Consider the following 230,686-nt stretch of genomic DNA (forward strand, 5'->3'; position numbering starts at 1 on the left):
TCCGCCAGTACCGCGAGCATATTGGCTTTATCCAACTGGCCGACAACCCCGGCCGCCACGAACCGGGTACTGGCGAAATCCACTATCCCTTCCTGTTTCGCGAGCTTGAACGCATGCGCTTCGACAAGGTGATTTCGCTGGAATACAGCCCACTTACCAATACCCCTGATTCGCTGGGATGGATCGCCGAATACGGCCTGTCGTTGGATACCTGAGCCGAGATGGCTGAATCACCCACTCCTTCATTCCAACCCTTCTTCGTGGAGACAAGACATGGAAACAGCTTTCTGGGTAGGTACCAGTTGGAAGATGAACAAGACACTCGGCGAGGCCGCCGAGTACAGTCGCATTATCGCCGAAGCAGCAATATTTGCGGAGCCCGCACTGCAGGGCTTTGTGATTCCGCCATTCACCGCTCTGGCGCAGGTCTGTGGAGACCTGAAAGCAACACCCATCAAGGTCGGTGCACAGAACATGCACTGGCAAGACGCCGGAGCCTTTACCGGTGAAATTTCGCCACACATGGTTGCCGACTGCGGCGCCACTATTGTCGAACTTGGGCACAGCGAACGCCGCGAGCATTTCGGCGAGAATGATATCGACCTCAACCGCAAGGTGCATGCCGCCCTGGACCGAGGGCTGACACCACTACTGTGCGTCGGCGAGACCGCCGAGGAGAAAGCGCTGGGCGCCGCCGCGGAAACCGTGATTCGCCAGTGTCGAATGGCGCTGTCCGGGGTCCAGGACGCAGACCTTGACCGCGTACTGATTGCCTACGAACCCGTCTGGGCCATCGGTGACAAGGGCGTTCCCGCCAGTGCCGAGTATGCCGACTGGATGCATGGTGAAATCCGCCAGGCACTGCCTACCAACACCAGTGGCCAGCCTCTCACGGTGTTGTATGGCGGCAGCGTCAACCCCGACAACTGCGAGGAACTGGCGGCAATGCCACATATCGGCGGGCTGTTCATCGGCCGCAGTGCCTGGCAGGCCACAGGGCTGGTCGATATTGCCGAACGCGCCCTGGGTGCGCGCAAGTAGTCCTGAGACTGTCACGTCAGCAACGGATGAGAGACATTCAACCTGTCATCCGAGCTGACGCCGCATGATGGTCACCCGCTCGCCGCGATAATCGACATCTTCTACTGCCTGCCAACCGAGGCGGCGATACAACGACTGCTGATCCGGTGTGTAGAGATGGAAGGTTGTGATGCCATTGTCACTGGCCTCCTGCTCGACACGCTGGACCAGTGCTGAAGCGATGCCCTGGCCGCGCTGCTCAGTGGGCACATATACCGAGGCCAGCCAGGGGCTGAGATCGCGGCGGATCGACATATCATCGACCACCAGGCTGGCTGTGCCGACGGGGACACCATCCCGCTCGGCGACGAATACCGATGGCACACCACCAGCACCACAGTTGGCTGCTGTCTCCTCACTCCATTGCTGACGGCTCATGTCCGGGCTCAGATGCCCCCAGCTCTCGAAGGTCCAATCGGCGACATGCGGGAGATGAGAGTCGGCAGCGTCCAGCCGCCTGATGGTGATGCTGCTTTGCATGGTATTCCTCATGATAACTGGCCGATCACTGCGTCTACGTTCGAGAACACTGCGCCGAAGCGCTCCAGCTGCATTTCCTGCAGACGACTGCGGGTACGGCGAAAGGCAAAGGTGAGGTGCCCGGTGGAGTAGAGCTCATCCAATGGCACCTCGGCCTCGATGATAATGGGAACACCACGGTCGTAACACTCATCGACAAGCGCGATGAAGCGGCGCACGCCGTCATCCTTGCTCGACAAGGGCGGCAACTGACGGTCGCCAGCGACGACACGTTGGCTGGCATCTTCCGTGCCTCGCGCAATACCAGCCGGCTGCCCGACAGCGACCAATGATGGCAGGTTGCCCAACAGCAACAGACGAAAGCGATCACAAAGCGCAATGAAGTCCAATGCGGCCAATGGCGCTTCGCAGAGTGCTGAATAATCACACCACAGGACATGCTCTCCAACACCGCGAGCATGGATGCTGCGCGCTCCCAGAACCACATCACTGTCATACTCCGCGGTTGGACCTTCATCGGCGAACAGTGCCGGTAGCACGCTCGCCTCACCGGGCTGGCGCAAGAAGTAACGCTGGAGCCCCACGCCAGGATGACTGCGGTGGTCGGTATCACCATCAACCGCTATCACCGTCATATGCTGCTGCATGGCGGCGATTGCCGGCAGCAGACGCTCGCGATTGAAGCCATCCCGGTAGAGCTCATCGGGCGGTTGGTTGGAGGTAGCGACCACCACCACGCCCTGCTCGAACAGCCGCGACATCAGGCCCCCCAACAACACCGCATCGGCGATGTCTTCGATAAACAGCTCATCGAGACACAGCACCACGATCTCATCGGCCAGCTCTCGTGCCAGGCACGTCAGCGGGTCCGCATGTCCCTGCCAATGCTGTTGGCGGCGATGCACCCAGCGCATGAAGTGATGAAAGTGCAACCGCCTGACCGGCACCGGGCAAGTTGAGGCGAACAAGTCCATCAGCCAGGTCTTGCCGCGCCCGACGCGCCCCCAGAGATAGACACCTTGTACAGTGCTGTTGCTGCCTGGAAGTTCGCGATTGCGATATTCCAGCAGATGTTGATGACATGCCTCCAGCGCCTCGACCGCGGAGCGCTGACCTGGGTCGTCGACGATGCTCCCGTAAGCAAGGGCCTGATTCCAGCGAGCCAGAGGTGTTGCACAGCTGTCGATATCTGCGGTCATGATCGTCCCGATGTCCCTGCCTGCGTCATTCAGCCACGTCGCCCATGGTATAGGAAGCATGGGAAATGGCCATCCGCTCGCTTATAGTGAATCCTCGCTATCGATGTATTCAGCGCTTCTACCATTATCCGATGCTTCAGCGTCGCTTTAGCAACGCTCAGAGACCCCATGCTGCTGCTCAACTCACGTCAACGCCTACACTTATGTCGCATGGCCCTGTTTGCCATGCTGATGGTGTTTGTCGGTCCGTTGATCAGCCAGACCCAGCAGCTCCTCGACACCCCCTCCATGGCCACTGCCATGGCGCACGACTCCGCTGGCCACGGCGCCCATCCTTCTCAGGATACGGCCAGCCATCACAGCCAGCACTCGCGTCAAAACCAGGCGAGTCATCAAAGCCAGCATTCGCATCACGCTCACCACCAATCGGCAGCGAACGGCAATCTCTCGGCAGCCAATAGTCACCATGACCTTGCGGCCTGTGGCTACTGTGTGCTCTTTGCCCATGTACCGGGACTGGCGATCGCGCTCGGCATCGCCGATGCGGCAGACTCTACGCCGCCGCAGCCCGCAGCACAGCCTCCTTCTGCTGGCTGGCCAACTCCGATCCACCTCCGTCCTGCGCCCAGAGCGCCTCCTGCGTCGTCGCTGCTGATTGGCTGAAGCCCTGATCGGCCAGGCCCCCTGACAACTTCGACGACGAGAACCTCTGATGACAACGACGACCAGTCCCTGGCCGGCGCTCAAGGCGTTGGTCATACGTCTGCATCTCTATATTGGGCTATTGATAGGCCCCTTTATCTTCATTGCCGCGCTGACCGGCACCCTCTATGCCCTCACCCCCGCCATAGAGCGCGCCATCTTCCACGACGCTCTAACCACCAGTAACGTGCACCCCACCAGCGAATACCAGCCGCTATCGGCCCAGATTGCCGCGGCCCAGGCATTCATCGGCAGCGACGCCATGCCCAGTGCCATTCGCCCGGCACCTCAACCCGGCGCCACCAGTCGCGTGATGTTCAATGCGCCTGATCTCGGGGCGAGTGAACATCGCGCCATCTTTATCGACCCCGCGACTCTGGAGGTGCGTGACGACCTGACGGTTTACGGCACCAGTGGTTCGCTGCCCCTACGGCGCATCATCGACCAGACTCACCGCAGCCTGATGCAGGGCGACGTTGGTCGGCTCTACAGTGAGCTGGCAGCCTCCTGGCTATGGATCGCCGCACTCGGTGGCCTGACCATCTGGTGGTTCAGCCCTGGCGGCAAGGTCAGTCGCGACAAGCAGACACCCAACGCCCAGCGACTACGCACTCGACGTCGCCACAGTATTCTGGGGCTGGTGCTGCTGGTTGGCCTGTTGGCCCTGTCGGCTACCGGTATGACCTGGTCGAAATGGGCCGGTGCCAACTTCGCTGCCATCCTCAAGGCTGGAGGCTGGGGCACTCCCCATGTGATGACCGATTTGCATGGTGCGGCGTTGCCTGAAGATCCCCATGCACACCACAGGGCAACCACCACCAGCGAGGACGCCAGCATCGCACTGAGCGCCTTCGACAGGGTATTGAGCCAGGCGCGTTCCGCCGGCCTCGACGCCGGTGACATCGAGTTGCAGGTACCAGCGACCGGCAAGGCATGGAAGGTGCGCGAGATCGATCGTAGTTGGCCATCTCAGGTCGACGAGGTAGCGATTCATCCGCAATCGTTCGCTGTGATCGATCAGGTGAAATTCGAGCAGTACTCAATACCCTCCAAGCTGACGCGCTGGGGAATCGATGGGCATATGGGAGTATTGTTCGGGCTACCCAACCAGTTGCTGCTGGCCGGACTGGGTATCGGCATCATGACCATGATCGTCTGGGGCTACAGCATGTGGTGGCGCCGCCGGACCCTGCGCAGCACCGCCACGCTGTGGCAAACCATTGCCACGGTCCCGGCTCGGGCACTCGTGGTAGTGGCGATGATCAGCCTGGCACTGGGCTATGCCATGCCGGTGATGGGAGTCAGTCTGGTGTTATTGCTGATCGTCGATGGTATCCGCACGCTGCTGGCAAGGCGGAGTACGGCGTTGGCCTGAGTGGCATCTCCAGTGCATCGAGCTTCGAGCATCGCCCGGTAACTACCGGGCGATGCTCCCCCGTTCAGTGCGCCTCTTTACCGCGCAGACGCTGAACGGCGGTAACTACCGCGACGAGCACTCCACCGACAATCAGACCGATGACGCCATTGGCCAGCATCGGCACCAGGCCGTGAACGATAGCGTCGACACTGGGGATGGCGATATCGGCATCCGCCAGGCCCTCGACCATATGATGCAACACTGGAACACCATGAACGAGGATGCCGCCACCGACCAGGAACATGGCCAGGGTACCGAAGAACGACAGCCCCTTCATCAGCAGGGGTGCCCCCTTGAGCAGGACTCTGCCGATCGACTGGTTCAGACTTCCATCCTTGCCGATCAGGTAGCGCCCAAGGTCATCAATCTTGACCAGACCAGCAACCAGACCATACACACCTATCGTGATCAGTAAGCCTATCGCCACCAGTACCGCAATCTGCTGGGATAGCGCAGCGCTCGTCACTGTGCCCAGCGCAATAACAATAATCTCGGCAGACAGAATGAAGTCGGTACGAATCGCCCCCTTGATTCGCTCACGTTCGAAGGCACGCATATCAACCGTTTCATCGGCCAACGCCTGTTGTCGTGCCTCGTGCTCCTTTTCCACATCTTTCTTGTGCAGGAACTTGTGGGCCAGTTTCTCCGCGCCTTCAAAACACAGAAAAGCTCCACCCAGCATCAGCAGAATGGTCACCAGCCAGGGCACAAAGGTGCTGATCAGTAACGCCGCAGGAATCAAGATACACTTGTTGAGCAACGACCCCTTGGCCACCGCCCAGACCACAGGGAGTTCACGGTCAGCAGCAATGCCCGTCACCTGCTGGGCATTGAGTGCCAGATCATCCCCCAGTACACCCGCGGTCTTCTTCGCGGCGACCTTGGTCATCACCGATACGTCATCGAGCAACGTGGCGATGTCATCGATCAGGGTTAATAGACTGCTTCCAGCCAAGCTCAAGCCCTCCATGGACAGGAAAATTCTGTAGGTTTCGCCACCAAGCATACGACAATTCACTGGATAGCGTGATCATGCGGGTGCCAGACTACATCTGGACGGTACAGGGGCAAGGGCAAGCTATAGAATCAATGTGGTAGATACAGGAGCATCAGATGAGCGATCTGGCAGCATTGCTGGCGAGAGTCACAGAAGGCTATAGCGAAGCGCTGTATGACGGGAAGCGTTTTGCCGTGACACGGCAGACCTTCAACCGCGGCAACTCAACGAAGATCTTCGCTCGCTGTTTGCAGGATCAGCAATTCTTCAGTTGCAACGCCTACCGAACCACACAGGGCTGGCGGCTATATCCGTGTGAGATGAGTGCCGAGAGTGTGCTCGGTTTTCTCGAACATCATCAGCGGCTGGTCGCTCCAGACTCGCCACAAGGGCAGCAGTGATCATCACCGCTTCATGCGGGATCCATGGTCACCAACAGACGCTTCTGGCCTGACACCAGAGCCGGGCTGCGATGCACCAGTCCAGATGCCTCGTTGCCGATCCAGCCACTGCCCTTGAGCAAGGCCAGATCACCGGACTGCAACTGCTGTATGGCCTGCGGATCGCGAAGGACCTCCGGCTTGTCACTGCTCGGTGCTCCCAGTCCAGCACGATTGATGCCCGCCTCGGGAAGCCACTCACTGCCGGGCCCTACATAGGTGGTGACCAGCCGTACAGGCAGGTTGTCACAGTGGAAACGCGGGCACATGGCGGCATCCAGCAGCCGCAGGCGTATGCCGACACTGTCAGTCTCGAACAAGCACGCCATGGCCTCGGCCAGGGTCTGAATATCCTCGACCAGTATTTCGGCGGCCTCAGGATCGGGAAGCTGTCGCAACAGGTCTGCCTTGAGTTCTGCACCAGGCTGACCCAACCAGGCAATCTGCCAGGCCCTCTGTGTCTGACACTGCGCCATGGCACTTGAGGCCAGCGCTTCGGAAAGGCCTCGTCGCATCACCGCGATATTGATGTAGTCCTCGAAGATCCTCGGCAACACATCGACCTCACCAGCGATCGCCCAGTGCTCGAATGAACCGCCATCGATAGTGGCATGAGGAAGGGTTGAGCGAGCGGGCAGCGACATGCGATGACTCCATGATTGGATTTTTAGTTATGTTATAACGTATCCTAAGTCATGTTCAATACAACGCCCGCATAGAGAACTTCCTCGACCATGTTTCCTCGGCCATGTTTCCTCGAACATGTTGCTTGTCTCCTGTTCCCTGGCGCAGCCTGGCCGACAACGGGCAACCATTCTTCTTCAATGGATAGATCAATGACCCAGATGTTTTTACCCGATGTTGCCGCTGGCCCTTCGACTCTCGATGGAGCGCTCTGCTGGGTGGGCATGGAGGACATCGCCCTGCCCTTCATGGTCGCGGGTCATGTCGTCAATGGTCGCGCTGCTACTGGTGTCTCGCTGGATGATCCATCGGCGCGCGGCATCCATATGTCACGACTGTATCTGGCGCTGAGTGAATTGCAGAACCAGGAACTGTCGTTGCCGAATGTGGCTACGGTTCTGGACCACTTTCTGGAAACCCACGATGGTCTATCCGATGCAGCCTTTCTCGACCTGAGCGGAGAGGCAATGCTGCAGCGTCCGGCCATGATCAGCCCGCTGTCGGGATGGAAGTCATACCCCTTCGCCCTGCGTTGCCGCAAGGATGCTCGAGGCCTGCATGCCATTCTCGATCTGACACTGGGATATTCCTCGACCTGCCCCTGTTCAGCTGCACTTTCACGTCAGTTGATCCAGCAGGCTTTCGATGAGGACTTCAATGACATGCCGCTGAGCCACGCCAGCGTCAAGGCATGGCTCGGCAGTGAGCACGGCATTCTCGCCACGCCACACAGCCAGCGCAGCCAAGCGCACCTGTCCTTGCAGTTGGCGGATGATCTTGAAGAACTGCCACTGGTGAAGATGGTGGAATGTGCCGAGCGAGCGCTTGGTACCGCCCTGCAGACAGCGGTCAAACGAATCGATGAGCAGGCCTTCGCGTTGGCCAATGGCCAGAACCTGATGTTTTGCGAAGACGCCGCCCGCCGACTGCATCACGCACTACGCCAGCAGGCTGATATCAGCGGCTTTCGTCTGCGAGTGGTACATGCGGAAAGCCTGCACGCCCACGATGCGGTAGCGTGCAGTGAATGGAACTGGGAGAACAGCTGAGCCCTGGGCTCCGAGCCGCTGCGGATGACCTACTGCGTACCGTTCCAGCTGCTCGTAGCCCATAGCTCGTAGCCCATAGCTCGTAGCCCATAGCTCATAGCCCATCACGCCCGCTGAAAGGGATACACCGCACTCAGCTGGAGGATCTCGGTCAGCTCGTCGAGGGCAGCCAGAGTCTGCTCGGCCAGCACGGGATCGGCCAGGTCATCCACTGCCAGTTGCTCGCGATAATGGCGCTCGACCCAACTGACCAGCTCGCTGTACAGCGCATCATCGAGCAGCACACGACCCGATAACGCCTCGCGTTCGGCACGGCTGAGAACCACACGCAGCCGCAGGCAGGCGGGGCCACCGCCATTGCGCATGCTCTGCTTGACGTCCTTGACCACCACTTCCGAGATCGGGTTGTTGCCGGCCAGCAGATAATCCTGAAGGCAACGCCACACTGCCTCGCGTTCCTGACACTCACCGGGCACCACCAGCGTCATGCTGCCATCGGGATTCGACAGCAACTGGGAGTTGAACAGATAGGAACCGACGGCATCCTCGATACTGACCGCCTCGAGCGGCACGCGCACCGGAATCAGCGGCGTCGACATCTTGTCGCGCAACTCATCCAGAGTCGCCTGTTCATCACGGAAGGCCAGTTCGTGATACAGCAATACCGGGCCATTGCCGACCGCGATCACATCATTGTGGAATACCCCGGCGTCGATGGCATCGGGATGCTGCTGGGCAAACACCACCTGGCTGTCATCGAGGCCATGCTGGCGAGCCACTGCCTGGCTGGCTTCCAGTGTCTGGCGCGCCGGGTAACGCTGCGGCTCGACACCGTCGCCGCCAAAGGCCTGACGTCCATAGACATACAGATGAACGCCCGGCTCACCATGCTCGCCACACAGACGCGTATGGTTGGCCGCGCCTTCATCGGAAAACGCCGGTGTCGCCGGCAAGACCGAATGATGGGCAAAGTGCTTCGAGTCAGCGAAGATCGCTGACAATACCCGGCCGGTGGTCTCGGGCTCGAGATAACGGTGGAAGCTCGATTGCAGGTTGGCCGGGGTGAAATGCACTCGACCATCAACGGTATCGCGACTCGGCGTGACCGTGCCGGCATTGGCCGTCCACATGCTCGATGCCGAGCACACGGCGCGCAGCACCTGAGGTGCCTCACGGGCCGCCCGCTCCAGTACCTGGCCGTTGCTGCCCTCGAAGCCCAGCGCGCGCAACGCACTGAGGTCCGGGCGTTGCTGAGGTGGCAGCACGCCCTGCAGGTAGCCTGCATCGTGCAGCGACTTCATCTTGGCCAATCCCTGCAACGCCGCTTCCCGCGGGTTGGAGACCAACCCGCCATGAGACATGGATGCTACGTTGCCATGCGCCAGTCCGGAGTAGTTATGGGTCGGGCCAACCAGACCATCGAAATTCACTTCCCGATAGTCGGCCGTGTTGTCCGCCTGACTCACCTCACCACTCATAGCGTCACCCCCGGCGGCAGCTTCTCGGGCAGATTGAGCACTTCGCTTTCCACCGAGGCGACCGGATAGGCGCAATAGTCCGCTGCGTAGTAGGCACTGGGGCGATGATTGCCGCTGTCACCCACGCCGCCGAAGGGCGCATCACCGGAAGCACCGGTGGTCTGACGGTTCCAGTTGACGATGCCGGCACGAATGCGCAGCAGGAAGTCATCCCAGTCGCTGCGCTCACCACCAATCAAGCCCGCCGACAGACCATAGCGCGTGTCATTGGCCAACGCGATGGCATCGCCCCAGCTCTGATAACGGTATACTTTGAGCAGCGGTCCGAAGTGCTCTTCATCCGGCACTTCCACCCCGGTGACATCGACCAGCCCGGGGCTGAGCAGGCTGGTGTCTTCCTGCAGACGACGCATACGCGCCAGCACCTTGCCACCACGTTGCTCCAGATCCTGCTGCGCAGCCAGCAGGCCATCGGCCGCGGCGACACTGACCAGCCCGGCGTAGAATGGCGCTTCCTCGGCAAAGGGCTCGGCGACGCGCAGTCGTTCGATCGCAGTGGTCAGCGCGGCTATCAGGCTATCGCCCGCGCTGCCGGTAGGTACGATCAGGCGTCGTGCACAGGTACAACGCTGCCCACCGGACAGGAAGGCCGATTGCAGAATCGTCAGTACCGCTGCGTCTTCATCGGGAATGTCCTTGATCACCAGCGGATTGTTGCCACCCAACTCCAGCGCCAGCACCTTGTTCATCTGTCCGGCAAACTGGCGGTGCAGCATGCCGCCGACCCGAGCACTTCCGGTGAACAGCAGGCCATCGATATCAGCATTGGACGACAGCGCCTGGCCGACCTCGGCCGCCCCCTGAACCAGATTGATCACGCCCGCTGGCAACCCTGCCTCGATCCAGCACTGCAGGGTCAGATCAGCGGTCAGCGGGGTCTGCTCACTGGGCTTGAAGACCACCGTGTTGCCGGCCAGCAACGCCGGAACGATATGGCCGTTAGGCAGGTGGCCGGGGAAGTTATAGGGGCCAAAGACAGCCATCACGCCGTGAGGACGATGACGAAGCACGGCACGTGAATCGCCGAGGTCGCGCTCGCGCTGACCAGTACGCTCCTCACGGGCACGAACCGACAACGCGACCTTGCCGATCATGGCGCCAACTTCGGTGCGCGCTTCCCACAACGGCTTGCCGGTCTCGTGGGCGATGCTGGAAGCAAGCGCCTCACGATGCGTTTCGAGGGTCTCGCGGAAACGTTCGACCAGTTTTTGACGTTGCTCCAGAGAAGTACGCGCCCAACCGCCAAAGGCACTTCTGGCCGCTGCCACCGCCCTGGCGACCTGGGCATCCGATGCAGCAGCGCCTTGCCACAGCTCCTGTGCCGAGACCGGATCCAGTTTGGAGAAAGTCTCGCCTTCACCATTCTGCCACTGCCCGTCAATCAGTAATTGCTGGGTTGGTTGCATTACGCCTCCTCGTCAGAATTCAGGATGCGCAGGGTGTCGCCGGAAGCGACTTCGAGCCTGCGGGCCTCTTCGTTGTTGATGGTCAGTACGCCGTTGTCATCGGGGCCACGTCCCACCCAGGCAGCCCGGAAGTCACTCATACTGGTGGTCGCCGCCAACCATTGCGGGCGCCCTTCCGTGGCGGCATCCGGGTCGACCTCGACGCGCACGTGACGCGACAACCGCACGCCTTTCACGTCATTGATATAGGCTTCGACCGTCGGGCCACCATCAAAGATGTCGATGTAACCTTCCCAACGCAGCCCCTGCTTCTTGAGCATGGCCAGTGCCGGACGCGTGTGCTCGTGCACCTTGCCTATACAGTCGCGGGCCTCGTCAGACAGGAACGGGGTATAGATCGGAAACTTCGGCATCAACTCGCCGATGAAACTCTTCTGTCCCAGGCCTGTGAGACGGTCCGCCTCGCTGAAGTCCATGGGGAAGAAATTGCTGCCGAGGTATTCCCAGAATGGGCTGCGTCCATTGCTATCGAAATGCCCACGCATCTCGGCCAGTACCTTGTCCGGGAAGCTGTCCCGGAACTCGGCCATGAATAGCCAGCGCATCATCGACAGCAGCGCTCCATTGCGTTGGTGCCGAGCCTCGGCGCCACGGTAGTCGCTGCGCAGGAACAGCGAAGCGACTTCGGCATCACCGGTGTGGTCGGAGCTCAGGAACAGCGTGTCGATGGTGCGATGCAAATCGAGCTGCTTGGAAGAATGCGCCAGGGTGCCGACACGATAGTGATAGAACGGCACTTCACGCCCGACCTGGGCCTCAATGGCGCAGCAACCGGCCAGCCGTTCGCTGTCCTCATCCTCGAGGACAAAGAAGTAGAGCCGCTGATCGGCTGGCGTCTCGCCGTTGAAGGCACGCTGCGCGATGGCGATCTTCTGCTCCAGAAACTCGCGATTGTCCGGCAAGGAGGTGAAACCAACTCCGGTCTCGCGTGCCAGCGCCTGCAATTCGTCGAGATCGCTCTCGACAATCGGTCGCATACGCATCACAGCTCTCCTTCGTCATAGCCCGGATCGATCTCACTGCCCGCCAGTGTCAGCGGAGCCGCCAGCACCGCGCGACCTTCCTCGACACCCAGTACTTCCGCATGCTCCGGCGTCAGCATCAGCTGCCCGGTGGGTGACAGTGCATAACGCGCCACCGTGCAACGGAAATCCTGCTGTTGCTGGTTGGCGATCATCGCCAGCTCAGCATCCGGTAGCGCATGTTCCGGGCGAATGCGCACCGGATGCCACGCTGCATGACGGAACGTCTCGAGACGTGCTCGATCGCCCTTGATCACTGGCCCGGCATCGAACAGGTCGACATGGCGTGAGCGTAGGAAGCCTTCAGCCAGCATCTCGTCCAGAGCGGGTTCATGAACCGGATGCTCACGGCCGATGGCGGCCCGCGCCTGCGGCGTCAACAGTGCCAGATACAGCGGAAATTGCGGCATCACTTCGGCAATGAAGCTCTTCGAGCGTACGCCGGCGAAGTAATTGATCTCGTGATAGTCACGAGCGAAGAAGTGGCGACCTACGCTGTTCCAGAACGGCGACTCACCGGCATCATCCAGGTAACCGGGGAAGGCCATGGCAAGGATGTCGGCAAAACGTTCAGGGTACTGGGCGATAAACATCAGTCGCGCACGACGCAACAGGCTCTCGGCGTTGGTGCCCTTGTAACGCGCGTCGAGTGACAGTGCACACAGCAGGCTCGCATCCGAGACTTCATGAGACAGCGCCAGGGTCTGCACCTCGCGGCGCACATTGAGCTGCTGCGAGGCGTGAATCAGCGTTTCCTGGCGATAGGTGTAATAGGCCTCGTTGTAACCGGCCAGTGCACGGATGGTGGCCGTGCCGACCACCTCTCCGCACGCCTGATCTTCGAGCACAAAGGTATAGTGCTCGTCTCCGGGGACATCGATGGCCTCGCCAAAGGCTCGCATGGAGCGCGCGATACGCTCCTCCAGCCGGTCGCGATGGGCCGGCAGATTGGTCAGCCGCGGCGTTGCACTGCCTGCCAGCCGCTCGAGGGCCGGCAGGTCAGACAACCGCGTGGGGCGAACGACCAGCATGGGATTGCCTCCTGGCTTGGGTCCAGCGTTTGGTGCATGCCTGGCCATTACTGGCCAGACACCATGCGAGCGATGGCACGCTCGAGACGCTCAAGGCCCTCGACGATGTCCTGCTCGGGGATCACCAGCGACGGTGCCAGACGCAGTACATTGGGGCCGGCAACCAGCGCCATCACGCCTTCCTCGATTGCCAACGGCAGGATGTCCTTGGCGCGACCTTCATATTCCGGGGCCATCTCGGCGCCCACCAGCAGCCCCTTGCCACGGATTTCCTTGAATACGCCGTGCTTGCGGTTGATCGTTTCCAGATGCTCGCGGATCAGTTCGAAGCGCTTGTTGGCGCCTCCCAGCACTTCCGGGGTGTCGATGAAACGTACCGCCGCCAGCGCTACGGCCGAGGCCAGTGCATTGCCGCCATAGGTCGAGCCATGGGTACCGATGGCCATCGCTGGAGCGACACGGTCCGTGGTCAGCATGGCGCCAACCGGGAAACCACCGCCGATGCCCTTGGCACTGGTCAGGATATCCGGCGTCACACCGTAATCCGTATAGGCATACAGCGAGCCGGTACGACCGGCACCGGTCTGCACTTCGTCGAATACCAGCAGAGCGTCGTGCTGATCGCACAACTCGCGCAGCCCGCTGAGGAATTCCTGGGTGGCCGGCAGAATGCCGCCTTCACCCTGAATCGGCTCGACCATCACCGCACAGGTGTTGTCGTCGATCAGTGCACGAACGCTGTCCAGATTGTTGTACTCGGCGTGGACGATACCGCCCGGTACCGGACCAAAACCCTGAGAGTACTTGGGCTGACCACCCACGCTGACCGTAAAGAAGGTCCGGCCATGGAAAGACTGACTGAAGGAAATGATGCGACTCTTGTGCTCGCCATGATTGTCATAAGCCCAGCGACGCGCCAGCTTCAGCGCAGCCTCGTTGGCCTCGCCACCGGAAGAGCACAGGTAGACCTTGTCGGCAAAGGTGCGCTCGGTCAGCTCGCGAGCCAACTCCAGCGCCGGCTCATTGGTGTAGACATTGGACAGGTGCCAGAGGCGGTCAGCCTGACTCTTGAGTGCCTCAACCAGCACCGGATGACAGTGACCGAGGGCGTTGACCGCAATACCGCCAGCGAAGTCGATGTACTCTCGTCCGTCCTGGTCCCACAGGCGGCTGCCTTCGCCGCGCACCGGAATGACCTGCTGCGGTGAATAGTTGGGCACCATGTACTGATCGAAATCGGCACGAGTCGGTCTAGAGCTCATCAGCTTTCTCCACTGTCATGTTTGTCTATTCGGGTGTCTGCCAGGGCATTACGCGTCGCTTGCCGAGACATATCGCAACGCTCTGGCATCACCCTGGTGCTGGCCTGTGAGGGGCTCGGACCAGAATGTCATTCGAGTATAGGGAGGCAGTGCGTTTCGGGCTTTCAGCGATGGGACCCTGATTTTCATAAAGCACTAGATCGCCCGTCACATCAGTGTTGATGGCAGGAAAAATGGCGGGGAAAGATGGTGCGACAGGGATTGAGAGCTACTGGTTGATGCGCTCTTCCCGCGGCGTGATACCAAAGTGGTTGCGGTAGGCCGTGGAGAAATGGGCCGCCGAGGAAAACCCGGTTTGCAGAGCGATCTCCCCTGCCGGGCGATCAGACTCGCGCAACAGGCGTCGCGCACGTTGTAGTCTCAAATCCAGGTAATAGCGACTCGGTACCGATTTGAGATACTTCTTGAACAACCGCTCCAACTGACGGCGCGAGACCCCAAGGTGCTCGGAAAGCTCGTGCGTGGTCAGCGGCTCCTCGATATTGGCCTCCATCAATTGCACCGCCTCGGTCAGGCTCTTCGGTGCATGAGACAACCGCGAGCGCAGCGGAATCTGCTGCGGCTCATCGCCCATGCGGATGCGTTCCATGACAAAGTATTCGGAGATTCGTGTCGCCAGAGCCGGGCCATGATGGTTGGCCACCAGAGTGATCATCATGTCCATCGCCGCGGTACCACCACCACAGGTAATCCGGTCGCGATCGATCTCGAAAAGTTGCTGGGATAGACGCACTCGCGGGTGCGCTGCGGCAAATGCCTCGAAGCGTTGCCACGGCAATGTCGCACTGTAGCCATCCAGCAGGCCGAGACGCGCCAGGGCCTCGGTGCCGCCACCAATACCGCCAATCATGATGCCGGAGGTTGCCAGCCGCTTGAGCCAGGCACCCAATTCATCGGGAATACCACTGGGTAGCATGGCAGGCCCACAGACCAGCACCATGTCTGGGTAGCGGGTCACCTCATCCAGCGCCATCCTCGGCGCCAGCGTTTGCTGGGAGGTACTGGTCACCGCCTCTCCACCACAGCTGTAACTGGTCAGGCGATAGAGCGTTCGGCCATGCAGCAGATTGGCAACATGCAACGGCTCTGTAGCACAGGCATGGGACAGCAGGGAAAATCCCGGCATCACCACAATTCCCACCTCACGCGTCAGAGCGAGGGAACTTGAAGTGCTGGCGGCATCGGACATGGGAGATTCTCTGACCAGTCAAGAAGGAACCCGACGCCGGTTTTGCGTCAGGGTGAATATTGGAATACAAGTTTGCTGAAAAATGTTTCGAAAATCAGCGGCGATCCATCGATAGAGGATAGCGTCGAGGCCCAGCAACAACCAGTCCACGAGGCGCACGCAAACAGGGGCGGCACTTACGCCGCCCCTGTCTGCCATACACAAGACTCTTCAACGCCATTCGTGCAACCGAGAGTTACAGCTGAACCACGTCGAAATTCACGTCTGTCTCAACATCAGCATCATAATCGACATCATCACGCTCGAAGCCGAACAGCTTGAGGAACTCATGCTTGTAGCCGGCATAGTCGGTGATATCGAACAGGTTCTCGGTGGTCACCTGTGACCACAGGTCCTGACATGCCTGCTGCACATCATCGCGCAGTTCCCAGTCGTCCAGACGCAGACGGCCGACATCGTCAGTCGCAAGCTCGCCACCATACAGACGTTCACCAAATAGACGGTTAAGCTGATCGATGGTGCCTTCGTGCAGGCCCTGCTCCTTCATGATCCTGTAGACCATGGCGATGTACAGCGGCATCACCGGAATCGCGGCACTGGCCTGAGTCACAACCGACTTGAGCACCGCAACATTGGCACCGCCGCCGGTAGTCTTGAGCTGGGCGTCGATCGCCTGCGCAGCACGGTCAAGATCTTCCTTGGCCTTGCCCAGAGCACCGTGCCAATAGATCGGCCAGGTAATTTCGGTACCGATATAGCTGAAGGCAACGCTGCGCGCGCCCGGCGCAAGCACGTCGGCATCGGCCAGCGCCTGCATCCACAGTTCCCAGTCCTGGCCGCCCATGACTTCGATGGTATCGGCGATTTCCTGCTCAGTCGCCGGCCCCACCTCAGCCTCGATGATGGCGTCCTTGTTGGTATCGATGGCCGTCGCACGATAGGTCTCACCGATCGGCTTGAGGCTGGAGCGCTTGAGCTCACCGCTATCCGGCAACTTACGCACCGGAGACGCCAGCGAGTAGACCACCAGATCGATCTGACCGCCCATGTCCTGCTGGATCAGCTCGATGGCCCTGGCACGTGCTTCGTGCGAGAAGGCATCGCCGTTGATCGACTTGCTGTAAAGCCCCTCGGCCTTGGCAAAGCGATCGAAAGCGGCAGAGTTGTACCAACCCGCTGTGCCGGTTTTCGTCTCGCTGCCGGGCTTCTCGAAGAACACGCCCAGCGTATCGGCGCCATAACCGAATGCCGCAGTGACGCGAGCGGCCAGGCCATAGCCACTGGAAGCACCGATCACCAGAACCTTCTTCGGTCCCTGGGCGGCATCCAGGCCACGCGCACGGGTTGCCTCGATCTGCTCGAGAACATTCTTCTCGCAGCCGACGGGATGAGTTGTGGTGCAGATGAATCCGCGAACCTTGGGCTTGATGATCACGACAGACCTCTTCGTTCCGGGTGGGCAGCCGCCCTGAATTGACTTGGGCAAATCGCTATTCTAGCGGTCTGAAGGCCAGCTGTCCGCAACGATGCTCAGCCAGTGCGATATCAGCATTGCCAATTGCACCTTGCTCCACTGTCGAGGCTCGGGCAGCATGCTGCCACTGTCTGAGGAGAATGAATGATGGACGCACAGACTCTGGTCGATGAGCGCGGCGAGCTGTGGCTGACACTGGCGCCGTTGTGGCTCGAGCGCGAGCCCCGTGAAACCGACTACGCACGCATGACCGAGGTCGTCCTGCGCTACGGCTTGACCCTGAAGGAACTGGAGTGGGTTATACGCCTTGAGCTGGCCCCGGTGCTGTCACGTCAACAGATGTCCGTTGCCGGAGAGTGGCGCAAATTCGATGATTACCAATTGATGCGACGCCTGGTGGCACACAACATGCGCCTCAAGGGCTGGCGGCGTTCGTTCTGGACCCTGTTCTCTGGCCTGGCCACCATCATGGTACGGCCACGCTTCAACGAACTGCTCGAGCGCGTGGCAGTAGCTCAGGCAACCAACTGATCACTCGCGCGTTTCAGACAACCGGCTCATCCAGCGCCTGCTCCAGATCCTGGAGCATATCAACGGCAGTGGCTCGCGGCCCGAAGCGGCGTATCACACGACCATCGCGCCCGATCAGGAACTTGGTGAAGTTCCACTTGATGGCACGAGTCCCCAACATTCCCGGGGCCTGTTCCTTGAGTGCCCGAAACAACGGGTGCGCCTTGCCGCCATTGACGTCGACCTTCTCCATCAGAGGAAAGGTGACCGCATAACGACGCTCGCCGAAGGTACAGAACTCCTCGGCGGACTCAGGGGATTGATGCGCAAATTGATTGCACGGGAAGCCCAGCACGGTAAAACCGCGCTCGCGATGCTCGCGATACAGAGCTTCAAGCTCGGCCAGTTGCGGAGTGAAACCGCATTTACTGGCCACATTGACTATCAACAGCACCTGCCCGCGCAGCGCGCGAAGATTGAAGGGCTCGCCGCTATGGGTACGGCATTCATGATCGTGAACTGACATCTCATTCACTCGCCGGGAATACATTCACGATGACACGCCAACCGCAGATTCGCCAGCTCATTTACCGGCACATTCGCTGTCACGCAGTAGGCTGACCGCTAGCCGGGTATCGGGTGTCACCGTTTCCAACGCCAGAGCCTCATCAAGATCCATCCACCAGGCCTCGGCAACCTCCTCTGGCTGCAGGATCAACGGCCCATCGAAGCTTACTGTAAACACGCTGCCGAAGATGTGATGACCATCTTCACAGTAGGTGAAGTCCAACGTGTGAATCAGAGGTTCGCCTCGAATCCCCAACTCCTCGGCCAGTTCACGGCGTGCCGATTGGTTCACAGCCTCTCCCGCCGCCACCACGCCTCCCGCCGCCAGATCAATGCCTCCCGCAAAGACTTCCTTGGTTAGCGTTCGACGCTGAACACAAAGCTGATTGCGGGAGTTACGCACTACAATATAGGTGGCACGGTGCCAGAAGCCCATACGTCTCATTTGAGTACGCCAGGCACTACCACAAGGACGATTGCGGGAGTCGACCACCTGGATGCGCTCTCTGGCGATCACTGGAGCCACTGCTGCATCCTGTGCCGCTGCCGGCATCGAACTGTCGATCGACATGAAGCTGGTCTCCAGAGCAAATGCCCAAGCCTAGCGCGCAGCAACAGTCGCGTCCACGCAGCCAGGCGTCTTAACCCATCAGCACTCGTACCGCGAGCCCCAGCAGCAGGACTCCCGTGATTCGATTGATCCAGTGTGCTCTGGCCTGCAACCAGGGCAGTACCCGGGAATGTGACAAGCCCAGTGCCACCAGGGTGTACCAGCCGCCATCAATGACCACCGCAGTCAGTACAATGATCATGCGTTGCAGCAAGGTCATTTCCGGGGTCACAAACTGACTCAGTAACGCCACAAAGAACAGAATCAGCTTGGGGTTACCCAACGCCACCACCAGGCCATCACGCGCGGCAATCATCAAATTCGCTGACTGTCCCTGGGTACGCAGAGCACCTCCCGCCCCCGCACGCAGCGCCTTGATCCCCAGCCATGCCAGATAGGCCGCCCCCAACCAGGTGATCACACGAAAGACCGTTGGATGATGCTCGATAACCGCCCCCAGCCCCCACACCGTCAGCAGCGCATACAGCCCTACCCCCAGGGCATGGGTAACCGCCGCCATCATTCCCGATGAGCGACCGCCTCCCAGGGTATGACGCAGCACCAGGGCGAGACTCGGCCCGGGCGACATGGCCCCCATGGCGCAGATCGCCGCGAGTGACAACCATAGGGAAAGAGGCATCGTCCAGGCTCCATTGAGATATCGCGATGAGCAAGCCTAACACGGCAACAGAGTCAGGCGACCGAGCTCAGGAACGGCTAAGTGCCCGCCGCCTACACAACGTGATCTGCAGGACTGAAACGGCCTGAAGCGAGTGTCCCTCACATCAACACCTATTCGTCAGCCGTCGTTCCTGGCACACCAATTCTTGAAGGGTGGGCTTTTACACAATAGTGATCTGGTCACAAGGCCGAGGCAGGATGCGACCAAACTGCGACCATTCCTGATCGAAGCCAAATCGCAGGCACAAAAAAAGGCGCATAAGCGCCTTTTTAAAAATGGTGCCGGTGGTCGGACTCGAACCGACACACCCGTGAAGGCGGCGGATTTTGAATCCGCTGCGTCTACCAATTCCGCCACACCGGCAACGGGCGAGAATTATACGTAGACCGGCGGCCAGGTCAATGATTTCATTTCATTCTCGCGAATATCATCATTAGGTTGCTATTATTGCGCCCATCTTTTTCGGCACCTCCGGTCGGCGGTTGTTCCCATTTCAGGAGTTCCCCATGGCGCAGTCACGCAACGAAGCCCCTCCTTCTCCTTCCGTCGCGGCACGCATCGGGCTGGTGCTCGGCCTGGTGTTGCTGCTGCTCACCCTGGTCGTTCCTGCGCCAGCCGGTATGTCGCCCATCGCGTGGCACTGCGTAGGCATGGCATTGCTGATGGCCAGTTGGTGGTCCACTGAGGCCATTCCGATTCCGGTGACGTCTCTACTGCCGCTGGTTCTCGCCCCAGCGTTGGGTATTGGTGACATCAAGGAAACGGCGGCCAGCTATGCCAATCCGATCATCTATCTGTTCCTCGGTGGTTTCCTGCTGGGGATCGCGATGCAGGTCTGGAACCTTCATCGCCGCGTGGCGCTGCAGGTGCTGCGTGTAGTGGGTAGCGAGCCAAAGCGTCAGATAGCGGGCTTCATGATCGCCACTGGCTTCATCAGCATGTGGGTCTCCAATACCGCCACCGCAATCATGATGCTGCCCATCGGCATCTCGGTGCTGAGCCTGCTCGAGGATTCGGACCCGAAGGAACTGAACCGCTTTGCCACCGCGCTGCTGCTGGGTATTGCCTATTCCGCGAGCATAGGTGGCGTGGCCACTCTGATTGGCACACCGCCCAACGCCCTACTGGCCGGCTACCTGTCGGACTCCATGAACATTGACCTTGGCTTCGCTCAGTGGATGCTGATCGGCCTGCCAATCAGTATCACGATGATGGTGGTCGCCTGGTGGTGGTTGTGTCGCGGTGGCTTCCAGCTCACTACCGGTGACAACGATAGCGCCAGCATGATTCATCGCGAACTGGCCGAAATGGGCCCGATGAGCAAAGCCGAAAAACGCGTCGGATTGGTATTCCTGCTGGCGGCGGCAGCCTGGATCGTCCGCCCCATGCTCAACAACCTCGGCGTGGACTGGCTGTCGGACACCTCGATCGCCATTCTCGCCGGCATGACACTGTTCCTGGTTCCCAGCGGCCGTCATCGCGGCGAATCACTGATGGCCTGGGACGAAGCAGTCAAACTCCCCTGGGGCATCCTGCTGCTGTTTGGTGGCGGCCTGGCGCTGGCCGGTGCCATCAGTTCCTCGGGGCTCGCCGAGTGGATTGCCAACCAACTCTCCGCACTTGGCGCCTTGCCGACACTGGCGCTCATCGGTGGCGTAGTACTGGTCATCATCTTCCTCACCGAAGTGACATCGAATACTGCCACTGCGGCAGCCTTCCTGCCGCTACTCGGTGCCATGGCCATGTCATTGGATATTCCGATTCTGTTGATCACGGTCCCTGCTGCAATTGCCGCCAGTTGCGCTTTCATGATGCCTGTAGCCACACCGCCCAATGCCATTGTCTTCGGCACTGGGCATATGAGCATTCAGTCCATGATCCGTGCCGGGTTTGCCCTCAACCTCGCCGGCACTGTGCTGGTAACATTGATGGCTTATGCACTGATCCTGCTGATGTGGTAGTTGCTACTGCTGATATGGTAGTTACCACTTCTGATGAGGCGGTCGCCACGCCTGCTGCTGTGGTAGTTGCCATGTCTCCAGCGCACTAATCTTTCCGCGTTTCCTGACGTGACGGTCAGGAAACGCTATCCTTGTGCACCGCTGTCCTGAGACCGCGCTTCGATCAATCAATGCACCGGCAGGTCACTCACCTTATGCCTGATGCAATTACCTGTTGGTTGTTGCGCCCGTTATTGGTTGTTGCGCCCGTTAATAGTTATTGCGCCCGCGATTCAAGAGCCCACATGCAAAGAGCCGATTTCCACTTTGATCTTCCGCAAGAGTTGATCGCTCGCTACCCTTCGGAAGTACGCAGCGACTGTCGCCTGCTGTGCGTCGATGGCAACAGCGGCCAGTTCAGCCACCACCAGTTTCCCGATCTGGTGGAAATGCTGGAGCCCGGCGACCTGCTGGTTTTCAACGATACCCGCGTCATTCCGGCACGCCTGCATGGTCACAAGGCCAGCGGCGGCAAGGTCGAGATGCTGCTCGAGCGCCCATTGGATGCCCATCGTGGACTGGTCCACCTACGCTCCAGCAAATCACCGAAACCCGGCACCGAACTGATCTTCGAAGGCGGCATCCAGGCGGTGGTCGAGGGACGCCGAGACGCGCTGTTCGAACTACGCTTTCTCGGTGAGACACCGATGATCGCTCTGCTCGAGCAGCATGGTCACATGCCCTTGCCGCCGTACATCACTCGCGACGACGAGCTCTCGGATCGCGAGCGTTATCAGACCGTCTACGCCCGGCGTGACGGCGCAGTGGCCGCTCCCACCGCGGGACTGCATTTCGATCAACCGCTATTGGAACGCCTTGCGGCAAAGGGAGTCGAATCGACATTCGTCACCCTGCATGTCGGTGCGGGCACCTTTCAGCCTGTGCGTGCCGCTGATATCCGTGAGCACCACATGCACAGCGAGTGGATAGAGGTCGGTGAGGAAGCCTGTACCAAGGTACATGCTGCACAGCAGGCCGGCAAACGCGTCATCGCCGTGGGGACCACCAGCGTGCGCTGTCTTGAAACCGCCAGCGCCTCTGGTGAAATTGCTCCGTTCTCCGGCGATACCGATATTTTCATCTATCCCGGCTACGAGTGGCGTTGTGTCGATGTGCTGGTTACCAACTTCCATCTTCCGGAATCAACCCTGTTGATGCTGGTCAGCTCCTTCGCCGGCTTCGAACCCGTCATGCAGGCCTATCGCGAAGCCGTGGAACAGCGCTATGCGTTCTTCAGCTATGGCGACGCCATGTTCCTGACGCGGTCGCGCTGACTCAGACTCAGCATCTCTGAATCAAAGCTGGTATCGCTGATTCAGACCCAACATCTTGTTCGGCCAGGGCCGGACATGGAGATAGAACACATCATGCGTAACGAATGCTTCATGAGTTTCGAACAACTCGCCACTGACGGGCGAGCACGCCGAGGACGCATCAGCTTCCCCCGCGGCACCATCGAGACACCTACCTTCATGCCCGTCGGCACCTACGGCACAGTGAAGGGCATGACACCCGCGTCGGTCGAGGAGATTGGCGCCGAGATCATCCTCGGCAACACTTTCCACCTGTGGTTACGCCCCGGCACCGATGTCATCGAGGCGCATGGCGATCTGCATGATTTCGCACAGTGGCACAAGCCGATCCTCACCGACTCCGGCGGTTTTCAGGTCTTCTCGCTGGGCGAGATGCGCAAGATTACCGAAGAAGGTGTGCACTTTCGCTCGCCCGTCGACGGTTCGAAGGTCTTCATGGGCCCCGAAGAGTCGATGGCCGTGCAGCGCTCGCTGGGCTCCGACATCGTGATGATCTTCGACGAATGCACGCCCTGGCCTGCGACCTTCGAGGAAGCCAAACGCTCGATGGAAATGTCGCTGCGTTGGGCCAATCGTTCACGCATCGCCCATGGTGACTCACCCTCGGCACTGTTCGGTATCATTCAGGGTGGAATGTATCCAGAGCTGCGCGAGCAATCGCTCAAGGGGCTGGATGAGATCGGCTTCGATGGCTACGCCATCGGCGGTCTATCGGTGGGTGAGCCCAAGGAAGAAATGATCAAGGTGCTCGACTACCTGCCCGAGTGGATGCCGGCCGACAAGCCACGCTATCTGATGGGCGTCGGCAAGCCGGAGGACCTGGTTGAAGGCGTACGGCGTGGCGTCGACATGTTTGACTGTGTCATGCCGACACGCAACGCGCGCAACGGCCACCTGTTCACGTTCGAGGGCACGGTCAAGATTCGTAATGCCAAACACCGCCATGACACCGGTCCGCTGGAGGAAGGCTGTGACTGCTATACCTGCCAGAACTTCTCGCGCGGGTATCTGCATCACCTGGATCGCTGCGGCGAGATGCTCGGCTCGATGCTCAACACCATTCACAACCTCCGCCACTATCAACGGGTGATGGCTGGTTTGCGCGGTGCTATCGAAGCGGGTACATTGGCTGACTTCGTGGAAGATTTCTACGCGCAGCGCGGGTTGCCGGTTCCTCCCGCACCGAATTGATCGACGGCTGGCCCTGAGCCAGCCGTTTGAATACCTGAAGCTGCGTTCGATTTCTCGACAACCTATTTCTCGACAACCGATTTCTTGATAATCGTGTTCTCAACAACCTCAGGAGACTGTCGTACATGCTGGACTTTTTCATTTCCCCTGCCATGGCAGAAGGTGGCGGTGCTGCCGGTGGCGGTATTGCCCAGATCGTGATGCTGGTCGGCTTCGTGCTGATTTTCTACTTCCTGCTGTGGCGTCCGCAGGCCAAGCGTGCCAAGCAACATAAGCAATTGATCGCCGGCCTGTCCAAGGGCGACGAGATCGTGATTGGCGGTGGCCTGATGGGCCGTGTCACCAAGGTCAGCGATGACAGCGAATTCCTGAGTCTGGAAATCGCCGAAGGTACCGAGGTCAGCGTGCAGAAGAACGCCGTCGCCGCGGTACTGCCGAAGGGCACCATCAAGTCCATCTGATCAGCGCCAGGGCCTCGCTCTCGAGCGAGGCCATTCTATGCCAACGCGTGATAGCCGCCCTGCGGCTGTTGCGCATTGGCATGACAGTTCAACTGTCAGCATATTCGTCAGCAAACTGAGGGCAGAGCCCCGATGCTCAATCGTTACCCCCTATGGAAGTATCTGCTCATCGCACTGGTACTTCTCTTCGGCCTGGTCTATTCGCTTCCCAATCTCTTTCCTGAAGACCCGGCTGTACAGATCAGCAGTGACCGTGGCGACCTGAACCTATCCGCGGAGCAGCAGAAGAGTCTCGAAGAGGCACTCGCTGACGCCGGCATCGAGGTCAAGACAGTCGAGGAAGCACCCAATAGCGTGCTCATCCGCCTGCGCAACACCGACGACCAGATTTCCGCTCGCGACCTGATCAGCGAGACACTCGGTGAAGACTACGTTGTCGCCCTGAACCTCGCCGAATCCACTCCCGACTGGCTGGCCTCACTTTCGGCATCACCGATGACTCTGGGCCTCGACTTGCGCGGTGGTGTTCACTTCCTGCTCGAAGTGGATATGGATGCCGCCGTCCAGCAGCGCCTGGAAGTCAATGCCAGCGCCATTCGCGAACAGCTGCGCGACGAGCGTATCCGCTATCGCAATACTCAGGTTGAAGGGCGCACCATTTCCGTGGACTTCGTCAACGCTGAAGACCGCGACGCAGCACAGCGTCTGATCAGCCAGAGCTTCCCGGACTTCCAGTACCAGGGCCTGGAGCGCGAACGCGGCGCCGGCTTCAGCATGACGCTGAGCGATGCCGCCGTTGATGAGATTCAGGATTACGCGATCAACCAGAACCTGACCACTCTGCGCAATCGTGTCAACGAGTTGGGCGTCGCCGAGCCGTTGGTCCAGCGCCAGGGCCCGGATCGCATCGTTGTCGAGCTACCCGGTGTTCAGGATACCGCCGCCGCCAAGCGTATCGTTGGTGCCACAGCCAACCTCGAGTTTCGTCTCGAAGCCCGCGCAGACACCCCGGATAACGAAACGGAGAGCCTGCCGTTCCGCAATGATCCAGCACGCTCTGCCGACCTGATGCGTGATGTGATCATCACCGGCGACAGTGTTTCCAGCGCCACTCGCAGTTTCGACGAGAACGGTCGTGCTCAGGTCAACATCAACCTCGACGGTACCGGCGGCACGCTGATGAACCGTGCGACACGCAGCAACATCGGCCGCAACATGGCGGTGGTGTTCATTGAGCACAAGACGCGCGACCGCACGGTGACCGAAGACGGCAAGCAGGTCACGGTTCGTGAACCATACACCGAACGAGGCATCATCAGCCTGGCCACCGTCCAGAGCGCACTGGGCAATAGCTTCCGCATTACGGGACTCGACTCCCCCACCGAAGCCGGTGAGCTATCCCTGCTGCTGCGCTCCGGCTCGCTGGCGGCACCGATCTACTTTGCTCAGGAACGCACTATCGGCCCGAGCCTCGGTGCGGACAACATCGCCCGCGGCCTGTTGTCAGTACAGGTCGGTCTGGTGCTGGTGTTGCTGTTCATGTTGATTCGCTACAAGGCATTCGGTGTGATCGCCAACATAGCGCTGGCCTTCAACCTGACACTGTTGGTGGCAGCGATGTCGCTGCTCGGTGCGACGCTGACCCTGCCCGGCATCGCCGGTATCGTCTTGACGCTGGGTATGGCGGTCGATGCCAACGTATTGATATTTGAACGAATACGTGAAGAGTTGCGCAACGGCATGTCGGTGCAGCAAGCGATTCACTCCGGTTACGAGCGCGCCTTCACCTCGATCGTTGACGCCAACCTGACCACCTTGCTGGTGGCAGTGATCCTGTTCTCCATTGGTACCGGACCGGTCAAGGGCTTTGCGGTGACACTATCGCTGGGCATCCTGACGTCAATGTTCACAGCGCTGATGGTGACACGCGGCATGGTCAACCTGGTCTACGGTGGCCGTCCGCGCAAGAAGATCTGGATCTAACCATGGCCCAATGCAATCACCACAGGGAGAGGACATGAAGAACCTCACCAACCTGAATATCGACTTCATGGGCCACCGCCGACTGGCTTATGCCTTCTCGGCGATCACCCTACTGATCTCGATCATCTCGCTGGCGGTACAAGGACTGGCATTGGGACTCGATTTCACCGGCGGCACGCTGATTGAAGTCCACTACGCCACTGCGCCCACTCTCGACAGCGTTCGCCAGGCGCTTGAACTGGGCGGATTCAATGATGTGTCAGTGCAGACCTTCGGCGCTGCCAACGAGATACTGATCCGTCTACAGCAGGCTTTCGATGCGGATGTCGGCCAACAGGTAATCGATCTGCTCGCCAACCAGGGAGTGGACGTCAACCTGGTACGCGCCGAGTTCGTCGGTGCTCAGGTCGGCGACCAACTACGCGACCAGAGTGGTCTCGGCATGTTGCTGGCAATGGGCGGCGTCATTCTCTATGTCGCGTTCCGTTTCCAGTACAAGTTCGCTCTCAGTGCTCTACTGTCACTGGGCCACGATGTCATTGTGGTGCTGGGTGTGTTCTCGCTGTTCCAGCTTGAATTCGACCTCACGGTGCTGGCAGCGGTACTCGCGGTCATTGGTTACTCGCTCAACGATACCATTGTGGTCTTCGACCGTATCCGCGAGAACATCCGCAAGTCGCGCATCGACGATATGGCGCAGATATTCAATGAAGCCATCAATCAGACCCTTGCCCGTACGCTGGCAACCTCCGGCACTACGGCTCTGGTACTACTGGCGTTGTTTATGCTCGGTGGTGACCTGATTCACAACTTCTCGATCGCCCTTCTGGTCGGTATCGGCCTGGGGACCTTCTCGTCGATCTACGTCGCTGCAGCACTATTGATTCAGCTCAAACTGCAACGCACCGACCTGATTCCCGAGAAGAAGGAAGACCCCGAGGCCGAAGAGCTGCCCTGAAGGCACGCTTCTGCCGCAGTAGCACGCCCTGACCCCCGCCCTCTCCGAGTGGCGGGGGTCTTGTTTTGGCAAGGGGGCTTCTGACCCATTCCGGTTTCTCTTGCGCAGTTCTTGACCCTATTGCATGATTCACCCGGCACTGCAGCATGACTCGCTCTACTGCACTGCCACTTTCCTGGTCACCTACAGAGGCTCCATGTTACTGCTGGCTGCATTTGCCATTATTTCCATCTCCGCTTCCTTCCTGTGCTCCATTCTGGAAGCCGCTCTTCTCTCGCTGACTCCCAGCTATATCGCCCAGCTCAAGGACAGCGAACCTCGACTGCACCGCCGTCTGGCAGTACTCAAGCAGGATATCGACAAACCACTCGCGGCTATTCTGACGCTCAACACCATCGCACATACGGGGGGAGCGACCGGCGTCGGCGCCCAGGTTGCGGTAGTGTTCGGCGAGGCTTGGCTGGGTCTGGCTTCTGCGATCATGACACTGTTGATCCTCGTGCTGTCGGAGATCATTCCCAAGACCATCGGTGCCACCTACTGGCGACAGCTTTCCCGCTGGCTACCTCCGTTGCTGAACGGCATGGTCTGGACTCTGCGACCCTTCATCTGGCTATCAGAGCTGATCACCCGCCGTATCAGCCATGATGCGCCGGGTACCGACATGCGCGGTGAGATCAAGGCACTGGCGCGTATCGGACTGGACGAACAGGCCCTGGATCGCGACGAGGCCCGCACCATCACCAATATCCTCAATCTGCATGAGATTCAGGTGAGTAGTGTAATGACACCGCGTACGGTGTGTATCTCGGTACGCCCATCGATGAGTGTGGCGGAATTCGATACCCAGCTATCACGCTCGCCCTTCACACGTTTTCCCGTCATGGACGGGGGTGAGCATGCACTGGGTTACGTGCACAAGGCCGATACCTACCACGCCGAAGAACAGGCGACGATGAAGGAAGTCATGCACCCGGCGCCAGTGGTAGATTCCACAGACAGCGTCGAGAGCGTGTTTCTGATGATGCAGCGCGATCGCCAGCACCTAGCAGTGGTCTACGACGACAACGGCACCTGGGTGGGCTTGATTACCATGGAAGACGTTATCGAGACCATCCTCGGTGAAGATATCGTCGACGAAACCGACGACGTCACCAACATGCGCAAGTACGCCAGACAACGCTGGACCCAGCGTATTCAGGCATCACAGAGCAGTGGCTCGCAGCCGGCTGCCCCGGGCGAGCAGTAGCGTTGCAGTCAAGGCAACACAACGTCCCGTACAGCGCGGCGGATGTGACCATTTCCTGCGCATTTCTCGGTTAGCGTCCTTGTATAAAAGAGGTTGAGTCTCATTCTCAGAACGATATGACTCACCCCTTCTCATCAACAAGGACGCAACCATGCTCAAACCTCTTGCCATTGCCTCTCTGCTGGCGGTTACCGCGCAAGCCTGGGCCGATACCGACGCTCAGCGTATCGCTGCACTGGACTACGCGGCTCTCGACACACTCACAGCACTGGGCCAGGGCGAGCGTATCGCCGGTGTACCTCGGTCAAGCCTGCCGGAATACCTGTCCTCCTACGCCTCGGATGACTACGCCGATGTCGGCTCACTGAAGGCTCCCGAGTACAAGGTGCTTGATGAGCTGGCTCCAGACAGCATCGTCATCAGCGGACGCCTGGGCGGTGAGAAGGATCAGTTGGAGGAAATCGCGCCCACCTGGCAAAACGGTAGTGCAGAGGGCAATGACTACTGGAGCCAACTGGAAGCCAACACACATGCACTGGCCGAGGAGTATGGCGTGGATGATCAGGCCGGCCCGGCACTGGACACGCTTCACGCTGATATTGCTGAGGCAGTCGCGACGATCGAAGGCAGCCCCGAGGTGCTCGTCGTGCTGCACAACGATGGCAAACTGGTCTACCGCCAGGACCCGGTCATCAATGACCTGATGAGCCTCTCTTCTCCCACCCTGCCTGATGACGTCGAGACTCAAACCCGAGGTGAGCGTAGCTTCACTACGCTGACCCCGGCCCAGATCTCCGCCATGGCACCAGATCTGGTCTGGGTCGTTGATCGCAGCGCTGCCATCGGCCAGCCGCCGCTGAATATCGAGACGCTGCACAGTGAATTGGGAGATCTGCATGTCGTCAAGGGCTCGCCCAGACTCTGGTACCTGGCCAGCGGTGGCCTGAAATCCACCCTGCTTCAGGTCAATGAGGTGGTCAGCGCACTCCAGCAGTGACAGTGACACCAGCGAACTGAGTGGCCTGAGCAAACTCTACACTGCGCACAGCCCCAGCCCCATAAGCACACAGCCCCCTGCCGCATCGCGGCAGGGGGCTGTGTGTATCGCGCGGGTGCAGGATCAGTCTGACTCGTGGCGACCCGGGATATGCTGTACGTGCGGCGCAAGCTGCTTGATCAACGCCTTGAACAAGCGTGGATTAGCTGCCATCAAGGCACCTTCGATCGACACCGAAGGCTTGCCATCCGGCATACCAATCAGCGCACCGGACTCCTTGAGCATCAAGCTACCGATATCCAGGTCCTGCTCATCGATACCCAACACGAACACAGCATCGGCACGACCAGCGGCGACACGTGCGATATCGAGTAATGCACAAGCGGAGGACTGGATCTGCTCAGCCTGAGGCGCCAATTGCTGGACAAGAGTCAACCAGGTTGGCAAGAAGCGTGAACGCAGGTAATTGTCCGGCAGGCTCATCGACAGACGAGCTCCCTGAATCACCTGAGCCTTGGGCACGCGAAGACGCTTGCCATTGAGCTGGGCACCACGGCCACGGCTGGCAAGATATTCGTCATCACTGAAGGGGCAGATAACTACCGCATGCTCCGGACGGCCCTTGATCAGACACACAACCGACAGGGCAAACTCAGGGGATGCCACACTCAGGTTGGAGTAACCATGGAAGGGTTCGATGCGCCAAAGCACATCCTTACCTTCGCCTTCACCGGCACGATGCGGTGTGTAGCGCCCGACTACGCCGTGCTGCGGATAGCCGCGAGCAAGTTGGCGAGTAATCAGGGATTCGGCATTACGTGCCGTGTCCTCGAGTATACGATCGAGGCTATGTTCTTCGTGAGCATTCTCGATACGCTCACGAATACGAAGAAACTGTTCGCCGGCGCTACGGGCAGCGCGCAGGGCATACTGGACCATCGGATGCATGATCAGGCCTTGGGAGTCGGTAGTGTTAAAGAACAGAGTCGGTATAGGAAAATGCTGATTGTTCAGCGCTTCCTGCTGGAAACTGAATGGAGTGGTTCCTCAAACGGAATGATCCAGCAATTGCATAGCGAAAACAGACTCGGCGCGCATCCTAGCAGATCGCGCGCATCTGTGCCACGCAGATTCACGTCGACATGATAGAATCCGGCTCCTTGCTGGCCTCATTACTACGCCATGCTACTAGAACATGTAACTGCGACATGTAACTGCAACATGTAACTGCGACATGGCACTACGACATATAACTGCGCCACGCCCCTGATCAACGACAGAGCCTGACATGCTTGAGCGAATTCGAATCGTGCTGATCGGCACCAGCCACCCCGGCAACATCGGTGGCGTTGCCCGCGCCATGCACAATATGGGATTGACCGACCTGGCGCTGGTCGCACCACGTTGTGATGCGATCACGGCCGACAGTATCTCCCGCGCCTCGGGGGCGGACTCCCTCGTACATGGTGCGCATATCTCCGCCAGCCTCGAAGAGGCAGTCAGCGACTGTAGCCTGGTGGTCGGTGCCAGCGCCCGCAGCCGTACTCTACCCTGGCCGATGATGACCCCACGCGAGGTAGGCAGCCGCCTGCCCACGGAGCTCCAGCACCAGGCGTCTCGTGTTGCGCTGGTCTTCGGCCGGGAAGACAGCGGGTTGTCCAACGCTGAGCTTCAGCGCTGCCATGCCCATGTACATATTCCCACCAACCCGGATTTCAGTTCACTGAATCTGGCCGCAGCGGTGCAAGTGCTCGCCTACGAATGCCGTCTCAGCTGGTTGGAGCAACAAGATCAGTTGGAGCAACAGAATCGGTTGGAGCAGCAGGCACAGGCGCCCGATACCACCGAAGAGCAGCAGCCGCTGGCCACCCACGAGGAGCTTGAGCACTATTTCGCGCACCTCGAACGTACGCTGATCGCCATCGGCTTCCATGATCCGGCAACACCACGTCAGCTCATGGCACGCTTGCGTCGCGTCACCCTGCGCTCACGACCGGAACGCATGGAGCTCAATATCCTGCGCGGTATTCTCAGCGCCACCGAAAAGGCCGCCGGCCAGGTCGCCATGGGCCAGCGCACATCTGACGACATCCCACCCAACAGCGACGCCTGAAGTCGAGCAGCATCTACTTGAAGCGGAGAGCAACTGCCCGCACTATGAAACTTCAGGCTGACTCAAGGACCGCCGCATGTTTCAACGTCTGCGCGAAGACATCAACAGCGTATTCGCCCGTGATCCGGCGGCACGCAACTTTCTCGAGGTATTGACCAACTACCCGGGACTGCACGCTCTGCTGCTGCATCGCGTATCCCATTCGCTGTGGAAGCGTAATCTCAAATGGATCGCACGCACCCTGTCGACCATCGGGCGTTGGCTGACCGGTATCGAGATTCACCCTGGGGCATCCATTGGTCGTCGCTTCTTCATCGATCATGGCATGGGAGTGGTGATTGGCGAAACCACCGTGGTCGGCAACGACGTCACCCTCTACCAGGGTGTCACTCTCGGTGGCACCAGCTGGAACAAGGGCAAGCGTCACCCGACACTGGAAGACGGTGTCATCGTCGGCGCCGGCGCCAAGATTCTCGGTCCCTTTACCGTAGGTGCCGGCGCGAAGATCGGCTCCAATGCCGTCGTCACCAAGGAAGTGCCTGCGGGTGCAACCGTGGTGGGTATTCCCGGCAAGGTCGTCATGCGCACCGACCCGGACAGCGAACCCATGCTTGAGGTCGATCCGGCGCGCCGTGAAGCCATGTGCCAGAAATTCGGTTTCGATGCCTACGGTGTCAGCCAGGACATGCCCGACCCCGTGGCTCGCTCGATCCAGGCGATGCTCGATCATATGCACGCCGTCGACGAGCGCATTGGTGGCATGTGCCAGACCCTGCGCAAACTGGATGCCGACTATCGTGACGGCAGAATGCCCGAACTGCGCGATGAAGACTTCGCCGATATGCTCGACGAAGTCGATCGCGCCTGCCCGCCCGTCTCTGCGCATCAGCCTGACAAACCGGTCGCACCCACGGATGAGGGCCAGTCGACAGCGAATCAGACACACAGCGAAGACTCTCGGGACCAAGCTCCGCGACAACAGGACCAGCCTCCTGGTGAAGAACCGCCGAAAGACGATACCGAGGCAACCCCTACTCCTCCGCGCTCCACCAGGGGCCGCAAAACGCGCAAGGCCGCCGAGGTCAGCGAAAGTGATCGGGAGAATGGTTGACCGCAATACTCGGTCTTTCTCATAATGGCAGCTACGAGAGAGTGGGGCGATATCGCATGATCCCCCACTCAACCACCAGAATAGAGCTGCCGACCTCCCGTCGGTGCCGAGGTATCGCCTCATGCGCCTGACCACCAAGGGCCGCTACGCCGTGACTGCCATGCTCGACATGGCCATCAATGCAGATGACGGTCCCGTGTGCCTTGCCGACATTGCCCGCCGACAGCAGATTTCGCTGTCCTATCTCGAGCAACTATTTGCCCGACTGCGTCGTGCCGGTCTGGTGGAAAGCGTGCGCGGCCCCGGTGGCGGTTATCTGTTGATCGACAGCGCCGAGAACATCTCCGTGGCCCGAGTCATCGAGGCCGTCAATGAGTCAGTCGATACGACGCGTTGCGGAGGCCTTGCAGACTGCCAACAAGGCGACACCTGTCTGACGCATTATCTCTGGGACGAGCTGTCGGAGCGTATTCAGCAATTTCTCTCCGGCGTCAGCCTTGGCGAGCTGGCACGCCGCCAGGAAATTGCAGAGATCGCTGGACGTCAGCGGCGGCGCCTGGACGAGGATGGCATTCTTGCCTCGGCTCCGTGATTACCCTGCCCCCATTACCGTTGTCCGCGCCAGACGCTGGATCATGATGAAAGCGACCCCATGACTTCACCCGTATATCTTGACTACGCAGCCACAACGCCGGTCGACCCACAGGTTGCCGATGTCATGTCTCGACACCTGACCCTCGATGGCACTTTCGCCAACCCGGCGTCACGCAGCCATATGCCAGGCTGGTTGGCTGAGCAGGCGGTGGAAAGCGCGCGTCGCCAGGTCGCCGACCTGATCAACGCCGACCCACGTGAGATTGTCTGGACCAGCGGTGCGACCGAGGCCGACAACCTGGCAATCCTTGGCTATCTTCGCGCCAATCGAGAGCGTGGTCGGCACATGATCACATCGATCATCGAGCACAAGGCAGTGATCGATACGGCCGAGGCCGCAGAGAAGGAAGGCTTCGAGGTCAGTTGGCTGACGCCAGGCGCAGACGGTCGCATCGCTCCCGAACAGCTGGCTGCCGCCATGCGTCCGGATACCGTGCTGGTGTCGCTGATGGCGGTCAACAATGAGCTCGGTAGCATCAACGACCTCGCCGCACTGTCTCGTGTCACTCACGAGCATGGTGCCGTACTGCATGTCGATGCTGCTCAGGGCAGCGGACGCATCCCGCTGGATGTCTCCGCTCTCGGCATCGATCTGATGTCACTCTCCGGGCACAAGGTGTACGGCCCCAAAGGCATCGGCGCGCTCTACGTCAAGCGCAGCCCTGACCTGCGCCTCGAGGCCCTGATCCATGGCGGTGGTCACGAGCGAGGCATGCGCTCAGGCACTCTGCCGACACATCAGATTGCCGGTATGGGCGAAGCCTTTGCCCTCGCCGCCCAACACAGCGAAGAGGATCAGGCGCGAATCACAGTCCTGCGTGATCGTCTGTTGGCCGCCATTACCGATATCGAAGGAGTGCACTGCAACACCGACATCGAGGTTTCGGTGCCCAATATTCTCAACCTCGGCTTCGACGGCGTGGATGGTGAATCGCTGTTGATGGCCTTGCGTGACATCGCTCTGTCGACCGGCTCGGCGTGCAACTCTGCCAGCGTTGAACCGTCCTATGTATTGAAGGGCATCGGTGTACCGCGCCGCCTGGCGTTGTCATCGCTACGCTTGAGCCTTGGGCGTTTCACCACCGAAAGTGATGTCGAGCGCGCTGGCCAGGCACTTCGCCACGCGCTAACCGGGCTGCGCCAACGCGCAGCGCCTTGACCCTTATACACACCCGCGTACTCTGGTGAGATACATCAAGCCCGACGCGATTCAGCCCGACGATCAGGAGATTTCCATGGCACAGCTGAATATTACCCTTGCTGCCGCAGACCAGATTCGTCGCGTTCTGGACGAACGTGGCAGCGGCCTGGGACTGCGCGTGTCGGTGAAGCCCAGCGGCTGCTCCGGCTATAGCTACGTTCTCGACTTCGCCGACAGCATTGCTGATGAAGACACCTCTTTCGAGGAGCACGGCGCTCGCGTATTCGTTGCCCCGGAGGCTCTCGAGATGCTGGACGGCAGCGAAGTGGATTATGTCAACGAGGGGCTCAACCGCTTCTTCCGCTTCAACAACCCCAACGTCAAGGACGAGTGTGGGTGTGGGGAGAGTTTTACGGTTTAGGAAGAAGGAAGAAGGAAGAAGGAAGAAGGAAGAAGGAAGAAGGAAGAAGGAAGAAGGAAGGCTGCGGACGATAGCCATTGTCTGTCAAGCTTACGAAGGCCTCTTCGCTCTGACCTCTTTTCTTCCCTCTGCTCCCTTCCCTCTTGCCTCTCTGCCATTCCCCTCACCGCTTATCGGCGCTATAATCTGCTCCCCAACGGCGCACGACGCCGCATGAACACCTCTTTGCGTCGCGCCGCCCCGGTCTCCGAGGCGGCGCGACGTTATCTACCTGCAATTCATCCACCCCCTATAAGCGGAGTAACCATGGCTACCGAGCGCACTCTTTCCATCATCAAGCCCGACGCTGTTGCCAAGAATGTCATCGGCGAAATCATCACTCGCTTCGAGAAGGCCGAGCTCAAGGTTGTCGCAGCGAAGATGGTTCAGCTGTCCCAGGAACAGGCTGAAGGCTTCTACGCCGAGCACAAGGAACGCCCCTTCTTCGGCGCTCTGGTTGAGTTCATGACTTCCGGCCCGGTGGTTGTGCAGGTACTGGAAGGCGAAAACGCCATCCTCCGCAACCGTGAGCTGATGGGTGCCACCAATCCCAAGGAAGCCGATGCGGGCACCATCCGTGCTGACTTCGCGACTTCCATCGACGCCAACGCCGTACACGGTTCTGATTCTTCGGCTTCTGCCGAGCGCGAAGTCGCTTACTTCTTCGCTGCTGACGAAATCTGCCCGCGTTAAGCGTTCTACCGCAATACCTGCGCGGGAGCCCGCTCCCGCGCACCCAACCGGTCCCTCTGACCCACTGAACCTACCATGACCGCGACCACCGCTCCTGAACGCACCAATCTGCTGGGCATGCCCCGCGAGCAGTTGGAAGCCTTCTTCGTCTCGATTGGCGAAAAGAAATTTCGCGCTACCCAGGTGATGAAATGGATTCATCACGAAGGTTGCGATGACTTCTCGGCAATGACCAACCTGTCCAAGGCGCTACGTGCACGTCTGGAAGAAACTGCTGAAATTCGCGGCCCCAAGGTGGTATACGAAGGCTCGTCCAGTGATGGGACGCGCAAGTGGGTCGTTGAAGTGGAAGACGGCAGCTATGTCGAGACCGTGCTGATCCCCGCTGACGGAGGCAAGCGCCGCACACTGTGCGTCTCCTCCCAGGTAGGCTGCTCACTGGACTGCAGTTTCTGCTCCACCGGCAAGCAGGGTTTCCAACGCAACCTGACCAGCGCCGAGATCATTGGCCAGGTATGGGTAGCGTCACGCAGCGCAGAGGCGAATCGAGATACCGCACAGCGCCCGGTGACCAATGTCGTGATGATGGGCATGGGTGAACCCCTGCTCAACTACGACAACGTCCTTCCGGCGATGAAACTGATGCTCGACGACAGCGCTTATGGTTTGTCCAAGCGCCGCGTCACCCTGTCGACATCCGGTGTCGTGCCGATGATAGATCGGCTCGGCGATGACCTTGATGTCAGCCTTGCCATCTCACTGCATGCTGCCAACGATGAGCTGCGCAATGAGCTGGTACCGCTGAACCGCAAGTACAACATCCGTACGCTGCTGGACTCCTGTCAACGTTATCTGCAGAAGTGTGGCGATGCCAGGCTGGTAACCATTGAGTACACGGTCATCAAGGGTATCAACGATCAGCAGGAGCACGCGCGCCAGTTGGCCGAACTGCTGAAGGAACTGCCGTGCAAGATCAATTTGATTCCCTTCAACCCCTTCCCCCACTCAGGCTACGAAAAGCCATCGCGCAATCAGGTAGTGCGTTTTCAGACCTGGCTGTACGAACTGGGCCATACTGCACCAATTCGCTCAACGCGTGGCGATGATATTGATGCGGCTTGCGGCCAGCTTGTAGGACGCGTCAAGGACCGAACCAAACGCCACGAGCGCTATATTCAGTCGATCCAGATCGATGCCGATTGAGACAAGTTCACGGCTTGACTTCACCGCCCTGTGACGCTTTGATGATCAGGCTTTTTCTGGAGCCTGACCGCAACGCATCTGCAATATAATGACGCGACTGAACAAGCCGCTGATATGAGGGTCGAATGGCACGCCAACAGAGTTCTTCCCGGGGAGGGTTGATCCGCTTGATAGCACCCCTGTTGGTGGTATTTGTCAGCGTCTCGGGCTGCGCGCTTCAGCACAATCAGTCGGCGCAGAAAGCCAGTGATCCCGTAGAGGCCTATCGACAATTGGGTGAAGCTTATCTCCAGCAAGGCAACCTGCCACGCGCCATGACGGCACTGGACCGAGCGCTCGCCATCGATGCATCGGATCCTGCGGCACTACAGGCCATGGCCATCGTCTATCAACGTCAAGGAGAGGTAAATCTCGCCGAGCAGTATTTTGATAGCGCACTGAGTCTTGCTCCAGACTTCACTCGAGCACGCAACAATTACGCTTCCTTCCTGTATGATCAGGGGCGGACCCAAGCAGCCTGTGAACAACTGGAAGTAGCGGTCAAGGATATGCATTACACCAACCGATCCCAACTCTATACAAACCTGGGACGGTGTGAGTGGGAACTTGGTGATGTGGCATCCGCTCGCAGAGACCTTCAGCGGGCGCAGGAGATAGATTCGCATCAGCCGCTGAGTTACCTCACTCTGGCAGAATTGGAATACGCACAGGGCAACCTCCTGCGCGCCCGATCACAACTGGATCGCTATGTGAGTCTTGCCGGGCAGACGCCTGCTGCAAGACACCTGAAAAGGGAAATATCGATTGCCGAGAGTTCCACCGCGGCAACGGTCACAAGCGACACCCAGCCGCGTCCTGCGACGCCCGGCGCGCTTTGATTACAGTTTTCAAGATGAAGGATGCTCAGCCATGAGCGAAACCCCACAAAGTGAACCCAATATTCTCTCGTCTCAGGGATCTCCCGGTGAGTACCTGCGCCATGAACGAGAGCGTCAGGGGTTGTCCAGGGAAGAAGTCGGCGCAGCCCTGAATCTCCGTCCCGCCGTGATCGAGGGATTGGAGGACGGTAGTTACGACCAGGTACCGGTGGTCACCTACCGCCGTGGCTACCTGCGCAGCTACGCCCAACTGCTGGGTGTGGATACGCATCAGGTCATGGAACTCTATCAAGCTCAGATGGGCAACGAAGAAGTCGAGCGCAAGGTCACTCCGGTTTATATCAACAAGCCCCCCTCCCGCATTGGTGCGTGGCTGTTCCGCCTGGTGACCTTGATCGTCATTGCTGGCCTGATCGGCCTGACCCTGATGTGGTGGCAAAGCCGTGGTGGTGGCGAGCCCCCGGAGGTCAGCGATAATGGCCCGGTCTCGGTGGACAGTATTGATGGCAGTGAGGCCACGCAGAACGATAGCGATAGTGAAGCAGCCTTGCCGCCACTGCCCGAGGAAGGTAGCGAAATGGGGCTAGTGGAAGACGAGGCAGATACAGGTGAGTCCGCTGCCGCGACTGACAATAACGTCACCGAGGATGGAACGCCGGTTACCGTGGCTGCAGTCAATGCCGCCGCCGAGCAGGCCGGTACTACTCCGCAGGATGCCTCGGCATCGAACGATGCACAGGCAGAAACCGAACAGCAACCAGCAGTAAGCGAGCAGGCGGTTGCCAGTGCCAACGGGCTGCACATCACCTTCAATGATGTGTCCTGGGTCAACATCAACGACAGCACCAACACCCAGTTGCTGAATGGCAACCAGGATGCTGGTACTGAAGTCACCCTGGAAGGCACACCGCCCATTCGCCTGGTCATCGGTAACGCATCCGCGGTCGATATGAGCTGGCAAGGCGAGCCTGTCGACCTGAACAGTATCGCCGGTGGCACCAACGTAGCCCGCTTTACGCTGGGGGAGTGATTCCGTAGTCATGCATTCGCATTCGCCGATCCAAAGACGCAAGTCACGCCAGATTCACGTCGGCTCAGTGCCGGTTGGGGGAGACGCCCCGATCTCGGTACAGAGTATGACCAATACCGATACGCTGGATGTTGAAGCGACCCTGGCCCAGATTCGCGCGCTGGAAAACGCAGGCGCCGATATCGTGCGTGTCTCGGTGCCAACCATGGACGCTGCAGAAACCTTCGGCAAGATCAAGCGTGGCAGCAATATTCCATTGGTCGCCGATATCCATTTCGACTACCGCATTGCATTGCGCGTTGCCGAGCTGGGTGTCGACTGCTTGCGTATCAACCCCGGCAATATCGGTCGTGAGGATCGTGTACAAGCCGTGGTTTCCGCTGCACGCGACAATGGCATCCCGATCCGCATCGGCGTCAACGCCGGCTCTCTGGAGAAGGATCTACAGAAGAAGTATGGCGAACCGACCCCCGCAGCCCTGGTGGAATCGGCCATGCGTCATATCGATCACCTCGATCGCCTCGACTTCCCTGACTTCAAGGTCAGCGTCAAGGCCTCCGATGTGTTCATGGCAGTGGCTGCCTATCGCGACCTGGCCGCACGTATCGAGCAGCCGCTGCACCTCGGCATTACCGAGGCGGGTGGGCTTCGTTCAGGCACGGTGAAGTCATCGATCGGTCTCGGCATGCTGTTGATGGACGGCATCGGCGATACCATCCGCGTATCGCTGGCAGCCGACCCGGTCGAGGAGATCAAGGTTGGCTTCGATATGCTCAAGAGCCTGCGCCTGCGTGCCAAGGGCATCAACTTCATTGCCTGCCCCAGCTGCTCGCGCCAGAATTTCGACGTCATCAGCACCATGAATGCCCTTGAGGAACGCCTTGAGGATGTCATGACGCCGCTTGATGTGGCGGTTATCGGCTGTGTAGTCAACGGCCCGGGTGAAGCACGCGAGGCCGACCTCGGCTTGACAGGCGGCAGCCCCAACAATCTGGTCTATATCGACGGCAAGCCGGCAAGCAAGCTGCGCAATGAGCATCTCGTCGATGACCTGGAAGAATTGATCCGACAGAAGGTACGTGAAAAGGAAGCGGCGCAGGATGACGTTATCGTACGTCAGAACTGACAGAGCAACGCGACACGACCGCAGAATACCGACAGCACACGCCCGGGGCCTGAAGTGGCACCCGGGCATCAGCGTTTAAGAAGCACTGATATGCGCCGCTTTCATCGCCAGCAACGCTTTTGTCACTACCAGGCGCGGCACAGCATCAAGCCAAGGAGTCATCATTGAGTAACAGGATTCAAGCCGTGCGCGGCATGAACGACCTTCTGCCCGGCCAGTCATCGGTATGGCAGTATTTCGAGTCCCAGGTCGCCACGCTGATGCAGCGCTATGGTTATGACGAGATTCGCACCCCGGTTCTCGAGCAGACTGCACTGTTCTGCCGCTCGATCGGCGAAGTGACAGATATCGTCGAGAAGGAGATGTATACCTTCGAGGATCGCAACGGCGATAGCCTGACGCTGCGTCCCGAAGGTACTGCCAGCACGGTGCGCGCCGCCATGGAGCACGGCCTGCTGCACAATCAGACCCAGCGCTTGTGGTATACCGGTCCGATGTTCCGCCATGAGCGGCCGCAGAAGGGGCGCTATCGCCAGTTCCATCAGGTCGGCGTGGAAACCTATGGCCTCGAAGGCCCGGACATCGATGCCGAAGTGATCCTGTTGTCAGCTCGGCTGTGGAAGCAACTCGGGCTGTACGAGCACGTCACGCTGGAACTCAACTCGCTAGGCTCCAATGAAGCGCGTGCCGCTTACCGCGACAAGTTGGTGGCCTACTTCGAGGCCCATCATGAAGTGCTGGATGAGGACTCGCGTCGTCGCTTGACCTCCAACCCACTGCGCATTCTCGACTCCAAGAACCCGGCCATGGCTGACATGCTCGCTGACGCGCCGCGGCTGATGGACCACATCGATGACGAGTCTCGCCAACATTTCGAGGCATTGACCGCACGTCTCGATGCCGCCGGCATCCAGTACGTCATCAATCCCCGCCTGGTGCGTGGCCTCGATTACTACTGCCGTACCGTGTTCGAGTGGACCACCAGCGCGCTGGGCAGCCAGGGCACCGTGTGTGCCGGTGGCCGCTATGACGGTCTGGTGGAACAGCTCGGCGGCAAACCGACCCCTGCAGTCGGCTTCGCCATGGGTATCGAGCGCCTGATTCTGCTGCTCGAGACGCTGGATATCGTACCGGACGAAGCACGAGCACCGCTGGATGTGTATGTGTTGGGTATGGACGCCAGTACCGACGGTAGCGCCATGCATCTTGCCGAACAGCTGCGTGATGCCGCTCCAGAGTTGCGCGTGCAACTCCACTGTGGCGGTGGCAACTTCAAGAATCGCATGAAAAAGGCTGACCGAAGTGACGCCAGGCTAGCGCTGATTCTCGGGGAGAATGAGCAGGCCTCAGGCCAGGTCGCCATCAAGTTCCTGCGCGACGAACGCAGCCAGCAGATCATTGCACAACAGGATCTTGCTGCAGCACTGAAGTCACTGCTGGCTGAACAGACACCGTAGGACACCTGGCGAGACGCGCTCATGACGCCCCTCGCCAGGTTTCCTTCAATGCACACATCTTCAATGGATACCACAGACAGGGAGGCTCGCCCGTGGCAGAGCTGAGAACCGAAGAAGAGCAGCTTGATGCAATCAAGCGCTGGTGGAAGGAAAATGGGACCTCGCTGATTGTCGGTGCGGTTCTCGCTGCCGCTGGTGTATTCGGCTGGAACGCCTGGCAGGACCATAAACACAACACGTCGGTCGCGGCCTCCGCCGATTACCAGCAACTTCTGGGATTGGCCAGCCAGCAGCAACTGGATGACAGCGCACGCAGTCAGGCTCAAGAACTGGTCAACAACCTGTCCAGCGAGCACGACGATACGCTGTATGCCGATCTGGCGCTGTTGCTTGATGCCCGCCTCAAGGTCGACGCTGATGATCTGGATGGCGCCAGTACTGCACTGCAGAGCGTCATTGACAACGCCGATGACGACTATCTGACCGGACTGGCCCGTCTGCGCCTGGCCCGAGTCCAGAGCGAGCAAGGCAACCACGATGCTGCGCTGGCGACTCTGGATGGCGATATCGCCTCTTCTCTGGAGGCACAGCGCGCCAACATCATGGGTGATGTCCACCACGCCAATGGAAATGACGATCAGGCCGCCGAGGCCTGGCGCAATGCTCAGGCATTGGCAGAAGAACAAGGCCAGCCGCTGTACGGCGTAGCCCTCAAGCTGGATGACCTGGGAGCCGAGGAGGCCACGCTATGAAGACTCTGAATGCCATTGCTGCAAGCGTTACCCTGGCTGCACTGCTGGCTGGCTGTGCCGGTGATGTACAACCGCAGTATCCGCCGAAGGAGCTGACCGATATCAGCGCCTCTACCCAGGTCGAGTCGCGCTGGAGCGAAAGCGTCGGCGACGGTCTGGGCAAGGCCACCTACCCCATCGAACCCGCGCTGGCCGGCAACCGTTTGTTCGCTGCCGACAAGGAAGGTCTCGTTGAGGCGTTCAACACCACCAACGGCGATACCCTCTGGGAAATCGAACTGGATACCCCTGTATCCAGCGGTTTGACCGCTGTTGATGGTGACCTCTATCTGGCCACCCGCAATGGCCGAGTGATCGCCATCAATCAGACCAATGGTGAGGTCAAGTGGCGCACTCGAGTCCCCAGTGAGGTACTTGCCGCGCCGCAACCCAATACCCAGCAGTTGATCATTCAGGCCGTAGACGGCACGGTGACGGCGCTGGATCGCGCCTCTGGCCAGCAGCAGTGGGTCTACAGCGCCAACCTGCCTGCTCTGACGCTGCGCAGCGCCGGAACGCCGGCGGTAGTCGATCAGGTGACCTTCGCCGGATTCTCCAATGGCCGCCTGTCGATCATCGACAACAGCAGCGGACAGCAGGTTTCCGAGCGCACCGTCGCCGTGGCCACTGGCATGAATGAGATTGATCGTCTGGTCGATCTGGCCGGACAGCCGGTACTGACTCCGGATGGACGCCTGTATGTCACCAGCTACAACGGACGTCTGGTAGCGCTGAACGCCCAGAGCGGTCAGACCCTGTGGTCAACCGAGCTCTCCAGCTACCTGACTCCGGTACTGGTCGGCGACACGCTCTATGTCATCGATGAAGCCAGCCAACTGATCGCCTTCGATGCCCGCAACGGCAACGAACTGTGGCGTATGGACGACCTCTATGGTCGCTCACTGACCGCACCAGCCTTTGCTGATGGCCGGATTGTGGTCGGCGATGTAGAAGGCTATGTTCACTTCATTGATGCCAATAATGGCCGTCTCGTGGGACGCACCCACATCGACGACTCAGGCATCAGCGTACGCCCACTGACCGACGGCAAGCGTGTCTACGCGCTGGCCAATGACGGAAGCCTGGAGGCTCTGGACATCCGCCCATGACCCCCGTAATCGCACTGGTCGGCCGCCCCAATGTGGGCAAGTCGACCCTGTTCAATCGTCTGACCCGCTCGCGCGATGCGCTGGTAGCTGACTTTCCGGGCCTGACTCGCGACCGCAAGTACGGCAATGGCCTACTCGGTGGCAAGGCCTATACGGTCATTGATACCGGCGGGATCAGCGGCGATGAGGATGGCATCGATGCAGCCATGGCCGAGCAGTCTCTGCAGGCCATTGATGAAGCTGACATCGTGCTGTTCATGGTCGATGCCCGCGCCGGGCTCAATGTTGCCGATGAAGCCATCGCCAACCATCTGCGCGTCAACCAGAAGAAGACCTGGCTGGTGGTCAACAAGACCGATGGTCTTGAAGAGCACTCGGCCATGGCCGACTTCTGGAAGATCGGTCTCGGTGATCCTTACCCGATTGCCGCCGCCCATGGGCGCAATGTCACTGCATTGATCGATGAAGTACTGGCCCCCTTCCCCGAGCGCGATGCCGACATCCCCGCGGATGTCGGTACCAAAGGCATTCGTATCGGTGTCATCGGCCGTCCCAATGTCGGCAAGTCGACATTGGTCAACCGACTGCTCGGTGAAGACCGTGTGGTGGTTTATGACGAGGCCGGCACCACCCGTGACTCCATCGAAATTCCCTTCGAACGGCGTGGCAAGCCTTATGTACTGGTAGATACTGCGGGGGTACGTCGGCGCAAGAACGTCAGTGAAATCGCCGAGAAATTCTCGATCATCAAGACACTGGATGCGATCAAGGAATGCCACGTCGCCATCATGGTGCTTGATGCACGCACAGGCCTGGTGGAGCAGGATCTACACTTGCTCGACTACGTGCTGACCACCGGTCGTGCGCTGGTGTTGGCGGTCAACAAGTGGGATGGACTGGAAAGTGAGGCGCGCGAGCGCATGCGCTCGGATATCAAACGCCGCCTTGGTTTTGCCGAATATGCCGACCTGCACTTCATTTCTGCGCTGCATGGCACCGCGGTGGGCGACCTCTATCCGTCGCTCGAGCGAGCCTTCGCCTCGGCCAACAGCCGCTGGTCCACCAACCGCTTGACCACGCTCCTGCTGGATGCCGTTGAACAGCACCAACCACCGATGATCCATGGCCGTCGCATCAAGTTGCGCATGGCCCACCAGGGTGGAACCAATCCGCCGATCATCGTCGTGCATGGCAACCAGACCGATAAGTTGCCGGATGCCTATCGGCGCTATCTGACCAACACCTTCCGCAAGGTGCTCAAGGTCAAGGGCACGCCGATGCGCTTTGAGTTCCGCTCAGGCAATAACCCTTTCGACAAGATGGCCGATGCCTCTGACCGCGACAAGGCCAAGAAGCGCGAGCTCGATCGCACCAAGGATGCTCGGCGCAACCGCCGGTAATCTCAGGCACCTTCCATGGAGCGTGGATGCATGGAGCGTGGATGCATGGAGCGTGGATGCATGCTCATCGTTGACCCACAGGGATCGTGGGTCAACTCTCCATGAACTACCTCGTTTACCTCCCCGATAACCTCCCGACGCCCCCCCTATCCTGTTTCAGCAGGCTTTACGTTATATTCCGCATTCTTGACTAACGCATGTCCGATGTTTGTCATCGACATCACGCGGAGAACTCCCATGCTGAACCGTATGCGCCTGCTGGCCCCCTTCACGCTTGTGCTGCTGTTGGCCGGGTGTTTTACCCTTCCGACGGCGGGACTCTACGCCTTCCGATTAGCGGTCACCTCGCTGGATATCGAGGAGGTCAAGGTCGGCCCACTCAGCCTCGATGCCCGGCTCGATACCAGCGATCTCACCTCACTGATACTCTCCAGCCTTGGCACCGGTAGCCTGCCAGTGCAGGCCACCATGGCGATGGGCCTTGGCCTGCCGGTTGGCCTGCCCGCTGTGGAAATGTCAGGTTTCAAGTGGTCGCTGGATATCCCGGGAGTCAATGAGGAACTCAAAGGTGACTATCAGCAGAATGTCACCCTGACCTCGGAGAAGGATGCCAACCTGCGCCTGCCGATCAGCTTCGATATCGCCGCCGAACAGAACCGTCAGCAACTGCAGTCCGTGGTCGGGCTGGTCGCCGACCTGGCACGCGAGGGCCAGCTGCCTGCCGGCAGCCAGTTGTCGATTACCCCCGGTGACCTGAAGGGACTGGGCATGACTCTGCCTTCCGGCCTGCTGACACCGACCATCCGCCTCAACGTCGATGAGTCCGGTGGGTTGGTTCCTCAAGCACAGTAAGCGAGGACCTCAGTCGCTTTCAGTGAGACGCCGCCGACCCACCCAGTCGGTGGCGAACTGCCAGGCACAGCGCCCGCTGCGCCCGCCTCTCAAGGTCGCAAAGCGAATCGCTGCGGTACGTGCCTCCTCATCCCAGTCCTCGGCACTGCCCAGTCGTTCGACCCAATGCTGACAGGTCTCGAGATAGCTCTGCTGGTTGAAGGGATGAAACGCCAGCCACAGGCCAAAACGATCCGACAGCGAGATCTTCTCCTCCACCGCATCACCGTGATGCAACTCTTCACCATCCGGACTCAGGCGCGTATCGGCGTTGTCACTCATATGCTCCGGGAGCAGGTGACGACGGTTGGAAGTGGCATACAGCAGCACGTTTTCCGGAGGGCCGGTCAAGGTTCCATCGAGGACACTCTTGAGCGCCTTGTAGGCATCATCCGATCCTTCGAATGAAAGGTCATCACAGTAGACGACAAAGCGTGCCGGCTCATGTCGGAGTTGTTCGACAAGCACCGGCAACCCAGCCAGATCGTGGCGATCGACCTGAATCAGGCGCAGGCCCTCGTCGGCCAGGCTATTGAGCAGGGCGCGTACCATCGACGACTTGCCACTACCTCGTGATCCCCACAGCAGCACATGGTTGGCGGGCAGGCCACGCAGAAAGGCGCGCGTGTTGTCCAACAACGCCAGCTTCTGACGCTCGACTCCCACCAGGTCATCCAGGCTCATCGAGTCACGGGGCGGTACCGGTACCAGATGTCCCCCCAGCGCATGACGCTGCCACAAGGCCGCCACATCCGTTGACCAGTCCACCTGCTTCGGGGAGCTCGGTAGCCAGGGCTCCACCCTATCGAGCAGTTTCAACAAGCGTGTGGCGAGTTCAGTGTCCATCAAATTCACTCCATGGGTGTTATAGGTATCCAGCAGGCTGCCAGGCGAGAGCCAGCCCAGGTCTGTGGCTCTTGAAAGCCGACAGAATTATTCGGCGTAGCATGCAGACTCCTCTCATCGTCTGTCAGCCACTACTCGGTAGTTCGGGAAAAGCGGGCTGCAAGACTGAGAACCGCCTGCACCGAAGCAGTAATCATATCCGGGTGGCGTCCTGCACCGAAGTGCGAACCCGCCACACCATGCCAGCTGCCTTCCACGACCGCCAGAGTCGCCCCGTCGTCATCACGATCCTGGCGACCCCCTTCCAGACTGCCATTTTCCACACTGTCGATACGCAATGGCATATCCAGAGCATTGACGGCAGCATCGACCGGAGTATTACCGATGCCTCGCAAGCGGTGGCGAGTTCCATCAGGCAGTTGCAGCTCGATTTCAATGCCCGGTTGGCCCTCGATCTCCAGCAGTCGATGACTTGAGTAGGCCAGAGCGCCACCGGCTCGGGCCGGCGCCAGATAGGTCGACTCGAACAGCTCTCCGACTTCCTCGCTGGTCAGCTCCGCCTCACTGGCATCGGCCAGTTGTTGGACGATGGCGCTGAATTCAATCTGCATGCGTCGCGGCATCGTCACCCCATGGTCACGATGCAGCAGGAAGGCGATGCCGCCCTTGCCCGACTGGCCGTTGACCCTGACGATACTATCGTAGGTTCGTCCCAGGTCGCGGGGATCAATCGGCAGATACGGCACAGCCCACAAGGCATCCGCCGCCTGAGCCGCAAACCCCTTGGCAATGGCATCCTGATGGGACCCGGAAAAGGCCGTGAATACCAGATCGCCGACATAGGGGTGACGTGGATGTATCGGCAAGGCCGTGCTCTGCTCGACAACTCGGGCAACGGCGGCGATATCCGAGAAATCCAGTCGCGGATGAACTCCCTGGGTATAGAGGTTGAGCGCCAGCGTCACCAGGTCGAGGTTACCGCTGCGCTCACCATTGCCGAACAGGCATCCTTCAACACGCTGAGCGCCCGCCAGCAATGCCTGCTCGGCACAGGCGACGCCAGTACCACGGTCATTATGCGGGTGTACCGAGAGCACGACGTGCTCGCGGCGCTCCAGACGATCGTTCATCCACTCGACCTGATCGGCAAAGACGTTCGGCGTAGCGACTTCCACGGTGGTCGGCAGATTGATGATGATCGGTCGGCTCGGCCCCGCATCCCAGCAGCGAATCGCGGTATTGCAGATACGCAGCGATACTTCCAGCTCCGCCATGCAGAAGGTTTCCGGTGAGTACTGCAGCAGCCACTCGGTTTGAGGGTATTGGGCCACCTGCTCGCGCAGGAAGCGCACATGGTGTGCCACCAGCTGTTCCACTTCTGCCACAGAGAGCCCAAACACCACGCGTCGCCACAGTGGAGCGATGGCGTTGTACAGGTGAATGATCACACGCTGCGCTCCGGCGACACTCCTCACCGTTTTCTCAATCAGGTCCTCACGAAGTTGTGTCATGACCATCGGCGTTACATCACGTGGGACCCGTCGCTCGTCGATGAGGCAACGAACCACATCGAAGTCCGTTTGTGAGGCCGCCGGGAAGCCAACCTCGATCTCCTTGAACCCAAGGTGAACGAGCTCCTCGAACAGTCGCAGTTTGCGTGTGGCGTTCATTGGCTCGAACAATGCCTGGTTGCCATCGCGCAGATCGGTGGTGAGCCAGACCGGAGCCTCGTTGATGGTGCGAGAAGGCCAGCGACGGTCAGCTAAATCGATGGGCGGAAAGGGGCGGTACTTGTTTTCCGGATGCTGGAGCATGGTGACGACCTCGAACAGAAGATGGAGAACAGTGAAGATCTCCCCTGCCTGCCGAGGCAGGCTGTTCAAGGCCGGGGTCTGGGGGAGGTCAACGAACGCATGCAGTACTCTGCCGCGATGACAGACCCCGGCAACAGCTCAGGGTCAGCGATAGTCGATCGAAGGCCTGCATGATCATGAGAGACGCTCCCGGGGTGGTGGGGACACGGCGTAGTGATGTGGTGCTGGTCAGCATAAGCGCTGACCCACTGATCATCTCTCGCCATCTGGTCGATCATTGTCGCGAAATGGTCATAGCGCTGATAATCTTCCCTATCAACATTGCCACCGATGGCTGCTGCGATGGTCGATATCACCAGTCTCCACAATGCTATGGACATGCCGGTCACTGGTATTGCCATCGACTATCCGAGTGGCCACGTGGTGGAACCTCACAGCCATCCTCGCTCGCAACTGCTCTATGCCATTCAGGGTGTTCTGGTGGTCGAGACTCAAGTTGGCCGCTGGGTAACCCCGCCGAGCCGTGGAGTCTGGCTGCAGGCTGGCACCCAACATTCGCTACGTATGCGGGGGGCCGCACAAGTACGCAGCCTGTTCATCAATCCAGACGCGATCCCGGGACTACCGACAAGCGATTGCGTCATCGCCATCTCCCCGCTGCTGCGCGAGCTGATCCTGGCGGCCACACAGCTTGCGGACCACTATTCCAGCGACAGCCGTGATGCTCGACTTGTACGGCTACTACTGGATGAGCTGTGTACACTGCCGGTACTGCCGCTTCACCTGCCCTGGCCAGATGACAAACGCATCGCCCACGTCTGCAGAACACTGTCCGATCAGCCTGCTGTCAATCTCTCCGCCAATGAGTGGGCCCGACAGCTGGCCATGAGTCCGAAAACCTTTCATCGCCGTTTTCTGCTCAGCACCGGCGTGACCTTCGGCCGTTGGAGACAGCAGGCACGGCTACTGTATTCACTGGAGTGTCTGGCCCAGGGAGAGTCGGTACTGGGGGTTGCCTTGCAGCACGGCTACAGCAGTCAAAGCGCCTTTGCCGCGGCCTTCAAGCGCCAGTTCGGCGTGCCGCCTTCGGCTTTCTACCGAGCCACCGAGCCTGATCTCAGCAGCCAGCAGGAGACCTCGGAGGCGCCGAATACCGAGGCGTAGTTGTTTGCCGACGGCGTTGTTGCCATCTCTACACAGTTGACCAGTGAAGCAGCCAGGGTATCTTGTCAGCATACAACTCGTACGTCCGCTGACACCGTCACTGGACTTCGAAACGGAGACTCCCATGCGTTGGAAAACCTACATTGCTTCAGCAGTCGCGGTGGCAACATTGACGGCCTGTTCCACTTCGCCCACTGGTCGCTCACAGATGCTGCTGATGAGCGAGAATGACCTTAGCCAGATGGGTGCCCAGGCCTTCAGTCAATATCAGCAACAATTGCCGACGGTCGGCGGCGCACAACTGAATTATGTGCAGTGTGTGACCAATGACATCGTTGCGGTACTACCGCCCGAACAGCGTGACCAGAACTGGCAGGTCAAGGTATTCGAGTCAGAAGAGGCCAACGCCTTCGCGCTGCCGGGTGGCTATGTCGGCGTCAATACCGGGCTACTCGAGATCGCGACCACTCAGGACCAACTGGCCAGCGTCATCGGCCACGAGATCGGTCACGTGCTGGCTCACCACGCCAACGAGCGCGCTTCCACCCAGAGCGCCACCCAGCTCGGCATGTCGGTTGTCGGCACCGCACTGGGCGCCAATGGCGTGGCCGGTAGCGATCAGATCATGGCGGCGATGGGCATGGGCGCCCAGTACGGAGTGCTGCTGCCCTTCTCGCGAAGCCATGAAAGCGAAGCCGATACCATCGGCCTGCAGTTGATGGCCGACGCTGGATTCAATCCCCAGGCCAGCATCGAACTGTGGCAGAACATGGAACAGGCTGGTGGTGGCGCACCTCCCGAGTGGATGTCTACGCACCCCAGCCATGGCAGCCGTATTGCCGGCCTTGAAGCCGGCATGGGCGATGCCATGGGCCGTTATCAGCGCGCCCAGGCCGCCGGCCGTAGCCCCAGCTGCAAGGCGTGACCATGACCCGCACTCGCCTCGGTTTGCTGTTGTTGGTGGTTCCCGTGGTGGTGCTGCTGGGCTTGTATTTCGTCGAGTGGAGCGATATTCGCCAATGCCAGCTCGTCGAAAAGGGTCACTGGGACTATCTCGCTTCGGTCTGTCGGGATAGTCCCCAACCCTTCGTGCCCTGGGTCGTTCGCCACCCCTGGCTGGTCAATGGTGGCCTGTTGGTCTCGGTGGCAGGTCTCGGGCTCTGCATGCTGGGGCTTTATCGGCGACGCTGAACATCCACTGGATTGAACGCCTGGAGCTGGATCACTCGCTTACCAGGCCCACGGCGATTACCACTTACCAATAGGCCACACAGCGCCTCAGCCCAGCTTTCCAGGCCATCGATCACTTCCAGCGGTGCCGCAAAGGCTGAGGCAGGAGGCGATGCTGCCTGCTGCTGAAAACGGCCCCAATGCTCGGCTTCATGTCCCGGCACCACGAAGGGTTGCAGGCGCGCTCCAACCGACACCAGGCGTTGCAGGTTGGGTGGCGCTCGGCGTGGCTCGGCTTCGTTGTACTGGCTGACCAACCCGCAGAGCACTACACGGCCGTGTGAACGCACTGCGTCGATGGCCGAGGCAAAGGTCGCGCCACCCAGTTGCTCCATATGCAGATCGAGCCCTCCCGGAGCCAGCTGACGCAGCTGTTCGGCAAACACTTCGGGACTGCCATGATCCAACACTCCCGTCACACCCAGCGACGACAGCCACTCGCGGCCTGCGCTACTGCCCGCGGATGCCAGCACTCGTGCGCCACTGGTCAACGCCCATTGCACCGCCAGTGATCCTACGGCCCCGGCGCCTCCGGTCACCAGCACCGTGTCGCTGGCTCGAGGCCTGGCGTAGTGGCACATCGCCAACCACGCAGTAAACCCCGTCATACCTCGAGCGTGCAGCCAGTCCACAGGGGCTGTCTGCTGGGCACCAAACACCAGCGGTGGCAATGCTCCTCTTTCGGAGGAGAACCTCACGAGGCCATGACGCGCCACAGGCAAATGCCCCACCACCCAGTCTCCAGACGCGACCTTATCGCCTACCTCGCTGCCGACCTCCAGCACCCGGCCTAGCCCCCAGGCCGAAAGATAGCTACCGGAGGTCCATTTACCCATGCCATCACGATTCAAATAGTCGTAGCCGGATGACTGCATGCGGGTACGCATATAGGGATCGACGGATAGCCAGCAGACCTCGACCAGCACCTCGTCTTTCGCGGGTGCTGACAGTGTCCGCTGCGTCAGCTCGAGGTCACCGGGTACCAATTTGCCTTGCGGGGTCTGTCGCAGGCGCCAGGCCTCGGTCTCACTGGAGCTGTGAGCGCAGCTCATCCAGCACTCCATCGACAGCGGGGCGAACACCACGCCACAGTTCGAAGGAGGCCGCAGCCTGCCCGACCAGCATGCCCAGACCATCGATTCCGCGTGCGCCCTGGCGCTGTGCCCAGGCAAGAAATACCGTGGGCTCGGCGCCATACATCATGTCGTAGGCGACACCGCCATCCGCAAACAAGCTGTCGGGTAACGGTGGTAGATCGCCGGCCAGACTGGCACTGGTGCCGTTGATCACCAGATCGTACTGGCCATCGATGCCATCCAGACCCGCGCCTTCGATCGCACCCAGCGCCGCGAAGTCCTGAGCCAGCTCAATGGCCTTCTCGGCGGTACGATTGACGACCTTGATCTGTCGGGGCTTCTCGGCCAACAAGGGTTCCAGCACGCCACGCACCGCACCACCGGCACCCAGCACCAGAATACGAGCAGCTTCCAGCATGACATCGTTGCGACGCAGATCCGCCACCAGACCAACACCATCGGTGGTATCGCCCCAGGTAGTGCCATCCTCGTGCAACACCAGGGTATTCACTGCACCGGCGCGACGCGCCTGATCGCTGAGTTGATCGCACAGCTGCCAGGCATCCTGCTTGAAAGGCACTGTGACATTGGCACCTCGCCCGCCTTTGGACACGAAAGCGCGCCAGGCACCCGCAAAGTCATCCAAGGGTGCCTCGATGGCAACGTACTCCATCTGCTGGCCCGTCTCGGCAGCAAACGCAGCATGAATGGCCGGGGATTTCGAATGGCCGATCGGGTGGCCAAAGACGCAATAACGGTCGGTCATGCTGTCTCCTGTGAAGGTGGAGTCTCGCCCAGCCAGTCGCGTGGGCGCAGAAAGTCATCAAGAGCTGCCTCGGCAGAACCGGGCTCGGGCCGATAGTCGTACTCCCAGCGTGCCAGCGGAGGCATCGACATCAGAATCGACTCGGTACGGCCACCACTCTGAAGGCCAAACAGGGTGCCACGATCCCAGACCAGATTGAATTCCACGTAGCGTCCGCGGCGATACAGCTGGAACTGACGCTCTCGCTCGCCCCAGGCGTCATGGCGGCGGCGTTCGACAATCGGTAGATAGGCATCAAGGAAGGCATCACCCACCGCACGCTGGAAGGCATGGCAACGCTCGAATCCCCATTCGTTCAGGTCATCGAAGAACAGGCCGCCAACACCACGCGTCTCGTTACGGTGCTTGAGCATGAAGTAGTCATCGCACCAGTCCTTGTAGCGTGCATAGACATCATCGCCGAAGGGTGTGCATAGATCAGATGCCACCTGGTGCCAATGACGCGCATCTTGCCAACGGGGATAGAAAGGCGTCAGATCAAAGCCGCCACCGAACCACCATACCGGTGCATCGCCCTCTGCCTCGGCAATGAAGAAACGCACATTGCCATGGCTGGTAGGTACGTGTGGATTCTCCGGATGCAGCACCCAGGATACGCCAACCGCATGGAAACCGCGCCCAGCCAACTCCGGACGCGCGGCGGTGGCCGAAGGCGGCAACTGGCTACCATGGACATGCGAGAAATTGACGCCGCCCTTCTCGAACAGTGCGCCATTCTCGATCACCCTGGAGCGGCCACCACCACCAGCCTCTCGTTGCCAGCTATCCTCGCGAAACGTGGCCTTGCCATCGGCCCGCGCCAGGCTGTCACACAACCGATCCTGCAGGTCGAGCAGGTAATCCTTCACGGTTTCAAGGTTGGGCTGAGTCACGGAGTGCCTCCAGAGCGTAGTGATCGAATCATGAACGGCGGGCCGGGAGCTGTCGGTTCAACTGCGCAGCGTGTCGCCACTCAGCAGGTCTCGAATGGTACTGGGCCGCGGATTCCCCCCCAGAGGGCCAGCCAGGATCGCATCCAACTCATCGGCAAAGGTGGCGCGGATCGCCGCCTCGCTCATCGCCGGAGTCTCTCCCGCGTGGTTGGCCGATGTCGACACCAGCGGTCCTCCGAAAGCACGGCACAACGCCTGGACACCGGAGTGGTCGCTGACTCTGAGCGCAACACAGGGGTGGCTGCCCCTTACCAGGCTGGGAGTATGTCCGTTGTCCGGTACCAGCCATGTATTGGGGCCAGGCCAGGAGGCATTGAGCGTGGCCAACTGTTGAGCCGTCAGTCCCTCGAGCCAGGGAGAAAACTGATCGATATCCGCAGCAACCAGAATCACGCCCTTGGCAGGATCACGCTGCTTGATGTCGAGTAGGCGCGTCAATGCAGAGGAGTTGAAGGGATCACACCCCAACCCCCAGACGGCTTCGGTAGGATAGGCAATTACACCGCCACGGCTCAGGGCCTCGACGGCGTCGGCAAGTTGAGTTCTGGTGTTCATCACGTGTTATTCATCGGCAGGGGCAGGACGGTCCACACCCTTGTGTCACCTGGTACGGCATCGACCTGCACAAGTGGTGTCGGCACATGCTACCACGCCCATGCCATCAACGCTGGCCCCTCACTGAGGCACTCGCACCCATCCGCCTGCAACCAGCATCGCTCGCCCCTCGATTTCGAGATGCATGAGCTCACGCTGACAAGGCGCCACCTGCCAGCCACTCAGATCCACCAGCGCATCCAGCGGCGTAGGGGTTGCGCTCAACCAACGCAACAACGGGGACGCGTCCTCCTCTGTCACAACCTCTGTCACAACCTCTGTCACATCCTCTCTCGCACCCTCCTTCGTACCTTCTCTCGCCTTCTTTCCAGCCACCTCTTCTGTCAATTCTTTTGTCAGCTCTTTTGACAATTCTCCTGCAGGCTCTCCAGCAACGGCGCCATCAGTCTCAGCATCGGAACTCGGCGGTGACTGCGGGCACCGAAGAGCCGGTAACCAATGACTCAACTCGGCCAGCACGTCGTCAACGTCGCGCACCAGAGCCGCCCCATCTCTAATCAGCTGTAGGCACCCTCTCGCCTGGGGAACACCAAGCGCTCCAGGCAAGGCCATCACCTCCCGCCCCTGTTCCAGCGCCAGACGGGCACTTATCAAGGTCCCGCTTCGTTCAGCAGCCTCGATCACCACGACCCCGCAACTCAGGCCAGTGACGATACGATTGCGTGATGGAAAATCGCCGGCTCGCGGTTGCATGGCAAGCGGGCGCTGAGCCAGCAACAAACCTCCCTCGTCTCGCAAACGCTGGTAGAGCCCGGCATGTCGGGAGGGATAGACCACATCAACACCGCCCGGCAACACCGCGATGCTGACTCCTCCTGCATCCATGGCGGCAGTCTGGGCGGCACCATCGATTCCCAGCGCCATGCCACTAACCAACGTCCAGCCTGCATCGCATAATCCCGCTGCAAAATGGCTCGCGTGATGCAACCCGGCACGAGTCGGCCGTCGCGAACCGACCATTGCCACGCAGGGTGCATGCAACGCTTCCAGTGAACCTTCTGCCCATAGAATTGCTGGCGGGTCCGCGATCTCACTGAGCAAACGCGGCCAGAGCGCATGATCAGGATGGAGAAGATAACGATGCGGCTTCGCCTGCTGCCACTCCAGCATCCGCTGGACATAATCGTGAAAAGGGCTTCGCTGAGGATGATCCAACCAAAGGCGCAGAGCCGTGGCTGAGGGCGCTGGCAGGTTCGCCAGCCAACCCTGAGGCCACTGCGGAGCCAGATTGCGCAGCCCAGCCAGACGAACAGGGCCGACTTTCGGTAAGGCACTGAGTACCAACCAGCGAATGGCGGACTGGTATTCATCTTTCACCGGTACTGGTATGAGCGTCATCCATGAGCTCTCCTTGTGCATCCAGCCACAGTGTAGGTACCACTGCCTCGATGCCCGCCGGTATCCTGCGCCGCTTCAGGCGCCAGCATGTTTCCGCACACATTCGAACAATGGAATATTCGCGTACGGCTTATGTTGCTGCGTGGCAACCGGGCGCTGGCATGTCCCTGCGCATCATCGGACGCTGGCATGTTCCTGCGCGGCACCGGGCGCAGTCATGTTATAGTTACAAACAATTGTCCGAATAGTCGGCTCCCTCTATTGGAGAGGCCGGCAGTGGTCGTACAATGACCCTCAGACTCCAAGATGATTGCAACGGCGGTACCAACACCATGGCTAAACTCACGATCCTCGAGTTTCCCGACGAAAGGCTGCGGACCAAAGCCGCGCCTGTAGAGACTGTCGACGACGAGGTCCGCCAGCTGGTCGATGACATGCTGGAAACCATGTACGCCGCGCCGGGTATCGGCCTTGCCGCCACCCAGGTCGACGTGCATCGCCGTGTCATCGTGATCGATGTCAGCGAGGACCAATCTCAACCCTGGGTGCTGATCAACCCGGAAGTCACTCTGCTTGGCGAAGAACGCGAGCCAATGCAGGAAGGCTGCCTGTCGATTCCTGAATATTTCGCCGAAGTACCGCGCGCACTGCGTGTGCAGCTCAAGGCGCTGGATCGTGACGGCAGCCCTTACGAGACCGAGGCGGATGGCCTGCTGGCCCACTGCATTCAGCACGAGCTGGATCACCTCGAAGGCGTGCTCTTCGTTGATTACCTGTCGCCGCTCAAGCGTGACCGTGTACTCAAGAAGATGAACAAGCGCCACCGCATGACGCAGAGCGCTTGACCCCCATCGCATGAATACGGGTCGCCTGAACACGACCTGATGGCGAAGGCCAGCAGCGATTTTCACGTTGCTGGCCTTCTTCGTTTCCGCTCGCGTCCGTTAAAATGACAGCGCATTCTCCAGCAAGGCCCAGACCACATGACTCGACCGCTACGCGTGATCTTCGCTGGCACTCCCGACTTTGCTGCCGATAGCCTCGCAGCCATCCTCGCCAGCTCCCACGATGTAATCGCCGTGCTGACTCAGCCAGATCGACCCGCCGGGCGCGGTCGCAAATTGACCCCCAGTCCAGTCAAGGCGTTGGCACTGGAACATGGACTTCCGGTCCACCAGCCGCTGAGTCTCAAACAGCAAGACGCACAACAGCTGCTGGCCGATATGTCTGCCGACATCATGGTCGTGGTTGCCTATGGACTGATCCTGCCTCAAGCAGTGCTCGACCTGCCGCGCCTCGGTTGCCTCAATGTTCATGCGTCACTGCTACCGCGCTGGCGCGGCGCAGCACCGATCCAACGTGCCATTGAAGCGGGCGACTCGGAAAGCGGCGTCACCATCATGCAGATGGATGCGGGGCTGGATACCGGAGATATGCTGCTGATCCGCAAAACTCCCATTGCTACCGAGACCACCGGTGGAGAGCTGCACGACCGCCTGGCTCAGATCGGTGGTAAAGCTATTGTCGAGGCTCTGGATGCCCTCGCGGATCAAGGGTTGCACGCCACCCCTCAGCCCAGCGAAGGTGTGACCTACGCCGCCAAGCTTTCCAAGGCGGAAGCGGAACTCGACTTCCATGAGGATGCCGCGCCACTGGCCGCTCGTGTTCGCGCCTTCAACCCCTGGCCGGTCACCTGGTGTACGCTGGGCAACGAACGTCTGCGAGTACTGATGGCCCATGCCACGGATGATGGTGAACCTGTGAACCCAGGTACTCTGGTCGATAATCAAGGGCAGTTGCTTATCAGCTGCGGCAATGACGGCCGCCAACGGCTGGCCATCACTCAAGCCCAGTTGCCCGGCGGCAAGGCTCTGGCAACCACAGACCTGCTACGCTCGCGCGCCGAGCGTTTTGCCATCGGCACCCAGCTGGGGAGCCCTCATTCAGGTAAGGCCGAGACGGAGATGACCTCATGACCGATGACACTTCCGCCACTGCCTCGGGTCGTCCGCGCCGAGCTCGCAACGGCAAGGCAACACCCAGCGCCAAGGGAGACTGCGTTCGCGCTGCCGCCGCCAGAGCCCTGGTTCCGGTCATCACCGGCAAGGGCTCGCTGAACAACCTGGATGATCACCAGGTGGTGGCCCGCGACCGGGCCCTGTTCAAGGCCATGTGTTACGGCACTTGCCGCACCCTGCCACGCCTCGAAGCGCTGGCGGCCAAGCTGCTGGAGAAACCCTTCAAGAGCCGTGACGCCGACGTCCAGGCATTGCTGCTGCTGGGCATCTTCCAACTGCTGTACTTGCGCATCCCGGCCCACGCCGCGGTAGGCGAAACGGCCGGAGCGGCCCGCCTGCTCGGCAAGGCATGGGCGACACGGGTGCTGAATGGCTGCCTGAGGCGCCTGCAGAGAGAAGCCTCCACGCTCGAGGCTGAGGTCGACAAGGACCCAGCGGTCGAGCTGCTGCACCCCCGCTGGTGGATGAAAATGATCCGCGATGCATGGCCGGACGACTGGCGTGCGGTGCTTGAGGCCAACAATCAGCCCGGTCCGATGACCTTGCGCGTCAACCGCCGCTACAACGACCGTGAAAGCTACATCGATATTCTCGATAGCGCGGGAATCTCGGCACATCTGTGTGCGCATGCGCCAGATGCCATCACTCTGGACAGTTCCCGGGATGTCGAGGCACTCCCCGGATTCGCCGAAGGCCATGTCAGCGTTCAGGATGAAGCCGCTCAGTTGTCCGCGGTAATGCTCGGCCCGGTGATCGCCCCACGACCTGGCGCCAGGGTGCTCGATGCCTGCTGCGCACCGGGCGGCAAGACAGCTCATCTACTGGAACTGTTTGATATCGAGTTGCAGGCCATCGACTCGGATGCCGCACGTCTGGCCAGAGTCGAAGATACCCTGAGCCGTCTGGGGCTCTCGGCGCGCCTCGCCCAGGGTGATGCCACCGAGCGTGACTGGTGGGACGGCACCCAGTTCGATGCCATTCTGCTGGATGCGCCCTGCTCCGGTAGTGGCGTCATCCGTCGCCATCCAGACATCAAACGCCTTCGCCGTCAGTCGGATATCGCTCAGTTAGCCGAGCTTCAGGCACAGCTGCTGGACAACCTCTGGGGACTGCTCAAGCCGGGTGGCACTCTGCTTTATGCCACCTGCTCGGTACTCCCTCAGGAGAATAGCGACCAGGTAGCAGCCTTCCTCGAACGCACCCCCGACGCCCAACTCAATATGCCGGAAGGCATTGGCTGGGGCCGCGATACATCGCCTGGCCGGCAGTTGCTACCGGTTGTCGACGGTCATGATGGCTTTTTCTATGCCAGGCTAATGAAAACCCGGCCACAATAACCAGCACCAGGCCGGGCCAGCCAGAAGCCGCCGGTGGCTGTGCGGCTCAACGCAAGGTATCGCCCGGCGCTGCGTCGTCATGCAGCACCTCTCTCGACTTTCAAGGGAAACAACATGAGCCAGCACGTCTACAAGCACATCGAACTGACCGGTTCATCGGAGATCAGCATCGAGGATGCCATCCAACGCGCTATCTCTCGTGCCTCGGAGAGCATCCACAATATGCGCTGGTTTGAAGTACTCGACACCCGTGGACACATCGAGAACGGCCGTGTCGCCCACTGGCAGGTAACGCTCAAGGTCGGCTTCACGCTCGACTGACAGCTTGCACTGTTCACGACGCGGCCCCCGTGCAATGGCACAGCCGTCTCCCGGCTGTGCTTGATGCGCTCCCGTGCCTGTTCCACGGTTGTCAGCCAGGGTATGCTGGCCGCCACATTGCGGCGTGTTGGAGCTCCATCATGCTGATATCGCCACTGAATACGGCATATCAGGGCAGGGGCACCGGGCGCTGGATCAATCGCTGCGGATAAAACGACGATGAAGATCATCATTCTCGGCGCCGGCCAGGTCGGCGGCACTCTGGCAGAACACCTGGCACGTGAAGAGAACGACATCACGGTAGTGGACACCGAAGGTGAAAAGCTCCGCGAGCTGCATACCCGTCTCGACATCCGCACCGTCATCGGTCCCGCTTCCTACCCCATGGTATTGCGTCAGGCGGGCTGTGAAGACGCCGATATGTTGATCGCGGTGACCAACTCCGACGAAGTCAACATGATTGCCTGTCAGGTCGCCCATACCCTGTTCCGCACCCCGACCAAGATCGCCCGCGTGCGTGCTACGGCCTACCTGACACGCAAGGGGTTGTTCGCCCACGAAGCCGTACCGATCGACGTGCTGATCAGTCCCGAACAGGTGGTCACGGACCATATCCGTCGCCTGATCGAGCACCCTGGTGCGCTGCAGGTTCTCGAGTTCGCCGGAGGCCTCGTGCAACTGGTGGCGGTCAAAGCCTTCTATGGCGGTCCACTGGTTGGCCAGGAATTGGGCTTCCTGCGTCGCCACATGCCCAGCGTCGATACTCGAGTCGCAGCCATCTATCGCCGCAACCGGCCTATCATCCCGCGTGGCGATACGGTCATCGAAGCCGACGATGAAGTGTTCTTCATCGCCGCTCGTCGTGATATCCGCGCGGTAATGAGCGAACTACGCCGCCTTGATCGTGATTTCCGACGTGTGATCATTGCCGGTGGTGGCAACATCGGTGAGCGCCTTGCCGAGCACCTCGAGCACAGCCACCAGGTCAAGATGATCGAGCACAATCTCGAGCGTTGTACCCAGCTGTCCGAGCGCCTCGATCGCACCGTGGTGCTGCATGGCAGTGCCACCAGCAAGCGTCTACTTGAAGAAGAGAATATCGAAGACTGCGATATCTTCTGCGCTCTGACCAATGACGATGAGGTCAACATCATGTCATCGATGCTGGCCAAGCGCATGGGCGCCAAGAAGGTTCTGACGCTGATCAACAACGCAGCCTATGTCGACCTCGTTCAGGGTGGCGAGATCGATATCGCCATCTCTCCCCAGCAGGCCACGATAGGGAGCTTGCTGACCCACGTCCGGCGTGGCGATATCGTCAATGTCCACTCGCTGCGCCGTGGTGCCGCCGAAGCGATCGAGGCGATTGCCCATGGTGACCGGCAATCATCACGCGTCGTCGGGCGCGCCATCGGCGATATCGAACTGCCCGCGGGCACGACCATCGGCGCAATCGTACGCGGCAAGGAGGTACTGATCGCTCATGACGACGTGGTCGTCGAGAGTGGCGATCACGTGATCCTGTTCGTGATCGACAAACGCCGTATTCGTGACGTCGAACGACTCTTCCAGGTAGGGCTGTCCTTCTTTTGATGCGCAAACAACAGGCAAGGCGTAGTTCACGGATCAGGAGGGACACATGAGCCTGCGCATGATTCTGCGCATACTCGGGCTGCTGCTGATGATGTTCAGCCTGACCATGGTGCCGCCCATCCTCATATCGCTGCTGTTCGGCGACCACATGTGGTATGCCTTCGTCGTGGCCATAGGCATCACGGTGCTGACCGGCGCCCTGATGTTCCTGCCCAATCGCAAGGCACGCCGCGAGCTGCGCACCCGCGACGGCTTCCTGATCGCGGCGATGTTCTGGACCGTGCTCGGCCTGTTCGGCTCGCTGCCATTGATGCTTACTGGCGATCTGGCGCTGACGCCCACCGATGCCATCTTCGAGTCTTTCTCGGGGCTGACCACCACCGGTGCCACCGTGATCACCGGCATCGAGTTCCTGCCCGAATCGATCCTCTACTATCGCCAGCAGCTGCAATGGCTCGGCGGTATGGGGATCGTGGTGCTGGCGGTGGCGATCCTGCCGACGCTGGGCGTTGGCGGCATGGCCCTGTATCGCACCGAAATCCCGGGGCCGCTCAAGGACTCCAAGCTGACCCCCCGCATCACCGAAACCGCCAAGGCACTCTGGTACATCTATGCGGCTCTGACCGTTACCTGCATGCTGGCGTACATGGCGACGGGCATGGGCTGGTTCGATGCCTTGTCACACAGCTTCTCGACCGTGGCCATTGGCGGCTTTTCCACCTATGACGGCAGCATCGGCCACTTCGACAGCGCAGCCATCGAACTGGTCTGCGTGGTATTCATGCTGGTTTCAGCGATGAGTTTCAGCCTGCACTTCATCGCCTGGCGCGAACGTAGCTTGCGTCACTATCTGGCTGACCCCGAAGCTCGCTTTCTGCTGCTCTACCTCAGCGGCCTGGTGGCAATCACAGTGGTGGGACTATGGCTGACCGGAACCTCGGATACCCTCGAGGGGCTCCGACATGGGCTGTTCGAAGTGGTCTCGGTAGCCACCACCTCCGGCTTCTCGGTCGCCGACTTCTCGACCTGGCCAGGCGCCTTGCCACTGCTGCTGTTCATGGCTGCCTTTGTTGGCGCCAGCTCCGGCTCCACGGGCGGCGGCATAAAGGTGATCCGTATTATTCTGATCATCAAGCAAGGCATGCGTGAGGTCATGCGCCTGATCCATCCCAATGCGGTGATTGCGGTCAAGGTCGGCAAGGTCAGCGTGCCGGACAGCATCGCCCAGGCGGTATGGGGCTTCTTCTCGGCCTATGTGCTGCTGTTCTTTCTGATGATGGCCGGCGTCATGGCAACGGGTGTTGATCAGATCACAGCGTGGTCAACCGTGGGCTCAGCGCTCAACAACCTCGGCCCTGCGCTGGGTGATGCCAGTCTGCACTATGGTGACCTGCCCTCGGCTGCCAAATGGATTCTGGTACTGGCAATGCTGATGGGCCGCCTGGAAATCTTCACCGTTCTGGTACTGTTCACTCCGGCGTTCTGGCGTAAATAGGGAAACATTGCAGAACAACCCGGCTCATTGCAGCCTGCGACCTTACGGCGTTTGGCGTACCCACCGGGTTCATGGATAATCAACCCCTCATTCTTGTACGAGCCCTTCAGGTTCTGGCGGAAACAGGTTCATGACGGAAACAGCGCTAGCCGAACCGGCGGCTCAGACTCATACCGGCCCGCGCCGCGATATAAGCGTCGGCGATACCGTATTCACACTGCTCGGCACAGCCCATGTCAGTGCCGAGAGTGCCAATGAAGTGCGTGAGCTGATCGATTCAGGTGAGTTCGACGCCGTAGCCATCGAGCTATGTGACGCCCGTCACAGCAATCTGGCCAACCCCGACGCACTGGCCGAACAGGATCTGTTCGAGATCTTTCGTCAGGGCAAGGCCGGCATGGTCGCCGCCAATCTGGCCCTCGGTGCCTTCCAGCAACGGATTGCCGAACAATCCGGTATCGAACCGGGTGCCGAGATGCGCGCCGCTCTGGAAGCCAGCCAGCGCCATGAGTTGCCGTTGCTGCTGATTGATCGTGATGTGGGTATTACCCTCAAGCGCATTTACCAGAACGTTCCCTGGTGGCAGCGAACCACACTGATCTCGGGGTTGCTCGGCAGCGTCCTTTCACGGCAGGAAGTCTCCGCCGAGGACGTCGAGAAACTCAAGCAAGGGGATGTGCTGGAATCCACTTTCAGCGAGTTTGCCAGCGAGTCGGAAACCCTCTACACCCCATTGATCAGCGAGCGTGACCGCTACATGGTCATGCGCCTCGCACAACAGTGCCCCCCCGGTAAATTCACGCGAGTGCTGGTGGTCATCGGCGCAGGCCACCTCAAAGGCATGGCTGAGCACCTCGAAGGTCCTGCCAGTACAGAGCCCGAAAAGGAAATCGCTGAACTCGAGGCGATCCGACCGCGTTCCGGCATCTGGAAGTGGATTCCCTGGCTGATCACCGCCCTGGTGCTGACAGGCTTCGCCATCGGCTTCTCACGCAATACCGATCTTGGTTGGCAGTTGGTCGGTGAATGGTTTGTCATCAACGGCGTGCTGGCCGGTATCGGTACGCTTATCGCCCTCGCTCACCCGATAACGATTATTGCGACGGTGTTTGCCGCACCCTTGACCTCGCTCAATCCCACCATCGGTGCCGGCTTCGTTGCCGCTGGGGTCGAGTTGGCCATGCGCAAACCCAAGGTCAGGGACTTCTCGACCCTACGCCATGACGTCACATCCCTGAAGGGCTGGTGGCGAAACCGCGTATCGCGCACGTTGCTGGTGTTCATCGGCGCCACCATAGGCTCCGCTGCGGGCACCTGGATCGCAGGCTTGAAGATCGCCGGTAGCCTGCTGGGCTGATATCTCCCGCTTCTGGCCCTCAGCATGCAATCAGGCAAACGCTACGTCACTGCCTGATTGCATGCCTGGACTCTGCATACTTCCCCTCACACCTGCCTCGAAAACCGGAATTCTCCTACCCTGCGCGTGGTTGTTGCGTGCTTGCCGATATTGGTCAGACAACGTCATATAAAGCCTGGTCAACAATCGAGGTATCCGAGATGGGCATGTTTGATTTTGTGAAGTCGGTGGGAGAGAAGCTGGGTGTCGGTGAGAATCAGGCTCCCGAGGCCAAGGTGCTCAAGAGCGCACTCGATGCTCTGGGCCTCGGCACCGACAAGGTGGATGTTGATGTCGAGGGTGACAAGGTGGTGCTGAAAGGTGAAGTCGCCGAGCAGTCTGCCTTCGAGAAAGCCATCGTCGCCGTGGGTAATACCCTGGGCATTTCCAGGGTCGAGGCACAGGAACTCAAGGTCAGTGATTCCGGCACCACAGGCAAGGAACCGGTGTTCTACACAGTCAAATCCGGTGACAACCTCTGGAAGATTGCAGAAGCCAATTACGGCCAGGGCAAGGGCGGCAACTACACCCTTATCTTCGACGCCAACAAGCCAATGTTGTCTGATCCTGACAAGATCTATCCCGGTCAGGTACTGCGCATCCCTGAACTGAAAGACTGAAACTGAAACCCGAACTTGAAGACCGAACTTGAAGACCGAACTGAAAGCCCAGGCCGGTTGGTCAAACAGCCAGTTGATCAGATGGTCAGGCCCGAAGAGCCTGGCCTCCTTTCAAGCACGCCGCGCCAGCAGGCGTTGCATGGCTGGCGTCGGCTCATCGATGCGTTCGTACCCCCGACTGGCAGCATAGCTTTCATTGAAGGCGTCAAAATAATCATCAAGCGTGTTCGCCGCCTCCCCTTCTCCAGCTTGACGCAGCAACTCAGCAGCAACTTCCGCAGTACAGAGATGTGATTCCGAGGCAGGCTTGCGTAGACGGTAGCGAGTCAGGCGCTCCGTATGCAGCGGCAATACCGGCAGCGTATCCAGATAGGGGCTCTTGCGGAAGATGCGTCGCGCCTGACGCCAGGTGCCATCCAGCAGGATCAGCACCGGGATGCGCTCACTCGCCACCTCGCGTACTGCGTCAATGGTGACGACACGGTGAACGTAATCCGGCTGATCGTCCGGGAACACCACAAAGGGAGCATAGCGTGGGTCAGCCAGTAGACCCAGCAACTCAGGGTCCGGCGTGGTGCGATACCAGGTGAACACCCGCGTCGGCGCCAGTACATCCTTGATCAGCCGCCCAGTGTTGGTTGGCTTGTAGTGTTCAATCGGATGGGTAATCAACCAGACCTGCACGCGGCTTTCGGCCATGGACTGGTAAGGGCACAGGCAATTCAGCTCCGGCAGGTTACAGCCCTCGCAGCGCGTGACAAAAGCGCCACGCGCCTTGAATTCACGGCGAGGAGGACACGGATGGTCCGTCACTGGATCGCGTCCCGAGGAATTCGGTTCCTCGCGATCAGCGTGATCGCTGGTGCTGTTGTCCAGCTGCGGAGTTGGCGACATCGATACGACTACTCGAGAGATAATGTGGGCGCGTAGTCTAGCACGCTCACCGTGACTCAGAGGTCTCGGACAAGGTCATGGCTCATGGCATAGGCGGCACGAACAACCGTGCATCCCGCTGCCACTGCCGCACCAACGCTGGAACGCCTTCACCCGCAGCAGTCACCCAGCGAACGACTCCCGGAGGTGCCTGCAACTGCTCATCCGGATCGACCAGGATGCACTCAGCATCCAACGACAGCTCGTTGACCAGTGCCGCAGCCGGCATCACCGCCAGTGAGGTACCGACCACCAGCAGCAGGTCTGCTTCGGCGACTATCTCGCATGCTTCGGGATAGGCGGGTACCGCTTCACCGAACCACACCACGTCAGGCCGTAGCTGGCTGCCCTGATCACAGACATCGCCAATAGCGATGTTGTCCCGGCCCAGCGGATAGCGCATACGCGGATTGACCGAAGAGCGCGCCATCATGATCTCGCCGTGCAGGTGCAGCACGTTGCGCGACCCGGCACGCTCATGTAGATCATCGATGTTCTGGGTAATGATGTTGACCTCAAAACCACGCGCCTCAAGGTTGGCCAACGCACGATGAGCGGCATTGGGGCGCGCCGCTCGGACCTGATCGCGGCGTGCATCATAGAAGCTCAATACCCGTGCGGGGTCCCGCGTCCAGGCCTCGGGGGTCGCGACATCCTCGATTCGGTGGTCCGCCCATAACCCATCATGGGCACGAAAGGTCTGGATACCACTCTCGGCGCTGATACCGGCACCGGTCAACACCACCAGATGGGGAGGCTTGTGCGTCATGCGTTCCTCTCGGAAGCAGCACGCCTTCTCACCAGATCAGACACCGAGGTCACCAGATCAGACACCGAGGTCACCAGATCAGACACCGGGGTCACCAGGTCAGACCACCGGGCTCCCGGGAAAAGCGCTGCTTGTTACGATACGGGTAGACATCAATTACCTGGCCATGGTTGATGGCCTGTTGCAGTCCCTTCCAGTAATCGGCGTCGAACAGCTCGGAATGCAGTTCGTAGAACAACTTGCGCAAGCGCACGTCCGCAAACAGGAAGGGGCCAAACTCCTCGGGGAAAATATCATTGGGGCCCACCGAGTACCAGGGTTCATCGGCCAGCTCCTGCTCCGGATACAGCGGCTCGGGAATATGGCGGAAGTTGCACTCGGTCAGATAGCAGACCTCGTCATAGTCGTAGAAGATCACCCGTCCATGCCGAGTGACACCGAAGTTCTTCAGCAACATGTCACCCGGAAAGATATTGGCGGCCGCCATCTGTTTGATGGCGTTACCGTAATCCTTGAGTACGGCTCGCATTTCATCTTCGTCACATTGCTCGATATACAGGTTGAGCGGCGTCATCATGCGTTCGGTATAGCAGTGTTTGATGATGACCTTGTCGTCCTTGAGATAGACCGTGGAAGGCGCCACTCGCAGCAGCTCCTCAAGACAGTCCGGGTCGAAGTGATCACGCCGCGACACCAGGTAGGAAAACTCCTGGGTATCGGCCATCCGTCCGACCCGGTCGTGACGCTTGACCAGACTGTACTTGTCACGCACGTTGTCGCGGCTCATATCCTTGCTCGGATCGAAGCGATCCTTGATGATCTTGAACACCGTACGGTGCGACGGCAGCATGAACACCGCCATCACCATGCCCCGCACCCCGGGGGCAATGATGAATTTGTCCTCGCGGCGCGCAATCTGATGATTGAGCGCACGGAAGAACTCACTCTTGCCATGTTTGAAGAAGCCAATCGCGGCATACAGCTCGCTGATCGGCTTGTCCGGCATCAGCACCTGTAGATAATTGACGAACTCCCCCGGCACGGTGGCATCCACCTGGAAATAGACCCTGGTGAACGAGAAGATGATCGATACCTCATCGGGCTCGATAACCACAGTGTCCAGACGTAGCCCTCTGTCGTCCTCGTGGAGGATAGGCAACACCAGCGGCACCTGCTCCTCTCCATTGACGATCCTTCCCACAAGATAGGCGCCCTTGTTGCGATAGAAGACGCTCTTGAGCAGCTCGACCTCGACATTCTCGCCATCACACAGGCTGGCCGGCAGGTTCGCTTCGAGGAACTGCTGCGCCAGGTCGCTGCAGCGTTCGATATCGACGAAAGGCACCTCGAAATCCGCACCGCTCAGGGCAGCACGAATCGCCTGCGCCCAATCACCTTCCACCGGATGATGACGACACAGCTCGATACCGGAATGATGTGGCGCGCCAGCGCGCGAGGAATAGACGAACATCCAATCATCACGAATATGGCGGTGATGGAAGATCGAGCAGAACATCGAATTGAAATAGGTCTCGGCAAGCTCATAGTCGAGACGCTGATCGATCAACTGTGAATAGTGATGTTTGGCTTCGCGCCAGCACTCGCAGTGCGTCAGGATGTCGTGCTCGAAAGTTCGTCGCACACGGGCCAGAGTCTCATCGACCTTCTGTTGATAGAGATCGATCCGCTCGGCGGATGCCTGCTGGGCTTCACGCCAGGCGGCATCTTGAAAGCGCCGTCGGGCATCGAGGGTGATCTGCTTGAAGCGCGAACGATACTCATCAAAACCATGCAGGATGGTGGCGGCAAGACGATAGGCAGGGGACAGAGTCATCAGCAAGGCTCCCGACGGCAGTCACATCAGAGTGAAGGCCGCCGCCGGTTTCGGCGAGACGACCTTGGTCGTCTTTCATGTTGCTCCGCAACATGGCCCAGTACCAAACCATCTGCTTAAAAGCGCACAACATTCGGGCTACGAGCTTCGAGCAGGCCTTTCTGGCGCTACTTCCGCCAGAACATCGGCGTCAGCAGGACCAGCACCGTCAGAATCTCCAGACGCCCCAGCAGCATGCCGCCACACAGCAGCCACTTGGCGGAATCCGGCAGCGAGGAGAAATTACCGGAGGGACCAATCACATCCCCCATACCCGGTCCGACATTGGTGACTGCCGTCATCGCACCGGTCAAGGCGGTTACCAGGTCCAGCCCAAGCAGTGCCAGCGCCAACGCCAGTCCTGCGATGGTCAGGAAGAAGAAGAACGAGAAGGCCACCACACCACGCGTAATTTCATCGGTGAGCGGCATGCCGTTATAGCGTGAGGCAAAGACCCCATGGGTATGAATCAGGAAGCGCAACTGGCTGAGCAGCATCTTGATGCCGACCTGGAAGCGGAATACCTTCATGCCACCACTGGTCGAGCCGCTGCAGCCGCCGACAAAGGTCAAGTAGAAGAATGCCATGGCGGCAAAGGGCCCCCACAGCGTGTAGTCATCACTGGCATAGCCGGTGGTGGTCACCACCGAAACAACGTTGAAGGCGGTCTGTGTCAGTGAGTCGAAGGCCTGCGCACCATGCCAGATCCGATACAGCGTGATGGCGCCGATCACCACCACCAACAGCATGACCAGACCGCGCACCTGCTCATCCCGCCACAGGGCAAGAGGCGCACCGCGCAACGCACGGATATAGAGCACGAATGGCAGAGCGCCGCCCAGCATGACGAACGTGGACATCCACAACAATTGTGGCTGATCGGCATAAGCGCCAAAGGAAGCATCGGAATTGGCAAAGCCACCCGTGGAAACGGATGTCATCGCGTGCACCACCGCATCCAGAGGCAACATGCCTCCTATCCAGTAGGCCACGATCGCGCCCAGCGTTCCGATGGCATAAATGGCCAACGTCGCCTTGGCGATACCCCCTGTGCGTGGCATGACCTTGTCTGACCAATCCGATGACTCGGTCTGGAACAAGCGCATACCACCGACCTTGAGGAATGGCAGAATGGCGATGCCCATGACAATGATGCCGATACCACCCAGCCACTGCATCAATCCACGCCATAGCTTGAGACCATCGGAGAGATTCTCGATGCCGACAAGGATGGTCGAGCCGGTGGTAGTGATCGCCGAAACGGACTCGAATACCGCATTGGTCAGGCTGAGTTGGGGCGCACCGAGAATCAACGGCAGACTGGCGAAGCCACTGATGGTGACCCAACTGAGTGAGGTCAGCACAAACATCTGCTGAGTCTTGAGCTCTACTGACACTCTCCAGCAGGCCCACAGCGACAGCACTGACGATGTCAGCACGATCAGTATCGAGGCCGCGAATGCCCTGGCATCAGGGTCTCGCTCGAACAGCAGCACGACCAACGGCACTACCATCAGCAGTGCCAGCACCAGCCATAGTACCGCCAGCACCTTGAGTACTGGTGCCCAGTCCCTCAGCAAGCGCACTACCTGTGAGCCCTGCGCCATTTCCTGACCTCATTGTTCGATAACGGCTATCGGCGCCCATCATAGACCAAAGACCAACAAAAGCGAGTCCCCAGGATGACAGCCTGCCGCTCTACAGCGACAATAGCCCACCGCTGATCCATTGTCGGAAGTTTCATGTCGCAGCCACTGCCCATCCTCTATCAGGACGACCATCTTGTCGCCGTACACAAGCCGGCCGGGATGCTGGTGCACCGCAGCCCGCTGGCCACTGACGCCAGCGAGTTTCTGGTGCAGCGTCTGCGCGATCAGATCGGGCAACGCGTCTATCCCGTGCATCGCCTCGACCGTCCGACTTCGGGCATCATCCTGTTTGCCCTGTCATCGAATATCGCCTCGCGGTTGTCCCAGAGCTTCAGCGAGCACCAGATCGACAAACGCTACCTTGCGGTAGTGAGAGGCGTTGGCCCCGTCGAGCAGTGTATCAACCGCCCATTGCGTGAAGAGGATGGCATCCGTCCCAAGGCCGAGATGCCGGCCATGGACGCTGTCACAGAAGTGCGCCGACTCGATAGTGTCGAATTGCCGGTGCAGGTCGACCGCTATCCGCAGACACGCTATTCACTGATGGCGGTGCACCCATTGAGTGGTCGTCGCCACCAGATCCGACGTCATCTTTCCGGCATCGGTTACCCGATCATCGGCGATGCCAAGCATGGCAAGGGCAACCACAATCGTTTCTTCCGCGACCGGCTGGACTGTGGCCGCCTGCTGCTCAGCGCCACAAGCCTGCGCTTCGAGCACCCCGTTCTCCGTACTTCGCTCACACTGATCTGTCCGCTGGATGCCTGTATGACTCAGCTCTTCGCACGATTCGGCTGGAATGCGCATCTTCCGCGCCCGGCGCCATCCCCCTGTTCAGCAACCCCGTATTCAGCCTCCGCCTGTTCAGCATCTCCCGAGGTCCCCCATCCATGACCGAGACTTCCTCGCCATCAGCGGCTCATCAGGACCAGGATTACGATCTGCGTTTTGGCGGCATTCGTCGCCTCTACGGCACTCAGGCCAGTGAGCGCCTGGCCAGCGCCCATGTGGTGGTGGTTGGCGTCGGCGGTGTCGGCAGTTGGGCCGTGGAGGCACTGGCACGCTCGGGCGTCGGCAAGCTGACCCTGATTGATCTCGACGATGTCTGCGTTTCCAACGTCAACCGCCAGCTTCATGCGCTTGATGGCACTGTCGGGCGCCCCAAGGTCGAAGTACTGGCCGAACGTTGCCGTGCGATCCACCCCTCGATCGAAGTGATCGCCGATACCGCCTTCGTCACGCCAACCAATCTGGCCGAGCGCATTCCAGAGGATGCCGATCACCTGATCGACGCCATCGACAGCGTCGCTGCCAAGGCCGCTCTGATCGCCTGGTGCAAGCGTCGCAAGCTACCGATTACCGTGACCGGCGCCGCCGGCGGGCAGACCGACCCAACCCGAATCCGCGTTGCCGACCTGACTCGCACCGAGCACGACCCGCTGCTGGCCAAGGTGCGTTCGCTATTGCGTCGCGAGTACGGATTCTCACGCAACCTCAAGCGCCGCTTCAGTGTCGAGTGCGTGTATTCCGATGAACAACTGGTCTATCCTGGCGCCGATGGCGAGGTCTGCCATACCAAACCCGGTAATGGCGATGCCACTCGACTCGACTGTGCCAGCGGCTTTGGTGCCGCCACCTTCGTCACCGGAACCTTCGGCTTCGTCGCCGCCTCTCGCACTCTCGCGCGTCTTACTCGCCGCTGAACCATTCCCGGGCAGCATATGCCAGGCAAACAGGCCAAGGAGAAACTGGACAATGTCCCACGACACTTCCCTACCGCGCCCCGGTATCTATCGCCACTACAAGGGCCCTCACTACGAAGTCATGGGGGTAGCGCATCACAGTGAAACCGAGGAAGCCGTCGTGGTCTACCGCGCGCTTTACGGCGAATACGGTCTCTGGGTACGCCCGCTGTCGATGTTTACCGAGACGCTGACGATCGATGGAGAAAGCACACCGCGCTTCGCTCTGATCAAGGCCTTCACCTGATACACCACAGCCGAGTCCAGCAAACGACGCCTCTGGCAGCGACGCCTCTAAAACAACGACGCCTCTAAAACAACGACGTCACTGAAATAGAGATGTCACTGAAATAGAGACGTTACTAAAATAGAGACATCACTACGACAACGGGGAGGCCAATGGCCTCCCCGTTCATGTTTCCAGCAGTGCGAGTATTATTCTTCGCCGCCGGCTTCCTGCATCTGCTTCTGCAGGTAATTCTGCAAGCCAACCTTGTCGATCAGGCTGAGCTCAGTCTCGATGATATCGATGTGTTCTTCTTCATCGTCGAGGATCTGGCGGAACAGGTCACGGCTGACATAGTCCTTGATCTGCTCGCAGTAGGTAATCGCTTCGATCAGGTCGTTGCGCCCCGTGTGCTCAGCGGCCAGATCCGCCTCGAGCATTTCGCGCGTGTCCTCGCCGATATGCAGTTTGCCGAGATCCTGCAGATTGGGAAGCCCTTCGAGGAACAGAATTCGCTCGATCAGCACATCAGCGTGCTTCATTTCCTCGATGGATTCGTCGTATTCCCACTTGGCGAGACGTGCCAGCCCCCAGTCCTTGTACATCTTGGCATGCAGGAAGTACTGGTTGATGGCCACCAGCTCGTTGCCGAGCACGATGTTGAGATGTTCGATAACCTTGGGATCGCCTTTCATGGTGCCTCCTCCGAGCGAGTTCGCTGTCGAGGACGGCCCCTGTATCAGCAGCTCACTCCCCGCACACACTATATCGCTGGCACGGCAAAAGCCGCCTCACCAGCTCACTTGCGAACCAGTATAGGCGACTCATGAAAAACTTCAATTAAATCAGCTATTTGATAAATACAAAAGAAACGATAGTGATTGGCAATGCGGCCTAGACTGCATAGGCGAGGGATTCCACTTCGGCACTTGCCGCGTGCTGAATAGCCTCACTCGCAATCTGCTTGCCGACACATGCACATTTGCCGCACTGGGTAGCACAACCCGTCTCGCGCTGAACCTGGCGCCAACTACGAGCACCTTCGTCAACACTCTGACGGATCTGACGGTCACTGACTCCCTTGCACAGGCATACGTACATCTGATTCACCTCGCGTTTACACGATAGTGAATGTAAATGATTCCCATAGGAGAGCGCAACCTTTGTGAAAACAATTCGCATTAAAAATTTTCACCTGCCTGAATCACCGGCATTTTTTGCATAGGCTCCGCGCCATTTAGACACCAGATGCTCGTAGCTCGTAGCTGACCAACGGGGCTATATCAGCTCCTGACGCACATTGGGGCTCTGGTGCGCCATCCCCTGCTGCGAGTCCTGTTCAGGCTCCCAATGGCAGTAACGATGGACAACGCCAGCCCATACCGGCCAATCAGCATCGGCGTCATCATCATTTGGCCCCCCACTACGGCACTTGAGCGACACCTCATCCAGCGCGATCCGCACTACCCCGGTAGCCGCCAGTTCCTGGTGCGTCATCGGCCGCAACTGTTGCCAGCGACCCGGAGACACCTTATCGACGAAGCGCTGCAACTGCTGTGCCTTGTGTTCCTCATCCTCGATCCACTCGGGCGTGCCGAATACCGTCAGCGAGCGATAATTGATCGAGTGATGAAAGGCCGAGCGCGCCATGACCAAACCCTCCAGGGCACAGATATTGATCGACACCGGTTGATCGGACGCCAGATTTCGCGCCCGCCGATGACCATGCCAATAGAGATAGTCACCATCACGCCAGTGGCAGGTCGGCGTCACCACCACCTGGCTCTCTCCCCCTGAGCCCTCAACTATCTGTGCGACATGGCACATCAGCGCCTGGTCAATCAGCGCCCATGCGGCCTGCTGGTCGAAACTGGCGCGTTTAGGGCCACGCTTGATGGTCGTCAGGTCGGTTACCTTGAGTTGTGTCATCAGTGCTCTCCTCCCGTGCTGCTTGCCGGACACTCGGAGCTATACTGACTGCCCCTGGCATTGACGAGGAGATCCAGTTGATGAAAAAACAACAAGGCCAGATACCGTACAAATACGAGCACAAGCACAAGCACAAGCACAATCACGATCAGACAACGGCTGAACAGGACCATGCACAGTGGGGAGCCGCTGGTGTACGCCTCGGTTGGAGCAAGCACAACGGCCCCATCTATCGCCAGTTGATAGAGCAGATCACCGCCTCGATCGCCAGCGGCAAGCTGGTGTCCGGACAGCGCCTGCCCTCCTCGCGTGAACTGGCCACAACTCTTGGGCTTTCGCGTACCACGACCGCACGCGCACTGGACCAGTTGATCGCCGAGGGCTATCTGAACAGCGAGCCCAGACGAGGCCTGTTTGTCGCTGCCGACTTACCACCGGCACCACCACGAGCCGCAAGACGGTCTTCTGCTGGGGAACAGGCTGCCGACAGCGTGAACACCGACATCGCCAGCTTTACGTCGCTGCCGGACTATCGGCAGTTCCCTGCCCGGGCATGGGCTGCGAGCCTCCGGCGCAGTTGGCTCAAGCCATCACCCAGCCTGTTGAATGGCGATGCCAGTAGTGGGACCCACTCACTGAAGACGGCAATCGCCGACTATCTACATCAAGTCAGAGGGGTGGACTGCGAAGCACACAACATCATCGTGACCGGCGGAAATCGCGATGCGCTGAGTCTGATAACTCACGCCTTGAAACAACAGTCTCCCGAGGCTCACTGGTGGGTGGAGTCCCCCAGCTATCCACCTCTGCGGGAAACCATTCGCCATAATGTTGAGCACTGTCATTGGCTGGAACTGGATGATGACGGCCTGACGCTACCGACGGATGACACTCCAGCCATTGTCGTCGCGACGCCCTGCCAACACTTTCCTCTTGGTCAGACAATGAGCCGGGCACGACGCCAGGCATGGCAGGAGCGCTTGAGCGCCGGCAACAGCTGGTTGATCGAGGACGACTACGACAACGAGTTCCGCTATGAAGGGCTGCCGGGTGTGCCGTTGTTTCAGGCCGACCATTCCGGTCATACCCTGCTGATCGGTAGCTTCTCCAAGGTCATGTTCAAGGGGCTGAGACTCGGCTTCATCGTCACGCCACCTGCCCTGCGAGCCCGTCTGCTGGACTCCCAGAGTGCATTGGGAAATGCCGCCTCAGCGGCAATGCAACCGGCGCTGGCCGACTTCATGCGCCAGGGGCACTTCAGCCGTCACCTCAACCGGATGCGCCGTCATCAACGTCAACAGCGTGACCAGATGTGTGAGCTACTTGAAGAGTATCTAAGCGAATGGTGTCAGTGGCAGCGCCCTGCGGGAGGCATGCACCTGGTGGTTTATCTGCGGCCAGCGCTTGTCGAACAGCAGGAGCAGAACAAGCCCACCGACCAGTGGTTGGCCGACAAGCTACGCGAGGAGGCCATCAGACTGGATCCACTTTCCCGTTATTACCCATACCGCAGTGACGACAACCGTGTCCGTCAGGGGTTCGTGATCGGCTTTACCGGAGGGGAAAGCAGCAACGCACGTCGGATCCTCTCGGCGTTGCAGAAACAGCTGCAGCGAATCGGCGCTGATCAAGCCTGACGCCCGGCCTTCGGCAACACCACCACCTGTGTTCCGGAGGCGATGTCGCTCCAGCTACGCCGCTGGCCATCGAACACCACCCACCAGTGGCCAAGCCCCAGAGGAACGAGAGCGACGGCACCGACAACGAAACGAATCAGCGTCTGGCGCAGATTGATCGGAGCGCCATCAGCGGTCTGTACCCGTAGACGCCACGCCTGCATACCGAGCGTCATGCCACCACGGCGCCAGAAGAAGGCAAAGAAGAGAAAAGCCGCCAATACCAACAACAGGCGCAGCGTAAAAACCTGCATCACCCCCGCTCCCACCTCCTCCGCGGGAAGCTCGAGCAGATTGCGCACCACCACGACATGCAGCGTGGTCACCGCAATCCACACCGCCAACAACAGAAAGCTGTCGTAGACCATCGCCCCGAGACGCCGACCAAACCCCGCCGGCCAGACATCATCGAGTTGGGAAAAGTGTCGAGGCATAAGGCATCCGAAGGAAGAAGGAAGAAGGAAGAAGGAAGAAGGAAGAAGGAAGAAGGAAGAAGGAAGAAGGAAGAAGGAAGAAGGAAGAAGGAAGAAGGAAGAAGGAAGAAGGAAGAAGGAAGAAGGAAGAAGGAAGAAGGAAGAAGGAAGAAGGAAGAAGGAAGAAGGAAGACAGGCTGCGAGCCGAGAAGGGGGCTGTCAAGCTTGCCTCTGATTCGTACCTCTTTCCTCTGACCTCTTCTCTCTTCTCTGTCCTCTTACCTCTTCCCTCTTGAAACTTACCTCTTCCCTCTTTGTTTATCCCGTCTTACGCAGGAAATACAGCCCCACCACCCCACACACCAGCGTTGGCACCAGTACCGCCCAGGCCGGGGAGAAGCCGAATACGATCGATGCCGGTGCCAACAGGTCCTGAACATACTTGAAGATCAGGCCGGTGATCACGCCGTAGAACACTCGAGTTCCGGCAGCCACGGTGCGCAACGGCCCGAATACGAAGGACGCAGCGATCAGTACCAGCGAGGCCATGGTCAGTGGCAGCAGCATCTTCTGCCAGAAATACAGCAACGGCCGGGATGCCTCGAGGCCCTGCTCCTTGAGGAAGCTGGCGTAAGCCCAGAGCTCTGACGGCGATTGCGTCTCGACGTCTCGCAATAGGCGCGTCAGCTGCTGCGGAGTCAGCCGTGTATCCCAGCGCTTCACCGCCAGACGTTCGACTTCGGTGCTCTTGTCATCAATGTGCGTTACGGCAACATCCTCGAGCTGCCAATGATCGTCCATCCAGCGTGCGAGACGAGCGCTGGTGACAGACTGGAGGTTATGGTTGTCGAAGTGGTAACGGGTCAGGTCGAGTACCGTATTATCAGAGCGAATCGCACCGAAACTGTAGAAGTCATCGCCTTCGCGCTGCCAACCACCGCGCTCAGTGACCATGGCGCCTTCACCCTGCTTCTGCTGGACTCGCCAGGCATCCGCGAACTGCTCGGTTTGCGGGCTGACGAACTGAGCGATCGTCAGCACAATCACGACCACCAGAATAATCGGCTTCATCACGCCCCACAGAATGCGGGTCAGTGAACGTCCCGAAGCACGCATTACGGTCAGCTCATTGGCCGACGCCATACTGCCCAGACCGATCAATGCGCCGATCAGTACCCCCACCGGGGCATACTGATAGAAACGCCATGGCAGTCGCATGCACAAGTAGAGAAAGACATCGAGGGCTCCATAGCCGCCCTCGATGTCATTGAGATCATCGATATAAGTGATGATCAGATCGAGCCCCAGCAGCACTGCCTGCACTACCAGGATAGCGCCTAGAACGTTACGCGCGATGTAGCCATCGAGGCGATCCACAATCATCCGCTCATTCCCTTGCGTTGGGAGTGGTAGGCCAACATCAGGCCCAGCAACAGAAAGACACCGTGAATCGGCCACATGCCGATTGCAGCCGGCAGACTGCCGCTGCCGATGGCGTCCATGGCCGCCAGCAGCAAGCTGAGATAGGCAACGTACAGGAAGATCGCCGGCAGCAGCTTGGCGAAACGTCCCTGACGTGGATTGACGCGAGACAAGGGCATCGCCAGCAGCGTCAGGACGAATACCATCATCGGTGCGCCCAATCGCCACTGCAACTGAGCCTGTGCCTCCGGGTCCTCACTGTTGAACAGTTCGTTGGTCATCAGGAACTCGGCGGAGCCCGTCTCCACCACTTCCGACGCCCGCGCCAAACGCACCGCATAGGTCCCGAATTCAAGCCGTTCGGCTTCAGGAGTACCCGCTTCGATGCTGTAGCGCTCACCGTCCTCGAGTACCAGATAACGGCTGCCGGTTTCAGAATCGGTGACCTGATAGCCCAGCTCGGCACGTGTCACGGCGCTCTCAGGGGTACCATCGCTACGCGCCTGCCGCTCACTGATGAAGACTTCCTTCAATCGTCGGTCATCTTCCGCCACATCGGAGGCATAGGCGGTGCGTCCCTTGCCGAACTCCTGGAAACGTCCCGGCGCCAGCGACGAGAAATCGATCTTGCTGCGTTGCTCTTCCAGCATCAGTTCATTGTGCAAGGCACTGGATGGGGTGAGCCAGAGGCTGCAGACCCCGACCAACACAGCAACCAGTGCCGCCGGCACCAGGCTTACCGTCAGCAGACGATTGGGGCTGGTGCCGCAAGCCACCAACACCGTGATTTCACTGTTCAGATACAGCTGTCCATAGGCCAGCAGAATGCCGAGGAAGAAAGACAGCGGCAGAATCAACTCGAGGAAGCCCGGCAGGTGATAAAGCATCAACGAGCCGAGAATGCTGGCCGGAATATCGCCCTCAGCAGCGTTGGAAAAATAGCGAATGAAGCGACTACCCATTATCACCAGCAGCAGAACACCCGCCACCGCCGACATGGTGAGCAGAATCTCACGCGCTAGATAACGAAAAATGATCAATGCCTACTCCTTGCCTGGGCGACGGGCCCTACTTCCAATGAGATGCCTGCAAGCCCGGTATTCATGTCCGCTAATGCCGGTCGAGCCCAGATCGCGAATCGCTTCCGAATCGGCGCACATCTGACGATACTGTAGCGACTGCTGCTCAAGCGCACCCGAACTACTGCGGTTCGGCCCGGCCACAGGCGTCTGTCCGACCACAGGCGTCTGTCCGACCACGGGTGTCTATATAATAGTCTCGGTGATATTGCCGTCCTATACCATCCCGCCCGTGCCGCTTCGGATGCAGGGCAGCAGCCAGCTTCTTCATGAACATCGTAGCACCGTGTTTGGTAATGCCGGCCCGAGGAAGTCATGCATTGACGCCTGGTGCACGGTACACTGGGTGACACGGCATCGTGCCGGCATTATCCAGAATCCCTTTCTGCTTGTCTTGCTTTGGAGTCAGCATGGAATTTCCTGTACAGACGGCCAATCCGGTCAAGGTCGAGACGGCCTGCCTGGTGGTCCCGGTATTCAAGGACGGCGAGCTACTGCCCGCTGCTGCACGTATCGACGATGCCAGTGAGCGACTGATTCACCAGCTCATCGAGCGCGGTGACTTCAACGCCAGACTGGGTAACGTGCAATTGGTTCCCTACGCGCCAGGCCTCGCCGCAGACAGACTGCTGCTGGTCGGCCTTGGTGAACGCGAAAAATGCAATGAAGGCGCTTTCTGCAAAGCACTCGACGCGACCTTTGCCCGCCTCGGCCAAAGCAGCATCGATGAAGTAGCCGTAACCTTCACCGACGTCCCGGTTGAGGATCGCGATGCAGGCTGGAAGGCCCACCGCGTTGCCGAGAGCGCGCTACGCGCCAGCTACCGCTTCAGTGATTTCAAGAGCGAACCCGCTCCAGCACCATCCCTCGAGCGTGTCAGCATTCTGTTGTCTGACAACGCTGCAGAGGATGCCGCCCGTGAAGGCGCGCGTATCGGCGCAGCCGTAGGCAACGGCATCAATCAGACCCGCAGGCTGGGCGACCTTCCCGGCAATATCTGCACCCCGCGCTACCTGGCCAGTGAAGCCGAGCGCATGGCAGCCGAATCCAACGGCTCGATGGAAGCCGAGATCCTCGATGAGGAAGCGTTGGAAGCCCTCGGAGCCCACTCTCTGCTGTCGGTCGGTCGTGGCAGCGAAGAGCCCTCACGTCTGATCGTGATGCACTACCGTGGTGCCGAGAGTGCCGATGAAGCTCCCCATGTGCTGGTCGGCAAGGGCATCACCTTCGATACCGGCGGTATCTCGCTCAAGCCGGGCGCCGGCATGGACGAGATGAAGTACGACATGTGCGGTGCCGCAAGCGTATTCGGCGCCATGTCTGCGGTTCTGGCGATCAAACCGAAGATCAATGTCATCGGTGTGGTTGCCAGTGCCGAGAACATGCCCAGCGGCTGCGCCACCAAGCCCGGCGACATCATCAAGACCCTCAAGGGCCTTTCTGTAGAAGTGCTCAACACCGACGCGGAAGGTCGTCTGGTGCTATGTGATGCACTGACCTATGCCGAACGCTTCACACCGGCAAGCGTCGTCGATATCGCCACCCTCACCGGCGCCGCCATTATCGCCCTGGGTCACCACGCCACCGGTCTGATGTCCAACGATGACGACCTGGCGCTGGACCTGCTCGATGCAGGCGAGGATGCCTGGGACCGCGTATGGCATTTGCCGCTGTGGGATGAATACCAGGAGCAGCTCGACTCCAACTTCGCCGACCTGGCGAACATTGGCGGTCGCCCTGCCGGTACGATCACCGCAGGCTGCTTCCTGTCACGCTTCGCGAGTGAATATCCCTGGGCGCACCTCGATATCGCCGGCACAGCCTGGAACAGCGGTAGCAACAAGGGCGCCACCGGTCGCCCGGTCGGCCTGCTGACTCGCTACCTGCTGGATCGAGAGGCAGAACTCAACGAAACTGTCATCGAGAACGAGTGACCGCAGGATGCCCGCCGCGACTCACCCGTGGCGGGCTTCTCCTTCACGCTTCACGACGCAGGTTCGCTATGTCATTCTGCCTAGGTAATGCGGCATACCTGATGCCGCGCTGAGATCTGATTTCTGGAGAACGTCCCGTGTCCACCCAAGGCTTCTCGCTTGAGCCCAACGCCAATCCCAAACCGGCGAACATTCGCGCCACCACCCTCGAAAACCCGGGGTTCGGCCGCTTCTTCACTGACCATATGGCACATGTCCGCTGGACCAGCGACGCCGGCTGGCATGGCCACCGCGTCTGCCCCTATGGCCCGCTGACACTGGACCCGGCAGCGTCGGTGCTGCATTACGCCCAGGAAATCTTCGAGGGTATCAAGGCCTACCGCCACGCCGACGGCAGTGTCTGGACCTTCCGCCCCGAGAAGAACGCCGCACGATTCCGCGCCTCCGCGCGTCGTCTCGCCCTGCCGGAGTTGTCCGATGATGACTTCGTCGGTGCCATCAAGGCACTGGTGGCTCAGGACGTGGATTGGGTTCCCACTCCCGCCAGCGAGGCCGATGAATCCAGCCTCTACCTGCGCCCGTTCATGATCGCCAGTGAAGCCTTCCTCGGAGTGCGCCCGGCCAACGAAGTCGACTTCTACGTCATCGCCTCACCGGTGGCGGCCTACTTCAAGGGCGGCGTCAAACCCGTCTCGATCTGGCTGTCATCGAACTACAAACGTGCCTCTCAGGGCGGTACCGGCTTTGCCAAGTGTGGCGGCAACTACGCCGCATCACTGGTGGCTCAGCGCGAGGCTGCCGAGCACGGTTGCGATCAGGTCGCTTTCCTCGACGCCGCGGAGAATACCTGGATCGAGGAACTGGGTGGCATGAACCTGTTCTTCGTCACTCGTGATGGTCGTCTGGTAACTCCGCGCCTGACCGGCACCATTCTCGATGGTGTCACCCGCGACTCGCTGCTGCAGCTGGCCCGCGACGAAGGCCTGACTCCCGAAGAGCGCCCGATCAGCATCGACGAATGGCGCGATGGCGTAGCCTCCGGCGAGATCATCGAAGTCTTCGCCTGCGGTACCGCCGCCGTCATCACCCCGATCGGCAAGCTGATCAGCGAAGATGCCACCCTTGAGCACCCGCAGGGCAACGAAGTCGCCGCCCGCCTGCGCAAGCGCCTGCTGGATATCCAGTATGGACGTGCAGAAGATGTTCACGGCTGGCTGACAAAGTTGGCTTAACAAGGCAGAAGAAGGAAGAGAGAAGAAGGAAGAAAGGCCGCCAGCTGCGGAAGATGCTATCAAACTACAGTCCTGGTAGCCTCTTCCCTCTGAGCTCTCTTGTCTTACCTCTTCCCTCTGACCTCTCTTGTCTTACCTCTTTCCTTGCCAGGCCCGATTGTGACCAAAGTCGATTTCTACATCCTCCCCGACACCACCCTCGAGGCTCGGTTGGCGTTCGCCTGCCGGTTGACCGAGACCATCGCTCGCAAGGGCTATCGGTTGTATCTGCACGCCGAGGATGAACAGATGGCGCGCGAGTTGGATGAGCGACTCTGGGACTTCCGTCCCGACGCCTATGTCCCTCATGCGCTGGAAGGTAGCGATGAAGCCAGCAGCGTGCCAGTCACCATCGGTTGGCAGGGCGCGCCGCAAAGTATCGACCCTCCTCCTCAAGCCATGCTCAACCTGGCACCGGATATTCCGGAGTGGTTCTCACGCTTCGAGCGTGTCGCCGAGATCATCAACCAGCACCAGGATGTATTGACCACCAAGCGCGAATGCTGGCGAACCTACAAGCAGCGTGGCTATCCGGTGACACCGCATCATCTCGATGGGCAGGGCGGAGCGTAAGAAGGAAGAAGGAAGAAGGAAGACAGGCCGCGAGCCGAGAAGGAGGCTGTCAGGCTTACCTCTGACTCTTACCTCTTCTCTCTGACCCCTTCCCTCTTCCCTCTGTCCTCTTGCCGCTCATGACTCCGACGCTCGCTTCAGGGTATAATCCCTGCCATTTTTCGCCATCCCGCATCTCCGGTTTTCCCGGTGTGCGCAGCGCAGCGACGACATCCAGGATAACGCGAGCACTCCATGGACAAGACTTACCAACCCGAGCAGATTGAATCCCGCTGGTACCAGCGCTGGGAACAGGACCAGCGTTTCGTGCCGTCAGGCCAGGGCGATCCCTATGCGATCATGATTCCGCCGCCCAATGTCACCGGCAGTCTGCACATGGGGCACGCTTTCCAGGACACCATCATGGATACCCTGACCCGCTGGCGGCGGATGCAGGGGCGCAACACGCTGTGGCAGATCGGTACCGACCACGCGGGTATCGCTACCCAGATGCTGGTCGAGCGCAAGGTGGCTGCCGAGGAAGGCAAGACGCGCCACGACCTGGGCCGCGACGCCTTTATCGACAAGGTCTGGGAGTGGAAGCATGAGTCCGGCGGTCACATCACTCGCCAGTTGCGTCGCATGGGTGCCAGTGTCGACTGGAACCGTGAGCGCTTCACCATGGATGACGGCTTCTACAAGGCGGTGCAGGAAGTCTTCGTACGCCTGCACGACGAAGGCCTGATCTATCGCGGCAAGCGCCTGGTCAACTGGGACCCGACGCTGAACACCGCGATCAGCGACCTCGAAGTCGAGAACCGCGACCAGCAGGGCCAGTTCTGGCATTTCCGCTATCCGCTGGCGGATGGCGTCAAGACCGATGCAGGCCTCGACTATCTGGTCGTCGCCACCACTCGCCCGGAAACACTGCTCGGCGATAGCGCCGTGGCCGTCAATCCCGAGGACGAGCGTTATGCCTCACTGGTCGGCAAGTTTGTCGAGCTACCGCTGGTGGGCCGCCGCATTCCGATCGTCGCCGATGAACACGCCGATATGGAGAAGGGTTCGGGCTGCGTGAAGATCACCCCAGCCCACGACTTCAATGACTATGAAGTCGGCAAGCGCGCAGGCCTGCCGCTGATCAATGTGTTCTCGAAGAACGCGCATATTCTCGACGCCGCGGAAGCCTTCGATATTCAGGGCCGCCCGCTGAACGATGTCGATACCGGCCTGCCGAGCGCCTATGCCGGCATGGATCGTTTCGCCGCGCGCAAGGCGATTGTTGCCGATATGGACGCCGCCGGCCTGCTGGAGAAGACCGAGGCCGTCAACAACACCCTGCCCTACGGTGACCGCTCCGGCGATGTCATCGAGCCGCTGCTGACTGACCAGTGGTTCGTGGCGGTCGAAACGCTGGCCAAACCGGCCATCGAAGCGGTGGAGAACGGCGACATCCAGTTCGTGCCGAAGAACTACGAGAACATGTACTTCGCCTGGATGCGCGATCTCCAGGATTGGTGCATCTCGCGTCAGCTGTGGTGGGGCCACCGCATCCCGGCCTGGTACGATGCCGAAGGCAACGTCTACGTGGCGCGTACGGAAGCCGAGGCCCGCGAGAAATACGGCATCGCCGCCGACGCGACACTGACTCAGGACGAGGACGTCCTCGATACCTGGTTCAGCTCCGGACTGTGGACCTTCGGCACCCTCGGCTGGCCCGAGCAGACGCCGGAACTGGAAACCTTCCACCCGACCAGCGTGCTGGTCACCGGCTTCGACATCATCTTCTTCTGGGTCGCGCGCATGATCATGCTGACCCTCAAGTTCACCGGCCAGGTACCGTTCAAGCAGGTCTACGTACACGGTCTGGTGCGTGATGGTCAGGGACAGAAGATGTCCAAGTCCAAGGGCAACGTGCTCGACCCCATCGACCTGATCGACGGTATCCAGCTCGACTCGCTGGTCGAAAAGCGCACCGGCAACATGATGCAGCCGCAGAAGGCACGGGCAATCGAGAAAGCGACACGCAGTGAGTTCCCCGAAGGCATCGAAGCCCACGGTACCGACGCACTGCGTTATACCTTCCTCTCCCAGGCCACCACCGGTCGTGACATCAAGTTCGACATGGGCCGCCTCGATGGCTACCGCAACTTCTGCAACAAGCTGTGGAATGCCTCACGTTACGTGCTGATGAATGCCGAAGGTGAGGACTGCGGCGCGGATGGCGACGGTATTGATAATGGCCAGGTCGAGCTGTCGCTGGCCGATCGCTGGATCGTCTCGCGCCTACAGCAGACCGAGACCCAGGTCACCAGGGCGATGGAAGAGTTCCGCTTCGACCACGCCTCCCAGGCCCTCTACGATTTCGTCTGGAACGAGTACTGCGACTGGTATCTGGAACTCTCCAAGCCGGTACTCTGGGACGAGAGCGCCAGCGCCGAAGCCAAGCGCGGCACCCGCCGCACCCTGGTGCGTGTACTGGAAGCCATCCTGCGCCTGGCCCACCCGATGATGCCCTACATCAGCGAGGAGATCTGGCAGCGCGTCGCACCGCTGGCAGGCACCTTCTCTGAAGGCGACTCGATCATGGCGCAGGCCTGGCCGATAGCCGATGAAAGCAAGGTCGATCAGAGCGCCATCCGCGATATCGAGTGGCTCAAGGGGGCGATCATCGCAGTGCGCAATATCCGCGCCGAGATGAACATTGCCCCCGGCAAGCCGCTGGATGTGATGTTGACCAAGGGCAACGCAGAAGATCAGCAGCGCCTCGAAGCCAACCGCCTGTTCCTCGCCAAGCTGGCCAAGCTGGCCTCGATCCAATGGCTCGACAACCCTGCCGAAGCCCCTCTGTCCGCGACCCAACTGGTCGGCGACATGGAAGTGCTGGTACCGATGGCCGACCTGATCGACAAGGACGCCGAACTGGCTCGTCTCGGCAAGGAGATCGACAAGCAGGAAAAGCTGATCGGCGGTATCGAGAAGAAGCTCGGCAACGAAAGCTTTGTCGCCAAGGCTCCTGAAGCCGTGGTCGAGAAGGAGCGCGGCAAACTGGCAGAATTCCAGACCGCCCGCCAGTTGCTGGTCGAGCAGCGCGACAAGATCGCCGCTCTGTAATCAAGATCGCCGCACTGGAATACCATCGGTCATCGACCTCGTCTTACTCCCCCGCTCGGCTCAGGCCGGCGGGGGAGTTTCAATCAGAAACACCCCCCGTAACAGACAACCACGCATCCCATATTGCTTCCCTGTAAAGCCAACAGAAAAGCTAATTTTCCGCTCCAGAATGGAGCAGGTATTTCAGTTCCAGCGGCCGTACGCACAGCAATGGTGAGCAAGCACACCTTTTTCCTGGTCACTCGGCTTAAAGACGCCTACTGCCGCCTATACGAGGGCATGTGATTCAGCGGCCTAGTCTATGCAGAAACAGCCAATTCAGCACAATTTTGCACCATATGATGACATTTCTGGTTGACAACAAATGACAAAAATAAACAATACCTACTCACCACCTCACCGACTGTCACACCATGTTCACAATTCCGTGGTTTTTAATTGAGGTATCACTAATGCGCCAAACCCCAACCGGTGTCGCACATTCGGAACATCGGGTATGCTTTTCGTTACATTAAATTCCTAGAAAATGTAATTTCATGCAAATAAGATCGCCAATCGCAATCAAGAAATATTCTCGAAAGTCACAATACGGAATCGTCACGTGCATAGCGTGGCATGGGAAAGGGAATTTTCCGGCTACAATCCCCGGGCGGTAGCGTGCCTGCTTCCCCCGTCAGCCTGCCCTCATCTTTCCGCCACTGGTTAAAAACCCATCCAGTTGGCGTTATATTCGATTGGTTTCATCACCAACCGGCTTCTTCAGGTACCTTCATGCCAAACAACTCGTATTATCGGTTTGTCCGGCTCGCAGGAGTCGGCATGCTGTTGATGCTGCTCGTGGGTTGCGCCGTTCCCAGCCATCAGGCGGGAGGTGGCTCAGGCTCCATCATCCTCGGTGAACAGCAAGGCCGCCCACTGGATGAAACGCTCAACGGATTTCTCTCCGGTTCCTCAGCCCATGAGGTACTCAATCTTGCCTCCAGCCCCTGGGGGGCCAATATAGAGCTCCAGGCAGAACCGTCCTATCGCGCCGCTAGTGGCCGCGCCTGCCGTCACCTTACCGCCTTGAGCCTCAGCACAGGCGAGCAACGCGCGCTCGTCGCCTGTGAGACGCCAAGCGGATGGGTGTCTCGCCGTCGTGTCACGGCTTTGCTGAATGGAACGGAGAACGCACGATGAGTAGTATTCGCTCTCTTCACAAGCTCTCACGGCTCGCAGCCTTCTGTACCTGTGCCACGCTGGCCACCAGCGTATTCGCCCAAAGCGTTACCCAGCCCGGCGAAGTCCTTCCCGAGTCCGAGCAGGCTGAAGCCACCAGTCAGTCGATAGACAGCTCACCGCGTGCCGATTGGTCGAGTGCCAACTACGGGCCCGGTCCGGCAGCGGCTACCCCTCGTACAGACGCTGACAGCTTGCCACCGTTTGGTTCCAACCTGTTCGAAGGGGGCTTCCGCGGCAACATGGCGGATGGCCTGAACAGTTCCTATCGAGTCAAACCCGGCGACCAGATTACCGTACAGCTCTGGGGAGCAGTCGAACTCGATCGCGTCATGCCAGTGGATGCTCAGGGCAACATCTTCATTCCCTCGATCGGTCCGCTTCAGGTCCAGGGTGTGACCAATAGCGAACTGGATGCTCGAGTTCGTCAGGCGATAAAGAGCGTCTACCCCGATAATGTCGAGGTCTATACCAACCTGCAGGGCGTACAGCCGGTGGGAGTATTCGTCACTGGCTATGTCGAAAGCCCTGGACGGTATTCGGGTACACCTTCCGACTCGGTGCTGTACTTCCTCGACCAGGCCAGCGGTATCGACAACGACCTCGGCAGCTACCGCAACATTCGCATAATGCGTAATGGCAGTACTGTCGACACGATTGACCTCTATAATTTCCTGCTCACAGGCCAGCTACCGAACTATCAGTTCCGCGATGGTGACACCATCGTGGTCGAGGAACGTGGCCCTGCGATTGCCGTTACCGGTGATGTGAACCGGGAATATCGCTATGAACTGCTTGGCTCACATCTGTCAGGGGCCGAGATTACCGAACTGGCACGTTTACAGAGCGGTGTATCCCATGTGTTGTTGCGTGGCGACCGCAGCTCTGGTCCCCTCGCGACCTATGTGCCGTTGAGCGAGTTCAATACACTCAGCGTCCAGAGCGGTGACGAAGTCCTGTACAGTTCGGACCAACGTGCGGAAAGCATTGTGGTAACTCTGGAAGGCAGTTTCTTTGGCCCGGCACGTTACGCACTACCTCGTGACGCGCGCCTGGGTGAGTTCCTCGACGCGGTCTCTGTGCCTGCTGACATGACAGCCGTAGAAAGCGTCTCGATCAAACGCGAGAGTGTCGCGACTCAGCAAGCAGCAGCACTGCAGGAAAGCTTGCGCCGGCTGGAAACCACGTATCTCGGCGCCTCATCCCAGACCAACGAGGAAGCTCAGATTCGCGTCCGCGAAGCGGAGCTTATCCAGAAGTTCGTCGCACGTGCCCGCAACCTTGAGCCCAGCGGGCGTCTTGTGGTCGCTCACCAGGACGGTATCAGTGATGTTCGCCTGCAGGATGGCGATGTGATTACCATCCCTGAAATCACCGACTCCATTCTGGTCAGCGGTGAAGTAGTCGTGCCCCAGGCAACGGTGTTCCGCGATGGCATGAGCGTCAGCGATTACATCGAGAATGCCGGTGGCCTGACCCAGCGTGGTGATGATGACAACATTCTGGTGATGCGCCAGAACGGCGCCGTACGCGATGCCGACGACATCTCACTGCGGCCTGGCGACGAGATTCTGGTCATGCCGGAAGTGCCGACCAAGAATATCCAGCTGGCCACCAGCATTTCTCAGATCCTCTATCAGATCGCCGTAGCCACCAAGGTAGCCCTGGACCTCTAATGGCAGAGCAGCACTTCCAGCAACACTCCCAGCCAGGTGGAGCCCGCTCCGCCTGGGCTGTCACGTGCAGCGTCTGGTACGCCATGTTTATGCGTGAGGCGATTTCGCGCACCATGTCCGACCGCATGGGCTGGTTCTGGATGATTGCCGAACCCATGGCCTTCACCTTGATCATGGTCACCATGCGCAGCTTTATAAGTGGTGATCGCCTGATTGTTGGCGCCTCTTTCATTCCGTGGATGGTCGTAGGAATGATGGGCTTCTTTCTGGTCAGGGAAGGAATGATACGAGGGCTCGGAGCAGTCACCGCCAACCGGGCCTTGTTTGCCTATCGTCAGGTCCAGCCCATCGACCCGGTGCTGGTGCGTAACTTTCTTGAAGGCATGTTGCGCACCTTGGTCTTCATGTTATTCATCGCTGGCGCTCTAATGCTTGATGTGGACATTTTCCCCGATCATGCGTTATTGGCCATGGCCGGTTGGCTATCCCTGTGGGCACTGGGATTGGGTCTTGGTTTGATCGTATCGGTGCTAGGTACTCTGGTGGCAGAGGTCGCCATCGTAGTGCGCATGATCAGCATGCCACTACTGATTCTTTCTGGAGTTATCTTCCCTCTCAATCGCTTACCACACTGGATACTTGAGTATCTGATGCTCAACCCGATTGTGCATGGCCTGGAGTCACTGCGTCATGCCTTCTTCGATGGCTACCATATGGTGCATGGCACCAGCATGACCTACTTCTGGATGTGGGTGCTCTCGACCATCACGCTAGGTTTGCTCCTGCATATGCGCTTTCGCGATAAGTTGAAAGCCAAATGATCGAAATTCGCCATTTATTCAAGCGTTACCATAATCACCAAGACAGTGACTGGGTGCTCAGGGACATCAACTTGATGATCCCGGAAGGCATCAGCGTCGGTCTACTTGGTCGCAACGGTGCAGGGAAATCCACCTTGCTCCGCTTGATCGCCGGCATGGACACTCCAGAACGAGGTGAAATCGTTCGTCATGCGCGAGTTTCCTGGCCAATTGGCTTGAGCGGAGGCTTTCAGGGCTCGATGACCGGCCGCCAGAATGTCAAGTTTGTTGCCCGAGTACATGGCAACAACCAGGATATTCAGCGAATTATTGATGATGTCGAGACCTTCGCCGAGATCGGCTCCGCGTTCGACGATCCCATCAGGACCTATTCCTCGGGGATGCGCGCACGCCTCAATTTCGGACTATCATTGGCCTTCGACTTCGATATCTATCTATCGGACGAAGCCACCGCTGTCGGAGACCGCTCTTTCAAGGCCAAGGCAACCAAAGCCTTCAAAGACAAGGTTGGTGAGGCCAGTCTAATTATGGTCTCCCATAGCGAAGGTATTCTGCGTGACCTGTGCCAATCGGGTATCTATCTCAAGGACGGCCAAGCCCAGTGGTATAACGATATCGATGATGCCATCAAAGCTTATCACGCGGATATCGACCCTTCCCAAGAGAGCCAAGGGTTGGCTGAACCAAACGAAAGCCTTGATTCACTTAGCCTGCAACAACTGCATGCGTTGCGCATTGAGCGCCGCAAGGCGTTTGAGCAGGCCAAGGAAGATATGGAAGCTGCCCAGAGGCCCGATATCCCTTCCTCCGAACGCAAGATCTATGGCAGTGCCTTCCGAGTAGCCCGGGAACAGTGGCACAGCGTCATTGTGGCCATCCAGAAGCGACTAGCAGATAAAGAGACCGACACTTGATGCTCACTTCACCAGCAAACCCAACTACCAAGACCGCTATGTCGTTGGCTAAGCGCCACCCGCATTGGGCACTAGCCGCTTTGGCCATCCTGTTGGTGAGCTTCTACTGGCTGGTATGGGCCGATGACCGTTATGTCTCTCGTGCCACGGTGGTATTGGAGAGTCCGCAGATTGCCGCCCCCGAAATCAGCTTTTCAAGCTTGCTGACAGGCAGCCAGCAGAATGGTGACTTGTTGCTGTTACGTGAGTACCTGCTCTCGGTCGATATGCTCAAACAAGTGCTACAGCAGCTCGACTTTCGCCAGCACTACTCGGAGCATGGTGATCTGTTTTCCTCACTATGGGACAAGGACGCACCCATCGAGGAATTGCACGACTACTACCTTAAACGTGTCTCGGTGGAGATGGATGAGTATTCTGGCGTCCTCGATATCGAAGTGCAGGGCTTCACTCCGGAGTTCGCCCATCAGATGGCAGAGCTGTTGCTGAAAGCCGGTGAGCAGCACATGAATGAGATGGGCCAACGCCTGGCCGCCGAACAGGTAGAATTTCTCGAAGTCCAGGTCGACCGCTTGAACGACCAGTTGGATAGCGCACGAGCCAATCTGCTCACCTATCAGAACGAACATGGCCTGGTGTCACCGACCGGAACCGTCGAAAGCCTCAGCCAGGTGATAGCAACCCTGCAAGGTGAGTTGGCAACACTACAGGCCAGGCGCAGCGCGCTATCCAGCTATGCCAGCGAACGCTCTTCCGATTTTGTCAAGGTCAACAGTGAGATCAATGCGGTACGCGACCAGATCGAACAGGAACGAAACCGTCTGGCTCAAGCCGCCGGCAATTCTCTCAATCGCACTGCCTCGGAATACCAGACGCTGGAGCTGAAAGCACAGTTTGCACAGGAAACCTACTCCAGCGCACTTGCCGCACTGGAAAGTACCCGCATCGAGGCGGCACGCAAGCTCAAGCAAGTCAGCGTGTTGCAGAGTCCGCTGTACCCGGAATATTCCACCAGCCCGAAACGACTATACAACGCAGCAGTATTCGCGCTCGTGACGCTATTCCTCGCCTTTATCGCCAATATGCTGATTCTGATCGTGCGCGATCATCGCGACTGACGCTATCGCCTTCAAGCTCTGAGCGTTCCACCAGAGCTTTTAACCAGATTTTTGAACCAGAGCTTTCAACCCGAGCTTTCAACACCTATTCACAGGGAGTGAATGTGACTTCTACTGCAACCAAGACCGTTATTGTGACCGGTGGCGCTGGCTTTATCGGCTCCGCTGTTGTGCGCGAACTGATCCGTCGTGGCGATACCCGCGTCATCAATCTCGACAAGCTCACCTATGCAGGTAACGTTGAGTCTCTCAGCGATGTCGAAGGCAACCCGAACTATCACTTCGTGCAGGCCGATATCTGTGACCGAGAGCATCTGGGTCGTCTATTCGCCGAGTTCCAACCGGATGTGGTGATGCATCTCGCGGCAGAGAGTCACGTCGACCGTTCCATCGATGGCCCCGCTGCGTTTATCGAGACCAATATCATCGGCACCTACCAATTGCTCGAAGCCGCACGTGGTTATTGGAGCAATCTGAAAAAAGTAGCGCCCGCCAAGGCCGAGGGATTCCGCTTCCATCATATCTCCACCGATGAGGTCTACGGCGATCTGGAAGGTCCCGACGAGCTATTCACCGAAACCACAGCGTACGCTCCCAGTTCACCGTACTCAGCGAGCAAGGCCAGCTCAGATCACCTGGTGCGTGCCTGGGGCAGGACCTATGGCCTCCCGGTGGTGATCACCAACTGTTCCAACAACTACGGACCGTATCACTTCCCGGAAAAACTGATCCCGCTGATGATTCTCAATGCCCTGGCAGGCAAGGCGCTGCCGGTGTACGGAGATGGCAAGCAGGTACGCGACTGGCTATATGTCGAGGATCATGCCCGTGCACTGATCAAGGTCGCACTGGAAGGGGCCAACGGTGAGACCTATAACATCGGTGGCCATAACGAGAAGCAGAACATCGAAGTCGTTCAAACGCTCTGTTCTCTACTCGAGGAACTGGCTCCTGCCAAGCCAGCAGGCGTTGAGCACTACACGGACCTGATCACCTACGTGCAGGACCGTCCCGGTCACGATCTGCGCTATGCCATCGATGCCAGCAAGATCGAGCGCGAGCTGGGCTGGACGCCCGAGGAAACCTTCGAGTCAGGGCTGCGCAAGACAGTGCAGTGGTACCTGGAGAACAGGTCGTGGTGGCAGCGTGTCCAGGACGGCAGCTACCAGGGCGAACGCATGGGCACCGCAGTCGCTCCGTGATTCCAGCGCGCTTCGCAACACCAACAGCTCTTGAGGCTCAAACAACTCTTACGACTCAAACAACCCTCACAACTCCAACAATCATTGTAACTCCAATAATCTTCACAACTTCAATAACTCTGTAACTCCAGCAGTCCTGGTAATACAACAGTTCTGGTAATACAACAGTTCTGATATTTCAGCAATCATCGGTACATACACCTCATTTTCATAAACCCAGGGAGGGATGATATGAAGTGGCTTCTACTCGGCGTCAACGGCCAGGTCGGCCATGAGCTGCAGCGCTATCTCAGCTCCATGGGAAAGTGCCTGGCACCGACGCGCCAGCAGTTGGACTTGAGCAACAGCGCTGCCGTGACTCACTACCTGGCAGAGCACCAGCCCGAGATGGTGGTCAACGCCGCCGCTTACACCGCCGTCGACAAGGCCGAGGAAGACGTTGCGCTAGCGACCGCTCTCAACGCTGATCTGCCCGCCTTACTGGCGGACTATTGCGCGCAGCAGAGTGTGCTACTGGTGCACTATTCCAGCGACTATGTGTATCCCGGCAATGGCGATCATGCCTGGCAGGAGGAGGACCCGACAGGTCCACTGTCAGTCTATGGGCAAAGCAAACTGGCCGGAGATGCTGCGATTCAAGCCAGTGGCTGCGACTATCTGATCTTCCGCACCAGTTGGGTCTACAGCGCGCGTGGCCACAACTTCATGAAGACCATGCTGCGCCTGGGCAAAGACAAGCAACAGCTGACCATCGTTGGCGACCAGATCGGTGCGCCGACCCCTGCCAGGTTGATTGCCGAGGTTACGGCTCAAGCCATTCGTCGCTACCAGCAGAACCCCGCCATCAAAGGGCTCTATCATCTCGCGCCAAGAGGCCAGACCAGCTGGCATGGGTTTGCCTGCGAGATCTTCGACCAGGCAAGTTTGCTGGGCGTGGAGCTATCTATCGCCCGTGATCGGGTAACTGCCATTCCCACCTCTGAGTACCCTACTCCCGCAACTCGTCCGCTGAACTCGCGCCTCGACCTCTCTCGGCTCGAGCAGGCTCTCGGCATTCAACTACCCGACTGGCGTTCACAGCTATCGCTGACGCTCTCGGAGCACCTCGGCTGATTTTCGTAGCCGCCCAGCATCACCCACGCCCAAGTGGGCTATCCAACAACAGGCCATGGGCTGCCACTTCATTCCGCTTTCACACTCATGCGCTGTTCATTTGCGTCTGGGTATCGTGGTGGCTCCTTCGTCCATCAACCTGAGATCGCACTTATGAATCGTAAAGGCATCATCCTTGCCGGTGGCTCCGGCACTCGTCTACACCCAATAACCCGCGGCGTATCCAAACAACTGCTGCCAGTATATGACAAGCCGATGATCTACTACCCGCTTTCGGTGCTGATGCTGGCGGGTATTCGCGATATTCTGATCATTTCCACCCCCGAAGACCTACCTCAGTACAGCAATCTGCTGGGCAGCGGAGAGCAGTTCGGTATTCGTTTACAGTATGCTGAACAGCCCAGCCCCGACGGATTGGCACAGGCCTTTATCATCGGTGAAGAGTTCATTGGTGACGACCCGGTATGCCTGGTGTTGGGCGACAACATCTTCCATGGTCAGCACTTCACGGAACAGCTACGCCGCGCCTCCGAAAAGACACGCGGCTCCACTGTATTCGGTTACCTGGTGAAGGACCCGGAGCGCTTCGGGGTCGTTGAGTTCAATGAGGAAGGCAAGGCGCTTTCCATCGAGGAGAAGCCGGACAAGCCCAAGTCCTCCTATGCAGTAACCGGGCTCTATTTCTACGACAACGACGTGGTAGAGATTGCCAGGTCCGTCGAGCCCTCGGAACGTGGCGAACTGGAAATCACCTGTGTCAACAATGCGTATCTGGATCGTGGCGACCTGGAGGTCGAACGCCTGGGCCGTGGGTTTGCGTGGCTCGATACCGGTACTCACGACAGTCTGCTCGAAGCCTCTCAGTACGTACAGACCATCGAGCACCGTCAGGGCCTGAAGATCGCCTGTCTCGAGGAAATCGCCTGGACTCAAGGTTGGATCACTGATGAATACCTGCTGGAACAGGCCAATGAGCTGAAAAAGACAGGCTATGGCAAGTACCTGAAGCGCCTGCTCAAGCAACACCGTCGCCCTCAGGCTACACCTGAAAATTGAGCGTTCTGGTCGACTGATACTGATCAAGGAGGGAGACATGGAATCGTTGGCAATTGCCGAAGGCCAGGTCGCTCAGATACAGCAGCAGTTGAAGCTACAGGCCTCACAGTTGCGCGAGGTGTCATTGTCCGACCTGATGTCGGATAGCCAACGCGCAGAGCAGTTGAGTGCACGCTTCTGCGGGTGGCACGTTGACCTTTCGAAGCAACGCTGGCAGCCAGAAACCCTGAGACTGCTGGCCAGCTGGGCAGATAGCCGAGGTCTTCAGGAACAGCGCCGCAGGTTGTTTGCCGGTTCCATCGTCAATCCCTCTGAACATCGGCCCGCGTTGCATCCCATGTTACGTTGGCCCCAGGAGCGACCGGCCCCACCGGGTGCGGAAGAACAGGGTGCTGAAGATCAGGTGACCTTCGCCCAGCAGCAGCGCCGTCGAATGGCAGCCCTGGTAGAGAAGGTTCGCAGCGGTCACTGGCGAGGCATCACCGGTCAGCCGGTCCGCGATGTGATTCATATCGGTGTAGGTGGCTCCGATCTCGGACCACGTCTCGTCAGTCAGGCGCTGCAGGAAACGCATCCTCAGGACGAGGTCGCGGTACATTTTGTATCGACCATGGATGCCACTCAGCTCGTGCCTCTGATGCAACGGCTTGATCCGGCATCGACCCTGCTGGTTTTGGCCTCCAAGTCCTTCACCACTGCCGATACCCAGTTCAACCTGAATACGGCATTGGCCTGGCTGGCCAGCTCGCTGGAGGTGAGCGTCGATCAGGTCTGTGAGCAGCAGTTGATTGGCGTTTCAGCGCGTCCGGCAAGGATGAGCGAATTCGGCATCCCCGAGGACCACCAGTTGGTCTTTGCCGAAGGTGTTGGCGGGCGCTTTTCTCTGTGGTCACCGATCGGCATCAGCCTCGCGATTCACATTGGCATGCCCGCTTTCAACGAGTTGTTGGCCGGGGCCCATGCGATGGATCGACATTTCCTCGAGACGCCAACTCGCGAAAACCTGCCCGCACTCCTGGCACTGGTCGGTGCCTGGAACTGCCAATGGCTGAACATCCCCAGCCACGCGGTGCTACCGTATGACGGCCGTCTCGACTGTCTCCCCGACTACCTTCAGCAGTTGGAGATGGAATCCAACGGCAAGAGCGTCGATATCAGCGGCAAGGGTGTCGATCACCCCACCTGCCCGATTCTATGGGGTGATGTTGGCCCCAATGGCCAACACGCCTTCTATCAGTTGCTGCATCAAGGTTCACATACCGTCAGTGCCGACTTCCTTGCCGTACGCCGCCGCCATCATCAGGCCCCCTCCAACCTGCAGGGCCCTCTTCAGGACCAGCACAACCTGACCCTGGCCAACTGCCTCGCTCAGGCACAGCTGATGGCGCTGGGCGACGATGCCATTCCGGCATCCCTCAAGGACCACATGGCGCGGGGCTATCGCGGTAACCAGCCCAATACTCTGCTATTGATTGATGAATTGACGCCGTGGAACCTTGGCGCACTGTTGGCCATGTATGAACACAAGGTTTTCGTTCAATCGGTGCTGTGGGGGATCAACCCCTTTGACCAACCAGGCGTTGAGCTGGGCAAGTTGCTGGCACAGGGTATCTACCGCACGCTGACCGATAAGCAGGACGACGGCAGCGACCGGATCAATGACCCCAGCACTGACTTCTTGATTTCTCTAGTAACCGCATGAATTTCTGTCACTTCTCGAGGTTCGATAGCATATGAGTGACCATTCAATTGAAGCCCTGCTGGCGGCATATCACGATGCAACTCCCGACAAGGGCAACGCCGAACAACAGGTCCAGTTCGGCACTTCTGGTCATCGTGGTACAGCACTGAACACCACCTTCAATGACTTGCATATTGCAGCCATCAGCCAGGCGGTTGTGGATTACCGCTCACATGCCGGCATCAGCGGTCCGTTGTTTCTGGGCCGCGATACTCATGCGCTGTCCCGCCCGGCCTGGCATACCGCCGTGCAGGTGCTGCGAGCCAACCATATACGCACCATCATCGCCACTGACGATGAGGTGTTGGCCACGCCTGTCATCAGCCACTCGATTCTGCATTACAACAGTGATCGCACCGAGCAGTTGGCGGATGGCTTGATTATTACGCCATCCCACAACCCTCCCCAGGATGGAGGCATCAAGTACAACGCCCCCCACGGTGGTCCGGCAGAAGGTGATATCACCAGTTGGATCGAACAACGAGCCAACCAGTACATTACTGCTGGCGGCGAAGGCATCCAGCGCCTGGCGGATAGCGAAGCGCAGGCTGATCTCGAACAGCAGGATTTGATCGGCGACTATGTTGCCCGGCTGGGTGAGGTCATCGACATGACAGCCATCCGCGCCAGTGGACTGCGCCTGGGCGTCGATCCGATGGGCGGCACTGCGCTGCCCATCTGGCAGGCCATCAAGCAGCAGTACGATCTTGAACTGGAAGTGGTCAACCCCAGCATCGATGAAACGTTCAACTTCATGCCACCGGATCATGACGGCAAGATCCGCATGGACTGTTCCAGTTCCGCGGCCATGGCCAACCTGTTGGCGATCAAGGAACGCTTCGATCTGGGCTTCGGCAACGATCCCGACGCGGACCGTCACGGCATTGTCGATGCTGCCGGCTTGATGAATCCCAATCATTACCTGGCGGTCGCCATCGACTACCTGCTCACCCATCGCCCCCAATGGTCCAGCGAGCTCAAGATCGGCAAGACACTGGTGTCATCGTCACTCCTTGACCGCGTCGTGGCGTCCCATCAGCGTGAGCTTTACGAAGTCCCGGTTGGCTTCAAGTGGTTCGTCGATGGCCTTTACCAGGGGTGGCTGGCGTTCGGCGGTGAAGAAAGCGCCGGTGCCAGTCTGCTGACCCATGACGGCAACGCCTGGTCCACGGACAAGGATGGCATTGCACTGTGCCTGCTGGCGGCGGAAATCACTGCCGTCACTGGCGAAAGCCCGAGCCAGCGCTACGCCGCCCTCACCCGTGCCCACGGCACGCCCAGCTATCGTCGCATCGACAGCCCATGCGATGCCCAGCAGAAAGCGGCTTTCAAGACACTCGACAGCGAAGGCATCGCGAGCCGCCAGTTGGCAGGTGAAACGCCACTGCGCGTCCTCACCACGGCACCCGGCAATGGCGCCGGCATCGGCGGTGTCAAGGTAGAAACCGACAGTGGGTGGTTCGCCGCGCGCCCCAGCGGTACCGAAGCCCTCTACAAGCTCTACGCCGAGAGCTTCCGCGATGAGGTGCACCTTGATGCGCTGATTCATGATGCCAGACAGTTGCTGGAAACCATTCTCTAGCGCCCTTCTCACCCTGAACACAGGCAAACCATGGATTATCAACCCCTCGCCATTCCCGACGTGGTACTGCTGACGCCCAAGGTTTTTGGAGACGAACGCGGATTTTTTCTCGAAACCTTTCGCCAATCCGAATTCGAGCAGCACTGTGGTAACTACCAGTTCGTGCAGGACAATCACAGTCGATCTGCGCAGGGTATCCTGCGCGGCCTGCATTATCAGTTGCGGCAACCGCAGGGCAAGCTGGTGCGAGTGACACAAGGCGAGGTATTCGATGTTGCCGTGGATATGCGCAAGGACAGCCCGACCTTCGGCCAGTGGGTCGGTGCCCTGCTGAACGCAGACAACAAGCAGATGCTGTGGGTTCCCCCCGGTTTCGCTCATGGGTTCTACGTCACCAGCCCAGAGGGTGCCGAGTTCCAGTACAAGTGCACCGACTACTACGCCCCCGGCGATGAATACAGCATGCGCTGGGACGACCCGGACCTGGCGATCGATTGGCAATTGGTTGGCGATCCGCAGCTGTCACAGAAAGATGCCGAAGGACTCGCCTTCAACAAGGCCCCCAGTTACGCCACTACACCGGCATTCTGAGACGTCAGGAGGTCTAGATAGATGGGTACAAAGAGCAGCCTACTCGGCATCTGGAAACGGCGAGGAATCCGGGACGACAATCCCCCTGGCCAATCTGACCAGAGTGAATCCAATTCAATACCATTCGATCACGTTTACTACCGCAATCGATATACCGATCTGGCTGATCTCGAAGATAGGCAACTGGAACAACACTGGCATCGCCATGGCTATGCGGAAGGTCGCCTTGCTTCGGCGGAGCACGCTGCACAGCTTTCAAGGCAAACACCTCTCGGCGATGGAACGCCCACACCTGTAACGACTGAAGACCACCAAGTGATTCAATCGCCTGATATATCAAAGGAAAACACCGTGAACGAGGTAGTCAAGGACCCTAGGCAGCTCATGGAAGAGAGCTCTCAGAAGCCCGTTCTGCCCGTTCATAGCAGCATCGTGGATCCAGAATTCTACCTGTGTCTATATCCCGACCTGAAACTCAACGGAGTTCGTACTCTCGAAGCCGCGGAGCACCACTACCGTGAATACGGTGAAAAGGAAGGACGCTACCCTTCACTGAGAATGTGGGCTGCACGCAACTTGCTACCCTTCGAGGTATTGCCACACCAATTCTCACTGCGTGACGTATTGCGCCGTTGTGCGGCAAAAGGGGTCGAGATCGAACCTGAAGGAGTCCTTCGCACCCTGCGCGGCACGGAAGTATCCGCTCTTGCCCTTGGCGCAACTCCAGAAGCTACCCATGCTGCCTATCTACGCCTGGGCCAACATTACATGGGCTGTCAGCAACGCCGGGAAGGCCGAGCCCTGTTGGAAGCTAGTCTGCTGTTTACACCTAACCCCCAAGCATTGGAGCTGTTGGGCAACAGCTACCTGGATGAGGGACACTATGGCATTGCCTTGACCTACTACAATGCCGCGCTGGAGCTGCCCAAATCACCCAAATGGTTGTTCTTCAACCGCGCAAACTGTTTGCTGGCTCTGCAGCGGCATACTGAAGCGCTGTTGACGCTTTCCGAAGGCATTGCAGTCAACCCAACCTTTCGCCAACAGCACGACAAGCTGGAAGAAGTCGCCGAGCAATGCTGGCAAGCGACCCAGGCAGCCCTGATGGGTTGGGTTGACGCCAATGAGCGCGAGAAGCTGGTCGCAGCGGCCAAACAATTTGCCACCACCCTATACCGCGCTTACCTGCCCATGTTTGGTGGCCCGGGGCCTGAGCGCGATCTGCGTGGTCAGGGCAACCCCTCGTTACTGGAACTGCCTCCACTGGGAAAGATCAATACCGACAGGATTCTGATCGTCGGTGATTACCATGTGGCGCAGTGCGAGCGATATCGCATCAACCAGAAGATCGAGCAACTCGAAGCTGTTGGCAAACAGGCCACAGCCATCGACTGGACCGAACTGGAACAGCACTCCAATGCGTTGGCATTGCACGATATCGTCATTTTCTACCGCGTCCCTGCCGTGCCCAAGGTCATCAAGGCCATTGCTCAGGTGAATGCCACTGGTAAGCTGGGATTGTATGAAATCGACGATCTGATTTTCGATCCGGCCTACCCGCCAGGCATCGAGAGTTATGGTGGTTATGTCTCGCTGGAGACCTATCGTGGCCTGACTCGCGGTATGGCACTGTTCAATGCTGCGGCCAGCCTATGCCGCCAGGGCATTGCCTCCACCGAGCCGCTGCGCAAGTACCTGGCCAAGCTGGTTCGTGATGGCCAGTGCCTGGTGCACCGTAATGGGCTGGACCACCTCAACCAGTTCCGCCCCCAGCCCGAGCGCCAGAAAGACACAATCGACATCTTCTACGGTAGCGGCACTCAAGCGCACAACAGTGACTTCATCGACCTTGCCCTACCTGCTGTAGAGCGCATCCTCGAGCACAATCCCAAGGCACGTCTGGTAGTGGTCGGTTACCTACGCTTGCCCAAGGCCTTTCTCAACCGCTTTGGTGACCAGTTCAAGCAGCTGCCACCGGTCAAGAGCGTCCAGGGCTACTGGTCACTGCTGGAGCAGGCTGATATCAACATCGCCGTGCTGCACGACGATGAGATCAATGCCTGCAAGAGCGAACTGAAGTGGTTCGAAGCCGCCTGCTTCGCGTTACCTTCAGTGGTGAGCGATACCGCCAACTACCGTGATGTCATACGCCATGGTGAAGACGCTTATATCGCTGCCACAACCTCGGACTGGTATACCGCTCTAAGCGAACTGGTTGGGAGCCCAACCAAGCGCCGAGCCATCGGCCAGGCGGCAATGCAACGAGTGAAGGACGAATACAGCCTCGAGACACTGGGAAGTCATCTCGTCAGCCAGCTGGAAGCCAGCGCTCTGCCGAGCCATGCTTCCTCGACGACAACTGCGGCAGAAACCCGGACCAGGCGCAAGATCGCCCTGGTCAACGTGTTCTTCCCGCCGCAGTCCATCGGCGGTGCAACTCGGGTGCTGGCGGATAACTTCAAGGCCCTGCGCAAGCACTATGGCGAGGACATTGATATCTGCGTGTTCACCGCAGATGTCGAGTGCCGGACTCCCCACGAGATGATGGTCTACAACCACGATGGTGTAAGAGTTTACCGCGCCACGACATTGTGGCGAGAGCATATGGACTGGCACCCCAAGGACCCGGAGATGTATAACCTGTTTGGCGAGTTCCTTGAACTCGAGAAACCGGACCTGATTCATTTCCATTGTGTCCAACGCTTGACGGCATCCATCGTGGAAGCTGCACGGGACAGCCAGATTCCCTACCTGGTCACAGTCCATGATGCCTGGTGGATTTCCGACTTCCAGTTCCTCGTCGATCACAATGGCAAGGTCTATCCGGACGGCCACCCAGATCCTTATCAGAATATCGAGCTGCCTCCCAATATCGACCTGGCCGCCTCTATCGAGCGCCGCAGGGATCTGAAGTCTCTGCTGGGCAGTGCACAGGAAGTGCTGACGGTGTCAGAAGCCTTTGCCGCCATCTACCGCAAGAACGGTATTCACAACATCCGTGTGATTCGCAACGGGATCTCTGACGACATGCCATGGGCACCCAAGGACACTTCCTATACGGACAAGGTTGTTGGTGGTCATATCGGCGGTATGTCTGAGCACAAGGGTTATCAGTTGCTGAAACAATCCGTGATGGCGACTCAGCCCGACAATATGGAATTCCTGATCGTCGATCACTCGAGGGAAGACGGTTATGTGTCCCATGAACACTGGGGCAAAGTGCCGGTGACCTTTATCGGACGTGTGAGTCAGGACAAGATCGTCGACCTCTACCGCCGAATCGATGTACTGTTCGCACCTTCCACATGGCCCGAAAGCTATGGCCTCGTCACCCGCGAAGCAGCCGCCTGTGGCTGCTGGGTTGTCGCCTCGAACATGGGCGGTATAGGTGAGGACGTGCAGGACGGTGTAGGCGGATATGTGATTGAACCAGACCAACCGGCATTGGAAGGTGTTATCAGAAAGGTCAACTCGTCAGTCAGAGCCTATAAAGCTCCTGTTCCAATACAGAACATCTCTTTCGCCAAAACCCAGACTGACACTCTTGCCAGCGAGTATCTCTCCACATGTCAAAATTCGTAATTGGAATCGGCTCTCAGCGAGCTGGGTCCACCTTACTCCATCGTATTCTTGACGAATGTACGTCGATCTACATGAACCCCGTCAAGGAGCTGCATTACTTTGACACTCTATATGGCGTTCGACATCAAAGTATTTTGACAGAATTCTCCCGGACACAATTCAACCGGGATTTGAAGAAAATCGTTGACGCAGACTCCTTCGGCTTCTTGAACAAAAGATTCAAGAATCATCTGCGTACCAATTATCTCCTTAGCACGCACCCTGTCACTCAAATCGACTATTTGGACCTCTTCCGCCCTAACTTAATGGGCAATCCCTTGCTGGGTGAAATCACTCCAGAATATATGATACTTCCGGAAGAAGGCATCCAGCATATGCGTAGGGAAGTGGGAAAAGATGCCAAAATAATTCTTCTAGCGCGTGACCCAGTATCTCGCCTTATTTCGTCCTTCAAGCTTTCCAAAGCCTATGGCAGAAAAGCCGCGGACTCATCCAGTGAGAAATTCAATGACGAGCTAACGAGCATCGTCGAAAATGAAGGTGATTGGTTACGTCATCAGGATGAGCTCAACGACTATGACACTTCGCTCAAAAAATACAAAAAACACTTCAATAATGTATTATTCCTTTATTACAAAGACTTATTCAAGAGCCCGAAAAAGACTCACGCAGCGCTACAGGAATTTCTTGAAACTGATGTGAGTATCGAAAAGTACACAAATGTAGTAAAGAAAAAGGTCAACAGTCTAGAAGCGACTGGAGGTGTGAGTAAGCCTTTGCGAAAAATGCTCGAAGAACGCTATCACAGACAGACCAACTTCCTGAAAGAGCATTTTGAAAGAGAGGTACTGTAACATGGAACGGATACAGAACCTGTTTCTCTGTATTGGAGCGCAAAAAGCAGGAACATCATGGCTATACTCTGTTTTGAGCAAGGATGAAAGGTTCTCACACTGTCCTTTCGTCAAAGAAATACATTACTTTGATCACATTCACTGCGACAGCCCCCACCTGAACAATTGGAGAGCGCATCACTTTATAAAAATAACAGAGAGGAGAGGGCTAGAGTTACAAAACATCATTTCCGGCTGGCTAAACGGGGAAAAAGAAGATCTTGAAAAAAAAGAAAAATACAAAATCAATGGAAAAAACCTCCTTGCCAAAAGGGTTAACTGGTTACTATCTGAAGTAAATGACGATTGGTATCACTCCATAACAAAAAATAGAAACCCAGAAAACTACGCAATGGATATCACTCCTGATTATGCAGTAATCGGGAGTGATGGATTCAACCACATAAAAAAAATTGCGAACAATATCAAAATAGTATTTATATTAAGAGATCCTATAGAAAGGGCTTGGTCAGGATTACTCCAAGGCAAAAAGAAAAGGGGTGGGGTTTCAGAATTTATCGAAACCATTGACAGAAACATAGAAAAAATAATTAAGGAATGTACCACTGGAGCTGATGTCGGTGCTAGAAGTAACTACCTAAACACCATAAAAGCCTTGGAAGAATGCGACCTTCTCGACAAAACTCTTATTTTAAAATATGAAGACATAAGTCGGGACCCAAAAAAATTCATAGAAGAAATTTACGATTTTCTTGACACTCCCCCACCTGAAAAAGAGAAGGAGTTCTGGAAAAATGTTGAAAACAAAGTTTATGTTACCAATGGAAAAAAGAGCATACCTGAAGAACTAAAGCTTGAGCTAAGTAAATTCTACGCCCCCATGATTAAAAGCCTATCGCATTACACAGACATCCCTCCCGAGTGGGATTCAAATAAATAACACCACCATAAAATGAAATAAAAAACACTTATCCTGTAGCATTATCATTTAGCCACCAAGCTCACTCCCACTCTCCACACCCTAGAGTTTAACTTCATGAACAAGCTTATAGACAGCCAAAACAACATTGCCATATTGGAGTTCTCTAAGTGCATCGGGGTAGGTAGAGGTACTGCATTAAGGTGGCTATGGTCGAACAGAGACCTGTTTCATGCAAGACCAGAAAACAACGGATACAATGCTAACATTCCTGAACTAATTAAAAGAGCAAAAAATCTACAAGACCATCTTTCAATAATGAGGCTTTTCCGGAGAAGAAAGGCCCAAGGGATCAGGGGTGATATAAAACACCTCCGCCTCGTATGTGATTTTCTAGAAAAAACCGAATGGGGAATAAAAAAAATAAGCATTGACAACCTCCACAACAAAGATAAAGTAACATTCATATTAAACGACATCCTTAGATCGGGGGTTCACTCTAGAGTAATCATCCTTCACATTTTAAGCATTGCTTCCCACAAAAAAATAAAAACCGTTAATATCATATATCTCAACGAAGCAAATATACCGAACAATGACTCAAGAATCATTGAAGCAAAATTAAAATCCTCTCTCTTATCATTTTTGCAAAAAACTCCTGAAAGCTGCCTTGACAACAACCAAGAAGACGTAATATCCAAAATAAACATCGTCGTACCAACTACTTCTGAAAACTTCCAGAACAATCTTTCCGGAATAGTTTTTAGATTCCAAGGGGGCTCCCCTCTCCTTTCGCATCATATATTTCTCAGAGAAATATTCAAAAACAGATTTGTAGCGACAATAACTTTCAGCTCTAGAGTCAAAGATTCCAAATTTACTGACATAATACTTTCAAGAAACAAAAAAGATCTTGAAGAAAAGGAAGTCCCATATCCCTTTCCGAACACCTATCGGCCCATCCAAAAAATAAACAAAACAGCATTCTTGCAGAGGAGGAATATTATAACCAGTGTTTATGGTGGCGAAAGAATCCATCGTTTCTTTGGGAATGCTAACAAACAAGATATAGAGTATATTGAAAATATACTAACCGACAGTAATGTTGAAAAATGGGTACTAGTGGGAGCCAGCGACGTTAATAGTGCATACGCTTCTGCAATGAAAGTGCTTAGCGAACACTCCTACCGGAAAATCTCTATTATAGGAAGGGCCGACCTAAAAACCTTGTACCGTGAGGCAAAAATCTTCCTTGCATTACCCGGAATTTTTGGTGGTGGTGGTGGCGCTTCAGAAGCAGTAGCCAACGGAGTTCCTATTATAACCCATATTGACAAAGACTCCGATATCTCAAATTCCTTTACAGATGATGCTCAATTTTCTGATACAGAACAGGCATTAATTTTTTTATCAAACGGACTAGTTTCACAAAATATTATTTATAATCTTTTGTGCAAACAGCAAGGCGAAATGGAAGAAAAATTTAATTTAAAGGCATCCGGGGAAAGGATTTACGAGATACTAGAGAAAAGTGTAAAATCGGGTAAATTTGATCATAAATTTCGAGCGGCTGAAAACACATGAAAGAACCTATCTACGTCACCCAGCCATATCTCCCACCACTGGAAGAGTTTACTGAATATCTGCAAAAAATATGGGATGATAAAAGGCTTACCAATAATGGGCCGATGCACCAGAAACTTGAGAATGAGCTGTGTGAATATCTTGGTGTACCGGAAATCGCTCTTTTCAACAATGGCACCATCGCTCTTCTTACAGCTCTGCAAGCCCTGCGCATTACAGGGGAGGTCATCACGACGCCATATAGTTTTGTAGCAACGGCCCATTCGCTTCTGTGGAACGGAATAAGTCCTGTATTCGTTGATATTAACCCAGATACACTCAATCTTGATCCGAAAAAGATAGAGGCTGCCATCACTCCTCATACCAGCGCGATCATGCCCGTTCATTGCTATGGAAACCCCTGCGATGTAAAGGCCATTCAGGAAATCGCCGACAACTACAATCTCAAGGTCATCTACGACGCGGCCCATGCGTTTGGCGTGCAGGACGAGGGTGGTAGTGTGCTGCGTCATGGTGATCTAAGCGCTATCAGCTTTCACGCCACCAAGGTGTTCAACACCTTTGAGGGCGGAGCAATCGTGTGTCCAGACGCCAAGACCAAGCAACGAATCAACAACCTCAAGAATTTTGGTATCGTTGATGAGGTTACTGTGGTCGCCCCCGGTATCAATGGGAAGATGAGTGAAGTCAACGCAGCCTTTGGCTTGCTACAGCTTCAACATATCGAGCACGTTCTGGCTAGCCGAAAGGAAATTGCACAACTCTATGGAGAGTACCTTTCAAGCGTCAGCGGAATTACGGTTGTACCACATTCTGGCCAAACGGTTTCCAACCATGCCTATTATCCAATTCTGGTCGGCGAGGAGTATCCACTAACACGTGATGAGCTTTACCAGAAACTCAAGGATAATGGAATTTTTGGCCGCCGTTATTTTTACCCGCTGATAAGTGAATTCTCGATGTATCGTGGAATGCCCTCAGCAGCACCTGAGAATCTACCGGTAGCAAGCGGTGTGGCCGAGAAGATATTGTGTCTTCCCATCTACCCGACGCTTGATCATCTCGCGATAGAAAAGATAAGTGATATTATCGCAAATCCACACAGCTTCTGATGCTGGACTGATTGATGAACAAACTCTACTCTTGGCACGATACAAATGCTTTATTGGATGAGCATGGCGGAGTCGCCTATGTCTTTCACTCACAGAATTTCCTCAAAAACGTAGAGTCTTTGCGTACCGCGTTCAAGAGGAACTACAGAAACTTCGGCATTGGCCTTTCCTACAAGACAAATTATCTTCCAAAATTATGTAGCATCGCCGATCGCCTAGGGTTGTATGCCGAAGTTGTATCCGGCATGGAGTATCAACTCGCCAAGGCGATAGGAGTAGATGGTAGAAACATTATATTCAATGGGCCAGGCAAGAGTCTGGAGGAAATACAGCAGGCTTTTTCCGATGGGGCGCTGGTCAATGTCGATAGCCTGAGTGAGGCTATATTGATTAATGGTATCGCGCACGATATGCCAGGCATAACAAAGCGAGTCGGGCTTCGCTGCAACCTGGATTTGCAATGGAAAGGCCGAGAGTCACGCTTCGGGTTGAGTGAAACAAGCGGCGAGCTGGAACGAGCAGTCGCGGTCTTGCGCGACGCTCCAAACGTTTTCGTGGAAGGCCTGCATTGTCACACGTCGTTCGACCGCTCTGCAGAATCCTACGCCCGCAGAATGCAGCGTCTTATTGAGCTGGCTGATACCATCTTTCCAGATGCTCCTCCGAAATTTCTGGATATCGGGGGGGGGATTTTTGGTCCAGTACCGGAAGACCTGGCGAGTCAGTTTGCGATTCGCCCCCCAACCTACGATGACTATGCCCAGGCTATCTGTGCGCCGCTAAAGGCGCATTATGGTGACGATGGCCCAGAGCTTATTATCGAACCCGGTGTCGGCTTGCTGGCAAATGTGCTGGACTACCTATTTCGAGTCGACCACGTTAAACAAGTAGGCAGCCGGTGGTTTGCAGTGACCACCGGCGCGGCACATCAAATCAAGATTGTGCCAAATGAGGTAAATCCATCCACGGTAGTTTACCCCTCTACAATCAGTAACCATGAAACCATGATATCAGATAGCAATGTGGATCTTGTTGGATTTACTTGCCTGGAACATGATGTCATCTACCGGGGATTCTCGTCTGCATTAAAGAGAGGAGATGTACTGGTATCTCGCAACGTGGGAGCCTATTCAATGGTGATTTCTTCTGATTTTATTCGAACCACACCACCTGTGCTCGAATACATGGGTGGCGAGTGGCAGGTTTTACGAGAGAAGGTCACCGTTGATAAATTACTGAACCTCTACAGGTGGTAACCCATGGAATCGGATATCTTGAAACACTCCGGAAGACGGACAGTGCACTTCCGCCCGAATGATAATCTGGCTGCACTGATCAAGGAGCTACAGGCGTACCTGTCACCTGCTCAGGAAAAAGTAAACCTCTCCTTCAAGTCACCAGAAAAACCCATAATTGGTGTAATCGGTTGCCCACGTTCAGGTACCACATTCCTGACTCAGCTGCTTATTTCCTCGGGAGCGGTCTCCTACCCCAGCAATTTGATGTCACGTTTCGCCTACGCACCATACATGGGTGCGCTTATACAGCAGCTTTTACTTAACCCTGATTATGACTTGGGAAGTGAGTTTTCGGACTTGCGTTCCTCCAGCGATTTCTCTTCCAATGTGGGAAAGACGACAGGCGCATTGGGAATCAGTGAATTCTTTCATTTCTGGCGACGATTTACACCGAACCATGACCCGGGACACATAGATGAGTCCAACCTTGATAGGGTTGACATCGAAGGAATGCGGAAAGAACTCGCCAGCATTGAGGCAGTATTTGGAAAGCCGCTGATGTCCAAGGCAATGATGCTTCAGTACAACATTGATTTTTTTGCCGAAAATTTCCCTGAAATAAAATTTATTTATATTAAACGCGATCCTTTGTACCTTATGCAGTCAATAAAGCAAGCAAGGATAAAGTATTATGGTGACGAGAGTGTCTGGTGGTCAGTAAAACCGAAAGAGTACGATTTTCTCAAGGATGCCTCTCCCGACCATCAAGTAGCAGGTCAAGTGCTTTTTACTCATCAGGCGATCATGAACAAGGCAAGGAATCTTTCTCCTGATCGATTTATGGCAGTGGACTACGAAGAGGTGTGCGCCAAACCAAAACAATTTCTTCATCAGCTTTCGGAACAGTTCGAAATGCCGGAATTTTCCGAAAACATATCGCAGGTCGAAGATGCCTATACATCGGGAAACTCCAAGCGCCTCCCACAGGCGGACCTGGATAATCTGATGGCTTGCTATGACGGACTCAAGTTGAAATACCTATGAACATCCTACTAACCAGTGTTGGGCGCAGAAGCTACCTAGTCAACTACTTCCAGGAAGCTCTTGGTGACCGTGGTAAGGTGGTTGGCGCCAATATGTTTTCGGACGCGGCCGGGATGTTCGCTTCCGACATTGCTGTCGTAACGCCACCATCCAGCAGCAATGAATACGTGCCGTTTCTTCTTGATATTTGTCATAAATACGACATCCAACTATTGAGTTCATTGCATGATCTCGATGTCTTCATGTTAAGCCAGCAGAAAACAATCCTTGAAGAGGCTGGTGTTCGGCATACATTGCCAAGTGCGGAATGGGGGCGACTAGCTCTCGACAAATTTTCCTGCAACGAAATGCTGAAGAAGGCGGGAGTACCAACACCCTGGACCTCCACCAACTTGCAGCACGTACAGGAAGCCATCAGGGATGGAATCATTGCATACCCTTTAATGGTGAAAGCTCGCACTGGCTTCGGCTCACTGGGCCTGAAGATCTGTCATGATGAAGGGGAGCTGAATGCAGCCTTTCACACGGCGGCAGAGGCGGTGCTGGCATCTGGCGCAGGTGATTTTCTGGCATTACCGGATGATTCACTGGTCATCGTTCAGCCCTTGATTACTGGACGCGAAGTCTGCCTTGGCATCGCCAATGATCTTGAGGGTGACTACCAGGCACACTTTGCCTGTGAGGTACATGCCATGCGTGCGGGTGAGAGCGATATTGCCACTAGTGTCGAACGTGGCCCTTTCTCTTCCCTGGCGATGTCGTTCAGCAAGATGACTCGCCATCCAGGCATCTGGGGTGTGGACTGCCTTGACGACAACGGCACCTATAGAGTTATTGACGTCAACCCACGTTTTACTGGAGATTATCCTTTTCACCATCTGAGTGGCGCCAATATTCCTGCTGCACTGGTTGCCTGGGCGGAAGGACGAACTCCCGATAGTTCCTGCTTTGATTTTCACCCCGGTATAAAAGGCTATAAAGATTTAACACCCAGGTGCGCCTGACGACCATAAAGGCCCTCGACCCAATTTGCATACAGAGTCCAGATTCTGGACTACCAGGTGCGACATCTATTTCATCAGGTGTGGTGCTGCATGAATGATTGCTGCCACCTGGCCAAAGCTATTTCAATAACGGGTAGAGCCCAGCAGACCCGCGATATTCAGGAGGCAACACGAGGTGGCCTTGTTTTTTGTCCACATCCCGAAAACTGCCGGCACCAGCTTTCGTCTCGGTGCAGAGCGTCACTTCGGTTCTGACAACATTATTTATGATTATGGGACCAAGGCTCGTGAAACCAGCGAGATGGTCAAGGAAACGCTGTATGGAGACCACACGGATTTATGGAAATTTGGACAGAGGTTCCATGAAAAAGGTGCTGCTCTGGTCGCTGGCCACGTCAATATTGGTCGCTTCGTTTCCATTTTTGGAGCCCAGAATACTGTTACTTTCCTGCGCGACCCTCTCCAGCGCATGGCATCGGAGTATGCCCACTTCGTTCGTCATTTCGACTACAAGGGTTCCTTTAAGGAGTTCTACTCTCGTCCCGTGATGCAGAATCGTCAAAGCAAGATCCTGCACGGAGTAAACCTCGAAGCCATTGGTCTGCTGGGCTTGACCGAGCGCTATGCGGACAGCCTGGAACTGATCAACGCACTCTATGGTATCGATATCCTGCATCGAGAAGATAATCAGGGTAAGTCCAGCCTGGCGGCGCCACATAAATTCACTGCCGAGGATGAAGCAGAACTCAAGCGCCTGAACCATCGCGACATCACAAGCTATAAATACAGTAAGCAGCTCTTCGACATACGGATGGAGCTGTTTCGAGATGGTCTTCCCTACGCTCACGCTCACTTGGTAGAGGCCGGCAAACAGCGTGTAGCAGGCTGGGCCTGGTGGGCAGGAGACAACGATGCTCCTGTCGAAGTAGAAGTCTGGATCAATAGCGACCACGTCAGCACAGTACCCTCTATAGATCATCGGCCAGGACTCTGCCGACTTTTGCCACCACGCGGGGGCTATGTTGGCTTTCATCTGCCAGTAAAATTGAACGCTGGTGATAAGGTTCAGTGTCGGGTGGCTAGAACGGGGCAACGTTTCCCGCCCCAACCGCGCCGAGTCGTGGAGTCTCAGGACCAGTGAATATGAGCTACGCTAAAGGACTGGATGGGGCATCAAGCTGGTTACATCAGCTGCTGGAACTGACCCCACTGGCTGTTCACCCCCTACGTCGCTTGAAGCCACGCAATGACCTGAAGCCGTCTACAGATCAACCATGGGAATGGAAGGCTACCGACAACGACCCTCAGTTCATGCTGACCAGAGGGCTACCGTTACCTGGCTGGCAGATGCTGGAAGTGGCCATGGACCATGACCGGCCTCAGGTGTCCGTTCGCCTCTATCTGGATACCGGCGATGGCTTCAGCGAAGAAGAAAGTGTGTTCCTACCACTCAAGAGTGGTCGAGTCACCAAACGCCTGTTCTATGTCAAGAAGCCACTGCGCGCCATTCGCTTCGACCCCATGGAAGACGCCGGCTATTTCAAGCTGCAGCACTTACGTTTTTCGTGGCTAAGTCCATGGTTTGCCCACGATCGCCTGGCTAGCCGTCTGGCCAATATGCATTACCAGTGGCGAGGGAAAGGCAAGACCCAGGTTCTACCTGAGTTGAAGCGTGCTGCCCAGGAGAAGGAGCGGCATTGGCGCGAGTTGGCGCTGGAACAGTATGACGCCACTTTCGAGCGCTATGCTCCTCGGCTCAATTATCGCCACTGGCTCAAGAACCGCGACCAGCTGTCTCACGAAAAAGCGCAACAGCTACTTGCCAGGCTTTCTGAGCAGCCGTTGATCTCGGTTGTGGTACCGGTTTACAACCCTTCCCTCGACTGGCTACGCGAATGCCTGGACTCGGTAAGGGAGCAGTTCTATCCCCATTGGCAACTGTGCATTGCCGATGATGCCTCCAGTGATCCCGAAATAAAGGCACTACTCGAGGAGTACTCGAGCAGCGACTCACGGATCAAGGTGATCTACCGAACGGAGAACGGTCATATCTGCGCGGCCAGCAATAGCGCTCTGGAGCTGGTTGAGGGTGAGTTCCTAGCGTTGCTGGACCACGACGACTGCCTATCGCCTGATGCGCTGCTGAGAGTCGCTGAAGCCCTGAACCAGAATCCTGAGGCAGGCCTGCTGTACAGCGATGAAGACAAGATTGGCGAGGATGGGGAGCGCTTCGACCCTCACTTCAAGCCGCAGTGGAATCCAGACCTGCTTCTGGCACAGAACTATATTTCGCACCTGGGCGTTTATCGCACGGCCCTGGTACACGAGACAGGTGGTTTCCGCGAAGGCTATGAAGGTAGTCAGGATCACGACCTGGTCCTGCGGGTTAGCGCTCGCCTGAAAAGCCACCAGATCGTGCATATCCCCCATGTTCTCTACCACTGGCGTGCCGTGGCCGGCTCCACTGCCCAGAGTAGTACCGAGAAGGATTACACCAGCCTGGCCGGCCTGAATGCCGTGCGCGACTTCCTCGAGCACCATGCACCAGAGACGACTGTTGACCACGGGCACTATCCCAATACCTATCGAATCCGCTGGCCGTTGCCCAACCCTCTGCCCATGGTCAGTCTACTGGTCCCCACCCGCGACCGAGTGGAAATTCTGCAACCCTGTGTGGATGCCATTCTCGAGCGCACGGATTATTCTCACTTCGAGTTGCTGATTCTGGACAATGGTTCGGTCTGCCGCGAGACACTGGACTACATGAGCGAGGTCAAGCAGCGCGATCCAAGGGTACGTGTGCTGCACTGGAATCAACCTTTCAACTACTCGGCGATCAACAATTTCGGTGCCAGCCATGCCCGAGGCAAGATACTGGCGCTGGTCAACAACGATATCGAGCCGATCCATAGCGACTGGCTGTGCGAAATGGTCAGTCAGGCCTCCAGGCCCGAGATCGGCTGTGTCGGCGCCAAGCTCTACTATCCCAATGATACGGTTCAACATGGTGGCGTCATTCTGGGAATTGGCGGCGTCGCAGGGCACGCACACAAGTATTTCACTCGCAACGCTTTCGGTTACTTCACGCGTTTGCATCTGGCGCACAATCTGTCGGCTGTTACGGCTGCCTGCCTGGTGGTCCGCAAGGCCATTTTTGATGAAGTCGGCGGCCTGAATGCCCAGCACCTAACGGTGGCCTTCAATGATGTGGATTTCTGCCTGCGGGTGCGCGAGGCGGGCTATCGCAATCTATGGACCCCCTACGCAGAGCTCTACCACCATGAGTCCGTGTCACGCGGTGCTGATGACAGCAGCTACAAGCGAGCCAGAGCACAGAGGGAAGTCGAGTATATGCGTCGCGCCTGGGGTGACAAGTTGGACTCAGACCCAGCCTACAACCCCAATCTGACCCTGGTGCATGAAGATTTTTCGCTGAGATAAGGGCGTCACTCAGATATACAGTCGAAAAACTGGGCAGTTCGCGCTTTGTAACAGAATATAAGACACCCCAAAGCTCGAAGAAAGTAGAAATACTTTGTGTTGACAACACTATCTTTCGGGCAATATATTGCCCGAAAGATAGTGTTGTATATGGGGTAATCTAGTATGCACTTTCGAATCCGCCGTCATGTCGTCCAGTTGGTACGTATGACCTACGACCCGTCGATCAAACGTGGCAAGGCGCAGGTCGTGGGTAGCGTCAAGCTCGCCGACCCAATGCTTTCCGATGAACTGCGGGAAAAGCTCACCGCCGATGAGGCAACGGAGTTCGAACTCTGGGTGTCCACCAACCATCGTGCCAATCTACTCAAGCAGGAGCTGGCCGCTCTTACCCTCGCCGAACAGATGGACCAGGCACGCCTATGGTTCGAACGGCAGGATGAGCAAGGAGTTGCCCAGCAAACCGCTAATGAACTGTTGCGTCACTGGCAGGCACTACGCCGGGTACTCAAACAACGAGAGCTTCTGGATTGACGCAAGAAGCCCTCCACTAATCCAAATCAACGGAGACGTATTACATGGCCGCAAAAAGCAACGAAGTCACAACGCCAAGCATTACCCAAGTCAAAGCCGATGCTCTGGTAGAGCGCATTAAGACCAGCAACCCAAACCTGCTGAATAAGATGCCAGATCAGCGCGCAGCCAAACTGGTGCGCCATACTCTCAGGGCGCTGGCCGCAGAAATCAATGACACCGACGAGGGTCGTCTCAGAGTGACTGGTTTGGGAAGTGTGGTCATTCAGCAGGTAAAGCGCGAGAAAGATGGCACCACCCAGAAGGTCAAGCGTGTCGTGTTGCGTCCGGCTCAACCCAAGGCCTGACCCCCTACCCTCCAGCCGCACTTGCAGCGGCTGGAGGCGTAAACCACGGATGGAAACTGAGTGGCGAAAGTACGCCCCAGGTGGGTGGTTCTCAGTGATGGCGCCAGACCCACCGAAGATATCTACTTCCTTGCCTCAGCCGCCCCATGGCTGCGACAGCAGGGAGTTAGAGTTCTGCGTCTCGATACCCGCCGCTGGCGGCACCCGCACTGGTGCTGGCCGTGGTTGAAGAGCGTGCTCAGCGGTGCCCATGTCATCGTCTGTCGTGGTCTGTCCGACAGCTGGATTCAAGCGCTTGGCGATATGCGTGGCCGTCTCGCCGGCCTGTATTACATCGTCGACGATGACCTTCGAGCAGCCGCTCTGGATCAGACGCTACCGCAACACTATCGTCAGCGAATGGCGATGCTCGCCACCAGTCAGCTCAACCTGCTGCCACTGGCCGACGAGATCATCACCTGCAGCCGAACACTGGCGAATACCCTGGCAGATCATCACCGCCATATCAGTGTGCTGCCGCCTGCATTGATATCGCCACTGCCCGACCTCGAGCACTTTTGTTACCAGAACTGGCGATTGGGCTTCCACGGTACTCGCGCGCACCTTGCTGACCTGTTGCAGATCAGCCCCGCATTGAGCGACCTGCATCAGCAGTACCCAACGGTGAGTCTCGAGATTATGCTGGGTCGCTTCGCGCCCGCTGAATTGAGTGTTCTGGATCGCGTATCCACACCAGAACCATTACCATGGAAGGCCTTTCTTCGCTATCAGCGTCGACAACGCATCCACATCGGACTGGCGCCTCTATGGCCAACGCCCTTCAACAGCGCCAAATCGATCATCAAGTTTCTGGATATCGCTGTCATGGGTGGAGTGGGAATCTTCAGCCACCGCGCGCCCTATGCACAGCTCGTCGATGATGGCAGAGATGGTCTGCTGGCCGAGGACTGTGCCGAACACTGGCTGCACTGCGCCACACGCCTTCTCGACCACCCGCGTGATACACGGGCCATGGCTCAGGCGGCTGCGGACAAGGCACGAGATGTCGGGGACCCGGCACACACACGCAGCTTCTGGTTACAGCGCCAACAAGGCCAGTGATTCCACTTTCGGCACAGGACGCCTCTTGCCTCCCGCAACAATGATGCAGACAACCTCCAGCACAGCCTGTTCTCGACTTGCCACCACGCAGGAAAGCGATAGCTCTCGTTGCAAGAGCTCTGGTTGCAAGTGCTCTTCTGGTTGCAAGTGCTCTGATTACAAGAGCCCTGGTCACAAGAGCTCTGGCCTCACCGCATTGGTCTCGACCAGGGCGCTGGCTCGCCATCCCACTCTGAGTGCCGGACTGCCCGAGTTCGAACGTCTGCTGCCCTGGTCGCGGCGATACTTTCAGCCGCACGATGCGATCCTCGGCTGGGGTTGCCGTCCGACGACTCAGCGATCCCGGCACTGGGCCGAGCGCACCGGACGTCCCTATATCGCTCTGGAAGATGGCTTCGTGCGCGCCTGGGGCACGGCGGCTCAGGGTTACGCGTCACACTCTCTGGTGGTCGACCGCCAGGGGGTCTACTACGACGCAACCCGGCCATCGGATCTCGAGTCGCTGATTGCCGAGGAAGACTTCCTGCCGGATGAAGAGGCGCATGCCACGCTGCTGATGTCACGCCTTCGCGAGCTGCGTCTGTCGAAGTACAACCACGCTCCCGACAACGCCTTCCCGCTCGCGTCTCGACCACGAGTGCTGGTGGTGGATCAGACCCGGGACGATGCCTCCATCCGCTATGGCATGGCCAATGCCGACAGTTTTCAGAACATGCTGCAGACCGCGCTCGATGAACATCCAGAGGCCGAGATACTGGTCAAGCTTCATCCCGAAGTCATTGCCGGAACCAAGGCTGGCCATCTGGCGCAGGCAGCGGAGCATCCGCGCTGTCGAATCATTGCCGACGATATCAACCCCTGGGCGCTGCTGGATGGGGTCGAGGCGGTACATGTGGTGACCAGCCAGCTCGGCTTCGAAGCCTTGCTGGCTGGGTTGCCGGTTACCTGTCATGGCATGCCCTTCTATGCCGGCTGGGGGCTGCCCCAGGACCGACTGCATTGCCCTCGGCGCAGCCGCCGGGCAACGCTGAATTGGCTGTTTACCGCCGCATACCTGCGCTATACCCGCTACGTGAATCCCTATACCGGTGAGCGCAGCGACCTGGCCGCTACGCTTGAGCTGATTCACGATCAACGCTGCCAGATTCAGCGCGGCCGTGGTGATTGGCAGACGCTGGGCTTCTCACGCTGGAAACGCGGCTTCATCGCCGACTTTCTCGGCCCACAGGCACAGGCGCGTCATCTGGATAAACCCAACAGTATCGAAACCTGCGAGACGCAGGCTGCCAGTGAGCCCCAGAGCGATAGCAACAGCGGGATCGATAAGAACAGCGAGACCGATGGCAATAGCGAGACCGAGGCAACCTCCCTGCGCAGCCTGGTCTGGGCCAGCCAGCGCACGGATCAACCGCTGCCCGAGCCGCTATGGCGAATGGAAGATGGGTTCCTGCGTTCGGTCGGGCTGGGCATTGATCTCGAGCGTCCGCTGTCGCTGGTGCTTGATCGTCGTGGCATCTACTACGACCCGAGCACGCCCAGTGACCTTGAACATATTCTCCAGCACAGCGAATTCTCCGACACACTGCGTAAGCGGGCGCGAAACCTGACCCAGCAGATCGTCGACCACGGTATCAGCAAGTACAATCCCTCATGCCAGCAGGGCTTCGATAAACAGGGCTCTCACAAGCCGGCCTCTCAGCAGAACGCCGCTCAGCACCGTGTTGCCGGTGCTGCTGATGCGCTACCCGAAATCCCTGACGACAGGCCCTGCCTGCTGGTGGTGGGGCAGGTGGAAAGTGATGCCTCCATCCAGCGTGGCAGTCCGGCCATGACCACCAATGCCGAGCTGGCCGCCAGGGTCCGACGCGATCATCCACATGCCTTCATTCTCTACAAGCCGCACCCCGATGTGCTCAGCGGCGTTCGCGGCGGCGGAAAGGTCCCGTCATCACTCTACGATGGCCTGGTGACCGGAGATATCAGCGCATTGATCGAACTCGCCGATGAAGTCCACACCATGACGTCACTGGCCGGATTCGAGGCACTGCTGCGTGGCACCCGCGTCGTCACCTACGGCGTGCCCTTCTATGCCGGCTGGGGATTGACCCGTGACCACGGCCCGGTGCCGGCTCGACGCAATCGCTCTCTGCGGCTTGATGAGCTGGTCGCCGGAACATTGCTGCTTTACCCGCATTACGTCGACCCGCAGACTCGCCAGCCGATCAATGCTGAAACTGCCGTCATGCTATTGCGCCAGCATCGTCGCTCCGACAAATCACTGAAACTCTGGCAACGCCTTTATCGCATCTGCCGCAGCACCGTATGGACAACACCTTGACATGATGCTGTCTCACCGCACCTTTCTCGCTCTTCAGGGCCCCTGTTCGCCGTTCTCTGCCGCCCTGTGTCGAGCGCTGCAGAATCAGGGGCACCGCGTACTGACGCTCAGTTTCAACGCCGGAGACCTGCTCTACCGGGCAGGCCAGCACCAGCGCCTGTTCCGTCAGTCGGCCGATGAGTTAAACGAGTTTCTCGGCGACCTCTACGAGCGGGAGAACATTACCGACCAGCTGCTGTTCGGCGACCAACGCCCCGTGCACCGTCCCGCTGCGGCTCTGGCACCTGCCTTTGGTGTGCGTACTCATGTGTTCGAGGAAGGCTATCTGCGTCCCTACTGGATTACGCTCGAACCGGAGGGCGTCAATGCGCAATCCCGACTGCCACGGCGGAGGGATTGGTACCACGAGGCCTACGCCCGGCTGGGGCCAGCCCCAACGCCACGCCAGTTCCGCAGTGCGTTCTGGAAACGTGCCACTCATGACGTGGTCTACCATGTTGCGGGACTGGCCAACCCACTGCTGGCACCGCAATACCGCAACCACGCGCCGATTACCGCGCCCCGGGAGTACAGCGGCTACATCAGACGCTTCACACTCCTGAAGTGGCACAAGCCGCGCGATGCCAGGCTGATCGAGACACTGCTGGCCGCGGGCGGTCGCTACTTCGTCCTGCCGCTGCAACTCAACGGCGACGCCCAGATTCTGCGGCATTCGTCGTTCCGTGATATGAGCGATGTCATCAAGCGGGCGATGACCTCCTTCGCCCAGCACGCTCCTGCTGACACGCAACTGGTGATCAAGAACCATCCGCTGGATATGGGACTGGTGCCATATCGTCGCCAGATTCGCCAACTCGCCAGCCACCTCGATATCGAGAACCGCGTTGTCTACCTCGAGAGCGGAGATCTCAACCTGCTGCTGTCTCGAGCCGAGGGTATGGTCACCGTCAACAGTACCAGCGGCATCGTTGCTCTCGAGCAAGGTCTGCCGACCCTGGCGCTGGGAGATGCCATTTATGCCTTCGACGGCCTCGCCCGAGGTGCAGGTCTCGATGATTTCTGGCACGATCCACAGCCGCCCTGCCCGAAGCTGGTGACTGCCTTTCGCCATACTCTGGCCCACACCGTTCAGGTCAATGGCGGCTTCTACTGCCAGCCGGCCATTCGCATGGCGGTGGACAACTGTCTGCCGCGGCTCAATGCCGACGTCACACCACTCGAGGACCTGCTTGCATGGCTACCCCACGCCGCCTGATTCTGATAACTGGCGCTACCGGGGCTATTGGAGGTGCTCTGGCACGGCGCTATGCCGCTGAAGGCGCCGCGCTGATCCTGCATGGGCGGCAAACCGACGTCCTCGATCAACTGGCCGATCACTGCACCCAACTGGGCGCAGGCAGTGTTGTCTGCGACCAGACAGACCTCACCGATGACACCCAGCTGCGCCAATGGCTCGATGCACTCGAACACTGCCCTGATGTCGCCATTCTCAGCGCGGGCATGAACCTCGGGGTGACCCACTCTACCCAGCTTGAAGCAGAGCATCAGGCTCGTCAGCTGTTCGATATCAATCTGTGGGTGCCGATGCAGATGACCCGCCTGCTGGCGCCTCGCATGCAAGCTCGTGGCAGCGGTCAACTGGTTTACCTGAGTTCACTGGCCGCCTGGTTCGGCTTGCCGGTCACCCCCAGCTACAGCGCCAGCAAGGCAGGAATAAAGGCCTGGGGCGAATCGATGCGCGGCATCCTCGCACCGCATGGAGTCGGCGTCAGCGTGATCATGCCCGGCTATGTCGATTCCGCCATGGCTCGCGCCATGCCTGGCCCCAAGCCCTTCCAGTGGATTCCCGAACGCGCGGCGGCCACCATCCACAACGCCATCGAACACAACCGCGCCAGATGCAGCTTCCCGTTTCCGCTGAACTTCGGCAGCTGGTGGTTGGCGGTATTGCCCGCTGCAATTTCCCAGCGGCTGGTGGCCTGGTGCGGCTATGGGGTACGTAAGTGATCCTGCTGCTTGTCATCCCGGCTACCCTGAGCCTGGTTCTCAGTCTGGTCTGCGAGCGCCTGCTCCAGCCGCTACCAGCGCCAATGCGTCAGCGCTCCGCTGCGACACTCGGCATCCATATCGGTAGCTGGCTGGTGCTGTACGCCCTCGCCCTGCTGGTATTACAACGCGGCTGGTTGAGCGCAGGTCTGCTGAACGTTCTTCACCTGGTGCTGATCCAGTCCTGCCGCAGCAAGTGGTCGAGCCTCAAGGAGCCATTTCTGGTTCAGGATTTCGAGTACTTTCTCGATGCCATCCGTCATCCGCGCCTTTATGTACCGTTCTTCGGCCTGGGCCTGGCGATCGCCGCCAGCACTTCCGGAGCTGCCGCCTTCCTCGCCTTTCTGTGGTGGGAGCCCTCACTGATGACGGTTGAGGGCGTTTCGAGCTGGCTGTTGAGTGTCGCGAATATCGCCGCCGCTGGCGTCCTGCTGTTGGGAGTGTCACTGGCTCGTCGACCATCCATCTGTCTGCACCCCGAAGATGATCTCTATCGTCACGGTTTGATCAGTTACTTCTGGGCCTACGGCCTGCACCCGACGGCACCGATCGATCCAACGCTGGTGCCTGAATGCTTTCGCTTGCCGCAACTGTCTTCAACACCGGCTTCTGCTTCTGCTTCTGCTTCTGCAACTGCAACTGCAACGCCAGCGGCACTGCCACATATCGTAATTGTGCAGAGCGAAGCATTTTTCGACCCACGTGAGTGGCAAACGGGCCTGCCCCGAGAACTAATGCCAAACTGGGATAGCATGAAGCGACAAGGCATCGCTTCAGGACCACTGACAGTGCCGGTCTGGGGCGCCAACACCGTACGCAGCGAGGCAGCCTTTCTCACCGGCATCGACAATGCGGCACTGGGGATGCACCGCTTCACACCGTACCGTCCGCTGGCGAAACAACCACTCCCCAGCCTTGTGTCAGCGCTGAAACAGATCGGCTATCGCTGTGTTACCGTGCACCCCTATCCCGCTTCGTTCTATGACCGAGCACGCGTCATGCCGGTACTGGGCTTCGACGAGTTCATTGATATCAAGGATTTCGATGCGTCCGACCGCGATGGGCAATACATCAGCGATAGCGCAGTGGCACGCAAGGTGCATGCCCTGCTTGAACAAAGTACTGAGGAACCCTTGATGGTGTTCGCTATCACCATGGAAAACCACGGGCCTCTCCACCTCGAAGCAGCAGCCTCGGAGTGGCGAGATCGCCTTCCGCACGACACCGAGCAGCAGCTCGCATCCCAGGATGCCGACATGCTCGCGGTGTACCTGCGACACCTGCACAATGCCGACAGTATGCTCGGCGAGTTACGCCACAGCCTGAATGCACAGGCTCGTCACGGGCTATTGTGCTGGTATGGTGACCATGTCCCGATCATGGAAGGCGCCTACGCCACCCTTGGTGAGCCTTCCGGCGAAACCCAGTACCTACTGTGGAGCACACTTGCTGCTTCCGACCCCATAGCGGTTTCCGATCCCATAGCGGCTTTCGATCCAGTAGCGGCTTTCGATCAAGTAGCGGCTTGCGATCCAGTAGAAGCCAGGACGACGCCCATGAATATCGCGGGACTGGCAGAACGTTTATGGCAGGATCTTGCACGATTTCAACCATTGCGAGAGCAAACCGAGCGCAGGGCAGCATACGGTACGCCGCAACAAGGTAATGAGTTACAGGAGCAGCAATGACAAGGCGTGTCGCGATCATTGGAGCCGCACATAGGCTCCCCGAAATCGATGGTGAGACATTCTGGGAAAGTCTGAGCAACGGCTCCGACCTGGTAACAGAAGTGGCCCCCGACCGCTGGGACCACGACCTCTATCGCCACCCTGATCGCCAGCACCCCGGCACCAGCGTGACCTTTGCCGCTGGTAGTCTGGGCGATATCAGTGGCTTCGATGCCAGCTTCTTCGGTATTTCACCACGCGAGGCCATGCACATGGACCCCCAGCAGCGCCTGCTGCTGGAACTCGCCTGGGAAGCCACCGAGCACGCGGGGGTTCCCGCACCACAACTCCGTGGCTCCCGCTGTGGTGTCTACGTCGGCCTGTCCAGCCTCGACTATGCCTATCGCCATGCCGATGATCTGGCCGTCCTCGACAGTCCTTCCGCTACCGGCAACACCTCGAGCATTGCTGCCAATCGCATCTCCTATGTGTTCGACCTGAAGGGGCCGAGCATGGCGATAGATACCGCCTGCTCGTCCTCATTGGTCGCCTTTCACCAGGCATGTCAGGCGATCCGTGCTGGTGAGTGCGATACCGCTCTCACCGGTGGCATCAGTCTGCACCTGCACCCCTTCGGATTCATTGTCTTTACCAAGGCCAGCATGTTGTCGGCCAACGGCCGCTGCCGGGTCTTCGATGAATCAGGTGACGGCTATGCCCGTTCCGAAGGTGCCGGTCTGTTCATGCTCAAGGACTACGACCAGGCACTGGCCGATGGCAACCGCATTCTGGCCGTCGTCGCCGGCACCGCCGTCAACACCGATGGCCACAAGTCCGGTTTGACCGTGCCCAACTCTAATGCACAGATCGAGCTGTTGCGTCAGGCGTATGCCGATGCCGATATCAGCATCGATGCCATTGATTACCTTGAAGCACACGGTACCGGCACCGCTGTCGGCGATCCGATCGAAACCTATGCCATCGGCGAAGCACTCGGGAAACAACGCTCACGCCCGCTGCCGATTGGTTCGGTGAAGAGCAACATCGGTCACCTGGAAACCGCGTCCGGCGTTGCCGGGTTGTGCAAGGCGCTATACAGCCTGATGCACCGGGAAGTACCAGCCACCATCGGCATCAGTCGCGTGAATCCGCGCATCAAGACCGATGAGTGGAATCTGGATATTGTTACCGAGGCGCGCAAACTTCCCGAACAGGGCCCGTTGACCGTCGGCATCAACTCCTTCGGTTTCGGCGGAGTCAACGCCCACGTCATCCTGCAATCACCGCCATTGCCGGCCGAGTCCTCTCCGCTCGAGGCAGCTGCAGCTGCAGATTCAGATACAACTGCAACACCACCTCACTCGCTGCCCCTGCGACTGTCTGCCCACTGCCAACAAGGGCTGCGCGCCCAGGCAGAACGGTTGGCCAATCGACTGGAGCAAGGTGACGAACCGCTCTACGACATCGCCTACGCGCTGGAAACCACCCGCGCCCCACTGAAACACGGCGCTGTGGTGTTCAGCACGGACCGGGATCAGGCCAGCCAGGCGTTGCGCGCCTTTGCCAAAGGCAGCAAGGGCAAGGACAGCAAGGGCAAGGACAGCAAGGGCAAGGTAAACGTGGCCACCGCCAATTACCTACCCGATGCCAGTGGTCCGGCCTTCATCTACTCCGGCAACGGCTGCCAATGGGAAACCATGGGTAGCGCCCTGCTCGATCACTGCCCGGTGTTCAGCGCCACCATCGACCAGATCGATGAACTGTTTCGCCAGCAGAGTGACTTCTCTCTGCGCGCTGAACTGCTCGGCGAGAATGGTAGCGAACGCCTGGCGCGCACGGAAATCGCCCAGCCCACACTATTCGCCCTTCAGGTGGCGATGACCCAGTCACTGCGCAGCTGGGGCATCACCCCCAGCGCCGTCGCCGGACACAGCGTTGGCGAAGTGGCTGCCGCCTGGGCCTGTGGCGCTCTGACGCTGGAAGATGCCGTCACGGTCATTACCCAACGCAGTCATTTCCAGGGGCTGACCAAAGGCCTGGGCGTCATGACCGCAGTCGTGCTGGATGCCGACAGCACTCGCCAGTGGCTGGACGACCCTCGCTTCGCAGATATCGCTCTCGCCGGCGACAACAGCGTGCGGGGCGTGACGCTTGCAGGCCCGGAACCCTCCATTGAGCTACTCGAGGAATGTCTCTCCGAGCAGCAGGTGGCCTGCTTCCGCCTGCCGCTGGACTATGCCTTCCACAGCAGTGCCATGGAGCCACTGGAGAAGGACATCCTGTCGGTGTTGGCGAATATCTCGCCGCGCACTCCGCAGATTCCGTTCTACTCCACCGTCACCGGGGACCTCGCTGACTCACTGCCGCTGGATGCACGCTACTGGTGGGACAATATTCGCCAGCCCGTGCGCTTCACCGAGACCATGGCGCATCTGCTCGCAAGCGGTTGCAACGTACTGGTCGAGATCGGTGCCCATCCGATTCTCAAGCGCTATATCCAGGACGCCCAGCGCGATCAGGAGCAAACCGGTACCGTCATTACCTCACTGCAACGTGAAGGTGACAATGTCCAGGACTTCCAACAGTGCCTTGGACAACTGTGGCTCAGCGGTATTGCGGTGGATCACAGCAAGGTATTCCCTGTTGCCGGCCGCTTTGCCGAATTGCCGCCGTATGCCTGGCAACGCCAGTCATTCTGGATCCCGACAAGCCAGCACTCCTGGGGGCTGCTCGATCGTCACCTGGAGCATCCGCTGCTTGGCTATCGCATGCGCGTGCTCGAGGCTTGCTGGCAAAACCAGCTCGATATTCAACGCCTGCCCTGGCTGGCCGATCATGTGGTCGGCAATGCGCCGATCTTCCCGGGTGCCGGGTATGTGGAGATGGCCATTGCGGCGGCCATCCATCAACACGACAGCCCTGTGGTCGAGATCGAGTCCCTCGAGATTCTCGCGCCACTGATGCTCGATGGCCCGCATGGTCGACAGACAAGACTGATCCTCGACCAACATCAGGGACATATCCGCATCGAGTCGCGTGACACCCAGGAGGGCGGTGAATGGCATGCCAATGCTCGGGCCCGCCTGCTGAGCGAGAGCCTCGGTACTCAGCTGCAACGTTCTGCTCCTGTCATCCCGGAGCGCGCTGCTGATATCAGCCGTGAACAGCACTTCGCGCTGGCCAGCCGTATCGGTCTGGACTACGGTCCGGCCTTCCAGGCACTGGAAGGTACCTGGCGTGACGGCGACACCATCATCGGCAGGCTAAGCGCCACTGAGCGCCCGGAAGACAAGCTGCAGCACCTGTCTCCCGGTCGCCTCGATAGCGCTTTCCAGCTATTCCTGCCATTGCTGGCCGACAGTCTGGTCGCCGAGGCCGGTTTTGCCTTCGTACCGGTGCGTGTGGATCGCCTGCAACTGCGTACCACCGCAGGGCTTCCAGTGCTCGCGGTTGCCTCGATGCGTAAGCGTTCACCGCACTCCTTCACCGCCGATTTCAGCCTGTTCGACGCCGATGGACAGTGTGTCGCCCACCTCGCGGCCACGCGCTTCCGTCTGGTGCGCCTCAAGCAGACCCGCAAGGACAGCCTGAGCCAGGTCCAGAATGTGCTGGTACCGGCTCCCCATCCTCAGGCGGAACCGTTGCAGATTCTCGATGGCTTCGACGCTGCCATCACACAACTCGGGAAGGTGGTCGCACAGGCGACACAATCCCGCTATGGCGAGGAGCTGGGCCCACTGCTGGACCGACTCAGCGACGCCTTTGCTCGTCAGGCATTGACCGAGCTCGGACATGGTCCTCGGCTCGAGCGTGAAGCGTTGGATGCCTGGCTCAGCCGACATCCGGGCAGCGCGCCTCAGTGGCATCAACTGATGGCTCAGTTGGAAGGCGCCGGCAGCCTGATCGCCGACGATGATGGCTGGAGCTTCGCAGACGATGACAACGTCAGCACCAGCGACATCTGGCAACTGCTGATCGGTGAATACCCGGAAGCTCTGCCGCTGATCCAGCGCGTTGGTCGCCATGGACTGCACCTGACCGAGTTGCTGCAGGACAGGTGTGATGCGCAAGCAGTGGGGCTTTCGCGCGAACGGCTGACGGCACTGGTGGCCTATACCCTCAGTGATCAAGGGTGGGCAGCTCTCGGCCAGCATCTGCGGACGGCATTACACACGCAGATCGACAACCTTCCGCAAGGACAACGACTGGCGGTCATCGAGGCCGGCATTGCCGCCCCCAGAATCAGCGAGTGGCTGAGTGACTGTGTCGATGCGGACCACCTCGATCTCACGCTGTTGCCTGGCGATGAGGACGGACTACAGCGCGCTACCCGCCTCAAGGAGCAACAGCCGCTGATTCAGGTCGTGAGACCTGGCAGCGAAGCCCTTGTCGAGACTCGCGCACAACTGGCGATACTCTCGCTCAGCCCGGTCAGTCGTACCGCCGCACGTCAGCAGTTGACGCAGTTGACGGAACTGCTGCAGCCCGGCGCCCGCCTATTGGTGCTCTACAGCCCCTTGAGTCATTGGTGGGATAGCCTGTGCTCGACACCGGGAACAGGCCTCGAACATGAGGACAGCTGCGAGACTCAAGACGTCGAGCAATTGCTCAGCCGCTACAGCCAGAACGTGCAGCGCATGCCACTGGAACAGGGTGAGCAAGGCATGCAGCTGTATACACTGCAGCTGGAATCCCTGGGCAGTGTGGTTCAGGAGGACAGTACCTCACTCGATGCCCCGCGCTCCGATCAATCAGAAAGTGGCGCGGACAGTCACTATCTGCTGATCCACTGCGATGCTCCCAACGCACAGCCTCATCTCGCGGCACTACAGTCTTCTCTCGCTGCGCTACAGTCTTCTCTCGCGGCCCGGGGGCTATCCGCCGAGCAGATCAGCGCTGATGCGCTGGAAAGTCTTGATCTGGCAGCAATCGCTCCCGATAGCCAGCGGTTGCACCTGGTCGATCTGACGCTGCTGGATTCATCCAGTGACGAGATCGAGCGCTGTACTCGCCTGGCCGGCTGGGTCGCGCGGCTCGAAGGTCTCGAACGTCAGCACCGCTTGTGGGTCATGACCGGTTCGGTGGCCTCCATGTTCCAGGCCAGCGACGATGGTGCAGCGGCTGTCCTCCCATCGGCGGATAGTGCCAGTTGGGGCTTCATGCGTTCGATGGCCAATGAGTTGCCACATAGCCATATCACGCTCGTCGATACTCCCATCGATGCTTTTGCCAATACCCAGGCCAATACCCCGGTCAATAGTACGGAAAACGTCGATAGCGAATGGCCAGCAGCGCTGCTGGATGCTGTGACAACCGAGCTTCAGCACCCCACCAGTGAAACCGAGCTGATCTACGACACGGCGGGACGACGCTTTGCCGTACGCTTGCGCGAGGCTCAGCAGCAAGACGCCACCAGCCCTGGACAATCCGGCGATGGTGTCTCGGCGATGACTCGGCAGCTGGCAGTCAGCCTGCCCGGACAGCTTCGCCATCTCGAATGGCGCGATGTACCGCTGGCCGACCTCGATAGCGATTCGGTACAGGTCGATGTTCAGGCCACGGGGCTCAATTTCCGTGACGTGATGTACACCCTCGGTCTGCTGTCCGACGAGGCCATCGAAGACGGCTTCGCAGGAGCGAGTCTCGGCCTGGAGTTCGCCGGTATCGTCAAGCAGGTCGGCAACAACGTCAGCGACCTGCAACCCGGCGACCATGTGGTCGGCTTCGGCCCCAGCAGTTTCAGTGATCAGGTGATCGCCCCGCGCACCGCTGTCACCAGGCTTCCAGAGGGTGTGGGTCTCGCCGCCGCGGCGACCATACCCACCACCTTCTTTACCGTGTACTACGCGCTCAAGCACCTCGCCCAGCTGCAACCAGGGGAACGAGTGTTGATTCATGGTGCAGCAGGAGGCGTGGGCATCGCCGCCATTCAGGTGGCTCGCTGGCTGGGTGCGAGTGTCCTTGCCACTGTAGGCAGCGAGGAAAAGGCCGACTTCCTGCGTTTGTATGGCGTGGAGCACATCTATCACTCCCGCCACCTCACTTTCGCCGAGGAGATCCTCAACGACACCGATGGTCAGGGCGTCGACGTGGTGTTGAACTCGTTGGCTGGAGAAGCGATTGCCCAGAACCTTCGGGTACTGGCACCCTTCGGGCGTTTCCTGGAGCTGGGCAAGCGTGATTTCTACGAGAACACGCCAATGGGGTTGCGGCCGTTCCGCCACAACCTCAGCTACTTCGGCATCGACTCCGACCAGATCATGAAGGCCAGGCCGGAGCTGACCACCCGACTGTTCCGCGAAATGATGGCGTTGTTCGAAGATGGCACCCTGCATCCTCTGCCCTACAGTGCTTTCGCCCAGCACCGTGTAGTGGAAGCGTTCCGTCATATGCAGCAGGCACGTCAGATCGGCAAGCTGGTGGTAACGCGCGGCACTCCAGATGCGCCAGCGCCGGTAACCTCTGCGTCGCTCACACCAGCACCGAATGAACCTCTGGCGCTCGAGCGTGATGGCACCTACCTCGTCACCGGAGGCCTGTCCGGGTTCGGTCTGCGCACCGCTGAATGGCTGGCCGAGCGTGGCGCGGGCCACCTGCTGCTGCTCGGGCGCCGTGGCCCTTCGACCGACGAAGCCTGCACCGCTATCGAGCGTCTGCAGCAGTCAGGCTGTCAGGTGACGGCACTGGCCTGCGACATTACCGACCGCGCCGCACTGGCTGATGCCCTTGCACTCTGCGGTACCTCTCTGCCGACGCTACGTGGTGTGGTGCACGCGGCCACCGTCATCGACGATGGCCTGATTCGCCACCTCGACCGCGAGCGCATTGAGCGCGTGTTGGTTCCCAAGATTCAGGGTGCACGTAACCTTCACGAACTGACGCAGCACCAGCCACTCGACCTGTTCGTGCTCTATTCATCGGCCACCACGCTATTCGGCAATCCGGGGCAGGCCAGCTATGTGGCCGCCAACTGTTGGCTGGAAGGCCTCGCCGCATCCCGCCGACAGCAGGGCCTTCCCGCGACCTGCGTCTGCTGGGGTGCCATTGAGGACGTTGGTTTCCTGGCGCGTAACCCACGCACTCTGGAAGCGTTGCAGGAGCGGCTGGGTGGCGCTGCGCTGACATCCAGTGAGGCGCTGGTAGTGCTGGAGCGCCTGATTCTATCGGGCGAGAGCCTGTCTGCGGTGCTGTCCCTCGACTGGCACAGCCTGGCACGCTTCCTGCCGACGGATCAGAGTCCACGTTTCCGTGAGCTTGCCGCTCAGGCCGGCGAATCCCATGAGCGACAGGAACACAGTAGCGAGCTGCTGGCAGAGCTCATGGCACTCCCCGCGGAGGACATGCACAAGACTCTGGTCTCGGTGTTGCGCGATGAATTGGCGACCATTCTGCTGATCGACCCCGAGCAGATCGATGCTCAACAGTCGGTCTACGAACTGGGCTTCGACTCGCTGATGGGTGTCGAACTGATGACAGCCATCGACTCCCGTCTGAATATTCAGCTACCGGTGATGGTGATGAGTGAGGCGACCAGTCTCGACAAGCTGGCCCAGGTACTGGTGCGCAAGCTGACTCAGGAAGGAGGCGGAGAAGAGGATGACTCTCTGCTGGCGCTGGCCAGCGCCCATGGAAGTAAAGAGGCCATTACGGGACTCTCAGAGGAATCGACATCATGAGCGTCCAGAATCGTCAGCAACTGAAACGACAGCTACTTGAACGCAGCTCGCAGCGTCAATCGAGGTCGCCGAGCTCGTCAAAACGCTCTTCGGACAATAGTGGAGACAAGGCGTCACTGACCCGTTTCGACACCCTTCCCCAGTATCAGCAGATCACCATGATTCGGGAAGGCGCCCAGCAGCTGGGGCTCGATGATCCATTCTTCCGTCCCCACGAAGGTGTTGCCGGCGCCATCACCCGCATCGGTGGCCGCGAACTCATCAACTACTCCAGCTACAACTATCTGGGGCTGGTGGGCGACGAGCGCATCAACGCGGCGGCGACCGATGCAATGGCTACCTACGGCACGACAGTATCGGCAAGCCGTATCGTCTCCGGAGAACGGCCCATCCATCGCCAACTGGAGCGAGCCATCGCCGACAGTTACGGCTGTGATGATGCCGTCGCGTTTGTCAGTGGTCACGCCACCAATGTCTCGACGCTAGGCGAGTTGATGGGGCCACGCGACTTGATCCTGCACGACGAGTGGATGCACAACAGCGCACTGGTCGGCGCTCAATTGTCTGGCGCCAAGCGCATCTCGTTCCCGCACAACGATACTGCCAGTCTGGCATCTCTGCTGGAACGGCACAGGGAGCAGTTCGAGCGCGTGATGATCGTCATCGAAGGGCTCTACAGCATGGATGGAGATGTTCCCGACCTGCACGCCTTCATTGATCTCAAGCGTCGTCATCAGTGCTGGTTGATGGTCGATGAAGCTCACTCCTTCGGCATTCTGGGCCAGAGGGGGCTGGGCCTCAGGGAACATGCTCAGGTAAATGCTTCCGACGTGGATATCTGGATGGGCACGCTCAGCAAGTCGTTAGCCAGTTGTGGTGGCTACATCACCGGCTGCCAGGCGCTGGTTGATACCCTGCGTTACCTGGCGCCCGGATTCCTGTACAGCGTCGGGCTGCCCCCGCAGGTAACCGCACCAGCGATCCGCGCGTTGGAAATCATGCACGAGGAACCAGAGCGCGTCGCACGCCTGCACAATATCTCCCGCTATTTCCTCGACAAGGCCAAGGCTATCGGGCTGGATACCGGCAACAGCATTGGGGTCGCGGTAGTACCCGTCATCACCGGCAGTTCCCTGAAAGCGGCAAGAGTCGCTCAGACGCTTTTTGCGTCCGGAATCAACGTGCAGCCGATCGTTTACCCAGCGGTACCGGAGAGAGCGGCGCGCTTGCGCTTTTTCCTGAGCAGCGAGCATCAGCAGGCTCAAGTCGATTACACCATGCAGCATCTGCAAAGCGCCATGCAGCAGTCTTGAGAGCGACGCTCTTGAAAACGATGGCCTTGAGAACGATGGCCTTGGGAACGATGCTCTTGAGAACGATAACCTTCAGCGGCATTTTCAACTCAGCACCTTCATCGGCGAAATGGCGAGTGGGTGCTGCGCTTATTTCGTGAGTTCAGGTCCGCGAGTTCAGGATGCCATGAATGCAGATCCACTCGATTCATTCTGCAAGTATTATCGATGTGCGCTCCAGACCAGCGGGTGTGTCATTCTACCCAGTAGCTTTTCAGGCCGATCCTGAACTTTTCAAACCGATCCTAAGAATAATTGTTTGATAAACACACGCTAGAGAAACGGCACAATATTCGTAGAATCGCATCTACCTGCAGCCAGCCCATCAACAGGAAGTGTTGTTGCACAACAAAAGAAACAATACTTTAACTTTTGAGCGCATAAGATCGGCTACACTGCAGGTCGCGCTAGCGAGATCGTCTAATGCAAGATGAGCTGAAGTTCAAGACTCAGCACTGATTGACATGCAGAAAGACCGCTGATGCCTTTTTTCGCGCGGGCATAACCGCATGATACAAAAGAAAAAACCTATAGCATCAAAAGAGGACATCATCTGTCACTGGTCAGGACGATGATGTGCCGAGCCAGGCCAAATAGTACAGAATGTGTCTCGGATAAGAGGCAAGAACGGTGACCGAACGAGTAACGTGCACCACCATGCTGACAGCAGAATCCCCAGCAGCAGGATACGGTTGGTAATAGCTCAGATACCATACGTACTTGTGGGTAACACTCGTGGGCAAAGTGTTGCACTTGCTCGTTGAGTCCGGCTACTCTAGCTTTGACATGATCAGTGAGTATGAGAAATCCAGGCCACTGATCCAATAATGCTTAGGGTCGTGTACAAGATCCGCGCATGAATATCTCAACACCCCCTCATGCACTTCTTATGTACAAGCCCTTTATGCACGAACCCTGCGTTGCAGGCAGGCACATCGGTTCATTCGCCTCAAGAAAACCAATACACCCCAACAAATGCAAGAAATGAGTGCAAGGGAGCACGAGCATATATGAACAAGGGAATCACTACTCTCGCTGGCATCGGAACCCTGGCCGCATCTGGCCTTGTTCAAGCCAACAGCGGAATCAGCCTCGATGAGCTGATCCAGGCTGGCCAGTCGATCTCGCGGATCCAGGACACTATCGATGGTGGACAGGGTTCATTGAACGAACCCAGCGGCACCATCACACTGAATGATGGTTCCAAGATGGTCATCAGTTCACCGGACGGAACCACTCCACTGCGTGACCAGCTCCGCAACAACAACGCCACTCTTCATTACAATGGCACCCCGGTTGCGGTGAGAACAAGCGCCAGCGCCCTGGACAACGTCTATGACAGTGATGCCATGGCAGACTTCGCCATTTCATCGACTGTTGAAGGTCGCCCAGTGGTGTTGAACTGGTCTGGCCAGCTCAGCGACATCACCAACTCGAGTACCTTCGATGCCACGCTGAATGGCCGTCCGGTGACACTGGTGCTGCCGGATGGTGCTGCACTGAATGACTTCAACAACAGCATGCCCGTCACCCTGCTCGACGAGGACGGCAACGTCCTGTTCGAGAACCGCACACTGGGCTCTCTCACTTTCGACGAAGCTGCTGAGCTGGCCGGTGAGCTTGGCGTTCTGGATGCGGATCGCTTGCTGCGTGGTGCGCAGAAGCAAGCCATGGCACAGAATTTCAATCCGATCGTACGCCAGATCGACCAGGCCATGTTCCCCTTCGATGAAGGTCAGTATGGTCGTGCCGATGGTGTCAATGTCTGGGCCTCCGCTGACATCAGCAATATCGATGGTGAAGCGATCAGCTTCGGCTACGATGGCGACAGCAAGAGCGCCATGCTGGGTGTCGACTACAAGGTCAATAACATTCTTGTTGGTATCGCAGCCGGCAATAATGAGATTCGCCTGAATAGCGCCTACGGTGGCGATTTCGACTTTGGCGGTGAAGTGATCGCCCCGTACGGTGCGGTATCCTTCCTTGATGGTGACCTGGTATTTGATGCCATCGTGACCTACCAGGATGTTGATGGTGCTCAGCACAACGACTACTTCTTCGAGCCTCTTGAGCTGGAAGGTGATCGCTGGGGTGTCAGAGGTTCAGGTACCTGGTTCATGCCGGAATTCAGCTCGATCAAGGCGGGCCTGACTCTGGGCGGTACCTACATGAAGGACGACATTGAAGGCACCTACCTCGGCACCACTGCCGACAATTATGGTGTTGAACTGGGCGAAATGTTCGGTGGCGTCAAATTCGGTTCCGAGTTCGGCACCGGCCGTGTTTATGGCAGCCTCCTGTATCACTATGACGTCACCAGCGAGGTCGACAGCAACATCGACTACCTCGATGACGATGATGACGGGCGTACCGTGTTCGAGATCGGCGCAGCGCATCGCCTCGGTCGCAATATGGACGTCAATATCGGTGCCAAGACGGTCCTCGGCAACAGCGATACCGAATACGACACCATCTACACCAGCCTGAACTACAGCTTCTGATTCTGTAGAATCCGCAACATCTTGGATAAACAGCGGCGACCCCTGGTGGGTCGCCGTTGATCGGAAGGGATTCCTCTTGTTGATTCTTGATCCTGTTGCCACATGACGTGGCAAGCTCTGTTTTCCCTACTCACGGTAATATCGGTGCTGGGTGCCATGGCATTCACTCGTATTGCCGCAGATGTCATCGTCATGACTGCCCTGACTGCTCTGGTGGTCTCCGGCATTCTGGCCCCCGGAGAAGCCCTTGCCGGCTTTGCCAATCCTGGGGTAATGACCATCGCCTGTCTCTACGTGGTAGCCGCTGGTCTCAAGGAAACCGGCGCCATCCAATGGCTGGCCCAACGCGTCCTTGGGCAGCCGCGATCGCTCAAGCTTGCGTTATTGCGCGTACTGTTACCCTCCTCAACCCTGAGCGCCTTCATGAACAACACCACGGTGGTGGCCATGTTCATACCGGCAATTCAGGATTGGGCCAATCGTCTCAAGCTGCCACCATCCAAGTTGCTGCTGCCGCTGAGTTACGCCGCCATTCTGGGTGGTACCTGCACATTGATCGGCACCAGCACCAACCTGGTGGTCGATGGGTTGCTGCAGAGCGAGAGAGGCGTAAACCTTGGTATGTTCGAACTCGCCTGGGTAGGCATTCCCATCAGCCTGATCGGGGGTACCTTTCTCTATCTGTTTGCCGGACGCCTGTTGCCCAACCGCCAGGGTGCGCTTGAGCAGCTTGAGCAGGCCCGGGAGTATGCCGTCGAAGTGGTGGTTTCCGCCAACGGGCCGCTGGTCGGTATGACCATCGCCGATGCCGGATTGCGTAACCTTGTGCACGGTTATCTTGCTGATATCGAGCGCCATTCACGCCTGCAGACCGCAGTTCCGCCGGATACCGAGCTTCAGGCTGGCGATATCCTGATCTTCATCGGCGCACCCGAGTGTGCCCGTGAGTTGCGCCATATCGATGGCCTGCGCCCCGCCAATGGCGATGTGCACAAGCTGGATATCGCTCACCATCGACGCTGCCTGGTAGAGGCGGTCATCGGCCCGGATTTCACAGGCCTGTATCAGACTGTGCGTCAGTCACGCTTCCGTTCTCGCTACCAGGCGGTGATCCTGTCGATCTCGCGTCAGGGGCGACGGATTCCCGGCAAGCTGGGCGCGATCGAGCTTGAGGTCGGCGACACCCTGCTGATGGAAACCGCGCAGGATTTCGTTGACCAATACCGTTATCGCAAGGACTTCCTGCTGGTCAGCGCCTTGAGCGACTCGACACCGCCCAACTTCAGCAAGACGCCCTGGGCGCTGAGTATCCTTGGCGGCCTGGTGGCGGCAAGCGCCAGCGGGCTGCTGTCAATCCTCGAAGCAGCACTGGTCGCAGCAGGCATGATGCTGGTGACACGCTGCCTGCCTGCAAGCAAGGCAAGACGCTACATCGACCTGTCAGTGCTGGTGGTCATCGCAGCGTCCTTTGCGCTGGGGGCCGCGATGACCAACACCGGTGCCGCCGATATGATTGCCGACACCATCATGCTGATCGATGGACTGTCTCCCTGGCTGGCACTGGCCCTGATCTATTTGATGACAGTGGTCTTCACCGAGCTGATTACCAACAATGCAGCGGCCGTCCTGATGTTTCCCATCGCCATGGCCATTGCCAATCGGCTGGGCGTCGATTACATGCCCTTTATCATCGTCATCATGGTCGCCGCATCTGCCAGTTTCATGACGCCACTCGGCTACCAGACCAATCTGATGGTCATGGGGCCAGGGGGATATCGCTTCACGGACTATCTCCGCCTTGGTGCCCCGCTGAGCATCATTGTCGGCGCGGTCGCCATCACCACCGTTCCGTTTATCTGGCCCTTCTGACGGCACCTCGTCAACGGCCAGGCCACTCATTGTTCAATCAATCCAGAGAGCCCCAATGAGCAGCTTCATAGAACCGATTCGTCAGCGCCTGATTGATGGCAGCCTCAATGCAGGCAAGGCCATTCTGGATATCTACAACAGTGAAATCCTGGTGGAAACCAAGGACGACGACAGTCCCTTGACCCAGGCAGATCTCAAATCCCATCAGACACTGGTGGCGATGCTTGAGGAACTGACCCCTGATGTACCGGTACTGTCGGAGGAGTCTGCCGCTGTCCCCTTCGCTGATCGTCGTCAATGGAATCGCTACTGGCTGATCGACCCGTTGGACGGGACCAAGGAGTTCATCAAGCGCAACGGCGAATTTACCGTCAATGTCGCCTTGATCGAGGACGGTGTGCCAGTCTTCGGCATCGTCCACGCTCCGGTGCTGGAGACCACCTGGATCGGGGAACACGGCCACGGCGCCTTCAAGATCACCGGCAATCAGCAGCAATCGATTCAGGTGCGCAAGCTACCCGACCCGAACCAGGAAGCGTGGAAGATTGTCGGCAGTCGTTCGCATGGATCGACTGAGTTCGAAGCATTCTGTGAGCGGCTTCCCGCCCATGAACGAGTGTCCATGGGCAGCTCGTTGAAGCTGTGTCTTGTCGCGGAAGGTAGCGCCGACCTCTACCCCCGCCTCGCCCCCACCTGCGAGTGGGATACGGCCGCAGCCCAGGCTGTGGTTACCGCCGCGGGTGGCGAAGTTCTCAACGCCCACACGCTCAAGCCGCTGCTGTGCAACCAGCAGGATAGTGTGCTCAACCCATTTTTCATCGTCTGTGGACAACAGCACCAGAACTGGACCGAAGCCCTGACCGATGCCTTGTCCGATTCGCTGGCCAATACATAGCGGTCAATACATAGGGGTCAATGCATAGGGGGCGATACATAGGGGCAATACATAGCGGCCAATGCATGTGGGTCAATGGATAGATCCGGGTGCAGGCATGAGCCAACCGTTGCCCAGCGCTGTTCTCGACCTGAAGAGCCATCAACATAACGATTCTTCAACATAACGATCCTTCAACATAACGATCCTTCAACATAACTACGGAAGTATGGATATGGATATTTCCCCTGAGCGTCAAACGCACCTCAAGCAGTTGGAAGCCGAGGCTATTCACATCATCCGTGAAGTGGCCGCAGAGTTCCGCAACCCGGTGATGATGTATTCCATCGGCAAGGACTCCTCGGTGATGCTGCATCTGGCCCGCAAGGCCTTCTATCCGGGAACACCGCCGTTCCCGCTGATGCACGTCAACACCACCTGGAAGTTCCGCGAGATGATCGAGTTCCGTGATCGCATGGCGGCCGAATCCGGAATGGAGTTGATCGAGCACATCAACACCGAAGGTGCTGAAGCCAACATCAACCCCTTCGATCACGGTAGCGCCAAGTACACCGACATCATGAAGACCCAGGCGTTGAAGCAGGCGCTGGACAAGTACGGCTTCGATGCGGCCTTCGGCGGCGCCCGTCGTGACGAGGAAGCCAGTCGTGCCAAGGAGCGCGTGTTCTCGTTCCGTGACAAGCACCACCGCTGGGAGCCCAAGAGCCAGCGTCCGGAGCTGTGGAACATCTACAACGCCAAGGTCAACAAGGGCGAGTCGATCCGCGTCTTCCCGCTGTCCAACTGGACTGAGCTGGATATCTGGCAGTACATCTACCTCGAATCCATCGCCATTGTCCCGCTGTACTACTCCGCCCCGCGTCCCGTGGTGGAACGTGACGGCATGGACATCATGGTCGACGATGACCGCATCCCGCTCGAGCCGGGCGAAAAGCCCGTCGAAAAATGGGTTCGCTTCCGTACCCTCGGCTGCTATCCGCTGACCGGTGCCGTCGAGTCGAAAGCCGCCACACTCCCGGAAATCATCCAGGAAATGCTGCTGACCCGCACCAGCGAGCGCAGCGGCCGCGCCATCGACCACGACCAGGCCGGCTCGATGGAAAAGAAAAAGCGCGAAGGGTATTTCTAACGCGCCGCGCGGCGCGTTGGAAAGCCGCGAGATGGAAGAGGGAAGTCAGAAGAGGGAAGATCGATGGACTTTGAGCGCTTGGACGTCTGGAAGCGATCGGCACGGTTGTCAGCTGGCTTGTACCAGCACTTTGCGGATTCCAGAGACTATGGCTTCAAGGACCAGATCACTCGTTCCGGCTTGTCTGTGCCCAGCAACATCCCTGAAGGCATGACCCGCCCCACCATCAAAGATCGCATCAGATTTCTTCATATCGCAAGAGGGTCCTGTGCCGAACTCAGGACGCAGATCTACATCGGTATGGAAATCGACTACATACATCGAGAGAAAGGGCTCCAATGGGTAGCAGAGACCAAGGAGATTGCCGCTATGTTGTCTGGCTTGATTCACAAGCAGTCTGACTTTGGCAAGTGCTGACCGGTTTTTCTTACCTCTTCGTTCTTCCTTCTTACTTCACAAGGTTTTGCTATGTCCCACCAATCAGCATTGATCTCTGAAGATATCGAACAGTATCTGAATGAGCACGAGAACAAGGACCTGCTGCGCTTCATCACCTGCGGCAGCGTGGATGACGGTAAGTCGACCTTGATCGGTCGTTTGCTGCACGATTCGAAGATGATCTACGAGGATCAGCTGGCAGCGATCACTCAGGCGTCGAAGACCAGCGGTACCACGGGTGAGGAAGTCGACCTCGCGCTGCTGGTCGATGGCCTGCAGTCCGAGCGGGAACAGGGCATCACCATCGATGTGGCCTACCGCTTCTTCTCGACCGACAAGCGCAAGTTCATCATCGCCGATACGCCGGGACACGAGCAGTACACCCGCAACATGGCCACCGGCGCCTCCACCGCCAGCCTGGCGATCATCCTGATCGACGCCCGTCATGGCGTGCAGACACAAACGCGTCGTCACAGCTTCATCGCCGATCTGCTGGGCATCCAGCACCTGGTGGTCGCGGTCAACAAGATGGACCTGGTCGAGCACTCCCAGCAGCGTTTCGACGAGATCGTCGAGGAATACAAGGAAATTTCCGACCGCCTGAATGCGCCGGATATCCAGTTTGTTCCGATGTCGGCCCTGAAGGGCGACAACGTGGTCAACCGCAGCGAATCCATGAGCTGGTATGACGGCCCGACATTGCTGGAAGTGCTGGAGACGGTCGAGATCACTCACGACCAGAACCTGCGTGACCTGCGTCTGCCGGTACAGTACGTCAATCGTCCGAACCTGGATTTCCGTGGCTACTGCGGCACCCTGGCAGCGGGCGTTCTGACGCCAGGCCAGACCGTGCGTGCTCTGCCGTCAGGCAAGACCTCCACCGTCGAACGCATCGTGACCTTCGATGGCGACCTCGAGGTGGCCTATCCTGGCCAGGCGATCACTGTGACACTCGCCGACGAGATCGACGTGTCGCGCGGTGACTGGTTCGTCGCCGAAAACGATGAAGTCCCCATCGCCAGTACCTACGAAGCGGATATCGTGTGGATGCACGAGACGGCCATGGAGACTGGCAAGCTCTACGACCTCAAGCTTGCCACTCGGGACATGGCGGGCAAGATCACTGCCATCAATTACCAGGTCGACGTCAACAACCTTGAGCAGCGCCATGCGGACCACCTCGACCTCAACGCCATTGCGCGCTGTCAGGTCGAACTGACCGCTCCGGTGCCGGTTGATGATTACCGCAGCAGCCCGGGTACCGGCAGCTTCATCATCATCGACCGTCTGACCAACATCACCGTTGGCGCCGGCATGATTCACCAGCCGCTGGACAGCGAACTGCCGTACGAGTACCGCGAGCACAGCAGCAAGGCCAATGTGGTATGGAACCGCACCAGCGTGACCCAGGACATGCGCGAGCGGATCAATGGGCACCAGGGCAAGTGCGTGTGGTTCACCGGCTACTCCGGTTCAGGCAAGTCGACCCTCGCCAACGCGCTGGAAGCTGAGCTCAACCGCCGTGGTTATCACACCATGCTGCTGGATGGTGACAACATCCGTCATGGCCTGTGCAAGGACCTCGGCATGAGCGAAGCTGATCGTGCCGAGAACATTCGCCGCGTGGGCGAAGTCGCTCGTCTGTTCGCCGAAGCCGGTGTGATCGTGATCACCGCGTTCATCTCACCGTTCCGCTCCGACCGCGAGACCGCGCGTGAGCTGTTCAGCGATGGCACCTTCGTGGAAGCCTACGTGGATACGCCGCTGGATATCTGTGAACAGCGCGATCCCAAGGGCCTCTACCAGAAGGCACGTGAAGGCCGCATCAGCGACTTCACTGGCATCAACAGCCCCTACGAGCCGCCCCAGGCACCAGAGGCAGTACTCAAGACCACCGAGTACACTCAGCAGGAACTGGTTGCTCAGCTGGTGAAAGCCTGCCTGTAATGAGCCTGTAATCGGTAAGGCTGTCTCAACCAGGACGTCGCAAGCGCCCCGTCAGCGGGGCGCTTCTCGTTGCAGGAGAGTCTTCTCTCTGCTGCTTTCTGTTTTCTGTCTTCCTTCTTCCCTCTCTCTTCTTCCTTCTTCCTTCTTCCTTCTTCCTTCTCTCTTCTTCCTTCTTCCCTCTCTTCTCCCTTCTTCCCTCTTCTTCCCCCCACCGATTCACTTTCACTACATTTATTTACCCGAAGTCGCGAACTCATCCACAGCAGATTGACTCCAAGCTACCAGCGGAACAAGGATGATGTATGGAAGACAACCTGCATGATGCGGTAATCGCCGCCAATCGCTTTGGCCTGGGCGCCCGACCCGATGAGCTCGAGGACATCGCCCATGATCCAAGAGAGTGGGTGCTCGCTCAGTTGGAACAGCCCGCTGCGCTGATCGACAGCCTGCAAGCTTTGGACAGCAGCCCGGACTATCTGAGCCGCTTCGCCGAATATCGTGATCAGCGCCGCCGCAGTCGACAGCGACAACAGCAGGGAAAGGATAGTGATCCCCCGACCTTTTCCGAGCGCTTCCGTGACGATGTTCTGACCGAGATGCAGTTACGTGGCGTCCAGCAATGTGCTACCGACAGTCCCGTACATGAACGCCTGGTGATGCTGTGGAGCAATCACTTCACCGTCTCCGGCGAGTCTCCGAGAGTACGTCTGCTTGCTGGTGCTTTTGAGCGAGAAGCCATTCGCCCACATATCTACGACGATTTCTCCACCCTGCTGCTCAGCGCCGAGCAGCATCCGGCGATGCTGCTGTATCTCGATAACGTTGCGTCCATCGGCCCCGAATCCAGAGTAGGTAGCGCTCGCAATCGGCGTGCCGAACAAGGCAAGGGCAAGGGGGCCGGCATCAATGAGAATCTGGCGCGGGAAATCATGGAGCTGCACACACTCAGTGTGCACGGTGATTATCAGCAACAGGATGTTATCGAACTGGCCCGCGCCCTGACCGGCTGGCGGACCTCCTTGCATACTCGACGTCCTGATGAGGTGCTCGAGCTGTCGCCTTGGGGTAGCATCTTCCAACAGATCACTCATGAGCCAGGTGACCGTGAGTTGCTGGGTGAGACCTTTGATCAACAGGGCCCCGCTCAAGGCCGCCACATGCTGCGCTTCCTGGCCGAGCAACCGGCCACGGCCCGCTTCGTGGCGACAAAGTTGGCCCGACACTATGTCGCCGATGCTCCGCCCGAAGCGTTAGTCGAGGACCTGGCCAAATCCTTCATACGCCATAAAGGGCAACTGCTGGCCGTTTATCGTGATTTGTTCACCCATGAACTCGCCTGGCGGGCGGAGTCACGCAAGTTCCGGCGCCCGGACGAGTATTTGATCGCCCTGCATCGTGCCCTTGGTAGACTCCCGAGCGAAGAAGGCCATCGCTGGCGCGCGGAGATGCATCTGTTGGGGCAGCCTCCCAGCCTTCCTCGAACGCCAGAAGGATGGGGAGATACTGCAGACGACTGGGTTGGTACCGATGCGCTGTGGAAGCGACTGTTGATCGCCCAGGGCTATGCCCAACAGTTGGATAGCCCGCCCGACCCCATGGTGCTGGCCCAAGGCAGCCTTGGTCCACAGCTGCGCCAGGCCACTGCCCGGGCCATGGATCAGGTCAATCCACGTCAGGCGACAGCAATCCTGCTGGCAAGCCCGGAATTCCAATGGCGCTGATGGTCGCCGCTCGAGGAGAGAACTCATGTTGACCCGCCGCCAATTTCTCGCCCGCCTGAGTGCCGGCACCAGCCTGCTGCTGTGGCCGGGCTTGACGACGCTAGCCAATGATGCCTCCACGTCCAACCAACGCCTGCTGGTGGTGCTACTGCGTGGTGCAATGGATGGCCTGGCAGCGGTGCCCAGCTATGGCGAAGCACGTTTCGCGGACCTGCGGGGCGAACTGGCGCTGCCGACGTCCGGTCGCGACGCGGTCAAGCGCCTGGATGACACCTTCGCCATGCACCCATCACTGGCGTTCTGCCACCATCTATACCAGCGCAAACAGTTCGGTGTCGTGCATGCCTGCGGCCTGCCGTATGGTGGCCGCTCGCATTTCGATGCCCAGGACTGTCTGGAAAACGGCAGCGACTCTCCGGACGGCAGCCGGACAGGCTGGCTAAACCGTGCCGTCGCCGAGATGCAGGGGGTAAAAGGTCTCAGTATCGCCTCGGCGAAGCCCATCATGGTCCGCGGTGATGCCCCTTTCATGACCTGGTCCCCCACTCCGAAGCACGCCTCGAGCCCCGAAGCACTGGCCAACCGGCTGGCTGATCTCTATGCCGAGGACGAGGCTCTGGCAGGGGTCTTCGCTCAGGCACTCAGCGCACAACAGATCGTGCCTGACGGCGAGTCCCGGGGAGGTCAACTGGCCAATATCATGCAATCTGCCGGAAACTTCATGACCGCCGAAGATGCGCCGAGGGTGGTGATGGTCCAGGACACCGGCTGGGACACCCACGCTAGCCAGAACGCCGCCCTTGGCCGCAAGCTGGCTCAACTCGACAGCGGTATACAGCAACTGCACGACAGTCTCGGCGATCACTGGCAGCATACTGCTGTTGTGGTGGTCACCGAGTTCGGTCGCACCGTCGGCATCAATGGCAGCCAGGGTACCGACCACGGGACGGCCAGCACAGTGTTGCTGGCAGGTGGCGCCATCCGCGGCGGCAAGGTCCATGGCGACTGGCCTGGATTGAACCAGCTCAAGGACAATCGCGATCTGGTAACCGCGCAGGATGTGCGTAGCGTGCTGAAAGGCGTGCTGCGTGACCACATGCACATCGATGCCCGCGCCCTGGATAATCGCGTTTTCCCGGATAGCCGCGATGTGGCGGCAATGGAGGGTCTCGTCGGCTAGCGTCAGCGACACACGCCACCGGCCGGACCGAGGCCCCCGCTCTGCACCACGCAGGGCGGGGGTCTTTGCGTTCCGGCTATGAAATGAGTGCTTTTCGTCAGTGCCCATTCCCGGTCTGGAGGCACTCCCGGGAAAGAAAACTCAACAGACGATGGTCGGCGGCGTGGGCAATATTCACCCGCATGGCCCGATTGCAGTCGTCGTTCGCCTCGAGTGCGAACAATGCCCCGGGGGCGATGAAGATGCCATGTTGTGAGGCGTGTTTGGCAAGACTCACCGCATCCATGCCCGGCGGCAGTTTCGCCCAAAGATATAGCCCACCATCGGGGCCCTGGATATCGCTCAACCCCACACCGGACAACTCCTGCATGGCCAGGGCGGAGGCCTTGCCGATCCGCTCACGCAACTGTTTGAGGTGTCGGCGGTATCGTCCCCGCAGCATGAGGTCATGCACCAGCATTTCGGTCAGCGCCGATGAGTTGACCACCGTCAGCATCTTGATGTCGGTAAGCACCTTGATCAGCGATTCGCTACCGGCAATGAATCCACAGCGCAACCCTGTAGACATGGTCTTGGAGAACGAGCCCAGATAGATCACTCGCTCCAGGCCATCCAGCGCCGCCAGGCGTGGCGTAGCGCGTGGCAGGATATCGGCGAAGATATCATCCTCGACCAGAATGACACCGTGGCGGTTGGCAATATTGACCAGCCGATGCATCTTGTTCAACGACATGCTGGTGCCGGTTGGGTTGTGGGCATTGGGTTGCAGAAAGAACAGGCGTGGCCGGTACTGGCGAATGTGCGCTTCCAGTTGATCCAGGTCAGGGCCGTCATCGTGACGGGTGACGCCCACCAGTTGAGCTCGCGCCAGGCGAAGCTTGCCGAATAACGGATAATAGCCGGGAGACTCCACCAGCACGGCATCACCCGGCCCCACGAAGTGACGGATGATCAGGTCGAGCGCATGGTTGGCACCGAAGGTCATCAGCAACTGAGACGCCGACACATGCACCGAACGCTCGACCAGCGTCTGGGCAATCAATTCGCGTAGTGGCGGGTATCCCTGAGGCTGGCCATACTCGACCTCGATCTCATCGGTGTGGATACCACCGCGTTGGCGCAGCCGACGTGCCAACTCCAGGCCCGCCGTCCAACTGCTCGGCACACGACCATCGCCGGCCCTTACGCTGAAGCGCCCTTCCAACTGCTCACGCAACAGGCTGACCGTGTCGACCGCCTCCGATACATGCTCGGGCTTCTCCAGAGCCTTGTGCGCCTGAGGTCGTGAGACAAAGAACCCGGACCCCCGCTTCGCTTCGAGATAGCCCATCGCCGTCAACCGATCATAGGCATCGATGATGGTGTTCTTCGACACACCAAACTGACGTGCTGCCTCACGAATCGAAGCGACTCTGGCGCCCGTCTGCAGACGGCCGTCATCAATGGCCTTGAGTATGGAATCGGCGACCCAACCGGCCCTGGACATCGAAATCCTCTCCCTTTGTTTCGCCATGCACTCGACAACTGTACCCATTAAGCCACTGGAACAGTACCAGCCAACTGGACGGTAACTGTACCTTTTTCTGTCGGCGATAAACGGCAATGCTGACCGGGTAACACTACAACCGTCATTGCGACTGTTATACCGGTCGCGAGCGGTTGGCAGACAGGAGCTTCAGACTCCCGAATAACGATAACAGAACCAGGTAAACATCATGCCAGACTCCACCCCCAGCAGGTCGTACCTGCAGGTATGGGACGACACTGTCACTCTACGTGACCTGCTGCTTTCGCTCGTCATCACCACAACACTATGCCTCGGCGGTTACATCCTCGCCCCGGAACGACCGCCGCTACCCTTGATGCTCGGACTCGGGGGTGCCCTGCTCGGATTCATGATCTCGGCCGTTGCCTTCCGCCCCAAGCGGCGGGTGGATGAAGAGCCCTCGAGCGGAGTAAATACAAAGTCTCCGGTCGACACAGACCAGGAGGCGTGACCATGGATCCCTTCATCATCCTGCAGATGATCATCGCGGCGGTAATTGCTGCTGTCGTCTACACCGCGATTGGCGTTGCGCCGGGCACCGACGAGACCGCCGTGCTGGCTCCGGTCACTCTGGCACTGATCGTGGCCGGGGTTCCACTACCGGTGGTGCTGGCCTTCTTCATGGCAGCCATCGTCGCCAAGAAGCTCACGGACTCGATCCCGGTGGCAGTCGCGGGCATTCCCGGTGGCGTCATGTCGGCGCCGATGGTCGAGCACGCCATGATCCTCAAGCGCGAAGGCCACGCCACGCTATCGATTCGCAAGATGGCCTCCGGCTCGGTGATCGGCACCCTGGTGGCCTTGCCAATCAGCCTGCTGCTGGCGGCGCTACTGACTCCGCTGGCCGATGTCGTCAGCCAGTACGCGAGCCAGATCTTCTTCGCTGGGGCCATCTTCCTGGCGCTGATGAGCAAGGCGCGCTTGATCAGTCTGATCAGCATTCTGCTGCTCGCCGTATTGATTCAGTCCTTGCGCCATTTCTATTGGGGCATGGGCATCATCCCCGAGAACAAGGTGGTGTTCATTTCCTTCTTTCTCGGCATCACCATCGGTCCGATGATGCTCAACCTGCTGCAGCTGACTGTCAGCGGTGAACGCGACAAGCTCAAGAGCAATGAGCCGAAAACCATCACCCTTCAGCGTCAGGACAAGTCCGAAAGCCAACGCTGGCCCAATCCGTTCAGGGTACTGACGCCTCAGGAGTCCGCTTCGGCAGCGGTCAGTTCCACCATCGGTTCCGCAACCTTCTTCATGAGTCCTGTCGGCATCACCATCTTCCTCGGTGAAATCATGTCGAGTCTGGCCAAAGGCAAGGTCGCAAAGGCCTGCCGGGCGATTTCTTCCATGGATGCGGTCACCAACGCTTCGTATATCGCAGGCATCCTGATTCCGCTGGCAGCGCTGGGGATTCCCATGAGCCCGATGGCCATCGGACCGGGCAATGCCTTCTTCAATGCCCCGCCGGTACTGACGCTGGAGAACAATGCGCATCACCTGATGAGCTTTGGCGATATCGCCATTGCCAGCATCATCGGCGCCGCCATTGCCTTGATGCTGACCTACCCCATTGCAGTACGTTACGCGCGCCCCATCTGTGCCTTCGTGTTCCGCTACATCCCTCACGAAGCTTTCATTGGCACCTTCTTCGCGCTGGTCATGCTGCTGGCGTACATGGACGCGGGAGTGGTCGGCATCCTCGGTGTACTGGTGTTGGCGTTGGTTGCCGGCGTACTCAATCGCTGGGGCGTCAACTATGGCGTGCAGTTCATGACTCTCTACGCCGCCCCCTGGCTGATGGGGCTGCTTGCTTGACCACCACGTTCACCAACCAGCAGCGCTGCTCGAATCCTTGATATGCCTTTGGCTACGGAATTTCTGTCATGACCACAAGATCGACCACCACATCATCACGAATCCCCGGCTTCTATCGTCTCGGTCTCGCCGAACGCTTCGAGCAGGTCAATCAACGCGTGGCGCTCCCCGAAGCGGCACGTCAGCACTTCGCCGACACCGGCAATCTCGATGCTCAGATTGCCGACTCGATGGTCGAGAACGTGATCGGCACCTTCAATCTGCCCCTCGGCATTGCCACCAACATGGTGATTGATGACGAGGAGCGCCTGATCCCGATGGTCACCGAGGAATCCTCGGTGATCGCCGCGGTGTGCAACGCAGCACGTCAATGTCGTAGTGCCGGTGGTTTTGTCACCAGTTATTCGGCGCCGGTGATGATTGCGCAAGTGCAGCTCACCCAGGTGTCCAACCCCGCATTTGCACGCTTGAAAATCCTCGAGTCCATCGAGCAGATTCGTCAGATATGCAACGCCACAGACCCGGTCCTGCTCAAGCATGGCGGCGGGCTACAGGATGTCGAAGTACGTCAGATCGACGATATGCTGGTGGTACATCTGCTGGTCGATGTCCGCGATGCCATGGGTGCCAACGCGGTCAACTCGATGGCCGAGGCCGTGGCACCATCGCTCGCCGAATGGAGCGGCGGCAAGGCCGGTTTGCGTATTCTCTCCAATCTGGCGGATCGCCGTGTCGCCCGTGCGCGCGCCATCTGGCGACTCGAGGATATCGCCGTCGATGGCTTGAGCGGTGAACAGGTCCGTGACGGCATGCTGTCGGCCTACCGTTTTGCGGCGCTCGATCCCTACCGAGCCGCCACTCACAACAAGGGCATCATGAATGGCGTCAGCGCCATCGTGCTGGCGACCGGCAACGACACCCGCGCCGTCGAGGCCGGAGCGCACGCCTATGCGGCTCGGCACGGCAGCTATAGCTCATTGAGCCACTGGGAGTGCGATGCGGATGGCAACCTGTGCGGTAGCCTGGAACTGCCAATGCCGGTGGGCTTGATCGGCGGCGCCACGCGACTGCATCCCACCGCTCGCTACAGTCTGGATATTCTCGGCGTTTCCAGCGCCGAACAGCTGGCTCGTACCATTGCCGCAGTGGGTCTGGCGCAGAACTTTGCGGCGATGAAGGCGCTGGCCACCACCGGTATCCAGAAAGGTCACATGGCGCTGCACGCCAAGAACATTGCCGTGATGGCGGGTGCCGAAGGCGAGGAGATCGATGCCATCGCCAGCGCGCTGGTCAAGGCCGGTAAGGTACGTATGGACGTCGCCGAGCAGCTTCTCGGCGAACTGCGCACCAGCAGTGGGCAGGGCTGAACGCATGAATCTGCCTTCACGCGTCGAGCTGGTGGAAGTCGGGCCTCGCGATGGCTTGCAGAATGAATCGGCAATCATCCTCACCGAGACCCGGCTCGAGCTGATCACACGCCTCGCGGCAGGCGGTCTGGAGCGCATCGAGATCACCAGCGCCGTCTCACCGCGCTGGGTGCCGCAGATGGCCGATCATGAAGCTGTCATGTCGTCGTTTAGCGGGCATGAATCAGCGCAACGCTACAGCGTGCTGGTGCCCAACCTGCGAGGCCTGGAAAGCGCATTGGCCCACGGTGTTCGTGAGGTGGCGGTGTTCACCGCCGCCTCCGAGAGCTTCACTCAGCGCAATATCAACGCCAGCATCGAACAGTCACTGCGCCGCTTTGAGCCGGTCATGCGGATGGCCAGCGAACACGGCATCCATGTTCGTGGCTATGTGTCCTGTGCGCTCGGCTGTCCTTACGAGGGTGAGATCGGCGCCGAGAGGGTCGCAGACGTCAGTCGGGCACTGTGGCAGATGGGATGTCGCGAGATATCGCTGGGCGATACCATCGGCGTCGGTACCCCGCTGGCGGTGAAGCGCATGCTGGAAGCCGTGGTGCGTGATGTGCCGCTGGAAGGCACTGCGGTGCATTTCCATGACACCTATGGTCAAGCACTAGCCAATATCTACGCCGCTCTGCAGGAAGGCGTCACGGTCATCGACTCAGCGATAGCCGGGCTCGGCGGTTGCCCCTATGCCACCGGTGCCAGCGGTAACGTGGCCACCGAAGATGTGGTCTACCTGCTCAATGGTCTGGGCATCGAGAGCGGTATTGATCTGGCCAGCCTCGTCGACACCGGCAACTGGATCGCTCGCCAGCTCGGGAGAGACAACAGTGCCCGGGTCGCTCGGGCAATGACTGCAGCCTGAAACGCTTCTGCCCCGCCAATAGCGGGGCAGAAGCGTCATGTGGCACCGACAACTGACACTGACAACTACTGGTCTGCGTCCGATGACGCTTCGAGCTTCTCGACTACTGCATCGAAGAACACCATCGGATCAACGACCTCCTTGCCTACCGGTTTGGGCTCTGCCGCGTTCTGGGCAATCACGATGCCATGGGCGGGATTGACGTAGACGTACTGCCCTTGAATCCCCACCGCCGAATAGGCGTGGTCTTCGCGTGACGGCGCCGTCCAGCCGGTCCACCACATATAGCCGTAATCCAGTTCCTCGCCGTTCGAGAGCGCTGTCGGCTGAGTCGCTTCCTCGATCCAGCCTTCCGGCAGCAGGCTCTGGCCATCGACTTCCCCGCCTTCGAGCATGAACTGGCCGAAACGTGCGTAATCCCGCAACGTGGCACTGATACCGCTGCCACCGATCTCGACGCCATCCGCAGACTCCAGCCACCAGCTGGCGTCGCTTTCCATGCCATAGGGCTGCCACAGCTTTTCCGACAGATAGTCGGCCAACGGCCGGTCGATGGCACCATGAATCACTTCGGCGAGTATCTGCGTCTCCCCGGTGCTGTAATTGTTGACGCTACCCGGCTCGGCGGCACGCGGCAGGCCAGCCATGACCTCCATGGCTCCACCCGGCTGCTGGGCAATCTGCGCGCGCAGCAGGTCACGGCGATCCGAATTCACATCGGTGTAGGTCTCATTCCAGGCGACTCCGGAGGACATCATCAGGATGTCGCGCAGGCTGACACCGTCATAGGCACTGCCCTTGAGCGCCGGCACATAGTCGACCACCTGAGCATCCAGCCCATCGATCAAGCCATCCTTGATCGCCATTCCCGCCAGGGTCGAGGAAATCGACTTGGCAATCGACATCGACATCCAGCGAGTGTCGCGATCATTGCCGCGTTGGTAAGTCTCGTAAACCACCTCACCGTCCTTGAGCACCACCAGACCGGTGACATTATTCAACGCCAGGTAGTCGTAGATATCGTACGACTCACCGTCCACCTCAAATGTCAGGCCATCGATGGATGCGTCCGATTCAGGTAATTCCCGCGCGCTATCGTCGGCCTTGATCACCCGTGACGGAAACAGGCGGTCGATATTGCGATAGGTGTTGACGGCCATATCCGGGGTGAGATGACCGCTGTAGACCGCCTCGACATCACCGATGGGTTCATCGGCATGACGATAGTCACTGGCCTGGGCGTTGCTCACCAGGGCGACACTCGCCAGGGCGACGCTCGTCAAGGCAATGTTTGTCAAGACAATGTTCGTCAAGGCAAGGCTCAACGGCCTCTTCGTTGATGATCCTCGTCCGGCATCGAGATTGCGTCGACAGCTCATGGGCTACTCCTTGTCTTTTTTCCAGCCTGAGATACATGTTGTGGTTGTTGAAGCGGTGAATACGCCGTGATTCGAGGGCCCCTTGAGGCTCGCCTCTGCGTCAAGAATATTCACCACAAGAACAAACTAGCCAATTAGCTGCACGGCAACAAGGGGCGTTATCGTGAGAAGGAAAGCGAAAATAACGATCAACGGCGACCATCACTGGGATATACGTTTCAATGCTCATGCCATGATCGACGAGTCCTCTCGCGAGACAATCCTGGCCACGGCAAGGTGCATGATGCTCTCGGCAACGACGTCCATGCCTCCTGACGCAAGGACCTGTCTCAAAAGTCGGCAAGCGATAGCCAGATAAGGCAAAATTGGTGAAAAGACGCGATTTACGAGGAGTAAATGAGCATCTTGAGCCGATTTTCAATGCCATCCGGCTGACCGCAGGCACTTTTCAGACAACGCCTGGCTACCACCATCAGGAGAAGACAGTATGTCCAGCAAGTTTTATTGCATCGCCAACTTCAAGCCCAGGCCCGGCAGAGAGGAGACGGTGTTCAAGGCCCTGCAAGCGCTGGAGCCCAATGCGCACCGAGAGGATGGCTGCCTGCAGTACACCGTGACTCGGCACATCGACCATCCCAATGCCCATGGCACCAGCTACCCCATCGTCTTCCATGAAATATGGGCCAGTCAGGAGGCCTTCGAGGCGCATTGCAACCGCCAGGAAATCAAGGCGTTCTTCGCCACCCACGTCGAGTCTCCCGACGGTGATGTGGAACATGCCAATGTCTGCGTCTATACCGATGAGCCCAGGGACTACGACGCCCCTCAGCTCTGAGCATCCCGGGGCATGGGATAACTCCCGTGTCCCTGCCCCTACAGGAGGTTCCATGGCCGGGCAGAACATGAACCATCCCGACATCGATGTAGAGCAAATCACCCGGCAGTTGCACGACGCCCGGGCCCTGCTGATCGACCAGAGCGACGAGAGTCAGGAAAGTCGTGCCACGGTCATGCTGGACCAACAATCCGTAGGGCGCCTGTCGCGGATGGATGCCCTTCAGGGCCAGGCCATGGCCAAGGCTGAGGAGGAGCGCCGCCAGGTGACAATTCGCCGGATTGACGCTGCGCTGGCACGGCTTGAGACGGGAGAGTTCGGCGAATGCATCGAATGTGGTGAATGGATCGCTGTCAAACGGCTGGAGTGGGACCCCACCGTGCTGAAATGTATCGAGTGTGCTGACTGACTCGATGCATTGATGAGTTCTGATACTCACGGTGCTCCCATGCCTTCCTGGGCTATAGCCTGAAGTGTTGGGATCCTCCTTGATCAACTCCCCCCCATATGAGGAATTATTGGTGAGCCAAACGATAGCGGTATTGAAAGGTGATGGCATCGGCCCCGAAATCATGGATGCCACGCTGCGTGTTCTGGATGCCCTGGAGTGTGGCCTGAAGTATGAGTTCTTCGATGCCGGGCTGACCGCTCTGGAAAAACATGGAACCCTGGTGCCAGCAGAGACCCTCGAGGCCATCGAGAAATACCGCGTTGCATTGAAAGGCCCCTTGACCACCCCCGTGGGAAAAGGGTTCTCGTCCATCAACGTGCAGTTGCGTCGCCACTTCGACCTGTATGCCAATGTGCGACCAGCGCTCAGCTTTCCGGGTACTCGCTCACGCTATGATGAGATCGATCTGATTACCGTGCGGGAGAATACTGAAGGCGCCTATCTTTCCGAGGGCCAGACCCTCTCCTATGACGGTGAAACAGCGCTATCGAGTATCCGCGTGACCCGCAAGGGCTCCGAGCGCATCCTGCGTTATGCCTTCGAGCTGGCCCGCCAGCGAGGGCGCAGGAAAGTCACTGCGGTGCACAAGGCCAATATCATCAAGACCAGTTCCGGGCTGTTCCTGGAAGTGGCTCGCGAGGTAGCCGAAGAATATCCTGATATCGAGTTTCAGGAGATGATCGTCGACAATGCCTGCATGCAGCTGGTGATGGACCCCCAGCAGTTTGATGTCGTTGTCACGACCAACCTGTTTGGCGACATCCTTTCTGACCTTTGCGCGGGACTGGTCGGTGGTCTGGGCCTGGCTCCCGGCTCCAATATCGGCACCGACACCGCCATCTTCGAGGCCGTACATGGTTCAGCACCGGACATAGCAGGCAAGAAGATTGCCAATCCGTGCGCGCTGCTGTTGGCGGCTGCCGATATGCTCGACCACCTCGGCATGATGGATAAGGGAACACAGATTCGCGATACCATCCGGCAAGTGCTGGAGACAGCCCGCGACCAGGTGACTCCTGACATGGGAGGAAGCGGGACGACGGATACCTTTGCCGAGGCCCTGGTATCTGCCCTTCGCAATGACTGAGGGGACACGCTGAACTCAGCGTTCCCCGCGGGAGCAGGGATGCACCAGGCATTTTCGATGCCTGGCCATCTTCCGACAGTTGCAAGCCATTGAAAATGGGAGTCAGCCCATCACCTGGTTGTGGGCTGACGTGGCTACTCGATGTATCAGTGCTATCTGGCCCGCAACCAGCATCACTTGGCGAGACGGAATCCGCCAAGCACCAGAGAGTTTGGCCCGAAGAACACCAGCCGATCATGGTCAATCAGGTAACGATAGGCGTCGTCCAGCATATCGCGCACCCGCTGGGCATCATCGGACTGAGGGCAGGCGCGGCGCGTGGTTGCCAGGTCGCTGAACTCGATACGATGGCTATCGCCGAGAGCAACCGTGCCGGTCAATTGGTTACAGCCATCGCTGCCGCTGACCTTGCCGCTACCGTCAATCTGGAACCAGGGGGTGGAGGGCATCGACAGCTTTTCATCGGTTCCCACCAGCAGAAGGTTCCAGCGCTTGCCGACCACTGGGCCGGAAACACCACCCGAACTGTCACTGCCATCGACCTGGGGCGAGGGTTGGCTCGAACAGGCGGACAACACCAGCGTGAGTGCTGCCAGTGAGAACAGTTGACGAATTCGTAACAGTGTCATGATATCTTCCTTGCCGTGGTAGAACAGCCTGATCAAGGCAGTAAAGTAGTAGTAGGACGATGAGTCAGGGATACCACCCGCCCCTACCCAGTGACGGGTTCGGGCCAGGTGTCAAACGACATACCAGGGGTGATCTGATCAACTCAGAGCATCCCGCTGGTGCAGGGACGCACCAGGCATTTTCGATGCTTGCCCGCCTTCTGGCGGCTGCAAGTCATTGAAAATGTGAACCAGCCCTTCACTTGTTGTGGGCTGGTGTCACTGAATAATTCCACGGATGGAGTTATTCAGAGAATCCCTAGTGTGCCGCACAGTGGCGGCCACCACCATGCATGGTCTAATACATTGATCATGATTCCATCATTGACGACCAGGGAACAAGGATACCGTCATGCTGAATGCCCTCCATAACGATGCCCTCGGTAAATTGATACTGCGCCTGGCGCTCGGCATCATGATCCTGCTTCACGGCATCAACAAACTGATCAACCCGGAAAGCCTCAGCTGGATCGGGGATACTCTTGCCGCCAACGGCTTGCCGACGGTACTGGCCTATGGTGTGCTGCTGGGCGAAGTGATTGCGCCATTGATGGTCATTCTGGGCTGGAACGCCCGTATCGGTGGCCTGTTGATCGCCGGCAACATGCTGGTCGCCATCTACCTGGCGCACATGAACCAGTTATTTACGCTCGGCGACAGCGGCGGTTGGGCGCTGGAGCTGCAGGGCATGTTCCTGTTCGGCGCCGTCGCGCTGATGTTCCTCGGCAGCGGACGCATGGCCATCAAGCCGGATTGAACTTCCGTCGGGCCGCACCAATAGTCTGGCCCACGTTACTGAGCAATTGATACAGGATGCCGTGTCCGACCGCGAACCCAGCGGTTGGGCACCTTGCGCTACATGGATTGGCGGCGCAGAATCATTCGCGACAGGATGTCATCTTTCAGACTCTGCCTGGTGAGCCAACAATGGATCTGCTTAGCCCCGCGCTACTGTGGTTACTGATCGCGCTGATCAGTCTGGTATTCGAGCTCTTCACTGGCGCTTATGTGTTGCTGGCGATCTCTCTGGCTGCAGCCCTCACCGCTGCCGGTGCCTGGTTGGGCTTAAACCTGATCGGCCAGTTGGCGGTGCTCGCCATCAGCTGCGGTATTCTGGTTCCGCTGGCCATTCATCGCCTGAAACATCGCCAACAGAAGCCCGACTTCGGTGTTGCCGGCGCGGGTGGCGGCGCCGGGCAGCGTTTTGTGGTCATGCGTCGAGACTATGATGATGCGGCCTGCATCAAGCTTGACGGAGATCTGTATCGTGCCGTGCTTGACGCCGATGTCGACACTGCACCCGAACCCGGTGACGAAGTCGTACTGGTGCGTTTCGAAGGCAATCAGGCCATCGTCAAACCCGCCAGTCAGCAACCCACGCCATAGCTCGTCAGGCCTCTCCCCTGGCCATGAGATCTTCATTCGCCGTACCCACAGGTTCTGCCTAAGCTGAGATGTCATTCGGCAGCACGGAAGAGGCAGAACGAAAGCACGCCAATCAAAACCGTCAAGGGGTGCGCAGGATGCCGCCTCACCGGAAAACCGACCCCATCGCAGGGAGCCCCACCTATGTCATTCATCGTTGGTCTCAGTCCAGCCCTTCTCGTCATCCTGGTCATCGCGGCAATAGCGCTGATCATGTTGTTCAAGGGTCTGGTGATCGTGCAGGAATCAGAAGTGATGGTGATCGAGCGCCTCGGCGCCTATAACCGCACATTGCAGCGCGGCGTGAACTTCATCATTCCGTTCCTCGACAAGCCACGCCCGATCAAGATGGTGCGTTACAAGCGGCATGGCGCGGAATTCATCCCGTTGATGACCCATGAAGCGCGCATTGATCTGCGCGAGGCGGTGATGGATTTTCCGTCCCAGCCAGTAGTTACCACCGACAACGTTACCGTGCGCATCGATGGTGCCATCTACTTCCAGATCATCGATCCGGCCAACGCGGTCTACAAGATCGAGAACATGAGTCAGGCGGTGGAAGTGCTGGCCAAGACCACGCTGCGTTCAGTGGTTGGCCAGATGGAGCTCGACAAGATCTTCGAGTCACGCTCCGAGGTCAACGCGCGCATCAAGGAACAGATGGAAGAACCAGCATCAAAATGGGGCGTGGCGATCAACCGCATCGAGGTGCAGGACATCGAGATGCCGGAAGAGGTCAAGGAAGCCATGCACCTGCAGATGTCGGCCGAGCGCCGCCGACGGGCGACCGTCACCGAGGCCGAAGGTGACAAGGCAGCAGCGATCGCCAAGGCACAAGGCCAGAAGGAATCGGCGATTCTCAACGCTCAGGGTGACAAGGAAGCCGCCATTCTGCGTGCCCAGGGTGAAAGCCGCTCGATCGAGCTGGTGCTGGGATCGATGGGCGAAGGCGAGAACAACTCCCGCGACGTTATCGGTTACCTGCTGGGCCAGTCGTACATCTCGATGCTGCCGGACATGGCCCGGGAAGGAGAACGCGTCTTCGTGCCGTATGAAAGCTCGGCACTGCTGGGTGCGATGGGCGCCTTCCGTGACCTCAACGTCGACAGCTCTGAGCTCTCCAATATCGCTCATCGTGCCGCCGCCGCAGGTGGTATCACCGGCGCAGCGACCGGCTCTGGCAACTGAGTGTCAGACTGCTGATTCTCGGTTCCTGACTTCTGGTCCCGAACTTCTGGTCTCACACAAGCACCCACCATATGGCGGGTGCTTGTGTGGCGAGTACCTATGCAGCAAGTACCTGTGTCGCAAGTACCTGTGTCGCACGTACCTGTGCGGCAAGTACCTGTGTAGCGAGCACCCGTGTGGTGAAACACCACATCAACGATTACCAGCTGCCGGTATTTTCCATTGATGCCCAGGGCTCTTGAGGCGCTTGAGCCTCCCCCTTCTGCAGCAGCTCAACCGAGATCCCATCCGGGCTACGCACGAATGCCATATGCCCGTCACGCGGCGGGCGGTTGATGGTAACGCCGTTATCCTGCAGCTTCTGGCACAGGGCGTAGATGTCATCGACGCGGTAGGCCAGATGACCGAAGTTGCGCCCACCCTGATACTCTTCCGGGTCCCAGTTCCACGTCAGCTCCAGCTCAGGCGCCTGCAACTCACTGGAACGCGACTCATCTTCCGGTGCCGCGAGGAATACCAGGGTAAAGCGCCCCTTGTCGTTCTCCTTGCGACGAACTTCCTTGAGCCCGAGCAGATCACAGTAGAAGTGCAGTGAGGCATCAAGGTCGCTGACTCGAACCATGGTGTGAAGGAATTGCATGGGAAAGGCTCCTCATAGGTCAGGGGAAACGGGCGATACATGGCCACCTCTCAAGGGCGGAGAAAGTGCATGCAATTTATCGGTACCAGGCGTAGCCGATAGCCCTTATTGGATGATTCTGAAAAGATACCGAATAGAATGTGGAAGCTTACTGACAAGGATACTCTGCATGAGCGACTACTGTGACTCTGCACCAGGCCATACGTTTCATGGTCCCTACCACGAACACGAATACGGCTTCCCGATCAGCGACGAAAGCGAGCTTTTCGAGCGGCTGGTACTGGAGATCAATCAGGCTGGGCTCTCCTGGCTGACCGTGCTCAAGAAGCGCGCCGCCTTTCGTCAAGCCTTCGACAATTTCGATGTCGACCTGATCGCCGCCTACGGCGATGAACAGCGCCAGCGATTACTCAACGACGCCGGTATCATCCGCAACCGGCTCAAGATCAACGCCGTCATTCACAACGCTCAGGTAGTGCGCGACATGCGCGACAGCCATGGCGGATTCAGCACATGGCTGGAGGCACATCATCCTCGCACACACGCCGAATGGGTCAAGTTGTTCAAGCGTACCTTCCGTTTCACCGGTCCGGAAATCGTCAACGAATTCCTGATGAGCGCCGGCTATCTGCCCGGAGCCCACCGAGACGACTGCCCGGTACAGAAACGCATCCTCGCGGCCAGGCCCGCCTGGACACGAGACGGCTGAACACGCGACAGGCGTTCATGAACGAGGGATGGCAAGCATGGATTCGCTGACTCAAGCGGCACTGGGAGCAGCGCTCAGCGGTGCGATCATGGGCAGGCGATTGGGTCGCAAATCGCTGTTGATCGGTGCAGCGCTCGGTACTCTGCCGGATCTCGATGTGGTGATCGACTATGGCGATGCGGTGACCAATGTCACCTATCATCGCGGCTTCAGCCACTCGCTTTTCGTGCTGACTGGACTCGCCACCTTGCTCGCCCTGGTGGCTCGGCGCCTGGCGCCTGCGCGGGATATCAGCCTGCAACACTGGTGGTGGCTATTCTGGCTATGCCTGATCACCCACCCACTGCTCGATGCCATCACCACCTACGGCACGCAGCTGTGGTGGCCGCTGACGGTTTCACAACCCAGTGCCCTGCCGTTGGTCTTCATTATCGATCCGCTCTATAGCCTACCGCTGGTGGCGACACTCCTCGTCGGCCTGGCGCTGGGTGATGGACGGCGTATCCAGCGTCTGGCCGGTGGGGCACTGATGATTTCCTGCCTTTACCTACTGCTGTCGCTGGGCATCCGCCACTGGGTCGAACATCGCGTTGCTCCAGCGCTGGCCGAGCATCAACTCGCCGATGCACCCCGCCTGGTTCAGCCGACGCCCTTCAATATCCTGCTGTGGCGTGTCACCGCGGTCGATGGCAACCGGCATGCCGAGACAACAGTAGGAGTCTTCGACGGCGATACTCCGCCGCTCATCGAGATCTTCCAGCGTGGTGCCGAGCTCGAACCCGCTGCGCTGGCCATCGACAAGGGCCGCCGGCTCGACTGGTTTGCTGGCCCCTTTCTGCAATATGAAATCGTGTCCGCTGATGACCGACAGTGGCTGATGGCCACGGATATGCGTCTTGGATTCCCCGGCAATCATTCCTTCCGTTTCAGCCTCGCGGTACGTGCCGATGATGGCGCCGACTGGCAGGCATTGCCGGTAACGCAACAGTTACCCGATGAAGGGCAATACGGTTCCCTCGCGCGGCTGTTCCAGCGCCTGCGCTCACCGACGCCGCCACTGTGTCTGAGTCAGTGGACCGATCCTCGCTGGCATACCGACGGCACTGCTACATGCAGATAGCCCTGCTGAATGCAGAAACGCCCGCACTCTGTGAGAGTGCGGGCGTCAGTCAGGCAATCACTACCATGTCGCTTACAATGAGGCGACCAGTGCCTCGATCTGCTGATGCGCATCGGACAGCGCCGTTTCCTTGAGCTCCTCGCCCATGTTCAAGCCCTCGGCGAACACGCTATCGAGCTGCGAGATTCCCATCAGGCCCAACATATGGGTGATGTGCGGTGTCTGAGAGTCCATTGCCGTACCCGCATACTTGCCGCCACGAGCGCCAAGCAGAATAGCGCGCTTGCCATCAACCAGGCCGACCGGGCCATTCTCGGTATAACGGAAGGTCTTGCCAGCGCGCAGCACGCGATCGAACCATGCCTTGAGCTGAGATGGAATGCCGAGGTTGTACATCGGCACCGCCAGCACGATGACATCGTGATCGAGCACTTCTGCAATCAACGCATCGGAACGCGCCGCCAGTTCGCGCTGCTCGGCAGTGCGCTCCTCTTCGGTTACCTGCCAGCTCGACAGTTCCTCGAGACCAAGGTGAGGCAGATCATCCGCGATCACATCACGCACCTTCAGGGTCAGGTCGCCCCGCTGCTGTGCCACACGTTGAAAGTGTTGCGCCAGGCCGAGCGACTGGCCATGAGCACCGAGGATGGATGAGGTAACGACAAGAACACGAGTATTGGCAGTCATTGGAATCTCCATTGCACTTGTTACTGGAATTCAGGATTCATGACCGCCATTCTATGAGCTATTTTTTCGACGAAAAGCGATTAAATACGCACACTTCATTCGAAAAAATCGAAAAACCAAAAAAAGTAGCCATGAGTGCCCCGCAAAGCCACGGAACATGCGGGTGCACTCATCGCCAACAGATCTTCAACCCAATTCCAACTCGAGGCTGGATCAGGGGGCAATCCCCTGGCCACAGCCCCTCAACTGCTGTCCATTGACGTTCAGCGTGACCTTCGCCGGCCAGGGCGTGCCCGACATGTCGTCGAAACAGGCGCCTGCCTCGATGCGCAACTGGAAGGGAGCATCGGAGCGACCGCTGGCAAGAATCACCCGACCTGCGCCGTTGTCGAGGGTGGTGACGCGATATGGAACATCGACACTGCGCTCACCGTAGTTCAATGACATCTTGATGCGTGGGACATCGTTGGCCAGCTCCAGAGACCAACCGGGTTCATTGCCGCGCGCGTAGAACATCACGCCGGGCTTGTCGCTACGGCGTAGCGAACCACGGCGGTTCATGGCCTCGCACTCGAGGCGTCCACGGTCGCTTTCGACGATACCTTCATCGCCCTTGAGCCAGACACTCAGCTCACCCTGCTGATAGCGAGTGCCGCTGGCAGCTACCGATTGCGGTAATTCCTCACCACCATGCGCTGTCCACACACGCAGAGAATCCTGCTGAGTCGCTGTCACCATGTCCTGAGACGGTGTGCAGCTCCAGCCAATGAATTCATCGGCGCTACCGACAAACAATGACGAGGGAAGATAGGGAGCCTTGGCCTCGACATCCTCACTGACGGTACTACCCGAACCATTACGCTCCTCAAGTACAGGGGCAGTGCCGGTGGCACACCCGCTCAACCAGAGAACACCCAAAAGCGCAGGTACAACAGCGATAGCAGATCGCGACATGGCAGACTCCCGAAACTGGCAGATAAAAGAGGCGGGAAGACATCCGTGCCTTCCCTTCCAATACGTTACGTTACCTTATCTTGCCATGCTTCAGGGACTCTCTATAAAAAGTGCATCTCTGAACGGACGACCTCAGGCGTGACGACGACGCAACTGCCTGGCTGCTTCGACCATATTGGCCAGCGCCGGGGTGACCTCATCCCAGTGTCGTGTCTTGAGCCCACAGTCGGGATTGACCCATAACCGCTCCAGCGAGATGCGTTCAGCAGCCTTCTCCATCAGCGCTACCATCCAGTCCACATCAGGAATGTTGGGTGAATGGATGTCATACACGCCCGGGCCGATTTCGTTGGGATAATCGAAGTCACCGAAGGCATCCAGCAGCTCCATATTGGAGCGTGAGGTTTCGATGGTGATGACATCAGCATCCAGAGCGGCAATCGAGTCGATGATGTCATTGAACTCGGAATAGCACATATGAGTGTGGATCTGTGTGGCATCGGTCACACCGGAAGCCGACAGACGAAAGGCTTCCACCGCCCACTCCAGATAGTGCGACCACTCACTGCGACGCAGCGGCAACCCTTCGCGCAGTGCCGGCTCATCAATCTGGATGGCACGGATGCCGGCCTGCTCCAGATCGCATACCTCGTCTCGCAGTGCCAACGCGATCTGGCGACAAGTCACTGAGCGCGGCTGATCATCGCGTACGAAAGCCCATTGCAGCATGGTCACCGGCCCGGTGAGCATGCCTTTCATCGGTGCTCCCGTCAGCGACTGAGCATAGGCACTCCAGGCAACGGTCATCGCCCTGGGGCGCGAGACATCGCCATACAGGATCGGTGGCTTGACGCAGCGCGAGCCATAGCTCTGCACCCAACCGAAACGTGTGAAAGCATAGCCATCGAGCTGCTCACCGAAGTACTCGACCATGTCATTACGTTCGGCTTCACCATGCACCAGCATGTCGATCCCGAGCTGTTCCTGAATGCGTACCGCTTCGGCAATCTCGGCCTTCATCCGTGCCTGGTAATCATCATCCGACAGCGTGCCGGCCTTGTGCTGACGACGAGCGGCACGAATCTCTGTTGTCTGCGGGAAGGAGCCAATGGTCGTGGTCGGGAACAACGGCAACCCCAGCACCCGGCGCTGGATTTCAGCACGCTGGATATAGTCACTGTCCCGCTGACTGTCGGCCTCGCTCAGTCCAGCAAGACGCTCGGCAACCTGCTGTTGGTGAATTCGCTGCGATGCACGACGAGAGGCCTGAGCCTGACTGGAAGCCGCGAGGAGCCGCTCGTCCTCAGCAGTGACACGACCAGACACCAGCCGCGCCAGGGTCACCGTTTCATCCAGCTTCTGGCGAGCGAAGGCCAACCAGCTTTTCAACTCAGCATCCAGTTCAGTTTCACTCTCGAGATCCACCGGCACATGCAACAGCGAGCAACTCGGTGCAATCCATAGCCTCTCGCCCAGACGCTGAGCCGCTGCAGCTAAACGCTCACGCACTTCGACGAGATCCGTACGCCAGATATTGCGACCATCGATGGCACCTACCGACAGCACCTTATGCGGCAGCAAGCGGTCCACCAGGCTATCAACTTCCTGAGGAGCGCGCACCGCATCCACATGCAGGCCATCGACCGGCAGCCCCAGCGCCAACGACAGGTTATCGCCCAACCCGCCGAAGTAGACCGCCAGCAGCAACTTGACCGGCGCGGCCCGTAGACGGAAATAGGCGCGCTCGTAGGCCGCCTTCCAGTTACCGGGCAGATCCAGCGCAAGTGCAGGCTCGTCGAGCTGCACCCATTCCACGCCCAGCGCGGCGAGACGTTGCAGAACTTCCGCGTAGACGTCGAGCACGCCATCGAGCAGGCTCAAGCGATCAAGCGTTTCGCCAGCACGCTCCTTGCCCAGCCACAACCAGCTCAGCGGTCCGGTCAGTACCACCTTGACCGCATGCCCTTCGGCTAGCGCTTCCTCCACCTCGGAAAACAGGCGCGTGCTGGCGAGCCTGAAGCGCTGACCGGCGTGCAACTCGGGCACTAGATAGTGATAATTGGTATCGAAATACTTGGTCATTTCGCAGGCAGCAGCCGACTCGCCACTGGGTGCGCGGCCACGCGCCATACGAAAGGCAGTATCCAGATCAACCTCGCCACGCGTGACCTCGTCCTCAGCAGCGAAGCGGTGCGGGACTGCGCCCAGCAGTAGCGAAGTATTGAGAACCTGATCGTAGAAGGCAAAATCTCCCACTGTCACCAGGTCCAGTCCCGCTTCTCGCTGTATCTGCCAGTTGTCACGACGCAGCTCGCGTCCCACCTGCTCCAGGTCGCTGCGCTGAATGTCGCCTTTCCAGTAGGCTTCGGTGGCATGCTTGAGCTGGCGGTTGCCGCCGATGCGCGGATAACCGAGAATATGAGAAACAGTCATGTTGAGAGCCATTGACTATGAATGATGCAGCAGAGTGTGGCTGGCCAACGGCTAGTGAATCAAACTAAACTTATTAATACTCAACATGAAAAAAGCTCAACAATATGCTTGAACTCCGCCATTTACGCACTCTGATCGCCTTGCGCGATGCCGGATCCCTCGTCGAAGCCGCCGAGCGTGTCCATCTGACACAGTCCGCGCTGTCCCATCAGCTCAAGGACCTCGAAGAACGCCTCGGCAGTCCGCTGTTCCTGCGCAAGACACGCCCGGTGGAGTTCACCCGTGCCGGTCTGCGACTACTGAAACTTGCCGAACAGATACTCCCCCAGGTGCGCATGGCCGAGCGTGACCTCGCTCGTCTGGCAGGCAATGAGCACGGCCGTCTGCATATGGCCATCGAGTGCCACAGCTGCTTTCAGTGGCTGATGCCGACCATCGACCATTTCCGCGATCATTGGCCGGAAGTGGAGATCGACATCCCTGGCGGCCACCACTTCGACCCCTTGCCGGCATTGGCCCGCGAGCAGCTCGACCTGGTGATCACTGCAGATCCGCAGCCGCTCAACGGCGTGTACTACGAACCACTGTTCCGCTATGAAGGGCTGCTTGCGGTGGCACGTCAGCATCCATTGGCCAAACGCAGTTTTGTCGAGCCACAGCAGCTTGCCGATGAAACGCTGATCACCTATCCGGTCGAACATTCGATGCTGGATGTATTTACCCAGTTTCTAGAGCCTGCTGGCGTCATGCCGCGCGAAATCCGCACCGCCGAGTTGACGATCATGATGATGCAACTGGTCGCCAGCGGACGCGGCGTCTGCTCGCTACCCAATTGGGCGATGACCGAATATCTGGAGCGTGATTACGTCAAGGCGGTTGCGCTGGGTGAGGAAGGCGTGTGGAGCACACTGTTCGCCGCCATTCGCGAAGACCAGCGCGACGCCCCCTGGATGGTGGACTTCCTGCGCACTGCACGGGAAACGTCATTTGCGGTACTGGAAGGGATCAAGCCGGCCTGAGGGGCAGAAGGAAGAAGGAAGAAGGAAGAAGGAAGAAGGAAGAAGGAAGAAGGAAGAAGGAAGAAGGAAGAAGGAAGACATGGTGTGAGCCGAAGGAAGTGTGTCAAGCTGCAGTTAGTCCTCTTCGCTCTTATCAACTTCGCTCTTATCAACTTCCCTCTTACGACTTCCCTCTTACAACTTACAGCCCGAGCGGCTCGTCGCTGGATTCAGACCGCTTTGGCAGGATCAGGGAGAAGCGTGCACCGTGCAGTGTGGGGCTCTCGTCGACGGTGACGCTGCCGCCGTGCCAGACCATGACCTTGTGCACGATCGACAAGCCGAGGCCATAGCCGCCAGAGTGGCGGGCTCGGCTACCGTCGAGGCGAGCAAAGGGCTTGAAGATATCCTGGCGCGATTCCAGTGGTACGCCGTCGCCGTCGTCTTCGACGTCCAACCGCACCAGCCGTGCTTCGTCGTGCAGGCTGACTCGTACCTGCTGATGGGCATGACGACAGGCATTGGCAACCAGGTTCTGTATGGCGCGTTGTAGATAGCGCGAATCGCCACTGGCCTCGATTTCTTCCTCCGTGGCCAGATACACATCGAGATTGCCATGCAAGGGCAACAACGCATCGATGACGCGCTTACAGGTTTCGCGCAGCGCCACTGGCTCCGGCATGGCGTCCACGCCATTGATGCTTTCGCTATCAAGGCGCGCATAGGTCAGGATTTCATCGATCAGCTCGTCGAGCTCATCGATGTCACTATCCACCCCCTGCAACTGGCGACGCACCAGCGGGTCCTCGGACATGTCCTCGACCATCTGCACCGCAAAGCGAATCCGTGCCACAGGTGTGCGCAACTCGTGGGAAACAGCACGAATCATATCCTGCTGCGCACGCAGCAATGACTGCACTTGGGTGGCCATGCCATTGAATGCCATTCCCACTCGACCGAGGAAGTCGCCACTCTCGACCTTGACCCGGGTATCCAGACGCCCGTTGGCCAGACGTGTCGCGGCCATCTCGAGTCGCGCCATTCGCGCTTCGATGCTGCGCACAATCAGGTAGATAACGATGGCGAGAACCGCCATCAGCACGACCAGCAACGATGCCTGGAGCGCTGGCGGCATGGTCTCGTAAGCCGCCATCGGCCCCACCGTCAGCCAGCACACGGGTTCACCCGGGGGGCGTAACTCCATGAACAGCACCACCGACCAGTGTTCCGGTAGCAGGCGCATCAGAACATCGCCCTCAGCAAGATGCTCCAACTGGCGGTCATCCAGTACTGAGGGAGGCTCGGTACTGAGCGCAATCGGCAGCGAGCCCTCGTCAAGTCCCTCCAGACGCAGCTGGCGATCACTGGCCTTGGCCGCCGCCAACCAGGTCCCGGCCATACGAGTCAGACCGCGCAATTGGCGCTCGGTCATACCCATCATCGATACTTCGAGGACCATATCATCGGATGGCATAAAGCGACGGAAACGCCAGCCATGCTCGCTGATCTGGTCAACGAGCACACCACCACGCTGCATGCGGATACGCGAGAAGTAATTGGGTGACAGAGATGAAATCGGCACCAGGTACAGTGCCATATCCAACTCCATCGACTTCTCTTCGAGCCAGGCGTCACGCTCGTCCACCGGGATACTTTCGATCATCTCGGCGAGCAGCAGCATCGGAGCTTCGGCGAGACTTTCGCGGTAGTGTTCGAGTCGTACCTTGTCGACCAGCGCCAGCCCTGACATGGCAACCCCAAGTGCCAGCACCAGGGTAACCGCCAACATGACGTATACCCGCAGGAAAGTGCTATCAGCCAGAGCTCGGCGCATCAAATCAACTGTCCTTTACGAACAGATAACCTTTACTTCTCACCGTCTTGATGCGGTGAGGATGGTGAGGGTCATCACCAATCTTGGGGCGAATCCGCGAAACACGAACATCGATCGAACGATCCTGACCGTCATAACGAATGCCGCGCAGTTGCGAGAAGATTTCTTCGCGGGTCAAGACGCGGCCAGCGTGACTGGCAAGCAACCACAGCAGATCGAACTCCGCACTGGTGAGGTCGATTCGATCTCCCTCCAGCCAGGCCTCGCGGGTGGCATTGTCAACTTCCAGGTCGCGGAAGGTGAGGCGAGTGTCAGCACTGCTTTCGGTCACATCCAGGCGCCGCAGCAATGCGCGCATTCGTGCCAGCAGGACTCGAGGTTGCACTGGTTTGGGAACATAGTCGTCGGCTCCCATTTCCAACCCCAGCACTTGATCCATGTCGTCCGTGCGTGCGGTCAGCATCAGGATTGGTCCTGGATACTCACTGCGGACACGTCGACAGATCGACAAGCCGTCCTCTCCTGGCAACATCAGGTCCAGGATCACCAGGTCCGGTTGAATGGCGAGGATGCGCTCTACTCCCCTGGCACCGTCTTCCTCGACCGTGACACGAAATCCATTGGCCTCGAGGTAATCGCGGGTCAGTCCGGCGAGCCGTTCATCGTCCTCGATGATCAGCACATGATCCTGTGCACGTTGATCCGGGCGTTCTTCCATATGGTCACTCTATCCTTGAACAAGGCAGGAAATCGCATTTGTGTGACAAACTAGTCATACAACGGTTGTTGGGCAACATCCTGGACAATTTTCCAAGCATACCCGAAAAAATCCTTCTCGCCTTCATCGCGCTGAGGCGGTACCCAAACCGCTCCATTCCTGACGTGCAGCCAGATGCGCTGATTACCCTCTGTTTCATCACAGTTCATCCACAGACTTATCCACTTGCTGGAGCGGAAAAACCACACTATCTTGTGTCTCAAATATCCAGAGGCACCACATCATGTGTCTCTAGCAATTCCAGCGACTGGCTGTCAATAGCCTTTCTCGCTCAATATTTCCGCCACCGACATCATCAGGAAGGGAGCCTCGGCGCCATGGAAACCCTCGCAACTACGGACCGTCCGTCCGTATCCGTCACAGCACCTCAGACACTACGCGTGATCAAGCGCACCGGTGATGTGGTGTCATTTGACGCCGACAAGATTGCCGTCGCCATGAGCAAGGCATTCATTGCCGTTGAGGGAGACAACGCCGCGACTTCCAGCCGTGTCCGCGACTTCGTCAAGGAATCCGCGGAAGTCATTCTGAACACCTTCGCCCGGCGCATGCCGGACGGCGGCACCATCCACATCGAGGATGTTCAGGATCAGGTCGAGCTGGCCCTGATGCGCAGTGGCGAACAGAAGGTCGCCCGCGCCTACGTGCTGTACCGCGAGGAACATGCCCGTGCGCGTGAAGACAGCGGTATCCAGAAGCCGCACCCGACACTCAACGTCACCGGTGTCGACGGCGAGCGCAGCCCTCTCGATCTGGGCCGCGTAGAAACACTGGTCTTCGATGCCTGCGAAGACCTCGAGAACGTCGATCCCAACAAGATCGTCCAGGACTCGCTCAAGAACCTCTACGATGGTGTCACCATCGATGGCGTCTCCCAGGCGCTTATGATGACAGCTCGTACTCTGGTCGAGAAAGACCCCAATTACACTTATGTTACTGCTCGCCTACTGCAGGACAACCTGCGTCGCGAAGCATTATCGTTCCTCGGTATCGCCGAAGACGCCACCTACGGTGACATGGCCGAACTCTACAAGCCGGCCTTCCTCGCCTATATCGAGCGCGGTATCGAATTCGAACAGCTCGATCCGGAACTCGCGCGTTTCGATCTACAGCGCCTGGCGGATGCTCTCGACCACAGTCGTGACAACCAGTTCACCTATCTTGGCCTGCAGACGCTCTACGACCGCTATTTCCTGCACCATGACGATGTCCGCTATGAGCTGCCGCAGGTGATGTTCATGCGCGTCGCCATGGGTCTGTCGTTGAATGAGGACGACCGCGAAGCGCGTGCCATCGAGTTCTATGAGCTGCTGTCGAGCTTCGACTATATGTCGTCGACGCCGACCCTGTTCAATGCCGGCACCCTGCGTAGCCAGCTTTCCAGCTGCTACCTGACGACCGTGCCTGACGACCTCGACCAGATCTACAGCGCCATTCGCGACAACGCCATGCTGTCCAAGTGGGCTGGTGGCCTGGGCAACGACTGGACTCCGGTGCGCGCGCTGGGCTCCTGGATCAAGGGCACCAACGGTAAATCCCAGGGTGTCGTGCCCTTCCTCAAGGTCGTCAACGACACTGCAGTTGCCGTCAACCAGGGTGGCAAGCGCAAGGGTGCAGTCTGCGCCTACCTCGAAACCTGGCACCTGGATGTCGAGGAGTTCCTGGAGCTGCGCAAGAACACCGGTGATGACCGTCGCCGTACCCACGACATGAACACTGCCAACTGGGTGCCGGACCTGTTCATGAAGCGGGTCTTCGACGACACCGAGTGGACGCTGTTCTCACCGTCCACCTGCCCGGACCTGCACGACCTCTATGGTGTGGCCTTCGAGAAGCGCTACTCGGAATACGAGGAAATGACTCGCAACGGCCAGCTCAAGCTGTTCAAGCGCGTCAAGGCACGTGACCTGTGGCGCAAGATGCTGTCGATGCTGTTCGAGACAGGCCACCCGTGGATCACCTTCAAGGATCCCTGCAACATCCGCAGCCCGCAGAGCCACGCCGGTGTCGTGCACAGCTCCAACCTGTGCACCGAGATCACCCTCAACACCAGTGTTGACGAGATCGCGGTATGTAACCTGGGCTCGATCAACCTCGCTCAGCATGTGGTCGACGGCAAGCTCGATGGCGAGAAGCTGAAGAACAGCGTACGTACCGCAGTACGCATGCTCGATAACGTTATCGACATCAACTACTACGCGGTCCCCCAGGCGAAGAACTCGAACTTCAAGCATCGTCCGGTTGGCCTCGGCATCATGGGCTTCCAGGACGCGCTCTATGCGCATGGCATCGCCTACGCCAGCGAAGAAGCCGTGACCTTCGCCGATGAGTCCATGGAACTGGTCAGCTATCACGCCATCGAGGCCTCCAGCGATCTGGCCGCCGAGCGTGGCCGCTACGAGAGCTTTGAAGGCTCGCTGTGGAGCCAGGGCATCCTGCCGATCGACTCCGTCGAGAAGCTCAAGGCCGAGCGTGGCGAGAAGTACATCGAGGTCGATACCAGCCAGACCCAGGACTGGGATCGCATTCGCGACAAGGTCCGCGACCAGGGCATGCGTAACTCCAACGTGATGGCCATCGCCCCGACCGCGACCATCTCCAATATCTGTGGTGTGACGCAGTCGATCGAGCCGACTTACCAGAACCTGTTCGTGAAATCGAACCTGTCCGGCGAGTTCACCGTGGTCAATTCCTGGATGGTCAACGACCTCAAGGAGCGCGGCCTGTGGGACGAGGTCATGATCAACGACCTCAAGTACTACGACGGCAGCGTGCAGCCCATCGACCGCGTCCCGGAAGACCTCAAGGCCCGCTATGCGACCGCCTTTGAAGTCGAGCCGAAGTGGCTGGTCGAAGCCGCCTCGCGTCGCCAGAAGTGGATCGACCAGGCGCAGTCACTGAACCTGTACATCCAGGGCGTCTCGGGCAAGAAGCTCGATGTGACCTACCGCATGGCATGGTTCCGTGGCCTCAAGACCACCTATTACCTCCGCGCGCTGGGTGCCACCTCGGTCGAGAAATCCACCGTCAACCGCGGCACGCTCAACGCCGTCAGCAACGGCTCGGCCCCGACGCCGTCAGCCGCTCCTGCGCCGACTGCCGAGAAGCCAGAGCCGCGTGGCATCGAAGGCTATCTCAAGGGCGAGTCTGATTTCCTCAAGGGCAAGGGTGGTCAGCGTCCGCCGTCTGCGGCTGAAATCGACGATCTAGGCTGCGAGGCCTGCCAGTAACCCAGCAATCAAGAAGGAAGATGGCGCGCTACGCCAATGAAGAACGCAGGTAGCTACCTCGTTCTTCCGCCCCCAGGGCCTTCCTTCTTGTTGCTTCACCTCCGAGGAACGAGGAAGAACATGATCGATTGGGATGAATTCCACGAAGACGATACCAGCGTCGCCGAGAAGCCTGCTGCTGGGTCTAAAACAGCCGGTTCTCAAGCAACTGGGTCTCCAGCAAAAGAGCCGCAACCAGCCCCCGTCGCTGAACCAGAGCCGGAAGTCCGTCAGAGCGCCGGAGACTACGAAGTTGCTGACGCGGATCGCATCGCTCGCGCTCGTCAGTCACTGGAAGAGCTCGACGTCGCTGCCGGTCTGGAAGAGCTGGAGATGGGTGCCGCGCGCATCGAGGTCGACGACAAGCGCATGATCAATGCCCGCGCCGACCTCAACCAGTTGGTGCCGTTCAAGTATGAGTGGGCATGGCAGAAGTACCTGGATGGCAGCGCCAACCACTGGATGCCCCAGGAAGTGAACATGAACGCGGACATCGCGCTGTGGAAGAGCACGGACGGCCTGACGCCGGACGAGCGCCGCATCGTCGAGCGTTCACTGGGCTACTTCTCCACCGCCGATTCGCTGGTCGCCAACAACCTGGTGCTGGCCCTCTACCGCCTGATCACCAACCCCGAGTGCCGCCAGTATCTGCTGCGTCAGGCCTTCGAGGAGGCGATCCATACCCACGCCTATCAATACTGCGTGGAATCACTGGGCATGGACGAAGGCGAAGTCTTCAACATGTACCGCGAAGTCCCGTCGGTCGCCGCCAAGTCCGCGTGGAGCCTCAAGCACACTCAGTCGCTGTCGCGCTCGAACTTCCAGACCGGCACCACCGAGACCGACCAGGAACTGCTGCGCAACCTGATCGCCTTCTACTGCGTCACCGAAGGCATCTTCTTCTACTGCGGCTTCAGCCAGATCCTGTCCATGGGTCGTCGCAACAAGATGACCGGCGTTGCCGAGCAGTTCCAGTACATCCTGCGCGACGAGTCCATGCACCTGAATTTCGGTGTCGACATGATCAACCAGATCAAGATCGAGAATCCGCAACTGTGGACGCCGGAATTCCAGGACGAGTGCACCCAGATGATCCTCGAGGGCACCGAGCTCGAGATCGCCTACGCGCGTGACACCATGCCGCGCGGCGTACTGGGCATGAACGCCGCGATCATGGAAGAGTACCTGCACTTCATCTGCAACCGCCGTCTGGCGCAGATTGGTCTCAAGGAACTGTACCCGGGCGCACAGAACCCGTTCCCGTGGATGAGCGAGATCATCGATCTGCGCAAGGAAAAGAACTTCTTCGAGACTCGCGTAACCGAATACCAGGTCGGCGGCGCGCTGAGCTGGGACTGATCTCGAACAGGCCCCGGCACCAGGGGTACGGCGAAGCACAGACGATGGTGTCGATGCTTCGCCGGACACCACCGCCGGTGGCCTGAGTCGGGGAAGCTGCCGAGGAAACTGCAGCGGCAAGGTTTTACCTCTAGAACCCATGACCGACAGGAGGCGCCCCATAAAACAACTCACAACAGCACTGCGATTCGAAGCGTCACTGAGAGATGTTTGAAAGGAAATTCCATTTGCCCAAGATGCGTCTCAGGAGGCCATATGCCAAGCCCCAACCAACGCCTTCAGCACGACACCCGAGCCTGGCAATCCGCACTGGACCAAGCCCTTGCTGCCCATGGTGGTGAACGCGCTCTGGCCCGCTACGATCACCTGGCACACGCCTTCCCCGCTCCTCAGTACGATCCCCACGACGAGAACCACCCCCACCTGAACCTCGATGCCCTCAAGCGTTGGGCCCTGTATCGCGGCTGGCGTGCACAGCCGGTGCAGGACCGTAACGGTAGAGGGTCCGCCAAGAGCCCTCCGGTGCGCTTTATCCGGCTGGGTGGCCGCACCGCTACCAGTCACTGATCCCCTCGTCATGCAACGCCGGGGCAGAGCCAACGCTCTGCCCCGATCTCATTGCACCACCACAAACACCCCAGCCTCTCGCCCTGCTGAATAGCCTCTACCCGACTCCGCGCTACCCGAATTCTCTCTACCTGAATTCTCTCTACCCATGCAATTGCTGCACGAAGAAGCCTCTCACCCACCGCTATTGCCGCGGCGCACCTGCCGATCCTGAGCATCGCTGAAAGAAGCGATCAAAGAAGGGTTGACGCCCCCTTCTGCATCTTTCTATAGTCAGTGACCGAATAATCGATTTTTTATTTAAAAAACGAAATATTGTAAAAGTGTCGTTACATTAACCATGCTCCAGTGCACACCTCGTCACGGGCAGCGCATGTGCGGCACTGCATCAACAGCGACGCATCATCCAGAGCTCACACCACCAAGAACTCGCACCACCAAGAACTCGCACCACCAAGAACTCGCACCACCAAGAACTCGCACTACCAAGAACTCGCACCATCGACGAAAACGCTCCACAGACAACAACAAAGGTGTTTCGACATGACGCTTATCACACGGTCCCCTCTCCTCATCCTCACCAGAGATCACTGCTGCGCTGAGCCAGCAGGCAACAGAGAACACCCCAACCGCTGACCATCCAGACCTGCCCCTCTGCCGAGATCACTGCTGCCGCAAGCGCATGCCCGCCAGGCGCAGTACTGGAGAAACATTCCATGCCAACAATAACCAAAGATCGCGCTCTGGCGATTGCCATGCTGATCATGGTGGCCATCCTCTATGTCGAGTCGGGCAACATTCGGCCACCGACAAGCTGGCAGACCTATGGGTCGGCCATGTTCCCTCAGATCCTGCTGGGGGTTATCGCCATCCTCTCGGTACTGATCCTGGTGCGGTCGCTATTCAACAGCGACTCGCCGCAAGCGCGTGAGCGCCGTACGGCCATGCAATGGCTGAGGCAGAACGGTGCCGTGCTGTCGCTGTTTGCGTTCTTCGGACTCTACGCGCTCGTGCTACCGGTGCTCGGCTATCTCGTCTCCACCATGGCCTTCATGGTGGCATCGCTGGCCCTGTTGCTGGGCGTGGATACTCGGCGGAAGTGGGCCATCAACCTTGGGGTCAGCGTGACTCTCGCCTCGCTGATCTACGTGATCTTCCATTTCGGTCTCAATATCTGGCTGCCCTGACCGGCGCAATGTCTCTGGAGTAGTCCATGGCTGATTTCTTTCTTCATGCATTCGCCCTGGTCAGCAGCCCTTCTGTGCTGCTGCTGATCGTGATTGGCGTACTGTTCGGCATTATTGGCGGTAGCGTCCCCGGGTTTACCGTCACCATGGCGATACTGGTGGTATTCCCCTTCACCTTTGCGATGGACCCTGTCAGCGGCGTATCGCTGATGGTCAGTGTCTTTGTCGGTGGTTATTCGGGGGGCATCGTGTCCGGTGTCATGCTCGGCATCCCCGGAACTCCGTCATCGATCACCACCGTCTACGATGGCTACCCCATGGCGCTGAGAGGCGAGCCGGGACGAGCGTTGGGCATCGGCGTGGCGGCGTCCTTCATCGGCACCGTGATCAGCGTGGCGGTACTGGTCTTCTTCGGCCCGTTGCTGGCCAGCTTCAGCATGAACTTCCGCCCATGGGAAATCTCCGCACTGATCATCTTCGCCCTGACGCTGGTTGCCGGGCTTTCCAATGGCGCGCTGCTCAAGGGCATGCTGGCGGCGGCATTGGGCCTGCTGATCACCACCGTCGGCTATGACCGCAACAGCAACCTACGCTTCGACTTCGACCTGCCGGTGATGAGCTCCGGATTCGAGATCCTGCCGGTGATGATCGGCATCTTTGCCTTCTCCCAATTGATGGACAATATCGAGAAGCTGCGCGAGGAGAAGCGCACCAGGAGCGAGGCAGTCCCCGACATTTCGATTCCCTACGGCCGCATCATTCGCGATATCGCTTCCCAGAAGACCAACACCATTCGCTCTTCGTTGATCGGCAGTCTGATCGGCGCTCTGCCGGGTACCGGCGGCACCGTGGCCAACTTCATCAGCTACGACCAGGCGAAGAAGTTCTCTCGCCACCCTGAGCGGTTCGGCACCGGAATACCGGACGGCATCATTGCTTCCGAAGCCTCCAACAGTGCCGTTGCCGGCGGTGCCTTTGTCCCGACGCTTGCATTGGGCATTCCGGGTGACCTGCCGATGGCGATCATGATGGGGGTGTTGATTCTGCATGGCATCACGCCCGGGCCGCTGATGTTCGAGCAGAACCCGGTGCTGGTCGGTGCGATCTACGCCAGCCTGTTGGTCGGGGCGGTGGTCATGGTGCTGTGCCAACTGTTGTTGGTGCGCTGGTTTGCGCGTATCGCGCTTATCCCACAACAGATTCTGGTGCCTGCCGTGCTGATGCTGTGCGCCATCGGCGCCTACGCCTTGAACAACAACCTCTTCGATATCTGGGTGCTGTTCGGATTCGGCATCGTGGGCTACCTGCTATGGAAGGCCGAGGTGCCACTGACGCCATTGATCCTCGGCGTGGTGCTGGGCAACAACCTCGAACAGCAGTTGTTCCGTGCCCTGGACCTGGACGGTAATTGGCTCACCTTCCTGACTCGCCCACTGTCGGCGACCTTCCTGGCACTGGCCGTGATATCCGTCATTTTCTCGCTGTATCAGAACCGCAAGATCCAACAGAAAGCGGCATTGAATCAATAGCGCTGACTCAATAGCGCTGCCTCAATAACGATCGAGACAATCACAGCTGAAGAACACAGCTGAAGAACACAGCCTCAAACAACCACAACACAAAAGGTGCTTCATGAAACTCAATATTTCCAAAACCCTGGTAGGCTGCTCCATCGCACTCTGCGCATCGGTGCTGCCTTTCACCGCGATGGCGGATGATTATCCCAACCAGGATATTCGCTTGATCATCCCCTATGGCGCCGGCGGACCTACCGATGTCATCTTCCGCAAGATCGCACGCGAAGCGGAAAAGGAGCTCGGTGTTTCGATCGTACCGGTCAACATGTCCGGCGCGGGTGCGACGCTGGGATCGAGACATGTAAAGGATGCCGAACCCGATGGCTATACGATCCTCGGTGGTCACGACAACATTGCCCTGTCAAAGATCGCGGGCATGGTCGATTACTCGTATGAGGCCTTTGAACCGGTCTCGCGTGTGACGCAAACCTTCAACATGCCCACGACTTACCCTGAACACCCCGTTCAGGATGCCAGTGAAATCCCGCAGTACATCGAGGACCATCCGGGCGAAGTCAAATTCAGCATGATCCCGACATCGACGGATCACTTCTTCTGGATGCAGATGTTTGACGCCATGGGTATCGATCCCGCGGATGTGAAGCTCATCAGTTACCCGGACACCACCGAGCAGATGGCGGCGCTGATGGCCAAGGAAATCGACTTCACCATCACCAACGCCGCCTGCTGTGCTTCGTTCTATGAAGATGGCACCTTCCGCCCCCTCGGCGTTGCACACTCCGAGCGATTGAGCGGCAGCGCACTGGAAGATATCAAGACATTCCACGAAATGGGCGTGGATATGGAATCGGCAACAAGCCGCGGCATCTTTGCTCCCAAGGGCACACCACAGGAGCGTATCGACATCCTCGCCGATGCATTCGAAACCGCACTGGAGAACGAGGAGCTGCGCACCACCTTGATCAACGAGCTCGGCTCCGAACCGAGCTTCCTGGCGGGACAGGCCTATCAGGATTTCCTGACCGAAAACGAAGCCAACCTTACCAAGGTGTCCAAAAACATCGAGTTCTAATCCCAGGCCCAGCCCCCCACTACGTTGATTGGCGCCCTCAAGGCAACGAGGGCGTCCCCATCCCATATGCATAGGTGGTTACCATGCGATGTTCCGCTTCCGAGGCACTGATAACGTTCCTCTCTGCCAACGGTGTTGATCGAATCTTCTGCGTGCCTGGAGAAAGCTACCTGACCGCGCTGGATGCCATGTATGAGCATCCAACCATCGATGTGGTTGCCTGCCGCCACGAAGGCGGTGCGGGTTTCATGGCCGTGGCCGACGCACGGCTTACCGGAAGGCCGGGGGTACTGTTCACCAGCCGCGGGCCCGGCTCCATGAACGCGGCAATCAGCCTGCATGCCGCTCAACAGGATGGTGTCCCGCTGCTGGCCTTCATCGGTCATGTCACCCGTGAAGAGCTGGGCCGCGGCGCCTTCCAGGAGGTCGATTACCGCCAGACCTTCGGCGATATCGCCAAGGGCGTGTTCGAGGTCCACTCCGGTAACAGAATGCTGGATCTTGTCGCTCAAGCATGGCGGCTGGCGACCAATGGCACTCCCGGTCCTGTCGTCATTGTGCTGCCCGAGGACATGCTGGCCGATGATATCAAGATGGACGCATCGCTCCCGCTACCGACGCCATTGAAATCCGGCCCGACGACCACCGACCTGAATGCCATCCAGCAACGCTTGAGTGAGGCGAAGCGCCCGCTGTTGCTGGCGGGTGGCCAGATCAATACCCCCGAGGCCCGGGCGGCACTGCGCAGAGTCGCCGAGTTGTGGGGATTGCCGGTGCTTGGCACCTTCAAGCAGCAGGAAGTCATGGCCAATGACCATCCCAACTGGGTCGGCCAGGTGGGATTCGTCATGCCAACGCTGATGACAGAATGTCTTGCGCAGGCAGACCTGATCCTCGCCGTGGGAACCCGCCTCGGCGATATCAGCACTCAAGGCTATCGCTTTCCGGCAGCGCCCGTTCCGGAGCAGGATGTCATTCATGTCTACCCGGATCCGGATCAGATCGGTCGCAATATCGCACCGTGGATGGGTGTGGTGGCGGACAGCGGCAGCTTCCTGACCGAGCTCGGCAAGCTGCCCGCACCGACAGCAACCGATGAACGCCAGGCGTGGCTGGATGAGTTGAGCGGCAATTACCGCTCACTGGGCAAATACGTCGCCAACACCAGCGTGCATGGCGTCGACCCGGGCGGCGTAGTCACCGCAGTGAACCGACATGCGGCCGCGGATAGCGTGTTCTGTCTCGATGCCGGCAACTTTGCCACCTGGGTACATCGCTACCTGGTCGCCCATCAAGGTCAGCGAGTGCTCGCCAGTGCCTCGGGCGCCATGGGCAGCGGAGTACCCTTTGCCGTCTCGGCAGGGTTGCGCGATCCGCAAGGGATGGTCATCGCCTTCCTCGGTGATGGCGGCGCGCTGATGACCTGCAACGAACTGGCGACGGCCGTCCATCATGGCGTCAACATCAAGATCATCATCATGGACAACTCGCTCTACGGCACCATCAAGGGCTTTCAGGAGAAGCTGTTCCCGGGTCGTCAGGTGGGGACTTCACTGACCAACCCCGATTTCGCCGCCTGGGCGGAGTCGTTTGGTGTGCGCGGCTACACCATTGACGACGATGCGAGTATCGACAACATCGTCGAATCGGCGCTCGCCCATCCAGGCCCTGCGGTAATCCATGTGAAGCAGAACCCCGGCCGGCTCACCGCCTTCAGTTGAGGGCCTTGCATCAAGGGCTTTCGAGTCCGAAGTGGGGCTGGTTTGATGCAAGATCAGGCCAGCCCCGCACCTCTCAGATCCCGAAGGCAAAGGCCGATTGCACACTGCCCATCACCTGATCCTGGAAGATGCGCGTGCCAGGATCATCGCCTGCCGCACCGGCGGCCACCATCAGCGGCAGAAGATGCTCTTCCTCAGGGTGAGCGGCCCGTGCACCGGGTGCCTGTGACCATTGCACAAGGCGCGCATCGCGCTGCTGTGCCGGGAGCGCGATGCTCTCCCCCAACCACTGATCGAAGGCCTGTGAATCGGGATCGACCTGCGTGCCACCACGCATCAGACGCGCCATATTGTGATAGCTCATCCCACTGGCAACGATCAGCACGCCCTGCTCACGCAATGGTGCCAGCGCGCGCCCCAGGGCCAGATGCTCCTCCACCGCCAGCCCCTGCTTGAGCGATACCTGCACGACCGGAATCTCCGCCTCGGGAAAGGCCAGCTTGAGCGGTACAAAAACGCCGTGGTCCAGCCCTCGGCTGGATTCCTCGACACTCTCCAGCCCTGCTGCTGCCAGGTATTGCGCTACTTGACGCGCCAGTTGTGGATCTCCCGGTACCGGCCACTGCAGTTGATAGGTGTGCTCAGGAAAGCCGTAGTAGTCGTAATAGAGTTCAGGGCATGGCTGCACGTTGATCGCAAAGCGCTGCGCCTGCCAGTGGGCCGAGATCACCACCAGCGCACGCGGTTTGACGCCCAACTGTGCCGGCAACTGCCGGAGCCACTCTGCCATGGCCAGCCATTCATCCGCAGGTTGCCAGTCCATGTAGAAACAGGGCCCGGCACCATGAGGAAGGAACAGCGTGGGCAATGCTTGCTCGGGTGTCGCATTCAGTATCGATGACATCAGGCATATCCTCCTGCAGATGCAGGGCGCGGAGTGTCCCGCGCCCTGTTGCGATGAATTCGAGCGGTCGGTTCAGATACGCAGCCCCAGGCGTGAGTCCAGCGAGTAGCGACCACCACCGCCAATCACGAAGGCCAACGCGACCAGTCCCCACATCAGCGGATACTCGATACCACCATTGGTCCAGAACAGGCCATTGGGGATATGCACGCTGAGCGCCACGGACATCAGCACCACCACACCGAGCGCTGCCAGGCGTGTCAGCAGCCCCAATGCCAGCGCTGCACCAGCGAAGAACTCAACCAACCCGGCCAGTAGTGCGAACAACCAGCCAGGATGCATACCCAGAGTATCGGCGAAGAACTGGCCAGTACCGGAGATGCCATAACCACCGAACCAACCGAACAGCTTCTGGGCGCCATGCGGCATCAGCAACAGGCCAGCGGTAATGCGAATCAGCGGCTAGGCGAGGCTCTGCAGGCGGGTGGCTCGTGAGTCGCTAGTGGTTGCTGTCGTCGAAGTCGTGAAGTTATTCATGTGATTCGTCTCCCGGTAAAGTGCGATGGACCAAAAGTGTGGCGCGCTTAGTTGTCTGCGCGTTGTGATGTTCACAGTCTGGCGACGTTTCCAGTTCTCCGGGAGACAGCAAAATGGCAACATATGGTTTCCAATTCAGAAACCATTGAGCGGCAGGCACACCATGACCACGCACTCATCATCGGGAAGGCAGGATGCAACACCGTCTCCCTCTTCCATGCTGGGCGGCTCACTCGAGGATCTGCAGGCATTCTGCTCGGTGGTGGAGCTGGGTTCGATCTCGGCTGCGGCGCGTGATCTTTCCGAAACCAAGGGCAGCATCAGCCGCCGCATCAGCCGGCTCGAAGGCCGCCTTGGGGTCGCCCTACTGGCACGCACACCGCGCGCCGTCTCGCCAACTGAAGAAGGCATGCGCTTTCATGGCCGCGCCCGTGAAGCCCTGACTCTGCTGGCAGATGCCACCGAGGGCGCGCGTTCAGCGCGTGCCGCTCCTCAGGGGCTACTGCGAGTCACAGCACCTGTCGACATCGGCGTGGACCTGCTGCCACCGCTGGTGGTCGAGTTCCACCGCCAGCACCCACAGATTCGCGTCGAACTGGTGATGACCGATACCCCGCTGGACCTGACCGCGCACCGCATCGACATGGCATTGCGCGCCGGGGGCCACGACCTCCCCGATATGAACTACCGCGCCTCGCCGATCGCCGACCTGACCATCAGCCTGCACGCCTCACCACGCTATATCGAAGAGCACGGGCTCCCCGAGCACCCCGAGGACCTGCAGCAGCACGCCCTGGTCACCTCGCTCTCTCACCAGGGCACCGCCCCACTGATCCTGCAGCGACGCGGACGCCGCTACGAGATCGAGAATCGCGCCCAGCTACGCACCAGCGACTACGCCAGCCTGGCAAGGCTATTGATCGCCGGCGGCGGCATCGGCCCACTCCCCAACCTGATCGCACGTGGCGCTGTCGAACGTGGCGAACTGGTCGAGATCCTGCCCGATATGCTGGTGCACGACGGCAAGCTACACGCCATCACCCTGCGCGGCCTCGACGCCCCCGTGCGGGTACGGCTGTTCCGTGAATTCCTGCGCGAATCGCTGATGGGGTGATGGTAAGTGAAGGAGTGCCAAGGGACTCCAAGCCCCCCTGGTAAGCGACCACACACCAGATAGGTAAGATTCCTCTTGCTTGCTCGAAACCAATGCCCGCTCCATCGCCGCCGACCACGCCAGAGAAATCCCTCGCAACATATTGAAAACGCTGGTTTAACGCTTTCTGTCCAATGGTCTATCTCGGCCAAAAAATATGCTGAATCGCTGTTCTAAATCATATTTGTCTGCTATTAGATACACCGTGTGTCAGTGAAATGTAGGCGGAGCAGCGTGGGGCAGCGAGCAGTGGTTATAGGCTTCGCTAGAAAAAAGCTCACAGGGCTTTTGGCTTTGAGTGTCCGGTTACGACCGAGGCTGTGTGAAAACGTGATGGCCGCTACACTTTACCCAGATCCCTGAGGAAATGGCGATGAAGCGATTCGTGGTGGGTGAAGCCCGAGATCAAAGCACGTTATTCCCTGCACTTTTGGACGACTTCATCGCTGAGGATAATCCGGTCCGTGCCATTGAGGCCTTCGTGGAGGGCGTCGATCTCAGAGGGCTTGGTTTCAAGGGCATTGATCCGCATGCGACAGGAAGGCCCGCCTATCATCCCGCTGTTCTACTGAAGCTCTACATCTACGGCTATCTCAATCGCATTCAGTCAAGTCGCCGCCTGGAGCGCGAGACGCAACGTAATGTCGAGATGATGTGGCTGACGGAGCGCCTGACACCGGATTTCAAGACGATCGCAGACTTCCGAAAGGATAACGGCGAGGCCATCCGCCGTGTCTGTCGAGAGTTCATCGTGCTTTGCCGGCGGCTGGATCTGTTCTCACAAACCATGGTGGCCATCGATGGCAGCAAGTTCAAAGCCGTCAACAACCGCAACCGAAATTTCACGGCGACCAAGATGAAGCGCCGCCTTGAGCAGATTGGAGAAAGCTTCAATCGGTATCTGGGTCAGCTTGATGCAGTCGACCGGGAGGAGCCTGCACTGGCCGAGGCCAAGACCGCGCACCTGAAGGAAAAAATCACGAAACTACGGGAAGAAACTTCGCGATTACAAATAGTTGAGGAGGAGAGGCTAAAGTCTCCCGATCAGCAAGTATCCCTGACGGACCCGGATGCCAGGGCGATGGCGACCAGCGGCAGAGGTACCGGCAGCGTGGGTTACAACGTACAAACCGCGGTCGATAGCCAACACCATTTGATTGTGGCTCATGAGGTGACCAACGTCGGGCATGACCGGGGACAGCTCTCTAATATGGCCAGGCAAGCCCGGGAGGCCACTGGCATCAAGGAGCTGAAGGTCGTGGCTGATAGAGGCTATTTCAAGGGCGAGGAAATTCTTGCCTGCCACAAGGAAGGGATCACTACCTATCTCCCCAAGCCGCTGACATCGCCAAGCCAGGCCAAGGGCTTTTTCCCAAGAGACGCATTTCGGTATCTCCCTAAAAGCAATGAATATTCCTGCCCCGCTGGACAGCGGCTGACATGGAGGTATGAAACGATAGATAAAGGGATGAAGCTGCATGCTTACTGGAGTTCGGCATGTGCAACCTGTGTCATGAAAGAAAAATGCACGACTGGCAAGCAACGACGAATCAAGCGCTGGGAGCATGAAGATGTGCTTGAAGCCGCACAGTCACGCCTCGATTGGAATCCGGAGATGATGCGATTGAGGCGACAAACAGTGGAGCACCCGTTCGGGACACTGAAGGCGTGGATGGGGGCAACACACTTCACGACGAAGCGGCTCAGAAATGTGAGCACGGAAATGAGTCTTCATGTGTTGGCGTACAACCTTAAGCGCGTCATAAAGATCTTGGGAGTCAATGGGTTGATGAAGGCAGCGAGGGTATGACAGCCCCTTTTGTCATATTTTCAAGGGCGATAAGGGCGAGATGTATGCCTTCTGATGGTTTCATGATTTCCAAATCTCACAACAGCATTAGTCGGAAATCATCCAATCAATGGCTTGTGTGGGCTCAACAGGAAGCTGAGGGGGAAGGTTCTGGAGTCAGACCAAGTTTTTTCTGTTTTTACACGGCCAGGACCCAAAGCGGACGTTAGAAGAGATCGAGACAGATCCGTTATCGATTAGAAATCGTGATTAGACGGTCAAAGGTATCAGCAAGCGGAGTGGTTCAATTGGATTTCCATATATAAATTTATAATCCAAATAAGCAAGAGAATCAAGGTGGTGGCGGGCTGATTTAAACTGGCCCTTCAAGAGTTTTTATTTATTTTGTTTTAGGTTGTTTGGCATCTTATGATAAAGATCATCACCTCACTAACACGCTGGCTTGCCAATAGCCTCTACCGCATCGTGTCTTGGCTGGAGAGCAAAGACCGCTCCGCCGATAGGAAACCGGTGTTCGTGGACCTCGCACCAACTGATGAGGCAGACAAGTCTGGCGTTTACTCCGAAGCGATGCTGTTTGCGATGAACAATGCCAAGGTTTTCAACATTGCCCTAACGGGTCCCTATGGCTCTGGTAAAAGCAGCATCATCCAATCCTTCTTGAAGAAATATCGGCGGCGTGCGCTACATATTTCTCTCGCTGCTTTCGTTCCCGAGATCGATTCGGAGGGCGAGAAAGTGAGCCGTCAAGAGATTGAGAGAAGCATTCTGCAGCAGATGCTGTATGGTGCTGACGCAAACAAACTCCCGCTATCGCGGTTCAAAAGAATTCAGTCTCCCGGTGTTTGGTCGATCTTTAAATCGCTTTACATAATGCTTGGAATTCTCGCGCTCTGGCATGTGTTTCATCAGCGTGAAGACCTCATCAGTGGTTCATTTTTTGTTCCACTTGCTCTCAGAAATTGGCTCAACCTAGGGACATTCATGCTCGCAGCAACATTCCTCTGGGTGGTACTGCATCACTTTTATGTCGCGAGCTTCGGTCTGTCACTTAAGGGAATCTCGTTGAAGGATGTTGAGATAAAGCCTGCACATGATGACCAAGCGTCCATATTGAACCGTCACCTAGACGAAATAATTTATTTCTTTCAAGCAACTGATTACGACCTTGTTGTCATTGAGGATATAGATCGATTTGAAAATGCCGAAATTTTCGTCACTCTGCGAGAAATTAATAGCCTTGTGAACGAGAACGCAGGTGTGAAACGCACCATAAGATTTCTCTACGCCCTGCGCGACGACATGTTTGTCAACACCGATCGAACGAAATTCTTTGAATTCATCATTCCCGTCATACCGATCATCAATACATCAAACTCGATCGATATGGTGTTGGAGCAGGGAAGGAGGCTTGAGCTCGATGAGTGTCTTAATCGTCAGTTTCTAAGAGAGGTTTCACGATACCTGAACGACCTTAGGTTGATTCAGAATATCTTTAATGAATACGCTATTTATATGGCAAATTTGAAAACTGATGGAGAGAATCTGCTCGATGCCAACAAGCTCCTCGCGATTCTGATCTATAAAAACGTCTACCCAAGGGACTTTGAGCAACTGCACCGCGGCGCGGGGACTCTCGCTGAAATACTAAACCTCCAAGACGAACTCATTGTGCATGGTGAGGCCACGCACAGGACCGAAATCGCGGAACTCGAAAAGCGGCTTGAACTCGCCGAAAACCAGGCGCATTCAGGTCTGAGAGAGTTGCAAAAAATATACGCTATGGCTTTGATTGAGAAGCTCCCCACGAATACTGTTAGCGTGTCTCTCAATCGACAAACATGGATCGCACTTCCTCAACTGGTCAGCCACAATACGTTCGAGCAATTGATCGATGCTTCGCGCCTATTCTACCGTAATGCCCAGAATCAATATCATCCAGTCGATGTTTCTCAATTACAAAGCGAGGTGCACCCTCAGAAATCCTACAAGCAACGTAAGGAGGAGGTCGAAAGCAAGGAGGATGATAATAAGCACAAGGTCTTGCGCCAAATACGCGACCTTAAATCAAAGATCGCGGCACTTCGCACGACTAGGCTCAACGACCTGTTACGTTCAAACACCGACCGTGTCCAGAGTCTTTTCGAGGACTTCGGGGAGAATGGAGAGCTTGCCAGTTTTCTTATCTTGGAAGGCTATCTCGATGATACCTATTACCAATACACATCACTCTTTCATTCGGGCCGTTTATCGCCTAACGATAACAAGTTTCTGATCAAAATACGGGCATTTTCTACTCCTGAGTCGGGTTTTCCGATTGACAACCCAAAAGAAGTCATCGCAGCGATGCGAGATGAAGACTTCCGACAAAATTACGTTTTGAATGTTAAGCTTGTTGATACTCTCCTGAGTGACCGCAGCCGCTATCTTGAACAAACTCAGAAGCTCTTCGAGTTTCTCTCGGCCAAGTTTGAGAGCTGCGAGGGCTTTTTCGATGCCTATTATGACACCGGACGCCATGTTGCTGAGTTACTATCGGGATTAGCTAAGATTTGGAAGGATCTCGTCCCAACAGCCATTGCCAGCCCCAAGAGTATCTCTCACGTAACCCAACTACTTTCGGTTCTGCCTGAAGACTATCTCAAAACTCTCGCAAGGGATTTTGATGAGCTACCGGAATTTGTTTCGGTGAACCTTCCTGTCATTCTGGAGCAGTCACCCGAACTAGCACCGGAACGCCTTAAATGCCTCGACCTCGAAGTCAAAGATCTGGCTTCAATAAAAGAGCACTTTGGAGTTGTACGGTTCATGTTTGAGGCGGGGCTTTTTGAACTCACGATAGAAAACCTAGAATACATATACGGATCTATTTTTGGGGAGAATGATCTCGAACCACTGCGCGAGAGGAATTTCACTACCATAAGTTCGACGAACAACGGTATCTTGATGGAGAAGGTCGAAAGCGATTTTGACCGCTATTTTAGTGATGTGCTTTTAAAACTGGAAGAAAATTCCAAAGAGGATGTGGCTGCTATTCTTGCCGTGGTTCGCCACGACACGATTGATGAAGATGATCTTAGAGAGTTTTTAGAACGGCAAACAACATTACTGCCAACCTTGGAGGACGTGCCTAAGAGATTGCACTCAGTACTGTTTAAGATAGGTATGATCGAACCAACGTGGCTGAATTGTCGTGATTTTATGGAAAGTGAAGGATTCGAAGGAGATAGCCTGGTTGGCTATCTCGATCGAGATATTGTTCGTTCGGCCATCCTGCGACATCCCATACCACGCGACTCGGACTCACTGAAACTGCGTCAGTTCCTAATCAATGCGGGCTCGTTGTCTGATGCCGCCTACAGAGAATATGCTCAAGCCCTGCCTAAGCCGTTCAAAAAACTACCCGAAGGACTCGAACCACCCAAGCTTCGAATCCTGATAGATGAAGGAAAAATCAACTTCACTAAAGAGAGTCTCGACGCGCTCACTGACAACAGGGATTTGCAGGTACTATTCGTCGCGGCTAACATCGACACATACTTGGAGGATCCAGACAACTTTGCACTCGACGATGGCTTCCGAGAGGAGCTTCTTCAAACTGGAATTGATGATACCGCCAAACTCGGAATAGTCAAATTGATGGACCTAGGAGCACTAGCGGGCCTTCCCGAACGATCAGCACTTATCGGCCAAATTATCAACAACACCAATACCAAAGTATCCGAACTTGACAGTAGTAGTGCACAGGCCATGATAATACATTCCAACCCCATAGCGACGCAAATTTCACTATTCAATAAATATCATTCACTTATGGAAGATAACGAAGTGCGTCATGTCTTGGCTAGTCTACCGCCGCCATTTTCCGAAATAAAAACCGGGTACAAAACGCCGAGACTGGAGAACACCCCCGATAATCGGAATTTGGTCAGCTGGCTTGATTCAAGAAACATTATTTCGTCATGGAGTGACGACAGCTTATTCAATAACGACATCAGAGTGAATCTCTATAGGAGCTGATTAGTGGCTTATAAAATTCCGCACTGTGTCTCGGCGTCAGCGGTACTGCGCCTGGAGCGCCACACACTGAATGACTGCTCATGGCCGAATGCTGATCTTAAGGCTACTCTGATGGAAGAGGCAACTGACGACCCGAAGCGGACATGCCGGAAAAGCAACGAGCACGTTCATTGGGGATATGCAGCATGCATTTGATTGGTGTTATACTGCCGAGCTATGCTTAATATCTAGATATTTCAATAGGATGAGAGGGGGCGCGCAGCATAACATTGTTGAACGCGCGAGCGCGTTCAAGTGGAATATCAAGCATGCAGCTGCTAAGCATCAATAACAATCTCGGAGATAAAAATGGAACTAGATGAGTTCGTAAAATCAGTTCTCGTCAATGTGCTTTTAGGAGTGAAGAAAGCACAAGACGCCGAAGGTGTTGGTGCGTTTGTTGTTCCTAGCTGGGATGGAGGCCACCAATATCCAAAAAATTCTAGGGTTTCGAGTGGTGCTCGCCTCAAATCAACAATAATAGATTTCGATGTTGCTGTGACTGTCGAGTCGAGTGATAGAACTTCTGGTGGCGGTGGCTTGAAAATAGCGGGAATTGGCGCTGATCTAAAAGGTGAGGCCACCTCAAAGGATACTAAAGTTAGCCGCATTCAATTTGGTGTCCCTATTATGCTCCCTGAGAACCAACGAAATTGGTATGAGGAGCTCACTAATGATAAAAATGCTTAACCAAGCCATTAAATTCGCTCCCTTCGCTCCCTTCGCTCCCTTCGCTCCCTTCGGTCGCCGGACGCTCGTTCCTCGCGCCGTTTATGACGGGAGTTAGGCTCAATATGCATGGAGAAGCATTGATCACTGCGAGACTATTGGTCGACAGAAGAGAACGCAGACTCCTAATGGTTGCCATAGGGGCTTTTCTTCTGTTGTGTTTTATCGAGGCGAGACTTTCTCTGCCAGAGTATTTATCGGGAACGGTTCTTGAACCAATTCTCCTAAGCGGTGCTGTGCGTACCATAAGTGTCGGGGTTCTGGTTAGCCTTGTAGCGGCATATATATTTTATCTTCTGATTGACTACTTTCCTCGCTCAACCAAGGAGGCCAAGTCGGTTTTTGTCCTCAATTCGTTGCTTGCAGCAGTGCTAGATTCTTATGACCGATGTCGTGTTTTCGGACACGAAACGGCGCTGCCTCATGTTAATAGGCATGTTCTCGAGGATGATTGGCTGGAGGGGACGATAGTCGACATAAAGGATCGAAAGGCAAAGTTTCTGCCTCTGAAGTTGGCCATGCAGACTGCGCACACTCGTCTGGATGACTTTAGAAATGCTTTGGTGTTGGCCGTCAATCTATCGCCAGAGCATGCGCTTCAGTGGTTAGTCATCATCGATAAGATAAGGCTCTTTACCGAGAGTTACCGGGAGCAGCCAGAGGTGCCGGAGGATAAGATACATCTGGCAGACAATGAGTCAGATGAAAACCCCCTCCGGTTATACAAAGGAGATTTGAGGTTTCGTTTCCTAGAAGTTGTTGAAGAATCTCAAAGATGGCTGCAACAGAATGGCTCTAAAGCCTAACAAGAAAAGTCACGGCGACGGCTTCTCCATTGCGGCTTCGCCTCCATTCCGCAGCCGCGCGTGCTGTTGGCGTCATATATCAGGAAAATCTCAATGGCCGCTTTTGGCCGAAACCCGCCATGCCTCAAGGAAAGGGCCAACCTTGCATGCCAACATCCCCTACCCAAAATACTCCGCATAAACCAACGTCACCCATTCCAGAAATACCCGCACACGCGGCGATAGCTGTCGCCGCTGCGGGTAGACCGCGTGCAGTGGCATGCTGGGTTTTGGCCATTCGGGGAGTACTTCGACCAGTTCGCCGCTTTCGAGCAACGATTCGACGTGGAAACGTGGCAGTTGGATCATGCCGCAGCCCTGGCGGGCGCTTTCCACGTAGCTCGAGGCATCGTTGACGGTTATCCAGCCTTTGGCTGCGAAGGATTGGGGTTGACCATCGACGATGAGGTCGAGGGTGCTGTCCACGGCGTTGTTACCGGAGAAGAAGCTGACCACCTGATGCTTGTGCAGTTCATTCGGGTGGCTTGGATGACCGACCTGCGCCAGGTACTCCGGGCTGGCACAGATTACCTGCGGAAGGTCCGCCAGCTTGCGGGCGATCAGGCTGGAGTCCTCCGGGGCGCCGGAGCGTAGTGCGCAGTCGATGCCCTCTCCCACCAGATCCACTCGCCGGTCGCCGCTGGTCAGGATCAGGTTCAACCGCGGATAGCGGTGATGAAACTCCTGAATCCGCGGCAGCACGATCTGCCGGGCCTGGGCGCCATGCATCTCGACACGCAGTACGCCAGCGGGATTATCGGCCACCGGTCGCAGTGTCGCTTCGGCATCTTCCAGTTCCGTCAGCAGTTGAACGCAGCGCTCATGGAAGGCTCGGCCTTCAGGCGTGGTACGCACTTGCCGTGTGGTGCGCTCCAGCAGGCGCACCCCCAAGCGTTTTTCCATCTGCTGAATGGCCAAGGTCGCCGACGCTCGCGGGATACCGAGTCCATTGGCTGCCTTGGTGAAGCTGCCGCTCTCCACGATGCGTACGAAGAGGGTCATCGCATCGAATCGATCCATACCGATTGTTTTCTCTGAATGAATAATGATTGCAAGATAGCTGATTTATTCACACGGAGCGAACACCAATACTGCTTCACGTTCCCTCATACAACCCTCATGCAAGGAGTCGATCCATGACCGATACAACACAGAAGGTCGCGCTGGTTACCGGTGCCTCGCGGGGCATTGGCCGTGCCATCGCGCTCAAGCTCGCTGAGGATGGTTTTGCCGTGGTGGTCAACTATGCCGGCAATGCGCAGTTGGCGGAGCAGGTCGTGGCCGAGATCGAGACCAATGGTGGCCGCGGCACGGCGCTACAGGCCGATATCGGCGATGCAGCGTCCGTCGCTCGGTTGTTCGATCAGGTGCTGGAGGCGTTCGGGCGTCTCGACGTGGTGGTCAACAATGCCGGAGTCATGCAAATGGCGAAGATCAGCAGCGACAATGTCGAGGTTCTCGACCAGATGCTGAACACCAACCTGCGCGGTAGCTGGCTGGTGATGGCCAAAGCCGCCGAAACGCTGAGCAACGGCGGTCGCATCATCGCGCTGTCATCCAGTGTGCTGGCAAAGTCTTTCCCCACCTATGGCGCCTACATCGCCAGCAAGGCCGGCGTCGAGGGCTTGGTCAAGGTACTGGCCAACGAAATGCGCGGGCGCGAGATCACCGTCAACGCCGTGGCGCCCGGTCCGGTCGCTACTGAGTTGTTCTTCGAGGGCAAGAGTGACGAGCAGATCGCCTCGATCACCGCCATGGCACCGTTGGAGCGCCTGGGGCAACCGGAGGAAATCGCCGCGGCTGTCGCCTTCCTCGCCGGCCCTCAGGGCAGTTGGATCAATGGCCAGATACTGCGTGCCAACGGCGGCTTTGCCTGAAGCGCATCACCTCCCCGGCTACCGCCGAAACGGTTCAGCGGTAGCCGGGGCACAACTGGTATCGGAGGACGAATACAGTCCAGTGCCTCAGCCAGACGGTCCTCCGCGACGTGAACGCTCCTGCAACGGTATTTCCTGCTGGCAAGGCTCCATCTCGGAAGGGAAATGGTGCGGAGCGATACCCATCAGCTGACGGAGATGGCTAATCATGGCCACTGCCAGCAATCCACCAATCGCTGTCAGGTGCTCGATGGCAAACATCACAGTCAGACGCAATGGGCTGCCGGGCAGTTTGCAATACTGATGCACCACCACCGCAATCAGCACCAGAAACACCAACTGTACAGCGGCGCCCAACCACAACAGGCGCTCCAGCAGGATCAGTACCGCGGCGACCAGCAGGTTGATGGCAACGACCATATTGAGCAGCGCGGCTGGCTCGAGACCGGCAGCACGCATCTCGTCGACCACGACTTGTGGGTGGGTAATCCTCAGCACGCCCGCTGCCATGAATATCGCGACCAGCAACGTACGTGCGATGGCCCACGGCGAGAGGTGATCGAGTGCTCCATCAATGACTCGTTGCATATCGCTTCACTCCTGATCAGCGGGCCGCGCCAGCCACGCGACACCGTTACCGGCCCATACAGCCCGGGCACAGAACACGGACTGCATGGGTATGGAGTGCAGGACTATAGAACCTGAAGTTAACTTGAGGTCAACAGACACAGTGAACCAATATCACTGCCGGATCAGAAGCCATGGACAGAACAGAGCAACGAATAATGCGCCATTTCAGGGAAAGTACTGAGGGTGCAATGCCGCCCATCTCAGGGGGTGAAATATGCGAGCTCCATAGACTTCGTACCCGCCCACGCCGGAAAGTCGCACCTATGACGGCTAAAGAATTCCTGATCGTTTCTCAAGCAAAGAAACAATACTTTCACAGGCCTCGAGAATATGCGATTCGAGCAAATCCGTTGCGGGCTTAACTTCCCCCAGGCGACAGAATTCAAGTAGCTCATGATGTTCCTGCTCGGCTTTCTCCAATTGCTGGGAGTAGAGAAGCTGCATTCGAATGTACCGGTCTGATTTTGTATTCAGTTGCCTTACCAACGACAAGGCTTCCGGAAGCGCTGCTGGAGAATAAAGTGCATTATGAAAAGCAAAATTATACTGACTCCAGCTATCTATACTCTTTCCGGAGTTGAGAGCCGCATCGTACTCAAGAAGTATTTTTCTCGCGTATTTGACATTCTGATCAGAAAGGTTTGGTATTGAACGCTCGAGCAAATATCTTTCAATAAATACACGTAAATCAAACAATTCACGAATTTTGTCAACTGACAACTCAGTAATGAAGGCCCCTCGGTGGGCATGAAATTCAACCAGGCCTTCCGATTCGAGGATCAATAGCGCTTCACGCACAGGAATTCTACTGACATCATAATCCTTCGCCAAGGCATCCTGACGCAGCTGTGCACCACCAGCAAACTCCCCGCCAAGAATTCTACCTCTCAGATCATCGGCGACATATTGGGCTCTCGTCTTGTATTTCATCATGGTTTACGCAACCTGAATTATATTCTGTCCAAATTACTCAGAAAAAATCTCTTGACTACGGAATTACTGGTGATGACTGACGAAACCGGCAACCCGATGCATCATAGTGGCTGCGCTAAAAACCCACTTCCATTTTGCTACCAAACCAACACAACCCAATCATATGCAATGTATGGGAATCATTCTTATCCATTCCCTGATCACCAACGACTCTTGAAAAAGCACTCATGGGCAAGCTTGAACATCAGCCCATGAGTGCTTGAAAAAGTGACTATCAAAAACCTACTATCTGACTCGGCAGCCAGGTTGCAACACTCGGAAACGTCGCAACAATAGCTAGAGTTACCAGCTGTGCCATAATAAACGGAACCACACCCTTACACATCTGGCCGTAAGTTATATCATCAGGGGCTATAGATTTAAGATAGAAAATGGAGGACGCCATAGGAGGTGTCAAATAACTCGTCTGTATAGTCACCAAGACTAGTGTAGCGAACCAGATGGGATCTATCCCGAGCGACCTTATAACGGGAGTAAATATCGGAACACAGATAAGCACTATGGATGTCCAGTCAAGTACAAATCCCAGCAGAAAAGTAACGACCAGGAAGAAAATAATGACTGAAGTGCTACCCCCACCAAGTGCATCCGCAATGCCCTCAACCAACTCTCCTCCACCATTCACAGCAAAGATGCCGGTGAACATGGTTCCTCCAGCAACAATCAAGAGAATCATTGCCGTGATCCGGACTGTCATCTTCAGCGACTCACCGAGAGACGAAAAGGTCATTCCTCTGTTGGAAATCGCTAGAATGCTAGCCCCAGCAACGCCCACTGCAGCTGCTTCTGTTGGAGAGGCGATTCCACCCAGCAGTGATCCCAGTACAGCAAACATCAGCAGGAGCGGTGGAAGCAACGACTTCAAGGTTATCGTAATTTTTTTCTTCAGGGGAATGGTAGGCAAGCTATCCGCGCTAACCGCGGGGCCATCAGACGGCCTTAGAATACACCTGACCAATATATACATTACAAACAAACCCACCATGATCCCGCCCGGTATGATGATCGCAGCAAAAAGGGCACCAATCGAGATCTGTGCCAGTGCCGCATAAACCACAACAATTACCGTAGGAGGGATTATTGTACCCAGCGAGCCACCTGCACAAATGGTGCCAGTGATCAATGAGTTGTTGTATTTGTATTTCTGCATGGCAGGAATAGCCATCAAGCCGATCATTATCTCTACGGCCCCTACTACGCCTGATGCAGCGGCAAAGACTGCTGCCATTAATATCGTGGTGATAGCCAATCCACCAGGCAAGCGCCCAATCCAGAGCTGTATGGCTTCGAACAGGTTCTTTGCAATACCAGATTTTTCCAGAATTGCGCCCATCAGTACGAAAAGAGGAATGGATGATAGTATATAGTTGGTTGAGGCACTATATATACTTCCATATAGCTGCTGAAAAATAACGGGACCAAAAGAGAACCAGCCTGCCGCCACAGAGACAAGTATCAAGGAAAACGCTATAGGGATACCCAGGAATATCAGAAAAAAAAGCGCTGGGAACATCAATACCACAATTACTGATTCCATCACCAGCTCCCCTTGAGCGCCTTTTTCATGAAATACCTTATTCCTTCAGCCAGCAGCTGGAAGGAAAAAAGACTTAAGCCAACTGCCAAAACAAGATAAAAAGGCCACATCAACGGTCCCCATGTGCTGACCGTCTCGACCTCTCCTGTCATATAGGCATTTATGGCCTTCCCCCAGCCATGCCACGCCATCACTGAAATTACTGGGAAGAGGAGAAAAATGTATGCAAAGCCTAGAATACAGGCACCAACCTTCTCGGGAAAAAGCCGGATAATCACATCTATCTTAACATGACCATCCACTCGCAAAGTCCATGCCACTCCCAACATAAAAGCGGCACCGGTAGCCATATAGGAAATATCAAACGCCCAAATGGTTGAGGCATTGAATACATACCTGGCCACAACTTCATAAAGCATGGAGAGAATAAGGATAACAAACAACAACCTACTAACTAGAGCAGCGTAGTGAGAAGCCTTATCTATTAATCTTAGAATCATAACGGCATCCTGCTATTGAAAAGAGGGAGGAAAAATCCTCCCTCCGCTTCTTATTAGTTTCTAATCAAATAATCCTTATTTTCTTCCCACCTTTCCTTGTATTCATTGTAGTTCTCAAGGAGCTCAAGCATTTCAGGTGATCCATCTTCATTCTGCTGTTCTGCCTTGCTCATGATCCAATCTTGCCCGCTCGCCGAAAGCTCTTCTACGAAAGAGTCATCCAGAGTTATGACTTCATTTCGACCAGAGCGGTATTCTGCCATCGCCTGCATGTCCTTATCGTAGAAGCTGGTCAAAGCCTCATACGTTGTAAGCTTTGCAGCCGCCTCCAGCAGTGGCTTAAGTTCCTCAGGCAGGCTTTCCCAGGTTTCCTGTTTCATGACAACCTCCCATAGGAAGGTCGGCTGATGAACGCCCGGAACAATTATATATTTTGCAGCTTCATGAAAACCTTCGGGCTGGTTGCTGGAAGGTGTCGCCCATTCAACTGCATCCACTCCCTTCCGCTGGAGCAGGGTGTAGGTTTCACCAGGCGGAACGACCGTCGGAACGGCATCGTAGTAATCTCTCATCACCTCTGCCCAGGGGCCGGAAGTGCGATACTTCAAGCCCTTGAGGTCTTCAGGACCGGTGATTTCCTGGTTTGAATGAGCGAATACTTCGGTTGCACCAATACCAACGATGAGGGAGTGAAGCCCTTCAGAAGCCCTAAGCTCTGATAAAGCCTCTTGCCCACCACCTTCGTAGATCCAATTGATGTAGGTTTCCGGCCCCATTCCACCTGGGAACCCTGCAAATATTGAGTTGATGGGGTCCTGGTTGACGAGATAGCTAGGCGTCGAGTGTCCCGCTTCCACAGTTCCTTCTTTTACTGCCTCATAGACCTGCAGCGCAGGCACAATGACGCCTGCACCATAAGGCTGTATCTCTACTCTTTCGTCAGTTAGAAGCGAAACGTTGGAAGCAAATCTCTCCAGAAAATTCTCATAGAATGGCGACCCGGCAGGCACTGAAGTCGGGACCTTCCAGACGACATCTGCGGCAAAGGAATTGGCCGCAATAAATGCCGATGCAGCAACACATGCTAGACTTACATTCTTCATGACGCCCTTCCTTTCACTTAACTTTGTTTTTGTAAAACAAGATGTTAAGCCTCTACTTCAAACGCAGCGACTCGTAACACTACGCTTGCCAGGATTGCATCTTGTTGTAGTACCGTGCAAAATATTTATATTTTATACAATGTACAAAGTCAAGCTTGTAGACACGCCTCTCGCTGCTAACCGGCTTCGCGATCTCAAACGGTTGTAGCCAACCCAGGCAGGCTCGAGGATCTCGTTGGTGGCCGAGTTTGCGGGCAGTGGCGCTATCCGGCGCCAGGGTGATGGGCACTACTTCTGGTTCAGGGTCCAGGATTCGGGGCACATGCCCCCTTGAGGCCCCTCCTTGGGTAGTAAAGAGGGTATATCGCTGTCATGTCGTGCATGGCGCCTGACTCAGCCAGCGACTCAAACGTCTGCTGGCATCAATCGGCAGAGCTCAGTTCCTTCTCGCGCTCCAACTGCTCCATACGTTTGACATTGGCCTCGATGGATTCCTTGCGAATCCGACCCAGCTTGCGAATATCACGCTGCTCGATGGCCACCAGAGAGCGGTCGATTTCCTCGGCGACCGAGTCGACTTCACTTTGCCAATCCATACGCGGCACCATCGAAAGCCAGATTCGGGCGATCTGGAAGTACAGCTGCATCAATATCTCGCGGGCACGATCGTTCTCGATGATTCCTGCATGCCCATGCTGCAATGCCAGGTGCAGGCGCCCCAGGCCATCAAGGTCAGGAGACTCACGTAGTTTCCGGCACCACTCACGCAGTTCGCGATATTCACTCTCGATTTCCCACCATTGCGGTGCGGGCGATAACCGATCCAGTTGCTCCTCGAGAATCATGCGGATGACGTAGACATCCTTCAGCGAGGCAAAATCGAAGTTGGTCACCACGGTCTGCATTCCCTGGCGCCGTTCGGCAAGGTGCTCCAGCTCAAGACGCAGCAGCGAGCGTCGTATGGGGGTGCGGCTGACACCGAATTCTGCTGCCAACTCGGACTCACTGAGCTTGGTTCCGGGCAGGTAATGCAGCAGACAGATCCGGTCCCTGAGGGTGATATAGATCTCGGCGGTACGACGCTGCGCCGCCCCCAGCTTTTCCCAGTGTTCGCGTGAATCCATCGCCATGACACACCATGCTCTCATCAACAGACTGTTCTATAGATCAGCTCAGGCTGAGACGATAGCATAGAGAGCGACCGAGCATGGCACCCCGGTTGCCGGCACCCGATCGGCTGGAGATATCACCTGGTTCGACCGAAAGGATCTACGGCCTATTGTTCGAGCAGGCCGATATCCCGTGACAGGTCGCGCATTACTTTGACCTGCTCTCCGACAAAGGCCGTGAACTCGTCGCCGCTGAGGTGGAACGGCATCAACCCAGAGTCGGTCATGAGTTGCTGCCATTTGTCACTGGCATACAGCGTATCAATGGCATCAACCCAGTATTCACGAGCATCTTCCGAGATACCGCCTGGCATGTAGAGTCCACGCCAGTTGGCGCCAGTCACCTCATAGCCCTGCTCGACGGCTGTTGGCAGATCAGCATACTCACCGTCAAGGCGTTCCGGCGCCAGTACCGCCAGTACCTTGAGGTCTCCGGAATCGAGGAAACCCGCCGCTTCGGTCAGATCACCTGAGTAGGCCACCACATGGCCTCCCATGACTTGAGTAATGGAACTCCCCCCACCAGTGCTGGCCAACCAGGTGATACCCTCCAGATCCTCGACACCGGCAACACGCGCCAGCAACAGCACCTTGAGATGATCCCAGCCGCCGACACCACTGCCTCCGGTAAATGTAACCGACCCCGGCTGCTCAATCATTGCCGTCACCAACTCGTTGAGGGTCTGGTACTCACTGTCTTTGGATACTGCGATTATGCCGTAATCGCTGCCCAGTGTGCCGATCCACCTGACGTCATCCTCGGTGCCGGGATAGCGACCCAGCGCCAACTGACTGGCGGTCGCTGTCGAAGTTGCCACCAGCAGGGAATTGTCGGTGTTGCGCTTGCTGAGAACATGGGAGAACCCCACCGCACCGGAAGCCCCTGACATATTGAGGGTCTGCACCGAACGTGGCACGAGGTCCAGCTCCGACAACACCTGTCCAACACTACGGCAGGTGAAATCCCATCCGCCACCGGGAGTACTGGGAGCCAGACACTCCACCTTGTTTCCGGGTTGGTAGGCATGTGCATTGGCGGCCAATCCGGCCGTACAGATCGCAAGCAAGGTCAGTCGTGAGTATTTCATTGTGTTGTTCTCCACTCAGCATTCTGTGCGCTTACCAACGTTGCGGCAGGCAGGCACGCAACCGACTGGCTATCGGTGGCTACACGCTCAGCTTCCTCCAACGAGCGGAGATTTCACATACGACATTAAGGCATACCAACTTGTATCAATATTGATATATCGATCACAATAAGCAATCAATTAGCGTGATACATTTCCTTGCCTCTTTCACGCAATAATGTCATCAGGCTCTGACAGGCCGGCGACAGATAGCTGTCGCGACGAGTCATCAGGCCGAAGTGACGGTGCAGAGTGGTCTCACGAAACGGCAACTCGACCAGGCTGTCGCTGAACGGCGGGCTACGCAGATTACGCCGCGAAATGAAGCTGAGCAGGTCTGTGCGTGCAATCAAGCGCGGCATCAGCGCCAGCGAGCTGACCTCGATCTGAGCCTTTGGCGCTGCCATGCCATGGTCGGCGAAGGTCTGTTCGAGCCAACGTCGTGTCGCCATATTGCCGCTAGGCAATATCCACTGATAATCATTGAGCTGCTCCAGTTGCGGCACACATTTCGCCAACGGGTGATCGCGACTGGCCACCACCACCACTTCATCCTCGACAATCGCCGCCCCTTCCAGCTCCTCGCTGCTGATCAACGGCCCCAGCACCATATCCAGTTCGTCACGCAACAGGCCATCACGCAATACATCGCTCATACCCACTGTCAACGATAGCGTTACCCCGGGTGTCTGCTTCAGCAACTCACTCAAGGCGTTAGGTAACAGGAACTCGGTGAGAGTGGCAGCCACGCCAAGCCGCAGATGACCAAGGCTGCCTTCAGCGTGTTCGCCTACCTCGCGACATGCCTCATCGATGTGCTGAAGTATCAACTTGCAGCGACGTGCCATGACCTCGCCCACCGGCGTCAGCACCACCTGGCGTCCCTTGCGCTCGAACAGTCGAGCGTTGAGCTGCTCCTCCAGGCGGCCGATGCACTTGGTCAGCGCCGGTTGGGAAATATGCAGCCGTTCCGCCGCACGGCGCATGCTGGAAAACTTTACGATAGCCGCAAAGTAACGCAGATCACGCTCGTTCATTGATTACCCTTGGTTATCTTTTATGGATAAAAAGAAAATAGTTTTACCTATCGTTTCGTGTCAATAATTGGCGCCATCCTACGGCAGGCCCCACCAGGACACCTTGACCCCGGCATGCCCGATCACCCGCTGATATGAGGCCCCCATGCCCTATACCGTACTCGTCACCGCGCCTAGCCTGGCGACACCGGGCCTGGAGATACTGCGTCAACGCCAGTGCGAGGTGCTGTTCGTCTCTGATATCGCCGACAAGGCCAGCTTGGCTCACCAACTCAAACAGGCCCCCATCGACGCCATCATCTCACGCACCATGACAATCGACGCCGAGATGATGAAAAGTTGCCCGACCCTGAAGGTCATCTCCAAGCACGGGGTTGGTGTCAGCAATATCGATCTGCACGCCGCGGCGCAGCAGAACATCGCGGTGTTCGCCACGCCAGGCGCCAACAGCCAGGCGGTGGCGGAGTTCACCCTCGGCTTGATGTTTGCCGGCGCCCGCCATCTGGCGCGCTTCGATCGTCGTGTACGGGCCGGACTGTGGCAACGTGATGGCGATGGCATGGAACTACACGGCAAGACGCTGGGACTGGTGGGGTTCGGTCAGATTGGTCAGCGCGTCGCTCAGGTTGCGCTGGCACTGGGCATGAAGGTGGTCGTCGTCGACCCATGGGTTTCGCCCGGAGTCGCTTCGGCGCAAGGCGTCACCCTGGTAGACGGCCTGCAAGCCCTGCTGCCGCAATGCAACGTTCTCAGCCTGCACTGTCCTGCCCAACGCGGGGCTCCGCCGCTGATCAACGCGCAGGCACTCGCTCTGCTGCCGTCAGGCGCCATCATCATCAATACTGCGCGCGGTGAGCTGATCGACGAACAGGCTCTGGTCGATGCCCTGACCAATGGTCATCTCGCCGCCGCCGGACTCGACACCTTCGCCAGCGAGCCGCTCGATGCCGACAGCCCCCTACGCCAATTGGACAATGTCCTGCTGACACCACATGTCGCGGGATCAACTCCCGAGGCTCTGGCAAAGATGGCATGCGGTGCCGTCAACAATGCATTGACCTGGCTGGACTCACAGCCCCTCACAGAAGCCTCTGGCCGCTGCCCGCCGGTGACCGCCGAGCAACGGGCTCGGCTCGAACAGTGTCGCGTGCCATTACCCACGATCAGTACAACCGGGGAGACATCCGCATGACGACAGCAAGGTGGCCTACGGGCTTCATGATCAATCACCGCCCAGCCTCACTGGATGAGCACCTGCTGGCGGCCTGGAATCAGATTCCCAGTGCCCATGCCTGCGATTGCATGGGCCGCCTGAGCGGCAGTATTGGGCTGCGTGCCTATCACGGTGACGCCAATCTGGTGATGTGCGGTATGGCGATTACCGTGCGCGTGCGTCCCGGCGACAACCTGATGATTCACAAGGCCATGCTGATGGCCCAGCCGGGTGATGTCATCGTCGTCGATGGCGCGGGAGATCTGAGCCAGGCGGTGATCGGTGGGCTGATGCGTACCACAGCGCTGGCACGTCAACTGGGCGGATTCGTCATCAATGGGGCGGTGCGCGATCTCAATGAATGGGCCGAGGGCACGATTCCGGTCTACGCCCTGGGGCATACGCCACGCGGCCCCAGCAAGACCGGCCCAGGGGAAGTGAATGTACCGATCAACTGCGCCGGCATGGCAGTACAGCCTGGCGATCTGATGATCGGTGACGCCGACGGTGTGGTCAGTGTCCCCCGCGACCGCCTGGAATCCTTGCTCGACGAGGTCAAGGAGCACGCTCTGCGCGAGGAGAACATTCGCCAGCGCAATGCCGCTCAGGGCGGTGACGAGGACCGCATCAACGAGCTGCTGCGCTCATTGGGGTGCCCAGTATAGCGACTCAGCGACTCCGGCGGCGGCCCAACCAGCCGCTGCCGATCAGCATGCCGAGGGTGATCAACAATGCGGCACCGGCCAGCCATGGGCTGAGACTGGCGTAACCGGTCGCCACCAGCACCAGCGTCGAGAGCAACGGTGTGAAGTAGGACAATAGCCCCAGCAGGCGCAGATCACCGCGTTTGACGCCGATATCCCAGGTGAAGAAGGCGCTGCCCACCGGTCCAAGCCCCAGCCCGATCACTCCCAACCAGCCCAGCCCCTGCGGCCAGGTGGTGGTCTCCCAGAGCAGATGGCAGATCGCCGCCAGAACCGCCGTGGCGAGACAGAAACCACCCACCGCGGCAGTCGGCACGCTGCGCGTCACGCGCGACAACACCGAATAGCCACTCCACAGAAAGGCACAGGCAAAGGCCGCGCCATAGCCCAGCACACTGCCGCCAGCGTTGACATCGCCACCGATCAGTAATGCCGCGCCACAGAAGCCGAGCAGGCTGCCGATCACATGGATGGCGCGCAGACGCTCCCCCGGTAACAACGCGACGAACAGCACGATCAGCAGCGGCCACAGATAGCTGATCAGTCCGGCATTGGCAGGCGGGGCATTCTGCTGGGCGACGAAGTACAGGGCGTGGTAGCCGAACAGGCCGATGACGCCCAATGCCCAGATGGGTAACGGCTGACGCATGGCGGCAAACGGAGACTCGCCCTTGAGCGATAACCAGACCACGAAGCAGACGAAGGCGATGGAAAAGGCCAGTGCCGTCAGCAGAAACGGCGGTACTGGGCCCGCCAGCTGCGTCAACGCGGCCAGCAGCGCCCAATTGAGCACCGTGGTGGCACCAATCAGTGTGGCACGGGTGCGTTGCCGCTCAGTGGAAGGTTGAGATGACAAGGAAGAGCTCGACGACATGACAGGATTCCATTGATCCGGAAAGCTCCCAGCCTGCCTGAAATTCGCTGGCGGAACTTGTCAATTCCTGACCTCTTGCCGCCACTCTCGCGGAGAACAGCCATACGCCTGGCGAAAGGTGCGAGAGAAGTGCGCCGCATCATGAAACCCACAGTGCAAGGCGATCTCGGTCAATGTCACAGTGGGCGACGCCAGCATAAGACGACGTGCTTCGCCCAGACGCTCATGCTTGAGCCATTGATGGGGAGCAAGACCGGTCAGGGCACGAAACTGGCGCGCAAATGCGGCTTCGGAAAGATGACAGAGTCTCGCCATCTCGGCGACCTGCCAGTTATGCCCGAGCTCACGGCGTAGAACCGGCAACAGTTTGAGCAGGCTCAAACGTGGCGTCGACAGCGCACTGCCGGCATGTTCGCCGACATATTGCGCCACTCGCCCCAGCCATGCGGCTGCCGCTGCGGGCTGTTGGTGCAATTGCGCTGCCTGCTGAGTCAAGCTGGAAGGAAGCTGCCAACCCCCGCTGCGGGAGGTATCGAACAGCGAGGCGATATCCAGTGCTTCACACCAGGCAACGGCAAGATCCAGCACCAGAATGCGATTGTCCGCCGGCGCCAGATAATGATGCCAGCTATCGCAGGCCACCGGTGCAACCACGCCTTCACCAACGCGCACCGGCCTGCCGCCGACTTCAAGCTCAACCATGCCGGTCTGCCCGAGCAGCAACTGATGGAAACTATGCCTGTCCGTTAGTGGGTGGTCGGGATAGTCGCGAACCTCTATCACCGGACCAGAACTGCAAGTCATTGCATCACCAAGTGAATTGTGTCCAGTCGTGCAACGAGTAGGCCGCCTGTCGCGGCAAGGTCGTCATCCGTGATTAAACAAAAATGGTTGACAGAGGAGACACCCTCTCATTTAGATAGGGTACCCGCCGTGGACCGGCGTAGGCCAGGAGTACTTTTTCATTCTGCAGGAGGCCCCCGCATGGCCAGCAACAGCAAGAGTGTCATCAGACGCGTGTACGTTCCTACTCATGTCAAACAACTACCCAACGGTGACCGGGTGACCGTTCCCGGCCATTATCGTACACCCCCGCCCGACTGATAGCGTCTCTCGCTCAGCTTCGGTATCGCATCGTCACCCTGTCAGATGCGGTGCCAACAACTCACTCAGCCATTCGATGCAAGCATCAATGCGCGATGACCAGTGCCGCCGGTGTGGATAGAGTACTGACACCGGCATGGCAGGCAGACGCTGTGCTGTGCTGTGCTGTGCAGTAAGGAAGATCAAACCTCCCCCGTCTGACGAATCACCCGCCACCAGCCAAATACCACCGGAATACCGAAGAGGAAGGCATGCATAAGCAGTTCCTCACCTAATGCGTAGCCATGGGATAAACCGATATTCAGGTTCCAGGCACACAGCAATACCCACACCAGAGAGAATGCCCACATGGCCTTGCGTCGCCAGGCCAATGGCAGATAACTGACCAGTAGCCACACCACCACGACACCCACAACAATGATCACCAGACTTCGCATCGGCATTCCCTTCCTGGCAGGTGCATCTTGCATAAATCATTCGCCCTGACTGGAAGCGCTATCCAGCCAGGGCGATCGATCATGGATTATTGTGCCGTTTCAATTACTGCTCGGGCAGTGCATAGGCGATCACATAATCGCCCATACGAGTGCCGAAGGTGCCATGTCCACCAGCAGTGACAACGACATACTGGCGACCATCCTCACCCTGATAGGTCATCGGTGTTGCCTGGCCACCGGCGGGTAGACGAGATTTCCACAGCTCCTCTCCGCTGGTGAGGTCGTAGCCACGGATGTACTGATCCAACGTCCCGCTCAGGAAGGTCACCCCACCACCAGTTGTGGTTGGGCCACCCAGTGCCGGTACACCGACCTTGAGCGGCAGCGGGATGCCGAACGGCATGCTGTCACGCGTGGTGCCGTTACGATGACGCCAGACAACTTCAGGGCCCTCATCAGCCGCCAGATCGACACCGGCCACGTCGCCCCAGGGCGGTGCCTGACAGGGAATTCCGAGCGGTGACAACAGCGGTCCCATTTCCACCGCATAGGGTGCGCCCTCGTTGGGCTGCAAGCCCTGTTCGCTGGCGGAGCCCTCACCTTCAGCCACCTGCTCCCGCGGGATCATGCGCGAGACAAAGGCCAGATAGTTCGGCGTGGTGAAGATGGCCTGGCGTACGGGGTCAACCGCAATTCCGCTCCAGTTGAAGACACCGACGTTACCTGGATAGACGATACTGCCCTGCAATGACGGCGGGGTGTACTGTCCTTCGTAACGCAGCGAGTTGAATTTGATCCGGCACAGCATCTGATCCACCGGCGTGCCGCCCCACATGTCACGGCCACGGAGAGGCGGCGGCAGCAGGTTGAGCTGCGAACGCGCCTGAGTCGGCGCTGTCCAGTCGCCTTCCACGGCACCCTGGGGCACCGGAACCTCATCGATCGGCACCACTGGCTCACCCGTTTCTCGGTTGAGCACGTACAGGCTACCCTGCTTGGTCGGCTGGATGACTGACGGCACCACCTCACCATCAACATTGAGATCAATCAGCACCGGCTGCGCCGGAGAATCCATGTCCCATAGGTCGTGATGGACGAACTGATAAGACCACGCGATGTTGCCGGTAGCCAGATCCAGTGCCACCAGCCCGGCGCTGTAGCGTTCGTCATCCTCGCTGCGATCCGCTCCCCACTGATCCGGCGTCGCATTGCCCATCGGCAGGTACACCAGGTCGAGCTCTTCATCAACGCTGAACGGTGCCCAGACATTCGGCGAATTGCGTGTATAGACCTCATCGTCGGCCAGTGGCGTGGTGCTGGTCGGGTTGCCGCTATCCCAGTTCCACACCAGTTCACCGCTGCGCACGTCGAAGGCACGAATCACACCGGAGGGTTCGTCGACCGAGCTGTTGTCGGTCACATGACCACCAAGAATCACCAGGTTGCGCGTCACTACCGCGGGTGAGGTCGAATAATAACCGCCGGGGACGATCGGCCCCATATTCCGGGTCAGGTCGATTTCACCGTTGTCACCGAACGTCGTGCAACGCTCACCGGTATCGGCATTGAGCGCGACCAGCCGGGCATCGGCGGTCGGCAGGAAGATGCGACGCGGACACATCACATCGGTCTCGCTGACCATCGGTGCTGAATCGCCCTCATGGCTGGACGCGGCTTCTGCTGCATCGATGATATTGCCCTGCTCATCGGGTGCAGAATCGATGCCATTCTCGCCGTAGCTGGCCACATCGTAGTAGGTCACGCCGCGACAGGTCATGTGCGCCCAGCGAGAGAAGTCATCCGCGCCCATGGTGCTGATTTCAGGATCGAAGGACCACACGGTCTCACCAGATTGCGGGTCCAGTGCCATGGCACGGCTATGCGAGGTACAGATATACAGCAGGTCGTTGACCTTCAGCGGCGTATTCTGATTGGTGATCTCCGGCGGAGAATCAGGCTGAATGGTATCGCCGGTCTGAATGCGCCAGACCTCCTCCAACTGCGAGATATTCTGTGGAGTGATCTGGTCCAGCGCCGAATAATGCGTTCCGGCATTGGTGCCGCCGTAGGCCACCCAATCCTCTGCCGCTATCTGGGCCGGGTTGGGGGACGTTGAAGGAGCCTGACCCGCAATGCTGCCGTTCAATTCACCGCTCTTGAGATCCGGGACCTGGCTGGCTACCGCCACACCCAGTGCCACCAGCACCGATAGCGACAGGATCATTACTCCACTGCGACTGGCGCCGCGCCGCCACCAGGGCAGCAACATGATCAGGCCAATGACGCACAACACCGCGACTCTGGGCACCAACTGCCACCAGTCGAAACCGACTTCCCATACAGCCCATAAGGTGGTTCCCAGCAGCACCAGCCCGAACAGTCCCAGCGCTCCATGGCGTCTTGCCATCATGGTTGCGCCGGAAAGCGTCAGACCTGCCCCAGCCAACAGGTAATAGGCCGAGCCTCCCTGCATCAGCAGATAGCCTCCGCCGCCCATCAGCGCCAGGCCGAGTAACAGTATCACCAGGCCCAGCAATAGCGCTGGCCACTTGCTTGCACGCTTTCGATCCATCGTCAGTTCCCTCGTCCTGGCTGCTTGAGTATCGGGCGACCATTCCTGGTCAACCTGCCCGCCATCAATGCGGAGATCAGGCAGCGCCCACCCAGGCAGGAGCCCTATGATTCATTCGTTATAACGGAAGGATAGAAGTTTGCAGGATAGTCCGCGAAAGACAATCTTGAGTTGCAGAAAGACCATCATGAATCCAGAACAGAAAGACCGTCATGAATCCAGAAAAGGTACTCATGAATCTGGAAAGACAATCATGCATCTGAAAAAGGCAGTCATGCGTTTCAGATTGCCGACAGTTACACTCAGATACGCGCCGAAAAGCCGCGCAGTCGGGCAATGATGACTACCCACCCTGCGCGAACGTGGCAAACTGGCCTCAATCGTTTACAGCACTACAGGACAAGCCGATGAACCTATACGGAGACTCTCGCTCCGGTAACTGCTACAAGATCAAGTTACTCGCAGCGCTGCTGGGTATTCGACTGGTATGGATCGGCATCGATATCCTCGCTGGTGACACTCATAACGACGACTTTCTCGGCCGCAACCCCAACGGCAAGATTCCGCTTCTGGAACTGGACGATGGCCAATTTCTCGCCGAGTCCAATGCCATTCTCAACTATCTTGCCGACGGCACTGAGTGGCTTCCGCAAGACCGTTTCACGCGGGCTCAAATACTGCAATGGCAATTCTTCGAGCAGTACAGTCACGAGCCCTATATCGCCGTAGCGCGGTTCATTTCCCTGTACCTCGGTCTGCCCGAGGAAAAGCGCGCGGAATATGAATCACGCAAGGCCGGAGGCTACCGAGCCCTCTCCGTGATGGACCACCACCTCGCCCAATCCCGTTGGTTGGTCGGCGATCACCCCACCATCGCCGACATCTCGCTGTACGCTTACACCCATGTGGCTTACCAGGGTGGCTTTGATCTTGAAGGTTTTCCACATGTCCGCGCCTGGCTCGACCGCCTCGCCGCCCTACCCGGCTACGTTCCCATTGGTGAAGACTGATTGGTTAAAACTGATCGGTGAAGACTGATCGATAAAGGCATCCGTTCAGCGAACAAGTGAGAACAGCAGACTCCCGCTCGCCGACTTTTCCGACCAGCCTGTTGCGCGAAGCTCGTTGCTCGAAGCTCGTTGCTCGCCACCGATATGCCTTAGACTGAGCATCCCTATACTCAGTCTGGAGCCTTGAAGTTGGCCACGACACTACTCAACGCTCTCATTTTTCTGGTCGCGGCGGTTGTCATCGTCCCGATCATCAAACGTCTCGGTCTCGGGGAGGTACTCGGTTATCTCGTCGCAGGCGTGATTATCGGGCCCTCTGTCCTCGGGCTGATACCCGATGCCGAGGCAGTGCTGCACTTCTCCGAGGTGGGCATTGTCTTTCTGCTGTTCATCATCGGCCTGGAGCTCAAGCCTGCGCGCCTGAAGTTGATGCGCAAGGCGGTCTTCGGGTTCGGTAGCCTGCAAGTCAGCGTCGCGACTCTGATACTGACCCTCTGCTGCATTGGGCTGTTTGGCCTGTCACCGATGGCGGCGATAGTCGTCGGTTTCAGCCTTGCTCTGTGTTCGACCGCGCTGGTGTTGCACCTGCTGGCCGAGCAGCATGAAGTAGGCACGCGCCACGGGCGCTATGCCTTTGCCATCCTGCTGTTCCAGGATATCGCGGCGATCCCGGTGCTGGCTGCCATCCCCATGCTGGCGGGTGGGCCAATGCTGGAAGATGGCCTGATGCCGATGCTGGGCCATGCCTCTGTCGCCATCGGTGCCTTTGTCGGCCTGATTCTCGGCGGCCGACTATTGCTGCGGCCGCTCTTCCGGCTGGCCGCCTCAACCAAAAGCCGTGAGGTATTTGCCGGGACTTCACTGGCCGTGGTGATCGGTGCTGCGGTGCTGATGGAGCTGGTCGGACTATCGATGGCGCTGGGCGCTTTCATTGCCGGTATCCTGCTGGCGGACTCGGAGTACCGGCACAGCATTGAAGCGGATATCGAGCCATTCCGTGGTCTGTTGTTGGGCCTGTTCTTCATGGCGGTGGGCATGACCACCGAGATCGGCCTGCTGGTCGAGACACCCGGGCTGATTCTCGGCCTGACGGCCATGCTGCTGGTAGCCAAGTGGCTGAGCATGGTGATCGCCGCTCGCCTCTATCGCAACAGCTGGAAAACGGCATTCAACCTTGCCGCCTTGATGCCTCAGGGCGGAGAGTTTGCTTTCGTCATGCTGACGGCAGCAGGCACTGCTGCGCTGCTCGACACGGATCTGGTGCAGACACTGGTGCTGGTGATCTCGCTGTCGATGGCCGCTACGCCGCTGTTCTTCCTGATTCATTCACGCCTGATCCGCCCGCTGTTCAAGGCACCGGCCGCGACAGCGAGCTTCGATACGCCACAGGATGATTCACCACGCATCATCATCGCCGGGTTCGGGCGCTTCGGTCAGATCGTGGGACGCGTCTTCCATGGGCTGAAGGTTCCCTACACGGTACTCGACATCAATCCCAATCGCGTCGAGGTGATACGCCGCTACGGTAGCAAGGTGTATTTCGGTGACGCCTCGCGCATCGACCTGCTGGAAGCGGCGGGTGCCGATCGTGCTCAGATTCTGGTGGTGGCGGTCAGTGATCCCGAGACATCCATGACCATCATCGAGCGCGCCAGCAAACGATTCCCGAACTTGAAGATCTATGTCAGGGCACGTAATCGCCGCCATTCCCTGAAATTGATGCGCACCGATGTCAGTTTCATTCAGCGTGAGTTGATGCCCGCCAGCCTCAACATCACTCGTGAAGCACTCATCGGTCTGGGTTTTGACCGTGCTCAGGCACAGCGGGCTGTCGATATCTTCCAGCGCCATGACGAGAAGACTCTGCGGGATCAACTGGGGGTCGAGGATTACGATCAATTGGTCCAGACGGCGCAACAGGCCGCACGTGAACTCGAGTCCCTTTACGAAGCCGCCGAAGACATCGACGTGCGCCCCGACAAGGTGTGACCCTTCGCCATCATGACGTCGCGCCCGGCCACCAGCCGGGCAAGCGCTGCTGCACTTCTGGCGACGCGTAGCGATCGTCCATCAACACCACCACACCGCGATCCTCGGGGCCTCGAATCACTCGTCCTGCCGCCTGAACGACCTTGATCATTCCGGGAACGCGGTAGGCATAGTCATCTCCCCGACCGAAGCGCGTATCGAGCCGCTGCTTGAGGACTTCCTGGCGCGGCTCGCGAGGTGGTAATCCCAGCGTGGCGATAAAGGCTCCGATCAGTCGATCACCGGGGAGATCCACGCCCTCGGCAAAGGCTCCACCCAACACCGCCAGCGCGATGCCGCAGCCACCTGGACGAAAATCGGCAATGAACTGTCCGCGCTGCTCTTCGCTCATGCCACGCTGCTGACGACGCAGTGGAATCTCGGGATATGCCTCGCGGACCGCGTCGTATACCTGTTGCAGGTAGCTGAAGCTGGAGACGAAAGCCAGATAATGACCGGGTTGGCGTTGATACTGTTCGGCGAGGGTCTCGACGATCCCCGGTAGCGAGCGTTCACGGTCTCGATAACGGGTCGAGAGGTGCCGACAGACTCGGACTTCAAGCTGCTCGGAACTGAACGGAGACGGCACCTCATGCCACACCGTGCGCTCGGGCAAGCCAAGCAGATCACGTTGATAGTTCACCGGTGACAGGGTCGCGGAGAACAGTGTACAGGCGCTGGCCGCAGCGAAACGAGGCGCGAGGAAATCCGCGGGCACCAGGTTGACGATGGCCAGCTGTGAACGCCCTCGCCCATGCCGCGTCAGTTCGCACAGCGAGTGGTCGGCAAAGCTCTCCGCCAATCGAGTAAAGGCCAGTACCTCGAACAGGCATTCGGTCAGCATTCCAGCACCGTCCTCGGGATGCTCACCCAGGTAGTCACTGATGGCGCTACTGGCGCCCTGCAAGGCACCAACCAACTCCTCGGGAAGCGTCTCCAACTGCTGCCACTGTGGTGCATCGCCAACGCTGGAGCCGCCCTGCTCGCGCACCAGCGCCTGCCAGCTGCGCACCACTCGTCCCAGCGAACGTTTCACTCCGCCTGGCGCCTCACGATGCCAGGCCGCCAGGCGATGCTGATCAAGACTCGCCGAGTACATGCCCCTGGCACGATCTACCAGGTTATGCGCTTCATCGACCAACAGCGCCATGCGCCAGTCCTCACTGCGACACAGGCCATGGAGCAGCGCGCTGCTGTCGAAGAAGTGATTGACATCGGCAACGATCACATCACTCCAGCGTGCCATTTCCTGCCCCAGATAGTAGGGACAGAGCTGGTGCTGCCGCGCCACTTCACGCAGCCCTGCTCGGTCCAACCACCCATGCTGCGCTGCCGCCGCACGTGCCTCCGGTAGCCGATCATAGAATCCTTGCGCCAGCGGACAGGCATCACCATGGCAGGCGCGTCCGGGATACTCGCAGGACTTTTCCCGAGCAATCAGCTCCAGTGCACGCAGTGGTGCTCCCGGCTCGGGAAACAGCTGCGCCAGCGCATCCAGTGCCACCTGGCGCCCGGGAGTCTTCATGGTCAGAAACGCCAGTCGATCGAGGCTACGCCGTGGCATCGCCTTGAGCGTTGGAAACAGCGTGCCCAGTGTCTTGCCAATGCCTGTCGGTGCCTCGACCAGCAACTCACGCCCGGTGGCCGCGGCCTTGTACACCGCTTCCGCCAGATCGCGCTGGCCGATTCGGAAGTCGGGCCAGGCAAAGGCCAGCTCGTTCAGCGCCACATCGCGCTTGTGCCGATGGGAGGCTTCCGCTTCTCCCCACTGCCGATAGTCACGGCAACGCTGCGTCAGCTCCTGCCACAATGTCTCGGCATCGCAGGATTCCGTCAGCCGCGTCTCGCGCCGGGAAACAATATCGAGATAGACCAGCACCAGCGTCACCTCGGAGAGCTGCTGCTCCCGGCACCAGAGCGCGCCGTAGGCTCGAACCTGAGCCCAGTGCAACGCGCGCTGATTGTCAGCCATCCGGTCAAGCCGTCCACGGTGGGTCTTGATCTCCTCCAGTGTCCGGCCATCACGGCAGACACCGTCAATGCGCCCTTGAACACGCAGCCCATCGATCTCTGCCGACACCGACACTTCCGAACGGTAGCCCTCACCCCGCGAGGCAACAACATGCGCATGGCCTTCGATGCCATCACGGGCGCTGGGCGAGGGAGTAAAACGGTGATCCAGATCGCCACGGCGCGCGGTGAAGTCACACAACGCACGCACGCCGACGCTCGGCTGCGAGGAACGCGGTTGCGAAGCATCACTCATGACGCCACTCCACGTGCCACACTTCCACCGCGATGCCGTGGGACTTCAACCATGCCAGCCAACGACGCTGGTTATCCTGCAGCCTATCTCCCGGCGCCTTCACCTCGATCAGTCGATAGCGTGGCGCATTCTCGGTGGCATCAGGCAGGAACTGCACCAGATCCGGAAGCCCCGACCGATTGACCGCCGGGTCCGACAGCAGACGCTGGAACATGCAACGCAGATCAGCCACGGGGATACAGTCGAGCGCCTGGGCCAACAATGGAGGTTCGAGCAGTTCCCAGTGGACAAAGGGATTGGCCAGGCCATGACAGCGTTGCCAGGTAGCGAGAATACGATCGCGATAGTGGCCATCGTCCAGCTGTGCCAAGGCGGCATCGAACAGCCCACGCCGACGCGCGACAAAGTCGTCGCGACGCAGGTCCGCAGGCCCGTGCTGAAAGGGATGGAAGAAGGCACCGGGCAAGGGAGCAAAGATGGCTTCCCAGCACAACAACCCGAACAGCCCCGTCACCAGGCCATTCTCGACATAGTACGCCGGCTGATCGGGCGCGCTGATCGCGTCACGCACAGCGCTCTCAACGCTGCCACTGGTGATCAGACTGTCCGCGGGCAGTTCAATCACCCGCGTATCGGGACGGCGCGCAGCCGACACCTCAGGAAGCGGCAACGCCAGGCGTTTGGCCAGGCGCGGCAGCAGGCGTTCGAGGGCCTGAAGCTCTGCCTCGCCAGCGGGCGCCGACAACGCCTCGACGGCCAACCGGTGAGCCTCGGCGTACTCCCCTTGCCGTTCGAGTAGCCGCAAGCGTCGAATGCGGGCGTCTCCGGAACCAGCGAGGGTATAGCAGCGCAAGGCCATCGGGTTGTCGCCATCACGTTGAGCTTGTTGCCCGAGACGATACAGTAGCCTGGCACGACGCTCACCCAGCCAGGCATTGTCTTCGGCCACGGCAGGCAAATCGTTGACAAGCGACTCGGCGGTCTCACCTTCTTCGTGGCGCTCACGCAGATCATGCAGGGCAAGGTAGATATCCACATCCTCACGACTGCGGAAGGCATGGGATAACTCGCTCAGGTCGACCGGTGGATAACGCACCAGGCCCAGCTCGGCAAGCACGAAGTCCGACCATGTCTGGCGCAGGTTGCCGAAGAACATCAAGCGGAGTCGATCACAGACCGGCATCACCGTCAGCCGCACCATGCTGTCGTCGGCTTCAGGCCACCACTCTGTCAACGTATGGGACTGGCCCTCCAGATCCTGAAGTGCGTCGCGCATGCTCTGACGGTTCGCCGACCTTGTGACACTGCGGGATGTCAGTAACGATGCCAGCCCCCCTGCAAAAGCCTGACGTAACTCCGGTACGCGCAACTGCGTAAACAGTTCGTCGAGAGTGAGCAATGGATCAGGCACCACCATCCCGGCCTCAACCAGAGGTGCCATGGCCTTGTCGATATCGCCGATTTCGTCATAGTTGAGACGCGAGCGACGGAACAGTTCACCCTTGCGAGAGACCATGCGTACCAACAGCGCCTGTGATGCTTCCGGCAGTGTGCCGATGGCAGCAATGAACTCCCGCTCAGGTTCCGCCAGCAGGACGTCATGATGCGCTCCCACCCAGTCGAGGACGAACTGGAAATGGCGCAGGTAGTAATGTGGGTCCTGACGAAGGTCGTTCGGCAGCTCGGGGACAGGCATGGGCGTCACGATATTCACCCAGTAGGTATCCGGGCATTGACAATGAGAGAGTCAGGCAAGACTGTTATATGCAGTGCAGTATGGCATGACGCTGGATACGACTGAACACTCTTCCATCCTTGCGATCAGGAGGTACCGGTGAACCGGCAAGCCAAACGCATCAACCTGGCGCTGCAGGGTGGCGGCGCGCATGGCGCCTTTACCTGGGGCGTGCTGGATACCCTGCTCGATACGCCCACCATCGAGATAGAAGCCATCTCCGGCACCTCGGCTGGCGCCATGAACGCGGTGATCATGGCCGATGGTCTGGTCACAGGCGGCCCGGAGGCGGCGCGCGAAAAGCTCGCAAACTTCTGGCGTGCGGTGGCCGATGCTGCAAGCTTCAGCCCACTGCAACGCAGCCCCTGGGATCGCTTGATCGGCAACTGGAGTCTCGACTATTCACCGGGCCATGTATTCTTCGACATGATGACCCGCTTCTGGGCCCCCAGCCAGTTCAATCCCCTCAAGTACAACCCGCTGCGCGATATCCTGATCGACCAGGTGGACTTCGCCAACGTCCGCCGCTGCGACCGCCTCAAGCTGTTCGTCGCCGCCACCAATGCGCTCACCGGCAGAGTCAAGATCTTCCATGGCGGTGAACTCAGCGCAGACATGGTGATGGCATCGGCCTGTCTGCCATTCCTGTTCGAGGCGGTGGAGATCGATGGCGTGCCCTACTGGGATGGCGGCTATTCGGGTAACCCTCCGCTGTTTCCCTTCTATTGCGAAACCACCAGCCGCGACATCCTGATCGTGCAGATCAACCCAGTGGAACGCTCAAGTGCCCCGACCGATGCCGTGGACATTCTCAACCGCACCAACGAAATCACCTTCAATGCCAGCCTGCTCAAGGAGCTGCGGGCACTGAACTTCATCAAGCGGCTGATTCGTGATGGCACCATCGATTCTCCTGAATATCGAGACATGCTGGTGCATATCATCGATAGCCAGGAGTTGCTGAAAACGCTGGGCGCATCATCCAAGCTCAACGCCGAGTGGGAGTTCCTGTGCCACCTGCGTGATCTCGGCCGCCAACGGGCCGAGAACTGGCTCGAGCTGCATCATGACGACCTTGGTCAGCGCGACACGGTAAATCTGCCGGAGATGTTTTCAGGTGTAATGCCAATTGGCTAGCGCGACGGGATGTCCTCCGCCAGCCACAACAATTGCTCCTCGGCTGGCACTTCGCGGCAACTCTGGCGGTTCTCCCCCGCCCAGAGTGGCGAGAAATCAGGCAGACAGCGCGACTCTGCACAGGCACGCAGTTCGCTGAGACCTGCAGCGGCAAGTGGGAAATCGGGGATATCCGGGTCGAGCGGCCCGAGTTCACGCATGGCGCGATTGACGATGCCACGGGCTGGACGTCCAGTGAATACATTAGTGATTTGCGTTGGTGCATCCTTTTCCCGCAGTGCTCGCCGATGTACGGCACGCGTCGTAGCCTCGGGACAACACAGGAAGGCAGTTCCCACCTGTACCGCCTGGGCCCCACGTGACAGAGCCTCGGCTACCGCCTGAGGATCGGAAATACCTCCCGCCGCAATCACCGGTAATGAAACGTTATCAACGACTTGTGACAACAGTTCCATGGTGGGTAGTTGCAGGCTGAGGTCATGGCTCAGGAAGTGCCCACGATGGCCTCCGGCCTCCAATCCCTGGACGATGATCGCGTCAACGCCTCGCTCCTCCAGCCATAACGCTTCATCGAGCGTAGTGGCTGTGGACAGCACCACGGCGCCACAGGCCTTGACCCGTGCAAGCAGTTGCGCCTCCGGCAATCCAAAGTGAAAGCTCACCACTGCCGGTGGATTCTGTTCCAGTACCGCACAGATATCCGCATCGAAAGGTCGACGCGTAGGTCCCGAGCTGGAAGGCGGCTCGATCCCCAGTTCCTGATGAAAGGGTTTCAGTCGCTCATGCCAGCGCTCCAATCGCTCAGGCTGTGCAGGCGGGTTTTCGTGACAGAAGAAATTGACGTTGACCGGCCCCTGATCAGCAATGCTGATCAAGGCCTGTTCCAGTGCGTCTAGAGACAACATGCCGGCAGGCAGCCCGCCAAGGCCCCCTGCCGCAGTGATTGCCAGCGCCAGCTCCTCGTCCTGAGCCCCCGCCATGGGCGCCTGCAGGATCGGCAAGCGTAATCCCAGTCGTTTCAACAGCGTCATGAACCAGACTCCTGGCTGGAAGATGTACCGGCGATTCCGCCTGCCGGCACCTTGAGTTCGAGAATATCGCCGCGAATGACAATATCAAAGCGCTTGAGAAAGCTCATACCCAGCAGCACTCTATCACCTTCACTCCCCGGATTGATTGCCCCGCGGACATCATGCGCGGTCAAACCGCCCAGACCAACAGTATCCAATCGGACCAGACTGCCATTCACGGTCCCGTTGGCGGTATGCAGACGCACCGCGCCCATCGACCGTAAGCCCAGTTGGTCTGCGAGGTGGCTCGGCACACTCACCACGCTGGCTCCGGTATCGAGCAGAAAGCGCACCTCCTGCCCATTGATCGTACCCGGTGCCCGGTAGTGGCCATCTGCGCCGCGCTTCAATTGTAGAGCCTCATCCCCCGCAATCGATACCAGACCGGCATTGGGATTATCGCGCCGTTCCAGCCAACCGTTCACCCACCAGCCGCCAAGCGCCATGAGCAGCACCCAGAACACCAGCATCATGACCAACCCCGGGCCACGCGAGGGATGACCTTCCGCCATTCGCTTTCTCCCCATCACTCCAGCATACCCGTGCCGGCCGGTGAAAATGCCAGACCATGCCAACTGCCAGCCGACCAATATCCGTCGCACTGGAGTGGTACTTTGACCTCATAGAATAACCGCAGCAATGTATGGCTGGCGATGCATGGCTGGCGATGTATGACTGACGATGCATGGCTGGCGATTCACACCAGTGGGGAAGCGTAGCTGGCATGCCTCCAGTACACTGCTCTCACGCGATTACCAACACCACTTACCTACCGAACCAGCCCAGGGAGCACCTTGATGAGCGATACACTACTGCATACCAGCGACATGGACGCCGGGCTGATCTATCGACTATTCACCGGCGCGATTGCCCCACGCCCGATTGCCTGGGTCTCGACCATCAGTGAGGCTGGGCATGTCAACCTCGCGCCCTTTTCCTTCTTCAATGTCGCCAGCGTCATGCCTCCGGTACTGGCCTTCTCACCGCTGATTACCGCCGATGGTCGAATCAAGGATACGCTCACCAACCTCAAGGAAGTCGCTGAGTGTGTCGTGCATATCGGTGGAGAAGCGCTGGTCGAACCGCTCAACGCCACCAGCGCGAGCCTACCGCCGGAAGCTGATGAGTTCGAGCATGCGGGATTGACCAAGGCTGCAATGGGCGAGTTGCGTGTACCGCGCATTGCCGAGGCCCCCGTAGCCTTCGGTTGCCACGTCCGTGACATCATCCACTTCGGCGATCAACCGATGGCCGGCAACCTGGTACTGGCCGAAGTTATCGACATTCATGCCTCCCCCGAGGTGTGGGACGGTCGTCACGTCAGCGTCGAACGCCTCGCCCCCATCGGCCGTATGGCGGGTAGCGACTATGCACGCAGCAGCGACCTGTTTGCATTGGAGAGGCCAAAATAAGAGGGAAGAGGGAAGAAAAGAGAAGGAAGATGGCCAGGTGAACGATGCTCAAGTAAACGATGCTCAAGTAAACGATACTCAAGTAAACGATACTCAAGTAAACAACGCTACAGCGCCCTGACCACCAACCCGATGCCAAGTCCGATGATGCCGATCAGAAACACCAGCCGGAAGCGGGCTTCCGATAGTCGGCGGCGCAGCTTCTGACCGAGCCACATGCCGGCAAATGCCGGCACCAGGGCTGCGCAGGAGGCCAGCAGTAGATCACCGGTAAGGACGTCGCGTTCACCCAATGCGAGGGCGAGGCTGGCGGTGGTGAGGCAGAACAGCATCCCCATCGCCTGAATCAGCGCCTCGCGCGGCAGGCCGATGGACTGCAACCAGGGCACGCCGGGAAATACGCTGGAGCCGGTCATTCCGGTCAACAGCCCGGTCAGCGCTCCGGCACCAGAAGCATGGGCCGGGCGCTCGGTAAAGGCGATACTGCGGCGGGCAAGATTCATGGCGCCATACAGCATCAGCAACACGCCCAGCAGCAGTGATAGCCAGCGAGCATCGACACTTGCCAGCACCCAGACGCCAGGCCAGACAGCCAGTGCCGCCGTGGTCAGAAACAGCCATAGCCTGCGACTCAATACCAGCAGTTGCCCACCAGCCAGAGCCTGCCAAAGATTGGTAACCACCGTCGGCACCAGCATCAGTGCCATAGCGTTCGGCAACCCGATGACAGCGGTCAACAGCGCCAGCAGCACCGTCGGCATGCCCATGCCGAGAATGCCCTTGACCATCCCGGCAAGGACCAGCGCGGCCACCACCAACACCAGCTGAGCAGGGTCGCCGAGAATGAGGCTCACGACTCGGACTGCTCCCAGTCACGGGCTACCTGCTGGCCACGCGCCTGATTGACGCCCAGGCAGATCAGGATGGCAATGATGAAGAAGGCCGCGCAAAGCAGGACCGACGCCTGAAGACCAACGACGGCCTGCAATAGGCCGATGCCGATGATCCCCACTACTCCGGCAACCTTGTTGGCCAGTCCCCAGAAGCCAAAGAACTCCGCGGACTTCTGCTGCGGTGAGAAAAGACCGACCAGCACGCGACTGGCAGACTGGCTGGAACCGAGGCTCAAGCCCGCCAGACAGCCGACATAGAGGAACAGGTCCTGAGCCTGCCAATCCAGCCCGAAGCTGTTGTTTAGCCAGGCGGTGAGCTCCGGCGTGGCCCAGATCGCCAGCACCGCCAGTACCCACATCACCAGCGTCATCAGGTAGGTCACGCGGGTGCCGATCCGGTCCTGAATGACGCCGAAGCCCAGCGCGCCGATCGCCGCCGTGATCTGTACGATGACGAACATCAGGTTACGAGTCGTGCTGTCCCAGCCGACCACCTGCGCACCGTAGATAAAAGCGAAGGTGATGATGATGTAGACCCCGGCCATGGAGAACATCACCGAAATCAGGAACAGCCCGAGGTCACGAAAGCGCCGTAATTCATGCATGGTGCTGGAAACGCGCTGCCAGGCAATCTGGGTGAAGCTTGCCGATACTGGATGCGGCTGACCGCGTTCCTTCAACCACAGGAAGGTGGGGATCGCGGCAATCAGAAAGAATCCCGCAGCGAAGGGCCCAACCCAACGAATACGCTCGAAGTTCTCGGCGGTGGTTTCCCCCAGCACCAGCAGCGTAAAGCCTGCTGCCACCATGCCGCCGATGTAACCCAATGCCCAGCCAAACCCGGAAATACTGCCCAGCTTCTCCGGTGGCCCCAGTTCGGGCAGGAAGGAGGCGATGAACGACTCACCCATCGAGTAGCTGTAGTTGGAAATGATGATCAGGATCAGCCCCAGCACCACATAGCCCGGCTCAACAAAATAGAGCATGGCGCTGGTGGCGACGGTGGCCAGGTAGCTGACAAACAGGAAGCGCTTCTTCTCGGCGCGATAATCCATCACCGCGCCACATAGCGGGCCGGTGAGCACAACCAGCAGGAAGCTCATCGCCAGCGCGAAGCTCCACAGCAGATTGGCGAGCCGGAAGTCATCGCCACGATCGCCGACGATGACCGTGGTGAACATTTCGCCAAACACCACGGTGATGATCAGCAGTGTGTAGGCCTGATTGGCGAAGTCGAACATCGCCCAGCCGAGGATCTCCTTTCGCGACGCCCGTGGTGTCGTCGGCGTGGGGAGTGCATCTGTTACGCTCATTGCGCCTTCCTGTTGGCAAGGAGAGCTCAAGATACCAGCCCTCGCTGCACAGATGCCATGCTACAGATCCAAAGGTATGGATATGGACGCTGCCGGGACAGGAGGATAGGCTCTTGCCATTGTCCGACAACCGGTTACGTACATGACTCCCACGGATCTGCTCGCCTCCAGCGCGGGGCTGGAATGGCACCAGCGTCTTGCCGCCCTGTTTCTCGGCGCTGCAGATGCCGACCTGCCTCGCCGCCTCGAACAGGCACTCCACGAGCTGGCCGATCACGACACCGTCATCTTTCATGCCTACCGAGGTCGCGGCCGACCATTGGTGATCCACGACAACTACCCGCCGCATCGACGCGAACAGGGCGTCGATCGTTACCTCAGTCGTATCTATCTACTCGACCCCTTCTTCCAGGCCATCGAGTCTGGCGTGGACAGCGGTGGTCACCGGTTACGCGACCTGGCGCCGGACCGCTTCGAAAGCAGCGAATACCATGCCCACTACTACCGTGGGTTGGGTCTCAAGGATGAAGTCGGACTCTTCGCACGCGTCGCGGAAGATACTGTGATGGTGGTATCACTGGGCTTCAGTGCTACCGCCGGTAGCCTGACACGACGGCACCTCCAGGCACTGCGTCATGTCACGCCTGTTGTGGCGGCGTTGCTGACACAGTTCTGGACCTGGCAGCATGCACGCTTCGACGACGCCATGAACGAGGTCGAGCCGGTGGACGCCGCCTTCTCGACCTTTGGACAGGGCCAACTCACTCGCCGCGAGCAGGAAATCGTACGCCTGCTGCTCGCCGGTCATTCGACCAAATCAGCCGCGCGCGAGCTGGGCATCAGCGATGGCACCGTCAAGGTCCACCGCAAACACCTCTACCAGCGCCTGGGTGTTTCCAGCCAGGCGCAGCTGTTCCGCTGCTTTCTCGATCACGTGGCGGTGGTTTCTCGCCAGCAATACAATCAGAGCGGCTGAGCGCAGAGCGGTGGTAAACCGCTCAACGGTTGGCGTGGGCGATCACCGCATCACACAGGATCTGGACTCCCTGACCACACTGCTCGGGGCTGGAGTACTCGGCCTCGTTGTGACTGATGCCGTCACGACAGGGCACAAAGATCATCGCCGTCGGTGCCACCCGGGACACATAGACCGCGTCGTGGCCGGCGCCACTCATCATGCGCCGATGGGGCAAGTTCCGCTGACGTGCAGCGGTATCCACGGCATCAATACACGCCGGATCAAAATCAACGACCGGTGATGCCCAGATCTGTTTGCAGTCGGTGGTTACACCGAATGCCTCCTCGATCGCGGCAACTTCCTGCTCGAAAAGCTGCTGCAGGATGTCCAACTGGGACTCATCACCGTGACGCAGGTCGACCGTGAGTTGTAACTCGCCAGGCACCACATTGCGCGATGAGGAGGCAATCTCCAGTTGGCCGAAGGTGACACGCGTCGCGCCACTGGTATCGGCCAACGCATGAGCGTAGAGACGGTCGATCAGACGTGCGGCGGCGGCCAGCGCATCGCGACGCAGGCGCATCGGTGTCGGCCCTGCATGGGAATTCTGCCCGGAGATGTTCAGGTTGAACCAGCGCATACCCTGAACGCCGGTCACGACACCAATCGCTTCCTGCTGCTCTTCGAGCACCGGGCCCTGCTCGATATGCAGTTCGAAATAGCTGTCGAGCCCAGGCTCTCCCAGCTCCAGTTCCGCGCGATAACCCAGCCTTTCGATCTCCTGGCCCATGGTGGTACCGGCGCTATCGGCAATCGCCAGCGTGTCTTCCAGCTTGAAGACTCCGGCATAGGTACCGGATGCGACCATGGCCGGTGCGAAGCGACTACCTTCTTCGTTGGTCCACACCACCAGCTCCAGCGGGCGCTCGGTCACGACTCCAGCATCGGCGAGGGTCCGCAATACCTCGAGGCCCCCCAACACACCGAGAATGCCGTCGAAACGTCCACCCAGCGGCTGGGTATCGAGGTGGCTGCCCAGCGCCACGGGAGGCAAGTCATTGCGGCGACCCTCGCGACGAATGAACAGATTACCGATCGGGTCCAGCCGCCACTGGCAACCCAGCGCCTCACACCATTCGATCAGCAGGCGTCGGCCGGCATCATCCTCGTCGGTCAGGGCCAGACGGCAGCTACCACCACCCGCAGTGGGGCCAATTTCGGCCATGGCCATCAGGCTGTCCCACAGGCGCTGGAAATTGATATCGAGAGAAGCAGTGGTCGTCATTCGAGGGGTTCTCCTGTTGTTGTCATTTCATACGCTCTTGAGCCGCGCGTTTTCCTGCCGAGAGCTGTTGTGTCAGGCCCAGGCATATCACGGACCGTCATGGCGCGATGTCGAACAGGGCCTTGCCATAGGCCATTCAGCGTAGAGGTAGCGCATTCAGCATAGAGGTAAGTGCATTCAGCATAGAGAGAGGCAGCTAACCGGCGACATACCCCCATGAGGATATGTCGCGTGCATGGCGGACACATAGAGACTGACGGCATTCCATCAGGAGGTAAACCAATGACAACATCCACGACTCCAGGTCAGGAAACCCGCCAGCAAACTCGTCCGTCATCGCTCGATGCCGAGACCCTGTGGCGCCAGGACCGTGATCACTTCATCCATCCGTTCACCGACTTCAGCCAGTTCCATGACAAGGGCTGCGAGCTGATCACCGACAGCGACGGTATCTATGTCGCAGATATCCACGGCAATCGCTTCATCGACGGCATCGCCGGATTGTGGTGTGTAAATGTGGGTCACGGGCGCCATGAAATTGCCCAGGCCATGGCCGATCAGGCCAGCCGCATGGCCTACTTCTCGACCTTCAATAACCTCTCGAATGCCCCGGCAACACAATTGGCCGCCAAGCTCGCCGAACTCGCTCCGGCGCATCTCAACCATGTGTTCTATACCTGCGGCGGCTCCACCGCCAATGATGCCACCATTCGTCTGGTGCACTACTACTTCAACCGCCTCGGCAAGCCCAGCAAGAAACGGATTCTGTCGCGGCGCAATGCCTACCACGGCACCACCTATCTGGCGTCCAGTCTGACCGGCATCGAGAGCAACAACTGGTCCTTCGACACGCTGAGCGAACTGGTCACCCACCTCAGCGAGGCCAACCTCTATCGTCGTCCCGAAGGGATGAGCGAGGAAGCCTACTGTGACCACCTGGTGGCCGAGTTCGAGACAACCATTGCCGACATCGGTGCCGACAATATTGCCGCCTTCATCGCCGAACCGATCATGGGCGCCGGTGGTGTGCTGGTGGCTCCGCAGGGCTACCACAAGCGCATGCAGGCCGTGTGTCGCGCCAACGACATTCTGTTCATTGCCGATGAGGTTGTGACCGGCTTTGGCCGTCTCGGCCACTTCTTCGCCTCCGAAGCGGTGTTCGACACCCAGCCAGACATCATCAATATCGCCAAGGGTCTGTCATCCGGTTACTCCCCGCTGGGCGCCAGCCTGATCTCCGACCGCCTCTACGAAGTGCTGGGCACGCCGCAGTGCAAGGGTGGAGTACTGAGTACCGGCTTCACCTATTCGGGACACCCGGTGAGCTGTGCTGCGGCACTGAAGAACATCGAGATCATGGAGCGTGAGGATATCTGCGCCAATGTTCGCGAGGTCGGCCCTTATCTCGAGCAGTCCCTCAAGCGCCTGGCGCACCACGCCACGGTAGGCGATGTGCGTGGCAGTCACTTCATGATGTGCATCGAGAACGTCGCCGACAAGACCAGCGGCGAGCTGCTGCCGGTCGAAGCACGTGTTGGTGATCGCGTTGCCGAAGAAGCCCAGAAACGCGGCTTGATCATTCGCCCGGTGGGGCATCTGAACGTGATCTCACCAACGCTGATCTGGACCCGCGAGACCGTGGATACGGCGGTGGCGATTCTCGATCAGGCGCTCGCCGCGACCACCGAGTCACTGCAGCGGGATGGCTTCCTCCCGGCCTGACCCTGCCCCCTGCTCCACAGCGAGAAGCGCTGCTCAAGGCTCGAGTAGCGCTTCTCCACATGCTCCCAATAACTAGAAATGAGCTTCCCCTATGGAAACCTATGGCTTCTGGGCCGTGATCCCCACTGCGGTGGTGCTGATCATGGCCATCATCACGCGACGCACCATCGAATCCCTGCTTGCCGGTAGTCTCGTCGGTCTATTGATGGTCGACCCCGGTCAGGTCATCACCCAGGGCTCCGATATCCTGCTGGAGGTTCTCGGCAACGATACCGTCACCTGGATCATTCTGGTCTGTGGCCTGTTCGGCAGCCTTATTGCCCTACTGGTACGCACCGGCGGCGTCCTCAGCTTCGGTGACGTCATGACCCGTCGATTGACCTCTCGCCGTCAGGGATTGCTGACCACCTGGGTACTGGGGCTGCTGATCTTTGTCGATGACTATCTCAACGCCCTGACCATCAGCGCCTCGATGAAGAAGATCACTGATCGCTACGGCGTCTCTCGGGAAAAACTGGCCTATATCGTTGATTCAACGGCCGCTCCGGTCTGCATCCTGGTGCCGTTCTCCACCTGGGCTGTGTTCTTTGCTGGCCTGCTGGAAGACAATGATGTCACTGGCAACGGCATGTCGTTGTATATCGAGTCCATTCCCTACATGGCCTATGCATGGGTCGCCGCTGCCATCGTGCCATTGGTCGCGCTGGGCTTTATCCCTGATATCGGCCCGATGCGGCATGCTGAAGCACGTGCTGCCGGCGGCCAGCCGATCCCTGATGGGGGTGAGGAAAATGCCTTGAAGATCGAGGGTAACGGCGACCATCGCCCGCACCTGATCAACTTCCTGCTGCCGATTGCCACGCTGATCTTCGCCACCTGGTATTTCGATATCGACATCCTGCGTGGCGTGATCGTCGCGCTGGCGGTCACACTGGTGTTGATTGGCGTCCAGCGCCTACTGACCTTCGATGAAACCTTCGATACCGCTCTGGAAGGTTTCAAGGCCATGATCATGCCGCTCGGCACGCTGGTGGCCGGTTTCACGCTCAAGGAAGTCAATGATCTACTCGGACTCACTGAGGTGGTGATCCACACTGTGCAGCCGCTGATGACACCCCACCTACTGCCCGCAGTAGTGTTCGTGACCATGGCCTTTCTGGCCTTTGCCACCGGTTCCTTCTGGGGCCTCTTCGCCGTCGCCATGCCTATCGTGTTGCCGCTGGCCCAGAGCGTCGATGCCAATATGCCACTGGTGGTCGGTGCCTTGATCTCGGCCAGCGCCTTCGGAAGTCACGCCTGCTTCTACGGCGACTCCACCGTCCTCTCGGCTCAGGGTAGCGGCTGTAGTCCCATGGCTCATGCCCTGACACAACTGCCTTATGTGTTGATCGCTGCGGCCCTGGCCACCTTGATCTTCCTGATTATCGGCTTCATGTGAGACCCACCATGAATGACACTTCTCTCGACCTTGCTTCGGCTTCCCCTCAGGCCACTCCTGCGCAACTGGGCTGGGCAATGCCCGCCGAGTTCGCTCCCCATGACGCCTGCTGGATGCTGTGGCCACAACGTCCCGACACCTGGCGCTTCGGTGCCAAGCCCGCGCAACAGGCATTTGTTGCGGTGGCGACCGCCATCAGCGAGAGCGAAACTGTCTTCGTTGGCGTCAATGACGACCAGTACGAGAATGCCAGACACCAACTGCCTGAGCATATCCGCGTCATCGAGCTCTCCAGCAACGACGCCTGGATGCGTGATGTCGGACCGACCTTCGTCACCCATCCGACGCATGGTCTGGCAGTGATCGACTGGGAATTCAATGCCTGGGGAGGACTCGACGAGGGGCTGTATTTCCCGTGGGACAAGGATCGTCGTATCCGCACCAAGATCGCCGAGACGCTCGGCATTCCGCGCTTCAAGGCCGGTATCGTGCTGGAAGGTGGTGCCATTCACGTCGATGGCGAAGGTACCCTGATCACCACTGAGGAGTGCCTGCTCAACCCCAACCGCAACCCCGGGCTGAGCCGCGAGGACATGGAGCAGGTACTGAGCGCCCAGCTTGGAGTCGACAAGGTCATCTGGTTGCCACGTGGTTGCTACCTTGATGAAACGGATGGTCACGTCGACAACCTCTGCTGCTTCGTCGCCCCTGCCGAAGTTGCCTTGTCGTGGTGCGACGACAGTACAGATCCACAATATGCGATCTGCCGTGAAGCGCTCGCGGTCCTCGAAAGCAGCACCGATGCCCGGGGTCGTGCCTTTGTCGTGCACCGCCTGCCACAACCCGGCCCGCTGTACATCGGCGAGGATGAGTCCAGCGGCATCGATCGCTTGTCCAGCTCCCACCCACGTCAACCTGGCGACCGAATGGCAGCTTCCTACGTCAACTTCTATATTGGCAACAAGGTAGTGGTCATGCCGCTGCTGGACCCAAAGCATGACGACGAAACCCGCGAGACTCTCCAGCGGCTATTCCCTGAACGCAGGGTCATTGGTGTCGAAGCCAGGGAAATTCTCCTCGGCGGCGGCAATATTCACTGTATTACTCAACAACAGCCAGGAATTGCACATTGTGTCGCATGATCGCGACCATTCGCGGTAGTTCAGTCTCTTGAACTGCATAAAATCGCCCAATAGTATGCACATCAGCAAGTCGACTACGACTTTGCGCCTACTGAAGGAGATTCCCACCATGACTCGAACTGTCACAGCAATTCTGCTTGCTGCCGCTCTGGGCCTGGCATTGACTGCATGTGGTACCGGAACAGGCGAACGCGCCCTCAGCGGCGCTGGTATTGGCGCAGCTGTCGGTGCTGGTGCAGCAGCCGTCACCGGTGGTGATGTGTCTCAGGGTGCCGTCATCGGCGGCGGTGTTGGCGCAGCAACTGGCGCGGCCACCGACGCTGACGATATCAATCTCGACAGGTAAGGGCATACGCCTCTGGCCAGCAGCCTGACGCTGTCCGGGTATGAGACCGACATGATTTGCTCCCATGCCCCACAGCGCTGCTCCAATACTGCCGGCGGCGATGGCTCTGGTACTCGACCCAAGTACTAGTAACAAGTACTCGTATCAAGTACCTACGATACACGCGCTCGCCATACGGACATGGCGAGCGCGTTCGCATTAGTGGGCAGCAGAGATCAACGCTTGCATGCTACTGGCATATCCAGCCACCTACACCAAGGTGGAAATGGTTGGCATGGGCAGTGTTGTAGCTCGGCCCAAGAGTGGTTCCGAACACATCGCAAGCAGCCTTGCCTGCTCGCTCGAGAAACAGGCCCTTGTCGCCGTTTCCCCAGTCGTTTTCCACACTGACACGCTGGCCATCTTCCAGAACAAAAGCGGCGATATCCAACGCCTCGGCCGTAGCGTGCTGGCTGCGCCTCCCCGACTGCCGACCATAGACATTGCGGCAGGCAAAACTGCCCAGGTGCTCGACGCTGGCTACCGGACTGCCCAGTGTCTGCTGCGCCACCTCCATCAGGTGATGACGCTCGTACAGTGCCCAGGCCACGGCTAGCGGGCAATGAGCCAGATAGCTTGATGACCACTCCACTGCGGTGCGCTGAACTCGCACCATGTTGGTCAACTGACAGCCACCCGAGGAAAAGTCTTCGAGCACCTGAAACTGAACAGCGGGATCCTCAGCCAACAGCGTTCGACAGGCGGCGGGATCTTCCCCCAGACGCTTGATCTTAAACCCTGTGAAAGGGCCCGGCGCGGTATCGAGGCTCAAGGGTGTCCATGGCAGCCACTGGGGGGGAAGAACCCACACTGCTACGAGGCAGGTCACTATCAGTCCACTTGCCAGCCAACGCATTCCTGCTCCAGAGTCACTTGAGTGCCGCCATCGGTGTACGGACAACGTTACCGTCACGGCTTCGGTTTACGGGTGGGGTTGGTCAGGCCACATATCTACAATGCGCAGAGTACTGGCTTGTCAGGCTTCAAGAAGATATGACAGCGCCAATGCCACGACACCGACCACAACGGCGATTACCACGGCAAAGGTCACGATACGATCCAACCATCGGTCGAAGGAGGACCACTTGCCACGCGATTTGCGTCGGCGTTTGGGGGGTACGCGGCGTGTTGCGCCACGGACATGAGGCGAGGGCATGGCCGCTATCCTTTCATCCTTTCCTTGATTTACGACCCGAGCTTCTCTTGACCGGTAATACCGCGCATACACTCAGGGCTCACACTCACCCCATCCATTCGTGAGCACTTGAACAAAGAACCATGATATTGGCATGAGCGATACGATGTTGCCAGCTTCGCGCTTGCTGGAAGCAACTTCGCACCTCCCGAAAACAGCTCTACCCTTCCTGGAAACAAGCAACGCCGGCTCGAAGGCCGGCGTTGCTTCAGTCAGGTCAATAATACCATCAACTTCAATACCATTAACTTCGTGAGGCACCGGGTTCGATATTGCTGGAACCCAGGGGCGCATCGGGGTCGATCTCCAGATCTTCCTCCTTGAGCGCCTCCTCCGGCGGGTCCATGCCTTCCGAGGTCGCCTGGTCACGCGCCTCGTAGGCATCCGCGCCCACCGGCATCGCCTTGTAGTGGGAATACAGGCCTTCCAGCATCAACTTGCGATCCTTACGCAACTCTCGCACCAACACCACGATCATCAAATAGAGAATAAAGGTGAACGGCAATGCGGCGAGCACCGATGCAGCCTGAAGCCCCTTCAAGCCTCCTGCCGCGATCAGGGTGTAACAGATCGACGCTATCAACACGCCCCACAGAATGCGCTTGTAGAGCGGAGGGTTCAGCGAGCCATTATCGGTCATCTGCGCCACGATATAGGTCGCCGAGTCAGCCGATGTGACCATGAATATGAAGATCAACACCATTGCCATGACTGACAGCAGCCCCGAGAACGGCATCAAGTCGAACATCTTGAACAGTGCGACGGTAATATTGTCCTGAGTGGCTGCCGCCAGCCCCAGGCCATCGGTAGCCAGCTCCATATGGATTGCCGTACCGCCAAACACACCCAGCCACAGGCAAGCCAACAGCGGTGGAACGAACAATACACCAAACACGTACTCCTTGATGGTACGACCACGAGAGATACGCGCGACAAAGGTGCCAACAAAGGGAGACCAGGCAATAACCCAGGCCCAGTAGAAGATGGTCCAGCTCTGTGCCCAGTCATTGCCGTTATAGGGTGACATCCGCAGGCTCATGACAAAGAAATTCTGCAGGTAATCCCCGAGGCCCAGAGTAATGGTCTCGAGAATCTTCAGCGTCGGCCCAGTGAACAACATGTAGAGCATCAGCAGGATACACATGATCATGTTGAGATTGGAGAGACGCTTGATGCCCTTGTCGAGGCCTGACCAAGTGGACAGCATATAGGCGCCGAACATGCAGACCATGATGATGAACTGCCAGAACGGGCCTTCTGATACGCCAAATACTGCATGCATGCCGCCGTTCATCTGCAACACAGCCAAGCCCATGGACGTAGCCACACCCATGACAGTCGCCACCACCGCAAATACATCCAGAGCGCCATTGAAGCGACGCAGACCTGGACGCTTGACGGTCAACGGACGCAACACCACCGACACCAGACCGGGCTGCTCCTTACGGAACTGGTAATAGGCAATGATCAGGCCGACCAACGCGAAACCTGCCCACTGATGGATGCCCCAGTTGAAAAAGGCGTACTGGATCGCATAGCGCGCCGACTCCGGTGTTTCAGCAGCGAAATCGCCATAGGGCGGATCGATATAGTGGCTCATCGGCTCGGCCATGCCGTAGAAGACCAGACCGACGCCAAAGCCCGCTGCCAGCAACATGCTGACCCAGGAGAAGAAGCTGTATTCCGGCCGCTCGTCCTGTGACCCGAGACGCACCTTGCCATATTTGCTCATGGCGAGGCCCAGCAGGAACACTACGATGGCGAATACCGAGAGGAGGTAGAACCAGCCAAACAGCTTGGAGACAGTACTCAGCAAGCTGCCGGCAACTTCACCAAATCCGGTGGGGAAAATGGCACCGAGAGCCACAAGTATAAAAATGAAGAATGCAGAGACGTAGAAGACCCGCTGACCTTGCGCTTCCTTCTGTTGTTGCATATCGCCTTCCTGATTATTGTCAGTGACGTTTATCGGAAGGCCTGTGCAGCGCTGCTTCGGCATTGGATTCATGCGTGAATCACTCGTGTCATGCTCTCTACTTCGAGACCAGTACCGAACAGCCTTTGCAGACCCTATTGCTTACTGCCGAATGGCACTCTCAAGGCGCCAATACAACTCCACTACTTTTTTTACATTCAGGAACCCTGGATCCAAGGCTCAGGTTGATTATAACCATCGAAAGCCATATGCCCAGACATACACACTGGCTATTGACAGCATTTGCATATCTCATGCCATGACGACACCCTAAGGTGCGAGAATATTTCCTACAGTCTCACGAGAAATGACCATGTCTCAACTCAGTCAGACGCGCCTATCTGTACTGGACCTCGCTCCAGTCCGAGAAGGCGGGACCATCGCCGATAGCTTCAGCGAGAGTGTGTCCCTTGCTCAGCACACCGAATCGCTGGGTTTCACTCGCTTCTGGCTTGCCGAGCACCACAGCCTGGATGGCATTGCCAGTGCCGCCACATCGATTCTGATCGGGCATATTGCCGGACATACACAGCAAATTCGCGTCGGTAGTGGCGGGATCATGCTGCCCAATCACGCGCCACTGGTGATTGCCGAACAGTTCGGCACCCTTGCCACTCTCTATCCCGAGCGCATCGATCTTGGCCTGGGACGTGCTCCCGGTGCAGATGGCGCGACCATGAAAGCCCTGCGCCGCGATCCCTATGCCGGCGTTGATGATTTCCCCCAGCGCCTCGCTGAATTGCAGCAGTTCCTCGGTGACGCTCATCCGCAACAGCGCGTTCGCGCCATACCAGGACAGGGAACTCGAGTACCACTATGGCTGCTGGGCTCAAGCCTCTACAGTGCCCAGTTGGCGGCACGCGAGGGCCTTCCTTTCGCCTTTGCCGCCCAGTTTGCGCCAGCACAGTTGGATGAAGCGCTGCATGTCTACCGCGAGCACTTTCGGCCCTCGGAGGTACTCGATGCACCCTATGCCATGGTTGGGCTGCCGGTCATCGCCGCAGACAGTGATGAAAAAGCTGAATTTATCGCCAGCACTGCTCGTCAGAAATTTCTTGGCATGATTCGCGGCCAGCGTGGCCGCGCGCGACCACCGGTGGATAAACTGGACTGGACACCCAGTGAGCGAGTGCAGGTGGAGAGTTTCCTCGGTGCCGCCGTCATCGGTGGCCCCGACAAGGTCAAGCGCGGGCTGGAACGCTTCCTGGAACGCACCAGTGCCGATGAGCTGATGCTCAACACCGATACCTTTACCCTCGAGGATCGCCTCGAGAGCTACCGTATCGTGGCCGACCTGTGGCGCAAGTAGGAACGGCTAGCTCAACTGGCTAACTCAACTGGCTAACTCAACTGGCCAGCTCAACTGAGGGGGCGACCGCTCAGCGACTCAGTCTCGCCTCTCTGGTTCGCCCCTCTGGTTCACCCCTCTGGTTCACCCCTCTGGTTCACCCCTCAGGTTCGCCACCCGGGTTCGCGACTGAGCCATTCGGGCTGGGCGGCTTCGAAGGCAGCAGCCCAGCGCAACAGCGCCAGATCCTCGCGATGCGGCGCAATCAGCTGCAGCCCCATGGCCTTGCCTTCGCTGTTGAAGCCGGCCGGGAGACTGATCACCGGGCAACCGGACAGCGAGCCGGGAATCACCACCTCCATCCAACGGTGATAGGTATCCATCGCCTTGCCTTCGATCTCCCGCGGCCACGGCGTCTCGACATCGAAGGCGAATACCTGAGCGCTGGGCAGCGCCAGCACATCGAAACGCTCGAATAGCTTGAGTACGCTGGCATACCAGGCTGAGCGCGATACATTGGCGCGGTGGATATCCAGCGCCGAGCGCGCCAGGCCCTGCTCCACTTCCCACTGCGCTTCCGGCTTGAGCTGGTGGCGCCGTTCGGGGTCCTGCCAGACCTCGGACAGACTGCCGGCCACCGCCCACTGGCGAAGGGTCAGCCAGCTCTGCCATAGGCGCTCTGGCGCATAATCCGGTGTCACCGCCTCAAGCGTCGCGCCTAGTTGTTCGAACACGCCAAGGGCGCCGGTACAGACATCCAGCACGCCCTCTTCCATTGCCAGATAGCCATCCCAGTCGCCCAGCCAGCCAATGCGCAGTCCATGGGCGGCCTCGACTCCCGGCAAGGGTTGACGGAGGGTACTCGGATCATCGGTCAGCGCCAGCGGTGCTCGGGGATCGGGACCGGCTTGAATTGCCAACAGCTGGGCAAGGTCACCAACGCTGCGCGCCATGGGGCCTTCGGTGGCCAGTTGATGACCAAATATCTCTGGACCAGCCCCGTGAGGTACGCGACCAAAGGATGGCCGCAAGCCGAAGAGGTTGTGATAACCCGCCGGATTACGCAGTGATCCCATCATGTCACTGCCGTCGGCCACCGGGAGCATGCGCATCGCCAATGCTGCAGCGGCACCACCGCTCGATCCGCCCGCACACAGGCGGTGGTCATAGGCGTTACGGGTCGCACCGAATACCGTGTTGTAAGTCTGGGAGCCAAGCCCGAATTCCGGAGTGTTGGTCTTGCCGATGAAGATCGCTCCGGCCGCACGAACACGCGAGACCATCAGGCCATCTTCAACAGGCGCCTGACCAGCAAACAACGGTGATCCCATCGACGTTGGAATATCACGGGTTACCGAGAGGTCCTTGATCGCCTGGGGAATGCCATGCAACCAGCCCCGCGAGCGACCGGCTGCCAGTTGCTGGTCACACTCAGCCGCCTGCGCCATCAGTTGCTCGCTATCGACACGCGACACGATGGCATTGACCCTCGGGTTCACGGTATCGATATGCGCCAGATAGGTCGCCATGACCTCACGGCAACTAACTTCCCGGGCGTGGATGGCACGCGATAGACGTGAGGCATCCCAGTCGAGAAGTTGATGGGCGACGCCTGGATAAACAGCAGATGACGTTGACGACGACACGATGTGGCTCCTCATTGAGGTATCCGTCAGGCTCCGGAATCATCACAGAGCCCAGCATGCATATTTCAAACGTTCTGATGCATACATCATGTAACCTCGAATGATGCTCGCGTCAATCCGACCTCTGGTCATGGGCTTCAGCGATGGCGCTCAGGTGGCGCGACCGTCAATAGCCATCAGAACTGACCATGCAGTTGCCCAAGGCGAGCCAGGTAGTTCGCATAGACCTGATCATAACGTTCCACGTCAACGCGACTCGGTACTGCTCTGGACCCCTCGTCCACTGCCACCAGGCGGCCGCAAAGCTCCTCGAGGCTTCCCTCTCCCGCACACCAGGCAGCCTGAATGGCACCGCCAAGCGCTGCCGCGTCGGTAACCACGGGACAGATCACTTCGGTATCCGTGATGTCGGCAACGATCTGACGCCACGCCTCGCTGCGTGCGCCACCGCCGATCAAGCGTATCTGACTGGCCTGTGATGCCAGCGGACCCAGCAGCTCGAGGCCATACCGCAGGCCGAAAGTCGCGCCCTCGACCACTGCCCGACACAGGTTATCGGGCGTGGTGTTGCGGCTGGTCAGGCCTAGAAAGGAAGCGCTGGCCTCGGGTAGTGCCGGCACCCGTTCGCCATTGAAGAACGGTAGAACCGTGACCCCATCACTGCCCACCGGGGCACTTTCAATGGCGGTATTGAAGCCGGCGATATCCAGTCCGAACAACTCACGAATACGGGTCGTCGCCGAGGTAACGTTCATGGTGCAGATCAATGGCAGCCAGCCCTCATGACTGGCACAGAAATTGGCCAGCAACGCGCTATCAGCCTCGACACTTTCCGCAGCATGAGCACAGATGGTGCCTGACGTGCCGAGACTCATGGTCACCATGCCCGGCAGGATATTGCCGGTGCCGATGGCGCCAAGCATGTTGTCACCGCCACCGCTGGAGACCAGTACGTCATCTCTCAGCCCCAGGTGTTGCGCCAGTTCGGCTCGCACCTGCCCAGCCGGCTGCTGCGAATCGATCAGACGTGGCAGCACTCGCTCGGCATCCAGTTCGGGAGCAATCGTGGCGAATACTTCGTGCTGCCACTGCCGACGCCGCGTGTCGAAATAACCGGTTCCCGACGCATCACCCGCCTCGGCAACCTTTTCACCCGTCAGCCAGTAGTTGAGGTAATCGTGGGGCAGCAGGATGCTGTCGATACGACGATACGCCTCGGGATGCACCTCACGCAGCCAGGCCACCTTGGATGCGGTATAACCGGTCTGCAGTACCAGCCCCAGTTTATCGATGCATCCCTGCTCACCACCCAGTTCAGCGATCAAGCGCTGGTTCTGGACATTACTCTCGGTATCGCACCAGAGCTTGGCTGGATGCAGCGGCTTGCCCGCGGCATCCAGTGCTACCATGCCATGCTGCTGACCGGAGATACCGATGGCGCGGATGGTATTGGCCTGAATCCCAGCGCGATCCAGTGCTTCGTGAAAGGCACCGGTAAAGGCTTCGATCCACTCATCGGGCGATTGCTCACGGCGGCCGTTGTCACCCTCGACCAGGTGATGAGGGCGACTGGCTTCTCCCAGCAACCTGCCCGCCTGCACATCGACGACCACAACCTTGGTGCTTTGTGTCCCGCAGTCCACCCCCAGATACATCTGTGCTCACCTCTCTGTATTTGTTGATGCCTGGTTGCTCAGAGCTTCCAGAGTAGCGCGCGCGCCTTTATCGTGCAGCAACGTCAAGGCTTCCAGATAGGCCACCACGAAACGCGGCGAATCGACCAGGTCACCGAACAGCTCACGATTCTCGATAAAGACCGTTGGATGCTGACGATTATTGGCCGCGATCCGAGTGAGGTCACTCGCCAGTCGGTCGACCACTTCGATCGGTTGTCCCTGCTCATCGCTACCCTCGACATAACGGGCCCAGCTGGCGACTACCGCAGCGGAGCGTTTCAGCTCTCCTCCGTGCTCCAGTTGATGGCGAATCACCGGCACCAGCCATTTGGGGATGCGATCGGAACTCTCGGCGCACAGTCGCGCCAGCGTGTCCTTGATCTCTGGATTGGCAAAACGCTCGATCAAGGTGCGTCGATACTTGTCCAGGTCCACGCCGGGTACCGGCGCCAGTGTCGGACTACCTTCCTCTTCCATGTAGCCAAGCAGAAACTCGACAAACAGCGGGTCCTGACAAACCTCATGAGCGTAGCGGTATCCCGCCAGATAACCGAAGTAACACAGCGCCTGATGGCTGGCATTGAGCAGCCTCAGCTTCATCAGCTCATAGGGCATGACATCCTCGACCACTTGAACACCTGCCTGGTCGAAGGCTGGCCGTCCTTGAGAGAAATGATCCTCGAGTACCCATTGAGTGAAAGGCTCACAGACCACCGGCCAACCATCCTCGAGGCCGAATTCGTTGGCCAGCTCTTCAGTATCTGCGGCTGTGGTGACGGGGGTAATACGATCCACCATCGAATTGGGAAAGGGCACGGCGTGATCGATCCAGGCGGCCAACTGCGGGTCACGAGCACGCGCGAAGGCGGTGAACATGCGACGCGCCACGTCACCGTTGCCCTGGATGTTGTCACAGGACATCACGGTAAAGGGCATCAAGCGTCGCTCACGCCGACGGCGCAACGCCTCCACAACCAAACCAAAACAGGTTCGTGCACTGGCAGGACTCGCCAGGTCATGCACCACATCCGGGTTATCCAGATCGAACTCTCCGGACACCGGATGAAAGTTGTAGCCGCCCTCGGTCACCGTCAGCGAGACAATGCGAATCGCCGGGTCCGCGAGTGTTTCGATCACCGCCTGCGGGTCATCGGGAGCATAGAGGTAATCCATCATCGAACCGATAACGCGTGGCTCGCGTGTCCCATCCTGGTGCTTGATTACCAGGGTATAGAGATGGTCCTG

The 230,686-nt window shown here is 58.3% G+C and carries 196 protein-coding genes, 1 tRNA gene and 1 pseudogene (2 of these 198 cut by a window edge); 126 read left to right on the forward strand and 72 right to left on the reverse strand.

Features of this window, described 5'->3' with window-relative positions:
* Positions 1-215, forward strand: the final stretch of a protein-coding gene (locus AR456_RS16150; RefSeq protein ID WP_021818299.1) for a hydroxypyruvate isomerase family protein. It extends 583 nt beyond the left edge of the window; only the last 215 of its 798 coding nucleotides appear in the window; its start codon lies beyond the left edge, outside the window; the stop codon is at positions 213-215.
* A gap of 58 nt (positions 216-273) precedes the next feature.
* The gene (locus tag AR456_RS16155) at positions 274-1,041 is read left to right on the forward strand and encodes a triose-phosphate isomerase (protein WP_021818298.1); all 768 of its coding nucleotides are present in this window, start codon (positions 274-276) and stop codon (positions 1,039-1,041) included.
* A gap of 45 nt (positions 1,042-1,086) precedes the next feature.
* Here AR456_RS16155 and AR456_RS16160 read toward each other — a convergent pair whose 3' ends face one another.
* Both AR456_RS16160 and zapE read right to left on the reverse strand, forming a co-directional pair.
* Complete coding sequence (locus AR456_RS16160; protein ID WP_021818297.1) at positions 1,087-1,560, reverse strand: GNAT family N-acetyltransferase; 474 nt, start codon at positions 1,558-1,560, stop codon at positions 1,087-1,089.
* A gap of 8 nt (positions 1,561-1,568) precedes the next feature.
* Positions 1,569-2,759, reverse strand: coding sequence for a cell division protein ZapE (gene zapE, locus AR456_RS16165; protein WP_021818296.1), 1,191 nt, complete (start codon positions 2,757-2,759; stop codon positions 1,569-1,571).
* Between the two features lie 168 nt (positions 2,760-2,927).
* Here zapE and AR456_RS16170 point away from each other — a divergent pair, with 168 nt between their 5' ends.
* Together AR456_RS16170 and AR456_RS16175 are read left to right on the forward strand one after the other, a co-directional pair.
* Positions 2,928-3,422 carry a DUF2946 family protein gene (locus AR456_RS16170; RefSeq protein ID WP_021818295.1) on the forward strand — a complete coding sequence of 165 codons (495 nt, stop codon included), beginning with the start codon at positions 2,928-2,930 and terminating at the stop codon, positions 3,420-3,422.
* 49 nt (positions 3,423-3,471) lie between these two features.
* Complete coding sequence (locus tag AR456_RS16175; protein ID WP_021818294.1) at positions 3,472-4,836, forward strand: PepSY-associated TM helix domain-containing protein; 1,365 nt, start codon at positions 3,472-3,474, stop codon at positions 4,834-4,836.
* Positions 4,837-4,900: 64 nt separating this feature from the next.
* Here the strand turns inward: AR456_RS16175 and AR456_RS16180 are convergent, their stop codons facing one another.
* A complete protein-coding gene (locus tag AR456_RS16180; protein WP_031207429.1) occupies positions 4,901-5,833 on the reverse strand; it encodes a DUF808 domain-containing protein in 933 nt (310 codons plus the stop codon).
* 158 nt (positions 5,834-5,991) lie between these two features.
* Here AR456_RS16180 and AR456_RS16185 point away from each other — a divergent pair, with 158 nt between their 5' ends.
* On the forward strand, positions 5,992-6,276 hold the full coding sequence (locus AR456_RS16185; protein WP_021818292.1) for a hypothetical protein: 285 nt from the start codon (positions 5,992-5,994) through the stop codon (positions 6,274-6,276).
* Between the two features lie 11 nt (positions 6,277-6,287).
* Here AR456_RS16185 and AR456_RS16190 read toward each other — a convergent pair whose 3' ends face one another.
* A complete protein-coding gene (locus AR456_RS16190; protein WP_021818291.1) occupies positions 6,288-6,959 on the reverse strand; it encodes a DUF1826 domain-containing protein in 672 nt (223 codons plus the stop codon).
* Positions 6,960-7,151: 192 nt separating this feature from the next.
* On the opposite strand from AR456_RS16190, the gene folE2 reads away from it, so the two are divergent.
* Positions 7,152-8,048: a GTP cyclohydrolase FolE2 gene (gene folE2 / locus AR456_RS16195; protein ID WP_021818290.1), complete on the forward strand. Its 897-nt coding sequence runs from the start codon at positions 7,152-7,154 to the stop codon at positions 8,046-8,048.
* A gap of 104 nt (positions 8,049-8,152) precedes the next feature.
* Here folE2 and astB read toward each other — a convergent pair whose 3' ends face one another.
* The 7 genes from astB to fabV all read right to left on the reverse strand — a co-directional run bounded on the left by astB (position 8,153) and on the right by fabV (position 17,051).
* Positions 8,153-9,526: an N-succinylarginine dihydrolase gene (astB, locus tag AR456_RS16200; protein WP_021818289.1), complete on the reverse strand. Its 1,374-nt coding sequence runs from the start codon at positions 9,524-9,526 to the stop codon at positions 8,153-8,155.
* Positions 9,523-10,992: a succinylglutamate-semialdehyde dehydrogenase gene (astD, locus tag AR456_RS16205; protein WP_021818288.1), complete on the reverse strand. Its 1,470-nt coding sequence runs from the start codon at positions 10,990-10,992 to the stop codon at positions 9,523-9,525. Before astD ends, astB begins: the two co-directional genes overlap by 4 nt.
* Positions 10,992-12,035, reverse strand: coding sequence for an arginine N-succinyltransferase (gene astA / locus AR456_RS16210; RefSeq protein WP_021818287.1), 1,044 nt, complete (start codon positions 12,033-12,035; stop codon positions 10,992-10,994). The genes astD and astA overlap by 1 nt, the downstream gene beginning before the upstream one ends.
* A complete protein-coding gene (locus tag AR456_RS16215; RefSeq protein WP_021818286.1) occupies positions 12,035-13,105 on the reverse strand; it encodes an arginine N-succinyltransferase in 1,071 nt (356 codons plus the stop codon). The genes astA and AR456_RS16215 overlap by 1 nt, the downstream gene beginning before the upstream one ends.
* A 47-nt stretch (positions 13,106-13,152) precedes the next feature.
* Positions 13,153-14,367 carry an aspartate aminotransferase family protein gene (locus tag AR456_RS16220; protein WP_021818285.1) on the reverse strand — a complete coding sequence of 405 codons (1,215 nt, stop codon included), beginning with the start codon at positions 14,365-14,367 and terminating at the stop codon, positions 13,153-13,155.
* A 268-nt stretch (positions 14,368-14,635) separates the two neighbouring features.
* Complete coding sequence (locus AR456_RS16225) at positions 14,636-15,616, reverse strand: GlxA family transcriptional regulator (protein ID WP_021818284.1); 981 nt, start codon at positions 15,614-15,616, stop codon at positions 14,636-14,638.
* Positions 15,617-15,851: 235 nt separating this feature from the next.
* A complete protein-coding gene (gene fabV, locus AR456_RS16230) occupies positions 15,852-17,051 on the reverse strand; it encodes an enoyl-ACP reductase FabV (RefSeq protein ID WP_021818283.1) in 1,200 nt (399 codons plus the stop codon).
* A gap of 186 nt (positions 17,052-17,237) precedes the next feature.
* Here fabV and AR456_RS16235 point away from each other — a divergent pair, with 186 nt between their 5' ends.
* Positions 17,238-17,621, forward strand: a complete 384-nt coding sequence (locus tag AR456_RS16235; RefSeq protein ID WP_031207422.1) for a DUF7079 family protein — start codon at positions 17,238-17,240, stop codon at positions 17,619-17,621.
* Between the two features lie 13 nt (positions 17,622-17,634).
* Here AR456_RS16235 and AR456_RS16240 read toward each other — a convergent pair whose 3' ends face one another.
* From AR456_RS16240 to AR456_RS16255, 4 genes are all read right to left on the reverse strand, one after another.
* On the reverse strand, positions 17,635-18,126 hold the full coding sequence (locus AR456_RS16240) for a glutathione peroxidase (protein WP_021818281.1): 492 nt from the start codon (positions 18,124-18,126) through the stop codon (positions 17,635-17,637).
* A 57-nt stretch (positions 18,127-18,183) separates the two neighbouring features.
* A complete protein-coding gene (locus AR456_RS16245) occupies positions 18,184-18,738 on the reverse strand; it encodes an NUDIX hydrolase (RefSeq protein ID WP_021818280.1) in 555 nt (184 codons plus the stop codon).
* Between the two features lie 70 nt (positions 18,739-18,808).
* On the reverse strand, positions 18,809-19,417 hold the full coding sequence (locus AR456_RS16250) for a LysE family translocator (RefSeq protein WP_021818279.1): 609 nt from the start codon (positions 19,415-19,417) through the stop codon (positions 18,809-18,811).
* Between the two features lie 318 nt (positions 19,418-19,735).
* Positions 19,736-19,822 (reverse strand) — tRNA-Leu (locus AR456_RS16255).
* Positions 19,823-19,965: 143 nt separating this feature from the next.
* Between AR456_RS16255 and AR456_RS16260 the strand changes: the two genes are divergently transcribed.
* From AR456_RS16260 to AR456_RS16295, 8 genes are all read left to right on the forward strand, one after another.
* A complete protein-coding gene (locus AR456_RS16260) occupies positions 19,966-21,420 on the forward strand; it encodes an SLC13 family permease (protein ID WP_021818278.1) in 1,455 nt (484 codons plus the stop codon).
* 284 nt (positions 21,421-21,704) lie between these two features.
* On the forward strand, positions 21,705-22,733 hold the full coding sequence (gene queA, locus AR456_RS16265; protein WP_021818277.1) for a tRNA preQ1(34) S-adenosylmethionine ribosyltransferase-isomerase QueA: 1,029 nt from the start codon (positions 21,705-21,707) through the stop codon (positions 22,731-22,733).
* Positions 22,734-22,844: 111 nt separating this feature from the next.
* A complete protein-coding gene (gene tgt / locus AR456_RS16270) occupies positions 22,845-23,963 on the forward strand; it encodes a tRNA guanosine(34) transglycosylase Tgt (protein ID WP_470303265.1) in 1,119 nt (372 codons plus the stop codon).
* A gap of 125 nt (positions 23,964-24,088) precedes the next feature.
* Positions 24,089-24,424, forward strand: coding sequence for a preprotein translocase subunit YajC (yajC, locus tag AR456_RS16275; protein WP_021818275.1), 336 nt, complete (start codon positions 24,089-24,091; stop codon positions 24,422-24,424).
* A gap of 132 nt (positions 24,425-24,556) precedes the next feature.
* Entirely contained in the window at positions 24,557-26,407 is a 1,851-nt protein-coding gene (gene secD / locus AR456_RS16280) for a protein translocase subunit SecD (RefSeq protein WP_021818274.1), read from the forward strand.
* Between the two features lie 34 nt (positions 26,408-26,441).
* Complete coding sequence (secF, locus tag AR456_RS16285) at positions 26,442-27,365, forward strand: protein translocase subunit SecF (RefSeq protein ID WP_021818273.1); 924 nt, start codon at positions 26,442-26,444, stop codon at positions 27,363-27,365.
* Positions 27,366-27,561: 196 nt separating this feature from the next.
* A complete protein-coding gene (locus tag AR456_RS16290) occupies positions 27,562-28,614 on the forward strand; it encodes a CNNM domain-containing protein (protein ID WP_051995714.1) in 1,053 nt (350 codons plus the stop codon).
* A 151-nt stretch (positions 28,615-28,765) separates the two neighbouring features.
* Positions 28,766-29,611 carry an ABC transporter substrate-binding protein gene (locus tag AR456_RS16295; protein ID WP_021818271.1) on the forward strand — a complete coding sequence of 282 codons (846 nt, stop codon included), beginning with the start codon at positions 28,766-28,768 and terminating at the stop codon, positions 29,609-29,611.
* Positions 29,612-29,734: 123 nt separating this feature from the next.
* Here the strand turns inward: AR456_RS16295 and AR456_RS16300 are convergent, their stop codons facing one another.
* A complete protein-coding gene (locus tag AR456_RS16300; protein ID WP_021818270.1) occupies positions 29,735-30,559 on the reverse strand; it encodes an inositol monophosphatase family protein in 825 nt (274 codons plus the stop codon).
* A gap of 340 nt (positions 30,560-30,899) precedes the next feature.
* Here AR456_RS16300 and trmJ point away from each other — a divergent pair, with 340 nt between their 5' ends.
* The 15 genes and pseudogenes from trmJ to AR456_RS16375 all read left to right on the forward strand — a co-directional run bounded on the left by trmJ (position 30,900) and on the right by AR456_RS16375 (position 45,629).
* Positions 30,900-31,724: a tRNA (cytosine(32)/uridine(32)-2'-O)-methyltransferase TrmJ gene (gene trmJ, locus AR456_RS16305; RefSeq protein WP_021818269.1), complete on the forward strand. Its 825-nt coding sequence runs from the start codon at positions 30,900-30,902 to the stop codon at positions 31,722-31,724.
* Between the two features lie 76 nt (positions 31,725-31,800).
* Positions 31,801-32,619: pseudogene (gene cysE, locus AR456_RS16310) on the forward strand (serine O-acetyltransferase); the annotation flags it as partial.
* Positions 32,620-32,956: 337 nt separating this feature from the next.
* Positions 32,957-33,427 (forward strand): Fe-S cluster assembly transcriptional regulator IscR, encoded by a 471-nt coding sequence (gene iscR / locus AR456_RS16315; protein ID WP_021818267.1) that lies wholly within the window; start codon positions 32,957-32,959, stop codon positions 33,425-33,427.
* A 60-nt stretch (positions 33,428-33,487) separates the two neighbouring features.
* Positions 33,488-34,648: an aminotransferase class V-fold PLP-dependent enzyme gene (locus AR456_RS16320; RefSeq protein WP_021818266.1), complete on the forward strand. Its 1,161-nt coding sequence runs from the start codon at positions 33,488-33,490 to the stop codon at positions 34,646-34,648.
* Positions 34,649-34,724: 76 nt separating this feature from the next.
* Positions 34,725-35,051 carry a HesB/IscA family protein gene (locus AR456_RS16325; RefSeq protein WP_021818265.1) on the forward strand — a complete coding sequence of 109 codons (327 nt, stop codon included), beginning with the start codon at positions 34,725-34,727 and terminating at the stop codon, positions 35,049-35,051.
* Positions 35,052-35,357: 306 nt separating this feature from the next.
* Entirely contained in the window at positions 35,358-35,783 is a 426-nt protein-coding gene (ndk, locus tag AR456_RS16330; protein WP_021818264.1) for a nucleoside-diphosphate kinase, read from the forward strand.
* Positions 35,784-35,858: 75 nt separating this feature from the next.
* The gene (rlmN, locus tag AR456_RS16335; RefSeq protein ID WP_021818263.1) at positions 35,859-36,986 is read left to right on the forward strand and encodes a dual-specificity RNA methyltransferase RlmN; all 1,128 of its coding nucleotides are present in this window, start codon (positions 35,859-35,861) and stop codon (positions 36,984-36,986) included.
* 125 nt (positions 36,987-37,111) lie between these two features.
* Positions 37,112-37,864: a type IV pilus biogenesis/stability protein PilW gene (gene pilW, locus AR456_RS16340; protein WP_021818262.1), complete on the forward strand. Its 753-nt coding sequence runs from the start codon at positions 37,112-37,114 to the stop codon at positions 37,862-37,864.
* Positions 37,865-37,895: 31 nt separating this feature from the next.
* Positions 37,896-38,894 (forward strand): RodZ domain-containing protein, encoded by a 999-nt coding sequence (locus AR456_RS16345; RefSeq protein WP_021818261.1) that lies wholly within the window; start codon positions 37,896-37,898, stop codon positions 38,892-38,894.
* 10 nt (positions 38,895-38,904) lie between these two features.
* Positions 38,905-40,020, forward strand: a complete 1,116-nt coding sequence (gene ispG, locus AR456_RS16350; protein WP_031207413.1) for a flavodoxin-dependent (E)-4-hydroxy-3-methylbut-2-enyl-diphosphate synthase — start codon at positions 38,905-38,907, stop codon at positions 40,018-40,020.
* Between the two features lie 164 nt (positions 40,021-40,184).
* Positions 40,185-41,477 carry a histidine--tRNA ligase gene (gene hisS / locus AR456_RS16355; protein ID WP_031207412.1) on the forward strand — a complete coding sequence of 431 codons (1,293 nt, stop codon included), beginning with the start codon at positions 40,185-40,187 and terminating at the stop codon, positions 41,475-41,477.
* A gap of 92 nt (positions 41,478-41,569) precedes the next feature.
* On the forward strand, positions 41,570-42,229 hold the full coding sequence (locus AR456_RS16360) for a YfgM family protein (RefSeq protein WP_021818258.1): 660 nt from the start codon (positions 41,570-41,572) through the stop codon (positions 42,227-42,229).
* On the forward strand, positions 42,226-43,377 hold the full coding sequence (gene bamB, locus AR456_RS16365) for an outer membrane protein assembly factor BamB (RefSeq protein ID WP_021818257.1): 1,152 nt from the start codon (positions 42,226-42,228) through the stop codon (positions 43,375-43,377). Before AR456_RS16360 ends, bamB begins: the two co-directional genes overlap by 4 nt.
* The gene (gene der / locus AR456_RS16370; RefSeq protein ID WP_021818256.1) at positions 43,374-44,777 is read left to right on the forward strand and encodes a ribosome biogenesis GTPase Der; all 1,404 of its coding nucleotides are present in this window, start codon (positions 43,374-43,376) and stop codon (positions 44,775-44,777) included. Before bamB ends, der begins: the two co-directional genes overlap by 4 nt.
* A gap of 237 nt (positions 44,778-45,014) precedes the next feature.
* Positions 45,015-45,629: a hypothetical protein gene (locus tag AR456_RS16375; RefSeq protein WP_021818255.1), complete on the forward strand. Its 615-nt coding sequence runs from the start codon at positions 45,015-45,017 to the stop codon at positions 45,627-45,629.
* Between the two features lie 9 nt (positions 45,630-45,638).
* Here the strand turns inward: AR456_RS16375 and AR456_RS16380 are convergent, their stop codons facing one another.
* Both AR456_RS16380 and AR456_RS16385 read right to left on the reverse strand, forming a co-directional pair.
* A complete protein-coding gene (locus AR456_RS16380) occupies positions 45,639-46,514 on the reverse strand; it encodes an ATP-binding protein (protein ID WP_021818254.1) in 876 nt (291 codons plus the stop codon).
* A 131-nt stretch (positions 46,515-46,645) separates the two neighbouring features.
* On the reverse strand, positions 46,646-48,328 hold the full coding sequence (locus AR456_RS16385; protein WP_021818253.1) for a 2-isopropylmalate synthase: 1,683 nt from the start codon (positions 48,326-48,328) through the stop codon (positions 46,646-46,648).
* Positions 48,329-48,670: 342 nt separating this feature from the next.
* Here AR456_RS16385 and AR456_RS16390 point away from each other — a divergent pair, with 342 nt between their 5' ends.
* The 3 genes from AR456_RS16390 (at position 48,671) to AR456_RS16400 (ending at position 50,683) form a co-directional block, all read left to right on the forward strand.
* The gene (locus AR456_RS16390) at positions 48,671-49,492 is read left to right on the forward strand and encodes an AraC family transcriptional regulator (RefSeq protein ID WP_021818251.1); all 822 of its coding nucleotides are present in this window, start codon (positions 48,671-48,673) and stop codon (positions 49,490-49,492) included.
* 124 nt (positions 49,493-49,616) lie between these two features.
* Complete coding sequence (locus AR456_RS16395) at positions 49,617-50,417, forward strand: M48 family metallopeptidase (protein ID WP_021818250.1); 801 nt, start codon at positions 49,617-49,619, stop codon at positions 50,415-50,417.
* 2 nt (positions 50,418-50,419) lie between these two features.
* Positions 50,420-50,683, forward strand: a complete 264-nt coding sequence (locus AR456_RS16400; RefSeq protein ID WP_021818249.1) for a hypothetical protein — start codon at positions 50,420-50,422, stop codon at positions 50,681-50,683.
* Here the strand turns inward: AR456_RS16400 and AR456_RS16405 are convergent.
* The 5 genes from AR456_RS16405 to dprA all read right to left on the reverse strand — a co-directional run bounded on the left by AR456_RS16405 (position 50,668) and on the right by dprA (position 55,509).
* Positions 50,668-51,774, reverse strand: a complete 1,107-nt coding sequence (locus tag AR456_RS16405; protein ID WP_021818248.1) for an MDR family NADP-dependent oxidoreductase — start codon at positions 51,772-51,774, stop codon at positions 50,668-50,670. The two genes, AR456_RS16400 and AR456_RS16405, sit on opposite strands and share 16 nt — an antisense overlap.
* Complete coding sequence (aroE, locus tag AR456_RS16410; protein WP_021818247.1) at positions 51,749-52,564, reverse strand: shikimate dehydrogenase; 816 nt, start codon at positions 52,562-52,564, stop codon at positions 51,749-51,751. The genes AR456_RS16405 and aroE overlap by 26 nt, the downstream gene beginning before the upstream one ends.
* A complete protein-coding gene (gene hemF, locus AR456_RS16415; protein ID WP_021818246.1) occupies positions 52,561-53,496 on the reverse strand; it encodes an oxygen-dependent coproporphyrinogen oxidase in 936 nt (311 codons plus the stop codon). The genes aroE and hemF overlap by 4 nt, the downstream gene beginning before the upstream one ends.
* A gap of 57 nt (positions 53,497-53,553) precedes the next feature.
* Positions 53,554-54,111 (reverse strand): L-threonylcarbamoyladenylate synthase type 1 TsaC, encoded by a 558-nt coding sequence (gene tsaC, locus AR456_RS16420; protein WP_021818245.1) that lies wholly within the window; start codon positions 54,109-54,111, stop codon positions 53,554-53,556.
* 120 nt (positions 54,112-54,231) lie between these two features.
* Positions 54,232-55,509 carry a DNA-processing protein DprA gene (gene dprA / locus AR456_RS16425; protein ID WP_021818244.1) on the reverse strand — a complete coding sequence of 426 codons (1,278 nt, stop codon included), beginning with the start codon at positions 55,507-55,509 and terminating at the stop codon, positions 54,232-54,234.
* Between the two features lie 332 nt (positions 55,510-55,841).
* Between dprA and def the strand changes: the two genes are divergently transcribed.
* From def to lysM, 8 genes are all read left to right on the forward strand, one after another.
* Complete coding sequence (gene def / locus AR456_RS16430; RefSeq protein WP_031207407.1) at positions 55,842-56,354, forward strand: peptide deformylase; 513 nt, start codon at positions 55,842-55,844, stop codon at positions 56,352-56,354.
* A 138-nt stretch (positions 56,355-56,492) separates the two neighbouring features.
* A complete protein-coding gene (fmt, locus tag AR456_RS16435) occupies positions 56,493-57,485 on the forward strand; it encodes a methionyl-tRNA formyltransferase (RefSeq protein WP_021818242.1) in 993 nt (330 codons plus the stop codon).
* On the forward strand, positions 57,482-58,864 hold the full coding sequence (gene rsmB / locus AR456_RS16440; RefSeq protein ID WP_021818241.1) for a 16S rRNA (cytosine(967)-C(5))-methyltransferase RsmB: 1,383 nt from the start codon (positions 57,482-57,484) through the stop codon (positions 58,862-58,864). Before fmt ends, rsmB begins: the two co-directional genes overlap by 4 nt.
* Before the next feature lie 114 nt (positions 58,865-58,978).
* Positions 58,979-59,185 (forward strand): dodecin, encoded by a 207-nt coding sequence (locus AR456_RS16445; protein ID WP_021818240.1) that lies wholly within the window; start codon positions 58,979-58,981, stop codon positions 59,183-59,185.
* Positions 59,186-59,404: 219 nt separating this feature from the next.
* Positions 59,405-60,778 (forward strand): Trk system potassium transporter TrkA, encoded by a 1,374-nt coding sequence (gene trkA, locus AR456_RS16450; protein ID WP_021818239.1) that lies wholly within the window; start codon positions 59,405-59,407, stop codon positions 60,776-60,778.
* A gap of 46 nt (positions 60,779-60,824) precedes the next feature.
* Positions 60,825-62,273, forward strand: coding sequence for a TrkH family potassium uptake protein (locus AR456_RS16455; RefSeq protein WP_021818238.1), 1,449 nt, complete (start codon positions 60,825-60,827; stop codon positions 62,271-62,273).
* A gap of 130 nt (positions 62,274-62,403) precedes the next feature.
* Entirely contained in the window at positions 62,404-63,630 is a 1,227-nt protein-coding gene (locus tag AR456_RS16460) for a TraB/GumN family protein (RefSeq protein WP_021818237.1), read from the forward strand.
* Between the two features lie 206 nt (positions 63,631-63,836).
* On the forward strand, positions 63,837-64,289 hold the full coding sequence (gene lysM / locus AR456_RS16465; protein ID WP_417935318.1) for a peptidoglycan-binding protein LysM: 453 nt from the start codon (positions 63,837-63,839) through the stop codon (positions 64,287-64,289).
* Positions 64,290-64,400: 111 nt separating this feature from the next.
* Here the strand turns inward: lysM and AR456_RS16470 are convergent, their stop codons facing one another.
* The 4 genes from AR456_RS16470 to AR456_RS16485 all read right to left on the reverse strand — a co-directional run bounded on the left by AR456_RS16470 (position 64,401) and on the right by AR456_RS16485 (position 69,471).
* Positions 64,401-65,183 (reverse strand): tRNA-uridine aminocarboxypropyltransferase, encoded by a 783-nt coding sequence (locus tag AR456_RS16470; protein WP_021818235.1) that lies wholly within the window; start codon positions 65,181-65,183, stop codon positions 64,401-64,403.
* An 82-nt stretch (positions 65,184-65,265) separates the two neighbouring features.
* On the reverse strand, positions 65,266-65,991 hold the full coding sequence (locus tag AR456_RS16475) for an SIR2 family NAD-dependent protein deacylase (protein ID WP_021818234.1): 726 nt from the start codon (positions 65,989-65,991) through the stop codon (positions 65,266-65,268).
* 91 nt (positions 65,992-66,082) lie between these two features.
* The gene (aceK, locus tag AR456_RS16480) at positions 66,083-67,825 is read right to left on the reverse strand and encodes a bifunctional isocitrate dehydrogenase kinase/phosphatase (RefSeq protein ID WP_021818233.1); all 1,743 of its coding nucleotides are present in this window, start codon (positions 67,823-67,825) and stop codon (positions 66,083-66,085) included.
* A gap of 167 nt (positions 67,826-67,992) precedes the next feature.
* On the reverse strand, positions 67,993-69,471 hold the full coding sequence (locus AR456_RS16485; protein WP_021818232.1) for a TrkH family potassium uptake protein: 1,479 nt from the start codon (positions 69,469-69,471) through the stop codon (positions 67,993-67,995).
* A gap of 135 nt (positions 69,472-69,606) precedes the next feature.
* Here AR456_RS16485 and AR456_RS16490 point away from each other — a divergent pair, with 135 nt between their 5' ends.
* From AR456_RS16490 to AR456_RS16500, 3 genes are read left to right on the forward strand one after another with little or no spacing between them, the layout of a single operon-like run.
* Complete coding sequence (locus AR456_RS16490) at positions 69,607-70,407, forward strand: pseudouridine synthase (protein ID WP_021818231.1); 801 nt, start codon at positions 69,607-69,609, stop codon at positions 70,405-70,407.
* Positions 70,404-71,216 carry a tRNA cyclic N6-threonylcarbamoyladenosine(37) synthase TcdA gene (gene tcdA / locus AR456_RS16495; RefSeq protein WP_021818230.1) on the forward strand — a complete coding sequence of 271 codons (813 nt, stop codon included), beginning with the start codon at positions 70,404-70,406 and terminating at the stop codon, positions 71,214-71,216. The genes AR456_RS16490 and tcdA overlap by 4 nt, the downstream gene beginning before the upstream one ends.
* Positions 71,217-71,268: 52 nt before the next feature.
* Positions 71,269-71,502, forward strand: coding sequence for a DUF1653 domain-containing protein (locus AR456_RS16500; protein ID WP_021818229.1), 234 nt, complete (start codon positions 71,269-71,271; stop codon positions 71,500-71,502).
* Positions 71,503-71,690: 188 nt separating this feature from the next.
* Here the strand turns inward: AR456_RS16500 and bfr are convergent, their stop codons facing one another.
* The 3 genes from bfr to AR456_RS16515 all read right to left on the reverse strand — a co-directional run bounded on the left by bfr (position 71,691) and on the right by AR456_RS16515 (position 73,410).
* The gene (bfr, locus tag AR456_RS16505; RefSeq protein WP_021818228.1) at positions 71,691-72,176 is read right to left on the reverse strand and encodes a bacterioferritin; all 486 of its coding nucleotides are present in this window, start codon (positions 72,174-72,176) and stop codon (positions 71,691-71,693) included.
* Positions 72,177-72,375: 199 nt separating this feature from the next.
* Positions 72,376-72,582, reverse strand: a complete 207-nt coding sequence (locus tag AR456_RS16510) for a (2Fe-2S)-binding protein (RefSeq protein ID WP_021818227.1) — start codon at positions 72,580-72,582, stop codon at positions 72,376-72,378.
* A 177-nt stretch (positions 72,583-72,759) separates the two neighbouring features.
* A complete protein-coding gene (locus AR456_RS16515; protein WP_021818226.1) occupies positions 72,760-73,410 on the reverse strand; it encodes a pyridoxamine 5'-phosphate oxidase family protein in 651 nt (216 codons plus the stop codon).
* Between the two features lie 80 nt (positions 73,411-73,490).
* Here AR456_RS16515 and pdxR point away from each other — a divergent pair, with 80 nt between their 5' ends.
* Positions 73,491-75,047 (forward strand): MocR-like pyridoxine biosynthesis transcription factor PdxR, encoded by a 1,557-nt coding sequence (gene pdxR / locus AR456_RS16520; RefSeq protein ID WP_021818225.1) that lies wholly within the window; start codon positions 73,491-73,493, stop codon positions 75,045-75,047.
* Here pdxR and AR456_RS16525 read toward each other — a convergent pair.
* Entirely contained in the window at positions 75,038-75,520 is a 483-nt protein-coding gene (locus tag AR456_RS16525; RefSeq protein WP_021818224.1) for an RDD family protein, read from the reverse strand. The genes pdxR and AR456_RS16525 overlap by 10 nt on opposite strands.
* Here AR456_RS16525 and AR456_RS21160 point away from each other — a divergent pair.
* Entirely contained in the window at positions 75,509-75,754 is a 246-nt protein-coding gene (locus tag AR456_RS21160) for a hypothetical protein (RefSeq protein WP_082599720.1), read from the forward strand. The two genes, AR456_RS16525 and AR456_RS21160, sit on opposite strands and share 12 nt — an antisense overlap.
* Positions 75,755-75,817: 63 nt before the next feature.
* Here the strand turns inward: AR456_RS21160 and lptG are convergent, their stop codons facing one another.
* Together lptG and lptF are read right to left on the reverse strand one after the other, a co-directional pair.
* Entirely contained in the window at positions 75,818-76,882 is a 1,065-nt protein-coding gene (gene lptG, locus AR456_RS16530; protein WP_021818222.1) for an LPS export ABC transporter permease LptG, read from the reverse strand.
* On the reverse strand, positions 76,879-77,961 hold the full coding sequence (gene lptF / locus AR456_RS16535) for an LPS export ABC transporter permease LptF (RefSeq protein WP_021818221.1): 1,083 nt from the start codon (positions 77,959-77,961) through the stop codon (positions 76,879-76,881). Before lptF ends, lptG begins: the two co-directional genes overlap by 4 nt.
* Before the next feature lie 449 nt (positions 77,962-78,410).
* Here lptF and AR456_RS16540 point away from each other — a divergent pair, with 449 nt between their 5' ends.
* The 15 genes from AR456_RS16540 (at position 78,411) to rfbC (ending at position 97,903) form a co-directional block, all read left to right on the forward strand.
* The gene (locus AR456_RS16540) at positions 78,411-79,934 is read left to right on the forward strand and encodes a leucyl aminopeptidase (RefSeq protein WP_021818220.1); all 1,524 of its coding nucleotides are present in this window, start codon (positions 78,411-78,413) and stop codon (positions 79,932-79,934) included.
* Between the two features lie 137 nt (positions 79,935-80,071).
* Positions 80,072-81,166, forward strand: a complete 1,095-nt coding sequence (locus AR456_RS16545; protein ID WP_021818219.1) for a branched-chain amino acid aminotransferase — start codon at positions 80,072-80,074, stop codon at positions 81,164-81,166.
* A gap of 159 nt (positions 81,167-81,325) precedes the next feature.
* Positions 81,326-81,778, forward strand: coding sequence for a DNA polymerase III subunit chi (locus tag AR456_RS16550; protein ID WP_021818218.1), 453 nt, complete (start codon positions 81,326-81,328; stop codon positions 81,776-81,778).
* 234 nt (positions 81,779-82,012) lie between these two features.
* On the forward strand, positions 82,013-84,871 hold the full coding sequence (locus AR456_RS16555; protein ID WP_021818217.1) for a valine--tRNA ligase: 2,859 nt from the start codon (positions 82,013-82,015) through the stop codon (positions 84,869-84,871).
* A gap of 819 nt (positions 84,872-85,690) precedes the next feature.
* Complete coding sequence (locus AR456_RS21440; RefSeq protein ID WP_021818216.1) at positions 85,691-86,050, forward strand: DVU3141 family protein; 360 nt, start codon at positions 85,691-85,693, stop codon at positions 86,048-86,050.
* Positions 86,047-87,765 (forward strand): polysaccharide biosynthesis/export family protein, encoded by a 1,719-nt coding sequence (locus AR456_RS16565; protein WP_021818215.1) that lies wholly within the window; start codon positions 86,047-86,049, stop codon positions 87,763-87,765. The genes AR456_RS21440 and AR456_RS16565 overlap by 4 nt, the downstream gene beginning before the upstream one ends.
* The gene (locus tag AR456_RS16570; protein ID WP_021818214.1) at positions 87,765-88,586 is read left to right on the forward strand and encodes an ABC transporter permease; all 822 of its coding nucleotides are present in this window, start codon (positions 87,765-87,767) and stop codon (positions 88,584-88,586) included. The genes AR456_RS16565 and AR456_RS16570 overlap by 1 nt, the downstream gene beginning before the upstream one ends.
* Positions 88,583-89,500 (forward strand): ABC transporter ATP-binding protein, encoded by a 918-nt coding sequence (locus AR456_RS16575; RefSeq protein ID WP_021818213.1) that lies wholly within the window; start codon positions 88,583-88,585, stop codon positions 89,498-89,500. Before AR456_RS16570 ends, AR456_RS16575 begins: the two co-directional genes overlap by 4 nt.
* 38 nt (positions 89,501-89,538) lie before the next feature.
* Complete coding sequence (locus AR456_RS16580; protein ID WP_031207397.1) at positions 89,539-90,618, forward strand: KpsE/RkpR family capsule polysaccharide export protein; 1,080 nt, start codon at positions 89,539-89,541, stop codon at positions 90,616-90,618.
* Positions 90,619-90,722: 104 nt separating this feature from the next.
* Complete coding sequence (gene rfbB / locus AR456_RS16585) at positions 90,723-91,820, forward strand: dTDP-glucose 4,6-dehydratase (protein ID WP_021818211.1); 1,098 nt, start codon at positions 90,723-90,725, stop codon at positions 91,818-91,820.
* 231 nt (positions 91,821-92,051) lie between these two features.
* Complete coding sequence (gene rfbD, locus AR456_RS16590; protein WP_021818210.1) at positions 92,052-92,933, forward strand: dTDP-4-dehydrorhamnose reductase; 882 nt, start codon at positions 92,052-92,054, stop codon at positions 92,931-92,933.
* A 153-nt stretch (positions 92,934-93,086) separates the two neighbouring features.
* Positions 93,087-93,989 carry a glucose-1-phosphate thymidylyltransferase RfbA gene (gene rfbA / locus AR456_RS16595; protein WP_021818209.1) on the forward strand — a complete coding sequence of 301 codons (903 nt, stop codon included), beginning with the start codon at positions 93,087-93,089 and terminating at the stop codon, positions 93,987-93,989.
* Between the two features lie 37 nt (positions 93,990-94,026).
* Positions 94,027-95,691, forward strand: a complete 1,665-nt coding sequence (gene pgi, locus AR456_RS16600; RefSeq protein ID WP_021818208.1) for a glucose-6-phosphate isomerase — start codon at positions 94,027-94,029, stop codon at positions 95,689-95,691.
* Between the two features lie 31 nt (positions 95,692-95,722).
* A complete protein-coding gene (gene pgm / locus AR456_RS16605; RefSeq protein ID WP_021818207.1) occupies positions 95,723-97,312 on the forward strand; it encodes a phosphoglucomutase (alpha-D-glucose-1,6-bisphosphate-dependent) in 1,590 nt (529 codons plus the stop codon).
* Between the two features lie 30 nt (positions 97,313-97,342).
* The gene (rfbC, locus tag AR456_RS16610; RefSeq protein WP_021818206.1) at positions 97,343-97,903 is read left to right on the forward strand and encodes a dTDP-4-dehydrorhamnose 3,5-epimerase; all 561 of its coding nucleotides are present in this window, start codon (positions 97,343-97,345) and stop codon (positions 97,901-97,903) included.
* Positions 97,904-98,017: 114 nt separating this feature from the next.
* Here the strand turns inward: rfbC and AR456_RS21705 are convergent, their stop codons facing one another.
* Entirely contained in the window at positions 98,018-98,146 is a 129-nt protein-coding gene (locus AR456_RS21705) for a hypothetical protein (protein WP_257721107.1), read from the reverse strand.
* Between the two features lie 189 nt (positions 98,147-98,335).
* On the opposite strand from AR456_RS21705, the gene AR456_RS16615 reads away from it, so the two are divergent.
* The 25 genes from AR456_RS16615 to cysN all read left to right on the forward strand — a co-directional run bounded on the left by AR456_RS16615 (position 98,336) and on the right by cysN (position 138,521).
* A complete protein-coding gene (locus AR456_RS16615) occupies positions 98,336-101,485 on the forward strand; it encodes a glycosyltransferase (RefSeq protein WP_202903930.1) in 3,150 nt (1,049 codons plus the stop codon).
* Positions 101,470-102,339: a sulfotransferase domain-containing protein gene (locus AR456_RS16620; RefSeq protein WP_081694613.1), complete on the forward strand. Its 870-nt coding sequence runs from the start codon at positions 101,470-101,472 to the stop codon at positions 102,337-102,339. The genes AR456_RS16615 and AR456_RS16620 overlap by 16 nt, the downstream gene beginning before the upstream one ends.
* Position 102,340: 1 nt before the next feature.
* Positions 102,341-103,279: a sulfotransferase domain-containing protein gene (locus tag AR456_RS16625; protein WP_021818202.1), complete on the forward strand. Its 939-nt coding sequence runs from the start codon at positions 102,341-102,343 to the stop codon at positions 103,277-103,279.
* A gap of 96 nt (positions 103,280-103,375) precedes the next feature.
* Entirely contained in the window at positions 103,376-104,842 is a 1,467-nt protein-coding gene (locus AR456_RS16630; protein ID WP_021818201.1) for a hypothetical protein, read from the forward strand.
* Positions 104,839-105,954, forward strand: a complete 1,116-nt coding sequence (locus AR456_RS16635) for a DegT/DnrJ/EryC1/StrS family aminotransferase (RefSeq protein WP_021818200.1) — start codon at positions 104,839-104,841, stop codon at positions 105,952-105,954. The genes AR456_RS16630 and AR456_RS16635 overlap by 4 nt, the downstream gene beginning before the upstream one ends.
* Positions 105,955-105,968: 14 nt before the next feature.
* On the forward strand, positions 105,969-107,210 hold the full coding sequence (locus tag AR456_RS16640; RefSeq protein WP_021818199.1) for a type III PLP-dependent enzyme domain-containing protein: 1,242 nt from the start codon (positions 105,969-105,971) through the stop codon (positions 107,208-107,210).
* A gap of 3 nt (positions 107,211-107,213) precedes the next feature.
* Positions 107,214-108,236 carry a sulfotransferase gene (locus tag AR456_RS16645; protein ID WP_021818198.1) on the forward strand — a complete coding sequence of 341 codons (1,023 nt, stop codon included), beginning with the start codon at positions 107,214-107,216 and terminating at the stop codon, positions 108,234-108,236.
* On the forward strand, positions 108,233-109,240 hold the full coding sequence (locus AR456_RS16650; RefSeq protein ID WP_021818197.1) for an ATP-grasp domain-containing protein: 1,008 nt from the start codon (positions 108,233-108,235) through the stop codon (positions 109,238-109,240). Before AR456_RS16645 ends, AR456_RS16650 begins: the two co-directional genes overlap by 4 nt.
* Positions 109,241-109,415: 175 nt before the next feature.
* Entirely contained in the window at positions 109,416-110,381 is a 966-nt protein-coding gene (locus AR456_RS16655; protein WP_021818196.1) for a sulfotransferase family 2 domain-containing protein, read from the forward strand.
* A 2-nt stretch (positions 110,382-110,383) separates the two neighbouring features.
* On the forward strand, positions 110,384-112,681 hold the full coding sequence (locus AR456_RS16660; RefSeq protein WP_021818195.1) for a glycosyltransferase family 2 protein: 2,298 nt from the start codon (positions 110,384-110,386) through the stop codon (positions 112,679-112,681).
* Between the two features lie 165 nt (positions 112,682-112,846).
* Positions 112,847-113,215, forward strand: coding sequence for a hypothetical protein (locus AR456_RS16665; protein ID WP_021818194.1), 369 nt, complete (start codon positions 112,847-112,849; stop codon positions 113,213-113,215).
* Positions 113,216-113,259: 44 nt separating this feature from the next.
* Complete coding sequence (locus tag AR456_RS16670) at positions 113,260-113,562, forward strand: hypothetical protein (RefSeq protein WP_021818193.1); 303 nt, start codon at positions 113,260-113,262, stop codon at positions 113,560-113,562.
* A gap of 60 nt (positions 113,563-113,622) precedes the next feature.
* Positions 113,623-114,663, forward strand: coding sequence for a glycosyltransferase family protein (locus tag AR456_RS16675; RefSeq protein ID WP_031207386.1), 1,041 nt, complete (start codon positions 113,623-113,625; stop codon positions 114,661-114,663).
* 196 nt (positions 114,664-114,859) lie between these two features.
* Entirely contained in the window at positions 114,860-117,001 is a 2,142-nt protein-coding gene (locus AR456_RS16680; protein WP_236995517.1) for a capsular polysaccharide biosynthesis protein, read from the forward strand.
* Between the two features lies 1 nt (position 117,002).
* Positions 117,003-118,256: a capsule biosynthesis protein gene (locus AR456_RS16685; RefSeq protein WP_021818190.1), complete on the forward strand. Its 1,254-nt coding sequence runs from the start codon at positions 117,003-117,005 to the stop codon at positions 118,254-118,256.
* Complete coding sequence (locus AR456_RS16690; RefSeq protein ID WP_021818189.1) at positions 118,235-119,008, forward strand: SDR family NAD(P)-dependent oxidoreductase; 774 nt, start codon at positions 118,235-118,237, stop codon at positions 119,006-119,008. The genes AR456_RS16685 and AR456_RS16690 overlap by 22 nt, the downstream gene beginning before the upstream one ends.
* Entirely contained in the window at positions 119,005-120,735 is a 1,731-nt protein-coding gene (locus tag AR456_RS16695; RefSeq protein WP_021818188.1) for an LTA synthase family protein, read from the forward strand. Before AR456_RS16690 ends, AR456_RS16695 begins: the two co-directional genes overlap by 4 nt.
* Positions 120,732-128,390: a type I polyketide synthase gene (locus AR456_RS16700; RefSeq protein ID WP_021818187.1), complete on the forward strand. Its 7,659-nt coding sequence runs from the start codon at positions 120,732-120,734 to the stop codon at positions 128,388-128,390. The genes AR456_RS16695 and AR456_RS16700 overlap by 4 nt, the downstream gene beginning before the upstream one ends.
* On the forward strand, positions 128,387-129,703 hold the full coding sequence (locus AR456_RS16705) for an aminotransferase class I/II-fold pyridoxal phosphate-dependent enzyme (protein WP_021818186.1): 1,317 nt from the start codon (positions 128,387-128,389) through the stop codon (positions 129,701-129,703). The genes AR456_RS16700 and AR456_RS16705 overlap by 4 nt, the downstream gene beginning before the upstream one ends.
* 1,049 nt (positions 129,704-130,752) lie before the next feature.
* A complete protein-coding gene (locus tag AR456_RS16710) occupies positions 130,753-132,243 on the forward strand; it encodes a hypothetical protein (protein ID WP_021818185.1) in 1,491 nt (496 codons plus the stop codon).
* A gap of 156 nt (positions 132,244-132,399) precedes the next feature.
* Positions 132,400-134,112 carry an SLC13 family permease gene (locus AR456_RS16715; protein WP_335337917.1) on the forward strand — a complete coding sequence of 571 codons (1,713 nt, stop codon included), beginning with the start codon at positions 132,400-132,402 and terminating at the stop codon, positions 134,110-134,112.
* A gap of 55 nt (positions 134,113-134,167) precedes the next feature.
* A complete protein-coding gene (gene cysQ / locus AR456_RS16720; RefSeq protein ID WP_021818183.1) occupies positions 134,168-135,007 on the forward strand; it encodes a 3'(2'),5'-bisphosphate nucleotidase CysQ in 840 nt (279 codons plus the stop codon).
* Positions 135,008-135,221: 214 nt separating this feature from the next.
* Positions 135,222-136,136, forward strand: a complete 915-nt coding sequence (cysD, locus tag AR456_RS16725) for a sulfate adenylyltransferase subunit CysD (RefSeq protein WP_021818182.1) — start codon at positions 135,222-135,224, stop codon at positions 136,134-136,136.
* Between the two features lie 63 nt (positions 136,137-136,199).
* Positions 136,200-136,553 (forward strand): four helix bundle protein, encoded by a 354-nt coding sequence (locus AR456_RS16730; RefSeq protein ID WP_021818181.1) that lies wholly within the window; start codon positions 136,200-136,202, stop codon positions 136,551-136,553.
* 51 nt (positions 136,554-136,604) lie between these two features.
* Positions 136,605-138,521, forward strand: coding sequence for a sulfate adenylyltransferase subunit CysN (cysN, locus tag AR456_RS16735; RefSeq protein WP_021818180.1), 1,917 nt, complete (start codon positions 136,605-136,607; stop codon positions 138,519-138,521).
* On the opposite strand, the gene AR456_RS21345 is transcribed toward cysN, so the two are convergent.
* Positions 138,497-138,778: a hypothetical protein gene (locus tag AR456_RS21345; protein WP_155829200.1), complete on the reverse strand. Its 282-nt coding sequence runs from the start codon at positions 138,776-138,778 to the stop codon at positions 138,497-138,499. The genes cysN and AR456_RS21345 overlap by 25 nt on opposite strands.
* A gap of 45 nt (positions 138,779-138,823) precedes the next feature.
* Here AR456_RS21345 and AR456_RS16740 point away from each other — a divergent pair, with 45 nt between their 5' ends.
* Positions 138,824-140,242 carry a DUF1800 domain-containing protein gene (locus AR456_RS16740; protein ID WP_021818179.1) on the forward strand — a complete coding sequence of 473 codons (1,419 nt, stop codon included), beginning with the start codon at positions 138,824-138,826 and terminating at the stop codon, positions 140,240-140,242.
* Between the two features lie 25 nt (positions 140,243-140,267).
* Positions 140,268-141,422, forward strand: a complete 1,155-nt coding sequence (locus tag AR456_RS16745) for a DUF1501 domain-containing protein (RefSeq protein ID WP_021818178.1) — start codon at positions 140,268-140,270, stop codon at positions 141,420-141,422.
* 97 nt (positions 141,423-141,519) lie between these two features.
* On the opposite strand, the gene AR456_RS16750 is transcribed toward AR456_RS16745, so the two are convergent.
* Entirely contained in the window at positions 141,520-142,908 is a 1,389-nt protein-coding gene (locus AR456_RS16750; protein ID WP_021818177.1) for an aminotransferase-like domain-containing protein, read from the reverse strand.
* 229 nt (positions 142,909-143,137) lie between these two features.
* Between AR456_RS16750 and AR456_RS16755 the strand changes: the two genes are divergently transcribed.
* The 4 genes from AR456_RS16755 to AR456_RS16770 all read left to right on the forward strand — a co-directional run bounded on the left by AR456_RS16755 (position 143,138) and on the right by AR456_RS16770 (position 147,054).
* Positions 143,138-143,419: a hypothetical protein gene (locus tag AR456_RS16755; protein ID WP_021818176.1), complete on the forward strand. Its 282-nt coding sequence runs from the start codon at positions 143,138-143,140 to the stop codon at positions 143,417-143,419.
* Positions 143,420-143,421: 2 nt separating this feature from the next.
* The gene (locus tag AR456_RS16760; RefSeq protein ID WP_021818175.1) at positions 143,422-144,780 is read left to right on the forward strand and encodes a tripartite tricarboxylate transporter permease; all 1,359 of its coding nucleotides are present in this window, start codon (positions 143,422-143,424) and stop codon (positions 144,778-144,780) included.
* A gap of 68 nt (positions 144,781-144,848) precedes the next feature.
* Positions 144,849-146,147, forward strand: coding sequence for a hydroxymethylglutaryl-CoA reductase, degradative (locus tag AR456_RS16765; RefSeq protein ID WP_021818174.1), 1,299 nt, complete (start codon positions 144,849-144,851; stop codon positions 146,145-146,147).
* Positions 146,148-146,151: 4 nt separating this feature from the next.
* On the forward strand, positions 146,152-147,054 hold the full coding sequence (locus AR456_RS16770) for a hydroxymethylglutaryl-CoA lyase (protein WP_021818173.1): 903 nt from the start codon (positions 146,152-146,154) through the stop codon (positions 147,052-147,054).
* A gap of 65 nt (positions 147,055-147,119) precedes the next feature.
* Here the strand turns inward: AR456_RS16770 and AR456_RS16775 are convergent, their stop codons facing one another.
* Positions 147,120-148,433: a serine hydrolase domain-containing protein gene (locus AR456_RS16775; protein WP_021818172.1), complete on the reverse strand. Its 1,314-nt coding sequence runs from the start codon at positions 148,431-148,433 to the stop codon at positions 147,120-147,122.
* 487 nt (positions 148,434-148,920) lie between these two features.
* On the opposite strand from AR456_RS16775, the gene AR456_RS16780 reads away from it, so the two are divergent.
* From AR456_RS16780 to AR456_RS16790, 3 genes are all read left to right on the forward strand, one after another.
* Complete coding sequence (locus AR456_RS16780; protein ID WP_021818171.1) at positions 148,921-149,268, forward strand: putative quinol monooxygenase; 348 nt, start codon at positions 148,921-148,923, stop codon at positions 149,266-149,268.
* Between the two features lie 52 nt (positions 149,269-149,320).
* Positions 149,321-149,677: a TraR/DksA family transcriptional regulator gene (locus AR456_RS16785; RefSeq protein WP_021818170.1), complete on the forward strand. Its 357-nt coding sequence runs from the start codon at positions 149,321-149,323 to the stop codon at positions 149,675-149,677.
* A 112-nt stretch (positions 149,678-149,789) separates the two neighbouring features.
* On the forward strand, positions 149,790-150,806 hold the full coding sequence (locus AR456_RS16790) for an isocitrate dehydrogenase (RefSeq protein ID WP_021818169.1): 1,017 nt from the start codon (positions 149,790-149,792) through the stop codon (positions 150,804-150,806).
* Positions 150,807-150,979: 173 nt separating this feature from the next.
* Here AR456_RS16790 and AR456_RS16795 read toward each other — a convergent pair whose 3' ends face one another.
* Positions 150,980-151,435 carry an META domain-containing protein gene (locus AR456_RS16795; RefSeq protein WP_021818168.1) on the reverse strand — a complete coding sequence of 152 codons (456 nt, stop codon included), beginning with the start codon at positions 151,433-151,435 and terminating at the stop codon, positions 150,980-150,982.
* Between the two features lie 391 nt (positions 151,436-151,826).
* Here AR456_RS16795 and AR456_RS16800 point away from each other — a divergent pair, with 391 nt between their 5' ends.
* The 3 genes from AR456_RS16800 (at position 151,827) to AR456_RS16810 (ending at position 154,087) form a co-directional block, all read left to right on the forward strand.
* Complete coding sequence (locus AR456_RS16800) at positions 151,827-152,231, forward strand: DoxX family protein (protein WP_021818167.1); 405 nt, start codon at positions 151,827-151,829, stop codon at positions 152,229-152,231.
* A 170-nt stretch (positions 152,232-152,401) separates the two neighbouring features.
* The gene (locus AR456_RS16805; protein ID WP_021818166.1) at positions 152,402-152,860 is read left to right on the forward strand and encodes an NfeD family protein; all 459 of its coding nucleotides are present in this window, start codon (positions 152,402-152,404) and stop codon (positions 152,858-152,860) included.
* 183 nt (positions 152,861-153,043) lie between these two features.
* A complete protein-coding gene (locus AR456_RS16810; protein WP_021818165.1) occupies positions 153,044-154,087 on the forward strand; it encodes an SPFH domain-containing protein in 1,044 nt (347 codons plus the stop codon).
* Between the two features lie 199 nt (positions 154,088-154,286).
* On the opposite strand, the gene gloA is transcribed toward AR456_RS16810, so the two are convergent.
* Positions 154,287-154,727 (reverse strand): lactoylglutathione lyase, encoded by a 441-nt coding sequence (gloA, locus tag AR456_RS16815; RefSeq protein ID WP_021818164.1) that lies wholly within the window; start codon positions 154,725-154,727, stop codon positions 154,287-154,289.
* A gap of 169 nt (positions 154,728-154,896) precedes the next feature.
* Between gloA and AR456_RS16820 the strand changes: the two genes are divergently transcribed.
* The gene (locus tag AR456_RS16820) at positions 154,897-155,436 is read left to right on the forward strand and encodes a DNA-3-methyladenine glycosylase I (protein ID WP_021818163.1); all 540 of its coding nucleotides are present in this window, start codon (positions 154,897-154,899) and stop codon (positions 155,434-155,436) included.
* A 37-nt stretch (positions 155,437-155,473) separates the two neighbouring features.
* The gene (locus tag AR456_RS16825; protein WP_031207375.1) at positions 155,474-156,556 is read left to right on the forward strand and encodes a metal-dependent hydrolase; all 1,083 of its coding nucleotides are present in this window, start codon (positions 155,474-155,476) and stop codon (positions 156,554-156,556) included.
* Between the two features lie 72 nt (positions 156,557-156,628).
* Here AR456_RS16825 and AR456_RS16830 read toward each other — a convergent pair whose 3' ends face one another.
* The 3 genes from AR456_RS16830 to metE form a co-directional block, all read right to left on the reverse strand.
* Complete coding sequence (locus tag AR456_RS16830; RefSeq protein WP_021818161.1) at positions 156,629-157,243, reverse strand: FMN-dependent NADH-azoreductase; 615 nt, start codon at positions 157,241-157,243, stop codon at positions 156,629-156,631.
* A gap of 213 nt (positions 157,244-157,456) precedes the next feature.
* Positions 157,457-158,197, reverse strand: coding sequence for an MliC family protein (locus AR456_RS16835; protein WP_021818160.1), 741 nt, complete (start codon positions 158,195-158,197; stop codon positions 157,457-157,459).
* Between the two features lie 132 nt (positions 158,198-158,329).
* Positions 158,330-160,630 (reverse strand): 5-methyltetrahydropteroyltriglutamate--homocysteine S-methyltransferase, encoded by a 2,301-nt coding sequence (gene metE / locus AR456_RS16840; RefSeq protein WP_031207373.1) that lies wholly within the window; start codon positions 160,628-160,630, stop codon positions 158,330-158,332.
* A 104-nt stretch (positions 160,631-160,734) separates the two neighbouring features.
* Between metE and AR456_RS16845 the strand changes: the two genes are divergently transcribed.
* On the forward strand, positions 160,735-161,649 hold the full coding sequence (locus tag AR456_RS16845) for a LysR family transcriptional regulator (protein ID WP_021818158.1): 915 nt from the start codon (positions 160,735-160,737) through the stop codon (positions 161,647-161,649).
* Between the two features lie 181 nt (positions 161,650-161,830).
* On the opposite strand, the gene AR456_RS16850 is transcribed toward AR456_RS16845, so the two are convergent.
* Positions 161,831-163,462 (reverse strand): ATP-binding protein, encoded by a 1,632-nt coding sequence (locus AR456_RS16850; protein ID WP_021818157.1) that lies wholly within the window; start codon positions 163,460-163,462, stop codon positions 161,831-161,833.
* 4 nt (positions 163,463-163,466) lie between these two features.
* On the reverse strand, positions 163,467-164,180 hold the full coding sequence (locus tag AR456_RS16855) for a winged helix-turn-helix domain-containing protein (RefSeq protein ID WP_021818156.1): 714 nt from the start codon (positions 164,178-164,180) through the stop codon (positions 163,467-163,469).
* A gap of 377 nt (positions 164,181-164,557) precedes the next feature.
* Between AR456_RS16855 and AR456_RS16860 the strand changes: the two genes are divergently transcribed.
* The 7 genes from AR456_RS16860 to AR456_RS16890 all read left to right on the forward strand — a co-directional run bounded on the left by AR456_RS16860 (position 164,558) and on the right by AR456_RS16890 (position 174,953).
* Positions 164,558-167,470, forward strand: coding sequence for a ribonucleoside-diphosphate reductase subunit alpha (locus AR456_RS16860; protein WP_021818154.1), 2,913 nt, complete (start codon positions 164,558-164,560; stop codon positions 167,468-167,470).
* Positions 167,471-167,590: 120 nt separating this feature from the next.
* On the forward strand, positions 167,591-168,868 hold the full coding sequence (locus AR456_RS16865) for a ribonucleotide-diphosphate reductase subunit beta (protein ID WP_021818153.1): 1,278 nt from the start codon (positions 167,591-167,593) through the stop codon (positions 168,866-168,868).
* Positions 168,869-169,123: 255 nt separating this feature from the next.
* Positions 169,124-169,435 carry a hypothetical protein gene (locus tag AR456_RS16870; RefSeq protein ID WP_021818152.1) on the forward strand — a complete coding sequence of 104 codons (312 nt, stop codon included), beginning with the start codon at positions 169,124-169,126 and terminating at the stop codon, positions 169,433-169,435.
* A gap of 716 nt (positions 169,436-170,151) precedes the next feature.
* Positions 170,152-170,622, forward strand: coding sequence for a tripartite tricarboxylate transporter TctB family protein (locus tag AR456_RS16875; protein WP_031207371.1), 471 nt, complete (start codon positions 170,152-170,154; stop codon positions 170,620-170,622).
* Positions 170,623-170,648: 26 nt separating this feature from the next.
* Positions 170,649-172,151 carry a tripartite tricarboxylate transporter permease gene (locus AR456_RS16880; protein ID WP_021818149.1) on the forward strand — a complete coding sequence of 501 codons (1,503 nt, stop codon included), beginning with the start codon at positions 170,649-170,651 and terminating at the stop codon, positions 172,149-172,151.
* A 103-nt stretch (positions 172,152-172,254) separates the two neighbouring features.
* Positions 172,255-173,232 carry a Bug family tripartite tricarboxylate transporter substrate binding protein gene (locus AR456_RS16885; protein WP_021818148.1) on the forward strand — a complete coding sequence of 326 codons (978 nt, stop codon included), beginning with the start codon at positions 172,255-172,257 and terminating at the stop codon, positions 173,230-173,232.
* An 83-nt stretch (positions 173,233-173,315) separates the two neighbouring features.
* Positions 173,316-174,953: a thiamine pyrophosphate-dependent enzyme gene (locus AR456_RS16890; protein ID WP_021818147.1), complete on the forward strand. Its 1,638-nt coding sequence runs from the start codon at positions 173,316-173,318 to the stop codon at positions 174,951-174,953.
* Between the two features lie 73 nt (positions 174,954-175,026).
* Here the strand turns inward: AR456_RS16890 and AR456_RS16895 are convergent, their stop codons facing one another.
* Both AR456_RS16895 and AR456_RS16900 read right to left on the reverse strand, forming a co-directional pair.
* Positions 175,027-175,857 (reverse strand): DODA-type extradiol aromatic ring-opening family dioxygenase, encoded by an 831-nt coding sequence (locus AR456_RS16895; protein WP_021818146.1) that lies wholly within the window; start codon positions 175,855-175,857, stop codon positions 175,027-175,029.
* 72 nt (positions 175,858-175,929) lie between these two features.
* Positions 175,930-176,316 (reverse strand): DoxX family protein, encoded by a 387-nt coding sequence (locus tag AR456_RS16900; RefSeq protein WP_236995581.1) that lies wholly within the window; start codon positions 176,314-176,316, stop codon positions 175,930-175,932.
* Between the two features lie 241 nt (positions 176,317-176,557).
* Between AR456_RS16900 and AR456_RS16905 the strand changes: the two genes are divergently transcribed.
* The 5 genes from AR456_RS16905 to AR456_RS16920 all read left to right on the forward strand — a co-directional run bounded on the left by AR456_RS16905 (position 176,558) and on the right by AR456_RS16920 (position 184,951).
* Entirely contained in the window at positions 176,558-177,508 is a 951-nt protein-coding gene (locus AR456_RS16905) for a LysR family transcriptional regulator (protein WP_051995704.1), read from the forward strand.
* 412 nt (positions 177,509-177,920) lie between these two features.
* A complete protein-coding gene (locus AR456_RS16910) occupies positions 177,921-179,357 on the forward strand; it encodes an IS1182 family transposase (RefSeq protein WP_021818143.1) in 1,437 nt (478 codons plus the stop codon).
* Between the two features lie 408 nt (positions 179,358-179,765).
* Positions 179,766-183,377 carry a YobI family P-loop NTPase gene (locus tag AR456_RS16915; RefSeq protein WP_021818142.1) on the forward strand — a complete coding sequence of 1,204 codons (3,612 nt, stop codon included), beginning with the start codon at positions 179,766-179,768 and terminating at the stop codon, positions 183,375-183,377.
* A 348-nt stretch (positions 183,378-183,725) separates the two neighbouring features.
* A complete protein-coding gene (locus AR456_RS21350; protein WP_155829197.1) occupies positions 183,726-184,106 on the forward strand; it encodes a hypothetical protein in 381 nt (126 codons plus the stop codon).
* 104 nt (positions 184,107-184,210) lie between these two features.
* On the forward strand, positions 184,211-184,951 hold the full coding sequence (locus AR456_RS16920) for a hypothetical protein (RefSeq protein ID WP_021818140.1): 741 nt from the start codon (positions 184,211-184,213) through the stop codon (positions 184,949-184,951).
* A 159-nt stretch (positions 184,952-185,110) separates the two neighbouring features.
* On the opposite strand, the gene AR456_RS16925 is transcribed toward AR456_RS16920, so the two are convergent.
* Entirely contained in the window at positions 185,111-186,010 is a 900-nt protein-coding gene (locus AR456_RS16925) for a LysR family transcriptional regulator (RefSeq protein ID WP_021818139.1), read from the reverse strand.
* 116 nt (positions 186,011-186,126) lie between these two features.
* Here AR456_RS16925 and AR456_RS16930 point away from each other — a divergent pair, with 116 nt between their 5' ends.
* Positions 186,127-186,867 (forward strand): SDR family oxidoreductase, encoded by a 741-nt coding sequence (locus tag AR456_RS16930; RefSeq protein ID WP_021818138.1) that lies wholly within the window; start codon positions 186,127-186,129, stop codon positions 186,865-186,867.
* Between the two features lie 87 nt (positions 186,868-186,954).
* Here the strand turns inward: AR456_RS16930 and AR456_RS16935 are convergent, their stop codons facing one another.
* The 8 genes from AR456_RS16935 to AR456_RS16970 all read right to left on the reverse strand — a co-directional run bounded on the left by AR456_RS16935 (position 186,955) and on the right by AR456_RS16970 (position 194,963).
* On the reverse strand, positions 186,955-187,455 hold the full coding sequence (locus tag AR456_RS16935) for a DoxX family membrane protein (protein ID WP_021818137.1): 501 nt from the start codon (positions 187,453-187,455) through the stop codon (positions 186,955-186,957).
* A 312-nt stretch (positions 187,456-187,767) separates the two neighbouring features.
* Positions 187,768-188,430: a GntR family transcriptional regulator gene (locus AR456_RS16940; protein ID WP_021818136.1), complete on the reverse strand. Its 663-nt coding sequence runs from the start codon at positions 188,428-188,430 to the stop codon at positions 187,768-187,770.
* A gap of 274 nt (positions 188,431-188,704) precedes the next feature.
* Positions 188,705-190,027, reverse strand: a complete 1,323-nt coding sequence (locus tag AR456_RS16945; RefSeq protein WP_021818135.1) for a TRAP transporter large permease — start codon at positions 190,025-190,027, stop codon at positions 188,705-188,707.
* Positions 190,027-190,527, reverse strand: a complete 501-nt coding sequence (locus AR456_RS16950; protein ID WP_021818134.1) for a TRAP transporter small permease subunit — start codon at positions 190,525-190,527, stop codon at positions 190,027-190,029. The genes AR456_RS16945 and AR456_RS16950 overlap by 1 nt, the downstream gene beginning before the upstream one ends.
* Before the next feature lie 53 nt (positions 190,528-190,580).
* Positions 190,581-191,630, reverse strand: a complete 1,050-nt coding sequence (gene dctP, locus AR456_RS16955; RefSeq protein ID WP_021818133.1) for a TRAP transporter substrate-binding protein DctP — start codon at positions 191,628-191,630, stop codon at positions 190,581-190,583.
* Positions 191,631-192,052: 422 nt separating this feature from the next.
* Positions 192,053-192,760: a GntR family transcriptional regulator gene (locus tag AR456_RS16960; RefSeq protein ID WP_021818132.1), complete on the reverse strand. Its 708-nt coding sequence runs from the start codon at positions 192,758-192,760 to the stop codon at positions 192,053-192,055.
* 146 nt (positions 192,761-192,906) lie between these two features.
* On the reverse strand, positions 192,907-193,887 hold the full coding sequence (locus tag AR456_RS16965) for a Bug family tripartite tricarboxylate transporter substrate binding protein (RefSeq protein ID WP_021818131.1): 981 nt from the start codon (positions 193,885-193,887) through the stop codon (positions 192,907-192,909).
* A gap of 176 nt (positions 193,888-194,063) precedes the next feature.
* Complete coding sequence (locus AR456_RS16970; RefSeq protein WP_021818130.1) at positions 194,064-194,963, reverse strand: LysR family transcriptional regulator; 900 nt, start codon at positions 194,961-194,963, stop codon at positions 194,064-194,066.
* Positions 194,964-195,108: 145 nt separating this feature from the next.
* Between AR456_RS16970 and AR456_RS16975 the strand changes: the two genes are divergently transcribed.
* Both AR456_RS16975 and AR456_RS16980 read left to right on the forward strand, forming a co-directional pair.
* Positions 195,109-196,155 (forward strand): hydroxyacid dehydrogenase, encoded by a 1,047-nt coding sequence (locus tag AR456_RS16975; RefSeq protein WP_021818129.1) that lies wholly within the window; start codon positions 195,109-195,111, stop codon positions 196,153-196,155.
* Positions 196,152-196,841, forward strand: coding sequence for an RraA family protein (locus tag AR456_RS16980; protein ID WP_031207361.1), 690 nt, complete (start codon positions 196,152-196,154; stop codon positions 196,839-196,841). Before AR456_RS16975 ends, AR456_RS16980 begins: the two co-directional genes overlap by 4 nt.
* A 4-nt stretch (positions 196,842-196,845) precedes the next feature.
* On the opposite strand, the gene yddG is transcribed toward AR456_RS16980, so the two are convergent.
* The 4 genes from yddG to AR456_RS17000 form a co-directional block, all read right to left on the reverse strand.
* Positions 196,846-197,754: an aromatic amino acid exporter YddG gene (yddG, locus tag AR456_RS16985; protein ID WP_021818127.1), complete on the reverse strand. Its 909-nt coding sequence runs from the start codon at positions 197,752-197,754 to the stop codon at positions 196,846-196,848.
* Positions 197,755-197,814: 60 nt separating this feature from the next.
* Positions 197,815-198,558, reverse strand: coding sequence for a helix-turn-helix transcriptional regulator (locus AR456_RS16990; protein ID WP_021818126.1), 744 nt, complete (start codon positions 198,556-198,558; stop codon positions 197,815-197,817).
* A 482-nt stretch (positions 198,559-199,040) separates the two neighbouring features.
* Positions 199,041-199,301 (reverse strand): hypothetical protein, encoded by a 261-nt coding sequence (locus tag AR456_RS16995; RefSeq protein WP_021818125.1) that lies wholly within the window; start codon positions 199,299-199,301, stop codon positions 199,041-199,043.
* 97 nt (positions 199,302-199,398) lie between these two features.
* A complete protein-coding gene (locus AR456_RS17000; protein ID WP_021818124.1) occupies positions 199,399-201,867 on the reverse strand; it encodes a membrane-bound PQQ-dependent dehydrogenase, glucose/quinate/shikimate family in 2,469 nt (822 codons plus the stop codon).
* Between the two features lie 407 nt (positions 201,868-202,274).
* Here AR456_RS17000 and AR456_RS17005 point away from each other — a divergent pair, with 407 nt between their 5' ends.
* A complete protein-coding gene (locus tag AR456_RS17005; protein ID WP_021818123.1) occupies positions 202,275-202,877 on the forward strand; it encodes a glutathione S-transferase family protein in 603 nt (200 codons plus the stop codon).
* Between the two features lie 189 nt (positions 202,878-203,066).
* Entirely contained in the window at positions 203,067-204,866 is a 1,800-nt protein-coding gene (locus AR456_RS17010) for a monovalent cation:proton antiporter-2 (CPA2) family protein (protein WP_021818122.1), read from the forward strand.
* A gap of 10 nt (positions 204,867-204,876) precedes the next feature.
* Here AR456_RS17010 and AR456_RS17015 read toward each other — a convergent pair whose 3' ends face one another.
* The gene (locus AR456_RS17015) at positions 204,877-207,171 is read right to left on the reverse strand and encodes an ATP-dependent DNA helicase (protein ID WP_021818121.1); all 2,295 of its coding nucleotides are present in this window, start codon (positions 207,169-207,171) and stop codon (positions 204,877-204,879) included.
* The gene (locus tag AR456_RS17020) at positions 207,164-208,867 is read right to left on the reverse strand and encodes a VRR-NUC domain-containing protein (protein WP_051995703.1); all 1,704 of its coding nucleotides are present in this window, start codon (positions 208,865-208,867) and stop codon (positions 207,164-207,166) included. Before AR456_RS17020 ends, AR456_RS17015 begins: the two co-directional genes overlap by 8 nt.
* Before the next feature lie 138 nt (positions 208,868-209,005).
* Here AR456_RS17020 and AR456_RS17025 point away from each other — a divergent pair, with 138 nt between their 5' ends.
* Complete coding sequence (locus tag AR456_RS17025; RefSeq protein ID WP_021818119.1) at positions 209,006-210,043, forward strand: patatin-like phospholipase family protein; 1,038 nt, start codon at positions 209,006-209,008, stop codon at positions 210,041-210,043.
* Here AR456_RS17025 and AR456_RS17030 read toward each other — a convergent pair.
* Together AR456_RS17030 and AR456_RS17035 are read right to left on the reverse strand one after the other, a co-directional pair.
* Positions 210,040-211,074, reverse strand: coding sequence for an NAD(P)H-dependent flavin oxidoreductase (locus tag AR456_RS17030; protein WP_021818118.1), 1,035 nt, complete (start codon positions 211,072-211,074; stop codon positions 210,040-210,042). The two genes, AR456_RS17025 and AR456_RS17030, sit on opposite strands and share 4 nt — an antisense overlap.
* Positions 211,071-211,625, reverse strand: a complete 555-nt coding sequence (locus AR456_RS17035) for a retropepsin-like aspartic protease family protein (protein WP_021818117.1) — start codon at positions 211,623-211,625, stop codon at positions 211,071-211,073. The genes AR456_RS17030 and AR456_RS17035 overlap by 4 nt, the downstream gene beginning before the upstream one ends.
* 285 nt (positions 211,626-211,910) lie before the next feature.
* Between AR456_RS17035 and AR456_RS17040 the strand changes: the two genes are divergently transcribed.
* A complete protein-coding gene (locus tag AR456_RS17040; protein WP_021818116.1) occupies positions 211,911-212,525 on the forward strand; it encodes a flavin reductase family protein in 615 nt (204 codons plus the stop codon).
* A 107-nt stretch (positions 212,526-212,632) separates the two neighbouring features.
* On the opposite strand, the gene AR456_RS17045 is transcribed toward AR456_RS17040, so the two are convergent.
* Both AR456_RS17045 and AR456_RS17050 read right to left on the reverse strand, forming a co-directional pair.
* Positions 212,633-213,379 carry a sulfite exporter TauE/SafE family protein gene (locus tag AR456_RS17045; protein WP_021818115.1) on the reverse strand — a complete coding sequence of 249 codons (747 nt, stop codon included), beginning with the start codon at positions 213,377-213,379 and terminating at the stop codon, positions 212,633-212,635.
* Positions 213,376-214,731 (reverse strand): MFS transporter, encoded by a 1,356-nt coding sequence (locus AR456_RS17050; protein WP_031207348.1) that lies wholly within the window; start codon positions 214,729-214,731, stop codon positions 213,376-213,378. The genes AR456_RS17045 and AR456_RS17050 overlap by 4 nt, the downstream gene beginning before the upstream one ends.
* Before the next feature lie 142 nt (positions 214,732-214,873).
* On the opposite strand from AR456_RS17050, the gene AR456_RS17055 reads away from it, so the two are divergent.
* Positions 214,874-215,707 (forward strand): helix-turn-helix transcriptional regulator, encoded by an 834-nt coding sequence (locus AR456_RS17055; protein WP_021818113.1) that lies wholly within the window; start codon positions 214,874-214,876, stop codon positions 215,705-215,707.
* A 22-nt stretch (positions 215,708-215,729) separates the two neighbouring features.
* Here AR456_RS17055 and AR456_RS17060 read toward each other — a convergent pair whose 3' ends face one another.
* Entirely contained in the window at positions 215,730-216,974 is a 1,245-nt protein-coding gene (locus AR456_RS17060; RefSeq protein WP_021818112.1) for a M20 family metallo-hydrolase, read from the reverse strand.
* Between the two features lie 282 nt (positions 216,975-217,256).
* Between AR456_RS17060 and AR456_RS17065 the strand changes: the two genes are divergently transcribed.
* The 4 genes from AR456_RS17065 (at position 217,257) to AR456_RS17080 (ending at position 221,622) form a co-directional block, all read left to right on the forward strand.
* A complete protein-coding gene (locus AR456_RS17065) occupies positions 217,257-218,696 on the forward strand; it encodes an aminotransferase (RefSeq protein WP_021818111.1) in 1,440 nt (479 codons plus the stop codon).
* Between the two features lie 91 nt (positions 218,697-218,787).
* Positions 218,788-220,134, forward strand: coding sequence for a Na+/H+ antiporter NhaC family protein (locus tag AR456_RS17070; protein ID WP_021818110.1), 1,347 nt, complete (start codon positions 218,788-218,790; stop codon positions 220,132-220,134).
* 8 nt (positions 220,135-220,142) lie between these two features.
* A complete protein-coding gene (aguA, locus tag AR456_RS17075) occupies positions 220,143-221,276 on the forward strand; it encodes an agmatine deiminase (protein WP_021818109.1) in 1,134 nt (377 codons plus the stop codon).
* A gap of 109 nt (positions 221,277-221,385) precedes the next feature.
* Entirely contained in the window at positions 221,386-221,622 is a 237-nt protein-coding gene (locus AR456_RS17080) for a hypothetical protein (protein ID WP_021818108.1), read from the forward strand.
* Between the two features lie 229 nt (positions 221,623-221,851).
* Here AR456_RS17080 and AR456_RS17085 read toward each other — a convergent pair whose 3' ends face one another.
* From AR456_RS17085 to AR456_RS17095, 3 genes are all read right to left on the reverse strand, one after another.
* Complete coding sequence (locus AR456_RS17085; RefSeq protein WP_021818107.1) at positions 221,852-222,517, reverse strand: extensin-like domain-containing protein; 666 nt, start codon at positions 222,515-222,517, stop codon at positions 221,852-221,854.
* A 120-nt stretch (positions 222,518-222,637) separates the two neighbouring features.
* Complete coding sequence (locus AR456_RS17090; RefSeq protein ID WP_021818106.1) at positions 222,638-222,817, reverse strand: hypothetical protein; 180 nt, start codon at positions 222,815-222,817, stop codon at positions 222,638-222,640.
* Between the two features lie 283 nt (positions 222,818-223,100).
* On the reverse strand, positions 223,101-224,792 hold the full coding sequence (locus AR456_RS17095) for a BCCT family transporter (protein WP_021818105.1): 1,692 nt from the start codon (positions 224,790-224,792) through the stop codon (positions 223,101-223,103).
* A 352-nt stretch (positions 224,793-225,144) separates the two neighbouring features.
* On the opposite strand from AR456_RS17095, the gene AR456_RS17100 reads away from it, so the two are divergent.
* Positions 225,145-226,140, forward strand: a complete 996-nt coding sequence (locus AR456_RS17100; protein ID WP_021818104.1) for an LLM class flavin-dependent oxidoreductase — start codon at positions 225,145-225,147, stop codon at positions 226,138-226,140.
* A gap of 143 nt (positions 226,141-226,283) precedes the next feature.
* Here AR456_RS17100 and AR456_RS17105 read toward each other — a convergent pair whose 3' ends face one another.
* The 3 genes from AR456_RS17105 to AR456_RS17115 all read right to left on the reverse strand — a co-directional run.
* Complete coding sequence (locus AR456_RS17105; protein ID WP_031207340.1) at positions 226,284-227,765, reverse strand: amidase; 1,482 nt, start codon at positions 227,763-227,765, stop codon at positions 226,284-226,286.
* Between the two features lie 176 nt (positions 227,766-227,941).
* Positions 227,942-229,420, reverse strand: a complete 1,479-nt coding sequence (xylB, locus tag AR456_RS17110; protein ID WP_021818102.1) for a xylulokinase — start codon at positions 229,418-229,420, stop codon at positions 227,942-227,944.
* Positions 229,421-229,426: 6 nt separating this feature from the next.
* Positions 229,427-230,686, reverse strand: the 3' portion of a protein-coding gene (locus AR456_RS17115) for a mannitol dehydrogenase family protein (protein WP_021818101.1). 237 nt of this gene lie beyond the right edge of the window; only the last 1,260 of its 1,497 coding nucleotides appear in the window; the start codon falls outside the window, past its right edge — the gene reads right to left on this strand; it ends in the stop codon at positions 229,427-229,429.

It is taken from the genome of Halomonas huangheensis (genome assembly GCF_001431725.1).
GTDB classification, from domain to species: domain Bacteria; phylum Pseudomonadota; class Gammaproteobacteria; order Pseudomonadales; family Halomonadaceae; genus Halomonas; species Halomonas huangheensis.

Coding starts and splice junctions, on each gene's coding strand:
- secF (WP_021818273.1), top strand. CDS start 26,442: ATGAAGAACCTCACCAACCTGAATATCGACTTCATGGGCCACCGCCGA.
- AR456_RS16690 (WP_021818189.1), top strand. CDS start 118,235: ATGGCTACCCCACGCCGCCTGATTCTGATAACTGGCGCTACCGGGGCT.
- aroE (WP_021818247.1), bottom strand. CDS start 52,564: ATGACCGACCGTTATTGCGTCTTTGGCCACCCGATCGGCCATTCGAAA.
- xylB (WP_021818102.1), bottom strand. CDS start 229,420: ATGTATCTGGGGGTGGACTGCGGGACACAAAGCACCAAGGTTGTGGTC.
- rlmN (WP_021818263.1), top strand. CDS start 35,859: ATGACCGCGACCACCGCTCCTGAACGCACCAATCTGCTGGGCATGCCC.
- AR456_RS16930 (WP_021818138.1), top strand. CDS start 186,127: ATGACCGATACAACACAGAAGGTCGCGCTGGTTACCGGTGCCTCGCGG.
- AR456_RS16905 (WP_051995704.1), top strand. CDS start 176,558: ATGACCACGCACTCATCATCGGGAAGGCAGGATGCAACACCGTCTCCC.
- AR456_RS16775 (WP_021818172.1), bottom strand. CDS start 148,433: ATGAGCTGTCGACGCAATCTCGATGCCGGACGAGGATCATCAACGAAG.
- AR456_RS16995 (WP_021818125.1), bottom strand. CDS start 199,301: ATGCCGATGCGAAGTCTGGTGATCATTGTTGTGGGTGTCGTGGTGGTG.
- AR456_RS16870 (WP_021818152.1), top strand. CDS start 169,124: ATGCCAAGCCCCAACCAACGCCTTCAGCACGACACCCGAGCCTGGCAA.
- AR456_RS16715 (WP_335337917.1), top strand. CDS start 132,400: ATGGCATTCACTCGTATTGCCGCAGATGTCATCGTCATGACTGCCCTG.
- dctP (WP_021818133.1), bottom strand. CDS start 191,630: ATGAAGAATGTAAGTCTAGCATGTGTTGCTGCATCGGCATTTATTGCG.
- AR456_RS16835 (WP_021818160.1), bottom strand. CDS start 158,197: ATGTCGCGATCTGCTATCGCTGTTGTACCTGCGCTTTTGGGTGTTCTC.
- AR456_RS16755 (WP_021818176.1), top strand. CDS start 143,138: ATGCCAGACTCCACCCCCAGCAGGTCGTACCTGCAGGTATGGGACGAC.
- AR456_RS17085 (WP_021818107.1), bottom strand. CDS start 222,517: ATGCGTTGGCTGGCAAGTGGACTGATAGTGACCTGCCTCGTAGCAGTG.
- AR456_RS16405 (WP_021818248.1), bottom strand. CDS start 51,774: ATGAGCTGCGCTCACAGCTCCAGTGAGACCGAGGCCTGGCGCCTGCGA.
- AR456_RS16825 (WP_031207375.1), top strand. CDS start 155,474: ATGGATTCGCTGACTCAAGCGGCACTGGGAGCAGCGCTCAGCGGTGCG.
- rsmB (WP_021818241.1), top strand. CDS start 57,482: ATGACCGATGACACTTCCGCCACTGCCTCGGGTCGTCCGCGCCGAGCT.
- secD (WP_021818274.1), top strand. CDS start 24,557: ATGCTCAATCGTTACCCCCTATGGAAGTATCTGCTCATCGCACTGGTA.
- AR456_RS16490 (WP_021818231.1), top strand. CDS start 69,607: ATGTCGCAGCCACTGCCCATCCTCTATCAGGACGACCATCTTGTCGCC.
- trmJ (WP_021818269.1), top strand. CDS start 30,900: ATGCTTGAGCGAATTCGAATCGTGCTGATCGGCACCAGCCACCCCGGC.
- AR456_RS17060 (WP_021818112.1), bottom strand. CDS start 216,974: ATGACGACCACTGCTTCTCTCGATATCAATTTCCAGCGCCTGTGGGAC.
- aceK (WP_021818233.1), bottom strand. CDS start 67,825: ATGACTCTGTCCCCTGCCTATCGTCTTGCCGCCACCATCCTGCATGGT.
- AR456_RS16580 (WP_031207397.1), top strand. CDS start 89,539: ATGTCGTTGGCTAAGCGCCACCCGCATTGGGCACTAGCCGCTTTGGCC.
- AR456_RS16660 (WP_021818195.1), top strand. CDS start 110,384: ATGAGCTACGCTAAAGGACTGGATGGGGCATCAAGCTGGTTACATCAG.
- AR456_RS16665 (WP_021818194.1), top strand. CDS start 112,847: ATGCACTTTCGAATCCGCCGTCATGTCGTCCAGTTGGTACGTATGACC.
- fmt (WP_021818242.1), top strand. CDS start 56,493: ATGACTCGACCGCTACGCGTGATCTTCGCTGGCACTCCCGACTTTGCT.
- AR456_RS16470 (WP_021818235.1), bottom strand. CDS start 65,183: ATGTCGCCAACTCCGCAGCTGGACAACAGCACCAGCGATCACGCTGAT.
- AR456_RS16475 (WP_021818234.1), bottom strand. CDS start 65,991: ATGACGCACAAGCCTCCCCATCTGGTGGTGTTGACCGGTGCCGGTATC.
- AR456_RS16525 (WP_021818224.1), bottom strand. CDS start 75,520: ATGCCTCGACACTTTTCCCAACTCGATGATGTCTGGCCGGCGGGGTTT.
- AR456_RS16400 (WP_021818249.1), top strand. CDS start 50,420: ATGACCCGCACTCGCCTCGGTTTGCTGTTGTTGGTGGTTCCCGTGGTG.
- yddG (WP_021818127.1), bottom strand. CDS start 197,754: ATGTCGTCGAGCTCTTCCTTGTCATCTCAACCTTCCACTGAGCGGCAA.
- gloA (WP_021818164.1), bottom strand. CDS start 154,727: ATGCAATTCCTTCACACCATGGTTCGAGTCAGCGACCTTGATGCCTCA.
- AR456_RS16745 (WP_021818178.1), top strand. CDS start 140,268: ATGTTGACCCGCCGCCAATTTCTCGCCCGCCTGAGTGCCGGCACCAGC.
- AR456_RS16875 (WP_031207371.1), top strand. CDS start 170,152: ATGCCAACAATAACCAAAGATCGCGCTCTGGCGATTGCCATGCTGATC.
- AR456_RS16830 (WP_021818161.1), bottom strand. CDS start 157,243: ATGACTGCCAATACTCGTGTTCTTGTCGTTACCTCATCCATCCTCGGT.
- AR456_RS16760 (WP_021818175.1), top strand. CDS start 143,422: ATGGATCCCTTCATCATCCTGCAGATGATCATCGCGGCGGTAATTGCT.
- AR456_RS16325 (WP_021818265.1), top strand. CDS start 34,725: ATGGCACAGCTGAATATTACCCTTGCTGCCGCAGACCAGATTCGTCGC.
- AR456_RS16625 (WP_021818202.1), top strand. CDS start 102,341: ATGGAACGGATACAGAACCTGTTTCTCTGTATTGGAGCGCAAAAAGCA.
- AR456_RS17090 (WP_021818106.1), bottom strand. CDS start 222,817: ATGCCCTCGCCTCATGTCCGTGGCGCAACACGCCGCGTACCCCCCAAA.
- aguA (WP_021818109.1), top strand. CDS start 220,143: ATGAATGACACTTCTCTCGACCTTGCTTCGGCTTCCCCTCAGGCCACT.
- AR456_RS17040 (WP_021818116.1), top strand. CDS start 211,911: ATGAGCGATACACTACTGCATACCAGCGACATGGACGCCGGGCTGATC.
- yajC (WP_021818275.1), top strand. CDS start 24,089: ATGCTGGACTTTTTCATTTCCCCTGCCATGGCAGAAGGTGGCGGTGCT.
- lptG (WP_021818222.1), bottom strand. CDS start 76,882: ATGATTGTGGATCGCCTCGATGGCTACATCGCGCGTAACGTTCTAGGC.
- AR456_RS16500 (WP_021818229.1), top strand. CDS start 71,269: ATGTCCCACGACACTTCCCTACCGCGCCCCGGTATCTATCGCCACTAC.
- iscR (WP_021818267.1), top strand. CDS start 32,957: ATGCGCCTGACCACCAAGGGCCGCTACGCCGTGACTGCCATGCTCGAC.
- AR456_RS17055 (WP_021818113.1), top strand. CDS start 214,874: ATGACTCCCACGGATCTGCTCGCCTCCAGCGCGGGGCTGGAATGGCAC.
- AR456_RS16960 (WP_021818132.1), bottom strand. CDS start 192,760: ATGGCGATGGATTCACGCGAACACTGGGAAAAGCTGGGGGCGGCGCAG.
- def (WP_031207407.1), top strand. CDS start 55,842: ATGGCTAAACTCACGATCCTCGAGTTTCCCGACGAAAGGCTGCGGACC.
- AR456_RS16800 (WP_021818167.1), top strand. CDS start 151,827: ATGCTGAATGCCCTCCATAACGATGCCCTCGGTAAATTGATACTGCGC.
- AR456_RS16860 (WP_021818154.1), top strand. CDS start 164,558: ATGGAAACCCTCGCAACTACGGACCGTCCGTCCGTATCCGTCACAGCA.
- AR456_RS16395 (WP_021818250.1), top strand. CDS start 49,617: ATGCGTTGGAAAACCTACATTGCTTCAGCAGTCGCGGTGGCAACATTG.
- AR456_RS17080 (WP_021818108.1), top strand. CDS start 221,386: ATGACTCGAACTGTCACAGCAATTCTGCTTGCTGCCGCTCTGGGCCTG.
- AR456_RS16260 (WP_021818278.1), top strand. CDS start 19,966: ATGGCGCAGTCACGCAACGAAGCCCCTCCTTCTCCTTCCGTCGCGGCA.
- AR456_RS16670 (WP_021818193.1), top strand. CDS start 113,260: ATGGCCGCAAAAAGCAACGAAGTCACAACGCCAAGCATTACCCAAGTC.
- tcdA (WP_021818230.1), top strand. CDS start 70,404: ATGACCGAGACTTCCTCGCCATCAGCGGCTCATCAGGACCAGGATTAC.
- AR456_RS16240 (WP_021818281.1), bottom strand. CDS start 18,126: ATGTCAGTTCACGATCATGAATGCCGTACCCATAGCGGCGAGCCCTTC.
- AR456_RS16570 (WP_021818214.1), top strand. CDS start 87,765: ATGGCAGAGCAGCACTTCCAGCAACACTCCCAGCCAGGTGGAGCCCGC.
- zapE (WP_021818296.1), bottom strand. CDS start 2,759: ATGACCGCAGATATCGACAGCTGTGCAACACCTCTGGCTCGCTGGAAT.
- AR456_RS16910 (WP_021818143.1), top strand. CDS start 177,921: ATGAAGCGATTCGTGGTGGGTGAAGCCCGAGATCAAAGCACGTTATTC.
- AR456_RS17065 (WP_021818111.1), top strand. CDS start 217,257: ATGACAACATCCACGACTCCAGGTCAGGAAACCCGCCAGCAAACTCGT.
- AR456_RS16785 (WP_021818170.1), top strand. CDS start 149,321: ATGGCCGGGCAGAACATGAACCATCCCGACATCGATGTAGAGCAAATC.
- AR456_RS16770 (WP_021818173.1), top strand. CDS start 146,152: ATGAATCTGCCTTCACGCGTCGAGCTGGTGGAAGTCGGGCCTCGCGAT.
- AR456_RS16185 (WP_021818292.1), top strand. CDS start 5,992: ATGAGCGATCTGGCAGCATTGCTGGCGAGAGTCACAGAAGGCTATAGC.
- AR456_RS16455 (WP_021818238.1), top strand. CDS start 60,825: ATGAGCCTGCGCATGATTCTGCGCATACTCGGGCTGCTGCTGATGATG.
- AR456_RS16485 (WP_021818232.1), bottom strand. CDS start 69,471: ATGGCGCAGGGCTCACAGGTAGTGCGCTTGCTGAGGGACTGGGCACCA.
- AR456_RS16245 (WP_021818280.1), bottom strand. CDS start 18,738: ATGTCGATCGACAGTTCGATGCCGGCAGCGGCACAGGATGCAGCAGTG.
- AR456_RS16885 (WP_021818148.1), top strand. CDS start 172,255: ATGAAACTCAATATTTCCAAAACCCTGGTAGGCTGCTCCATCGCACTC.
- pgm (WP_021818207.1), top strand. CDS start 95,723: ATGAGTGACCATTCAATTGAAGCCCTGCTGGCGGCATATCACGATGCA.
- AR456_RS16950 (WP_021818134.1), bottom strand. CDS start 190,527: ATGATTCTAAGATTAATAGATAAGGCTTCTCACTACGCTGCTCTAGTT.
- AR456_RS16540 (WP_021818220.1), top strand. CDS start 78,411: ATGGAATTTCCTGTACAGACGGCCAATCCGGTCAAGGTCGAGACGGCC.
- AR456_RS16345 (WP_021818261.1), top strand. CDS start 37,896: ATGAGCGAAACCCCACAAAGTGAACCCAATATTCTCTCGTCTCAGGGA.
- AR456_RS17015 (WP_021818121.1), bottom strand. CDS start 207,171: ATGAGTGATGCTTCGCAACCGCGTTCCTCGCAGCCGAGCGTCGGCGTG.
- AR456_RS16740 (WP_021818179.1), top strand. CDS start 138,824: ATGGAAGACAACCTGCATGATGCGGTAATCGCCGCCAATCGCTTTGGC.
- AR456_RS17005 (WP_021818123.1), top strand. CDS start 202,275: ATGAACCTATACGGAGACTCTCGCTCCGGTAACTGCTACAAGATCAAG.
- AR456_RS17100 (WP_021818104.1), top strand. CDS start 225,145: ATGTCTCAACTCAGTCAGACGCGCCTATCTGTACTGGACCTCGCTCCA.
- AR456_RS16920 (WP_021818140.1), top strand. CDS start 184,211: ATGCATGGAGAAGCATTGATCACTGCGAGACTATTGGTCGACAGAAGA.
- AR456_RS16915 (WP_021818142.1), top strand. CDS start 179,766: ATGATAAAGATCATCACCTCACTAACACGCTGGCTTGCCAATAGCCTC.
- lysM (WP_417935318.1), top strand. CDS start 63,837: ATGTTTGATTTTGTGAAGTCGGTGGGAGAGAAGCTGGGTGTCGGTGAG.
- AR456_RS16620 (WP_081694613.1), top strand. CDS start 101,470: ATGTCAAAATTCGTAATTGGAATCGGCTCTCAGCGAGCTGGGTCCACC.
- AR456_RS16385 (WP_021818253.1), bottom strand. CDS start 48,328: ATGCTCCAGCATCCGGAAAACAAGTACCGCCCCTTTCCGCCCATCGAT.
- AR456_RS21350 (WP_155829197.1), top strand. CDS start 183,726: ATGGAACTAGATGAGTTCGTAAAATCAGTTCTCGTCAATGTGCTTTTA.
- AR456_RS17020 (WP_051995703.1), bottom strand. CDS start 208,867: ATGCCTGTCCCCGAGCTGCCGAACGACCTTCGTCAGGACCCACATTAC.
- AR456_RS16390 (WP_021818251.1), top strand. CDS start 48,671: ATGGTCGATATCACCAGTCTCCACAATGCTATGGACATGCCGGTCACT.
- AR456_RS16460 (WP_021818237.1), top strand. CDS start 62,404: ATGACGGAAACAGCGCTAGCCGAACCGGCGGCTCAGACTCATACCGGC.
- AR456_RS16190 (WP_021818291.1), bottom strand. CDS start 6,959: ATGTCGCTGCCCGCTCGCTCAACCCTTCCTCATGCCACTATCGATGGC.
- AR456_RS16780 (WP_021818171.1), top strand. CDS start 148,921: ATGTCCAGCAAGTTTTATTGCATCGCCAACTTCAAGCCCAGGCCCGGC.
- AR456_RS16935 (WP_021818137.1), bottom strand. CDS start 187,455: ATGCAACGAGTCATTGATGGAGCACTCGATCACCTCTCGCCGTGGGCC.
- AR456_RS17030 (WP_021818118.1), bottom strand. CDS start 211,074: ATGACGCTGTTGAAACGACTGGGATTACGCTTGCCGATCCTGCAGGCG.
- rfbA (WP_021818209.1), top strand. CDS start 93,087: ATGAATCGTAAAGGCATCATCCTTGCCGGTGGCTCCGGCACTCGTCTA.
- AR456_RS16510 (WP_021818227.1), bottom strand. CDS start 72,582: ATGTACGTATGCCTGTGCAAGGGAGTCAGTGACCGTCAGATCCGTCAG.
- AR456_RS16990 (WP_021818126.1), bottom strand. CDS start 198,558: ATGACTTGCAGTTCTGGTCCGGTGATAGAGGTTCGCGACTATCCCGAC.
- AR456_RS16980 (WP_031207361.1), top strand. CDS start 196,152: ATGACGACAGCAAGGTGGCCTACGGGCTTCATGATCAATCACCGCCCA.
- AR456_RS16295 (WP_021818271.1), top strand. CDS start 28,766: ATGCTCAAACCTCTTGCCATTGCCTCTCTGCTGGCGGTTACCGCGCAA.
- tgt (WP_470303265.1), top strand. CDS start 22,845: ATGAGTTTCGAACAACTCGCCACTGACGGGCGAGCACGCCGAGGACGC.
- AR456_RS16890 (WP_021818147.1), top strand. CDS start 173,316: ATGCGATGTTCCGCTTCCGAGGCACTGATAACGTTCCTCTCTGCCAAC.
- AR456_RS16380 (WP_021818254.1), bottom strand. CDS start 46,514: ATGGACACTGAACTCGCCACACGCTTGTTGAAACTGCTCGATAGGGTG.
- cysQ (WP_021818183.1), top strand. CDS start 134,168: ATGAGCAGCTTCATAGAACCGATTCGTCAGCGCCTGATTGATGGCAGC.
- AR456_RS16630 (WP_021818201.1), top strand. CDS start 103,376: ATGAACAAGCTTATAGACAGCCAAAACAACATTGCCATATTGGAGTTC.
- AR456_RS16290 (WP_051995714.1), top strand. CDS start 27,562: ATGTTACTGCTGGCTGCATTTGCCATTATTTCCATCTCCGCTTCCTTC.
- AR456_RS16375 (WP_021818255.1), top strand. CDS start 45,015: ATGCTGAACCGTATGCGCCTGCTGGCCCCCTTCACGCTTGTGCTGCTG.
- metE (WP_031207373.1), bottom strand. CDS start 160,630: ATGACTGTTTCTCATATTCTCGGTTATCCGCGCATCGGCGGCAACCGC.
- der (WP_021818256.1), top strand. CDS start 43,374: ATGACCCCCGTAATCGCACTGGTCGGCCGCCCCAATGTGGGCAAGTCG.
- bamB (WP_021818257.1), top strand. CDS start 42,226: ATGAAGACTCTGAATGCCATTGCTGCAAGCGTTACCCTGGCTGCACTG.
- AR456_RS16575 (WP_021818213.1), top strand. CDS start 88,583: ATGATCGAAATTCGCCATTTATTCAAGCGTTACCATAATCACCAAGAC.
- tsaC (WP_021818245.1), bottom strand. CDS start 54,111: ATGAACACCAGAACTCAACTTGCCGACGCCGTCGAGGCCCTGAGCCGT.
- AR456_RS16235 (WP_031207422.1), top strand. CDS start 17,238: ATGGACGCACAGACTCTGGTCGATGAGCGCGGCGAGCTGTGGCTGACA.
- AR456_RS16170 (WP_021818295.1), top strand. CDS start 2,928: ATGCTGCTGCTCAACTCACGTCAACGCCTACACTTATGTCGCATGGCC.
- rfbD (WP_021818210.1), top strand. CDS start 92,052: ATGAAGTGGCTTCTACTCGGCGTCAACGGCCAGGTCGGCCATGAGCTG.
- AR456_RS16700 (WP_021818187.1), top strand. CDS start 120,732: ATGACAAGGCGTGTCGCGATCATTGGAGCCGCACATAGGCTCCCCGAA.
- trkA (WP_021818239.1), top strand. CDS start 59,405: ATGAAGATCATCATTCTCGGCGCCGGCCAGGTCGGCGGCACTCTGGCA.
- astB (WP_021818289.1), bottom strand. CDS start 9,526: ATGAGTGGTGAGGTGAGTCAGGCGGACAACACGGCCGACTATCGGGAA.
- AR456_RS16945 (WP_021818135.1), bottom strand. CDS start 190,027: ATGGAATCAGTAATTGTGGTATTGATGTTCCCAGCGCTTTTTTTTCTG.
- AR456_RS17070 (WP_021818110.1), top strand. CDS start 218,788: ATGGAAACCTATGGCTTCTGGGCCGTGATCCCCACTGCGGTGGTGCTG.
- AR456_RS21440 (WP_021818216.1), top strand. CDS start 85,691: ATGCTGTTGATGCTGCTCGTGGGTTGCGCCGTTCCCAGCCATCAGGCG.
- AR456_RS21345 (WP_155829200.1), bottom strand. CDS start 138,778: ATGAGTTCGCGACTTCGGGTAAATAAATGTAGTGAAAGTGAATCGGTG.
- AR456_RS16855 (WP_021818156.1), bottom strand. CDS start 164,180: ATGGAAGAACGCCCGGATCAACGTGCACAGGATCATGTGCTGATCATC.
- queA (WP_021818277.1), top strand. CDS start 21,705: ATGCAAAGAGCCGATTTCCACTTTGATCTTCCGCAAGAGTTGATCGCT.
- AR456_RS16445 (WP_021818240.1), top strand. CDS start 58,979: ATGAGCCAGCACGTCTACAAGCACATCGAACTGACCGGTTCATCGGAG.
- AR456_RS17050 (WP_031207348.1), bottom strand. CDS start 214,731: ATGAGCGTAACAGATGCACTCCCCACGCCGACGACACCACGGGCGTCG.
- astA (WP_021818287.1), bottom strand. CDS start 12,035: ATGCGTATGCGACCGATTGTCGAGAGCGATCTCGACGAATTGCAGGCG.
- AR456_RS16160 (WP_021818297.1), bottom strand. CDS start 1,560: ATGCAAAGCAGCATCACCATCAGGCGGCTGGACGCTGCCGACTCTCAT.
- AR456_RS16300 (WP_021818270.1), bottom strand. CDS start 30,559: ATGCATCCGATGGTCCAGTATGCCCTGCGCGCTGCCCGTAGCGCCGGC.
- pdxR (WP_021818225.1), top strand. CDS start 73,491: ATGAAAAAACAACAAGGCCAGATACCGTACAAATACGAGCACAAGCAC.
- rfbC (WP_021818206.1), top strand. CDS start 97,343: ATGGATTATCAACCCCTCGCCATTCCCGACGTGGTACTGCTGACGCCC.
- AR456_RS17035 (WP_021818117.1), bottom strand. CDS start 211,625: ATGGCGGAAGGTCATCCCTCGCGTGGCCCGGGGTTGGTCATGATGCTG.
- AR456_RS16730 (WP_021818181.1), top strand. CDS start 136,200: ATGGACTTTGAGCGCTTGGACGTCTGGAAGCGATCGGCACGGTTGTCA.
- AR456_RS16845 (WP_021818158.1), top strand. CDS start 160,735: ATGCTTGAACTCCGCCATTTACGCACTCTGATCGCCTTGCGCGATGCC.
- AR456_RS16880 (WP_021818149.1), top strand. CDS start 170,649: ATGGCTGATTTCTTTCTTCATGCATTCGCCCTGGTCAGCAGCCCTTCT.
- AR456_RS16320 (WP_021818266.1), top strand. CDS start 33,488: ATGACTTCACCCGTATATCTTGACTACGCAGCCACAACGCCGGTCGAC.
- AR456_RS16965 (WP_021818131.1), bottom strand. CDS start 193,887: ATGAAATACTCACGACTGACCTTGCTTGCGATCTGTACGGCCGGATTG.
- AR456_RS16795 (WP_021818168.1), bottom strand. CDS start 151,435: ATGACACTGTTACGAATTCGTCAACTGTTCTCACTGGCAGCACTCACG.
- pilW (WP_021818262.1), top strand. CDS start 37,112: ATGGCACGCCAACAGAGTTCTTCCCGGGGAGGGTTGATCCGCTTGATA.
- AR456_RS16940 (WP_021818136.1), bottom strand. CDS start 188,430: ATGATGAAATACAAGACGAGAGCCCAATATGTCGCCGATGATCTGAGA.
- AR456_RS16155 (WP_021818298.1), top strand. CDS start 274: ATGGAAACAGCTTTCTGGGTAGGTACCAGTTGGAAGATGAACAAGACA.
- ndk (WP_021818264.1), top strand. CDS start 35,358: ATGGCTACCGAGCGCACTCTTTCCATCATCAAGCCCGACGCTGTTGCC.
- AR456_RS16710 (WP_021818185.1), top strand. CDS start 130,753: ATGAACAAGGGAATCACTACTCTCGCTGGCATCGGAACCCTGGCCGCA.
- AR456_RS16705 (WP_021818186.1), top strand. CDS start 128,387: ATGAGCGTCCAGAATCGTCAGCAACTGAAACGACAGCTACTTGAACGC.
- AR456_RS16750 (WP_021818177.1), bottom strand. CDS start 142,908: ATGTCCAGGGCCGGTTGGGTCGCCGATTCCATACTCAAGGCCATTGAT.
- astD (WP_021818288.1), bottom strand. CDS start 10,992: ATGCAACCAACCCAGCAATTACTGATTGACGGGCAGTGGCAGAATGGT.
- AR456_RS17095 (WP_021818105.1), bottom strand. CDS start 224,792: ATGCAACAACAGAAGGAAGCGCAAGGTCAGCGGGTCTTCTACGTCTCT.
- AR456_RS16650 (WP_021818197.1), top strand. CDS start 108,233: ATGAACATCCTACTAACCAGTGTTGGGCGCAGAAGCTACCTAGTCAAC.
- AR456_RS16565 (WP_021818215.1), top strand. CDS start 86,047: ATGAGTAGTATTCGCTCTCTTCACAAGCTCTCACGGCTCGCAGCCTTC.
- cysD (WP_021818182.1), top strand. CDS start 135,222: ATGGATATTTCCCCTGAGCGTCAAACGCACCTCAAGCAGTTGGAAGCC.
- ispG (WP_031207413.1), top strand. CDS start 38,905: ATGCATTCGCATTCGCCGATCCAAAGACGCAAGTCACGCCAGATTCAC.
- AR456_RS16555 (WP_021818217.1), top strand. CDS start 82,013: ATGGACAAGACTTACCAACCCGAGCAGATTGAATCCCGCTGGTACCAG.
- AR456_RS16970 (WP_021818130.1), bottom strand. CDS start 194,963: ATGAACGAGCGTGATCTGCGTTACTTTGCGGCTATCGTAAAGTTTTCC.
- dprA (WP_021818244.1), bottom strand. CDS start 55,509: ATGACGCTCATACCAGTACCGGTGAAAGATGAATACCAGTCCGCCATT.
- AR456_RS16635 (WP_021818200.1), top strand. CDS start 104,839: ATGAAAGAACCTATCTACGTCACCCAGCCATATCTCCCACCACTGGAA.
- AR456_RS16175 (WP_021818294.1), top strand. CDS start 3,472: ATGACAACGACGACCAGTCCCTGGCCGGCGCTCAAGGCGTTGGTCATA.
- AR456_RS16765 (WP_021818174.1), top strand. CDS start 144,849: ATGACCACAAGATCGACCACCACATCATCACGAATCCCCGGCTTCTAT.
- folE2 (WP_021818290.1), top strand. CDS start 7,152: ATGACCCAGATGTTTTTACCCGATGTTGCCGCTGGCCCTTCGACTCTC.
- bfr (WP_021818228.1), bottom strand. CDS start 72,176: ATGAAAGGCGATCCCAAGGTTATCGAACATCTCAACATCGTGCTCGGC.
- AR456_RS16805 (WP_021818166.1), top strand. CDS start 152,402: ATGGATCTGCTTAGCCCCGCGCTACTGTGGTTACTGATCGCGCTGATC.
- AR456_RS16645 (WP_021818198.1), top strand. CDS start 107,214: ATGGAATCGGATATCTTGAAACACTCCGGAAGACGGACAGTGCACTTC.
- AR456_RS16225 (WP_021818284.1), bottom strand. CDS start 15,616: ATGTCCGATGCCGCCAGCACTTCAAGTTCCCTCGCTCTGACGCGTGAG.
- AR456_RS16640 (WP_021818199.1), top strand. CDS start 105,969: ATGAACAAACTCTACTCTTGGCACGATACAAATGCTTTATTGGATGAG.
- AR456_RS16515 (WP_021818226.1), bottom strand. CDS start 73,410: ATGACACAACTCAAGGTAACCGACCTGACGACCATCAAGCGTGGCCCT.
- AR456_RS16865 (WP_021818153.1), top strand. CDS start 167,591: ATGATCGATTGGGATGAATTCCACGAAGACGATACCAGCGTCGCCGAG.
- AR456_RS16975 (WP_021818129.1), top strand. CDS start 195,109: ATGCCCTATACCGTACTCGTCACCGCGCCTAGCCTGGCGACACCGGGC.
- pgi (WP_021818208.1), top strand. CDS start 94,027: ATGGAATCGTTGGCAATTGCCGAAGGCCAGGTCGCTCAGATACAGCAG.
- AR456_RS17000 (WP_021818124.1), bottom strand. CDS start 201,867: ATGGATCGAAAGCGTGCAAGCAAGTGGCCAGCGCTATTGCTGGGCCTG.
- AR456_RS16215 (WP_021818286.1), bottom strand. CDS start 13,105: ATGCTGGTCGTTCGCCCCACGCGGTTGTCTGACCTGCCGGCCCTCGAG.
- cysN (WP_021818180.1), top strand. CDS start 136,605: ATGTCCCACCAATCAGCATTGATCTCTGAAGATATCGAACAGTATCTG.
- AR456_RS16685 (WP_021818190.1), top strand. CDS start 117,003: ATGATGCTGTCTCACCGCACCTTTCTCGCTCTTCAGGGCCCCTGTTCG.
- AR456_RS16820 (WP_021818163.1), top strand. CDS start 154,897: ATGAGCGACTACTGTGACTCTGCACCAGGCCATACGTTTCATGGTCCC.
- AR456_RS16810 (WP_021818165.1), top strand. CDS start 153,044: ATGTCATTCATCGTTGGTCTCAGTCCAGCCCTTCTCGTCATCCTGGTC.
- AR456_RS16895 (WP_021818146.1), bottom strand. CDS start 175,857: ATGTCATCGATACTGAATGCGACACCCGAGCAAGCATTGCCCACGCTG.
- AR456_RS16925 (WP_021818139.1), bottom strand. CDS start 186,010: ATGGATCGATTCGATGCGATGACCCTCTTCGTACGCATCGTGGAGAGC.
- AR456_RS16220 (WP_021818285.1), bottom strand. CDS start 14,367: ATGAGCTCTAGACCGACTCGTGCCGATTTCGATCAGTACATGGTGCCC.
- AR456_RS16250 (WP_021818279.1), bottom strand. CDS start 19,417: ATGCCTCTTTCCCTATGGTTGTCACTCGCGGCGATCTGCGCCATGGGG.
- AR456_RS16850 (WP_021818157.1), bottom strand. CDS start 163,462: ATGCGCCGAGCTCTGGCTGATAGCACTTTCCTGCGGGTATACGTCATG.